Source organism: Pseudomonas sp., from assembly GCF_048269965.1.
Taxonomy (GTDB): domain Bacteria; phylum Pseudomonadota; class Gammaproteobacteria; order Pseudomonadales; family Pseudomonadaceae; genus Aquipseudomonas.
This window is the reverse complement of sequence record NZ_JBLWTV010000004.1, coordinates 1-223,919: the sequence shown is the minus strand read 5'-3', so window position 1 is coordinate 223,919 and position 223,919 is coordinate 1. Positions and strand designations below refer to the sequence as shown.

Genomic DNA, 223,919 nt, shown 5'->3' with positions numbered 1-223,919 from the left:
CCATCTTGGAGAAATTTTCTTCCATCACCCTGCTCTCAAGTTATCAGTCAGGGGAGAGAGCTCCGGCTGCGGAACTGTGCCATCGGGTGCTGATGAAGTTGAGGTGGATGCTGAAGAAGATCCCACTGCCGCGAAGGAGCCGAGTTTGATTCATTTGCCTGTTGAGGGAATCAAATTTGATGCTCATATGAATACGATGATTGCCTACAACGGGGAGCATGCCAGCGGTCATGGCAAGGAGGTCGATGATGAGCAATCTCCGGGCAACGAAAGCAAACTCCTCGGTGTTGCTGATCCCGTGAGCGACGGCAGCACAGCTCCAGGGGAGTTTCAGAAACTGGGAGAGATAGAGGGCAAGGACGAAGACAAGGACAAGGAGCATGATCGGTTTGTTGGTCGTTTCTCGCTGCTTCGTGAAGTCATTGAGCAGATCGCCCGAGAGGAGCCAGGCATTGTGCTGGAATCACTAGATGTGAAGCCGCTACCTCCTGTTCCGCGCTGCAGCTACCATATGTTTGATGACGAAAAGCCACGCTGCTATTTGATGGCAATGTTCAAGCTGAAAAACGGTAATCAACGCTACCTTCTAGAAATAGATACCTCAAACAATCGTAAGACCATGTCAACGCGAGTCATGGGCTTCAAAGCAGATGTTGAGGTAGAGAAATGCATAGGCCGGATCTTGAAAAAGACAGTGAAGGGCTCGTTGCGCTGGCCAAGCAATATGGCGGAGTTCTGTGAGCCTTTACACTCCGTACATCACCCGAAAGAAAGCCAAACAGGCACCAACCCTGCCAGGGTGAACGACTGGAAGCAGCGTATACGTGATGTCCTTAAGTGATCGCAGAACTCTGCTAGAAGGCATCGCAAGCTGGTCAAACCTGGGAAAGGTACTGCTGAGAACCCACAAACGCTTTCCGTAGCCGAGTTGTCACTCTGACACTGGAGGCAGGAGAGACACTGGATCACAAGCGAGCTCGGCTGCGATGCGGTATAGCTTCTCGACGGTAATATTGACCTCGCCACGCTCGATTCGCCCTACGTAGCTGCGGTCGATATTGCAGGCCAGCGCCAATGCATCCTGGGAAATCCGGCAGACCTTCCTCTGCATTCGGATGCGTTTCCCTAATGCTCTCGCCAACTTATCCATGACCGTCTCAATTCAACTTGAGGCGGTACTATTGTGCGTTTGCGGACGCACAGGCCACGGACTATAATCCGCATTAATTTAATGTTCGTTCTTCTAGGGGCTCAATGAAATCGGCCTTCCTTACATTCGGCAGGCCCCTTTATGGGCTACTTCAGGAACGAGGACGTTCAACGGTTAAGGCCCGTGAACTGCACGATACCGATGGTGCTCCCCTGAATGGCTTGAATTGATGCTGCGCCTCCTCTGCCAGAGTGCAGCAGCGCACGAATTGCGTGTGATAGTCTGAGAGTTTTGTTGGCCAAATTATCGGATACAGCATGTAGATCAAATCGCAGGTAGCAGTAACTGTAGTTAGAGTTCGGAGGTCACTAAATGGCGGACGAAAATATTGAAAAAATCAGTGATTTTCTATCAAGTCAAGGTGAGGCAATACCAAGCGCCTGTGACGATGAAGTGGCTGGTATCGCGCTGGCTCAGAAGCTATACCCAGACAAACCGTACTGCTCAGTAAGGCAATGGATTCTCGTCGATCTCGATATTTCAGATGACAAGAAGGCGTTGGTTGCAGAGCAAGGTTTTCGGCCAATTCTTCTCTATGCCCATGCCGTAGTAAACGACAGTGCTTGCCGATTTTCACCAGGCGATTGGGTCAGAAGCACCCTCCTAGTCGATCTAAAGAGTAATTGTCTTTTTGAAACCAGAAATAGCGTTTACATCCTTCTAGGCGCAGGAAGTCGGAAGACAGCAGAACCAGCTGTCGTGACCGGCATATTTTAATGGGCTGCGGAGAGTTGCAGGATGACAATGCCCCACTAGCGTTCGCGTTCAATTGTGCAAACCTCAGGAGTTCTTGGGCCTCATTACGAGCAACTTCCCGTCTCTCAGGGCTATCGCGCGATGCTCTATACTCCCGGCATCTGTCCACCGACCGGCGAGCATCAGGCAAGGAAGCCGGTCTGATGGGCAGTGTTTGATTTTTGCCAAGGGTGCCATGGAACACTTGATCAACAAACTGGATTGTCTGGTCACTGTGGCGATTTAGAGCGCGGGTAGTGCCAGCCAGCATCGGGCGGGCGGGTTCTGCTTGGGCTTGGACATATCTTCAACCTTTCCACGGCGGCAAGGTCAAGCGTTTTTCTTTCAGTTAACTAACACTTGCATATCAAGCTCTGCAGTGCCGCACAGTGTCGGTGAGGCTCGCGATGTTGGATCTTCCTTGATCCAAGCGCGTCCTGCGTCTCCTCAATGAACGTGATTACAACAGTGGAAGTGTGTAGCTGACGATCAGGCGGTTCTCATCAACGTCGTTGCCGAAGTTGGTTGAACGTAGTGTGGCGTTGCGCCATTTCACGCCCAGGTTTTTCAGTACGCCGTCCTGGAAGACATAGGCGATGTCAGTGTTGCGCTCCCACTCCTTACCATCGGCTTTGCCTGCGCCTAGATCAATATTGTCACCAGTCAGGTAACGGGTCATGAACGTCAAGCCAGGGATGCCAAGGCTGGCAAAGTTGAAGTCATAGCGGGCCTGCCATGAAGTTTCGTCTTTGTTAGCGAAGTCGCCGATCTGTACATAGTTGACCAGGAACGGATCGGTGCCGTTGATGTAGGCGTAACCGGTGTCTCCGCTCATGCTCTGGTAGCCAACGCCGAGGGCGTGGCCACCAAAGGCGTAGGTAAACATTGCTCCGAATGCCTTGTTGTCGACGTTGCTGTTACCTTCGTCGGTAGAGCGGGCGTAGCGCAGATCAGTTTTCAGCGACTGTTTGTCACCCAACGGCAAGGTGTGCAGGACAGTGAAAATATGCTGCTTATAGAAGTCATCCAGATTGCCGTAGTTGTAGCCGGTCGCCAGGTTGCTGTTCCATTTGTAGGTCGCCCCGGCGAAGTTGAATTCATCGCTCGTCTGGGTTCCGCCGCCACTGATGGCGCGGGCTGCGCCGCTGGTAATGCTGAGGTCTTCGCTATCGGATGAGTCGCGCTGACTTACTTGCTTGAGTTGGCCTGCATCGAAGGTAAGCCCGTCAATCTCCAGCGAATTCAGGTGCCCGCCTTGAAAGGTCTGTGGCAGCAGGCGCGAATCGTTTGCTTGGACGGTTGGCAGTCTAGGTTGCAGCGTGCCCAATTTCAGCACGCTGTTGGAGGCACGCAGCTTCGCGGTTAAGCCCATTTCGCCATATTCATCCTGCGCGGCACGAGGTGCTTCTTTGTTGCGTTTTAGAAGGCCCGTGCCAGAACGGTCAGCACTGGAGTCCAGCTTGAGACCCAGCATGCCGATGGCGTCGATGCCAACACCGACGGTTCCTTCGGTGAAGCCGGATTCGTAACGCAGCAGAAAGCCCTGGGCCCACTCCTCCTGTTTTGACTGGCTAGCTGAGTCTTGGCGGAAATCACGATTAAAATAGAAGTTGCGCGCTTCCAGACCAGCTTTGCTATCTGCCAAAAAATCAGCTGCGGCTGGCTGGCTAAGACTGAGTACCCCAGTACTCACCGCGACTGCCAAGAGGGTCTTCTTCATTGTTGTTTCTCCATGCTCAGGGGGTTGGCATATCGGGAGCCGTCGCTGTATGCCGTGCTCTCCGAATAGGGGCGGGTTTCTCTGCGGCCAATCTTCGGCTGGTCGTTATGCCTGTTCGCCTGCAGGGACTAGGTCGAGGAACCATTGCGGACTTTGGGGAAGATCAAACGGAATACGGTGAAGCTGCCTGGCAGGCTGCTGACCTCGACCGTGCCCTGATGCAGGCTCATGATCGAGCGAACAATTGCCAGGCCCAGCCCTGTCCCACCTTCGGCACGAGAGCGACTGGTATCGACGCGGTAGAAGCGTTCGAACAAATGGGGGATGTGTTGTGCGGGGATGCCAATCCCGGGGTTCCCGACCGAGAACGACACGGTTTCGCTGTGCTTCTCGATCAGCAGCGAGATGTTTGCGCCGATGGGGCTATGCCGAATCGCATTGGACAATAAGTTTGAAATGGCGCGCTGTACCATCAGCCGATCACCGAAGGTTCGGCCGGCCCCGGAAATGCTCAGGCTGATCTGTTTCTCTTCAGCAGAGATGCTGAACAGATCCACAACGCGTCTTGCCTCGTCCTCCAGTGCAATCTTCTCGAAGGGAACCAGGGATGCGGGGTGGCTGACTTGAGCGAGAAACAGCATGTCGGACACGATTCGGGTGACGCGCTCAAGCTCTTCTGTGCAGCATTCCAGTACGGCTTTGTACTCCTCTGGTGGACGCTCTCTGGAGAGCGTTACCTGCGCTTTACCCATCAGGTTGGTGATGGGTGAGCGCAACTCATGGGCCAGGTCATCAGAGAACTGCGATAGCTGCTGAACGCCACCATCAAGACGATGCAGCATGAAGTTGATGCCGTGGGCCAGCGCGCTGAGTTCTTGTGGAAGTTTGTCGACGGAAATCCGATGGGTCAGATCCTGCGTGGATATCAGCGATGCAACCTGACGAAATTGCCGGAGGGGAGAGAGGCCTCGCTGCACGATCCACCATGCACCCATGCCAATCAGCGCGAGCAGAAGAGGGAGTGCTATCAGTGTTGACTTGAGGTAAGCGCTGAGCAGCGCTTCGTCGGCAGATCGGTCAATTGAGAGCAGGACTCTGACGTGGTCGCCATCGTCGAGCAGCATCACCTTGGATGCGGTCAGGAAGTTGTTTCCCTCAGTATCCGACCAGCTTTGGTAACTAGGGGTATCGCCTGCCGGTATGTTGGCAAGAATGGGCTCCCTGGATTTCTCACCCAGATTCAGGAGTAATTTGGTGCCTGACTTTTTCCTGTAGATCGTCAGGTGCAGGTTGTCATGCCCCATGACCAGATCCAGCAGCTCGTGAGGTTGCTGGGCAATTGCATGTGCGCTCATGTCTTCGGCGAGATTGTGCTGAATCTGCTCCAGTTTGCCGTCAAGACTCTGCTTGGCCAACGAGTCCAGCTCATGGGTAAGCGCGAAGTAGGCGAGTGCCGCTAACAGAACAACCAGTGCTGCCCCCATCACGCTGACCGACAGGCCAAGGCGCATGGATAGACTGGCCGGCTTCATGCCCGCTCCTCAAGCACGTACCCAACACCCCTGAGGGTGTGAATCAGTTTGTTATCGAACGGGTCATCAATTTTGGCGCGTAGCCTGCGGATGGAGACTTCGACGACGTTGGTGTCACAGTCAAAATTCATATCCCAGACCAGCGAAATGATCTGGGTGCGCGATAGCACTTCCCCAGAGCGGCGCATTAGTAGGTGCAGCAACGCAAACTCTTTAGTGGTCAGGTCGATGCGCTGCTCACCACGGAACGCGCGGTGCCTCGCAGGATCAAGCTCAAGGTCGGCTACCCGCAGCACTTCCGGTACTGGAATTTGCTCGCTTCGCCGTAGCAATGTACGAATTCGCGCAAGTAATTCAGGGAACTCGAACGGTTTGACTAAATAATCATCTGCCCCCAAATCCAGGCCTTTAATTTTATCCACTAAGCGCCCGCGTGCAGTCAGCATTATCACGCGAGTACTGCTGTTACTGCGTATATGCTCAAGCACGCCCCAGCCATCAATTTCAGGCAGGTTTACATCAAGCACTACCAAGTCGTAAGCGTGTTGCCTAACAAGGTGGAGGCCGTCCACGCCAGTGGCGGCCTTATCAACTACATAGCCACTTTCGCTTAAACCTTGGTGTAAATATTCGGCAGTCTTGGGCTCGTCCTCGACAATAAGGATTCGCATAAAAATTCACCTTAAAATGTGCGGCCAGTATTTATTTGATATTTTTTTGTTGTGGCTGCGGAGTGGTTTTAATTCTTTCTTCGGCGGTCACAGATATGACCTACGGCTTTTCAGGTTGCTCGAAGGCTAAAGCCTGAAGCGGCTTTAGGGTCAAGCTGTAATGCCTATTTCGCAGGGTTCCAAGGGGTTAAGCGACAACGTGTCGCAGTACTTGCCCTTATCCAAAGCACCCAGCTTTGGACCGGCAGGGCTGCCCGGTGGCGCTACACACCAGGCAACCTCTATTTAACTGTGTATGTTTCTAGTTGTTGCTGGGCGCTAAATCGCCTGCTCTCTTGAGCGCTGCCAATACTAATACAGGCCTACCTGGAAAAGTGCTGGATAACGTATTTGTAATTTTCCAGTCACCTTGCTGATAGGCATGGAGCACTACATTCTGCCGGGAATCGGCTTTCCTACTTATTTTCCCAAGCGATAATCCTCGATATCCCTCGGGATTAATAAATATAAAGGCCTTCATTATATTCCAGCAGAGCTAGTTCTGTGGAGGACTTTAAGTGCATGTAAAAACAATGGCCGGACATGGAGTTAGAATAGGTAAATTCTGTGTATTTTCAGGGCTACTGGCTGCATTGTTAATTGCTCCAGTTCCAACAACTGCTGCCGAATCAGCAAGGCAGTCAATAACGATTGATGAGGCGTTGGCGCAAGCGCTCACTGAGAACCAGGAGTTCGCTGCAGCACAATGGAATACAGGTATTGCCGAAGGTGCTCGTACTCAAGCTGGGCTGATCCCGAATCCTGAGTTGTCCTGGAGCGTTGAGGACACGCGCAGTGAGTCGCGCGTTACCAGCATTCAGGTATCTCAGCCAATTGAGCTGGGCGGCAAGCGTAGCGCGCGTATTGATGTGTCTGAGCGTGATCAGGACGCGGTGGCGATTGATCTGGAGCGTAAGAAAAACATCTTGCGCGCTGAGGTCATCCAGGCCTTTTACTCAGCGCTGCGTGCCCAGGAAGGACTGCAGCTTTCCACTCAGTCGTTAGACCTTGCCCGTCGCGGACTTCAGGTGGTCGAAGGGCGCGTAAAGGCCGGAAAGGCTTCGCCAATCGAAATCTCGCGTGCTCAGGTGCAGCTTTCTGAAATTCAACTGGAGCTGAATCGCGCACGCCTCAATCAAAGCAATGCCTACAAGCAACTGGCGCTCATAACGGGTGCCGAGACACCGAACTTCGCGCATGTCGAGGGTGATCTTGAGCGCCTGCCGTACCTGCCGTCGCAGGCTGAGATGCTTGCACGCATAACAGATACAGCGGACCTACGGCTGGCCAGCACGCACATCCAGCGTGCCGAGTCTTCCTTGGAACTCGAAAAGTCGCAGCGCATTCCAGACCTCACCGTCAGCGTTGGCAGCCAATACGACGAAGGGCTTGGCGAGCGCGTCAATTTGCTCGGCTTGTCGATGCCTATTCCGTTGTTCAACCGCAACCAAGGCAATGTGCTGGCCGCTGCTCAAGGAGCTGACCAGGCGCGCGATTTGCGCAATGCCGCAGAACTCCGCCTGCGCGCGGAAGCCCAGCAGGCATTTGAGCAGTGGGAAAGCGCTAGAAGTGAAGTCGACTCGATCAGCGGCACACTGCTGCCGACCGCGCAGCAAGCAGTAGAGGGCGCAGTACGTGGATTCGAGATGGGCAAGTTTGCCTTTATCGATGTACTCGATGCTCAGCGCACCCTCGTAAGCATGCGCTCCCAGTACCTGAATACCCTGGATGAAGCTATCTCGGCCTGGGTGAGCTTGGAGAAGATTTACGGCTCCCAACTCAACATCGAATTCAAAAAATAAGCATCTCTGCGCACCTACATAACGCCTTAGACGGTCGCGTCATGCGACATGAAGCCTCGCCTGCTTTCCTGGCAGCTGCATGTTTATTGAGCGCGTTTAGTCGCCGCCTGGGCATGAGTCAAATTCAATACTTTTGATAATTTGGAGTTACCAATGGCATCAACAACTCCCAGAAAGCAGTGGCTGATGATTGTGGCTGTTGTCGTCATCGGTTTAGCCGTGGCGGGTCTGATTCTAAGTGGTAGCCCTGGTAAGTCCGGGGAGGAAGGCCATGGCCATGATGAGAATCATGAGGATGTATCGGCTCACGCAGATCCCGAGCACCACGGGGAGGCTTCGGCCGACGAGCATGAAGAGGCCGATGAGCATGCAGATAAAGAGCACCATGAAACTGTAGAACCCACCAAGGGCGAGCATGGCGGCAAGCTTTTCACCGAGGGTGATTATGCGCTTGAAGTGACGATTTTTGAGGAGGGCGTAGAGCCTCAGTTCAGGCTCTATACCTACCTGGACGGCAAGCTTCTAAATCCTGCTGAAAGCACGGTGCAAGTGACCTTGTTGCGTCTTGGCCAACCTGCGCAAATCATCAATTTCAGCAAAGAGAATAACTACCTACGTGGCGATGCCGCGGTTGTAGAGCCGCATTCATTCCAGGTTTCCATCAGCGCCAAGCACAGTGGCAAGAGCTATTCGTTCGGTTACGAGCAGGTTGAGGGCCGCGTGACCATGACGGATGCGCAGCTTGAGCAGGGCGGCGTCACGCTCGCCACTGCTGGTCCCGCGAAAATCGCCTCCACGCTGCAAGTGCTCGGCGAGGTTCGTTACAACGGTGACCGCACGGTTCAGGTGACCCCGCAACTTGGCGGGCGCGTCGACTCGGTGGCGGTTAGTGCTGGCGATACGGTCAGCAAGGGTCAGGTATTGGCCAAAATCTCCAGCCAGGCGCTGGCCGAACTGCGTGGCGAGATGCTGGCCGCCCAGCAACGCTCTGCGCTTGCCCGCACGACCTATGCACGTGAAAAGCAATTGTGGGAAGAGAAGATTTCCGCCGAGCAGGACTTCCTGCAGGCGCAAGTTGCCATGCAGGAAGCTGCTATCGCAGTGCAGCGCGTCCAGCAACAAATCGCTTCGCTGGGCGGTGCACCGGCCAAAGGCCAGAATCTCACCGAATTCGAGATTCGTGCCCCTATCGATGGCGTGATAACCAGCAAAAGCATCTCTGTTGGTGAAGTACTCAAAGAGGATTCCGCAGTCTTTACCGTCTCGGATTTGTCGACCGTATGGGTGGACTCAACCGTCGCGGCGAAAGACTTGGGCGTAATCGCCGAAGGGCAAAACGTTGTCGTGAGCTCCAGCGCATTCGCCGCCACGGCTAAGGGCTCCATTTCCTATGTCAGCGCTCTGGTTGGGGCGCAAACCCGCTCGGCGACTGCTCGCATCGTGCTAGCCAACCCAGATCGGCTATGGCGACCTGGTTTGCCAGTGACGGTCGAGGTGGTTGCCGAGGAGAACGACGTTCCCGTTGCAGTAGCGGTCGAAGCGATCCAGACCGTTCGCGATTGGCAGGTGGTGTTCGGCCGCTTCGATAACCAGCTAGAAGCTCGGCCTCTTGAGCTGGGCAAATCCGACGGCCGCTTCGTCGAGGTTATCTCGGGTCTGAAGGCGGGCGATCGATACGCGCTGAAGAACAGCTTCCTGATCAAAGCTGAGCTTGGCAAAGCCGGCGCGAGCCATGACCACTAATTCGGAGTCGAGCTATGAAACAAGTTACAGCTATTTTTCGTCCGATCCGGCTTGAAGCCGTCGAGCAAGCGCTGCACGCACTGCCACATCTACCAGGATTCACCATCCTGCCTGCCCATGGACATCCGCGTGGTCACGGTAAGGATCATGGATATATCGCAGACGAATGGAATCCAGACGCCCATCAGCATCTCGTGATGGTGGCGTTCTGCTCCGATGAGGTTGCCGATGAGATCGTCCATGCCATCGAGAAGGCCGCCCACACAGGTGTACCCGGTGATGGAATCGTCGCCGTGGCCCCTTTGACCGACGCATTGCGCATCCGTACTGGAGAGCGCGGTGATGCTGCGCTTTAGGGGAAATTGACATGTACGAACGATTAATTCGCTTCGCCATCGACCAGCGCTGGCTAGTCTTGCTGGCTGTGCTCGGCATGGCGGCGTTGGGTGTTTACAGCTACCAGAAGTTGCCGATTGATGCGGTTCCCGACATCACCAACGTGCAGGTGCAGATCAATACCGAGGCAAAGGGCTACTCGCCACTGGAAACCGAGCAACGCGTGACCTTTCCGATTGAATCGGTAATGGCTGGGCTGCCCAACTTACAGGAAACGCGTTCAATCTCACGTTACGGGTTGTCGCAGGTCACCGTCATTTTCGAAGACGGCACAGACATCTACTTCGCTCGTCAGTTGGTGAATGAGCGGATACAGGAAGCGCGTGGAAATCTACCCAGTGATCTGTCGCCGAGCATGGGGCCAATCGCTTCTGGTCTGGGCGAGATCTACATGTGGACCATCGAGGCGCAAGACGGTGCGAAGAAGCCGGATGGCAGCGCCTATACACCGATGGATCTGCGTGAGATTCAGGACTGGATCGTCAAGCCGCAACTGCGAACCGTCAAAGGTGTTACCGAGATCAACACCATTGGCGGTTATGCCAAGGAGTTCCAGGTTTCACCCAAGCCGGAGCGCCTGGTCGCACATGGCCTCAGCCTGCAGGACATTGTGGTTGCGTTGGAGAGCAATAATGCCAACGTTGGTGCGGGCTACATCGAACGCAGCGGCGAGCAGTACCTGATCCGCGCTCCGGGACAAGTCGGCAATATCACTGACATCGCCAACATCATCATCAAGAACACCGATGGTGTTCCTGTGCGCATCGGTGATGTGGCCGAGGTTGGCCTGGGTAAGGAGCTGCGCACCGGTGCCGCTACTGAGAACGGCCAGGAGGTGGTGCTCGGCACTGCCTTTATGTTGATTGGTGAGAACAGCCGCTATGTATCGCAGGCTGTCGACCAGCGCATAAAGGAGATCAATCGCAACCTGCCGAAAGGAGTCATAGCGAAGACGGTCTATGACCGCACTGTATTGGTCGATAAGGCCATCAATACGGTGAAGAAGAATCTGATCGAAGGCGCTCTGCTGGTTATCGCTATCCTGTTCCTGTTCCTGGGTAACATTCGGGCGGCCCTCATCACCGCAATGGTGATTCCGCTGTCGATGCTGTTCACCTTTACGGGCATGGTCAGCAACAAGGTCAGCGCGAACCTGATGAGCCTTGGCGCACTCGATTTCGGCATCATCATCGATGGTGCCGTGGTGATCGTAGAGAACTGCGTGCGTCGTTTGGCTCACGCCCAGGCCGCAGCAGGCCGAACGTTGACCCGCAATGAGCGCTTCCATGAGGTGTTCGCGGCGTCGAAGGAGGCGCGTCGTCCACTGTTGTTCGGCCAACTGATCATTATGGTGGTCTACCTGCCGATATTTGCGCTGACCGGCGTGGAAGGCAAGATGTTCCACCCAATGGCGTTCACCGTAGTGACAGCCCTGTTCGGAGCCATGATCCTCTCGGTGACGTTCGTCCCGGCAGCTGTTGCACTGTTCCTCAATGGCAACGTCAGTGAAAAAGAAAATCGGCTAATGACCTGGGTCAAGCAAGGCTACGCGCCGTTGCTAGATTGGGTCATGGTCAGCAAGCCGTTAGTGCTGACCATTGCGACAGTCATCATGGTGCTTTCTGGTTTAGCTGCTTCGCGGATGGGCAGTGAGTTCGTGCCGAGCCTGGATGAGGGCGATATCGCTTTGCATGCCCTGCGTATTCCTGGCACTAGCCTTTCGCAAGCAATTGAAATGCAGGTGCAACTCGAACAACGAATCAAATCCTTTGCCGAGGTTGATACGGTGTTCGCCAAGCTTGGAACCGCTGAAGTCGCAACCGATCCAATGCCGCCGAACGTGGCGGACAACTTTGTCATGCTCAAGCCGCGCGACCAGTGGCCCGATCCTGATCGCAGCAAAGCCGATTTGGTTGCGGCGATGCAGGAGGCGGTTGAACAGGTTTCCGGCAACAACTATGAGTTCACTCAGCCCATTCAGATGCGCTTCAACGAGCTGATCTCCGGCGTACGCAGTGACGTCGCAGTGAAAGTGTTTGGCGATGACATGGATGTGATGAACGAGACCGCCGAGCAAATCGCTGAGGTGCTGGAGGGTATTCCAGGAGCAGCTGATGTGAAGGTCGAACAGACCACCGGTCTGCCGATGCTCAGCGTACAAATCGACCGTGAGAAAGCCGCACGATTCGGTTTGAATGTCTCGGAGATTCAGGACGCCATTTCCACCGCCATCGGCGGGCGCGAGGCGGGTGCACTGTTTGAAGGTGACCGGCGTTTCGATATCCAAGTTCGCCTGGCGGACGAGTGGCGCAATGATGTCGACAAGATCCAGCAGCTGCCTATTCGTCTGGCCAATGGCGATGGGCTGGATGGCCCAGGGTTTGTGCGCCTGGCTGATGTGGCGAGCGTGGTGTCCGCACCGGGGCCGAACCAAATCAGCCGTGAAAGTGGCAAGCGTCGCGTGGTGGTCACCGCCAACGTTCGCGGTCGCGATATCGGCTCTTTTGTTGCCGAGGCCGAGAGCAAGATCGCCCAGGCAGTTAGCGTCCCTACAGGCTACTGGACGACCTGGGGCGGCACCTTCGAGCAGCTTCAGTCGGCGGCCAAGCGCCTGCAGATTGTCGTACCGGTCTCGTTGCTGCTGGTGTTCACACTGCTCTTTATGATGTTCGGCAATGTCAAAGATGGCCTGCTGGTGTTCACCGGCGTGCCCTTCGCGCTGACCGGCGGGATCATGGCCTTGTGGCTGCGTGATATTCCGCTCTCGATCTCTGCCGGCGTGGGTTTCATTGCGTTGTCGGGCGTGGCGGTGCTCAACGGCCTGGTAATGATTTCTTTCATTCGCAGTTTGCGTGAGAACGGCATGGGGCTGGACGAGGCTATTCGTGAAGGCGCGTTGACTCGTTTGCGTCCGGTGCTGATGACAGCTTTGGTGGCGTCTCTGGGCTTTATTCCAATGGCCACTGCCATCGGTACGGGCGCAGAAGTTCAGCGCCCTCTGGCGACGGTGGTGATTGGCGGAATCCTGTCATCAACCGCGCTGACGCTGCTGGTTTTGCCGTTGCTCTACCGCTTGGCCCATCGTCTGCGCTAAGTTCACAGCGCTATTTGTGTGCAACTGAAAAGCCCCGCTCTTGAGCGGGGCTTTTTGCTTACCGTAAATACCGCTCAATGTGGGCAGTGACTGTGCCTGTGACGTCCTCAGCGGTTTTATTTACGCCAAATGAGAATCGGCACTGCCCGGATGTAGACAAGCTCACCCACCAACTCAACCAGCGTCTGGGTGATGACCGCTGCGGCTGCAAGCCCTCGTATTTCTTCAGGCAATGCCAGGGCCAGCGGAAGAACCACCAACGAGTTACGTGTGGCGGTACTGAAAGTAACCGCTCTCGCCGTCGAGGCGGGCAGTTTATAAGCTCTTGAAGCGAGTGCGCCCACTACGGGGGCCAGAAGCATGAAACCGATATACACCGGGATCACCGGTAAAAGCTGGTCGATATCACGTACCACCGGCGAGATTTGCGACCCAACCACCGCAATGAGAACTGCCGCCATCGCAGGGACTGGCATCCATGCCCATACGGTGTTCCAGCGACCTACGATCCGCGAGCGCTTAGCCAAGGCTGCTGTAGCCACCGCGAGCAATAAAGGCACGACAATCAGTGCGAGAAAGGCTTCAGCGAAAGGCGCTATCGAGATAACGACTTGGGATTGCTCCCCTAGCATGAAAGCCAAATACACAGGCAACAGCACAAGTTGCAACAGCAAGAGGATGGGGGTTGCTGCAAGAATCGCACGCGAGTCGCCTCTGCCTATGTGCGTAAATACCACCACGTAGTCGATACAGGGAGTGAGCAAAACCAGAAGAGCGCCGATTAGTACTGCCGGGTGTTCTGCGAGCCCTCTGGTTAGTGCCCACACCAACAGTGGAATCAGTACAAAATTGGCGATCAGCAAGGCAGACATGAAGCGTTTGTTGCTAAGACTCTCGCGGAAATCAAGAAAGGGGATTTGCAGGAACATCGCGTACATCAGCACGGCGATAGTCGGGGTCACTAATGCGTTCAGGCTCTGCGCAGCTGCAGGAGCTATTAACCCACCGATTGCCGCTGCAATGACCGCAACGAAATAGATCGGTATCTGGTTTTGTTCAAGCGCATCCCTACTCATAGCATCCTCAAGGAGTAAAAACTTCAGCTTACATGAGGTAGCGGAGAGCGTGGCGATACTCTTGGATGGCCTGAATCATGAAAGATTGAGATGGGCACGGCGTCTGGCTATTGAATAGGTATCTGCTGACGGTGCAAGGGCGCGGTATTCAAATGACACCGTGTTCTAGCATCGGGGTGATAGCCAGGAGCCTTTGCAGATATCGGGCAGATCAATCTAAAGGCCTTCACCGGTATCATTTTGCCCTTCTTGCTACACGCTGACAGCGATGGCTTGTTGCAGATATGAATGACTTGCGGAAGAGTAGAGTTAGTTTTCTGGTTTGGAGGTTTATATTCAAAGTGATTTTTTATTATTAAAAATTAAATAAAAAAAGCGCCCCGAAGGGCGCTTAGGGTACACCTCTTTCCAAAGGAGCTCGGGAGCTTCTAGAGGTGAACATCGTTCGAAAGTGAGCGGTTAGTCAGCATTGGTTTCTTTTTTAATATCGGTATTGGCCCGATTTTGGTTGCTGGTCTTAACCTTTAGTTCGTCCGCCGGTTTGGCAGCAGGCTCAGTTCCGTGAATTCGTTTTTGATCTGCTCGAAATTTTGCCTGAGCTTTCATTGAGCGATCATAGCCATCTTCTGCATAAGTCTGTGTGGAGCCGACAAGAAGTACCGATCCAATAACTAGAGCTTTCAAAATCTTCATAAGGCAGGCCTCGTAAAATTCAATTAGTAGCTTGTCGAGGTTCATGGACAAGTTCTGCAAGTTCGAGTGAATTTTACGGGGGTGAAGCTAACAGCAGCGTGAGCCCAACATTACATTCTTGAAATCTAATAACTGTCTATCTTGTTATGCATGAGCGGGCAGGGCTTTTAGAGCCCGCCCGCCCGCCCATCCATACTTAGAGCACGCTCAGTGGGTACTCGACGATCAGACGAACCTCGTCCAGATCCGACTCGTAATCCGTTGCGCGGGTAGTCATCTGGCGAACGCGGAAGGACATGTCTTTCAGCGAGCCAGCTTGTACGACGTACTTGGCTTCGATGTTGCGCTCCCAGCGCTTCTGGTCGGTCAGCGGATTACCATCGGCATCACGACGCATATACACATTGTTGGCGTCGGAGTAGTCCGCATCTGTACCCAGCGCATAACGCGTCATGAAGGTCAGTCCAGGAACGCCATAGCTCGCCATATCTAGGTCGTAGCGCAGCATCCAGGACTTCTCTTTCGGCGAGTTGAAGTCGCTGTACTGAATGGAGTTGTCGAGGAAGATGGAATCAGACTGGCGCAGGTAGTCGAAATCATCGTCGCCGTTGTTACGCTGGTGCGACAGGGCAACGCTGTGTGCACCGAACTGCACACCCACTTTGCCGCTGTAAATGTCGTTATCGAACTCACCCAGCAGCTGCTGGCCGTCATCGACAGCTTTGTAGTAGTTCAAGCCACCGAACAAGGAAACACTGTCGGTCAGCGGGTAGGTGAAGGACGTACCGGCATAGTGCTGCTTCCAAGCATCCTTGAGTTGGCTGCTATAGAGACTAAAGCTCAGGTTGTCATTTAGCGAATAGTCACCGCCGAAATAGGCAACCCATGGCGACGCGACAGAGCCCGCATAGAATGTTGCGAATTCATCACGCATGGTGCTGACTTGCGGCTGGCTCATGGCATGCAGGCGGCCACCCTGAAGGGTCAAACCATCAAAGCTGGTGTTCTCAACCGTAACGCCGCGAAAGCTTTCCGGTAGCAGGCGGGAGTCACCGTAGTGAACCACCGGTGTCATGGGGAACACATCGCCTACTTTGACAACGGTGTCGAGTAGCCGGGCTTTTACTGCACCGCCGACTTTGGAGTAATTGTCTTCAGCTTCGCCATCACTGTTTACAGGGAGCAGGTTAATGCTGCCGCCTGGGCCATAACGACCATCGCCGGTATCCAGCTTAAGGCCGAGCATGGCGAAGGCATCAATACCAAAGCCTACAGTGCCTTGGGTAAAGCCCGATTCAAACTTGCCAATGATGCCGTGGGCCCATGCCTCAGAGTAGCCATTGTCAGTGTTGCTCGACTGACCTTTACGAAAGTCACGGTTCATGTAGAAGTTACGGTTGAGAATATTGAAACTGCTACCTTCTACAAAACCTTCGGCTTGCTCTTCTGCGGCCGCCATGAGCGGAGCTGCACTGACAATCGCCGAAAATACTGCAAGGGATAGTTTGGTTTTATTAAGCATTTATTGCTCCTTTATATTGGCAGTTATTAGTCTAGTTTTCGCCATGGCGTTCTTATAGGTATTGCACCCTCAAGCGCTCTGCGCCTTTGGGGAGCTGAGCCCTATCCTTGCAAGCTGAAGATAACTTGAAGATGATTGGAAGATTACAATTCTGTAATCTTCACAAGGCGGCAATAAAAGTTGTCTTAAAGCGACATTTGAATTCAGATTTTCAATAGAATCCGACGGGTAGGTCGAGAGAGCTCCGGCCTTGATCAGGCCGAATGATCACGACTGCCAGCTCATCGGACGGTGCACTCAGATTGACCGATAGCGCCGGGCTGATGTGCCAAGCCGGCAGGGGGGGACGCCGGTTGATCTTGTATGGAGGCCCGTAAGCCTCCATCCGAATCACCTTGTGCGGTTCGGGCATGCTGCTCACTCCCGTCGTGTAAGTCAGCATTTTGCTGATAAGCTGGAGCTGGCAGGCGCACTGCGTATATTCCAGCTCATGGCAGTAATGGTGCTTGGAACTGTGACCGCAGGAGTGTGAATAGCCATGGGCTCAGCGCTTGCCAGAGGAAGCGTTGGCTGATGCGGCCAAGAATCAAGCAAGGGGCGATGACTACAGCGGCTGAGAGTTTCCGTAGTTAAAGCCATTTGCCGCCAAGGCTGCCCAGCGGCGCTGACGGTGTGCGTAAAACAGGCGCGCAAAGAGCCACACGAACGGGGTGAGAATGCCGGCCTCGATAGTCACGCGATCTCGGTAAAGTGTTCCGCCACTCACCTCATGTGCCGTAATGAGGTGATCCCACTTGCTGATCAGCGGGCTATAGCCGTTGTCTCTAAGCATGAAGGTCTGAGCGTTTTCCATCTGCGGGTAGGTAATCACAATCGCCTGACGGCCAATGGGAAGTACGCCGAATAACTTCAGCTTGACCCAGTAGGTGCCCTCGCTCCAGGTATCAGGAAACTCAGCCGGAGCCAGCGGGCTGAAACTCAATAAGGGTGAAGCAACCTGACGCAGCAGGCGTGGTGTGCGCACCTGGGCGATCACCTCTGCAAGTGTGCACGGCAGCTGGGTGGCGAGATCGACTTGCATGGACACAATCACCGACTGGATGGGTTTTGCTCATCGCTCGCAAGCAAGGCCTGGAGTTCTTCAGGAACCGGCATGGGCTTGAACGCACTGACTCTGGAGCGGCCTGTATTGCCAATGGGCACCCAGATTTTGGAGAACAACAAGGCCGCGAAAATGCGCGGTATTTGCCCGGCCACCTCGCGATAATCGCCAATCTGCCAACCGAGCGTGAGCATCAGACAGTGTGATCTGGCGTGCAGCAAGGGCTGGCGTTGAGTCAGGATGTGCGCGCGCTCCAGCCATTGAAAGGCATCGGTATTACGCCTCTCCTGCATGGCGTGCTCGGCCTGTTGAAAGGCTTGTTCAATTGCGAGTTGCAATGCTGCTTTCATCTTCAATCCTCCGATCCTACTTTTTAAGCAGGCGCAGGCCGTTGAACACCACCAGCAGGCTGACGCCCATGTCGGCAAAGACGGCCATCCACATCGTCGCCTGCCCCGTTAGGGTAATGGCGAGAAACAGGGCCTTGATCCCTAACGCCAGCACGATGTTCTGCTTGAGGATGACGGCGGTCTGTTGAGACAGGCGGATGAAGGCCGGGATCTTGCGCAGGTCGTCATCCATCAAGGCCACATCCGCTGTTTCGATGGCCGTGTCCGTGCCGGCGGCGGCCATGGCGAACCCGATTTCGGACTTCGCCAACGCCGGCGCATCGTTGATGCCATCGCCGACCATTCCTACAACGTAGCCGCGCGCCTGCAATGCTTCAATAGCCTGCAACTTGTCGACTGGCAGGAGATTGCCGCGTGCTTCGTCGATGCCCACCTGCTGTGCGATGGCTTCTGCGGTGTGCGGGTTATCGCCGGTCAGCATCGTGGTCTTCACGCCAAGCGCATGAAGCTCCTCGATTGCCTGGCGGCTAGAGTCCTTGACGGTATCGGCAACGGCGAACAGGGCAATGGCACGCTGCGGATTGCACAGCACCACCACTGTTTTACCTTGGCGTTCGAGACGCTCCAGCGTCGCTTCCAGCTCGGGTGAGCAGAGGCCAAGCTCCTCCACCAGGCGGTGGTTACCCAGGTGGAAATCTATGCCTTCGATGGTGCCTCGAACACCTCGACCCAATAGGGCTTCGAATCCCTCAACGGCAGCAAACGTCAGGCCATTCTCAGTGGCATGCTTGGCTATTGCCTGCGAAACCGGGTGGTCAGAGCGACTGGCGAGGCTGGCAGCATGTGTACGGTAGAGTTCTGAGTCCTGTCCAACCAACGGCATGTAATCGGTCTGTACCGGCTTGCCATGAGTAATGGTTCCGGTTTTGTCGAGTGCCAGGAAGCCAAGCTTGCCACCGATTTCCAGATAGACGCCGCCTTTGACCAAAATGCCTTTACGCGCCGCCGCTGCCAGGCCACTGACAATGGTGACGGGCGTCGAGATGACCAAGGCGCAAGGGCAGGCGACCACCAGCAGCACCAAGGCACGGTAGATCCAGTCGTACCAGGGCTCGGCCATGAAGAGTGGCGGCACAATGGCGATAGCTAGGGCGAATAGGAATACGACAGGGGTGTATACCTTGGCGAATTGATCGACAAAGCGCTGGGTCGGCGCACGTGACCCCTGCGCCTCTTCGACCGCGTGAATGATACGTGCCAGCGTGGTGTTGGCAGCGGCGGCTAGGACGCGGTACTCCAGGGAGCCGGCTTCGTTGATGGTTCCTGCAAAAACCGGGTCGCCAATGATTTTCTCTACGGGCAGGCTTTCCCCCGTGATGGGCGCTTGGTTGATGGTGGAGTTGCCGGAAGTAACCTCGCCGTCGAGACCGATTCGTTCGCCCGGTCTTACCCTGACCAATGCGCCTACGGCGATGGTTTTAACGTCAACTTCAAGCCATGTACCATCGATCTGCTGCACCGTGGCGCGCTCAGGGGTCAGATCCATCAGGCCGCGGATGGCATTGCGCGCCCGATCCAGCGACTTCGCTTCGATCAACTCGGCGACAGAAAAGAGGAACATGACCATGGCCGCTTCTGGCCATTGCCCAATCAGCACCGCACCGGTCACCGCGATACTCATCAGCGCATTGATGTTCAGGTTGCGGTTCTTCAGCGCGATCCAGCCCTTCTTATAAGTCGTCAGGCCGCACAGCAGGATGGCGAGCAGCGCCACGCCAGCCACAACCCACTCCGGAGCAAGCTCGGCAAAGTGGATCACTTCAGCCGATACAGCGGCCACACCCGATAGCGCCAAAGGCCACCAGGCCTTCTTGCGCGGGGTTCCTTGCGTGCCTTCGTCTGATGTCGCTGCCCCTTCAACCACTGGCGTGAAACCAAGGTCGCGAATAGCGGCCAGTGCTGTTGGCAGTGCATCTGCTGTGTGGCGAATCGTCAGTACGCGCTGAATCAGGTTGAATTCCAACTCGCTGATGCCAGGGAGTGAGGACAGCTTGTCGCGGATCAGCTTTTCTTCCGTTGGGCAGTCCATCTGTTCGATTTTAATGCGGGCTTGCCCTTCAGTTGATAGCGGTTCTGCCTGCATTCCCAGGGACGAGATCGCCGCCTCGATGGGTGCGGTCGACGGCAAGTTGTGCCATACCCCAAGAGTCCGATTGATCAGGTTGAAGTCGAGCTTATCTATGCCAGCGAGCTTGCTCAGCTTGTCCTGAATCAGCGACTGTTCGGTAGGGCAGTCCATTTGCGCAATGCGAAAGCTGCTGAGCCTGGAGCCAGCTAGGGCATTTACCGTTGAGGCTGTAGCGGAGGAGCACTTAATCGCCTCATTGGGGTCACAGCAGACATCCTTTGAAACCGCTTCAGGTTTGTGTTCATCACTGCAGCAGCCAGCCATGGGGGTATCCTCATTGATCAGTTGTGCAGAGTGAACACCCTGAAGCCACTACAGGGTCAAGCGTTTGTCGAAGAGGTATTCATGAAAATTGGAGAGCTGGCCAAGTTTGCCGATTGCCAAGTTGAAACGGTTCGCTATTACGAGCGCGAGGGGCTGTTGCCGGCTCCGGCTCGCAGCGAGGGTAATTACCGCCTTTACAGCAGTGAGCACCTTGAGCGGCTTACGTTCATTCGCAACTGCCGAACGCTGGACATGACCCTGGACGAGATCAGAAGCCTGCTGGCGCTGATGGATCGGCCAGAGGAAAACTGTGAGGGTGTAAATAGCTTAGTGGATGAGCACATTGAGCATGTGCAAGCACGCGTGACCAGCCTGTTGGCGCTGCAACAACAGCTGATTGAGTTACGACACCGCTGTTCCTCTGAGCGTGGCGTAGATGAGTGTGGAATCCTCCAGCGCCTGAATACCACTGGCGGTGTCAGTGCGCTTCCGGACGATGGCCACACCCATGTCGGGAAAAGCCACCGTCATTGACCATCGCCTCAGAACAGCGTGGAACGTGTTTAGAAATCCCGATGCGATTCAAGTTGGAGTTGCCAGTCCGGCTTTAATGAGAGATCCGTCATCAAGATTAACCGCCAAGGTCGATAGTTGCTGTGCTCCCCTAGTCGCAACACCAACCGGATCGATCACTGCCTGTCAGCCAGTGCCTGCGCAGGACGCATGCTGTAACACAAAGCCAATCGACAGCTGCTGTAGGCTCGCTAACGTGCCATCCCCAACCAAGGAAAAGGACGAGTAGATAAGCATGAATGAGCAGGTGCATCCCTCCGCCAATCCCTGGAGTTTATTACTCGCCGCGTGGCTGCTGGCCGTGGCCGCAACCGTGGCCGCCTTATTTATCGGCGAAGTCATGGGCAAAACCCCGTGCGTCTTGTGCTGGTTCCAGCGGATTTTCATGTTCCCTCTGGCAGTGATGCTGACTATCGCCTGCTACCGCGCCGACTTCTCCGTTTGGCTGTACGCCTTGCCCCTGGCCGTTATCGGCTGGGTGATCGCCCTGTACCATTGTCTGCTGTTTATAGGGGTGATCCCGGAAGACCTAAAACCGTGTAGCGCCGGAACCTCCTGTTCCGGGGCCGACATGCTGATCTTCGGTAGCGTGCCGCTGCCGCTGCTTTCCCTGGTGGTTTTCACCGCCATCGTCATGCTTCTTGCCCTGATTCGCCGGAGAACCCTTGTATGAATAGACGCGCCCTCGTGCTGACCATCAGCGCTGTGACCATTGCCGGATTTATCGCCGCCGCAGTGCTCTACCAGCGGTTTTCCGCGCCCCAGGAGACTCAGGCAGTCACTCAGGCGAGCAGCTCCTTGGTGCGTTTCCACTCGCCAACCCTTGGGCCGATCAACGCACCGGTCACCATCGTCGAGTTCTTCGACCCTTCGTGTGAGAGCTGCCGGGCGTTCTTCCCCTACGTGAAGCAAATCATGGCGCAATACCCGCAGGACGTGCGCCTGGTCGTGCGCTATGTACTGTTCCATAAAGGCTCGGAAGAGGCCGTTCGCCTGCTGGAGACTGCGCGCATACAGGGGCTTTACGAGCCTGTGCTGGCAGCCGTGCTGGAGGCCCAGCCACTGTGGCATGACGACGCGCAAGCGCAGAAAGCCTGGGAGGCAGCAGCAGCAGTTGGCCTGGATGTCGAGAAGGCCCGCGCAACGATGAACTCGCCCGAAATCGACGCGATCCTGGCCAAAGACGCAGCGGACGTTAAGAAAGTCGGAATTCAAGGTACGCCCACCTTCTTCGTCAACGGCAAGCTGCTGACGAAGTTCGGGCCTGAGCCTCTGCTGGAGTTGGTACAGAGCGAACTGCAAAAGGTACGCTAAACACAAAGACTGGCACAAACACCGTGGCTGCTTTATCGGGAGTTTTTATGCGAGCACTGGAAAACAAGATACCCCCGCCAGTTGTGACCGCTCTGTTCGGGTTGTTGATGTGGCTGGCCGCTCGCTATGTGCCGGGCCTCGACCTGGCGCACTCAGTGCGGGTACTGGTGGCGCTGCTAGTGGTGGCCGTTGGCGTTTGCTTCAGCGTGGCCGGCGTCCTGTCGTTTAGGCAGGCGCAGACCACCGTCAATCCGCTGAAGCCTGAAACCGCATCGGTACTGGTGCGCTCGGGTATCTATCAATACTCACGCAACCCGATGTACGTCGGCTTTGCCCTGTTGCTGCTGGCCTGGGCCTGCTACTTGGCCTCGCCATTTGCCTTGTTTGGGGTACTGGGGTTTGTGCTGTATATGAATCGCTTCCAGATCAGGCCCGAGGAGCGTGCTCTGATATCTCTGTTCGGCAGCGAGTATTCGGTTTATCAAACCCAGGTTCGCCGCTGGCTCTAACATTGGCTTTCAGCCGGGACGACACCATCGAAGCCCAGCTGGCCAAGGTCGAGTTCATCGACGAAAAATCGACTACCCGTACCGGGTTGGTGTCCGCCACATAGTCATCCAGGCTCTCGGGAAGCAGCGCGCTTTGGCCCCGATACTCCCCTTGGATGAAACGCTTCATCGGCATCCCACGCTGATTTGAATCCATCAAATCACAGCAAGGTCGGTGCCAACGTTTTACACAGCCTGGGCCATAGAGAGGGCCGTGAAGGCCATGGTGTAGAAGGGATTGACTTACTCAGTCATGGATTCCGTAGCGAGCTTTTGCGGCGGCTACAAGTTCAGCCGAGGAAATGCGGCCCTTCACATAGTCAGCCATTTTCGAGGACATGTAAGAGCTCATGCGAGCGCCCGCAAGGTTGTTGGTGGCCTGGACATGGGCCACGTGGGAGCGACGTTGCGTTTCTTTGAGTGCTGGCATCATCGAGATCACCAAAAAGGTAAGCGGACTTTATACGGGTAGACGCTTCAGGAACAAGATCTATGGCTAGCCGAAGACCAGCAGCGTCACCAAGCCTAGCCGTCCCGGGTATTTTGTTGATGCCCGTAATCATCGCGCCCTGTAACCAGGGGCAAGGGATCTCAATGACCGTACTCCTAGCACGAGCTGATCAGGCGGTGTCTGCCACGGCGATGGCCAGAAATTTTGGCGCAAATCTAAAGAGTGTCACCAGCGGGGAGCAATCTCACCTGGTTGTCTTTAAGGACAACGAGCCAGCCGCAGTGCTGATGGGCATTGAAGCCTTTCAAGCCATGCAGGACGAGCTCGAAGACCTTCGCATTGAAATGTTGGCCTCAGAGCGCCTGAGCAGTCTTGACGACAGCAAATTGGTGAGTCTAGAAGAAATGGAGGCTCGCTTCAGGTAATCGAGAGATAAACTGGAGAGTCGAGCTACCCCCTGAAGTTGATAACGACCTCAAGCAACTTGGTACTACCGAGGCTCGACGAGCACTGAAAGCCATTCGAGAGAAGCTGGCGGATGTGTTACAGGCAGGCCGATGGGGTCGCACAAATAGAAAAGCCCACCCATAGTGGGTGGGCTTTCGGGTGTCTCCAAGGGGAGGCTGGGTGCCAACTAATTCTCGGAGCGAACAGTATGAGGATACTCGCTTTCCTGACGTACGGCTAAGGCCAAAAGCGGAAGCTCTCGACTGACAGCCGCCGGCCGATTCTGTTGAAAAAGTAGCTTCAACGGCAGCCTGCTGTCGAAGTGGCTGAGGGGATAAGCATTATCCATAGTTCTGGGGACAGAAAAGTGGTGCCGAGCGCGTGCTATCATCTGAAGGAACGAGAAACGTCATTTGGCTGAATATCAAATGGAAGCAGAAGCTAAAGCACTCAAAAAACGCTCCTTAGGTACCGGGGCTCTTGCCCACAGCTTTTGGAGAATGGCTCATAGCCTCAGTGCTCAAACCGAGCAAGAACGGCTTCGCCGGATCAACTCCGGTTTTGAGGCTGTCTGGCTGATAGAGGTCAAAAGAACATTCAACCTCACCAATCCAGCCTTGGCACTACTAGCTAATTCCTCGAACTCAACGGTTGAGCGCCGGATCAAGAGCAAGGCCCCTCTCGACTCAGTTGTCTCCGAGCGCATCGACCGTCTGGCTCAGGTTGCCGTTCTTGCAGAGGAAGTTTTTGAAGATAAAGTAGTCGCGGGCACCTGGATGTCATCTCCCAATGATGCCCTCGGGGGAAAAACGCCTCTCTCGCTTTGCGAGACCGAGCTGGGGGCACGCCAGGTGCGCCGGGTGTTGCATGCAATTGAGTGGGGCGGTGTGGCCTGATGCGGGCATGGCGAATTTCCAAGGCAAGTCGCGCTCATGACCTTTCTGGGAAAGGGGCGGCAATTGAGGGCGGACGCTGGAATGATGCCGAGGTGCCAGCTGTGTACCTCGGCTTGTCACCCTCCACCTGCTGTCTGGAAACCTTCGTGCATCAGACCCGGAGGCCGGAGATTCCCATGAAAATTACCGTCCTCGAACTACCGGATCGCCCTGACCTCTACCTTGAGCCCGCCTTGAACCTGTTGCCTGCGGGTTGGGCCTCTCTGCCAGCAGATCGCCCAAGCATGGGCTATGGCACGGCATGGCTTGCCCGCAATGAGCAGCTGGGCTTGATCGTCCCTTCGGCGGTAATGCCCCTCGACCGCAACATCATGCTCAATCCGCGCCACCCGGCGATAGCCGAGGTTCGGATTATCGACGTGCTCGACTTCGCCTACGACCAGCGCCTATTTTCGGTTCGACCTTAGAGTAAGTTTGGCGTTGCCGACGAGGGTTGTAGCCATTTACGACAGGCCACTTTCTGACTGTCTAGCGATACAGTCTATTGGTCAAGCCGTATGCAATCAGTGGTCAGCGCAAATGCAACTGACTGGTCAGATGGGCGCAATTGCGCAGATATTGCTGGGGTCTGGTTTCACGAGAATTGAAGGGCACCAACCAAGCGCTTTTTCTTGCTTGTCGCGAGATAGGATTACCGCATCCGGATGACCGGCTAGCCCAAGTGGGGTTACAGATGAATCTCCGTACGACGGATACCGAGTTTGCGTAGCTCGTTGATCAAGCTATCGAGGTCGGTAAAAGAGTCGATCTCATCCTGATCATCTATCAAAAAGAAACTGCGGCCTGCATCCTTCTTGAACATTACGATCCATTCGCGGGTATTTGCCGGGTTGGCCATGATTTGGGTATCAAAAACCACACCTTCGTCAATTCGGACTTTCACTTTTTCGCGCTTCATTACTTCTCCTGTACTGGCAAAACGGCCCGATCAACATGGTGCACTGCGGGCTTGCTGGCACGCACGCTACACCTAAAGGCTTTGTACTATTTTATCGTTCATGACAATGCTCACAGGCTCCAAGGCTCCAAGGCTTGCAGGCGGGTGCAGACCTGAACTTCAACGTTGAGTGCGCTTGACCCCCGAGTATTGGGCTGAAAGCGCTAAGCGTGCATCCATGCTCTCGGGAAGCAGCGCCCTTTACCTCGTGCTCTCCCAGGAGAAAACGCTTCATACGCCGCCCTCGCTGACGTTGATCTCGCAGTTCTAGGTGACACGCAGGCTAGACTTGGGATGCTGCCTCAGCCGGGACTCAGGTTGCCAAGTTTCCGTCTTTATTGAAACCATCATTGCGCGCAACGCGCCCAAAATCACTGAGGTCTTGGTCCTCATCACTGAACATGAAGTTCACCATTCGCTCACGCCTGAGGCCTAAAAGCGTTCTGAAAAAGCAGGGCTCGCATAGATGGATCTCATAGCGCTCGCCATCATGAATCGAGCCATCGCCCCAGCTGGCGCGAAGAGTGCCAAATTGCAATCCATACCCTTCAACACGCGTGCTATCCCCACAAACGTCGCATAGGACATCACTGACCGACTCGGTCTGTTCCGTAGCGGTGATTTTCATTGAGAGCCTCCCACCAGGGCGCATGTACGCCTTCATTCATCTTGCACACGATACTCCTTCAGGAGCTTTCGGTGGGGTGCGTGTCCCCGAGATCAGCTGCAGAACTCAGCACTGGTTTCACCCAGCCTGGGTTCTCTGCCGAAGTAGTTCTTTACAGTGATCAATGGGAGCAGGAGCAGGAGCGGGATCGCTTAGGTACCCCAAAGTAGATGGCCCAGAGCTAGAAAAATGGCTTATCTAGCGATGGTTTCGTTTATGCATCGTAAGCTGACGGTATCCCATGCAGTGTCACTATGAATAACACTTCGCGCAGCGAGCCCTGCTCGGTTGGTGTGACCAAAGGCTAACTGCAAACTCCTAGGGAAATGCCCCAAAATCTAAGATGGCAATTTGTAATTACTCCGGCTAGCGTAGCGGTTGCCGACATCCCTTGATCATTGAAAACGGATTTTCAGCCATGTGGCATGACAACGAAACAGCGATTGATTATCTGAATTTCGGTGTAGTGGCTGATGCATGCGCGAGCATGCTGACGCGGGCTAATGGCGAGCCAATTTCCATTGGTGTATCCGGCGGATGGGGGGCTGGTAAGTCGTCTTTGGTCAAGATGATTGCGGCTCGACTGAAGACTCCACCCAAAGCTGAATTTGATGAGGGCGACAAGTCAGCCAATACCTTCGTCGTTCTGACTTTCAATCCATGGCTGTACCAAGATTTTGAGTCTGCTCGCAGTGCTCTGCTTCAGATCGTAGGCGATGAGATTGTTCGACTTGCTAAGGACAACGAGACCATAGCGGATAAGGCAGTTGAGCTATGGCGTCGCATCAACCTCCTCAGAATTGCCCAGCTGAGTGGTGAAGCCGCTCTGACATTAACGACAGGGATTCCAGTCGGTGCCCTTGGAAAAACGTTCAATAACATCACTAGCCTTTTCTCCTCGAAGGAAAAACCAGGTGAGGTAGATGTAGATTCTGAAGGGATCGCGTCGGTGGCTGATGGTTTGCTGAAGCCGAGCGAACCGTTCTCCATGCCGGCGCAGATTCAAGCCTTCCGAGATACCCTGGAAAGCCTTCTCGCGGAGCTCGAAATCACCCTGGTGATATTCGTCGATGACTTGGATCGATGCCTTCCGCAAACCGCAATTTCAACGCTCGAGTCCATTCGTCTGCTGCTGTTCCTGCGCCGTAGTGCATTTGTCGTTGCGGCTGATAACGATTTCATCAAAGCAGCTGTAAAAGTTCATTTCGATGGAGCAGGAATCTCGAGCGACGTCGCTACAAACTACTTTGACAAGCTCATCCAGATCCCGCTCCACGTCCCGCGACTCGGCCTGAATGAGGCGAAAGCCTATCTGGTACTGCTCTTGCTCGAGCGAGAGGCCAATGCTGGTTCTTTCTCTCGCCACCAATTCGAAAGCGCGCTCAAGCTCATTCCCGAGAGGCTGCGAAACAGTTGGAAAGGCGAGACGATCAACCAAGAATTTCTCCACGATCTAGTCGGAACAGACGAAGCACTTCGAAGCTTAATGAACCTCGCCGAAGGGTTGGCTTCACTTCTTCACGGCTCGTCGGCAGTCAATGCCAACCCCCGGCTTATGAAGCGCTTCCTAAACACGGTTTATCTGCGTGAGGCCCTTTCTGCGCCGCAGGGGATCAAGCTAGATATCGCGGCATTGGCGAAATGGCACCTTCTTGAGCGCTGTGATGAATCGCTTGCAGAGGCGATTGCTAGTCAAGTCCATTCAGACAATGACGGTCGAGTGCCGATCCTTGCTGACGCGGAGGGTGCGGCCGTTAGCCAAACTGGATTGCCTGACCCCTTTAAGGACAACCCCTTCACTAGACAATGGCTCCAATTGCCTCCTTCACTCGGCACTGAAGATCTCCGTCCACTGCTACACCTGAGCCGTGACTCGGGTACTCGTGACTTCGGTAATGACAACATGACGCCTGACTCACGCAAACTTCGTGATGCGCTGAAGACAGCAAGAAGTGGCCATCAATCCCTCACGGACCTTATGAATAAAGTTGGGCCTGATCAGACTGAGCTGGCAATGATCAAGGCGTGGCAGGGCTGCGCCACTGTGCGCAACTGGAAGCGTAACGAAGACACTGTGATGCTCGTCGAGTGCTGCAAGGTATTCCCTCATCTTGGGAAAAGGGCAGCCAGCCTGTTGGAGCAAGCGCCTCTAAAGCTAGTCGGCCCCGGCTTTATTCCAACCCTAGGTACCCATAAATGGGCGCGCGAGGTCTTGGAGCGTTGGAAGGGTCTAAACGAGCTATCTGCTCCAACTAAAAGGGCGATTGAGCAGCTAGGGGCGAAGCGCTGATGGGTACTTCAACATCTAGCAGTGGCGGCCGTGCAGGCTCTCCTTTTGATCCAGAATGGCTTTCTCCAGTTGGAGCGGCCCCCAGTAGCGCCGGAGGCGGAGCCGAACCTGGCTCTGACCAGGGGGGAGCTGAAGGAGCTGCTGCTGGCGAAGCGCCCGCGGCCCCCGAGAATGTTACAGCCCCGGGCCGTCGCTTTGGTCCTGCGCGCTCGCAAATGGGCTCTTACCTCGGAAATGGCAGTCGCGATGATCTTCGGGGCGCGACTAGGAGCATGGTCTCGAAGGGGATGGGTGGAGCAAGCCGTGCTGCTTCAACCATGCGAAGCACCGCCAGAGGAGCTGGGGCCCTAGGTCAGTTTCTGATGGCTGCTCGCGATGGCACCGACCAGCGAGTGACGGACTGGGTAGCGCGTTGCCGATCGGCCAATCTTTCCGCTTCTGACTTGGCGCTTGAGGTCCTGAAGGAGGTTTTTTCCGGATCGGGCAGCATTGACGAAGACTCGTTGCGTGACGCCGGCGCAGAGGCGTTAGCCAAGCTCTACGAGAATCATCCGGATATAGATATTTTGGCTCCCACTGATGAGCAGATCGCCGAAGTGATGGGGCTGACAATCGCTATCCAAATCTGCCAGCGCATCGATATGCAGCTCGGGCAGACTTACGAAAAACTCGTGCATGATCCGGCACTGATCCAAGAGCGCCGAGCTGACATAAGGGAATGGGTCTGGGCGGAAGTACGGGTCGTCATGGGGGAGAAGAAAGCTTCGCATGCGGATCCGAAGATTTTGGCTCAGTCAATCCTCCAATCCGCGTTGCAGGTGTTTGCCGAATGAATAAGGTTTTGTGCTCCAAAGCGGAAAGGATCCCACAGCAGCTACAAGCAGGCGAGCGAGTGTTCTCGTACTTCAAGGGAGCGAATCGTAATGGTGTTGGCGCAATTGCCAACCGCTGGCATGGGTCATTGAAGAGAACAGGGTTCCGTCCATCACCAGCAGTTTGGGACTTCGTTCAGTTTTGTCTCGCAGTCTGTAGTGCTGACCTGGCCAGTCCAAGAAGCACCAGTGCAGATGGGTGGACCCGTACGATCCAGCTCACAGTGGGTCTTTGCGAACCGCTACGATGGGTTCCTCTCAAGCATCGCCTTGAGGAAATGCTCAAGGTTTTAACTGGCGACTATTGGACTCTCATTTTCAACGACGCAGGGGTTGAGCCGCCTGATGGCGATGGTGCCTATCTCCAGGACGACTGCGTGTCTTTGCTATCAGGTGGGCTCGATAGTCTGATTGGCGGCATCAATTTGGCTGCGGAAAAAAGACGTCCTCTGTTCGTTTCCCAGCTTGCGCATAAGGACTCGGCACGGCAGCGGGACTATGCAGGGTTGCTTGCGGGCGCTGGCTCGCATTGCCAATGGAGCCATGGCATCAGCTTCAAAGGGGCACGTGAGGCTTCGACTCGTGCTCGATCCTTGGCCTTCTATGCGTTTGCCGTGCTCGCCTCGACGAAGATCAATCTGCCCAGGCCGCAAATCTACATCCCTGAAAACGGGTTTATCTGCATCAACCCTCCACTGGTCCCCGGCCGAGTCTCGAGCCTTAGCACGCGCACGACCCATCCGCTTTTCATCGGCACGCTTCAAAGCGTGCTTGATGAACTCGGGATATCTGTTGAGTTGATACTGCCTTATCGTTTCCAGACCAAAGGCGAGATGATGCGGGGCTGCCTCGATCAGGAGAGGTTGAGAGAGCTGGCTTCGGACTCCACAAGCTGCGGGCGCTTCAGGACTTATAATCGCCAGCACTGTGGCCGTTGTGTGCCTTGTCTGATCCGACGAGCAGCTTTCCTGGCATGGGGGCCGGGGACTGATCAAACCAACTATCGCTTTCCGTCAGTAGTAGGTAGCGATAAGTCAGGCAGCCCGGATGATCCGATGGCAGTGGCTCTGGCTGTACTCGATGCCAAGCAGAGAGGGTTGGATCGATTTCTGGGCGGCACACTGGCCTTTGCTTCTATTGAGGAGCGTCCGGCCTATCGTCGAGTCCTGCAGCAGGGGCTTGCTGAGCTGGAAGCTGTTCTTGTTCAGGACCAACTGCTTTGATCGACTTCCATTGCCATGTAGATCTCTACCCAAAACCTAGGGACGTACATGCCGAGACCCTGAGCAGAAATGCATTCACGTGGCTAGTAACCACGAGCCCGAAGGCTTTCCAGGCAACGAGCTCGGTGCTTGGCCACCACGAATCAATGCTGATCAGCCCGGGCCTTCACCCTGAAATCGTCGGTGAGCGCTTCCATGAATTGGACCTCCTCACAGAGTTGATTGATGGCACCATTGCTGTCGGTGAAATCGGTTTGGATGGCTCTAAGAGGTACGCATCTAGCTACCTAAAGCAGAAGCAAGTTTTCGCTACTGCCGTGAAGCGATGCCATGACTTGGGGGGGCGTGCGCTCAGCATCCACTCGAGGCAGGCGGTTTCAGACGTGTTGGCCCTACTCAGTGAGTTCCCTGATCACGGCATCCCGGTGCTGCATTGGTTCACCGGTACGGCACCAGAGCTCAAGGTCGCTGCTGGGCAAGGCTGCTGGTTTAGTATTGGCCCCGCAGCTTTCCATTCAGTGGCTGGGAAGGCGCTAGCCAAGAAGCTTCCGAAAGATAGGGTCCTTCCTGAAAGCGATGGGCCTTTCGCGCAGTTGGAAGGGCGTCCGGTGATGCCCTGGGATTTCGACATTACCGTCAATCTGCTGAGCGAGGCTTGGGCACTGCCACCGCTAGAGGTTCGGCACCAGTTGTTGAGCAACGCCAAGGCTCTTCTTAGCCAGATGGGTAGCAAAGCTTCAGCACGCATCGCCACCCAATAACTCCAAGTATCTAGGTGCCGAGCTGGCCGGCCCAACCTTTCACTGTATCAAGGTGATTCTGATGTTCATGAAAAACCTGAAGTCTTTGCACAAAAGCATGAACGCTCAGACGAATGCGCACGGAGATGCAATTGAGCTGCAGCGTTTCAGGCTCGTGCATTGACCCTTATGCTCATTTCCTAAGATGCCACTGCCAGGTTAGCAAGGAGCCGCTATGTCCACAATCCGCAAGCTGATGCTTCAAAACTTCAAGCAGTTTAGGCGGCTGGATCTGGATTTTGATCAGCGCCATAACGTGCTGATCGGTGATAACGAGACAGGCAAAAGTTCTGTGCTTCTTGCTCTGGACCTAGCATTAAGCGGCAGTCGAAATAGAGTCGAGAACCTCGGTTTTGAGGCCTTGTTTTGCAAGCCTGTCATCGAGGAGTTTCTTGATGGGCCGCGTGGCATCGACCAACTGCCGACGCTCGTCATCGATGTGTTCCTGGCTGAAGGCCAAGACGAAGGCCTCTACGGCGTGGGAAATCTGGCCGGCCTGGAGACGGATGGTATTCGGCTGGCGATCGAGCCGGTGCATGACTACGGTGCGGAGATCCGGGCAGTGCTTGCTCAGCCTGGCCGTAATTTTCCATTCGAATACTACGCGGTGAGGTTCCAGACCTTTGCCCGAAACCCTTATGCGAGCTTTAACCGACCAGTTCGCCACCTCCTGTTAGACAGTTCCCGCATTGACAGCGACTACGCTGCCCGGGAATACACCCGCTCTGTGTTCCACTTCCACGCCCCGGTTGAGGCTCGATATCAGCTGGAAAATGCTTATCGCATGGGGAAGTCGAACTTCAAGGACAACCATCTGGCTGGGCTTAACGGAGAACTAGGGGGCTTCCAGTTTGAGGTTCGCTCAGGCGCTCGCTCAAATCTCGAAACCGACCTAGTGATTTCAGAGGACGGTATTGCTCTGGAGCATCGAGGCAAGGGGCGGCAGTGCTTCATCAAGACGAGCTTCGCTCTCAACACGCGTCGGGCCCAAGCTGGCTTTGATGTCATGCTGCTTGAAGAACCTGAAAACCATCTAAGCCATACCTTGATGAAGCGGTTGGTCAACGAGCTCTCCAAGAAAGACGGAACTCAACTCTTCATCGCGACCCATATATGCGAGCGAGCTGATAGCCTACAAGCAAGCTGACTACTACGAGTCTTCTCAGGCCCAAGCGGATCGAACAAATAGATATCTTGTCCGTGGTTTAGGAGACCGCTGGCCAGCGTTCAATCCAGGGAAGCAAGCAACAACGGAGTGATTGAGCTTCCTCCAGAAGATCGATTGGTGCCCAGAGGGAGTGAACGTCGCCGCGGAGCTGCTCTCCTTCGCAACGCTCACCCTTACCCGCAGAGATGGGCTACCCCCTCATCCTGCTATCCCTAGTCTGCGATTCCACCAGCATATCTGGATGAGGCAGGCCGAATAGTGGAGCTAGATTGCGCTAGCTAGTCCGTTTCGTTGCCCTGAGAAACTAGAGCTGGCAAGTGTAGAGGGAGGCCAAAAATGGCCTCCCTCTACAAGCCCCGTCACCACTGTGTTTCCGGCAAAAGGATGAAACTTTATTTCCATATTTTAGGCCATGGCGAACGGCCTTGCCGCAAATTGGATGATACTTTAACGTCCCATACTGATTTCCATCTCGGTACAACCCCGCCCTAGGCCTTCAGCAGATTGATTTCTATCTAATTGGTTTATAAGTATTTTATAGAATTTTTGAAGCTTGATAACGAAGCTTTAAATTGGATGAAACTTTATTTTCATCCCACACCGTCCATCTGGACGGGCTTTTGCGTTTCTATCACGCCGAAATCCCGCTCAGGTGCCGCTCTTCGGGGCGCAGCGTAAGTATGCGAACGCCGTCGCGGGTGACCGCCACGGTGTGTTCGAATTGCGCCGAGAGCTGGCCGTCGCAGGTCACCACCGTCCAGCCGTCGCGCAGCGTGCGTACATCCGCCGTTCCCCGGTTGAGCATGGGTTCGATGGTGAAGGTCATGCCTTCGCGCAGCGTCAGGCCGGTGCCGGCTTTGCCCCAGTGCAGCACTTCGGGTGGTTCGTGCATTTCCCGGCCGATGCCGTGGCCGCAGTACTCCCTGACCACCGAGTAGCGATGGGCACGGGCATGCCGTTCGATGGCGTGACCAATATCGCCGAGCCGGGCGCCGGGTTTGACGGCTTCGATGCCTTTGCACATGGCCTCATAGGTGACCTGGGCCAGTTGACGCGCCTGGTCCGACACCTCGCCGATCAGGTAGGTCTTGCTCGAATCGGCGATGTAGCCGTTCTTCTCCAGGGTGATGTCGAAATTCACCAGGTCGCCGTCGCGCAGGATATCGTCGGCGCTGGGTACGCCATGGCACACCACCTCGTTGCGTGACGTGTTCATGGCGTAGGCGAAACCATACTGTCCCTTGCTCGCCGGGCGCGCCTTGAGTTCGCCCACGATGTAGTTATCCACAAGGTCGTTGACCTGCAGAGTGGACATGCCGAGCAGATCCAGGCGATCCAGGTAGCCGAACACGGACGCCAGCAACCTGCCGGACTCCGCCATCAGGGCGATCTGTTGCGGCGTCTTGCTCATGAGGCGTCCGCCATTCTTGGCGGAGCCACCACGCCGGCTGCACGCATCTCGGCTGCGATCACCTCGTTGAAGCTCAGCGTGGGGTTCATCTCGCAGAGCATGCCGATGCGAATCCAGAAACCCGCCTGGGCATTGATAGAGCGGCCAGACACGCTGCTCGCCCTGCGAATCTGCTCATGCAACTCGTCATCGATATTGACGATGCCCATGAAAATCTCCTCATATATGTTTCGTATATGAATCATATATAAATACGAGCCTGATATCACTTCCCGATTATTAGGCGGCAGGCCGTGCACGCTTCATCCTTTACACTAGGAGCCGTATCCGCTGCCTGACAGGCTGCTAATGCAGGCAGTCGGATCATATGGGTCACGCTGGAACAGGAGAGAGGATGAAGCGTAGCGATGTGAAACGCAGAACGACCGAAGGGGTTGTGTTCGACACCCAGGTCATGCCCAACCCGGCCAATACCGCTGAGTGGATCGTATTTTTCAAGAAAGATGCGGGTCGTAGCTTCTTTCTGGTGGATGAGGCCGACCAGGTCGAGACCTTCGCCAGCCTGGATGAATTGATGCCGGAATTGCGAAGCCTGGGTATCAAGCGGGTCGAGGTGCAGCTCTGAGTAGTTGCTCACAGTTGCCGTGGACCAACCTGTGGATATCCTTGTGATACCTGGCTAAAGCCCTTATAGGTAGGGGCTTTCAGAGACTTGTACAGAAACTGCTCGCCCGTGTAGCCATTATCCACAGAGCACTTGGATAACAGGCTTTCTATCCTGTTGATAAGGCTACGTAGGCCTTGTATGGCAAGGCCTTCAGCGCTCTGTACGGTTTCTCGCCACACTCAAGCGATGCCGGGACGGTAGAGGTGGCGATGCGCCGCGTCGTACAGCGCCGATTCGGCGAAGGCGCCGGGATCGAGCACGCGGCCGACCAGAATCAGCGCCGTACGGCGGAAGTCCTTGGCGGCGACCTTCTCCTGGATATCGGCGAGGGTGCCCAGTACCCAGTCCTGATCCGGCCAGCTGGCCCTGTGGATAACCGCGATGGGGCAGTCGGCGCCGTAGTGCGGCAGCAGTTCGGCGACTATGGCCGGCAGCTGGCGCACGCCGAGGTGGATGGCCATGGTTGCACGGTGCCGCGCCAGGTCGTGCAGTTGCTCGCCTTCGGGCATCGGCGAGGTGGTGCCGTAACGAGTGAGGATTACGGTCTGGGCGACGCCCGGCAGGGTCAGTTCGCATTCCAGCAGCGCCGCGCAGGCAGCGGTGGCGGTGACGCCGGGGATGATCTCGAAGGGAATATCGAGGGCACGCAGCTCGCGAATCTGCTCGCCGATGGCGCCGTACAGCGACGGGTCGCCGGAGTGCACGCGGGCCACGTCCTGGCCACGCTCATGGGCTTGACGCAGCAGTTCGATGATCTCGCCAAGGTGAAGTTCGGCAGTGTTGACCAGCTGTTCGGCGCTATTGCCTGCAATAACTGCCTCGGGCACCAGTGAGCCGGCATACAGAATGACCGGGCACGAACGGATCAGACGCTGGCCCTTGACGGTGATCAGCTCGGGGTCGCCGGGGCCGGCGCCGATGAAGTAGACGGTCATGAGGCATGCCTTGTCAGGAGGAGGGGTTTGCTCTGTTCATGCTTGGCGCATCAGGATTTTGGCCGTGATGATTGCGGGCTCGTTTTCATAGCCGCGCTCGGCTAGTGCGATCACTTTGTTGCGAATATCTTCCGGTGACCAGAACAGCCATCCGTTTCGAGAGAACAACTCCTGGATTTCGGCATTCTTGGATTGATAGACCTTACCGGCAGCGAGTCCCAGAACAATTTCGGTAGTCCGGTCGCCCATTCCGCAATCTATTAGATCCTGTCTGAGCCGTTGGAAAACGATCGACCTGTAATTTTCGCAAGTAAACAGTTTGTACTTGCCTTCAGGAATGTCATGGTTCTCGCTAAGGCATGACAGCCTGACGCCGGGGGAGTCGAGAAAGGATTTTGCTTCAAAGGCAAGAAGTCTATTTTCGCTGGGCTTGTAAGCGAGAAGGTCAATTTCCGGGCGTGGAATGGAGTGCTTACCCACCTGCCGTTTTTCCTCCTTGGTCAGGTTGACCTTGAATGATTGCCGAACCCAATACCCTTCACCTTCAAGCAAAGTCTTGATAACGCTTTCGAAATAATCCAAGGCTAGATGCTCAAGTTATTGAAAATGTTGCCAACGCACAGGTGGCGTTGGCCGTATAGGTTTTATCGCCCAGCAGGCGGGCAGCCGTGCCCAGTCGCGTGGCCAGAGCCAGGGCGCAGGGTTCAGCTACAGCGGGGCTGCCCGTTATGGATCGGATAAGAGGACTGCCGGCTTTCTCCGGCTGGTAGAGCGTGAGCGCTTCGGGAGTGAAGAACGTCAGCTCCAGATTCAGGTGCATGGCCAGTTCACGCAGCCCCGGTTCGTCACGCTTGTGGGCGATGCTGGCCAATCCAGCGAGGTTATCCACAGTCAGCCCATGCTGGGCCAGGCTGTGGATGAGCAGGGCGAGCAAGTCTTGGCGGGGGCAATCGCGCCTGCAACCCAGCCCGGCTACCACCATGGGCGAGGCGTCAGGACCGGGATTCGAGGGGCGATGCATCATGAAGGGCGCTCGTGCTGTGCAGCGGCGTAGCTCACCATGGCGCATTCCACCGGTCAACCGCGATTGACCGGCCGCCACGGCCTGCGTAGCCTTCTCGCTTTCGAGGTTCTTCCCGGCATGCCGCCGGGGAGCTAAGAGGGAACAGGGTCGATGCCCTGGCTGCCCCCGCAACTGTGAACGGTCTTAAACCCTTCGATACACCACTGCCGTAGGGCGGGAAGGTGAAGGACGCGCAACGCGCAGACCGTGAGCCAGGAGACCTGCCTCGACTGACCAGCCACTTGCTCGGACGGGGTGATCCGACGCGGCCAGCACGCCCCTGCGTGCCCGCCTGCGCGTCCCCGTCCGCCGAAATTAACGACGCCACGGGGCCCTTCATGAAAACCCTCGCCAAACTGCCTGTCACCATCGTCACCGGTTTTCTCGGTGCCGGCAAAACCACTCTGCTGCGTCACCTGTTGGCCCATGCCGAAGGGCGCCGTATCGCGGTGATCGTCAACGAGTTCGGCGAGCTGGGCATCGATGGCGAAATCCTCAGGCAGTGCTCCATCGGCTGCAGCGAGGAGGAGGCCAACGGCCGCGTTTTCGAGCTGGCCAACGGCTGCCTGTGCTGCACGGTGCAGGAAGAGTTCTTCCCGGTGATGCGCGAGCTGGTGGCGCGCCGTGGCGACCTGGACCATATCCTTATCGAAACCAGCGGTCTGGCGTTGCCCAAGCCACTGGTGCAAGCCTTCAACTGGCCGGAAATTCGCAATGCCTGCACGGTCGATGCGGTGATCACCGTGGTCGACAGCCCTGCTGTGGCCGCTGGCACCTTCGCCGCCTTCCCCGATCAGGTGGACGAGCAGCGTAGGCTCGACCCCAACCTGGATCACGAATCGCCCCTGCACGAGCTGTTCGCCGACCAGTTGGCCAGCGCCGACCTGGTGATCCTCAACAAGGCTGACCTGCTCGACGCCGAGGCGCTGGCTGCGGTGCGCGCCGAGGTTGCCGAGGAGCTGCCGCCGGCGGTCAAGGTGATCGAGGCGCACGGCGGCGAGCTGCCGCTGGACGTGCTGCTGGGCCTGAACAGCGAAACCGAGCTGCATATAGACAGCCGCCGCACCCATCACGACGATGAAGACGACGACCACGATCACGAGGAATTCGACTCGTTCCACGTGGAACTACCGGAAGCTGAGGAGGCGCGCTTGCTGGCCACACTGAAGGATGCGGTGGCCAGGTACGGCATCCTGCGGGTGAAAGGCTTCGCGGCCATCCCTGGCAAACCGATGCGTCTGCTGGTGCAGGGTGTTGGCCAGCGCTTCGATCGTCACTTCGATCGCGCCTGGCTGGCCGACGAGCCGCGTCTAAGCCGCCTGGTGGTGATCGGCCAACAGCTCGACCGCGCGGCCATCGAGGCCGAGCTGAAAGCGGCGCTGGCCTGATACGGAACGTAGGGCGTACTCGCGTAGCAGTACGCCGTGTGGACGTTTGCGCTGGCGGTGGACTGTTCGCTTCGCTCCTGAGTCCACCCTACGACGCCATCACCAGTTGCGGCTGAAGCCCCTCCCACGGAACGACCATGCACCTACTGCGCACCCAGCCCGGCGCTCAATTGCCGGCCGACAGCATCGCCGATCTTGGCCAGACGCCTGCCGAGCTGGTGATCCTGTGCACGGGTGATTCGCACCTGTCTTTGCTGGCAGAAGCCGCCCGGCAACTGCCGGACGACTACCCCAGCCTGCGCCTGGCCAGCCCGGCGCAGCTGAGCAACAACGCCTCGGTGGACTACTACGTCGAGCAGGTGCTGCAGCACGCCAGGGTCATCCTGATCTCGGTGCATGGCGGGGTCAGCTACTGGCGCTATGGCGTCGAGCGCCTGGTGGAGCTGGGGGCGCGTGGCGCCAAGGTGATCATGGTGCCCGGCGACGACAAGCCGGACCCGGAGCTGAATGCGCTCGGTAACGTCGGTGAGGAAGACAGCCTGCGTCTCTGGCAGTACCTGCGCCAGGGCGGGCTAGATAACGCCCGTCAATTGTTCCGCTGCATCGGCAGCCGCTGGCTGGGCCGCGCAGACAGTTGGCAGGAGCCGCAGCCGCTGCCGCGTGTTGGTCTTTATCACCCGCAGCACAGCCCCGCTCAGTTGGCTGACTGGCACGCGCAGTGGCAACCCGGCGCACCTGTGGTGGCGCTGCTGTTCTACCGTAACCATGTGCAGTCGGCGAACACCGCCTTCGTCGATGCCTTCTGCGATCACCTCGTCGCTCAGGGACTCAACCCGCTACCCATCGCCGTGGCCAGTCTCAAGGAAGCGGCCTGCCTGGATCAGGTGCAGACCTGGCTGGACGAGACGAGCGCCGCGCTGATCATCAACACCACCGGCTTCGCGCTCTCCAACCCCGAGGCGCCGCAGGCACGGGTGTTCCGCCGCGATATCCCGGTGCTGCAGGCCATCTGCTCGCTGGACAACCAGGCGCAATGGCAGGCCAGCGCCCAGGGCTTGGGCTCGCGCGACCTGGCCATGCATGTGGTGCTGCCCGAGCTGGATGGCCGGCTGATCGGCACCGCCATCAGCTTCAAGGGCCTGGCCTGGCGCAGCGAGCGTAGCCAGAGTGACGTGGTGTGCTACCAGGCACACGAATCGGGAATGGCTTTCGTCGCCGAACTGGCGAGTAATTGGTGTCATTTGGCGATTAAAGGTAACGATCAGAAGCGAATAGGTTTGATCCTGGCCAACTACCCGACCCGCGATGGCCGCATTGGCAACGGCGTGGGCCTGGATACGCCCGCCGCCGCACTGAACATCCTCCGTGCGCTGCAGGCACAGGGCTATCCTGTGGGTAACCTGCCGGGTAGCGGCACCGAACTTGTCCACAGCCTGCTCGGCGGTGTCACCAACGACCTCGACGGCCTGGATTCGCGGCCCTGCGCGCAAAGCCTGGCGCTGGACGACTATCTGAGGTTTTTCCACAGACTGCCTGAGCAGAATCAGCAGGCCGTGCGCGAGCGCTGGGGCGAGCCGCAGCAGGACCCGATGTTCCGCAGCGGACGGATGATGGTCGCCGGCCTGCGCTTCGGGCTGACTTTCGTCGGTATCCAGCCCGCGCGCGGCTACCAGCTCGACCCGGCGGCGGTGTACCACGACCCGGATCTGGTGCCGCCGCATGGTTACATCGCCTTCTACGCCTGGCTGCGTACGGCGTTCGCCGCCGATGCGCTGATCCACGTCGGCAAGCATGGCAACCTGGAGTGGCTGCCGGGCAAGAGCGTCGGCCTGTCCGAGAACTGCTGGCCGCAGGCGCTGATCGGCCCGTTGCCGAATATCTATCCTTTCATCGTCAACGATCCCGGTGAGGGCGCGCAGGCCAAGCGCCGTACCCAGGCGGTGATCATCGACCACCTGATGCCGCCGCTGACCCGTGCCGAGAGCTACGGCCCGCTACGCGACCTTGAGCGCCTGGCTGACGAGTATTTCGAGGCCAGCCAGCTCGACCAGCGTCGCGCCGTGGAGCTGCGCGGCGAGATCCTGGCCAAGGTGCGCGAGGCCAGCCTCGACCGCGAGTTGGGCCTGCAACTCAACGATGACGGCGACAGCTGGCTGCCGCAGCTCGATGCTTACCTGTGCGACCTCAAGGAATCGCAGATCCGCGACGGCCTGCATGTGTTCGGCGAGTCGCCTGCTGGCCAACTGCGTCGTGACACCCTGCTGGCGCTGTTGCGCATCCCCCGTGGCGATGGCCAGGGCGCCAATGCCAGCCTGCTGCGCGCGCTGGCGCGTGGCCTGGAGCTGGGCCTCGACCCGCTGGATTGCGACATGGGCCAGCCCTGGGAGGGGCTGCGTCCACAGGCATTGCAGGCTGTGGATAACAGCCTGTGGCGCAGCGTCGGCGACACCCGCGAGCGCCTGGAGCTGCTGGCGCTGAGGCTGATCGAGCAGCGCCTGGCCGGAGAGCGCATCTGCGATCTCGGCGCCGAGGTAGCGCTGATTCTCGATGGCCTGGCCGAGCACGTTGCCCCCTTGCTCGATGCCTGCGGCGACGCCGAGATGGGCGGCCTGCTGGCGGCGCTGCAAGGGCGTTTCGTACCTGCCGGGCCGAGTGGCGCGCCTAGCCGTGGGCGCCTCGACGTGCTGCCTACCGGGCGCAACTTCTTCACCGTCGACGTACGCCACCTGCCCACGCCCACCGCCTGGCGCCTCGGCGTGCAGGCTGCCGACCGCCTGCTGGAGCGCCATCTACAGGACGAGGGCGACCACCTGCGCCAGCTCGGCCTGTCGGTGTGGGGCACGGCGACCATGCGTACCGGCGGCGACGATATTGCCCAGGCGCTGGCGCTGATGGGCGTGCGCCCGGTGTGGCAGCCGGGCAGCCAACGTGTCGAGCGCTTCGAGGTATTGCCGCTGGAGCAGCTCGGTCGGCCCCGTGTGGACGTTACCCTGCGCGTCTCTGGCTTCTTCCGCGATGCCTTCAGCAACCTGATTCGCCTGTTCGACGAGGCCGTGCAGGCGGTGATCGAGCTGGATGAGCCGCAAGACATGAATCCACTGTCAGCGCGGGTCTGGCGTGAATCGCTGGCACTGAAGGACTGCGGCCTGGATGAAGACGAAGCGCGGCGTCAGGCTGGCTGGCGGGTGTTCGGTGCCAAGCCGGGCGCCTATGGCGCCGGGGTGCAGAACGCCATCGAGGAGCGTCTGTGGCAGAGCCGCGCCGATCTGGCCGAGGTCTACCTCAACTGGGGCGGCTACGCCTACGGCAGCGGTGCCGAGGGTACGCCTGCGCGGCAGCGCTTCGTCGAGCGCCTGGAGCAGATGCAGGCGGTGCTGCACAACCAGGATAACCGCGAGCACGACATCCTCGACTCCAACGACTACTACCAGTTCCAGGGCGGCATGCTGGCGGCGGTGGAAACCCTGCGCGGGCTCAAGGTGGCCAGCTACTTCGGCGACAACAGCCAGCCGGATACGCCGCGCATTCGCACCTTGAAGGAAGAACTCAATCGCGTGGTGCGTGCACGCGCTGCCAATCCCAAATGGATCGAGGGCATGAAGCGCCACGGCTACAAGGGCGCCTTCGAACTGGCCGCGACCATCGACTACCTGTTCGCCTTCGACGCTACCAGCGAGCTGGTCGACGACCACCAGTACGCGCTGCTGACCGATGCCTATTTGCTCGATAGGGATACCCGCGACTTTATCCAGCAGCACAACCCAGGCGCGCTCAACGATATCCTCGAACGCCTGCTGGAAGCCCAGCAGCGCGGCCTGTGGGAGAATCCCGGCGAGTACCGTGCAGCGCTGGAAAACCTGCTGCTCGACAGCGAGGAATCATGAAACGACGCGTTCCCGTAGGGTGGGTTAGCCGCCTGTCGAGGTTACCGGCCAACTCGCAGAAGCGGGTGCGGCGTAACCCACCATCGGCGTCACACGACATATCGCCTGGTGGGTTACGCGGCGCGCCGAGGTTTTCTGCAGATATAAGACCGGCGTTCTGCGCCGCTAACCCACCCTACGGGGGCAGCGTGCCCATTGTGGGAGGCGCTTCAGCGGCGACATGCTCGCGGCTAAAGCCCCTCCCACAAAAGCCAGGTGCGACTGCTCACCTCCACGGATCGTGTCCATGACCGAACATCATTTCCCCCTCGCCGCCGTGGTCGGCGCCGATTCGCTGAAGCTGGCGCTGTGCCTGGCGGCCATCGATCCGGCCATCGGCGGCGTGTTGATCGAAGGCCCGCGTGGCATGGCCAAGTCCACGCTGGCCCGTGGCCTGGCCGATCTGCAGGGTGGTGGGCGCTTTGTCACCCTGCCGCTGGGGGCGAGCGAGGAACGCATCGTCGGCACCCTGGATCTGGATGCGGCACTGGGCGAGGGCCGCGCGCAGTTTTCCCCCGGGCTGTTGGCCCGTGCCGACGGCGGCGTGCTCTATGTCGACGAGGTCAACCTGCTGCCCGATCATCTGGTCGATCTGCTGCTCGATGCCGCCGCCAGTGGCATCAACCACGTCGAGCGTGACGGCATCTCCCACCGGCATGCCGCGCGCTTCGTGCTGATCGGCACCATGAACGCCGAGGAGGGCGAACTGCGTCCGCAACTGCTCGACCGCTTCGGCCTCAACCTGGCGCTGGATGGCCAGCCGCAACCGACCGAGCGCGCCGAGATCGTGCGCCGTCGCCTGGCCTTCGATGCTGATCCTGCCGCTTTCCTGCAACGCTGGCAGGATGAGCAGAACGCCCTGGCCGCCCGTTGCTGCAATGCCCGCCAGCGTCTGGCCGATATCCCGCTGGATGATGCGGCGCTGGGCGAAATCAGCCAACGCTGCTTCGCCGCCAGCGTCGATGGCCTGCGCGCCGATCTGGTCTGGCTGCGCGCCGCCCGTGCTCATGCGGCCTGGCGTGGCGCGGCGGTTATCGAGTCTGTGGATATCGATGCGGTGGAAGATTTCGTCCTCCGTCATCGCCGTCGCCAGTCGCAAGCGCCTGCTGCCACGCCGCCCGAGCAGAGCCAGGCGCCGCAGCAGACGCAGGAACAAAGCCAAGGCGAAGGTCAGTGGGGCGAGCTGCCGGCGCAGCCGCAGGCCATGGGTGAGCGGCGGGTGCCGCCGCGCTGGCCAAAAAAGCCCTGAGCATCCGCCCGCGCACAGCCACTGGCGCGGATGCCCGTAACCGGCCCGGACGACTCGGCGGCGGCCATCGCGGCGCTGCCCGTGCTGGCGTGCACGGTCGTATCGACTGGGCGGCGACCCTGCGCCAGGGCCGACCGCAACGCCGCGAACAGTTGGTACTGGGCCCGCGCAGCCAGCAGGCTGAGGAACTCTGGCTGGTGCTGGTCGATGCTTCTGCTTCGACCCGGCGCCATGGTGCGCTGAGCCGGGCCAAGGGCGTGCTCACCGAAGTGTTCGACAGCGCCTATCGCCAGCGTGCGCGCCTGGCCGTGCTGCAGGCCGGTGGCCGCGAAGCGCAATGGTTGTGGCAGGGGCGCAAGGCCAGCGCCGAGCTGCATCGCTGGTTGCACGAGGTGGGCGCAGGAGGCGGCACGCCGCTGCTCGACGCGCTGAATCAGGCCGGCGACTGGCTGCTGCGCCGCCAGCGCGCGAAACCGCACGAGCGCCAGCGCCTGCTGATCCTCACCGATGGCCGCCTGCGCGACTGGCCAACGCTCGCGCCGCTGCCGTGTCCGACCCTGCTGCTCGACACCGAACGCGCGCCCATCCGCCTGGGCCGCGCCCGCCAGCTGGCGCAGGTGCTGCAGGCCGAGTACCACCATATCGATGATTTACTGCCTGTAGGAGCCGCGGGGACACCTAACCTTGCGGGTGATGATCGCCGGCAAGCCGGCTCCTACGGGTTGTCCGTTACCTGGAGAACCCCATGAAAACCCTGCTGCTGGTCGGCATCGGCGCCGGCGACCCGGACTACATCACCTTCCAGGCGATCAAGGCGCTGCGTCGCAGCGACGTGATCTTTCTGATGGACAAGGGCGCGGCCAAGCACAAGCTCAACGCCTTGCGCCGGGAGATCTGCGCACGCTTTCTCGACGGTCACACACCGCGTTTCGTCGAAGGCCAGCAGCCGGAACGTGAACGCGATGCCGCCGACTACCGCGCCAGCGTCGATGAACTCAACCGTGACAAGCAGGCGGTATTCGAGCAACTGATCGACGAGCAGATGGCCGATGGCGAGACGGCGGCCTTCATGGTCTGGGGCGACCCGTCGCTGTACGACAGCAGCATCCGCATCATCGAAGCCATCGCCGCGCGCCGCAGTGATTTCACCTACGACGTCATTCCCGGTATCACCAGCCTGCAGGCGCTGACCGCGCGTCATCGCATCCCGCTCAACAGCATTGGCCGCGCCGTGGAAATCACCACCGGCCGCCTGCTCGCCGAAGGCTGGCCGCAGGGCGTGGACAGCGTGGCGGTGATGCTCGATGCCAAGGACAGCTACCGCCGCTTCGTTGGCCACGGCCTGCATATCTACTGGGGCGCCTACGTCGGCACCACCGATGAAATCCTCATCGCCGGGCCGCTGGATGAGGTGGCTGAACGTATTGCCATGACCCGCGCCGAGGCGCGTGAACGCAATGGCTGGATCATGGACAGTTATCTGCTGCGCAAAGAGGGTGTGGCGGGGGCGTAACCTGAGGGGCGGTGGACAAGCAGAGCGTTGTCCACCCTACTGTGCAAGAGCAGCCCGCTTACATCATGAAGTGGCTGGAATCCTCTGCGGGGCCGAGGCTGTTTTGCGCGCGGCGTATCAAGCGTGGAACCTCGTCGATCAGATAAGCCCAGAATCTGTCGTCGTTCACCGTCTGTTCAACGAGTTGGATTGGCAGGAAACGCTGCATTTCGCTGCGAAAATCCGTCTTCACCTGCGGGTCGTTGATCAGCGTAGCTGAGCGCTGCGCAGCTTTTTCCAGGAAGTCGCGAGTTTGCACCCGATGGTCGTTGAGCTTGTCGGGCAGCAACTGCAGGGCTGGTTCTATCCTTTGCTGTTTCAGCCAGAGCAGATCCCAGAGGTCGCGGCTCTTGATCCGCCCCTGCCTAAGAACGAACGCCAGGATCTTGTCGACATGGATTTCCTCGAGTGCTTCTGCGTTGAGGATCAGGCCTTGGGTGCCCATGTCCACGCCATAGGGGTTGAGTAGCGCTCTGGGCGTGCTGATGTAGCTCGGGATGGCGCAGATATCGATATGGATGCGTTGGGCTGGCAGGTTGCGTGCGTCAGGGCGTGTCTGCACCTTCAGTTTCCAGGTATCGACGTTGCCGGACTCCTTGCTCGGTTCGCTGACGTCTACACGCAGGCTGTATTTCGCCTGCAACTTTTGGATCAGTGCTTCTCTCATCTGGGCGAAGTCGTCTCGGTTGAAATCGGCGCCACCCGTGAAGTCCAGATCCTCGCTCAGGCGATTGGAGCCATAGCAAGCCCGCAGGCAGGTTCCGCCGATAAAGCAGAGTTTCTCGAGCAAGCCGGCCTCGCTCAACACCAGCATGATGTCGTGATGCAGCAGTTCCTTTTCTACCACGACGCGCAGGTTGGCCAGGTCAGGCTGGTTGCCGATGGCCTGGTCTACCAGTTGGTCAAACAAGCTCATTGGCGATGCTCCAGTCGATCAGGTCGAGATTCCTTTTCGCCGCCTTCATGTCGCGGATGGCCAGCGCAGGCTTGGCTCGCCACATTCGGCATTTGCTGTCGTAATCGAGCTGTCCCGAGAGCGCTTCGGCTTTCTGCGCGGTGTGAACGAATTCGATGGTGCCCCACGAACCGCATTTGATCAGGCTGCTACGGCCCGACGACATCAGCGTGATCCAGTTCATCGGTATCTGCGAAATGATGCCCGTGTCGCTCAGCGCCGTTTCCAGGCTTATGTAGTTGAATTCATGTGCGCGCAGGCGCGCCGCAGCATGAAACAGCAACAGGCCGGTTGTCGGTTTGGCTGGCCGATAGAAGTAGAGGCCACGGCAGATGCGCTCCAGCTTGCCGTCCCTGGCAGCCCGGCTGAGCAATGCGCGGTAGGCCTCGGCGGAAATGTCCGGAACCAGGGCGCGCATATCCGAAGGCGTGAACAGGTAGCGTTCGGCATTCGCCAAGCTGCTCAGGCCGTCATGGAGGCGGCGTATGGGCTGGACTGTTTCGCGGCGTTGGCTCATCGGAATAACTCAACGGTAAGTGACGATAAGTGTAACTTACTGTTGAGTTTTCGCAATGAGACAAGTCCTGATGAGACGACGGATACCACCTGTTGGTCCGGCCAGTGCTTGCGAATCTACCGAGGCGTCTACGTTGGTACGGCCTATGAAATGTTCATCACTGGGTCAAATGCCTTGCCTCAGTTTGCTGCGCAAGAACGGTTCGGCGCAGGGATGACGTTAGGACGGTGGACAAGCAGAGCGTTGTCCACCCCTACGCGTTACTCGTGTTTTGAGTAGGCCTGCAGCGATTTTTCCATCACGACGGTGCGTTCCGCACCGTGGAACTCATCGCGAATTTTCCGATAGCCCATACTGGCGTAGAAACCTTCAGCGGTTAGTGAGGATGGTACCAACAGGGTGAGTATGTCGGCGTTCAGCGCCTGAGCGTGGATCGTTGCCATTAGCTTGCGACCCACTCCGCAGCCCTGATACTTGGGCTCAACGAAGACCGTTCTGACAACACCGCCGTCGAGGCTGGCGGTGGCGATCAGATCGTCGTGCATCGAGGCGACGAAAACCTTGCGCTTGTTGAGCAAGACCTCAACAGCTTCTGGCGTGAAGCTTTTCTCGACCTGGGCGATCACCTCGGGTGGATAGTCCTGAGCGTTCGACTCACGTAACGCGGCGATCACGATACTGCTGATCGCTGCAGCATCGTCCCTTGTTGCAAGTCTTATCATGCAGTCCATGCTGTTCTCGCTCTGTTGCCGTTCAACGACTCAATTGGAGTTTTCGATGTTGCTGATTTCTTCCTGATAAATCCGCATCCCACGTGCCTGGTAATTAGCCAACGCAGCTGGATGATCGAAGGTGCAGGTGTGCACCCAAACGCGCTCAGTCCCCGGCCACTGCCAGGCCGACTGAATGGCATGGCTGAGCAGTGGGCCACCGAAGCCGCGATCAAGAAACTGCGGAGCCAGGCCGAAGTAACGGATCTCCGTGCTGCGCCCGTCAGGACGGAACAGCTCGTAGTAACCTGCGATAGCGCCACGGTGATAGGCGACCCAGGTACGGTGTGCTTCGTTTTCCACCATGGTGCGCCACTGTGCGTCGCTCCAGTCGTCCAGGTCACCCCATTCCCAGGTCGAGCCGATCAGTTGATAGAGGAAACGGTTGAGCGCTGGCTGAGGCTCTTCGCACTCGACGATCTGCAGGTCGCTGCGCTGAGGCTTGGCCTTCAGTTGATCCGGCGAGGTCATTTCCAAGTAGTACGTGGTGTACGTCTGCGCCATCAGAGCCAACTCCAGGAAACCCCCGTATACACCCCAAACCCTTCCCCAGGCGTGGAGCGCGCCACGTCTGCGCCCTTGTCGTCATAGCCCGGCGTAACGGTGGCTGCATAGCGTTTGTCGGTCAGGTTGCGCAGGTCGAGCCAGGCTTGCCAGTCGTCTTTCGGTGAGGCGTAGCCGAGGGTGGCGCCGAAGGTGGCGTAGGCATCGGCGTAGTAGGAGTTGGCGTAATCCACCGTGACCTTCGAGGCGTACTGGCTGTTGAGGCCGGCGTAGAAGCCGCTCGGGTGGTCGTAGCGCAGTTCGACCTGGTAATAGTGGCGCGGCAGGCCGGGCAGGCGGTTGTCGCCGAATGCGTCGTCGCCTTCGTAGTGGAAGTCGCTGAAGGTGTAGGCCTGGCGCAGGCTCAGCGCGCCGGCGGCGCCGCCCTGCCACAGCGGGCTGGTCAGGCCGGCTTCGATGCCCTGATGCACGGTGGGGCTGGCGTTGGATTCGGCGAAGACGTTGGGCTCGATCTCGACGGTGAGCAGTTCATGGCGCACCTGCGAGTAGTAGTAGGTCAGCTCCCACTGGCCCAGTGCGGAATCGCCGCGCCCGCCGACCTCGAAGGTGGTGGCGGTCTGGTTGTCCAGGCTGATGGCAGCGCGCTGGCGCGCGGCATAGGGCTGCGTGGTGGTGCTGGAGAAGCGCAGTGGCGAGCCCCAGAGCATCGACCAGGCATGCGGCGGTTCCACCGAGCGGCTGATATTGCCGTACAGCTGCACCTCGGGGTTGAGCTGATAGCGCAGGCCGATACGTGGCGCGTAGTCCCAGATGCTTTCGTCGAGCTTGTCGTCGTTGGCCGGCCAGGTCACCTGCACGTCGCGGCGGGTATGGATCAGCGCCAGGCCGCTGGTCAGCCACAGGTCAGGCGTCAGCTCCAGCTCGTTGCCGATGTGCAGCACGCTGTCCGAGCCCAGGTGCTCGTAGGCGCGCATCAGGGTGCCGGCCGGATAAGTGACTGTTCCGCCAACAGGTCCCACGGTAATCGGCAACGCTGCGGTCTCTTTCGCTTTGCTGCTCGGCAGGTTGGTGGTACTGCGCCAGCCGATGGTGGTGCTGCTGTTGAGCCCGAACAGGGTATGCCGGCGCGTGTAATTCAGGCTGCCACTGACATCGCTGTAGTCCACGCGAATACGGTAGGCGCCGCCTCGGTAGGCGGTCTCGGTGATATCCATGGGGTAGTGGTGATAGGCCAGGCCGGCGACCAAGGTGGCGTCGTCGTCGATGCGCCAGGTGGTCTTGTTGGCCAGCCAGGTGCTGCCGGGCTGGTCACGGTGGGCGTCTATGCGCAGGTTGGCCGCAGCGGCCTGGCGTGGGTCGTCCTTGAGCTGGGCCTTGGTCAGGCGGCCCGGCGTTTCATGCTCGGTTTCGCGGTAGCGCAGGTAGAAGCGCGTCTCCAGATTCTCGTTGAGCCGATAGCCGAAGTTGGCGGCCACGCCTTTGCCCTTGCCCGATGAGTGATCCTGAAAACCGTCGGTTTGGCTGTCGGTGAGGGCGAGGTAATAGTCGAAATCGCCCAGCACCTGACCGGAGGCGATGTTGCGCTTCTGGTAACCACGGCTGCCGGTTTCATAGCGCAGTTGCAGCTTGGGCGCGGTGTAGCCGGTGTGTGTGATGTAGTCGATGGCGCCGCCCAGAGCCAGCGAGCCGCGATCGAAGCCATTGGCGCCACGCGACACTTCAGCGCGACTTATCCACAGGGGTTCCAGCAGCTCATAGGGCGTGCCGCCAGAGCCGGTCAGCGGCAGGCCGTCGAGCAGGATATGGGTGCCGGAGGCATGCGAGCCGGGGCCACGGTTGATGCCCGATCCGCGCACGCTGATCTTGACGCCCTCGTTGCCGGGCGACTGCGCATAGACGCCCGGCTGGTAGGCCAGCACGTCGGCGACGCCGGCCACGCGGCCCTGCTCGACCTTGTCCATGTCCACCAGGTTGGTGGCGCCGGGGACCTGTTTCAGCGCTTCCTGCGCGGCCTCGATTTCGCTCAGCGGTGCGCCACTGATTTGCATGGCGTCCAGTTGCATGGGCTGCTGAGCCAGGGCGATTGGCGCTGCCAGGCAGTTGAAGGTCAGCAGGGCCAGGCGGGCCGGTCGAGCGTATAGCGGCTGGGGCAACATGCGAAGGTTCCATTGAGCGGGCTACGAGTCTGTCTGATGGATGACGCAGGCGATTCGTCACCATCGCCCGCCACCCTACAGAATCCTTCGCTCAGATGCCTGACGTGTTGCCAGCCGTTTCACTCGGCAGCGAAAAACGCGGCTACCTGTGACTGCGCCACGGCGCGGGCTTCCAGCAGGGCCTGCTCACCTCTGGCGGTACCCTCCACACAGAAGAAGTGCATGTTCCTGAGGCCCACCGTGGCCAGGGCCGCCTGCAGGTAGGGGCGCAGGAAGTCTGGCTGCCGCGCCTGCTCGCCGTTGATCAGCCCGCCTGAGGCCAATGCCACGTACACCGGGCGATCACGTAGCAGGCCAACCTTACCTTGCGGTGTGCCGTTGAATGTCATGCGAATCCGCACGATGTGATCGACCCAGGCCTTGAGTGTCGAGGGGACGGTGTAGTTGTGCATGGGGGTGGCGATCAGCAGCACATCTGCTTCGTCGAGCTGACGGATCAGCTCGGCGGAGCGGCGCAGGGCGCTGCCGGGCTCTGTCTGGTCACTGTCAGAGGGAGACGCCAGAGCCATGGCATAGTCCCGATCGACATGTTGCAGATCGTTGAGGTCGACGTCCTGCACTGCCAGTGAGTGCCGGCCAGCGAGGCCGTCGAGCACCAGGTGAGACAGACGCAGGCTTTCTGATTCAGCGCCACGCGGGCTGCTGATCAGGCGCAGTACACGGATAGCTGCAGGCATGGGCGTAACCTCTGCGGAGCAAGGCATCAGGCCAGACCGGCCTTGTCCAGGCCGTACTGCTTGTCGGCGGAGCCAGGCAGGTTACGGAAGGCCACGCTCAGGCGATTCCAGCCATTGATGGCGACCACCAGGAAGCTCAGCTCCGACAGTTCCTGCTCGGAGAACTGCTCGCGCACGCTGGCGTAGATGGTGTCGGACACGCCATGCGGTGACAGTTGGGTCAGGGCTTCCGTCCACTCCAGTGCGGCGCGCTCCTGCTCGGAGAACAGCGGCGATTCGCGCCAGACGGCGACATGGTGCAGACGCAGCTCGCGCTCGCCATGGATCTTCGCTTCCTTCACGTGCATGTCGACGCAGAAGGCGCAGCCATTGATCTGCGAGGCACGCAGCATGACCAGGTGAGCCAGCGGCGCGAGGAATGGGCTGCGGGTCAGCAGCATGGAGAATTCGGCGTACTTGCCGGAGGCCTTGGGAGAGAGTGCAAAGTAGTCGAGGCGCTGGCTCATGGTCATCATCCGTATGCGAGGTGAGAAGAAACCGATGCCCCTCTGCAACTGGCAGAACCACTGTGGCCCGGTGAGGACGAATGTACGCAGCAGTGGTCTAGCCACATAGATCCATTCTTGCGAATTTTTACTGGTCCACTTTCTCGGCGTTTGACATATCGCGACCTCAGCCCTGGGGAAACTGCGCCGGATCGCAAAAGCAGGCACGCAGGTGATCGAACACCAGGCGTACACGCGGTGGCACGGGACCTTGCTGTGGGCGGTAGATGAACAGCTGCCAGGGATCGGGCGCCTGCTCCGTCAGCACGGCCTGCAGGTGGCCGCTTTGCAGGTACGGCTGCGCCAGGTAGGCAGGCAACTGGCCGTAGGCCAGACCGGCAAGCACGGCTTCCAGCTCGGCTTCGGGGTCGTCACACACCAGCGCGGGCGTGGGCGGGTGCAGGCTGGGGCCGTGGGCGAATGTCCATGGCCAGGGACGGCCGTTCTTGCGGTCGATCAGCACCGACAGCGGCCGTTGCTGCAACTCGTCGAGATCACGCGGCGCGCCGCTGGCAGCGATCAGTTCCGGTGTGGCCACCACTTGCAAGGGCACGGGTGCCAGGGCGCGAGCGACGTAGCGGCTGTCACGCAGGAAGCCGACGCGGATGCCGATGTCGATCTGCGCTTCCACCGCGTCGGTGATCTCGTCCTCCAGGCGCAGGTTCAGTACCAGTTGTGGGTGCTGTTTGAGCAAGGGCTGCAGGAACGCCACCAGAAAGCGCTTGCCGATGGCCTGCGGCGCGGTGATGCCGATGCGCCCGGCGATGGCCGATTCGGTGTCGGCGCGGTGGCCGCGAAACAGCGCGTCGAAATCCTCCAGCATCTGCCGGGCGCGTACCGCATAGGCCTCGCCGAAAGCGGTGATATGCACCTGGCGGGTGTTGCGGTGGAAGAGAATCTCGCCGAGCTCCTCCTCCAGCGCCTTGATCGCGCGAGTCACCGCCTGCGGGGAAACCCCCAGGCGAGTGGCTGCCTCGCGGAAGTTGTTGCAGTCGGCCGCGCTGCAGAAGATGCGGATCATCTCCATGCGGTTGAGCATGTCGGGGCGCCTCTGTATTCCAGAATGTGGAATAGCCTAATCCAAACTCTTCCATTCATTGAAACTGAAATCACCTCTAACGTGAGCCTATGTCCGGCGTACGGCACGGACACTCCAACGAATCGAGAGAGGGCTTACCCATGAGCAACAACATTTCCGGCAAGGTCGTGGTCATCACCGGCGCCAGCAGCGGCCTGGGCGAAGCCACCGCGCGTCACCTCAGCCAACTGGGCGCCAAGGTGGTGCTGGCGGCGCGGCGCAAGGAGCGTCTCGAGCAGCTTGTCAGCGAGCTGGTCGCCGCTGGCGGCGAGGCCGTGGCCTACCAGACCGACGTGACCCGCGCCGATGAGGTCAAGGCGCTGATCCAGGGCGCACTGGACACCTTCGGCCGCGTCGATGTGCTGGTCAACAACGCCGGGCTGATGGCCATCGCGCCACTGAGCGACGTGCGCGTCGAGGAGTGGGAGCGCATGATCGACATCAACATCAAGGGCGTGCTCTACGGCATCGCTGCTGCACTGCCGGTGTTCCAGCAGCAGAACGCCGGGCACTTCATCAACATCGCCTCGGTGGCCGGGATCAAGGTGTTCAGCCCCGGTGGTACCGTTTACAGCGGCACCAAGTTCGCCGTGCGCGCCATCTCCGAAGGCCTGCGTCACGAGGTCGGCGGCAGCATCCGCACCACCACCATCGAGCCGGGTGCGGTGGACTCCGAGCTGAAGTTTGGCAGCGCCCACCAGCAGAGCCGCGACTTCGTCGTCGACTTCTACAAGCAGGCGATTCCGGCTGAGTCGGTGGCGCGCGCCATCGCCTACGCCATCGAACAGCCGGCCGACGTCGACATCAACGAGATCGTCCTGCGCCCGACCGTGCAGGAGTTCTGATTCACAGCTGCTGCGGCAGGCGCTTGCGATGCGGGCCTTCACAGGCCAGCATGCGAGCGCCTTTTTCGTTATCAGGAGTCTGCATGAGCGCGCCCATCCGTCCCGTCGATCTGGCCAAGGCCTACCGCCTGCTCAACCACGGCCCCACCGTGCTGGTGTCGGCTCGTCATCAGGCTGTGGATAACGTCATGGCGGCGGCCTGGTGCTGCGCCCTGGATTTCGACCCGCCGAAGCTGACCCTGGTGCTGGACAAGGCCACCCGCACCCGCGCGCTGATCGAGGGCAGCGGCCTGTTCGCCATCCAGGTGCCGACCGTGGCGCAACTGCAACTGACCCAGGCGGTGGGCAACGCCAGTCTGGCCGACGATCCGGCGAAGCTGGTCCATGCCGGCGTCGAGTTGTTCACGATGGAAAGTCACGACCTGCCACTGGTGGCGGGCTGCGCGGCCTGGCTGGTCTGCCGGTTGCTCGATGAGCCGCACAACCAGCAGGCCTACGACCTGTTCATCGGCGAGGTGATCGCGGCCTGGGCGGACGAGCGCGTGTTCCGCGACGGTCGCTGGCATTTCGAAACGGCCGACCCGAGCCTGCGCAGCCTGCATCACATGGCGGGCGGTCATTACTACGCGATTGGCGAGGCGCTCAAGGCCTGAAGTGACAGGGCCCATGATGAGGATCATGGGCTCTGGAGAGGGCGTTTCAGCGATAAGTGCTTTCGATGATCCGCCGAGCATCGGCATTCGCCTGCTCAAACGACAGCTGCGTATCCTGCAGGAGCGCCACCAGTTGCGGGTTCTGCAGGATGTCGGCACCCGGTTCGAGCATCTGGGCACGGCGCGACAGCACCATGTACAGGGTGACCTGCTCGCGCGTCTCTATGTAGGGCAGTTCCAGCGCGGTGAACATGGCCTGGCGGATGAAGTCGCGACGCTGCTCCGTCTCCATGCCCTGCAGAACCTCGGGATCGTTGAGGTGGATGGTCGCCGAGTAGCGGCCGATATCCTCTTCGCGCGCTTCTGCGTACATGGCTTCCTTGCTGATGACCCGCTTCTGCAGGCTCTCATAGAGCTTGTCGCTGGCAGCAAGCTGCTTGGCATCCATCTTCTGACGCAGTTGCTCCTGCTGTTCGGCGTGGTCGTCGCCGACGATGCGTGACCAGGCCAGGCTGGCGGCCAAGTCCTCGTCCGCTTCGTAGCGATAGGCAAGAGCGCTTTGCGATTCACCATAGCCATGCAGAGCCGAGCGCTCCAGCCAGCGCTTGGCAAGCTCAGGGTCCTGCTCCACGCCTTTGCTGCCGATCTGGTAGATGCGCCACATGCCGTACTCTGCGCACCAATCGTTGCGGCTCGCGGCATAGGCGATGTAGTTGAAGGACTCCTGATCCTTCTCGGCCTGGGATTTTTCCGGGTCTCTATCGGCAATCAGCGACAGGTAGCAGAAGGCCCGGTTGTGTTCGGGCGCGGCGAAAATCAGGCAGCTTTTGGCGTTTGCCGTGTCGTCGGCGTTGAACAGCTGCGTGCCCAAGCCGTAGAGAATGTCGCTGTCCATTTGCGCTGTGCAGTACGAATTTGCCTGCGCAGGGGGCAGTACCGTCTTCAGCGTCAACTGCGGCAGGGTGGCGTTGAGATCCGCAGTCGTGTCGTGCTGCTCGGGCGTGCTGGCACAGCCGAGCATCAGAGCGGAGAAAACTACTGGCAGGCAGTGAAAATGCCGCATATTGATCGTCCTTAATCGCTGGTTGGATGTGCCCGGGCGCTGCTCGTCCGGTGCATCGGTAGGTCGGCATTCTATCGGTCAGCGCCATCCTGGCAAGGTTGCGTCCTCAGGCTGTGAGACAGGTAACACTCGCAACCGTCCTTCCTTGCATCAGCGCGCCAGCGGCAACGCCACGCCGATCAGCACGAAGAGCACGCCGCAACTGCGATTGAAGGCACGGCCGCCGCGCTGCAACAAGGGGCGTACGCGAACGGCCAGCAGCGCCAGCAACAGCTCGACGAGAAACTCGACCACGGCAAAGGTTGCCGCCATCACCACGAACTGCACGGCCAGGCCGCGCTGCGGGTCGACGAACTGCGGCAGGAAGGCGCCGTAGAACAGGATCACCTTGGGGTTCGACAGTGCCGACAGCAGGCCCTGGCGAAACAGCCGGACGGCGCTGGGACGGGCGCCGCTATCGGCCAGCGTCAGGTTCATCGGCGGCGAGCGCCACAGCTGCACGCCCAGCCAGATCAGGTAGGCGCCGCCGATCCACTTCAGCGCCAGCAGTGCGCTGGGCGCGGTCTTGAGCAGGGCACCGAGGCCGAACATGGCCAGGGCGATCAGCGTGCTGAAGCCGACCACGCCACCGAGGATGGTGGCCAGCGCCATGCGTGCGCCATACAGCCCGCCGTGGGTCAGCGCCAGCAGGCTGTTGGGGCCGGGCGTCAGCGCCAGGCCGAGGGTGGCGACGAAGTAGACGAGCCAGAGTTCGAGGGCCATGCGGGTCTCCTGTGAGTGCGCGGCCAGTCTAGTCAGCGGCAGGGGCAAGAATGAGGTAGATTCTGGCCATCTAACGGTTGATTCTGGACTGAGCATGGCCGAAAAACCTGATCTGCGGTTTCTCCTGCTGCCGTTGCCGGAGTTCGCCCTGCTGCCGTTCGGTGGTTTTCTCGACAAGTTGCGCTTCAGCGCCGACGACGAGGACTACAGCCGCCAGCGCTACTGCGCCTGGACGATCCTCGGCCTGCAGCCGGGGCACGTGCTGTCCAGCAGTGGTGCGGCGCTGCGCATCGAGGCTACGCCGGATGAGCTGAAGCTGGCCGACTACGACTACCTGGTATTGTTCGGCGGGCGCAGCGCGCAGGCCACCGCCGCGCTGGCACCGGCTTACCAGCCATTGCTGCGTCGTGCGGCGCGCGCCGGAGTGAAGCTGGTAGCGATCGACAACGCCAGCTTTCTGCTCGCCACCTGCGGCCTGCTCGACGGCCATCGGGTGGCGGTGCACTGGCGCCATGAGGCGGAGTTCCGCACCAGTTTTCCGCACCTGCGCCTGGCCCGCGAGCGTCTGTATTGCCTCGATGGCGCGCGGATCTCCTGCGCGGGAGGCACGGCGGCCATCGACCTGGCAGTGGAGCTGCTGGCCCAGGGCAGCGGCCGGGCGCGTGCGCTCAAGGGCCTGGCCGACATGCTGGTGGACGAGACGCGCAGCGGTCAGCACGCGCTGCGTTCGCTGCACTCGACGTCGAGCGGTGAGCGTCATGTCGACCGCGCCATCGCCCTGATGCGCCTCGGCCTGGCCAGTGCCGACGGCATCGAGCAGCTGGCGGCCAGCGTCGGCATCAGTCGTCGTCAGCTCGACCGTCTGTTCCAGGCCAGCCAGGGCATGAGTGCGCGCGAATACTGGAACGAGCTGCGCCTTCAGCACGTGCGCTGGCGCCTGCTCAATTCCAGCCACAGCCTGGCGCAACTCGCCGACGAGATTGGCGTCAGCGATGCCAGCCACCTGGGCAAGCTGTTCCGCCAGCGTTTCGGCCTGGCGCCCGGCACCTTCCGCCGTCAGGGCGGCGCAAACTCCTCCAACTTGTAGGTGCCGCGTCCTCGCGGCGAATGTCAGGGCAACGCCGGCATGGCGGTGTCCGCAATCGCTTCGCGCCGGGGCGGCGCTCCTACGGAATTGCCAGCTGCGGCAGCCAAACCGAAGCGAGCAACAACGCAGCCATGCAGCGGTTGAACAGCAGCAGCCGGGCCGGTTGTCGCAGCAGCTTCGCACCGCCCGCGCCGAGCAGACCCCAGGCGATCAGGCAGGGCGTCGACACCAGCAGGAACAGCGTCGCGTAGCCCGCCACCGCGCCGAACGAGGCCTGGCCATCGAGGAAGATCGCCGTGACCGAGACGGTCATCAGCCAGGTCTTGGGATTGATCAGTTGCAGGCCGGCGCCCTGGGCGAAACCCTGGCGCTGGTCGATGCTGCGCTCGTCCAGGCTGGCGGTGTCGGCGCGCATCAGCTTGCAGGCCATCCAACTGATCCAGGCCGCTCCGGCCCAGGTCATCACCGTCTGCAACAGCGGGGCGCGGGCCAGCAGTTCGCCGAGGCCCAGGCCGACCACCAGCAGCATCAGACTGGCCGCAAGACTGGCGCCCACGGCGATGGTCAGCGCGATGGACAGACCGAAGCGGGCGGCGCTGCCGAGGATCAGCAGGTTGGTCGGGCCGGGGGTGATCGAGGCCACTGAGGCGAAAAGGATGAAGGGCAGCCACTGGTTCATGGCAGAGCCCGGCGGGCAGTGAAAGACATCTGGCATCGCTCCATATCGGGATATGGCGCGATTGTCCGGGCAGCTATCTCAGTGGTCTTGAAGCTTTGTGCAGAGGTTGCGGTAGGCGCCCGGGGTGAGGCCGTTGGCGCGGCGGAACCAGCGGCCCAGGTGGCTCTGGTCGGCAAAACCCAGGTCGCTGGCGATATCCGCTGGCGCCGTGCCCAGGGCCAGCAGACGGCGGGCGCGCACCAGGCGCAGCTGGATCAGGTAGCCGTGTGGGGCGATGCCGAAGGCGGCCTTGAAGGCGCGGCTCAGGCGAAAGCGGTCGACGCCGCAGATGTGCGCCAGTTCGTCGAGGCCGATGTTCTGGTGAAAGTGCGCATGCAGGTACTCGCGGGCGCGCAAGGCCACGCTGGCGATCTGCGGGTTGCCTGGCAGGCGCTGGCGCCAGTGCAGGCTGCGCGAGATCCGCTCCAGCAGCGCATCCAGTGCGGCGTCGCGCACCATGCGCGGCTCGTCGTCACTCAACGCCTGCAGGGCATTGGCGATGCATGGCAGCAAGCCGGGGTCGTCCGGTTGGGTGCGAGGCACGCCGGGCAGGCAATCGCCGGGTGCCTGCTCGAACAGCGCCGGCAGTGCGCGCTCCAGCCAGGCTGGCTCGAGATAGAGGGTGGAGTAGGTGAAGCCGCCCGGTGTCGGTGCATGGCCGTCGTGGATGTCGCCGGGCTCGAGGAAGAAGGTTTGTCCCGGCAGGCTGCTGAACAGCGCTCGGCGGCAATGAAACTGCTGCACGCCCTGTTCGGTGAAGCCGATCAGGTAGCTGTCGTGCCAGTGCGGATCGTAGGCGTGGCCCTCGAAATGCGCGCGGATCACCTCGATGCCGGTATCGGCATCCTGCTTGAGGTCGACCCATGACTGCGCATTCATCGGCTGCTGCCCTTCGCGGTTGTGAACGCTTGAGCTTACCGCGTCCGTTGCGCAGGGCTAGAAGGTTTGTGCAGGCGCCTTTCGTAGGAGCTGGCTGGCACCCGATCAAGGTGTTCGACGGTGCTGGATCGCCCGCAAGCTGGCTCCTACGGGTTGGGATACCGGCACTTGGTACGTGGGTCTGTAAGGTGTGCGTAGACGCGCTTTTCGTAGGAGCCGGCTTGCCGGCGATCAGTATGTCCGATGGTGCTGTATCGCCCGCAAGCGGGCTCCTACAGATCGGGATACCAGCGCGGCGTGTAGACCCACTCGCCGCCATCTGCGCGGGGGAAGCGGCGGGTCTGGCTGGAGCCGACAATCACCAGGGTGCGCATATCGACCATCTCTGGCGTCAGTTCACCCAAGGTGAGGCTGCGCAGCGCTTCGGCGGGCCGGCCGATATCGCGACCGAGCACCACCAGGGTCTGCGGTTCGCGGTGCTGGCGCAGCAGCTCCAGGGCGCGACCGAGCTGCCAGGGGCGGGCCTTGGAGATCGGGTTGTAGAAGGCCATGGCCAGGTCGGCGATGGCGGCGTGCTGCAGGCGTTTTTCGATCACTGCCCAGGGTTTGAGGTTGTCGGAAAGCGAGATCAGGCAGAAGTCATGACCCAACGGCGCGCCGGCCTTGGCGGCAGTGGCCAGGGCGGCGGAGACGCCGGGCAAGACCTCCAGTTCGACGCCGTGCCAGGCGTTGTTCTGCGGGCTTTCCAGCGCCTCCATCACGGCGGCGGCCATGGCGAATACGCCGGGGTCGCCGGAGGATATCATCACCACCCGGCGGCCAGTGGCGGCCAACTCGAAGGCGTGGGCGGCGCGCTGCAGCTCCTCGCGGTTGTCGCTGGGGTGCAGGCGTTGCTCGGCGCGCAGCGGGCCAGCCATCTTCACGTAGGTGTCGTAGCCGAGCAGGTCTTCGGCTTCGTCGAGGGCACGGCGCACGGCCGGCGTCATGTGTTCGGCGGCGCCGGGGCCGAGGCCGACCACGCTCAGGCGTCCACGGCGCTGACCAAGGCACTCGATTTCCAGTGGCTGCTCGTCCAGCAGCAGGCGCAGGCCGTCGCCGGTATGGTGCTCGGGCGGCAGCGCGGATGTGCTGTGGATAAAGCGCAGCGGCAGGTTCAACTCGGCTGCTGCCGCGTGCAGCTCGGCATTGGTCATCCAGCGCTTGTCCGTGAGCAGAACGGCCAGCGCTTGCGGCGCCAGCTTGGCGGCGGTCAGCGCCTGCTGCAGGCGCGCGGGCAGGTCGACGCCGGGCCGTTCGATCAGCGCGGCGGCGCTGCGTGGGTGGATCAGCAGCTCGTCCGGTTGCGCGGGGCGCACCTCTGCGGTGATGTGGATAACCCGACTGGCGGCGTTATCCACAGGCAGTTGCGCGGCCTCCAGCCAGGGCGCCTGGCCTTCGATGCGTACCGTCTCGCCGCCGAGCAGGTCGCTGACGAAGCGCTTGCCCTGCTGCAGGTCGGCCAGGACGTAGCCGGTTGGCGGTTCCAGCAGGCAGGTGCCGAAGCGCAGTTCGCCGCTGGTGGTGATGGCCGGCGCCACGCCCAGATATGCGGCGATTTCGCGGGCCAGGCGATTGACCCCGGCCAGGCCGCCGAGCAGCGGCACCACGGCGCTGCCGTCTTCGGCCAGGGCCAGCACCGGCGGCTCGCTGCCTTTTTCCGCCAGCAGCGCGGCGAGGCTGCGGATGACGATGCCAGCGGCGCACAGCACCACAAGCGGCTGACCGGCGCGGTACAGGGCGCGCAGGGTGTCGCCGAAGTCCTCGTAGAGGCGCTCGGCACCATCGGCACGACCGCGCAGGCCATGGATCACGGCCTGTGGATAAAGCACCTGGAGGCGTTGTGCAGTGGTCAGCGCGCTGGTGCCGAGGATGACGATGTTCATGCGGCAAATCCTGTAGCCCGGATGCAATCCGGGGAATGGCTGTCCCGGATTGCATCCGGGCTACGTTCAAGCGAATAGCGGTAGGGCGTAGGGTGGACGACGCTTCACCCATCCACCGCCGCGATGGTGGATGAAAAAAGCGTCATCCACCCTACGGTTTCATCCCCGCCATTTCTGGCCGGGCACCAGAATCATCGAGAAATAGGGCGAATCCATCGGCTCCACCTCGTCCAGCGCGACGATCTTCTGGCTGGCCATGGTCGCGCGCTCGACATAGTGGGCGCGGTCGTCCAGGCCGAGCTTGCGCAGCACCCGGCGCACCTTGTCGAAGTTGCGCCCGAGCTTCATCACCACGGCGGCTTCGGCGTCGCGCAGGCGCTGTTCCAGCTCGTCCTCCGGGAGCACGCCGGACAGCACGCTCAAGCTCTGGTTGCGGTACACCAGCGGCGTGCCGAGTACCGAGGCGCAGCCGAGCATGGAGCACACGCCGGGCACCACCTCCACCTCATACCGACCGGCCAGGCGGTCGTGCAGGTACATGTAGGAACCGTAGAAGAACGGGTCGCCCTCGCAGATCACCGCCACGTCCTGGCCGGCGTCCAGCAGGCGAGCGATCTGCTCGGCGCAGGTGTCGTAGAAATCGGCGATCACATCCTCGTAGGACAGCGGCGGGGCCAGCTTCTCGGTGGTCACCGGGTAGACCAGCGGCAGGCGCTGCTGGGCGGCGTCCAGATGCGCTTCGATGATGCCGAAGGCATTCCCGCCATGGCCGGCGTTGTGCTTGGCCTTGGCCACGAAGTAGGCCACCACGGGTGCGCTTTTCAGCAGGCGCAGGGCCTTGAGGGTAAGCAGCTCGGGGTCGCCGGGGCCGACACCGAGGCCAAGCAGACGGCCAGCCATCACTCCACCTCCGAGGCGAGGGCGTTGACCGCCGCTACCGCCATGGCGCTGCCGCCACGACGACCACGGACGATCACGTAGGGCACGCCACGGCTGTCTGCGGCCAGGGCATCCTTGGATTCCGCCGCACCGATGAAGCCCACCGGCATGCCGATGATCAGTGCCGGTTTCGGCGCGCCGGCGTAGAGCATTTCCAGCAGGTAGAACAGCGCGGTCGGCGCGTTGCCGATCACCACCACGCTGCCGCCCAGGTGGTCGCGCCAGTGCTCCAGGGCCACCGCCGAGCGGGTATTGCCGACTTCGCGGGCCAGCTCCGGCACGCCGGCATCGTGCAGGGTGCAGATCACCGGGTTATTGGCCGGCAGGCGTGGGCGGGTGATGCCTTCTGCGACCATGCGTGCATCGCAGAGAATCGGCGCGCCAGCCAGCAGGGCCGCACGGCCGGCAGCGCCGGCACCGGGGGAGAAGCGCAGGTCTTGCACCACATCGACCATGCCGCAGGCGTGGATCACGCGCACGGCCAGTTTTTCCAGGTCGGCGGGGATGCCATCGAGGTTGGCTTCGGCGCGGATGGTGGCGAAGGAGCGGCGGTAGATTTCCTGGCCGTCGCGAATGTAATCAAGCATTGGGTGTTCCTGCGCAGTGTTGGCGGGCGAACCAGGCGCCGGCCTCGTCGATGGTCATGGCGGGCGCCAGCAGGCGGCCGAAACCGGGCGCCTCGGGCGTGCGTTGATAGAGTTGGTAGTGGTCGGGCGTGCTGGCCAGCAGGGTGTAGGGTTGCACGCGAGCACTGGCGCAACTGCGCGGGCAGGCGCTGAGATGCACCTGCGGGCGCGCGCCGCTCTCACGCAGCAGGTCGGCCAGGTGCAGGGCGTGATGCTTGCTGTCGGCCAGGCCGCGCGCGCAGGCGGCCGAGCCGGTGCAGGCGACCAGACCAAGCAGCGGCTCGTCGACGTGGGTCAGCAGGCCCAGTTCATCCAGTGCTGCCAGCAGCTCATGGCTGGCGGGTTCGGGCACATTGCCCAGCAGCACGCCTTGCCAGGGTGTCAGGCGCAGTTCGCCGTCGCCGTGGCGCTCGCTCAGCTCGGCCAGTGCCAGCAGTTGTTCGGCATGCAATCGACCGAGCCGGGCGCCGGCCAATAGCATGTACAGGCCATTCTGCGCCTGTGGATAAATCCCTGCCGGCGTGCGCTCGATCATCGCGGCAGGTTGCCGCGCCGAGGGGGGCTGCAGGGTGAAATCCAGGCGCGCCTGCAGGCGTTGCAGCAACTCGTCGGCCGGGATCTGCGCCAGCAACTGGCGCATGCGCGACTGCTCGGGAGTCGTCAGTTCGAGGAACAGCAGCAGGAGTTCGCGCACCAGCGTGACCGTCCGCGTCGCCTCGATTCGCGCCAATGGCGTGTCGATGGGGCAACCGGCCAGGCCCAGCAACAGGTGCTGTTCATCCTCGGCGGTCAGCCACAGGTCGTGGGGGTGTGCGCGCATGGCCAGGGCTTCGCCGCCGTCCAGCTGCAGGGCGAATTTGGGGGAGAGGGCATGCAGCGCTGGAGTGTCCTGCAGCAGGTCGAGCAACTGGCTGGCCAGCGGGCGCACGTCCATCCGCGCCTGTGGGTCGAGGCCGGCGGCGGGGCTGAGCAGCAGGTTGCGCACATCGTCAGCGGCGGCCACGCGCGGGCCGAGACCGGCGCTGAGCAGGGCGTCGATCAGTGCGCTTTCCTGGCCGGGCAGTACGCCACGAATCTGCAGGTTGCTGCGGTTGGTCAGTTCCAGCACGCCACTGGCATGCTGCCGCGCTGCCTCGGCAATTGCCCGCGCCTGCGCACTGCGCAGCACACCGCCAGGCAGCTTGATGCGGCAGATGCCGCCATCCAGCGCGGGGACGATGCGCAGCAGGCCGGGGCAGGCGGAAGGGCGGACGGATGTGGGCAAGCGGTCACCTGTGGATAACGACGCGGCGACCGAACCAGCGAAATCCCACAGGGGACTCCATGGCATCGGTACACCCCGCCCGATGTTGGCACTCGCGACCAGCGTTCGTCGGCAGGTCTCCTGGCTGACAGGTCTTTATCTGCCGCGGCCTTCCCGGAAATCCAGTGGCGCGGTTGCGGCAGACTCGCTGTTTACAGTTGCGGGGGCAGCCACGGTATTGCCGTGTTCCCTCTTCGAGCCTGTCTACGATCTGCTGCGCGTCGGCCCTGCTGCGTTAAAAGCAGGCTCTAGCTCGCGAGATCGTAAAAAGACTCTTAGGCCCGCTGTTGAGTCATATCGACTCAAGGGCACCGACGAAGGCGCTATTATGCCCGCTTTGCCCGGAACGCGGACAGGCGGTCCGTCGGGCCTGTGCGAGGACATTGGATGAAACCCTGGTTGACCCTGGTCGGTATCGGCGAAGACGGCTATCCCGGCCTGGGCAAGGCTGCGCGCCGCGCGCTGCTGGCAGCCACTCGCATCGTCGGCGCGCCGCGCCAACTGGCGTTGCTGCCGCCGTGCATCAGCGGCGAGCGGGAAACCTGGCCCAGCCCCTTCGACTTGCAACCGCTGCTGGCGCGGCGTGGTGAGGCGGTGTGCGTGCTGGCCAGTGGTGACCCGATGTTCTACGGCGTCGGCGCCAGCCTGGCGCGCCAGGTGCCTGCCGACGAGTTGCGGGTATTGCCCGCGCCATCCTCGGTGTCGCTGGCGGCGGCGCGTCTGGGCTGGCCGTTGCAGGAGGTGGAGGTGCTGTCGCTGGTCGGCCGTCCGCTGGCCACGCTCAATGCCCGGCTGTATCCCGGCATGCGCTTGCTGGTATTGAGCGCCGATGGCGACACGCCCGCGCAGGTTGCCGAAGCCCTGCGTGCGCGCGGTTTCGGCGCCAGCCGCCTGACCCTGCTGGAGCACCTTGGCGGGCCTGACGAGCGCCGCCTCGATGGCCTGGCCGCGAACTGGAACCTGCCGCGCGGTGCCGATCTCAACCTGCTGGCCGTGGAGTGTCTGGCCGACGCCGGTGCGCAGCTGTTGCCACCGACCTGCGGCCTGCCGGACGAGGCCTATCGTCACGACGGCCAACTGACCAAGCGCGATGTGCGCGCAGTGACCCTGGCGCGCCTGGCGCCGCTGCCCGGCGAGCTGCTGTGGGATGTCGGCGCCGGCTGCGGCTCCATCGGCATCGAATGGATGCGCGCGCACCCAGCCTGCCGCGCCATCGCCATCGAGGCCAACGAGGGGCGGCAGGCGCATATTCGCCACAACCGCGACGCCCTCGGCGTACCCGGCCTGCAACTGGTCGCCGGGCATGCGCCCGAGGCGCTGGCCGGGCTGCCGGCGCCGGATGCCATCTTCATTGGCGGCGGCGTCACCGTACCCGGCGTGCTGGAGCAGTGCTGGGCCGCGCTCAAGCCGGGCGGGCGCCTGCTGGCCAATGCCGTGACCCTTCAGAGCGAGGCGGCGCTGGTGGCCTTCCGCGAACGGCAGGGCGGCGAGTTGCTGCGGCTCACTGTGGCCCAGGCGCAGCCGCTGGGCGGCTTCGACACCTGGCGTGCGGCGCTGCCGATCACCTTGCTGGCGGTGCGCAAGCCGTGAGCGCGCGCATCCTGCTGCTCGGTGGCACCACCGAAGCGCTGCGCCTGGCGCGCCGATTGGGACCGGAGGCGGTTTACAGTCTGGCAGGTCTGGGTCGAGTACCGGACGATCTGCCATGCCGCGTGCGCGTCGGTGGCTTTGGCGGCGCCGAGGGCCTGGCCGCCTTTATCGCCGCAGAAGGCATCGAGCTGCTGCTGGATCTGACCCATCCCTATGCGGCGCAGATCAGCCATAACGCGGCGCGTGCTGCGCAGATCACCAGCGTACCTTGCTGGGCGCTGCGTCGTCCTGGCTGGCAACCCGGCGTCGGTGACGACTGGCGCGAGGTGGACGACTGGCATGGACTGACCCGCGCGCTGGCGCCTTTCGAGCGGCCATTCTTCACCTCCGGGCGCGAGCCGCTGGCGCACCTGCACGAGATCCCTGCGCACCAGCACTGGACGGTGCGCTGCCTGCAGGCCGAGTCGGCGCCGCCGCGCGCCGAGGTGATCGGTGCGCGTGGGCCATTTACGCTGGACGAGGAGCGCGCGCTGTTCGCCCGTATCCGCTGCGACGTGCTGGTGAGCAAGAACAGCGGCAGTGCCTCCACCGAGCCGAAGTTGCAGGTGGCGCGCGAGCTGGGTCTGCCGGTGCTGTTGTTGCGCCGGCCTGAGCTGCCGGCGGTGACGCGTGAGTTCGTGGAGTTAGACACTCTCTACGAGGCGCTGTCCTTGTAGGGCGGGTGAAACCCGCCAACGCCGGCCTGGCGGGTTGCACCCGCCCTACGCTTGCGATCATCGCGGCGGCTGCATCGCGTTTTACTGATCGTTCCCACGCTCCGCGTGGGAATTCAGCTCTGGACGCTCTGCGTCCATCACGTTGGCGCAGCAACCAACCTCGCCAGGCACGACGCGGAGCGTCACACGCGCAGGTGCCCACGCAGAGCGTGGGTACCATCGGTAAACCCGCCAACGACGGCCTACGCGCTGCGCGCAATTGCGTAGGGTGGACGTCGCTTTTCACGTCCACCGCAACGGTGGATCGATAAAGCGCGATCCACCCTACACGCGCTGCTAGACTGCCGGCCCGTTCTGGAGACCGTCATGAGCCAAGCCCCCTACGCCCGCGTTCTGTTCATCGGCCCTGGCCTGGGTCGTGGTGCCTCGGCCGAGCGTTTGCAGCAGCGCATCACCGCGTTGCTGGGTGAGGCACACCTGCAGGACAGCGAGCAGGACGGCTTCTGGCAGGCGATAGACGAGGCGCCACGGCCATTGCTGGTGGTCGATCTGGAGCCGCGCGCCGATGCTGCGCACCGCGACTGGTTGCGCGAGCGCATCGCCGAACGCGGTGACGGGGCAGGGGTGTTCGTGGTCTGCATGGCGCTCGAGGACACCTGGCTCGATGGCCTGGGCGCGCTGCTGGCGCATCGCGAGGCGCATCTCCCCTGCAGCGATGTGCCGCCCGTGCCGGCCCATCACGCCTGGTCGCAGATCCCGCCGCATGCGCAGCGCCTGCTGCTGTGCAACGGCCCGCGCTGCACGCGCAAGGGTGCGCTGGGGCTGTGGAAAATCCTGCGCCAGCGGCTCAAGGCCGCGGGCAAGCTGGAGTGCGAGGGTGGCGTGCACATCACCCGGAGCCAGTGCCAGTTCCCCTGCGACCTGGGCCCGACCGCGAGTCTTTATCCACAGGGTGAGTGGTATGCCATCAAGGACGAGGCGGCGGTGATACGCCTGGTGGATGAGCGCCTGGTGGCGGGGATGGCGTTGCCGGAGTTGCGTATCGACGAGCAGGGCGGCCACTAGTTACACCTGCGGATAGTCCAGGTGAGGTGTCGTCACGGTGGACAAGCTGCGCGTTGTCCACCCTACGCTTAAGTCTGCCCCAAAGCGCCTCCCACAATTGCCCCTGCGCCTTGACTTGAGCGGGGGCGGGTGGTCATATCCGCCCCGCTTCAGGTGTCTCACGCCGCCGCGCGTGAGGTGAAACGGGAAATCGGTTGAAGTCCGACGCTGCCCCCGCAACGGTAAGCGAGCGACCGCATCGAAACGCCACTGTGCGCCACGCGCATGGGAAGGCGATGCGTTCATGACCCTCGCAAGCCCGGAGACCGGCCTGGAGTCGTTTGTGTCTGGCAACCCGCGGTGGGCGGGCGTTGACTCCAGTAGGGCGCCCTCGTGCCCCTGTCTGCTGTTGCGCATTTCCATCGGATTGCCGTGCCTTTTCTCTTTGCGATGGAAGCAATATGGCGCGCCATTTCCGCTACAAGAACCTCTTTTCTTCCTGCCTGAAAGAAGGGCCTGAGCCCGGTTCCGGTTACCTGCAAAACAAGATAATGTTATGTTATAACAATAACATTATCGCTTCAGGCCAGGGTCATCAGCGGTCGTCACTGGCCGTTGCAAGGCCCGATTCCAACGCCTCGAAGCGACTCGACGAGCCTCTTCAACGCCCCGGAATTGTTCACGTGCTACACCTCTTGCGCTTCTGTTCCCTGCCATTGCTGGTCTTGGCTGGCGGTACCGCCCTGGCCGACGAGTCCGCTGTCGATCTCCCCGCTGTCACCGTCCAGGCGCAAGCCGCGGAGGAGGGCGAGACCACCCTGCATACGCCGACCACGTCCGGCTCACGCCTCGACCTGTCGGCGATGGAAACGCCGGCCAGCACCACCAGCCTGAGCGGCGCCGAAGTACGCGAGCGCAACAACCGCAGCGTGCAGGATGCCGTGACCCGCACGCCGGGCATCAGCAGCATCGGCACGCCGGGTAATGGCGGTACGGCGCTGTCGGCGCGTGGTTTCAGCGGCCATTCCTCGACCATGCAACTGTACGACGGCACTCGCCAGTACATCGGCGCGGGTACGGTGACCTTCCCGGTGGACACCTGGTCGGTGCAGCGCATCGACGTGCTGCGTGGCCCGGCGTCGGTGCTCTATGGCGAAGGGGCCACGGGCGCGGTGATCAACCTGGTGCCGAAGAAGCCCTTCGCGGGCGAGATTCGCAACCAGCTGCGCCTCGGCTACGGCAGCGACGACCGCCGTCAGGCCGCGCTGGACAGCGGTGGCTCGCTGAGCGATTCGTTGAGCTATCGCTTCAACGTCAACCAACAGGCCAGCAATGGCTGGGTCGACCGGGGTGATTCTGACAGCGTTGCGCTCAGCGCCGCCCTGCGCTGGGACGCCAGTGATGACCTGAGCTTCACCCTGTCTCACGATCACGGTGACCAGCGTCCCGAGCGCTACTTCGGCACCCCGCTGGTGGCTGGCAAGTACCGCGAGAGCATCCGCGAGCGCAACTACAACGTCGCCAATGCCGACATTCGCTACAACGACCAGATCACCCGCCTGACCACCGACTGGCACATCAACGATGCACTGAGTGCCAGCAACCAGCTCTACTACATCAAGACCCAGCGCTACTGGCGCAATGCTGAAGCCTACCGCTGGCAGCCGGGCGATAGGGTCGAGCGCAGCGAGTTCTACGCGATCAAGCACACCCAGGAGCAGGTCGGCGACCGCCAGACCTTCACCCTCGACCACGCCCTGTTCGGCCTCGACAGTCGCACCCTGGTCGGTGTGGATTACAACCGCATCCACTTCGCCCGTCAGCACGACTTTGCCAGCAGTTTCAGCGACAGCGTGCCACTGGCCGGCTCCGGTGGCGGTCAGTACCAGAGCACCGACCCGCGCGGTTACGGGCCGCGCGAGCGCAACCTGGCCCGGCAGTTCTCGCTGTTCGCCGAGAACCGTACCCAGCTCAGCGAGCGCCTGTCGCTGGTCACCGGCGTGCGTCGTGACCAGGTGCATATCCAGCGCGACGATCTGCTGAGCGATAGCCGCGTCGACCGCAGCCTGAGTGGCGGCAACTGGCGCGCCGGCCTGGTCTTCGCGCTGACGCCCGATCTGTCGCTGTACGGCCAGTACGCCACCAGCACCGAAGGGGTGAACAACCTGCTGACCCTCAGCCCGAGCCAGCAGCAGTTCGACCTGAGCAAAGCCAGGCAGAGCGAAATCGGCCTCAAGCAGATGTTCTGGAATGGCCAGGGCGAGTGGACGCTGGCCGCCTACCACATCGTCAAGAAGAAGCTGCTCAGCCGCGAAACCCCGACCTCGCCCACCGAACAGATTGGCCAGCAGTCTTCCGATGGTCTGGAAGCCACGCTGGACCTGGCGCTGGGTCAGGGCTGGCAGGTGTCGGCCAACGCCGCGTTCGTACGTGCCGAGTACGACGACTTCGTCGAAGGCGGTGGCGAGCGCAGCGGCAATCGCCCGACCAACGTGCCCAAGCGCACTGCCAACCTGTGGCTGAACAAGGCGCATGGCGGCGGGGTGGACGCTGGCATCGGCGCGCGTTATGTCGATGCGCGTTACGCCGATACCGCCAATACCGCCAAGGTGCCCGGCTATACAGTGGTCGACGCCACTATCGGCTGGCAGGCATTGCCGGACGTACGCCTGGGCCTGGAGCTGAACAACCTGTTCGACCGCCAGTACGCCACCAGCGCCAGCAGTGACGGCGAGCAGTGGTACCTGGGGGCGCCGCGCTCGTTCTTCGTCACTGCGGATTACAACTTCTGATGGGTCGCCTGCGCCTCCGCGAGGTGGCCTGGTCGCCTGATGGGCAGCGTCCGCTGCTCGACGGCATCGACCTGGACGTTGGCGACGGCGAGTTGCTGGGGCTGATCGGCCCCAACGGCAGTGGCAAGACCAGCCTGCTGCGTTGCGCCTACCGCTTCCAGCGGCCCAGCGCCGGCTGCGTCGAGCTGGACGGCGAGGCGCTGTGGCAGCGCTCGCCGCGCTGGAGCGCGCAGCGGGTGGCGGTGGTGCTGCAGGAGTTTCCGCAGGACTTCGGCCTGCGCGTGCATGAGGTGGCGGCCATGGGCCGCACGCCGCACAAGGGCCTGTTCGATGGCGACGATGCCGACGACCAGCGCCTGGTCAGCGAGGCACTGGCGCGGGTCGGCCTCGCTGCGCTGGCGCGGCAGCCTTTCGCCCAGCTGTCCGGCGGTGAGAAGCAGCGCGCGCTACTGGCCCGCGCCCTGGTGCAACAGCCGCAACTGTTGATCCTCGATGAGCCGACCAACCACCTCGATCCGCGTTATCAACTCGAACTGCTCGGCCAGATCAAGGCGCTGGGCCTGGCGACGCTGGCCAGCTTCCACGACCTCAACCTGGCCGCAGCCTTCTGCGACCGTCTCTGCGTGCTGGATCACGGCCGTCTGGTGGCCATCGGTACGCCTGCCGAGGTGCTCACCGCCGAGCTATTGCAGCAGGTGTTCGGCGTGCGGGCGCTGGTCGATACCCATCCACTGGCGGGTCATCCGCGTATTACCTGGATAGTCTGATGAGTTTGTGTCATTCGCGGCTGAAGCCGCTCCTACCCACGCTCGCGCTTTCGGCGTTGCTGTTGGCCAGCCCCGCCTGGGCCGTCACCGTCACCAGCTGCGACCGTCAACTGACCATCGAGCAGCCGCCCCAGCGTGCGGTCAGCCACGACATCACCCTGACCGCCATGCTCCTGGCCCTGGGCCTGAAGGAACGCATGGTCGGCTACAGCGGTGTCAGTGGCTGGAAGACGCCGACGCCGGAGCTGCAAGCCGATCTGGATGATCTGCCCGAACTGGCCGCGCGTTATCCCTCGCTGGAGAACCTGCTGGGCGTGGGCGCCGATTTCGTTTTCGCCGGCTGGAACTACGGCATGCGCATCGGCGGCGAAGTCACCCCGGCCAGCCTGGAGCGCTTCGGCATTTCGGTGTACGAGCTGAGCGAGTCCTGTGCGCATGTCATGCCGGATCGCGTCGCCAGTCTCGATGATCTGTACAACGACCTGCGCAACCTGGGCCGCATCTTCGCCGTCGAGGATCGCGCCGAAGCACTGGTGCAAGGGATGCAGGCGCGCGTGGCCGCCGTCAGTACGCAGCTCGGTGAGCAGCCGACGCGGCCGCGCGTATTCGTCTACGACAGTGGCGAAGACGTGCCCTTCAGCGCCGGACGTCTGGGCATGCCGCAGCCGCTGATCGAGGCGGCCGGTGGGCGCAATGTGATGGATGGGGTGGCGGCCAACTGGATGAAGGTCGGCTGGGAGTCGGTGGTCGAGCAGGACCCGGAACTGATCCTGATCGTCGATTACGGTGAGCGTACGGCGGCGCAGAAGCGTGACTTCCTCCTGCAACATCCGGCATTGCAGGGCGTGACGGCGATCCGCGAGCAGCGTTTCGTGGTGCTGTCGTACCTGGCCGTCACGCCGAGCCTGGACAACGCGATGGCCATCGAGACGCTGGCGGCGGCGCTGCACCCTGAGGTCTTTGCCCGGTGAGTCGATTTCGTCTGTTGCTGCTCGGGTTGAGCGTGCTGCTGGCGCTGTCCTGCGCCGTCTCGCTGGCTTTCGGTGCGGCGCAGGTGCCGCTCGAGCGCGTGCTGGCGATCCTTGGCCAGCATCTGTTCGGTCGCGTGCCCGATGCGGCGGTGAGCGTCGGCCAGGACAGCATCGTCTGGCAACTGCGCGCGCCTCGGGTGCTGCTTGGCGCGCTGGTGGGCGCCGGGCTGGCGCTGGTCGGCACGGCGCTGCAGGCGGTGACGCGCAACCCGTTGGCCGATCCGCACCTGCTCGGGGTCAGTTCCGGCGCAGCCTTCGGCGCGGTGCTCGTGGTGCTCTACCTGGGCGAATTCGCCGGCCTGCTCAGCCTGCCGCTGGCGGCCTTCGCCGGTGCGCTGGCGAGCATGCTGCTGGTGCTGGCCATCGCCAGTCGTGGCGGGCGGCTGGAGAGTGATCGGCTGCTGCTGGCCGGAGTGGCGGTGTCCTTCGTGATGATGGCGGCGAGCAACCTGCTGCTGTACCTGGGCAACCCGCACGCGGCCAGCTCGGTACTGTTCTGGATGCTTGGCGGCCTGGGGTTGGCGCGCTGGGAGCTGCTCTGGCTGCCGGCCATGTGCCTGCTGCTGGCGTTGCTCGTGCTGCTGGGCCTGGGCCGCGCGCTGAACGCGCTGATGGCTGGCGAGCAGAGTGCGGTGAGCCTGGGTCTGGAGCCACGCCGGGTGCGCCTGCTGGTGTTCGTGGTGGCCTCGCTGCTCACCGGGGTGTTGGTGTCGCTGTCCGGCGCCATCGGTTTCGTCGGCCTGATGCTGCCGCACGTGGCGCGCTTTCTGGTCGGCGCCGAGCACCGTCGCGTGTTGCCGGTGGCGGCGCTGCTGGGGGCGCTGTTGCTGATCTGGGTCGATGTCGCCGCGCGCACCTGGCTGGCGCCGCAGGACCTGCCCATCGGCATCGTCACCGCCGCCATCGGTGGGGTGTTCTTCGTTCTGCTGCTGCGTCGGCGCTGAGTCGCGAAAGTTTTTTCAGCGCTGCTGTAACGCCAGTTCGCCTCGTCGCTCTAGTTCAGTGCCGGCACGCAAAACACCTTCGCCCGGCTAACCCAGATCATCCGAGGATACGCACATGAGCATGAAATCCACCGCTGCTACTGGTGCCGCCATCGCCTTCGCTGCTGCCAGCCTGTTCGCAGGTCTCTCCAGCACCGTAGCAGTGGCTGAAGAAGCCAAGGTACATTGCTACGGCGTCACGTCCTGCAAAGGCCAGAACGACTGCAAGACCGCCGAAAACAGCTGCAAAGGTCAGGGTGCTTGCAAAGGTCACGGCTTCAAGTCGATGACACTCGCTGAGTGCAATGCCGCAGGCGGTACTGTCGGCGAGTAAGTGAGCCGGGGCGGCCGCGCTGCGGTTGCCCCGCATCACCGAGCGAGGAGCCAGCGATGAATGCTCAACGCGGCAATCTGGGTTTCGGCCTGGGCCTGCGCAGCACCTACTACCAAGCCATTCTCGAGCAACAGCCGGCGATCGACTGGTTCGAGATCGTCTCGGAAAATTACCTGGTAGCGGGCGGCAAGGCCCTCTACTTTCTCGATGCCATCGGCGAGCGGTACCCGCTGGTGATGCATGGCGTGTCGCTGTCGATTGGCGGCCCGCACGAACTGGACCGCGACTACCTGCGCCAGCTCAAGCAACTGGCTGCGCGCGTGCAGCCGGCGTGGATCTCCGATCATCTGTGCTGGAGCCGGGGCAATGCCCACCAGCTGCATGACCTGCTGCCGCTGCCCTACACCGAGGAGAGCCTGCAGCATGTGGCCGCGCGGGTGCGCCAGGTGCAGGACGTGATCGAGCGGCCGCTGGTGCTGGAAAACGTCTCCAGCTACCTGCGCTGCGCCGATGATCAATTCAGCGAATGGCAGTTTCTCGCCGCGCTCAGCGAGTTGAGTGGCTGTGAGCTGTTGCTGGACGTCAACAATGTCTACGTCAGCGCGCGCAACCATGGTTTCGACGCCTGGACCTTTATCAGCAGCCTGCCCAGGTCGCGCATCCGTCAGTTGCACCTGGCCGGCCACAGTGATTACGGCAGCTACCTGATCGACACCCATGATCAGCCGGTCAGCGACCCGGTCTGGCAGCTCTATCAACGCACGCTGCAACACCTCGGCCCGGTGTCCACGCTGCTGGAGCGCGACGATCATTTTCCCGATCTGGACGTGCTGCTCGACGAGCTGAATACCGCGCGCCGGTTCGCCGCTCAAGCATTGCAAGGCACGCCGCAATGCGCCTGAGTGACTGGCAGGCGCAGGTCCAGGCCTATTTGCTCAGCCCCGATGCCGAGCCCAACCCGGCCTTGCAGGCCAGCCTGTTGGGCAGCGCGGCGCTGAGTGCCGAACAGGGTCTGGCGATCTATCACAACGCTTACCGTGCGCGCCTGCTGGAAGCCTTGCGTGGTGACTACCCGGCGCTGCATGGCTGGCTTGGTGACGACGAGTTCGATGCCCTGGCCCTGGCTTATCTCGACGCGCACCCCTCGCAGCACTTCAGCCTGCGCTGGCTCGGCGCACGGCTGGCGGCGTTCATCGACGGCTACCTGATACCCGCGCAAGCCGCGCCGCTCAGCGAACTGGCGCAGCTGGAATGGGCCTTTACCCTGGCCTTCGATGCGCCCGAGGGCCAGCCCCTGAGCCTGACGCAGATGGCCGAACTGCCCGCCGAGGCGTGGCCGACCTTGCAGGTCCGCCTGCTGCCCTGCGTGCAGTGGCTCGAATGCCGGCATAACAGCCTGGAGATCTGGCGAGCGTGCAAGGAGCAGGGCGAGTTCCCCGGCAGCCAGCTATTGGCCGAGGCGCAGACCTGCGTGATCTGGCGCGACCAACTGATTACCCGCTATCGCAGTCTGGCCGTCGATGAAGCGGCAGCCTTGCAGGGTATGGCCGTGCAGGGTTGGTGCTTTGCCGAGTTGTGCGGCGAGCTGGCGCATCTGGGCGAACAGGCACCGGTTCAAGCGGTGAGCTGGTTGCGCCAGTGGCTGGCTGACGGCCTGCTGCAGCGGGTCGATAGCGTTCAGCCGCTGCCGGCTTAGGCATTGCTGCGCGATATGCCAGCGACCTGAGGCGCGTCCTGCGCCAGTCGCTTCGATCACCTGCACCGCTGGTCGCCAGGATCGAACCGCTGGAAGGCTGCAAAGGTCATCTGGGTTAATCTCTGCAAGACAGACTCCTGGCCAGGAGAGATGACCATGCTTGCGCAATTGACCGCCGCATTTCGTGATCTGCAATTGCCGTTGCGGGTGAAATTGTGGGACGGCAAACAGATCGATCTGGGCCCCAAACCCCAGGTGACGCTGGTCGTGAAGGATCCTGCGCTGGTCACGCAACTGGCTCACCCGAGCCTGGATGCACTGGGCGCGGCCTATGTCGAAGGGCGGGTCGATCTGGAAGGTCCCATCGAAGCCGCCATCGAGGTTGGCGATGCGCTGAGCACGGCGCTGCTCGGTGACGAATCCGCACCTGCGCAGCAGTACCTTGCCCATGACAAGCGCAGCGACGCCGAGGCCATCAGCTACCACTACGACCTGTCCAACGAGTTCTACCGGCTGTGGCTGGACCGCAACATGGTCTACTCCTGCGCCTACTTCGAAAGCGGCCAGGAAGACCTCGATCAGGCCCAGCAGGCCAAGCTGCGCCACCTGTGCCGCAAGCTGCGCCTGCAGCCGGGCGACAGGCTGCTCGACGTCGGCTGTGGCTGGGGCGGCCTGGCGCGTTTTGCCGCGCGCGAGTTCGATGTCGAGGTCTATGGCATCACCCTGAGCCAGGCGCAGTTGGAGCTGGGGCTGCAGCGTGTGGCCGAAGAGGGGCTGGAAGGGCGCGTGACCCTGGAGCAGCTGGACTACCGCGACCTGCCGCAGGATGGCCGCTTCGACAAGGTGGTCAGCGTCGGCATGTTCGAACACGTTGGTCACGCCAATCTGCCGCTGTACTGCCAGCGCCTGTTCGGCGCGGTCAGGGCCGGTGGCCTGGTGATGAATCATGGCATCACCTCGCGCTTCACCGACGGACGCCCGGTGGGTCGTGGCGCCGGCGAGTTCATCGACCGCTACGTGTTTCCGCAGGGCGAGCTGCCGCATCTGGTGACCATCAGCAAGGCGATCAGCGAGGCCGGGCTGGAAATCGTCGACGTCGAGAGCCTGCGCCTGCACTATGCGCGCACCCTGCAGCTGTGGAGTCAGGGCCTGGAGCGGCAACTGCAGAAGGCCGCGCAGTGGGTGCCGGAAAAATCCCTGCGCATCTGGCGCCTGTACCTGGCCGGCTGTGCCTATGGCTTCCGGCATGGCTGGATGAACCTGCATCAGATCCTGGCGGTGAAGCCGCGCGATGACGGCGGTCATGATCTGCCGTGGACACGCGCCGACCTCTACACCTGATGGGGTAACATGCGGCTCGTCATGATCCCGCGAGCCGCCCATGCCCTTGCCGCAGCGTCCCCGTTATCGCGTTCTGCTCACCGTCCTGGCGATTCTTGCCGGCCTGCTGCTGAGCCTGTGGCTGGGTGGCCGCTACGCCGAGCAGCGCGCCTGGGACGAGCGCAGCGTCGAGGCGCGCGGGCAGCTGCAGCTCTATGCCCAGTCGATCCGCACCCTGGTCGAGCGCTTCAGCTCGGTACCCGAGGTGCTGGCGCTGGACAGCGACATTCGCAGCCTGCTGCGCGCACCGCATGATCGTCAGCTGCGCCAGGCGCTGAACCAGCGCCTGGAGCGGCTCAACGCGGCCGCCGGCTCCACCGTGCTGTACCTGCTCGATGCCCGGGGTGAAACCCTGGTAGCCAGCAACTGGCGCGACTGGAGCAGCTTCGTCGGCAATAACTACGCCTTTCGTCCTTATTTCCAGAACGCCCTGCGCGATGGCGGCGCGCGCTACTTCGCGGTAGGCGTTACCACGGGGATTCCCGGCTACTTCCTCTCTCATGTGGTGCGCGACGACAAGGGCGAGCTGCTCGGCGTGCTGGTGGTCAAGCTGGAGTTGGAAGACCTGCAGCGCGAATGGGTCGGCCAGCCCGGGGTGCTGATGGTCGCCGACAGCTATCAGGTGGTGATCCTCAGCAACAAGCCGATCTGGCGCTTCCGCGCTCTGCAGCCGCTCGACGAGCAGGCGCGCGCCGAACTGGTGGAAGTGCGCCGCTATGCCGAGCAGGCGTTGCAGCCGCTGGCGCATCAGGTGCATCGGCATATCGACGCCGATGCGGACTGGGCGCGCGTCGATGGCCCTGACGGCAACCGCGATTATCTCTGGCAGCGCCTGCACATGCCCGAAGAGGGCTGGACCCTGCACCTGCTCAGCGAGCCGGTCGGCCTGGCAGACAGTGTGCGCAGCTATCGCCTGGCCGCTGCCGGCGTGTGGATGACCTTTGCCTTCCTGTTTCTGTTCCTTGCCCAGCGGCGCAAGAACCAGCGCTTGCAGGCCGGTATCCGCGAGCGTCTGGAGCGTGAGGTGGCGCTGCGCACCGCCGAGTTGCGCGAAGCCCAGGATGGCCTGGTGCATGCTGCCAAGATGGCCGCGCTGGGGCAGATGTCGGCGGCCCTGGCGCACGAGATCAATCAGCCTTTGACCGCCCTGCAGATGCAACTCGGCAGCCTGCGCCTGCTGCTCGATAGTGGTCGGCCGGAAGCGGTGCGCGACGGTCTGCAGCGTATCGATGGTCTGCTGCAGCGCATGGCCGCGTTGACCGGCCACCTCAAGACCTTCGCCCGCAAGACGCCGGCCGGCCTCAGCGAGCGCCTGTGCCTGGGTGACGTGCTGGAGCAGGCCCTGCAACTGTTGGCGCCACGCATGCGCAGCGAGCAGGTCGAGCTGCGCACGCAGATCGACGACGAGGCCGAGGTGCTGGGTGATGCGATCCGCATCGAGCAGGTGATTCTCAACCTGCTGCACAATGCTCTCGATGCCATGGCCGACAGGGAGCCGCGTATCCTCCTGGTGCGCATCGCCCGCGAAGACGACGGCTGCCTGCTCAGCGTCGAGGACAGTGGCGGCGGCATCGCCGAGGAAACCCTGGGTCGGGTATTCGAACCCTTCTTCACCACCAAGCCGGTGGGGCAGGGGTTGGGGCTCGGGTTGGCGGTGTCCTACGGTATCGTGCGCGATCTCGGCGGCATGCTGGAGGCGCACAATGGTGAGCTGGGCGCGGTGTTCACCCTGAGGCTGCCGGCGGCGCCTTGATGCCGGTGCGAGGGTTTGTAGCCGCGACAGAGTTTTGCTCGGTGCGCATGGCGCACCCTACGATCAGACGGCGCCGTGTGCACTGGTCGTTCCCCCGGATTGTATTCGTCGGGCTACACTGCCCGCCGTTTTGAACAGGAGGTGCCATGAGCGCTCAGGTCATAGTGGTCGACGACGAAGCGGCGATTCGCGAGGCGGTGCAGCAGTGGCTGGAGCTTTCCGGTTTCGACGTGCGTACCTGCGCCAGCGCGGCCGAAGCGCTGGCTCTGGTCGACCGCGACTTCCCCGGCATCGTCGTCAGCGATGTGCGCATGCCCGGTAGCGATGGCCTGCAACTGCTCGACAAGCTGCTGCAGGTAGACACCGACCTGCCGGTGATCCTCGTCACCGGTCATGGTGATGTGCCCATGGCAGTGCAGGCGCTGCGTCAGGGCGCTTATGACTTCATTGAGAAACCCTTCACCCCCGAGCGTCTGCTCGACAGCGTGCGGCGCGCGCTGGACAAGCGCCGGCTGGTCTGCGAGAACCGTCAGCTGCGTCGGCAGGTGGCCGACAAGGGCCGTATCGAGAGCCAGCTGATCGGCATTTCGCGGTCGATGGAAAACCTGCGTCGGCAGATCCTCGAGTTGGCCGGCACCTCGGTCAATGTGCTGATCCGTGGCGAGACCGGCAGCGGCAAGGAGCGCGTGGCGCGCAGCCTGCACGACTTCAGCTCGCGTGCCAGCAAGGCCTTCGCGGCGCTGAACTGTGCGGCGATTCCCGAGACCATCTTCGAAAGCGAGCTGTTCGGCCACGAGAGTGGCGCTTTCACCGGCGCCCAGGCGCGGCGCATTGGCCGTATCGAGCATGCCGATGGCGGTACCCTGTTTCTCGACGAGGTCGAGAGCCTGCCGCTGGCGCAACAGGTCAAGCTGCTGCGCGTGCTGCAGGAAAAGACCCTGGAGCGCCTCGGCTCGAACAAGAGCATCCAGGTCGATCTGCGGGTGATCAGTGCGGCCAAGCCGGATCTGCTCGACGAGGTCAAGGCGGGGCGTTTCCGCGAGGACCTGGTGTATCGCCTGAACGTCGCCACCCTGCATATTCCGCCGCTGCGCGAGCGCCGCGAGGACATTCCCCTGCTGTTCGAACATTTCGCCCACGAGGCGGCGCTGCGTCATGGGCGCGAAGCGCCGCCACTGGCCCCGAGCGAGCTGGCCCGGTTGCTCGGTCATGACTGGCCGGGCAACGTGCGTGAGTTGATCAACGCTGCCGAGCGCCATGCCCTGGGGCTCTCCTGCCCCGCGCCGGCCGAGCGTTTCGCCGGCCAGGCGCTGGCGCAGCAGATGGAGGCCTTCGAAGCGCAATGTCTGCACAACGCCCTGCTGCAATGCCAGGGCAACATCGCCGCCGTGATGGACATGTTGCAGCTGCCGCGCCGCACCCTCAACGAGAAGATGCAGCGTCATGGTCTGGCACGCGGTGATTACCTGCCGGGCGGCGAGGAGTAGGCAGGCGCGGCGCATCTAGGGTGCGCGGTGCGCACCTGATGCCACGCTCTCGAGCCAGCCGGTGCGCACGGCGCACCCTAAGGTCTGGCGAGCAGCCGTAACCCGGATGCGATCCGGGAGGTAGCGATTACCTCATTCTCGGCTTGCGTCCGGCTACCTGGTGAGCGGATTGTTGCCTATGCTCACTCGGGTGTAAGCGGTTTCCCGCTCAGTGACCCATTGGTCTATCGATAAAACCCTTCTATCTCGGGCTTTTCAGCCCCTGGCACGGCATCTGCTATGACAGTTGCAGCCGCGCAGCATCTTGCCGACGTGGCGACCATAACAACGACAAGAGGTCAGCCCATGAACTGCCATGTCCCTCGCGCCATGCCGCATTCGCTGCCGTGCATGGGCCGCCTACCCGCCGTGCCTGCCGCGGCTCTTGTCCAACGCTGCACCCCGCGCTGCTGATCGCGCAATGTCGACGCCGCCTGTGCGGCGTCGTCTAGAGTGAAACTCTGCATACAGCCAATAACAACGACGGAGATACTTCCATGCGACTGACCAAGAAACTCAGCCTGTTTGCCGCCGCCGCGGCCATCACTGCCAGCACCGCTGTGCTTGCCGCCCCGACCTTCATCAACGTGCTCACCGGTGGTACCAGCGGTGTGTACTACCCGATCGGCGTGGCCCTTTCGCAGCTCTACAGCAACGGCATCGAGGGCTCCAAGACCTCGGTCCAGGCGACCAAGGCGTCGGTGGAAAACCTCAACCTGCTGCAAGCCGGTCGTGGCGAGCTGGCTTTCGCCCTGGGCGACTCGGTAGCCGATGCCTGGAACGGCGTCGAAGACGCTGGCTTCAAGGCGCCGCTGAAGAAGATTCGCGCCATTGCCGGTACCTACCCGAACTACATCCAGATCGTTGCCAACGCCGAATCCGGCATCAAGACCCTGGAAGACCTCAAGGGCAAGCGCATCTCCGTCGGCGCGCCGAAGTCCGGTACCGAGCTCAACGCTCGCGCCATCTTCAAAGCGGCTGGCCTGACCTACGAGGACATGGGCAAGGTCGAGTTCCTGCCGTACGCCGAGTCGGTCGAGCTGATCAAGAACCGCCAGCTGGACGCCACCCTGCAGTCCTCGGGCCTGGGCATGGCCGCCATTCGTGACCTGGCTTCGACCATGAAGATCAGCTTCGTCGCCATCCCGGCCGAAGTGACTACCAAGATCGACAACGCTGCCTACCAGGCTGCCACCATCCCGGCCGGCACCTACGACGGCCAGGACGCCGATGTACCCACCGTCGCCATCACCAACATCCTGGTCAGCCATGAAGGCGTTTCCGACGAAGTGGCCTACCAGATGACCAAGCTGATGTTCGACAACCTCGAGCGTCTGGGCACCGCTCACTCTGCGGCCAAGGACATCAAGCTGGAAACCGCTACCAAGAACCTGCCGATCCCGCTGCACCCGGGTGCCGAGCGCTTCTACAAGGAAGCCGGCGCGCTGTAATGCCGGTTCAGGCCGCGGCATGGGCCGCGGCCTGCTTGCTCTGAATCCGCTCCTGCAGCGCAAGGGTCGGAACGGACAGAGCCCCCAGAATCGCGAATAAAACCGGCGTTCACAGACGGTGGGTTTTGTTGGCGACTCTGCCTCCGTATCGAAGTAGTCATGAGGTTTGCACTCCATGAGTGAGCAGAATCAGGGTATGGGCGCTAGCCCGTCCGACTGGCCGAAGGCGTTGTTCGCCGTCGCGCTGCTGTTTTCCATCTTCCAGATCGTTACCGCGGCCTTCCACCCGGTATCTACCCAGGTGCTGCGTGCGGTACACGTCGGCTTCCTGTTGCTGGTGGTGTTCATCAGCATTCCGGCTTTCGGCGCCAAGCGTCCCTGGCAGCCGCTGGCCTGGCTGCTGGGCCTGGCCGGCATGGCCACGGCCTTCTATCAGTGGTACTTCGAGGCGGATCTGATCCAGCGCTCGGGCGACCTGACCACCGGCGACATGATCATCGGCCTGATCCTGATCGCGCTGGTGTTCGAAGCGGCGCGCCGGGTCATGGGCATCGCCCTGCCGATCATCTGCGCGCTGTTCCTGGCCTACGGCATGCTTGGCCAGTACCTGCCGGGCGAGCTGATGCATCGCGGTTACGGCCTCGACCAGATCGTCAACCAGTTGTCGTTCGGCACCGAAGGCCTGTACGGCACGCCGACTTACGTGTCGGCGACCTATATCTTCCTGTTCATCCTGTTTGGCGCCTTCCTCGAGCAGGCCGGGATGATCAAGCTGTTCACCGACTTCGCCATGGGCCTGTTCGGTCACAAGGTCGGCGGCCCGGCCAAGGTGTCGGTGGTGTCCTCGGCGCTGATGGGCACCATCACCGGTTCCGGTGTGGCCAACGTGGTCACCACCGGCCAGTTCACCATCCCGCTGATGAAGCGTTTCGGCTACCGTTCGGCCTTCGCCGGTGGCGTCGAGGCAACCTCGTCGATGGGCAGCCAGATCATGCCGCCGATCATGGGCGCCGTGGCCTTCATCATGGCCGAGACCATCAACGTGCCCTTCTTCGAAGTGGCCAAGGCCGCGCTGATCCCGGCGTTGCTGTACTTCGGCTCGGTGTTCTGGATGGTTCACCTGGAGGCCAAGCGCGCCAACCTGCGCGGCTTGCCCAAGGAAGAATGCCCGAACCCGTGGAAGGCCGTACGCGAACGCTGGTTCCTGCTGATCCCGCTGTTCATCCTCATCTACCTGCTGTTCTCCGGTCGTACCCCGCTGTTCTCCGGTACCGTCGGCCTGGCCTTGACCGCCATGGTCATCCTTGGCTCGGCGATCATCCTGCAGCTCTCGTCCAAGGCCATGCGCTTCGCCTTCTGGATCGCCCTCGGCGTGCTCTGCGCCGGCTTCTTCCGGTACGGTATCGGCGTGATGTTCGGTGTCATTGCGGCGCTGGTGGCGGTCTGCTGGTTCGTCAAAGGCGGCCGTGAAACCCTGACCCTGTGCCTGCACGCGCTGGTCGAGGGTGCGCGTCATGCCGTGCCGGTCGGTATCGCCTGTGCCCTGGTCGGGGTGATCATCGGTGTGGTGTCGCTGACCGGGGTGGCCTCCACCTTCGCTGGCTACATCCTCGCCATCGGCCAGGACAACCTGTTCCTGTCGCTGGTGCTGACCATGCTGACCTGCCTGGTGCTGGGCATGGGTATTCCGACCATCCCCAACTACATCATCACCAGCTCGATCGCCGCGCCGGCGCTGCTGGAGCTGGGCGTGCCGCTGATCGTTTCGCACATGTTCGTCTTCTACTTCGGCATCATGGCCGACCTCACGCCGCCGGTAGCGCTGGCCTGCTTCGCCGCCGCGCCAATCGCCCAGGAGCGTGGTCTGAAGATCAGCCTGTGGGCGATCCGCATCGCGGTGGCTGGTTTCGTCGTGCCCTTCATGGCGGTCTACTCGCCGGCGTTGATGCTGCAGGGCGATAGCCTGTTGGCGACCTTCTACGTACTGTTCAAGGCCGCGCTGGCCATCGGTATCTGGGGCGTGGTGTTCACCGGCTACCTGCAGGCCAAGTTGACCTGGTGGGAGCGCATTCTGGGTCTGGCCGCTGGCGCCAGCCTGATTCTCGCCACCCCGATCAGTGACGAAATCGGCTTCGTACTCAGCGCTATCTTCATCGCTCAGCACGTCTGGCGCGCCCGCCGTGCCGAGGCCGCGACAGCGTGATCGGTCTGTGCCTGGGGTTGGCCGGCGCGGTGTGGGCAGAGTTGCCCACGCCGGCCTTCACCCTGGCCTGGACCCACACCATCGAGAAGATTCGCTGGGAAGAGGATTACCGTGTCACCGCCGAGGGCCTGGTGCTTGGCGAGGCGCGGGTCAAGGGTTCCGGCGCCGGAATGGAAATTCCCGACGGCGCCGAACTGCGCAATGGCAGCTGGCACTACCAGCGTCAGCTACCGCCTTTGCAACCCCTGCGAGTGGGGCGTACGCCCGAAGCCGGGGATTACCAACTGTGTTTCAACCAGCGTTGTCGCCCGATGAGCGACTGGCTCGGCCCGCCACAAGCGAGCCAGCCGGCGTTGGAACTCTGGAGCTGCGAGCTGAGCTCCCCCGCGCCTGACGCGGGTTAGGTTCGCCAGAGCGGACCCATGCTCCCGGCGCCACAAGTGCTGGTGGAAAGTAAAGAAGAGAACCCCCATGCGGCGCAGGTCGATGGGGGTTTTGTTCGTCCGGTGCGCAGCGACTAGGCTTTACGGACCACCGTCAGGAGCATCGTCATGCGCCCCATACCCCGTTTCGCCCTGCCTCTCGCCCTCTGCCTGTTGCCGGCTTCGGCCAGTGCCCTGGATATGCTGCCTGGCGTCTGGGAAGTCAGCACGGACAGCATGCAGGTTGGTGGTCAGATCGTCCCCGGCACGCGGGAGATGTTGGAACAGTTGCAGAGTTTGCCACCCGATAGCCGTCAGAGGGCGGAGGCCGGGTTCGCCAAACAGGGTTTCAAGCTGGTTGCCGGCGGAATGCAGAGGTGTCTGACCGCAGAGCAGATCGAGGCCCAGGACATCCCCTTGTACGCGCCCAAGTCAGGCTGCAGTTATGAAACGCTCGAGCGCAGCGCGACACTGTGGAAATTCAGCTTCGTCTGTCACGAATCCCAGGGCGAAGGCGAGATCCTTTTCGCCAGCGATAAGGCGTTCACCATCCAGACCCGCGGCACCTATAGTCGCCAGCCCTTCAGCATGGAAGGCCGCGCGCGCTGGGTGAGCGCGGACTGCAGCAGCTTGGGCGGGCAATGACTTTCAGTTTTAATGTAAATAATTCGCATTGACGAGGCGGTTGTTTTGTTGCGAGAATTCTATCGATAAGCGTTTACATTTGCATTCGTTTGAATGTACTGCCAGTGAGGCACTCGGCTGCGAAGGGACTGCCAGCGGCTATCGACAGCGCATCAGGAGACCATCCCTTGTTCAGCAGAAAACCCCACCTGGCCGTGGCGATTGCGGCCGCCTGCAGTTTCAATCAAACCCTGGCCGCCGAGCAGGAGCAGCTCGAGCTCGATGCCCAGACCGTGGTTGGCAGCAGTACGGTGGCAGATGTCGATAGCTACAAATCCACTCCAAGTAGCGCTGCGACCAAGCTCGACCTGACCCCACGACAGACGCCGCAGTCGATCTCCACCCTGAGCGGCGCTCAGCTGCGCGACTTCAAGCTCACCAGCGTCAACGACGCGCTCAAGGCCGTGCCGGGCGTGCAGGTGCAGGAAGTCGAAACCGACCGCACCTACTACACCGCTCGCGGTTTCGACATCACCAACTTCCAGTACGACGGTATCTCCGTGCCCTTTGTCTATGGCAACGTCGAGGGCGATCTGGATACCGCCATGTACGAGCGTGTGGAAGTCATTCGCGGCGCCAATGGCCTGATCTCCGGCACCGGCAACCCGTCGGCGACCGTCAATTTCGTGCGCAAGCGGCCAACACTGGCACCACAGGCTCGGGTGGACCTGACCGCCGGTTCCTGGGACAAGCGCCGTATCGATGCCGACGTATCCGGCGCGCTCAATGATGCCGGCACCGTGCGTGGGCGCGTGGTGTACGCCAACGAAAACAAGAACTCCTACCTCGATCGCTATTCGCGCGAGAAGAACATGTTCCATGGCGTGCTGGAGTTCGATCTGGACGACCGCACTGTCTTTACCCTCGGCCACACCCTGCAGACCAGCGACGCCAATTCGCCGATGTGGGGAGCGCTGCCGTTGGTCTATCAGGATGGTGGCAAGACCCACTATTCGCGCTCTACCAGCACCTCCACCGATTGGGCTTACTGGGACAACGAGGAAAACCGCACCTTCGCCGAGCTTGCACATACCTTCGACAACGGCTGGCAGGCCAAGACCGTGGTCACCCATGTGGAGAAGAAAAGCGACGGCTCGATGTTCTACGTCTACGGCACGCCCAATCGCACGACCGGTGCTGGTCTGTATTCCTACCCGTCCGAGTACAGCGAGAAGAACAAACAGCTGATCGTCGATGTGCAGGCCAGCGGCCCGTTCAGCCTTGCCGGTCGTCAGCATGAAGCGGCCGTGGGTGGCAGTTGGTCGCGCTCCGAGTTGGAGGACTTGTCCTGGTATGACTCGAGCACCGGCACCATGCTGCCGCCGCTGGAGCAGTGGAGTGGTGACTACCCGAAGCCGCGTAATGACAATGGCAGCGCCGGCAGCGATTTCACCGACCGAATGAAGAGCGTTTATGGTGCCGCGCGCTGGAGCCTGACCGACGACTTGAGCCTGATCACCGGTGCTCGGGTGATCGATGTGAAGAGCGATGGCACCAACTACGGTCTGGCCAAGTCGTCGAAGAACAGTGGCAAGGTCGTGCCCTATGCCGGGGTGGTCTATGACCTCAACGAGCAGTACTCGGTCTACGCCAGCTACACCGAAATCTTCACCCCGCAGACCAAGACCGACGTGACGGGTTCGCGTCTGGCACCCTTGGAAGGGGTGAACTACGAAGCCGGGATCAAGGGCGAACTGTTCGACGACAAGGTCAACGTTGCGCTTTCGGTGTTTCGTACCGAGCAGGACAACTTCGCCGAGCAGGCTGGCATGATCGGTTCGGTCGCCTACTACCGCGCCATCGAAGGCCTGACCAGCGAAGGCTATGAACTGGAGTTCTCCGGTGAACCACTGGAAGGCCTGCAGCTCAGTGCCGGTTACACCTTCGTCGACATCACCAATGCCGACGGCGCGCATGCCGTGACCTACTCGCCCAAACACATGATCAAGACGGCCGCTACCTACCGTATCCCGGGCATGGAGAAGCTCAAGGTCGGTGCCGCAGTGCGTTGGCAGGACGATATCAAGATCGCCGTGCCGCTGACTGCCGACGACGGTTTCACCTCTATCGGCACTGCCGATGCCAGGCAGAAGGCGTACGCCGTGGTCGACCTGATGGCCAGCTATGATATCGACCCGAATTGGAGCGTGTCGGCCAACCTCAACAACCTCACCGACGAAAAGTACCTGAGCAGCCTGTACTGGACTCAGGCCTATTACGGGGCCCCGCGTAATGCCAGCATGAGCGTCAGCTGGAAGTACTGATCCGCCGCCGCGCCACGGGTCGATTCATAGCCCGTGGTGGCGGCGGATTTCTCCCACCAGTTCGGCCCGTTCCAGCAGAAAACGGTTGAACGCCGCGATCAGTTGCGGGTGACGGATGCTCGACAGGTAGTAGTGATCTTCCACATGCGGCAGCTCTGGGTCGTACACCAGGCTGTCGGCGGCCATGCGCATCTGCACCAGTTGGTGAGCCACTACCTTGGGGTTGAGGTAGACCCCGTCGACGCGGTCGCTATCTGCCATGCGCAGCAACGAGTCGATCTGGTTGGCCTGGATCAGGCGGATTTTTCCGGCACGAATGTCCTGCAGATAGGGCCAGGGCGTGAAGCCGTTCTGCGTGCCGAGCAATTCGATACGCTGCTGGCCCTGACCGAGGTGCTGCGGCTTGACCAGAATGCCGTCTATGTAGGGCGCTGCCGGGTCGCTGTAGTGGATGCGATGGCCGGCTTTCCGGTCGGCGTTCCATTGTGGATGGTCGGGGAACTTGAGGTCGACCCGGCCAGAAAGAAAATCACCGAGCAGGCGCCTGACCGGCAACGGCGTGTAGACGAAGCGGTAGCCATACTCGGCGGCGAAAGCGTCCAGCAGATCGCGCGCGTAGCCGCGGTACTCGCCGTTCTCCACATCCGAGTAGGGCTGGTAGGGCTGCAGTTCGACACCGACGTGAATGTCCTCCTGCGCCAGAGCGGGCAGGACGAACAGGCAGAGCAGCAGGGCAAGGCACTTGGTCATGGCGGGCAGGTTCTCGCTGACAGCTAACAGCGGTTGGCCTGATAACCATAGCCGTGCCTCGGGGCCAGTTCAAAGTCTTGCAGGCATCAGGTCGGCGCAGTGCTCAGAGAATCGGCGAGATCAGCCGTGCGACGCGCATGCCGAGTTGCTGCAGGCGGTGCAGGTTGCGCCGGTCGGCGTTGACCAGTTCGCGTGAGCGGCTGAAGTCTTCTTCCAGCATGTTCGCCACCTGGGCGTTGAAACCTTCGTCGAAGGTCAGCAGGCTGACCTCGAAGTTCAGGCGGAACGAGCGGTTATCCAGGTTGGCGCTGCCCAGCATGCTGACGTCGTGGTCGATCAGCAGCGCCTTCTGGTGCAGGAACCCCGGCTGGTAACGGAAGATGCGCACGCCGGCGCGCAGCGCCTCGAACGCGTACAGGCTGGAGGCTGCGTAGACGATGCGGTGGTCAGGGCGCGACGGCAGCAGCAGACGCACGTCCACGCCGCGCATCACTGCCAGGCGCAGGGCGGCGAACAGCGCCTCGTCGGGCACGAAGTAGGGGCTGCTCAGCCACACCCGTTCGCGCGCCGCGTGAATCGCTTCGACGAACAGCAGCGAACAGGTTTCCTGCGGGTCGGCCGGACCGCTGGCGATCACCTGGCAGAGCAGGCCGGGCTCATCCTGCTTCCTTGGCATCAGCAGCGGCGGCAGCTTCTGGCAGGCCCAGTACCAGTCCTCGGCGAAGGCTTCCTGCAGGCTGGCCACCACCGGGCCGCGTACTTCGACGTGAGTGTCGCGCCAGGGTGCCAGCGGTGGTTTCTGCCCGAGGTATTCGATGCCGACGTTGAGCCCGCCGAGAAAGCCGATCTCGCCGTCGACCACGACGATCTTGCGGTGGTTACGGAAATTCAGCTGAAAGCGGTTGAACAGCCCGGAGCGAGTGGGGAAAGCATGCACCTGCACACCGCCGCGGCGCAGGCGGTCGATGAAGGCGGCGGACAGCGAATGGCTGCCGACGCCGTCGTACAGCACGTGCACCCGCACGCCAGCCGCTGCGCGCTCCAGCAGTACGTCGTGCAGGCGTCGGCCGAGGCGGTCGTCACGGATGATGAAAAATTGCAGCAGGATCACCTGCTGGGCGCTGGCCAGGGCTGCGAAGATCGCCGCGAAGGTGGCCTCGCCATCGACCAGCAGTTCGACGCGGTTGCCGGTCAGGCCGGGTAGATGCGACAGGCGTGGCAGGGCGCGCAGGCGGTCGTAGACCGGCGACAGGTGCGCTGCCTTGGCTTCCTCGACCCAGGGGCGCCAGTCCTGCTCGGCCATGGCGTGGTGCATTTCCTTGTCGGCCTGGCGCCGCGCCTTGACGTAGGCATCGAAGCGGCTGCGGCCGAACACCAGATACGGCAGCAGCGTCAGGTAGGGCATGAAGAATAGCGATAACCCCCAGGCCAGCGCGCCCTGGGCGGTGCGCACGGTCAGCACGGCGTGGATCGCAGCCAGTACGCCCAGGGCGTGGATGGTGGCGATCAGGTACGCGAACAGATGGGGGATGCCGAAATCCGCAGGCATGCAGGGTCTTCCTTTGCACAGGCTGTGTGCAGCTGACCACGGGGGTTGCGCAGCGTTCGCGAGCATCCTGCCATGGGCATCTGGAGAATGGCAGTGTCGGGCAAATTGCCACCTTTCGAGGAATTATTCAGGGCTTTCATGTGTCTGTGAGTCTGAATGAGCGGAATTCATGTGTTACCCTTTTTGGTTCGACCCGTTTGCAGGTCGTCTTTAATTGGAGGAGGGCATCCGTCCTGTTCACGCTCGTCCAGCGAGTCAAACGCATCAAGGAGCACGCCACGTATGGGAAACGTCCCTTCGCATGACACGACACCGCCACCCGTAGCGGAAACCCACGAGGGCATCCCGGCACCGACCGGTGAAGCCAACCTGATCGACACCGATTACGTCATCGGTCAGGACAACATCAAAGGGCAATTCGTCTTCGCCCTCGACATTCACGGCAAGGTGTTCACCATCTCCGCGCTGGTCGCGGTGATCTTCGTGATCCTCGCCCTGGCCCTGCAGAACCAGATCGAACCGCTGTTCAGCGGTGTGCGCGACTGGCTCACGCACCACATGGCCTGGTTCTTCATCGGCGCCGCCAACATCTTCGTCCTGCTGTGCCTCGGTCTGATCGTCTCGCCATTGGGCAAGGTGCGCATCGGCGGCAAGGACGCGACCCCCGACTACACCTACATGGGCTGGTTCTCCATGCTGTTCGCCGCCGGTATGGGCATCGGCCTGATGTTCTACGGCGTATCCGAACCCATGTCGCACTACAGCGCGGCGATGGGCGGGATCACGGTTGGTGAGGACGGCGTGCGTACCGACTGGGCACCGCTTGGCGGCGCCGCCGGCAACGCCGAGGAAGCCGTGCGCCTGGGTATGGCCGCGACCATCTTCCACTGGGGCCTGCACCCCTGGGCGATCTACGCCATCGTCGCGCTGGCACTGGCGCTGTTCTCGTTCAACAAGGGCCTGCCGCTGTCGATCCGTTCGATCTTCTACCCGATCCTCGGTGAGCGCGTCTGGGGCTGGCCGGGACACATCGTCGACATTCTCGCGGTGTTCGCCACCCTGTTCGGTCTGGTCACTTCGCTGGGCCTGGGCGCGGAGCAGGCGGCGGCGGGTGTGGAGTACCTGTTTGGCATTCCGGCCACGGACACCACCAAGGTGCTGCTGATCGTCGCCATTACCCTGATCGCCCTGGCCTCGGTGGTCGCCGGCCTCGACAAGGGGGTCAAGCGCCTGTCGGAGATCAACATGGGCCTGGCCATGGCCCTGCTGTTGTTCATCATCATCGCCGGGCCGACCCTGGTGATCTTCACCGACTTCTTCAAGAACCTCGGTGCCTACCTGCAGTACCTGCCGGCGCTGTCCAACCCGGTAGGCCGTGAAGACGCCAACTTCAGCCAGGGCTGGACCGCCTTCTACTGGGCCTGGTGGATCAGCTGGTCGCCGTTCGTGGGCATGTTCATCGCCCGCGTCAGCCGTGGTCGCAGCGTGCGTGAATTCCTCGTCGCCGTACTGCTGGTACCGTCGCTGGTCTCGGTGCTGTGGATGACCGCCTTCGGTGGCACTGCCATCAACCAGCTGCTGGTCGATGGTTTCACTGGTGCGCAGGACGCCGGCCTGGAGCTGAAGCTGTTCAGCATGCTCGGCGAGATGCCGCTGACCGGCATCACCTCGTTCATCGGCATCGTGCTGGTGGTGGTGTTCTTCATCACCTCGTCGGACTCGGGGTCCCTGGTGATCGATACCATCACTGCTGGCGGCAAGGTCAATGCACCGGTACCGCAGCGCGTGTTCTGGGCCAGTATCGAAGGCGTCATCGCCATCGCCCTGCTGCTCGGCGGTGGCCTGGTGGCGCTGCAGGCCATGGCCGTGTCGACGGGGTTGCCGTTCACCATCGTGCTGCTGGTGGGCTGTATTTCCATTGTCAAAGGCCTGATGAGCGAACCGCGTTAGGAATGATCTGAGAAAGCCATTTATCGTCACTCCCGCGAAGGCGGGAGCCCAGATGATTCGTAGGTTCTGGATGCCCGCCTGTGCGGGTATGACGGCTTTTTCAGTGTTTCCTTAGAAAATACGCAGATCGCTTCCCTCTCCCATTGATGGGAGAGGGGCTTATCGCCCCCGGCCACAAACGAAAACGCCGCGAACCTGTCAGGGTTCGCGGCGTTTTCGCATCTGGCGGCCGTGCATCAGCACTCGATGATATTCACCGCCAGGCCGCCACGGGCGGTTTCCTTGTACTTGGTCAGCATGTCCGCGCCGGTCTCACGCATGGTCTTGATCACCTTGTCCAGGCTCACGTAGTGCGAGCCGTCACCGTACAGCGCCATGCGCGCGGCGTTGATGGCTTTGACCGAAGCGATGGCGTTGCGCTCGATGCAGGGGATCTGCACCAGGCCGCCGACCGGGTCGCAGGTCAGGCCCAGGTGGTGCTCCATGCCGATCTCGGCGGCGTTCTCGACTTGCTCGGGCGTACCGCCGAGTACCGCGCACAGGGCGCCGGCCGCCATCGAGCAGGCCACGCCCACTTCACCCTGGCAGCCCACTTCGGCACCACTGATCGAGGCGTTTTCCTTGTAGAGGATGCCGATGGCGCCGGCGGTCAGCAGAAAGTCGATGATGCCGCGCTCGCTGGCGCCGGAAATGGCGTTGGCGTAGTAGTGCAGCACCGCCGGGATGATGCCGGCGGCGCCGTTGGTCGGTGCCGTCACCACGCGGCCACCGGCGGCGTTCTCCTCGTTCACCGCCAGGGCCCAGAGGTTGACCCAGTCGAGCATGCGCAGCGGGTCTTCCAGGTAGCTGCGCTGGAAGCCGCCCAGCTTGCGCGCCAGGATCGCGGCGCGGCGGCGCACCTTGAAGCCGCCCGGCAGGATGCCCTCGGTGCGGCAGCCACGGTCAACGCAGGCCTGCATTACCTTCCAGATTTCCAGCAGGCCGGCATCGGTCTGTTCGTCGCTGCGCCAGTGGCGTTCGTTGCGGCGCATCACCTCGGCGATGCCAATGCCGTTCTCGCGCGCCAGGCGCAGCAGGTCGGCGCCACTGCTGAACGGCAACGGCAGGCTGGTGGCGTCCGGGGCGATGACCTTGTGCTTGGAGCCGTCGGCGAGGATTGCCTCGCTGACCACGAAGCCGCCGCCCACCGAGTAATAGGTGGCCTCGTGCATCTGGATGCCGGCGGCGTCGAAGGCGGCGAAGCGCAGGCCGTTGGCGTGCAGCGGCAACGCCTTGCGGAACATCTTCAGGTCGGCCTTCTCGTCGAAGGCGACGGCGTGCTTGCCGGCCAGGACGATGCGCTTGTCGCGGCGGATGGCCTCGATGTAGCCGGGCACCTGGTCCACGTCGACGGTGTCCGGCTCGTAGCCGCTGAGGCCGAGCAACACGGCCTTGTCACTGCCGTGGCCCTTGCCGGTAGCGCCCAGCGAGCCGTACAGCTCGGCGGCGACGCGGGTCACCTGCGGCATATGGCCGTGGTTCTCCAGGGCGTGGGTGAACAGCGCGGCCGCGCGCATCGGGCCGACGGTGTGTGAGCTGGAGGGGCCGATACCGACTTTGAACAGGTCGAAAACGCTGATAGCCATGGCGAGAGTCTTCTTCTGTGGGCACGGCTGAAAACCGGGTTTTCAACGATGCCTGTATGTGGGTGAACCACGCGCCCGGTTCAGCGCGTGTGGATATCGCTATCTAAGGCCGGTCATATCATTATGTATACTGATTTATTTTTAACCTATTCGTTAGCGACCCTTAACTATTGAGATCACGCCATGGACATCACCCGCCTGCGCACCCTGCGTGAACTGGCCCGCTGTCGCACCATGGCGGCCGCCGCCGAGTCGCTGCACCTGACGCCTTCGGCGGTTTCGCAGCAGGTTGCCCAGCTCGAACGCGAAGCGGATATGGCGCTGATCGAACGGCGCGGTCGCGGCGTGGTGCTGACCCCGGCTGGCGAGCGCCTGGTGGCGCACGCCGAACGCATCCTCATGGTGCTCGACGAAGCGCGCTCGGAACTGGCGCTGCTGCGGGGGGAAATCGCCGGAGAGCTGCGCGTGGCCGCTTTCCCCTCGATCGCCGTGGCGGTGATCGCGGAAACCGTGCGTGCGCTGCGCAGCGCCTACCCTCGGCTGAACGTGGTGGTGCTGGAGCTGGAGCCGCAGGAAAGCCTCAGCGCCCTCGGCGCCTGGCAGATCGACGTGGCGGTGATCGACGACCTGGCCGTGCAGCCCGACGAGAACCGCGAGAACTACGCGCTGATTCCCCTGACCCAGGACCTGTTGCACGTGCTGCTGCCCATCGACCATGCGCTGGCCCGGCGCGACAGCCTGACCATCGCCGAGCTGCGCGACGAAGCCTGGGCGCTGGACTCCACCGGCAGTTCCTTCGGCGAATTCATCACCAACCTGTGCCGTCGCTCGGGTTACTCCCCGCGCATCAACGCGCACTGCGCCGGCTTCGAGATGGTCGCGGCCATGGTCGCCTCGGGCAACTCCATCTCCATCGTCTCCGGCCTGCGCCTGGTGCGTCCATTGCCCGGTGTCACCGCCGTACCTTTGCTGCCGGATATCCAGCGCGGCGTCTTCCTCGCCTACCGCAAGGGCGAGCGCGATCACCCGGCGGTCAACGTGTTTCTCGACGAGGCGGTGTACACCGCCGACAAAGTCCTCGGCTAGCGCCATTCCGCCGTGTGCCGATGGTGCCCACGCTCTGCGTGGGCACCGCCGTTCGAGACGCTCTGCGTCGGCGGATTCTGCCTAAATCGCAACGGACGCAGAGCGTCCTGGGCTGCATTCCCACGCGGAGCGTGGGAACGATCAACACCGCCGACAAAGTCCTTGCCGATGGTACCCACGCTCTGCGTGGGCACCGCCGTTCGAGACGCTCTGCGTCGGCGGATTCTGCCTAAATCGCAACGGACGCGGAGCGTCCTGGGCTGCGTTCCCACGCGGAGCGTGGGAACGATCAACTTTTACTCAACGGACGTGACGGGCTCTTGAGCCGCTTCAGCCTCCAACTTCGCCCTGTCAGCTTTGCTGATATACCTGGGTTTGTTGCTTTTGGGCGCGAGCTTGGCATTGGCCTTCTTGGCGTGGGCTTCGAGCAGTTGCTTTATCTTTTTGCGGCGATTCATGGGCGTGTCTGCGCTGTCTTGATTCGAGAGTACCGACGCCTTGCGCGGGGGCTGGAGTTTAGCTCCAGAGCGCGCTGATCGGTGTATGCGTCGGATAATGCCTCGCCACCTGCGCCTGCAGCAGCTCGCCACAGGCCAGCGCATCGGTCAGGGCGTGGTGCGCCGAGTAGAGCGGCAGGCCGTAGCGCAGGCGGCTGTCGGACAGGCGGATGGAGAGGGGCTCGCGGCCGCGCAGGCGGTCCCACCAGCTCACGGTGCGCTTGGGGTGCAGGCGGGCTTCCAGTTCCATGGTGTCGATGATGGGGAAGACCAGGCCTTCGCCCAGGTGCTGACGCACGGCCTGGTCGAGGAAGCTGCGCTCGATATTGCGGTAGTGCGCCACCACCACCTTGCCAGCCATGGCTTCCAGCAACTCTTCGAGCACGCTGGCCAGGCGCGGGGCATGGCGGATGTCGCTGTGGGTGATGTGGTGGAAGGTGACCGATTCGGCGTTCAGCTCGCCAGTGGGTTTGACCACCCAGTAGCGCGCCTCGCTGCAGCGAATGCGTTGCAGGCTCAGTGGCACCAGGCCAAGGCTGACGATGGCGTTTTCGCGCGGGTCGAGGCCGGTGGTTTCCACATCCAGCGCCACCAGCGGGACATCCTGCAGAGGTGTATCGACCGCGACGCAGCCGGCACCGTAGTAGGCGCGCAGGCGCGGGTCGCGGCTGCTTTCGGCGAGGCTGGCGAACAGTTGCGGCCAGTCCTGGGCCGCGCGCTCACTCATCGCGGACGGCTCGCCGGTTGCGCCGGATAGCGAAAACGCAGGAATTTCTGCGCGTTGCTGATCACCTGGAAGGCTTCCTTGAGGTGCTGGCGCTCGCTGGCGCTGAACTGTTCCGGCTCGATGTAGTTGCTTGGCGCGTTGCCGGCCTCGACTTCACGCGCCTGGTGACGCACACGCACCAGGCTGAGGAACTCGAAGGCGTAGCGCAGGTGCTCCAGCGCTTCCTTGGGTAGCAGCTTGGTGGCGGCGATGGCATCGAGGCGGTCCAGCGAGTTCTGCGCCTTGGAGCCGCAGGCCAGGGCGTGCACGCGGATCAGGTCGGTGAGCGGCGCGGTGCCGCGGCCCTTGAGGTTGATGATGTTGCGGTGGCGACCGTCGGTTTCCATCACGAAGGTGCGGAAGAACCCCAGCGGCGGCGTGCGGTTGAGCGCGTTACGCGCCAGCGCGGCGAGGAAGGCGGGGCTGGCACTGGCCTTCTGTGCCAGCAGGTCCTTGAGGTTCTCCACCAGCTCGGTTTCGCCGTAGAGGCCGTCAAGGTCGAAGAAGATGCTGGCGTTGAGCAGGGTTTCCGGGTTGGGCCGCTCGATCCAGTCGCTGAAGTATTGCCGCCACACCTTCAGCGGCTGCCGCCACCTGGGGTTGGTGGCCATGATGCCGCCCTTGCAGTAGCTGTAGCCGCAGGCGGCCAGGCCGTCGCTGACGAACTGCGCCAGTTCGGCGAAGTAGGCGTCGTGTTCGTCCGCATCGAAGCGGTCGTCGAGCACCAGGGCGTTGTCCTGGTCGGTGAGCAGCAGTTGCTCGTCACGGGCCATGGAGCCGGCGACCATGAAGCAGTAGGGCACTGGCGGCGGGCCGAGTTTCTGTTCGGCCAGTTCCAGCAGGCGCTGGCTGAAGGCGCGACCGATGCCGCTCATGGCGCTGCCGACCATGTGCGCGCTGGCGTCGTCGGCGACCATGCGCACGAAGGTGGCGCGCAGGTCCGGCAGCAGGCTCTTGAGCCCGTCCACCGAGGTCTTGTTGAAGATGCCGTTGACCAGGTACAGGCTGCTGCGCGACTCGTAGCGGATGATGTCGGCCAGCGCCACTACGCCCACCGGGCGGCGGCGATGCAGCACCGGCAGGTGGTGGATGTTGTTGCGCAGCATGCACAGCATGGCCTCGAACACCGAGTCGTCGGCCTGCAGGGTGATGGGGTTAGGCGTCATGATCTGGCTGACCGGGGTATCGCTGGGCAGGCCGGCGGCAACCACGCGGGTACGCAGGTCACGGTCGGTGAGGATGCCGGCCATCACCTGGGTCTGTTGCTCGGCCACGTCCACCTGGTGCGGGTCGGGCCAGCGCGTGCCGGGATCGACGACGATGACCGAGGACACACTGTGCTCGGTCATCACCTGCGCCACCTGCTGGATCGGCGTATCCAGCGGCACGCTGACCGCGCCACGCGAGATCAGCTTGCGCACCTTGATCTTCATCAGCTCGCTGGCCTTGCCGTGGCTGTCTTCCAGGGCGGACTTGAGTCGCGACTGACCTTCGGCCTCGACGAAGTCGGCGAAGCTGTCGAACTGCTCGCAGAGCTGATGGAACAGCGTGTCGGGGATGAAGTAGATCAGGCAATCTTCCAGCGCGGTGGCGCCCAGGCGCACCTTGTTGCCGCGCAGCAGGCCGGCCTGGCCGAAGATGTCGCCCTCGGTCAGGCGGTTGTGCAGCTCGCCGCCACGCCGGTGGATTTCCACCGCGCCGCTGCGCACGTAGTGCAGCTCGTGGATCGGCGCACCGACGGCAAGGATTTCGCTACCGGCCTTGAAGTAGCCCACTTGCACCTGGCGGGCGATCTCGTCGAGAGTCTGCTCCGGCAGATTGTCGAAAGGCGCGAAGCGATTCAGGTGGTCGCGGATCTCGATCAACTCGATCTGCATGCGGGCCTCGCTGACTGGCTGGCACTACAGGATACGGGCTGCCACGATGTCAGTGCAAAGTGAGTGGTCATCGGCCAATCAAGGAGAGGCTATGCAGGTTTCAGGATTAGAGTGGCTGGTGGGTGCGCTGCTGGTGCTCGGCGGCGCCACGGTTTTCTACTACAACCGCCTGGTGTTCAACCGTCACCGCGTGGCCGAGGCCGGCAGCGGCATCGATGTGCAACTCAAGCGCCGCGCCAGCCTGATTCCGGCGCTGGTGGAATGCGTACGGCAGTACATGAGTTACGAGCAGAGCACGCTGCAGGCGCTGGTGCAGGAGCGCATGCGCGCGGTGCAACTGGCCGACTCGCCGCTGGGCCAGCGCGCGCCGGTGGAGGCGCAACTGGGCAGCCAGTTGCGCCAGCTGTTCGCCCTGGTCGAGGCTTACCCCGAGCTCAAGGCCGACGACCAGTTTCGCGAGTTGCAGGGCAACATCAGCGAGGTCGAGAACCATATCCAGATGGCGCGGCGTTACTACAACGGCGCGGTGCGCGAGCTGAACGTGCTGGTCGAGTCGGTGCCGAGCAATCTGGTGGCGCGCCTGTTTTCCTTTACCCCGGCCGAATACTTCACGCTGGATGACCCGCGTGACGGCCAATCGCCGAAGATGGAGTTCTGAACATGCACGGATGGCTGCGAGGGCTGTTGCTGTTGGTTGTCCTGCTGCCCGGCGTGACGCTGGCGCAGGAGATGATCGAGGATTTTGCCGTGAGCCTTAAGGTCGAGGCGGACGGCAACCTGCTGGTGACCGAATACATCACCGTGCATGCCGAAGGCCGGGACATTCGTCGTGGCATCTATCGCGATCTGCCGGTCAGCTATGCGTTGCCGATGGGGCTGGAGCAAAGCAGCCCGATCACCCTGCTGGGCGTGACCCGCGATGGCCGGCCCGAGTCGGTGCGCAGCGAGCGCAATGGCGCCTGGGTGCGCTTCTACCTGGGCTCGTCGAACATCCTGCTGGAGCCGGGGCGCTATCGCTACGAGCTGCGTTATCGGGTTGGCCGTGCCCTGTTGCATCACGCCGATACGGACGAGCTGTACTGGAACGTCACCGGCAACGGCTGGCTATTTCCCATCCGCCAGGCCACGGTGGAGGTGCGCCTGCCGGCGGGGGCGCGCATCGGCCAGTTGGCGGCTTATACCGGGGCTCAGGGCGATCAGGGTCAGGACTTCCGCATACTCGAACGGCGCGATGACTACCTGCGCCTGGCCACCACCGAGACGCTGCCGGCCTATCACGGCCTGACCGTGGCCGTGGACTGGCAGGCCGGACTGGTGCCACGGCCGGGCCTGCTGCAGAACGCCAGCCGCGCCGTGCTGGACAACCTGGGTGTTGGCATCGGCGGCGTGTCGCTGATCGGTCTGTTGCTGTTCTACCTGCGCGCCTGGAAGCGGGTCGGCCGCGATCCGCAGAAGGGCGTGATCATCCCGCTGTTCGAGGGGCCGCAGGGCATGAGTGCGGTGCAGGCGGGCTATCTCTGGCATCGCGGATTGCGCGGCGCTTTCGGTGAGGCGCGCGCCTTCAGCGTGTGGCTCACCGACATGGCCATCCGCAAGCACCTGCATATCGAGGACAAGCGGCACGGCGGTGGTTTCAGCCTGGCCCGCGACCAGGGCGCAGGCGGCGACATGAGCGAGCTGGATCGCGACCTGCGCAAGCGCCTGTTCCCGGCCAACAAGGCCGGCATCGCGCTGATCATCGGCACCCAGTACGAGCCACGCCTGGCGGATGCGGTAGCCGGGCTGGGCAGCCAGTTGGGCGAACAGGGCAAGGCCTGGTTCGCCAACAACCGCGGCATCTGGGCCTGGGGGTTGGTGTGGGCCGCATTGGCTTGCGCCGCCACCGTGCTCTTGAGTGGCCAGGGCGGAGATGAGTGGGGCACGGGGCTGGCCGGGCTGGTGTTCAGCCTGGGCTTTGGCGTGCCGGCACTGGTCGTGTTCAGCATGGCCCGCCACCAGCCCAGCTTCGGCAAGCAGATGGGGCTGTACCTGGTGGCACTGATGTTCGGCTGGCCGGTGCCGGTGGGGCTGATGATGATCGCCGCATCGGTGTCGCTACCGGCGCTGTTGCTGGTCGTCGTCCATGTCGTGTTGGTGCTGGTGTTCTATTACCTGTTGCCGGCGCCGACCCTGGAAGGGCGACGCCTGCTCGATGCGCTGGAAGGCTATCGCGATTACCTGCAACTGGCCGAGCGTGATGCCCTGGCCCTGGCGGGCGACGCCCCGGCGATGAGCATCGCGCTGTACGAGCGCCATCTGCCCTTCGCCATGGCCCTGGGCGTGGAAGACAAATGGAGCGCGCGCTTCAGCGAGGCCCTGGCCAGCGGCCTGATCGACCCGGCGCAGCGCGACTATCAACCGAGCTGGTACCACAGCCGCAGCAGCTACAGCTCGCCGCAAGCCCTGAGCGGCGCGCTGGCCGCCGGCCTCGCCAGCGCCACGGCCCTGGCGTCGTCGCCGCCGTCGAGCAGTTCTTCGGGCGGGGGCGGTTCGTCCGGTGGCGGCTCTTCGGGTGGAGGAGGTGGCGGCGGCGGTGGAGGGGGTTGGTAAAGGCGTCTGTGGCGGGGGCCGCTGATGTGCGGCGTTCGCTTTTTCTGCCGAGCTGACTGGGGTAGGGTGCCGCCTCGATTCGCCCAGGCAGGCGGTTGTGAGCGCCAAGGAGAGTGTGATGTCAGGAAGACTGCGAATTCTGCTGTTGCTGTGCTGTTTCTGCGCCTTCAGTGCACGGGCCGAAGAGGCCATCCAGAGCTATGACGTGCACCTGCAGGTCGAGCCCAGTGGCGAAGTGCGGGTGACCGAGCGCATCGCCGTGATTGCCGAAGGGCGACAGATATCTCGCGGCATCTATCGTGACATCCCTACAGGCTACAGCCTGGGCACTGGGCTGCTGCGCAGCACGCCATTGACGCTGCTCTCGGCCACGCGTGACGGTCAGCCGGAAACCGTCACGCAACAGGCGCAGGAGCACGGCGTTCGCCTGCGTCTGGGCCGTGCCGATGTCATGCTTCAGCCCGGCCCCTATGTCTACGAGCTGACCTACCGCATGGATGCGCAACTGCTGCATCACGCCCGCGTCGATGAGCTCTACTGGAACGTCACCGGCAATGACTGGCAGCTGCCGATTCGTCGGGCCAGCGTCGAGGTGTTGCTGCCGGAGGGCGCGCAGATCGAGGCTGCACATGGCTATACCGGCTACCAGGGTTCGCGTGAGGGCGCCTACGAGGTGATCGAGCAGCAGGGCAACCGTCTGCGCCTGGCGACCACGCGCGAGCTGGACGCGCGCGAAGGCTTTACCGTCGCCCTGGCCTGGCAGGCGGGGCTGGTCGCCCGTCCCGGCTGGTGGGACGAGTTGCTGATACTGCTGGCCGACAACCTGCGTCTTATCTTGCTGGTGCTCGCTTTCAGCGGGCTGTTGTTGTTCTACGCACGCCTCTGGTGGACAGACGGCCGGGGGCCGGCCAAGGGCCTGGTGATCCCCCTGTTCGAGCTGTCTCGGGGCGTCAGCCCCTTGATGGCCGGGTACGTGTGGCGCCGCGGCCTGGGCAATGACCGCAAGGGCGTGCGTGCGCTGAGCATCATGTTCACCGACTTGGCCATTCGAGGCTGGCTGAGCCTGCAGCGCAACGCCGACGGCCTGGTGCTGACGCGTGGTGAGGCGGACGGGGATGCCATACGCGAGGAAGAGCGGCGCATGCTCGATACCCTGATAGCACAGAAGAGTGGCTCGCTGACCCTGGGTGGCCGCTATGAACCGCGTCTGACGAAAGCCCTGGAGGTGCTGCTCAAGAGCTTCGAAGGGATCGAGCAGAACAACTTCAGTAACCATACCGGGTCCTGGTTGCTAGGTGCGTTCTTCGCCCTGATGACGGGGATCGCTCTGCTGGTGACGTCCACGGGCGACTCGGAGGCTGCGAACACCGCCGTTTGGGCGATGCTGCTGGGGGTACTGCTGGGGGCCGGGATGTTCTACTGCCTGACCCACGAGATGATCGGTTCGGCACTCTTGCTGATGCTGTTCGTCCTGATCAGCCTGGGTCTGGCCGCAGGCCTTGTGGGCGGCGCGGCGGTGCTGCAGTGTGTGGCACTGTTCGTCATCGTCGCCGTGGCACGCAAGCTCATGCGCTCGCCCTCCATCGCCGGACGGCGCCTGCTCGATGAGCTGGAGGGCTACCGTAATTACCTGAGCCTGGCCGAGAGGGACGTGCTGGACCAGGCAGGCCAGGCCCCCGTGATGAGCATTGCGTTGTACGAACGGCACCTGCCCTACGCCATGGCCCTGGGGGTCGAGCAGCAGTGGACCCGGCGGTTCACCGCCGAGCTGCGCAAGGGCACGCTGGCGCCAGTGGAGGTGGACTACCAGCCACAGGGTTTCACTCGGATGATGGCCTCGGGTGAGGCCATGACGCTTGCCTGGAGTCTCGACCGGATGCTGATGACGGCTTCCGTGCCGCCAGAGGCGCCGAGATCCGTCGACAGCTTTTCCGGTTCCAGCAGCAGTGGCAGCGGCTCCGGCTCGTCCGCCTCCCATGGTGGCGGCTCCTCCGGCGGAGGGGCTGGCGGCGGCGGAGGCGGCGGCTGGTAACTCAGACGCGTCGGTAGCGCAGCGGCCGCTCCAGGCAATCCTCCCGTACCTGGCCGGAGCAGGCCCAGCTCGCGCGTGTCGGTGATGTGCAGCTCGCCGCTGTCGTGGCGCAGGGCGATCACCGGATCAATCCGGCTTCATTGCAGGCGATGGCCCCAGGGCCTCGCTCAGCGCCACGGCGTGGCCGACCTCGGCGGATTCCAGCTGCAACCAGCAGGCGTCGGACGTCATGGCTCAGTTCCAGTTCCAGCAGCTGTGCGCCACCGCATCGTGGGCATGCAGGCTTTCTGCATGCACGACCTTGAGGCGGAACGCGCTGGCCTGCGGCAACTGGCGCAGGGCGCGGTGCAAACGGCGTGCGGCGTCTTCGCAGAACATCAGGTTCTGCCCGTTGGCCAGGGCGAAGGCCTGTTCGTCGGCGCGTTTCACCGCCGTCTGCACTGGTGTGCCGAGGGCCTGTTCGGCGCTGTCGATCAGCGTCAGCACGGGCAGGTCGACGCAGCCTGGCACCAGACGCAGTTGCAGGGTCGCCGTGCTGCGCTGGCTGTGCGGCGTGGCGACGATGCCCTGGGTCGAGCCGAGCCAGTCGAGCACGCTGGCGTAATCCACCTGCTGATCGGGAAAGTCCCAGGCGAAGCGCTGCTGGATCAGCTGCCGCGCCAGCGCTGCCGAACAGGGGCAGGTGGACGAGTAACCGACCTCGACCTGCAGTTCGATGTTCACGCCACGGCCGTCCTGCCGGGCGCGCAACTCGAAGGGATAGGTCTTCCAGCCGTGCAGCGGGCTGACCAGCGCCGGCCGTTTGAGCGGCACCTCGCCGCGCAGGGTCAGGGTGGCGCTGTCGGACAGCGCCTGGTGGCTGCCCAGGCAGTCGTCCAGCACCTGCAGCACTGCCGGCACGTTCAATGGCTGATGCACCAGGCGCTGCGCCGCCAGGTACAGGCGCGACATGTGGATGCCGCGCGCGCCGGCATCATCGAGGCTGACGCCGATATCGACATTGGCGGTCACGGCGGCGTCCGCCAGGCGAATGGGCAGGGCGATACCGGCCATGCCGACCCAGTCCAGCGGCAGGTCGTGATGGGTGGCTTGGGCGGCAATATCCGGCAGGGGTTGTTCGTTCATCGCAAATCCGTGGGTAGCGGTTGGAAATTAATGTTATGTTATAACAATTAAAACAAGCCAGCCGATTTGCCATGCCCCTGACCGCGACTACCGAAGCCGAGCTGCTGGCCCAGCCAGCCGATGACTACATGAATGACGCCCAGCAGTTGTTCTTCCGCGAACTGCTGCTGACGCAGCGTGCCGAGTTGCAGGCGCGCATCGATGAGGAAATCACCGAGTTGCGCCAACCCGACACCAGCAGTGACGTCGCCGACATCGGCGCCGCCGAGGAGCAGCGCCAGTGGCAGCTGCGCCTGCTGGAGCGGGAGAAGAAGCTGCTGGACAAGATCGACCAGGCGCTCGAACGCCTGGCGCGTGGCGAATACGGCTGGTGCTCGGAGACCGGTGAGCCCATTGGCCTCAAGCGCCTTTTGCTGCGCCCCACCGCAACCTTGTGCATCGAAGCCAAGGAGCGTCAGGAGCAGCGCGAAAAACATCAGCGTGACCGTGACTGAACGAGGAACACCCCATGCATCAGCGTCTACCCGTTACCGTGCTGTCCGGCTTTCTTGGCGCCGGCAAGAGCACCCTGCTCAACCATGTGCTGAAGAACCGCGAGGGCCGCAAGGTCGCGGTGATCGTCAACGACATGAGCGAAATCAACATCGACGGCGCCACCGTCCAGCAGGACGTCAGTCTCAACCGCGCCGAAGAGAAGCTGGTGGAGATGAGCAACGGCTGCATCTGCTGCACCCTGCGCGAAGACCTGCTCGAGGAAGTCGCCCGATTGGCCAGTGACGGTCGCTTCGATTACCTGCTGATCGAGTCCACTGGCATCAGCGAGCCGCTGCCGGTGGCCGAAACCTTCACCTTCCGCGACGAGCAGGGACGCAGCCTGTCCGACCTGGCGCGGCTGGATACCATGGTCACGGTGGTCGACGGGGTGAACTTCCTGCGCGACTTCCATGAGGCCGACAGCCTCGCCAGCCGTGGCGAAACCCTGGGCGAGGAGGACGAACGCTCGATCGCCGACCTGCTGATCGAGCAGGTGGAGTTCGCCGACGTCATCCTCATCAGCAAGATCGACCTGATCAGCCAGGCCGAGCGCGAAGAACTGATGGCCATCCTCCGTGGCCTCAACACCCACGCCGATATCCAGGCCATGAGCATGGGCCAGATCGCCCTGGACAAGATCCTCGACACCGGCCGCTTCGACTTCGACCGCGCCTCGCAGGCGCCGGGCTGGCTCAAGGAACTGCGCGGCGAGCACGTGCCGGAAACCGAGGAGTACGGCATCGCCTCCAGCGCTTACCGTGCGCGCCGGCCGTTCCATCCGCAGCGCTTCTTCGATTTCCTCTCGCAGGAATGGCGCAATGGCAGGCTGCTGCGTTCCAAGGGGTTCTTCTGGCTGGCCAGCAAGTATCAGGAAGCCGGTAGCTGGTCGCAGGCCGGCGGGCTGATGCGCCATGGCCTGGCCGGGCGCTGGTGGCGCTTCGTGGCCAAGCAGCATTGGCCGCAGGACGAGGAAGGCCTGCAGGCGATCATGAAGCACTGGAGCGCCGAGGTTGGCGACTGCCGCCAGGAGCTGGTGTTCATCGGCCAGAATATCGACTTCCCGCGACTGGTGCGTGAGCTGGACGACTGTCTGCTCACCGACGCGGAAATGGCCGGCGGCCCGGATGCCTGGCGCCTGCTCGCCGATCCGTTCGGTGCCTGGCAGCAGGAGGCCGCCTGATGTTCGCCCTGCAGTTGCCGAAAGTGTCCCGGCAGGTGCTGGGCGAGGATATCCAGGTGCTCGGTGAAGTGCTGCACGATGGCGTCAATCTCGCCGTCTGGCAGCGTCGCCTGCCGGCGCAGATCATCGACTTCGCCGAGACGCTGCTGGCGCAAGGCGAACCGCTGGCGCAGTCCATGACCCTGGAGCTGGCGCGTGCGGACAGCGAGCCGAACCTCGACGGCCTGGTGGCGCAGTACGCCGATCTGCCGGGCCAGGCGGCCTTTCTCGCCGACGTGGCCTGGCTGGTGCGCGCCTATGCCTGCCTGCTCGACGCCGAGCGCATCGGCCTGCGCCTGCGCGCGCTGGACAAGGCCATGTGCCCGCGTTTTCACGTCGACCACGTGCCGGTGCGGCTGATCACCAGCTATGCCGGTGTCGGCAGCGATTGGCTGGAAGAGGGCGCCATGCCGCGCAGCAAACTCGGTCAGCCGGGGGCAGAGCCGCAGGACGAGGCGTTGATCCGGCGCCTCGACAGCGGCCATGTGGCGCTGGCCAAGGGCGAGAAATGGCACGGCAACGAAGGGCGTGGATTGATCCATCGCTCGCCGCAGCCGCCTGCCGGGCAGCGGCGCTTGCTGCTGACCCTGGATTGGCTGGCCTGAGCGAAATCCTTGGTTGGCTGCCCTCCGTAGGGTGCGCTGCGCGCACCGCGAATACTTCGGTGTTTGCTCGGTGCGCACGGCGCACCCTACTGGTGGCGAGCCATGAAAAAATAGGCCGGAGCAACTGCCCCGGCCTTAAGCACCAAGAGATCATGTCGACGCGTGACTCGACATGAGGGTCATGTGAGGTACCCGTAGTCATTAGGCGCTCGTTTGGTGACATTTTGATGTCAGGGTCGTTGCATTTCCTCGCAGGGCGGGTGCAACCCGCCACTCGCAGCCTGGCGGGTTGCACCCGCCCTACGCTATTCAGACCCGCGCCGCTTGGCGTTGTGGAGGTTCAGGGCTTGATCCACGTGCCTTGATACTGGCTGGTGCAGGCCGGCTCCAGGTACAGCGCGTCGCTGGCCACGCCGTAGTAGTGGATATCCTGCAGGTACAGGCCGCTACCGGCGCGCGCGTTCTGACAGACGCCGTGGGCGCCCTTGGGGCACTGCTCGACGAACTCCACCTCGACTGTCTGGCCTTGCAACTGCGGCTGGCAGAAGCCTTCGCGAAACAGGGTGTCGGGGATGTTGCGATTCTCCTGGCAGATCTGCACGCTCAGGCGCTCGGCCTGGCTATGCACCACGCAGGCTTCGGCCAGGGCCAGGCCCGGCAGCAGGCAAAACAGCAACAGCCATGCACGCATCGTTTCGACTCCCGAAAAACTGCCGGCGAATCTAACATGCTGCTTCTTTGCAGTCTGTGCTGGCACTTGCCTGGCGAACCACCGAACATAGATTCATGCTCAGTCAAATCCCCACCCACCTCATCGCTGGCCCGCTCGGCGCCGGCAAGACCACGCTGATCCGTCACCTGCTGGCGCAGAAGCCGGCGGGCGAGCGCTGGGCGGTGCTGATCAACGAATTCGGCCAGATCGGCCTGGACGCCGCCCTGCTGGAACGAGGCGACGACGGCATCGCCATGGCCGAAGTGGCCGGTGGCTGCCTGTGCTGCGTCAACGGCGCACCGTTTCAGGTCGGCCTCGGGCGCCTGCTGCGCAAAGCGAAGCCCGATCGCCTGCTGATCGAGCCGTCCGGCCTGGGGCATCCGGCGCAGTTGCTGGCGCAATTGCGTCAGCCGCCGTGGCTCGGTGTGCTGGCCGTGCAACCGGCGCTGGTGGTGCTGGATGCTGCTGCGTTGGCGACAGGTCAACCGCTGCCCGACGTGCAGCACCAGGCGCTGGATGCTGCCGGTTTGCTGCTGCTGAACAAGAGTGAGTGTCTCGACGAGGCCACGCGAACGCGGATCGCTGCCGAGTTGCCGACGGTGCCGTTGCACTGGACCGAGCAGGGTCAGCTTGACCTGGCCCTGCTGCCGGGCCTGGCCGTCCAGGCCGCGCCCATCGAGGTGAGCGCCGAGCTCCCCGCAGGCCTGATGGGCATGGCGCAGATCTGGCGCAACGCCGCCGAGCCGATCTGCCTGGTGCAGGATCAGGCCGAGGGCTGGAGCATCGGCTGGCGCTGGCACCCGAGCGAGCGTTTCGATCTCGCGCGGGTCAGCCAATGGCTGCAGAGCCTGAGTTGGCGCAGGGCCAAGGCCGTGCTGCACGGCGCCGAGGGTTGGCGCTCGTTGAATGCCCTGCAGGGGCAAGCGCTGCAGGCCTGGCCTGCGAGTGAATGGCGCAAGGACTCGCGACTGGAGCTGATCTTCGAGCAGGCGCAGAGCGCCGACGCGCTGACGGCCTCGTTCGCCGCCTGCCGAATCACGGCGACAGGCTGATAAACTCGCCGCGCTTTCGTCGCTGTGGATAACCCTGAATGCAACTGCTGCCCTGGTCTCATGACACCTCTGCCGGTTTCACCCTGCGTGGCTGGCATACGCCGCCGTCGGGTAAGCCGCTCCTGCATTTCCTGCACGGCAATGGCTATTGCGGGCGCGTCTACACACCGATGCTGGCGCTGCTGGCCGAGGACTTCGACCTCTGGCTGTGCGATGTACAGGGCCATGGCGACAGCGATCATGGTGGCCGCTTCCATGGTTGGAACCGCAGCGCCGAGCTGGCGGTAGAGGCTTTCGACACCTTGCGTGGGCCGTTTGGCGAAGTGCCGCGTTTCGCCCTTGGTCACAGCTTCGGTGGCGTGCTCACCAGCCTGATCCTGGCGCGCCATCCCGAGTTGTTCCGGCGCGCGGTGTTGCTCGATCCGGTGCTGTTCAGCCCGGCGATGATCGGCGTGATGGCGCTGTCCGATGTGGTTGGCCTGGCGCAGCGCACCGGTATGGCGAAGAAGGCGCAGAAACGTCGCCGGCAATGGCCGGATCGCGCCAGCGCGCACGCTGCGCTGCATGGCCGTGGGATGTTCCGTGGCTGGGACGAGGCGGCGTTCGACGCCTATATCGAGCATGCACTGAAGGACGTCGAGGGTGGCGTCGAACTCAAGTGCCGGCCAAGCCGCGAGGCCGATATCTTCGGCTCCTTCCCACGGCGCCTGTGGCCGTCGCTGGCCAAGGTGACGACCCCGACCGAGGTGATTCAGGGCGTGCACACCTATCCCTTCGTCGCCAAATCGGTGGCGCGCTGGTGCGCGAGCAACGCCCATGTGCGCAGTCAGGTGGTGCCGGGCGGGCACTGCTTCATGCAGGAGCAGCCAGCGGATAGCGCCGAGCGCGTGGCCGATTTCCTGCTACAACGCGGGTAGGGCAGGTGCAACCCGCCAGCACGGAGGCGACGGCTCAGGCCTTGCGCCGCCAGTCTTCCAGGCGGATGACGTTGCCTGGCTGCTGCACCGCAACCGGTTCGGGCTGTGATTCAAGCACCGGGTGAGGCTCCAGCTCGATGCGGCCCAGGTGCGGGCCGAACATGCTGATATGTCCGCGCAGGCGCTGTTCGCCGGTGACGGTGAATTCGAAGTCATAGAGTCGCGCCAGGCGGCGGTGGCCTTTGGCATCCCGCTGGATGGCCAGGCGGCGCAGCGCCACGGCGCCGTCGAGCAGTTCGACATCGAGCTTGGCGCAGTGCTGCTTGGCGAAGCTCAACGCACGCTCGCGAATGCCGTGGCCGCGCCATAGCCAGGCGCAGGCAGTGGCGAACAGCATCAGCAGGAAGACATCGAACAGATTGATCATGGCGCCTCCAGATCGGGGACACAGAGCTTAGCTTATCTGCTACCTGTTTCTCAGCATCGTGGCTTGCCCATGTGTCGGCTGTGCATTAGCGTTCGCTCTCTTCAGATGAAAAGGACGTCACCATGCATTGCCCCGCCTGCCGTACCAGCCGCCTGCAACCGGCAAAACTCGAAGATGGCCTGCTTGGCCATGGCTGCGCACAGTGCCAAGGCACGCTGGTCAGCCTGTTGCACTACCGCGACTGGGCCGAGCGCCAGCCAGCACAAGAGACGTCAACCGAGCTGGCTGCCGAGGCCGAAGTGGGCGAAACCAGCCATGCCCTGAGTTGCCCCAAGTGCGCCAAGCTGATGAGCAAGTTTCAGATCAGCGGCACCCGCGCCAATCGCCTGGATCTCTGCGGCACCTGCGACGAAGCCTGGCTGGACAGCGGCGAATGGCAGCTGCTCAAGGCGCTGGAGTTGAGTCAGCGCATGCCGGCGATCTTTACCGAGGCCTGGCAGCGCCAGGTGCGCCAGCAGGCCAGCGAGCAGGCCCGACGCGAGCGCTTCAGCCGCATTGCCGACGAAGAAGCCATCGTCCGCGCCGACGAGATTCGTGCCTGGCTCAAGGATCATCCGCAGCGCCGCGAGCTGCTGTTCTATATCGGTCACGATTGACGGAGCGATCAAGCCCCTAGGCCTGATTCTTTTCGTCGCTCAACGCCTGGTAGCGCTGCTGCAACTCGTCGCGAATCTGCCGGCGCTGCTTGGCCTGGCGCTGACGACGCAGGCCGTCGGCGCTGTCCGGTTGCAGTGCCGGGATCGGCGCCGGGCGGCCATGAGCATCGACCGCGACCATGGTGAAGAAGCAGCTGTTGGTGTGGCGCACCGAGCGTTCGCGAATGTTCTCGGTGATCACCTTGATGCCGATCTCCATCGACGTGCGGCCGGTGTGGTTGACCGAGGCGAGGAAGGTGACCAGCTCACCGACATGCACCGGTTCGCGGAACATCACCTGGTCCACCGACAGGGTCACCACGTAGCAGCCGGCATAGCGGCTGGCGCAGGCGTAGGCGACCTCGTCGAGGTACTTGAGCAGGGTGCCACCGTGGACATTTCCGGAGAAATTGGCCATATCCGGGGTCATCAGTACGGTCATCGTCAGTTGCGCGGTTCCGGCTTCCATCGTTGCTCCGAGTACGTGTGGGGCTTATGAGAGTACCAGGCCGTTGAAAAACGTAGACGAGGCAGCCAGTGCAAGGCAAAAACAGGCGAAAAAGCGCAGTTTACGCATTGTAAATGAGCATTTTGAGCCTGTTTTTAACGCAGCAATGGCAACGTAGGTAGTTTTTCAACAGCCTGGTAAGGCCTGCTGGCTTTGGGGATGCAAGATACACACTCACTACTGCAAGGATGTCATCCATGCCGATCCGCTCGAAATTTCTGCTCCTGCTCCTGCTCCTGCTCCTGCCGCTGCTGGGGCTGGCCGCTGCCGTGCAGGCGACCGAGGAGTGCGCCACGGTGGTGCAGTGCAACCAGGTCGGCAGCGCCGCCTACAAGGACGGTCGCCATGAGCAGGCCATCGAAGCGTTCGAGCGTCAGTTACGACGTGTCGAGCAAGGCGACACGGCACAGTTGGAGCTGGCGCTGAACAACCTCATCCTGGCCAGCCTGCGCGCAGGTCAGGCGGGCATGGCGCGCGCCTGGCTGGGCGTGGCACTGGACAACAACCTCAGCGGCTCCTCGACCCGTCTGCACCTGCGCAAGGTGGCCGAGGCACTGGATTATCTGGCGCTGAGCGCCAGCCCCGTTGGCCGCTACCTGCGCTACGGCGGCCAGGCGGTGTGGAGCGAGCTGCAGATCAGCGAGGACGGCAGTGGCGGTTATCACGCCAGTTTCTCGCCCGTGCGCGCTGGTGCCCGGGTCGAGGAATACGGCCCGGCCGCCATCGGCGAGCTGGATGGCAAGCTGGTCGGCGACGGCGTGCAGATGCGCCTGGAGGATGCCGGGCTGGGCAGCGATTGCGCGGTGCAGCTGTTGCGCGAAGGCATCGAGTTGCGCGTGCAGGAGGTGTTCGCCGATCGCTGCCAGGACTACGGCGGCATGGGTATCAGTGTGGCGGGCGAGTACATCAAGGTGAGCCGATGATGCGCACAGGGATCGTTGCGCTGCTCCTGGGCCTGCCCGTGCTGCTGGTCGCTGGCGGCTATGCCTGGATGCGGGATGAAGCGCTGAGTGCCGACGCGCAAACCTGGCTGGAACAGGCTCAGGTCGATGAAGGGCAGAGTCGGGCCTATGTGTTTCTCAATGGTCTGGATGCTGGCCCTGGGCAGTCGCCAGAGGCACTGGGTGCCGAGCGGCTGCAGGCCTATCGCGCCTGGCGCAGCAGCCACGGCCCGATGGATGAGGGCTTTGCAGAGCCAGTGGTGGCCACGTTGGCTTTACCGCAGGGACCTTTGTTCTGTGCGGTAGAAAAAGAGGGCTGTCTGACCACGCTGCTGAGTGGGGTGTCTGGCTGGGTCGAGACGGATGAGCAGCGTCTTCTGCGCGAGCGCTACTGGCAGTTTCTCCAGCTCGATGACTACCGCAATCTTCTGGAGGCCAGCCTCATTGCCCCGTTGCCGCCGCACCGTTACCTCGTGAGTGGCCAGCAGCTGCTGACTCTGCAACTGCTCAAGGCGGCTCAGGTGGGGGAGGGGGAGCAGGTTCGGGCGCGTCTCGATGAGGAGCTGCACCTGCTGCGAGGGCAGCTGCGCCGCGCTGATACGCTGATCGCGAAGATGATTCTGGCGCGTATGGTCGAGCGCAACCTGTTCTGGCAGGCCGTGCTCCATCGTAAGGGGTCGATGCCGGCGCCGAGCAGTGTGCCTGCCTTCGATGAAGCTGAACGCAGCCTGCTGATGCCGCTGCAGCATGAGTTTCAGGGGATGGCGTTACTTTTCGAGGCGCTGCCCAAGGCGCAGAGCAGCCTGGGAGAGCGGCTGATGCTGCGGTGGGGCCTGCGCCCCCAAATGAGCACCAATGCCAGCTTGACGTTCTACCAGCCGATTGCCGAGCTCTCGCGGCGCCCGCCTGAAGTGTTTGTCGGGGAGCTGCAGCAGTTGCCCGCTGCCCAGTGGCAACGCAGCTGGCGCAACCCGATGGGTAACGTGCTGCTTGACATTGGGGCGCCTGACTATCGCCGCTATGCGGTACGACTACAGGACCTCGAAGCCTATCGTCGCCTGCTGCAGGGGCTGTCCCAACTGCCTCAGGGTACGCCAAGCGCCGAGCAACTGCGCGCCTTCGACAACCCCTACTATCCGGGGCAGCCAGCACAGCTCGATGAGCAGGGTCGGCTGTGTTTTGCCGGTCCCATGCTGGAGGATGACGGCGCGCGCTGCCTGCCGCTGTGAGCAGGGGCGGGTTTTTCATCCACCTGCCCGACTCAGGCGTGACTCAGGTACCAGCGCCAGTCCTGCTCGCCGACTTCGCCCATGAACTGGCGGAACTCCGCCCACTTGATCGCCAGGAACACCTTGAGGAACTCCTCGCCCAGCGCCTCGTGCGCCCAGCTCGACCCTTCCAGGTTGCGCAGCGCGGTGAGCCAGTCGGTGGGCAGGGTTTCGCGGGCCTGTTCGTAGCCGTTACCGACGATGGCCGCGCCCGGGTCGATCTGCTCACGGATACCCTTGTTGATACCGGCAAGGATCGCCGCCGCCGCCAGATAGGGATTGGCGTCGGCACCGCAGATGCGGTGCTCGACATGACGGCTGTTGGCCGGCCCGCCCGGCACGCGGAAGGACACGGTGCGGTTGTTCACCCCCCAGCTCTTGGCCAGCGGCGCGTAGCTGTTGGCCTGGAAGCGGCGGAAGGAGTTGGCGTTGGGGCAGAAGATCGCCAGGGCGTCGTCGAGCGTGGCCATCATGCCGCCGATGGCGTGCTTGAGCAGCGGCGTGCCCTGTGGGTCTTCCGAGGCCATCAGGTTGTTGCCCTGTTCATCCGCCAGGCTGACGTGCATGTGCATGCCGTTGCCGGCCAGATCGCCGAACGGCTTGGCCATGAAGCAGGCCTGCAGCCCGTGCTTGTTCGCCACGCCCTTGACCAGGCGCTTGTAGCGCACGCCCTCGTCCACCGCCTGCAGGGCGTCGAAGCGGTGTTCCAGGGTCAGCTCCAGCTGGCCCGGGGCGTATTCGGAGATCGCCGTGCGCACCGGCAGGCCCTGCATTTCACAGGCGGCGTAGAGATCGTCGAGGAACGGCTGCATCTGCTCCAGCTCGTACACGCCGTAAACCTGCGGCGCCTGCGGGCGCACGCCGTTCATCTGCACGGCCGGTTGTGGGCGACCGTTGGCGTCGCGCTGCTTGTCCAGCAGGTAGAACTCCAGCTCCACCGCCATCACCGGGTGATAGCCGTCGGCCTTGAGCGCGTCGATGGCACGGATCAGCACATGGCGCGGATCGCCCGGCGTGGCCGGCATGCCTTGAGTCGGATGCATGCTCACCTGCAGTTGGCCGGTGGGCACCGCGCGCCAGGGTTGCAGGGTCAGGCTGCCGGGCAGCGGGTAGGTCCAGCAGTCGGCGTCGGCCACTTCCCAGACCAGGCCGCTTGCCTCGACGTCCTCGCCCTGGATGGTCAGCGAGAGGATCGAGCTGGGCAGTGGCCGGCCGTTCTCGTAGATGGCCAGCAGTTCGTCGCGGTGCAGCAGCTTGCCGCGCGGGATGCCGTTGGCGTCGATCAGCATCAGCTCGATGCTGCGTACCTCGGGGTGGCGTTCGAGGAAATCGCGGGCTTCCTGGGGATGGGCGAATTGCATGGTGGTTCTCGCGTAGGGTGTCTGATGGTGCCCACGCTCTGCGTGGGCACCACTCCGGGGACGCTCTGCGTCCCTTGCGACGCAGAGCGTCGCTGCCTGCGCTCCCACGCTGGAGCGTGGGAGCAATCTTCAGAGCCTGGCGCCGGGGATGGCCAGCAGCTCGCTGAGGGCCGCATCGAGCATGGTGATCAACTTGTCCACATCGGCCTCGGTGGTGCTCGGGCAGCACAGGGTCATGTTGTGGAACGGCGTGATCAGGATGCCGCGATTGATCAGGTACAGGTGCAGGGCCATCTGCAGCTCGTCATGAAAAGCCGCTTCGGCCTCGGCGCCAGTGCGCGGCGGCGTGGCGCAGAACTGGAATTCGCAGCGTGCGCCCAGCTCGGTCACCGACCACTTCAGGTCGTGCTTGTCGATCAACTGACGGAAGCCTTCGGCCAGGCGAGCCGCCAGCGGCAGCATGTGGTCGTAGGCCGCCTGGGTCATCACCTGATCCAGGTTGGCGCGCATGCAGTGCATGGCCAGGGCATTGGCCGACAGGGTGGTGCCCATGCCGCTGTGGCCGTGACCCTGGCTTTCTGCGCTGGCGCGCTGACGGGCCTGGGTCATGGCTTCGGCCATCGCCGCGCTGCAGCCGAAGATGCCGCACGGCACGCCACCAGCGATAGGCTTGCCGACCACGAAGAAGTCCGGGTCGAGGCCCCACAGGCGCGTGCAGCCGCCGATGTCGGTGGAGATGGTGTGGGTTTCGTCGATGATCAGCAGGCTGCCGTACTTTCGTGTGAGTTCGCGGCATTTCTGCATGAAGCCCGGATCGGGCAGGACCATGCCGATGTTGGTCATTGCCGGCTCGCAGAGCAGGGCGCAGACGTCGCCCTGAGCCAGCGCCGCTTCCAGGGCTTCGACATCGTTGAAGGGAATGGCGCGGCTGTGCTCGGTCAGGTCATAAGCCTGGCCGACCAGGCCGGAGCGGTGCACGGTCTGGCCATCGCGATGGCGCACCATCACGTCGTCGACGGTGCCGTGGTAGCAGCCGTCGAACACCAGCAGGGTCTTGCGCTGAGTGATGGCGCGCGCCCAGCGCAGCACGTAGCGGTTGGAATCGGTGGCGGTGGCGGTCACCTGCCAGTACGGCAGGCCGAAGCGCTGGGCCAGCAGCTCGCCGCAGACCACGGCGTCTTCGCCGGGCAGCATGGTGGTCAGGCCCTTGTTCGCCTGCTCGGCGAGGGCGCGGGCCACCGGGTCGGGGGAGTGGCCGAACATGGTGCCGGTGTCGCCCAGGCAGAAGTCGATGTACTCGTGACCGTCCACGTCGAAGAAGCGCGCACCCTTGGCGCGCTCGACGAACAGCGGTACCGGCGTTGACCAGTCGGCCATCCAGTGCATCGGCACGCCGCCATACAGCGAGTGGCGGGCGCGTTCGGCCAGAGCCACGGACTTGGGATTGCGCGACAGAAACAGCGCACGCTCGGCCGCGACGAAGCGATCAACGGCGATTGGGCTGATACCACTGGCGGTGGTCATGGGGCATACCTCGATTGAATGCTGCTCGCATGATATTTTGTGATCACAAAATAGTAAATGGCCTGATGAAAGTCAGATATTTCATCTGTAAACCCGTATTTGTGATCACTAAATATTTAATGTCCGGGCATTTTTCGCACAAAATCAGTCCCTGACGTAGACTCGCCACATTTTCCACTGGAGCCTTTCATGCGTGACTGTAGCCTGACCCTTGCTCAATTGCCGGCGCCACCGAGGGAGGTGGTGCATGGCTGACAACCTGCAGGAACAGCTGTACCAGAACATCCGCTCGGGCCTGTTGGCCGGGCGCTTCCAGCCTGGAGAGCGGTTGAAGATCCGCGACTTGGCGGGCGAGTGGGGCACCAGCCCGATGCCGGTGCGCGCTGCCCTGCAGCGACTGGTGGCCGAGGGCGCGCTGGAGGGCGAGCCGCAGCGCTCGGTGCGAGTCCCGTCGATGACCCGCGAGCGCTACGAGAACATCTTTCAGGTGCGCCTGGCGCTGGAAGGCCTGGCGGTGGAGTTGGCCACGCCACGCCTGAGCCGCGACGATCTGGCCCAGCTGCGTGACTGCGTGCAACGCATGGATGTGGCCATCGAGACCCGCCAGGTGCAGGACTACCTCATTGCCAACAGCCAGTTTCACCTGCACCTGTACGGCGCCTGTGGCAACCCGGTGCTGATGCGTTCGATCGAGTCGCTATGGCTGCAGATCGGGCCATTCTTCAACCGGTTGTTCACTGGCGCCGATCTGTCGCTACGGCTCAACGACTTTCATGAAGATGCCTTTGTGGCCATCGAGGCCGGCGACGCCAAGGGCGCGCGCCAGGCCATGGAGCAGGATCTGCTGTACTTCGCGCGGTTCCTGCTCAACCTGCTGGCGTTGGAGCAGGGCGAGGTGTGAGGCGGTGCTCGCGCAACTCGCTTTATGGGTTTCGCGGCTGAAGCCCCTCCCACGGGCTCCAGCCCAGGCGTATGACTTTTGTGGGAGGCGCTTCAGCGGCGACGGAGTTCGCGAAGCTGGTGCGCATGGCGCACCCTACGGCGAAGGCGCTCTCAGCTTTCCAGCCAGACGTCGCGGCACCAGTGCCAGACCGAGTCCCAGCTTTCGTCGGTCAGTTCGCCTTCGTCGCCGTCCCACAGCCAGACCTGGCCTTCCACGTCCACGGCGTAATAATCGCGGCCGTCCTGGCACAGCGGCACCAGATCGCGCGGCAGCCCCAGGCTCCAGGCTTCGGCGGCGACTTCCGGCAGGTAGGTGTGCGATTGCGGATCGCTGGCGGTCACCGGCTCCAGGCGGCCGTAGACCACATCACTGACCTTGAGCAGGTATTCGCGCAGCTCGAAGGGCAAGTGAATGAGGATCTGCTCCTGAATTTCCACCAGGGTCTCTTCTTCCGGCAGCTCCAGCGGTACCGGTACCGGCTCGTTGAGTTCGCGCAGCTGTTCGATGACTTCTTCCACGGCGTCGGCTCCTCATCAGGGGGGATCGGCTTTATACAGTAGCTGGCCGGCAGAATGAAAACATGTCGTCATCACTGCATACTGGCGCTTTTGCGGAGCCCTTCGATGTCATCTCTTGCCTGGCACTGCCTGCACCACAGCGAACTCGATACCGCGACCCTCTATGCACTGCTGGCGCTGCGCACCCAGGTGTTCGTGGTCGAGCAGAACTGTCCCTATCTGGAAACCGATGGCCAGGACCTGGTCGGCGATACCTGTCACCTGCTGGCACGCGACGAGTCGGGGTTGCTGGGTTATCTGCGCCTGCTCGATCCGCAGCGTATGGAGGGCGAGGTGGTGATCGGTCGGGTGGTGATCGCCGAGCGGGCGCGTGGCACCGGGCTGGGTCACCGGCTCATGGAGCAGGCGCTGCTCGAGTGTCACCAGCGTTGGCCGGGCGTGCCGGTCTATCTGTCGGCGCAGGCGCATCTGCAGGGCTACTACGGGCGTTATGGTTTCGTGGCGGTGACCGAGGTCTATCTGGAGGACGACATCCCGCATATCGGCATGCGCCGGGCTGCTGCGGAGCTGCCGTGACGAGCAGGTAATCAGGCTGTAGGAGCGGCTTCAGCCGCGATAACCGGCGAATGCTGAAATGAAAAACCCGGGCAAGCCCGGGTTTTTGTGCGTCGTAGCGATCAGTTCTGGCGAATGCCAGCGACCAGCCAGGGCTGGTTGTCGCCCTGAGCACGCTCCAGGCGCCAGCTTTCGCTGAATGGCTCGCCCTGGTCGAAGCGCGAGGTCTTCGACAGACCGCTGAAAGTCAGGGTGGCGATGGTCTTCTCGGCATTGTCGTCGACGCCGTCGAGCTGCACGTTGAGGTCGTCGATGTAGGTGGACTGGAAGCCGTCACCCAGCTCGGCGCGCTCGCGCTTGAGGAACTCCAGCAGTTGCGGGGTAACGAACTCGGCGATCTTGTCCATCTCGTCGGCGTCCCAGTGCTGCTGCAGGTTCATGAAGTGCTCACGGCCGGCGGCGATGAAGCTCTGCTCGTTGAACCAGGCCGGGGCGTTGATCACCGGAGCGGCCGTAGCCAGGCGACCACCGAAGATATTGCTGCCAGCGGCCGGCGCGTTGTCGGCGTTCGGCATTTCACGCTGGTAGGGCGCACCGGCAGCTGCCATTTGTGGCTGCTGGCGCGCACGACGGGCGGCGAGGAAACGGAACAGCAGGAAGGCGATCAGGCCGAAGATCAGCATGTCCATGATCTGCAGGCCTTCGAAACCATCACCCATGAACATCGAGGCCAGCAGACCACCGGCGGCCAGACCGGCCAGCGGGCCGAGCCAGCGCGAAGCACCGCTGGCGGCAGCGGCGGGTTGTTGACGGCCGGGCGCCTGCGCAGCCGACTGCGCCGGCGGTGTGGCCTGACGGGTTTGGTGGCTGGGTGCGGAGCCGAAGGATTTGCCACCGCCAAAGCGCTTGGCGTGGGCTTCGAAGCTGAAGGTCAGTGCCAGGCACAGCACCATGGCAATACTGAGGAAACGCTGCATCACGGTTTTCTCTCTTGTGGAAAAGCTTGGACGGCATCTTGCCCGCCATGGGGGCGCATGACCAGTGACAGAATGTTTCCGGCTTTTGCCTGCGTTAGGCGGCGCCATGCGCGCCCGGTCCAGTATGGAAGCGACCCTGGTGCGCATGGCGCACCCTACGGGCGTTGCAGCAGCAGGGGCAGTGGGCCGCAGCGCAGTTGGCCACGGAGAAAGGCGCGGAAGGTTGCTGCATCTTCTTCGGGATGGCGCAGCCAGTGTATGAAGCTGCGCAGGTAGGCGCCGGTGAGCAGGGTTTCTTCGGCGATGCGGCGCAGGTGCAGGCTTTGCCGGCCAGCGGCTTCGCGCCACCACTGCACGGTACGGCTGATGCGCATCAGGCCGAGCACCTGCAAATGGATATGCCCGGGTTCGAGCTTGTACAGCAGCATCTGCCCGGTCACCGCGCGATGTGCTGCCAGGCTGTCGAGCCAGGCCAGCAGGCAACTTTCCAGGCGCTGTTCGGCGTTCAGGCCCTGCAGATCAGGATTTCTCGCATGGCCGAGCATGGCCTGGTCGGCGCGGTCGAACCAGGCCTCTACCAGATCGTCCTTGTCGCGATAGTGACGGGCGATATCGTCCAGACCAATGTCGAGTGTGGCGGCGATGTCGAACAGGTGCAGGCGCTCCCAGCCACAGACATCGGCCAGTTGCAGGGCGCTATCGAGGATCAGGGCGGGCTCGGTCGGTCTTTTTTTCATCCGAGAAGTATGGCCGCCAGGGCATGAGGCGCAGCCTGGAACGACAAACGGAGCCACTGAACGCTGGTGCGCGCGGCGCACCCTGCGTCGCGTCTGCGTTGAATAGCGGCTACGGGCAGGGTGCGCCACGCGCCCCGCCTGCGCCGCATTGCCAGTTCAGCGCCAGTCGTACAGCTCCTTTTCCGATAGCGCCTGCATCGAGGTGGCCAGCGCCTGGAACGCCTGCATCGAGGCCCAGATTCGGCCATTGAGTTCGCTCTGTGCGGCCAGCTCGCCGAGCACCTGTTCGCTCTCGTTTTGCATGGCCTGCAGCACCTCGTCGGGGAAGCGCTTGAGCAGCGTACCGCTCTTCTTCAGTTCGTCCAGCGCCAGGGCGTTGTGGTAGACGTAGTCGTCCATCATGTCCTGGGTCGCCGCGCGCGCAGCCTCGCTGACGATGGCCTGCAGGTCGGCCGGCAGCGCGTCGAAGGCCTTCTGGTTGATCAGCAGTTCGAGCACCGACTGCGGCTCCTGCCAGCCGGGGTAGTAATAGTACCTGGCGGCTTTTTGCAGGCCGAAGGCCAGGTCGTTGTAGGGGCTGACCCAGTCGGTGGCGTCGATGGCGCCGGTCTGCAGGGCGGTGAAGATTTCGCCGCCCGGCATCACCACGGTGGTCGCACCCAGGCGGCTCCAGACTTCGCCGCCGAGGCCCGGCATGCGGATCTTCAGGCCCTTGATGTCGGCCAGGCTGTTGATTTCCTTGTTGAACCAGCCGCCCATCTGCATGGTGCTGTTGCCCGCGGTCAGTGGCTTGAGGCCGAACGGCGCATAGGCTTCGTCCCACAGGGCCTGGCCCCCGCCCTTGTTCAGCCAGGCGTTCATTTCCAGGGTGGACAGGCCGAACGGCACCGCGCCGAAGAACTGCGCGGCCGGCACCTTGCCCTTCCAGTAATAGGGTGTGCCGTGGCCGAGTTCGGCAGTGCCGCGTGACACGGCGTCGAACACTTCCAGCGCCGGCACCAGCTCGCCAGCCGCGTAGACCTTGATGCTCAGGCGTCCGGCGCTCATGGCGTTGATGCGCTCGGCCAGGCGTTCGGCAGCGGTGCCGGTGCCGGGGGCGTTCTTCGGCCAGGTGGTGACCATTTTCCAGTGGAAGGTCTGAGCAGGCGCGGCGGCCTGGTCGGCCGGTGCGGAATCGTCCTTGCAGCCGATCAGGCCGAAGGCGAGCAGGGGCAGGAGGAGCAGAGAGCGAAGACGCATGGGCATAATCCCTAAGAAAAACGGGGCCAGAACCCAATGCTATTCGGTGCAGTGTCGTCTGGCCGCGTAATAGAGAGGGGAGGCTAACGCTTTCGCGGTGTTTCTGCCCTCTCCCCCAACCCCTCTCCCATGAATGGCAGAGGGGAGCAACCGGCTCAGCGCCAGTTGTACAGTTCTTTCTCGGTCAGTGCCTGCATGGCGCTGGCCTCTTCGAGGAAGGCCTTCTGCGAGGCCCAGATGCGACCGTTGAGGTCGTTTTCGGCGGCCAGGGCCTCGAGCACCACGCCGGATTGCTCGCGCATGGCTTGCAGCACCTCGTCCGGCAGGCGCTTGAACTGCACGCCCTCGCTCTTGAGGCTGTGCAGCGCCTTGGCGTTGTTGAACACGTAGTCGTCCATCATGTCCAGGGTCGCGGCGCGCGCGGCTTCGACGACGATGGCCTGCAGGTCGGCCGGCAGCGCGTCGAAGGCCTTCTGGTTGACCATGGATTCGACCACCGCCTGCGGCTCCTGCCAGCCCGGGAAGTAGTAGTACTTGGTCGCCTTGTGCAGGCCGAAGGCCAGGTCGTTGTAAGGGCCGACCCAGTCGGTGGCATCGATGGCGCCGGTCTGCAGGGAGGTGAAGATCTCACCGCCGGGCAGGTTGACGGTGATCGCGCCGAGCTTGCTCCAGACTTCGCCGCCGAGGCCCGGCATGCGGATCTTCAGGCCCTTGATGTCGGCCAGGCTGTTGATTTCCTTGTTGAACCAGCCACCCATCTGCATCGTGGTGTTGCCGGCCGACAGCGGCTTCACGCCGAAGGGTGCGTAGGTCTCGTCCCACAGCGCCTGACCGCCGCCCTTGCTCAGCCAGGCGTTCATTTCCAGGGTGGACAGGCCGAACGGTACGCTGCTGAAGAACTGCGCGGCCGGTACCTTGCCCTTCCAGTAGTACGGCGTACCGTGGCCCATCTCGGCGGTGCCGCGGGACACGGCGTCGAACACTTCCAGCGCCGGCACCAGCTCACCGGCGGCGTAGACCTTGACGGTCAGGCGTCCGGCGCTCATGGCATTGATGCGCTCGGCCAGGCGTTCGGCGGCAGTGCCCAGGCCGGGGAAGTTCTTCGGCCAGGAGGTGACCATCTTCCAGTGGATGGCTTCTGCCGGCTTGGCAGCGGCCTGCTCGCTGGCCGGCTTTTCTTCTTTGCAGCCAACCAGGCCGATGGCGGTGATCAGAGCCAGTGCAGCGCCGAACAGATTGCGGCGATTCATCGATTATCTCCAGATACGGTGTGCTAATAGGCTTCGAGCTTGGCGTACGCCAGCATCAGCCACTTGCTGCCTTCGTTTTCGAAATTCACTTGGACCCGCGCCTGGGCGCCAGCACCCTCGAAATTGAGGATGGTGCCCTCGCCGAACAGGCTGTGTCGTACGCGTTGACCCAGGTTGAAGGGCGTTTGCGGTATGGCGCTGCCGGCGAACAGGCTGCCGCCACCCATCGAGCTGGTGCTCACCGGGCGGCTGACGCTGTTGCTCAGGCGGACTTCCTGAATCAGCGGTGCGGGGATTTCGCGGACGAAGCGCGACACCTTGTTATAGGTCTCGCTACCGTAGAGACGCCGTGTTTCGGCGTAGCTGATCACCAGCTTCTGCATGGCACGGGTAATACCGACATAGGCCAGGCGGCGTTCTTCTTCCAATCGGCCCGGTTCTTCCAGGCTCATCTTGTGTGGGAACAGACCCTCTTCCATGCCCACCAGGAACACCAAGGGGAATTCCAGGCCCTTGGCGCTGTGCAGGGTCATCAGTTGAATGCTGTCTTCGTTTTCGGCGGCCTGGGTGTCCCCGGCCTCCAGCGAGGCGTGGGTGAGGAAGGCCTGCAGCGGGGTCAGCTCGTCGTCTTCATCGTTCTCGAAGGCGCGTGCGGCGCTGACCAGTTCCTCCAGGTTTTCCACCCGGGCCTGGCCCTTCTCGCCCTTTTCCGCCTCGTGATAGGCGAGCAGGCCGCTCTTTTCGACGACCACCTGGGTCATCTGGTGCAGCGGCATGGCCAGCACCTGCTCGGCCAGGCCGTCGATCAGTTCGATGAAGCCGGCCAGTGCGCCCGAGGCGCGGCCAGGCAGCGCCTTGACCGCGAGCATCAGGCGAATCGCCTCCCACATGTGCACGTCGTGAGCGCGGGCGTATTCGCGGATGGTCTCGATGGTCTTCTCGCCGATGCCACGCGCCGGCACGTTGATGATGCGCTCCAGCGCCGCATCGTTGCCGCGCCCGTCGAGCAGGCGCAGGTAAGCCATGGCGTTCTTGATCTCGGCGCGTTCGAAGAAGCGCTGACCACCGTAGATGCGGTAGGGGATCTTCTCGCGCAGCAGTGCCTCTTCCAGCACCCGCGACTGGGCGTTGGAGCGATAGAGAATGGCGATCTCGCTGCGTTTGAGGCCGTCCTTGCGCAGGGCGTCCTCGATGGTTTCCACCACGTAGCGCGCTTCGTCGTGCTCGTTGAAAGCGGCGTACAGGGCCAGCGGCTCGCCATCACCGACGTCGGTGCGCAGCTCCTTGCCGAGGCGGCCCTGGTTGTTGGCGATCAGCGCGTTGGCCGCATTGAGGATGTTGGCGGTGGAGCGGTAGTTCTGCTCCAGACGGATGATCTCGGCATCGGCGAAATCGCTGTCGAACTGCTGGATGTTCTCGATCTTCGCGCCACGCCAGCCGTAGATCGACTGGTCGTCGTCGCCCACCACCATCAGGCTCTCGCCGCCCTTGGCGAGAAAACGCAGCCAGGCGTACTGCACGGCGTTGGTGTCCTGGAACTCGTCGACCAGGATATGGCGGAAGCGACGCTGGTAGTGCTCCAGCAGGCCGGCGTTGTCGCGCCACAGGTCGAGGGCGCGCAGCAGCAGCTCGGCGAAGTCGATGACGCCGGTGCGCGCGCAGGCCGCCTCGTAGGCTTCATAGATGCTGCGCATGGTGGCCAGGAACAGGTCGCCGCTGGCCTGGATGCCTTGCGGGCGGATGCCCTCGTCCTTCTGCCCGTTGATGAACCACTGCGCCTGCTTGGCCGGCCAGCGCTGTTCATCGAGACCGAGGTCGCGGATCACTCGCTTGATCAGACGTTGCTGATCGTCGGAGTCGAGAATCTGGAAGTTCTCGGCCAGTCCCGCTTCTTTCCAGTGCGCACGCAACAGGCGGTGAGCCAGGCCGTGGAAGGTACCGACCCACATGCCGGCAGGGGCATGGCCCAGCACGTCTTCGATGCGGTGGCGCATCTCGGCGGCCGCCTTGTTGGTGAAGGTCACCGACAGGATGCTGTGCGGCGAGACATCCAGGCGCTGGATCAGGAAGGCGATGCGGTGCACCAGCACGCGGGTCTTGCCCGAGCCGGCACCGGCCAGCACCAGCTGATGACCAGGCGGCGTGGTAACCGCATGGTGCTGGGCGGGATTGAGTGTGGTGAGTCTGTGATCGAGGTCGTTTTGCATCGCGGCATTCTAGGGGGCGCTGCAGGGTAGGGCAAACGCCAGCGACGAGGCAGTTTGCCGGCGCCCCTGTGCGGGGTAGACTGCGCGCTTCAATGGATTTGAGGGAGTCGCGATAGCAATGTCGACTGGTGACAGCCCGCTGCTGGGCATTGACCTGGGCACCACCAACAGCCTGATCGCCGTCTGGCGCGACGGGCGAGCCGAATTGATCCCCAATGCGCTCGGCGATGTGCTGACCCCCTCGGCGGTGAGCCTGGACGAGGACGGTAGCATTCTCGTCGGCGCTGCCGCCCGGGCGCGCCTGACCACCCATCCATTGCGCAGCGTGGCCGCCTTCAAGCGCTTCATGGGCAGCGACAAGCGCTTCACCCTGGGCGATCGCCAGTTCACGCCGGAAGAACTGTCGGCACTGGTGCTGGGCTCGCTGAAGGCGGATGCCGAGGCGTATCTCGGGGTGCCGGTGAGCGCGGCGGTGATCTCGGTACCGGCCTATTTCAGTGACGAACAGCGCAAGCGCACGGTATTCGCTGCCGAACTTGCAGGGCTGCGCGTCGAGCGCCTGATCAACGAACCCACCGCGGCGGCCATGGCTTATGGGCTGCATGAGCAGCAGTTCGAGCGCACGCTGATCTTCGACCTGGGCGGCGGCACCTTCGACGTCACCGTGCTGGAGTACGCCCTGCCGCTGATCGAGGTGCATGCTTCCACCGGTGACAACTTCCTCGGCGGTGAGGATTTCACCGAAGCCCTGCTCAAGGCCTGCCTGGGCGATTGGGGGCTGTCGCGCAGCGAGCTGGACGGCCAGGCCCTGGCCAGCCTCGAAGATGCGCTGGAGCAGCTCAAGCGACGTCTTGCCGAAGGACCGCAGACGCTCGAGTGGAATGGCCGCCAGTGGCAGCTGGACGACGCCCGCGCGCAGCAGATCTGGGCGCCGCTGCTGGCGCGCCTGCGCCAGCCCATCGAGCAGGCGCTGCGCGATGCGCGGCTCAATCCACGTGATCTGGACAGCCTGGTGCTGGTCGGCGGTGCCACGCGCATGAGCGTGGTGCAGCAACTGGTCGCGACCCTGTTCGGCCGCCTGCCCTATCGTCACCTCGACCCGGACACCATCGTTGCCCTGGGTGCTGCCGCGCAGGCGGCGTGCAAGGCGCGCGACCGGGCCATCGAGGAAATCATCCTCACCGATGTCTGCCCCTACACGCTGGGTATTGCCTCGCGGCGCAGCGATGAGCAGCCGGGCGCCTTCTCGCCGATCATCGAGCGCAACACGGTGATCCCGGCGTCACGCGTGCAGCGCTACTACACCACCCACGCGCAGCAGGAATACATCCGCATCGAGGTCTATCAGGGCGAGCGCCCCTGGGTGCGCGACAACATCTTCGTCGATGCCTTCGAGGTGAAGTTGACCCAGACCGGCCAGGTGCAGGCGCTGGACGTGCGTTTCAGCTACGACATCAACGGCCTGCTGGAAGTGGACGTGACCCTGGAGAGTGGCCAGCGCCACGGCCACGTGATCGACCGCAGCCCCACCGGGCTGAGTGCCGAGGCGCGTGCCGCCAGCCAGGCGCGCCTGGCCAGCCTGAAGATCCATCCGCGTGACACGCTGCACAACCGTACCCTGCTGGCCCGCCTGGAGCGGGCCTGGATGCAGACCCTGGGTGCCGAGCGCGAGCAGATCGGCCAGTGGCTGGACGAGTTTCAGAGCGTGCTCGGCGCCCAGCAGGAGCAGCCGATCACTGCCGCGCGTCAGCGTCTGGAGCAGGCGCTGGACGCGCTGCGCTTCTGACCCGGCGGTTGATCCGACTGCTTCGCCGGGCGCGCCATGTACAGCGAAACGCTCCTGCGAGCCTGACGAGATTCAGTCTCTGACCCCGTTCAGGCGCCGCAGTCGCGCCTGCAGGCCCTGTGTGCTGGCCGCCTTGCCCCCGGCCGGGCCGTAACGGTTGGGCAGCGGGTCGCTGGGCCAGAAGAACAGCACCAGCAGCATGTAGGGCAGCATGAAGCTGCCCAGCAGCAACATCAGCAATGTACCCACGCCACGGCTCATGTCATGCAGCCGACGCAGCATGCAGGTGATCAGGACGAGGACGGCGCCGGCGAGCACCGCCAGCGCCAGGTCGCTGCTGAGTTTGTCGACAAGTAAGCTCAGCGGCAGTGCGGCCCCTGCCAGGGCCAGAGCCTGCAGGGTGAAGTTGATCCGGTTCAGGCGTCCGCCCAGTCGCCACATCTGCCACTGTGAACGCCAGGTGGTCGGCGCGTGCCTGGGTAGCAGGCGCTCACAACGCGACAGCAGCAAGGTGATCGCCAGGCGGACGGCCGTCGGTGTGGCGCTGGAGTCCTTGGCCTGCTGCAACTTGCGCAACTGGCTGGTCGAGGGCAGATGCGGCTTGGCGCCGCCGAGCAGATCGCGCATGCCATCGAAGATCGCCTGCATGGTGGCGAACACCAGCCCGTTATCGGTGCAGATCGATTGCGCCAGGTTCTGTGGTCGGCCCTTGACCAGTCCCTCGCGGAAGGGCTCGAACCAGGTGCCAGGGCAGGTGAACGCCAGCAGCCGTTGCAAGGCCAGGTTGCGTTCCTCTTGCGGCAGATCCGGGTCGTGATGGAGCAGGGCGTCGAGCAGCATCTGGCCGAACGGATCGCCTGCCAGCTCGTGGCTGTATTGCTCGGCGCAGGCTCCGATACGGGCGACCGACGGCAGGCGCGGGCTGCCGAGGAGAATGTCCGGGCTGACCTGTGCGGCGGCGATCAACCCCTGCAGTGGATCAGCTTCGTCGAGATCCAGCAGCCAGCGACGAGGCGTGCTGGCGTTCGCCAGCAACTGCGCCTTGGCCTCGTGGGCCGGATGTTCGGCATCGGTGGGCAGGTCGGCGAGAGTTTGATCCAGTTGCTCCAGCCATTGTTCAGGCTGTTCCAGCAGGCCCAGCAGCAACAGTGTCTGGCGCTGCCAGTGCCAGCGCGCGTCGCCATCGTCGGGAAGCTCTGGCAGGCTGCGACCGCTGCGCTGCAGGGCCAGTTGCAACTGCAGGCAGGGCGGCAGCGACCAGCCCGGCAGTGGCGCGAGCAGTTCGCCCAGGCGTTGCAGCGTCGCCTCGTCGTATCGGCGCAAGCGCCTGAGCCCGCGCAACATCTGGGCACGAGCCACGGTGTTGTCACCGAGCGCCTGCGGCAGTTTCGCGCCCGGGCTGCTCGATGCCTGTTGCAGTGCCTGCAGCGCAGGCGATTCGCGCAGCCACTGGCGCTGTTGCCGGGCGTGGTGCTGTAGCCCCTGCACCAGCACGGCATCGAGCGGATGGTCGCCGGCCTGCAGGTTCAGCAGGTGTTCCAGGTCGCTGTCGTCGCCACGTTGCAGCAGCCAGGCCTGACGATAGAGCCGCGTGAGCGGCGTGTCCGCAGCGCCGAGCAGCTCGGCGAGCAATGGCCACTCGCTGTCCCCCATCTGCCAGGCGACGAAAGTGCGCGCCAGCGGCGGCAGTTCGCTGATGGCGGCGCGTTGCCAGCGCGCCAGGGTTTGCGGCGTCTGGGCGGGCTCGCCATCGGCCAACTGATAGGCATCGAGCGGATGCTCATGGCCAAGCTCGATCTGGCTACGGTTGAACGCCAGGATCAGCAGCGGCAGGCGTTCAGGCGAGTGATGAGCGCACCAGGCCAGCATCCAGGCGGCTGCCTCGGGTATCTCGCGTTCGTGCCAGAGGCGCGTCCACAGGTCGAGGGCGTCCTGGTCATGGTGCTGCTTCTGCAGCGCCAGCAGGTACTGGATGTCGAGGTCCTCGGGTGTCTCGTCATGCAGCGCCTGGTAGTGCTCCAGGGCGCCGCCCAGGGCCACCCCGGCCAGGGTGCACTGGCGATACAGGCGCGGATAGTAGTCCGGGTCGGCCGGCATTGGCAGGCACAGGTGCAGCGAGCACCAGCCACGAAATTCCTGCAGTGGCCGGTTCCTGAACAGATGCTCCAGGGTGCGCACGTACCAGAGGTTTTCCACCTGCGCGACGGTCGGCCACTCGGACAGGCTGGCGAGGTCGAACGGGTCGGGTTCGGCGATGCGCTGGAGCAACTGATCCAGTGCCTCGGCTTCCTCGAAGGGCATTTGCATCAGGCGATTGGCCCAGGCCATGCGCTCGGTGAGCAGGTTCACGCAGCGATGCGACAGCGGCCCGTTGCTCAGCAGCAGACCGCGCAGCGAGCCGTCGAGACCTTCAAGTACGTCGAGCGGCAGTTGGTCGAGCATCCGGCAGTAGTCCTGCCAGGCTTCGGGTCGAAAGCGCCGGCCGGCGTCCTGCAGCAGTTCGACGAACTGTTGCACGGCCTGTTCGCTGGCGCTGGGCGGTGCGCTCGGCTCGCTTGCGGCCGGGGCTTCGCCACGGGCCTGACGCAGGGCGTCCTCGTAGGCACCGCGCAGGGCCTGGAAACCCTCGGGATCGCGCTCCGGGTGGACGTCGGGCAGGCGTGCGCGATAGGCGCTGCGGATGCTGTTCTGATCGTCAGTCGGCGCTATGCCGAGGTGTTCCCAGCAACTCATGACCAGTCGAACGCCTCCAGCGATGCCGGTTTTTCCGGCAGATCCAGTTCCATGTCCCAGGGCAATTGGTCGAATCCGGCGGCCGGGCTCAGCGTCAGTTCGCGCACCAGGGCGCGGTGCGTCGGGTCACTGCCCTGACGGCTGATGCACAGCGCCTGTTCGTCCGGTTGCTCGTGGCCCAGGCAGTTCCAGTAGCAGCGACCGATGAGAAAACCGGCCAGGTAGCTGTGCCAGCCCTGGTAGTAGTAGCGCGCCCGCAGGCTCAGGCGAGTATGCAGCCAGAGGTTTTCCTCGAGGCTCAGCCAGCCGTTCAACTGACCGATGCGGGCGAGAAAGCTCATGCGCCCCAGGTCCCAGGCGCGGATGCCACCGGAGCCGCAGACCAGAATGGTGTCGGCGACGTAGCGATAGGCCACTCGCTGGCCTTCGTCGAGGCTGTCGACCAGCGCCTGCCATTCGCCCGGTAGCAGGCGCGCGTTGTCCCAGTAGGCGCCGCTCAGATCGCGTGCATGGCCGTCGTCGCTCATGCGTTGGATCATCGCCAGCAGTGCGGGGCGATCGGCGATATCCCAGGACTCGCTGAGGTCGACGAACTCGCTGTCCGGATAGAAATCAGGCCGCCCGTATTGCGCGCCCGACTGGGTGTTGATCGCCACCATCGGCGCGGAAAGGGCAAAGAGCCAGCGTTGTTGCAAGTCATCCATGGGCGTTTGGCCGTGCTTCCCTGAGTGCGGAGGGTGCCCATCCTAGGAGCTGTTGCGGGGGCGCCGCAAGCGTCTCGCGGAGGCAGTGGGTGAAGCGTCGAAAAATACGCCGAGCAGCCGACGACCGGCAGGTCAGGTCGCAAAGGGTAGCAGTAGGTAGGCAGAGTGCCAGCATTGGCGCCACGAATCAGGCGCCAAGCCTTGAAATTGCCCACATCGCTGTTGGGCACGGCGTCTGTCTCGGGTATTCTCCGGCGACGTCAGGGTTGAGGGGGCCGAAAAAACGCCCGATACCCTCAGGCAACCATTACAAGAAAATCGCCTATGACCGCCACGACTAGCGCCGTAGTTCAAGAGGTGACGCTGGATCCGCATCAGGCTGAACGTCAGTTCGCCACGGACATTGCCGTCGAGCGTACCCGGCTGTTGTTTCAGGGTTCGCGCCTGCCCACGTTGCTCATGCTGCTGGTCGGCCTGGCCTGCAGCCTGTTGCTGTGGAGTCAGCAGAGCGCACCGATGCTCGCTGCCTGGCTGGGCTGGGTCGTGCTGCTGGCGCTGCTGCGCCTGACCCAAGTGAATGCCTTCAACGAGGCGCTGCCGAGTCGCCAGGCCGAGCCCTACTGGCGCCGCATCTTTCTCTTCGGCGCCGGTGCTTCCGGCCTGACCCTCGCTTTTGCCGTGATCGTGCTGGTGCCTGCCGATGTGTTCTACCAGCAGGCGCTGGTCTACGGCCTGATCGCCGCTGCGATTCTCTCGGCCAGCGTGGCCTATGCCGTCAGCCTGTCCGCCTTCCTCACGTTCGCCTTGCCCTGCCTGCTGCCTTCGGCGGCCTTCCTGCTGCTCAGCGATAACGGCCTGCAGCGCGGCTGGGGTCTGCTCGGTGTCATGCTGTTGCTCGCCCTGCTGGTGGTGGCCTGGCAGGTCAACCGCCTGGTGCAGCGCAGCTTGCTGCAGCGTTTTCACAACCTGGCGCTGATCAGCAATCTCGAGCACGCCAAGCAGCGCGCCGAAGGGCTCAATGAAGAACTGGCGCGCGAGGTGGAGCAACGTCGCCGCGCCGAGCGCGAACTGCGCGGCGCCCATGGCGAGCTGGAAATGCGCGTGGCCGAACGCACCCTGGAGCTGGACGAAGCGACCCATGCCCTGGGCAAGAGCCAGGCGCGCCTGGCCCTGGCGCTGGAAGCCAGCGAGCTGGGTTTGTGGGACTGGGACCTGGAGAGCGATCAGGTGCACCACTCGCATCTGCGCGAGCTGTTCGGTCTGGAGCCGGGCCAGGTGCACGTGATGCTGCGCGACCTGACCCCGCGCCTGCACCCGGATGATCTGCCGGGGCTGCGCCGGGCTCTGGTCCGGCACCTCAAGGGACGCAGCGAGGATTATCAGATCGAGTACCGCGTGCGCCATGTTGATGGCCACTGGGTCTGGGTCGAGGACCGTGGCCGCGCGGTCGAGCGCGACGCCGCCGGCCGTGTACGGCGCATGCTCGGCACGCGGCGCGATGTCAGCGCGCGGCGTCAGCAGGAGCAGCAGCAGCGCCTGGCCGCGACCGTGTTCGAAGCGGCCAGCGAAGGCATCTTCATTCTCGACCCCGACTACCGCGTGCTGGCGGTCAACCGTGCGTTCAGCGCGGTGACCGGTTACAGCCGCGAAGAAGTGGTCGGGCGCACGGTGACCAGCCTGATCGGCAGCCGCGAGATGCGTCGGCAGTACCAGATGATCCGCCAGGAGCTGGACAGCAGCGGCACCTGGCAGGGCGAGCTGATCGAGACGCGCAAGAGTGGCGAGCTTTACCCGCAGTGGCTGCAGCTCAACCTGGTGCGCGATACAACGGGTCGGCCCAGCCATATCGTCGGCTTCTTCGCCGATCTCAGTGCGCGGCGCGAGGCCGAGGAGCGCCTGCGCTACCTGTCGCACTACGACGACCTGACCGGCCTGGCCAACCGCAGCCTGTTCAAGGAGCGCCTGCACGAGGCCAGCCAGCGCGCCCGTCAGAGCGGCCGCAGCATCGCCCTGGTGCATATCGACCTGGACCGTTTCAAGCTGCTCAACGACAGCCTCGGCCATGAAGTGGCGGACCAGTTGCTGCGGCAGATGAGCCGCCGCCTGACCCAGGCCGTGCCCGAGGCCGACTGCATCGCGCGGCTCTCGGGCGACGAGTTCGCCATCATCCTCGATGCCTACGGCAGCCTCTCCAGCCTGGCGCGGGTGGCCAGTCGCCTGCTGGCCAAGCTGCGCGTGCCGATGACCGTCGGCGGGCACGAACTGGTGATCAGCGCCTCGCTGGGCATCAGCCTGCTGCCGGACTACGCCCGCGAGATCAGCGCGCTGATCAGCCAGGCCAACATGGCTGTGCAACATGCCAAGCACCTGGGCGGCAACACCTTCCAGTTCTTCACCGACAACCTGCAGGCCTGCACCCTGGAGCGTCTGCAACTGGAGAACCAGCTGCGCAAGGCCATCGACGAAGGCCAGTTGGAGGTGTTCTACCAGCCGAAGCTGAACCTCGCCGACGATCAGCTCAACGCCGCCGAGGCGCTGGTGCGCTGGCGCCATCCGCAGCAGGGCATGGTGGCACCTGGCGAATTCATTGGCCTGGCCGAAGAGACCGGGCTGATCGCGCCGATTGGCGAGTTCGTGCTGCGTCAGGCTTGCCGCCAGGCGCGCCAGTGGCAGCAGGAAGGATTGGCGCAGATACGGGTGTCGGTGAATATCTCGGTGTACCAGTTGCGCCAGGGCAACCTCACCAGCCTGGTGCGCCAGGTGCTCGAAGAAACCGGCCTGGCGCCGCAGTACCTGGAGCTGGAGCTGACTGAAAGCCAGCTGCTGGACAACGTCGACAGCGTCATCGTCACCTTCCGCCAACTGCGTGAGCTGGGGGTCAAACTGGCCATCGACGATTTCGGCACCGGCTATTCCTCGCTCAGCTACCTCAAGCGCTTCCCGGTGCATTACGTGAAGATCGACCAGACCTTCATCCGCGACCTGTCGCCTGGTGGCGAGGATGCGGCGATCACCCGCGCGATCATCGCCATGGCCCACAGCCTGGAGCTGAAGGTGGTGGCCGAGGGTGTGGAAACCCAGGCGCAGATGGATTTCCTCAAGAGCCAGAACTGTGACGAGATCCAGGGCTTTCTGATCAGCCGCCCGGTAGAGGCGAGCGCCTTCGCCGAACTGCTGCGCGCGCAGATCGACAATCCGCTGGATTGAAGGATTTCCTCGCGCTTACTTGGCGAACAGCTGGCCGATGTCCTTGAACGCCTTGAACTCCAGGGCGTTTCCGCAGGGGTCGAGGAGAAACATGGTGGCCTGCTCGCCGACCTGGCCCTTGAAGCGTACGTAGGGCTCGATGACGAACGTCGTCTCGCGGCTGCGCAGGCGCTCGGCCAGCGCTTCCCAGTCGGCCCAGCCGAGCACCACGCCGAAATGCGGCACCGGCACATCGTGGCCGTCCACCGGGTTGCTGGCGGCCGATTCCTGATAAGCCATCTTCGGCGCTTCGTGGATCACCAACTGGTGGCCGAAGAAATCGAAGTCCACCCAGTGCTCGCTGCTGCGGCCCTCGGCACAGCCGAACACTTCGCCGTAGAAATGCCGCGCGGCCGCCAGGTCGTACACGGGAATCGCCAGGTGAAAGGGAGCAAGGGCCATCACGCAATACCTCTGATTTGTTGTGGGTAGGGCGGGTACAACCCGCCATCGATGTTCATCGCACCAGCCTACCAACAGCAAAATTGTTCTAAAGCGAATATTCTTGCTCTCAAGCTCAACTATTTTCGATCAATCGAGGGCCTCGATGCTGCGCGAGCTGAAAACCTTCGTCACCGTCGCTCGCCTGGGCACCTTCGCTGCCGCTGGCCAGCAGGTGGGGCTGACCCAGTCGGCGGTCAGCGCGCAGATGCGCGTACTGGAGCAGCACCTCGGCGTGCGCCTGTTCGACCGCAGCGGTCGCGCCGCCGCGCTCAACGCCGCCGGCCGCCACGCCCTGCCGCTGGCCGAGCAGATGCTTGCGCTGTACGCGCAGATGGCGCTGCCGCAGGCCGCCGATCAGTGGCAAGGCGAGCTGCGCGTCGGCGCCATCGCCACCTTGCAGACCGGCCTGCTGGCCGAGGCGCTGCCGCGCTTTCGGCAACTGGCGCCGCGGGTCGAGCTGAAGCTGGTGCCGGGCGTGTCGTTGCAGCTGTTCAGCCAACTGGATGCCGGTGAGCTGGATCTGGCGCTGTTGATCAAGCCGCCGTTTGCCTTACCCAAGGAGCTGCTGGAAGTACCGCTGGCGCGCGAGCCCTTCGTGCTGATCGCACCGCTGGACGTGGACGTGGACGGGGAAGACCCAGTGCGTCTGCTCGCCGAGCAGCCTTTCGTGCGTTACGACCGTGCTTCGTTCGGCGGGCGCCAGGTGACACGCTTCCTGCGTGAGCAACGCCTGAACGTGCACGAGGCGCTGGAGCTGGACGAGCTGGAAGCCATCGTGCGGCTGGTGGAAAACGGCATGGGCGTGGCCCTGGTGCCGCGTGCGGGCCTGTGGCTGCAAAGACCGACGCGCCTGCGGGTGATCGAGTTGGGCGAGCTGACCTTCCACCGTGAACTGGTGGCCCTGGTGCGCCGCGCTCAGCGCCAGCCGGCCCTGGATTGCTTGTTGAGCTGCCTGCTGTCGAGAGAGGCGTCAGGGTAATGGCAACGCACGGCAGCCTGTGCCGGAAGTGACGGTTGCAGTCACTTCCGGCTGCTGGCTCAGATATCCCAGACCAGGTTGATCGAGAAGTTGCGCCCCGGTTGAGTCAGGCGGTCGAGATTGGCCGGACTGGTCACACCTGCTTCGCCAACGGCGTCGTAGCCACGCACGTCATCCCACAGCCAGTATTTCTTGTCAGTCAGGTTATACAGGCCGGCGTTGACGGTCAGGTCGTCGGTCAGCTTGTAGTAGCCAGTAAGATCGAGGATGCCGAAGCCGGGGCTGGCGAACTGGCTGCTGCTGCCGTCCGGGCTGTTGAAGCTGCTGTCGTCGATACGCGTCTTGCGTTTGACCAGGGTCCAGTTCAGCAGGCCGCCGAAACGTTCCTGCTCGTAGCCTAGACCGAATACGCCGGTCAGCGGGTTGACGCTGTTGAGTGCTTCGCCGGTATCGTCGTTACGACCACGGGCGTAGGCAATCGAACCCTGCGCATAGAGACCCGCAAGAGCGCCGAAGCTGTCCAGGTTCAAGCGGCCCTTGACCTCCACACCACGAATGCTGGCCTGGCTGATGTTCTGGGACTGAAAGGCCAGCGCATTGCTGTTGGCGGTGATGGCGTTTTCGTCGATGAAGTTGCGGTAGCGGTTGTAGAACACCGCCACATCGAAACTGCCGCTCTCGAACTGGCCGCGCAGGCCTGTCTCCACTCCGCGACTCTTCTCTGGTTCGAGGTTCGGGTTGGGCTCGACGGTATAGCCGCCGGCGACATTCTCGAAACGTCCGTACAGTGCCTTGGCAGTGGGGGTGCGGAAGCCTTCGGCATACTGGCCGAACCAGGTGTAATGATCATCGAAGGCGTAGGTGACGCCGAGCTTCGGCGAGACGCGATGCCAGGTTTTGTCCTTGTCGTTGTACTCGGTCACGCCGCTGCTGGTGACGGTGGCGAGAAACTCGTCCGTCAGCTTCGGTGTCATGCGGGTGTAGTCGTAGCGCAGGCCGGGCAGGAAGGTCCACTGGTCCCAGCGGATTTCATCCTGAGCGAAAAGGCTGTAGGTCTTGATGGTCGGGTCGGGGAAATCGCTCTGCGGCGTCAGGGTGTCAGCCGTGTTGGTACTGATGGCGCCGGCGCTGGTGCAACTGGCGCTCAGCGCCTGCAGGCAGATGCCCTGGCCTGTACGCAGCCCGGTGACTTCCTCGCGCTTGAGGGTGGTGCCATAGGTCAGCAGGTGGTCGGTCTGGCCGAGGCTGAAGGCCTTGTCGAGCTGCACATCGAAGACCCATTGGCGATCTTTGTACGTGGTGTCGCGGTAGCGCATGACGTCCCGAGTGGTCGCTCCGGTGAAGAAGCTCTTCGGCACGTAGTGCTCTGCTGTGCTCTGGTCGGTTTTGGCCACCTGGTAGTTCAGGCTCCACTTCAGTTTGTCGGCCAGCAGGCTATCCAGGGCCAGGCTGTGCTCCAGGCCGAAGCGTTCGCGGGTAATGGTGTCGTTGCCCTCGCGCGATTCGTAGTAGTTGAAGCCGCTGCCAGCGTTGAACGGCCCGCCTACAGCACTCAACTGATGGGTATCGCGGTCGTCCTTGTACTTCTCGTAGGTCAGTTGCAGGCGATCGCTGTCGTTGTAGTTCCAGCCCAGCTTGGCCAGCAGGTTGGTGGTGCGTGCGTCTTCGGGATTGGCCTCGGTGCGATCCAGGCCAGTGCCGCCGGTGTTGCCGTAGGACTCGGTTTCGTGGCCGTTGCGCTGGGACAAGTGCAGGAGGGCGTCGAACTGTTCGTGGCGACCGGCAACGGTGGCTGACTTCAGCCAGCTGTCGTCAGCCGAGCTGTAACCGGTTTTCAGGCGTGCGCCTGCGTCCTTGCCGTCCTTGATGATGTCGTCGGCATCGAGGGTGAAATAGCTGACTGCGCCACCAATGGCGCTGCTGCCGTAGAGCGCAGAGGCCGGGCCGCGAAGAATTTCCACGCGTTTGACGATTTCCGGATCGACATAGTTGCGATGGGTCTGGGCGTAGGGGCCGTTGAAGAAGCTGGCCGGTACCTCGACGCCATCGACCTGCGTCAGCACGCGGTCGCCATCGATACCACGGATGTTGTATCCAGTGATGCCGGCGCGTTGGCCGGCGCCACCCACGGAAACGCCTGGTTCGTTGCGCACCAGATCCTTGATGCTGTTGACGTTCTGTTGGTCGAGTTGCTCGCGACCGAGCACGCTTACCGAAACGGGAACGTCATCGACGCTTTGCTCATGGCGTGTGGCGGTAATCGTCGTCGGCTGCAGTGCGAGCGATTGTGCAGGGTTCTTGACCAGCACCACGCTGCGTTCCCCAACGCTGCGGTAGCTCAAGCCGGTGCCTTCGAGCAGGCGTGCCAGGGCCAGCTCCGGCGATTGGCGGCCACGGGTTCCCGGCGAGTCGATACCCTCGGCCAATTGTGCCGGCAAGCCGATCTGCCACCCCGTGACGTCGCTGAAGGCGTTCAGCGCCGAAACCAGTGGCTGGCGCTCGATGGCGAAGCGGTAACCGCTCTGGCTCTGCTGCTGTGCCGCAGGCGACGGCTCGGCAGCGTTGGCCAGCGGCAGGCTGGCGCAGGCGATGGAGAGTGCCAGCAGCGACAGGCTGGCGGTGGACAGTCGCGGGAAATGCGGGCGCCTGGTGTGAAGGGGCATCGTTGTGCTCTCTGCGGGTGTCGTCGGAAGGTCAGTTAATGCGAATTATTTGCATTGTTATGACGGGACGAACGAAGCCCTCTTGGAGCGTAAAAATTCTTTTTCTCAGTTGAGAATCAGCAGCGATGGGTACTCTTGAAGCTGCGCCGAGGTCACCTGCGCCAGCGAGCGCATGATGTCGGCCGGTTCGCTCAGGCGATAGTTGCCGGTGATGCGCAGATCATCCAGACGGGCGTTGCGGTTGATGATCCAGCCGGGGTAGTAGCGGCGCAGTTCATCCAGCACTTCGTGCAAAGGGCGGTCATCGAAGATCAGGCGGCCCTGAACCCACGCGAGCCGATTGGCTGTGGCGCCGTGTATGCGCTTGCCGACACCGTCCGGGCCGACACGGATGCTATCGCCGCTTACCAGGTAGATGCGCGTGTCGTTGCCGCGCGCATGCACTTCGATCTCGCCCCGCTCGACGCTGACTTCGGCGGTATCGTCGAGGTAGCGCACGGAGAATGCGGTGCCGCGTACCGATATCAGAACGGGGCCAGCGGCAACCTGAAATGGACGGCTGCTGTCCTTGGCGACATCGAAATAGGCTTCGCCTCTGAGCAACTGCGTGACGCGCTGGCTCGCGTCGATCTGGCTGGAGAACGCGCTACCGGTGTTGAGCAGAACGTGCGAGCCGTCGGCCAGATCCAGGCTCTGGCGCTGGCCAACGGCAGTGACATGATCGGCGCGCAGGCGCAGCAGCAGATCGCTGTGCAGGGTGATGCCGACCACCAGCAGCAGCGAGGCGGCGATCGCCAGCGTTCTGCCGATGCGCCGCCAGCGCCTGGGCGCCGGTTGTCTGCGCTGCTCCAGGCGCGCGGCTGCGGTGACCAGCGTGGGTGATTGCCAGCACTGTTGCGCACGTTCGAATGCTTCGGCATTGGCAGGTGAGGCGGCCAGCCACTCGGCGAATCGCGCCCGGCAATCATCGTCCGCATGTTCCAGCACAAGCAGCCAGTCCAGCGCCTGGCTCAGCGATGCGTCGCTGTCGTTGGGGGTTCCCTGCTGCGGGTGCATCGGGCTGTTCTCGAAACCGGGGGGCAATATTCTGGCCGAAGGTGCGGGTGAGCGATAGTCGCTCATGTCGGAGGCGCGAGGCGCTCGAGCAGGGTCATGCACAGGGTCATGATCAATTTGAGCTCTTTCTGCACCGTGCTGGCTGACACGCCGAGCTCTGCCGCGATCTGCGCATAACCCTGACCATGCAGACGGCTGAGGATGAAGATGCGCTGCTGGCGTTCGCTCAACTGCTCCAGTGCGTTGCCCAGTCGTTGCAGCAGGCGTTCGGCATGCAGACTGTCTTCGCTGGATGAACCCGGAGCGGGAACGGCCTGCATGATTTCGTCCGGCACGTCATCGAGCAGGGTTCGCGACTGCATGCGCTCGCGGCGCAAGTGATCGAACGCCAGATTGCGGCCCGTCTGGAAGAGAAAGGGTTCGAGGTGATCGACCGGTTTGTCGCGCAGGCTACGGGCGACCCGCAGGTAGGTTTCCTGCACCAGCTCCTCGGCGATGCTGGCGTTCTTCACGATTTTTACCAGCGTGCGCAGCAGCGGGGTGCGCTGGCTGATGAATACGCTGTCTAGATTGGAGATGGTCACTGGCAAGCCTGGTTCGCCGACTACTTCGCGAATAATAATCACTTTTAATAAGGCCGGCTAGCGAACCCGTGCGCGAAGCCGGTCTTCAGCGCCATATCCCCGTGTTTGGCTTTATTTTTACGGAGCTTGGCAGGTTCGTTCGTCTTTATAAGGCAGTGGCGGTCGAACGTCCTGCGCGCTTCATCGAGCGGTGCAGGGGGCGGGCTGCCTTACTTCATGCCAGTCATCAGCGAGCTTTCCATGACCGCCTCTTCGCAACTGTCCCATCCGCTGCGTTCGCAGCGCCTGAACCAGATCACCCACGAGCCGCACAGCCACCTCGACAACCTGGTCAAGAGCCACGATCCGTTCGCTAGCCCGGAGCGGTTTTCCCACTTCGTGGCCGCCCAGTATCTGTTCCAGCGTGATCTGGAAAAGCTCTATAACGACCCGCAGTTGATCAAGCTGGTGCCTGATCTGCCGCAGCGCTGCCGTGTCGAGCAGGCCGTGCTGGACCTTGCCGATCTGCAGCGTGCGCTGCCAGAGGGCGATGACAGCATCCGCAACAAGGCCATGGGCATCGGCGAAGCGCTCGCCTGGCTGTTCGTTTCCGAAGGCTCCAAGCTGGGCGCCGCTTTCCTGCTCAAGCGCATGCCGGCGCTGGGCCTGAGCGAGACCTTTGGCGCGCGTCACCTGGGCGAGCCGGCAGGTGGTCGCGCACAGGGTTGGAAGGCGTTTACCGCCGTGCTCGACAGCGTCGAACTGGATGCCGAGCAGGAGCGTCTGGCCGAGGCAGCAGCCATCGCGGCCTTCGAGCGTTTCACCGTACACCTGGAACGCTGCTTTGCCTGAAATCACGCTGGCGCGCTCGGCCTGGCAGCGTTGGCTATGGCTGCTGTTGGCCTACCTGAGCATTGGTATGGCCATGCTCGGAGTGATACTGCCGGGCCTTCCCACGACCGAGTTCGTGCTGTTGGCGGCCTGGGCAGCGTCGCGCAGTTCGCCGCGTCTGGCCGCGTGGCTGGAGAATCATCGGGTGTTCGGCCCGCTGCTGCGCGACTGGAAGAACGGCGGCCTGATCGCCCGGCGTACCAAGTGGGTGGCGAGTGGCAGCATGCTGCTAGCGCTGAGCATCCTGCTGTTGACCGTCGATCACCTGCCTTCCGTATTGTTCGCCGCTGCCGGCATGAGTTGCGGCGCGCTGTTCATCTGGACTCGGCCGGAAAAAACCAGAGTCAAGTAGGGTGCGCCGTGCGCACCGACGATTTCGGATGACCGTAGCCGGATGCAATCCGGGTCGGTTACCGCGTTGCGCCCTGATGCGCGCGGCGCACCCTACGGATCGCCGAGTGCCTGCCGAAGCATGCCACCCATGAAAATGCGCGCAGCTTTGCAGCGGCGCGGCATCGGGTACAGCGTCAGCGGTGATCAGAACGCTGGGACGACGGCGCCTTTGTACTTCTCTTCGATGAACTGCTTGACCTCGGCGCTGTGCAGGGCCTTGACCAGCTTCTGCAGGGCCTCGCTGTCCTTGTTGTCGGCGCGGGTCACCAGGATGTTGACGTACGGCGAGTCGCTGCCTTCGATGGCCAGGGCATCCTGGGTCGGGTTCAGCTTGGCTTCCAGGGCGTAGTTGGTGTTGATCAGGGCGACGTCGACCTGGCTCAGCACGCGCGGCAGGGTGGCCGCTTCCAGTTCACGCACCTTGATCGCCTTCGGGTTTTCGACGATGTCCTTCGGCGTAGCGAGGATGCCGGCTTCCGGTTTGAGCGTGATCACACCGGCTTTCTGCAGCAGCAGCAGGGCGCGGCCGCCGTTGGTGGCGTCGTTGGGGATGGCCACGGTGGCGCCCTGCGGCAGCTCGCTGAGGTCCTTGATCTTGCTCGAGTAGGCGCCGAAGGGCTCGACGTGCACACCGGCAACGCTGACCAGATCGGTCTTGCGGCTGGCATTGAACTCGTCCAGGTACGGCTGGTGCTGGAAGAAGTTGGCGTCGAGGTTCTTCTGCTGCACCTGCAGGTTGGGCTGCACGTAGTCGGTGAACACGCGCACCTTCAGCTCCACGCCTTCTTTGGCCAGGGCCGGTTTGACGAACTCGAGGATCTCCGCGTGCGGCACCGGGGTGGCAGCGACGTTGAGGGTTTCGGCCTGGGCCGAGAAGGCCGCGCAGGCGGCGATGGCAGTCAGCAGCTTCTTCATTTCAAGGTTCCTTTTGGGAAGGTTGGCGCGGGTCTCGCGGGTGGCGAGTCGCCGCTTTTCATAATCACTTGCGAGAAAAATGTACGACCAGTCGATCACCGACCATCTGCAGCACCTGCACCAGGATCAGTAGCAGGATCACGGTCACGGCCATCACGTCCGGCTGGTAGCGCTGGTAGCCGTAGCGCACGGCCAGGTCGCCGAGGCCACCGCCGCCGATCAGGCCGCTCATGGCGGTGTAGGACACCAGGGTAATGGCGGTGACGGTGGTGGCCGCGAGCAGACCGGGCAGGGCCTCGGGCAGCAGCGCGCGGGTGATGATCTGCCAGGTGGTGGCGCCCATGGCCTGAGTCGCTTCGATGATGCCGCGCTCGACTTCGCGCAGCGCGGTTTCCACCAGGCGCGCGAAGAACGGCGTGGCGCCCACCACCAGCGGCGGAATGGCGCCGGCCACACCCAGCGAGGTACCGACCAGCAGCTCGGTGAAGGGGATCATCAGGATCAGGAGGATGACGAAGGGCACCGAGCGCAGGATGTTCACCACCAGCGACAGTGCGCCGTAAAGGGCCTTCTGTTCGAACAGCTGACGCGGGCCGGTGAGAAACAGCAGCACGCCGAGCGGCAGGCCGAGCAGCACGGTGAACAGCATCGAGCCGAGCAGCATGTTCAGGGTGTCGAGGCTGGCCTGCCAGATTTCCGGCCAGAACACGTTGGGTAGCATTTGTTCGAGCATCAGCGCAGTACCTCCAGATGCACGTCGGCGGCTTCGAAGCGCGCCAGCGCGGCGTCGATGTCGCCACCGGTCAGGGCCAGGGTGAGCTGGCCGTAGGGGGTGTCCTTGATGCGGTCGATGCGCCCGGCGAGGATGCTGTAGTCCACCCCGGTCTCACGGGCCACGGTGCCCAGCAGTGGTGCGTAGGTGGCTTCGCCCTGGAAGGTCAGGCGCAGGATGCGGCCCTCGACATGGGCGAAGTCGTCGTGCTGCTCGGCCTCGTCGACATGCTCGGACTCCTGCACGAAGCGCCGTGTGGTCGGGTGCTGCGGGTGCAGGAACACCTCGGCCACCGGGCCTTGCTCGACGATGACGCCGGCATCCATCACCGCCACGCGGTCGCAGACGCGGCGGATCACGTCCATCTCGTGGGTGATCAGCACGATGGTCAGGCCCAGCTCGCGGTTGATCTCGGCCAGCAGCTGCAGCACGGCGGTGGTGGTCTGCGGGTCGAGGGCGCTGGTCGCCTCGTCGCACAGCAGGATCTTCGGCCGGGTGCTCAGCGCTCGGGCGATGCCGACGCGCTGCTTCTGCCCGCCGGAGAGCTGCGCCGGGTATTTGTTGGCGTGATCCTGCAGGCCGACGCGGGCCAGCAACTCGGCGACGCGGGCGTCGATCTCGGCGCGACTGAGCTCGCCGGCCAGACGCAGCGGCATGGCGATATTGTCGGCAACGGTCTTCGACGACAGCAGGTTGAAGTGCTGGAAGATCATCCCGACCTGCTGGCGGAAACGGCGCAGGCCACCCGCATCGAGGGCGGTGACGTCGACACCGTCGATCTCGATGCGCCCGCCGGTGGGTTCTTCCAGGCGGTTGATCAGGCGCAGCAGGGTGCTCTTGCCGGCGCCGGAGTGGCCGATGATGCCGAACACCTGGCCGCTGCCGACCTGCAGCGTGGTGGGCTGCAGTGCCGGAATCTCGCGACCGGCGACGCGGTAGGCTTTGTGGACGGATTGAAACTGGATCACGCGAACGACCTTTTGGGTATGTTCAGGGCCGGGCTCCGAGATTGCCGAAGCGGCCGTTGGCGCCGGGTAGGCGCAAAAGGGCGCTAGTTTACCCGGCGGTGTTTAGGCCGAGAAAATCTTTGTTGGCCTATGGTTATTACAAAATGGCATTACCGATCAGCGATCGACATCAGTTGCGCTTTGGGCTCAACAGCAGGCGCGGTATCTGCTGCGGGACGATCTTCTGGCTCAGCTGCGGACGGAAGCTCGGGTCGAGTTTCTTGACGCGTGCCGAGAGCAGTGCGGCGACCCAGGGGTAATCCTTGGCTTCGCGTACTTCGATGCGCACCGCGCAGCGAAAGGTCACGACATCGGCGGCCACACTGTCGAGCAGGCGGCGCAGGTTTTCGTTGTCCTGATTGTCCAGCATAGGCATGGCTACGGTGCTGGTGGCGGCGCTCGGATCGATCAGGCGTGCTGTCGGCTGGCGCTCGACCACGGGCGTCGGCTGGCTCGCAGGTATGACGGCGACGGCTGCCACGGCCTGGCGCTCGCTGGCCAGGCGCTGCTGGCGCAGTTGTTCCTGGCGCTCGGCATCGAGCTTGGCGGCGGCATCGCGCGCCTGTTGCTCGGCAGCCGCCTGGCGCGCCGTGCGGGCGCTGTCGATGGCCAGGTTGAGGTCGTGACTCAGGGCTGGCGCCTGTGGCATCAGGCTGCGGGCCTGGCCCAGCGCCTGCGCGGCACGGTCCAGATCACCCTGTTGCAGCGCTTCGCGGCCCTGCTCCATGTAGGCCTCGGCCAGCTGGCGCTGATACTGCTCCAGGCGCGTGTCGCCGCTGGCGCGTTGCTGTAGCGTGCTGAGCTGGCTGCGCGCGTCGTCGAGACGTTCTTCGGCCAGGCTCAGGTCGAGCTGACGGAAGGCGACGACCAGATCGTCGACCGGCGGGAGGCTGTGCTGCTGGTTGCTCTGGCAACCGGCCAGAAGTAGAACCAGAAAAAGCGGAAGACCACGAAAAGCGAACGACTTCATAACTACGCGTCTCGAATTGTGCAAAAAACGCGCAATCATACAGGTTCGTACCGCTGATTTCATCTCGATCGGTCGCGCCGTAGCCCGGATGCAATCCGGGGAAAACGTGCTGGAGCATTCCCGGATTGCATCCGGGCTACGCAGAGCACGCCATCAGCTGTTGCGCTTGGGCAGCGCAAAGCTGGCCAGGAACAACGCGGCGGCGCTGACCACGATAGAGGGCCCGGCCGGCGTGTCCTGATACCAGGACAGCGCCAGGCCACAGCACACCGCCAGCAGCCCGAGCAGGCTGGCGCCCACGGCCATCTGCTCCGGCGTGCGCGCATGACGCTGGGCGGCGGCGGCGGGGATGATCAGCAGCGAGGTGATCAGCAGTACGCCGACGATCTTCATCGCCACGGCAATCACCACGGCGATCAGCAGCATCAGCGCCAGGCGAATCGCTGCCACCGGCAGGCCTTCGACCCGCGCCAGTTCCTCATGCACGGTGATCGCCAGCAGCGGCCGCCACAGCCAGGCCAGCAGCGCCAGCACCAGCGCGCTGCCACCGATGATCCAGGCCAGGTCGGTGGGGCTGACGGCAAGCAGGTCGCCGAACAGGTAGCTCATCAGGTCGATGCGCACGTCATGCATGAAGCTCAGCGCCACCAGGCCCAGCGACAGGGTGCTGTGGGCGAGGATGCCGAGCAGGGTGTCGGAGGCCAGCGGCTGGCGCTGTTGCAGGGTGACCAGCAGCACGGCGAGCAATACGCAGCCGACCGTTACCGTCAGGGTCGGGCTGACGTCGAGCATCAGCCCCAATGCCACGCCGAGCAGGGCGGCATGGGACAGGGTGTCGCCAAAATAGGCCATGCGCCGCCACACCACGAAGGAGCCGAGCGGGCCGGCCACCAGGGCCAGGGTCAGGCCGGCGAGCAGAGCGTTGAGAAGGAAATCGGGCATCAGTGTTTGCAACCAGGGCCGTGAACGTGAGCCGGGCCGTGGATGGTCAGGCCTGGCTGAACCACGCCGCCATGCAGGTCGTGAGCGTGGTCATGATGGTGGTGGTAGACGGCCAGGCTCTTGGCGTCCTGGCCGAACAGCTCGATGAAGGCCGGGTCGCCACTGACCTGTTCCGGGTGCCCCGAGCAGCATACGTGGCGGTTGAGGCAGACCACCTGATCGGTGGCGCTCATCACCAGGTGCAGGTCGTGCGAGACCATCAGCACGCCGCAGCCGTGGCGCTCGCGCAGCCGCGAGATCAGCCGGTACAGCTCGGCCTGGCCGGCCACGTCGACGCCCTGCACCGGCTCGTCGAGCACCAGCAGTTGCGGCTCGCGCAGCAGGGCACGAGCGAGCAGCACGCGCTGCATCTCGCCGCCGGAAATGCTCTGCAACGGGCTGTCGATCACCTGCTCGGCGCCTACCTCGGCCAGTGCCGCCAGCGCGCGCTGGCGATCCACCCCCGGCACCAGGCGCAGGAAGCGCAGCACCGACAGCGGCAGGGTGGCGTCGACGTGGAGTTTTTGCGGCATGTAGCCGATGCGCAGGCGTGGCGCGCGGCGCACGTTGCCGCGTTCAGGCTGCAGCAGGCCGAGTACCACGCGCACCAGGGTGGTCTTGCCGGCGCCATTGGGGCCGATCAGGGTGACGATTTCGCCGGGCTGCACGCTCAGCTGCACGTCATCCAGCACGGACTGGCCGTTGAAGCTGACAGCGACCCCGTCGAGCTGTATCAGCGCGTCGCTCATGCCGCGCCCTTGCAGCCTGCGCAGAGGCCGACCACTTCCACGGTCTGGCTTTCGACGACGAAACCGACGCCGGCCGCGCCGTCGACGATGGCCTGGCTGATCGCCGGCTGCTCCAGTTCGGTCGCCGCATGGCACGCGCGGCAGATCAGGAACTGGCCCTGATGCGCATGCTCGGGATGGCTGCAGCCGACGAAGGCGTTGAGTGAGGCGATACGGTGCACCAGGCCGTTCTCCAGCAGGAAATCCAGTGCGCGGTAGACGGTGGGCGGCGCGGCGCGGCGGCCGTCTTCGTCACTCAGTACGCCGAGAATGTCGTAGGCGCCGAGCGGCTTGTGGCTGGCCCAGACCAGTTCCAGCACGCGCTTGCGCAGGGCGGTCAGGCGCAGGCCCTGGCGGGCGCAGATGGCTTCGGCCTCGGCCAGTGCATGGCTGACGCAGCGGGAGTGGTCGTGAGGGCGTGCAGCCAGAGGTGTGTCGGTCATGGGCAAGGACGGCGCTGATAAGAGACGTTATTATGTTACCCGTTCAGGGCGCCTCTAAAAACTACCTGCGTTGCCATCGCTGCGTTAAAAACAGGCTCAAAATGCTCATTTACAGCTTGTAAACTGCGCTTTTTCGTCTGTTTTTGCCTTGCGCTGACTGCCTCGCCTACGTTTCCAGAGGTGCCCTTCAATTCCATCCGAGTATGCCCCGTGTTGCGTCTTTTCTGTCTCTTTACCCTGTTTTTCGTCGCCAGCGCTCAGGCCGAGGTGCGTGTCCTGACCACTATCAAACCGCTGCAACTGATCGCTGCGGCGGTGCAGGACGGCCTCGGCGAACCCGAGGTGCTGCTGCCATCTGGTGCATCACCGCATCACTATGCACTGCGCCCATCCGACGTACGGCGAGTGCGTGATGCCGACCTGCTGTACTGGATCGGCCCGGACATGGAGAGTTTTCTGCCGCGCGTGCTCGGCAGCCGCGACAAGCCGCAGGTGGCGGTGCAGGATCTGCCCGGCATGACCCTGCGTCACTTCGGTGAAGAGCATGAAGAGCATGAAAATGACCACGATGATCACGCGCACGAACATGGCGGTGACGACCTGGGCCATGATCATGATCATCGCCCGGGCAGCCTGGATGCGCACCTGTGGCTGGCCGCGGACAACGCCCGGGTGATCGCCGCGCGCATGGCGGCCGACCTGGCTCAGCTGGATGCCGCCAACGCCGCGCGTTACGCCGCCAACCTGCAGGCCTTCGAAGCGCGCCTGGATGCGCTCGATGGCCGTATCCGTGCGCAATTGGCCGCCTTGCAGGGCAAGCCGTACTTCGTCTTCCACGAGGCCTTCGATTATTTCGAGGCTGCCTACGGCCTCGAGCACGCCGGCGTATTCAGCGTGTTGACCGAAGTACAGCCCGGCGCGCGCCATGTCGCCGCCATGCGCAAGACGCTGCAGGAGGCTGGCCCGAGCTGCGTGTTCAGCGAACCGCCGCTGCGTCCGCGCCTGGCCGAAACACTCAGCGCCGGCTTGCCGGTCAAGCTGGCGGAACTGGATGCGCTGGGCGGTACCTTGCCGGTCAATGCCAGCGGTTACGAGCAATTGCTGGAAAACCTGGCCGGCGGCCTGAGCGAGTGCCTGGGTAGCTTGTAGGGCCTTTGGCGTCGTGAACTTTTTTCACGTAGCCCGGATGCAATCCGGGAGCGATAGCAACGGCCCCGGATTGCATCCGGGCTACAACCAATCGAACGTCCTGCCCCGTGGGAGGGGCTTCAGCCGCGACGAACCCGGCTACGAACTGTAACCACCCTCGCATTGCCGCTCGCTGGCGCAAACCACTAGGCTTGCGTTTTTGCCGCGAGCGCTCGCCATGTCGCCAACCGCACCTCGTCCATCCAGTGCCACCCTGGTGCTGCTGGCCTCGCTTTACTGCGCGCAGGGTCTTCCTTCCGGGCTGATCGCCCACTCGCTGCCGGTGTTGCTGCGCCAGCATGGCGTCGACCTGGCGCTGATCGGCCTGCTCAAGCTGCTGGCTCTGCCCTGGTTGCTCAAGGTGTGCTGGGCACCCTGGGTCGATCGCCTGGCATCACCCCGGCTGGGACACCACCGTGGCTGGATACTGCCGCTGCAAAGCGGCGTCATCGCCTGTGTCGCGGCACTGGCGCTGCTCGCCCCGCAGACCCTGTTCGGCTCCGGCCTGTGGTTGTTGCTCGGCTTGCTGCTACTGATCAACCTGTTGGCCTCGACCCAGGACATCGCCACTGATGGCCTCACCGTGCGCTTGCTACCCGAGCGCTGGCGCGGCCTGGGCAACAGCCTGCAGGTCGGTGGCTACAAGGTCGGCATGATCGTCAGCGGCAGCGGCCTGTTGCTGGTGATCGACCCGCTGGGCTGGAACCTCGCGCTCGGTCTGCTGGCCGGCCTGATCCTGCTGATGACCGTGCCGGTCTGGCTGTTCCCCGAGCGTCGTGTGCTGCCCTTCCAGCCCGGCCTGGCGGAGACCGCCCTGGGCCCGCGCCTGCTGCTGAACCACTATCGCGGCCTGCTGGCGCAGCCCGGCATGCTGCTGTGGCTGGCGGTGGTGCTGACCTTCAAGCTCGGCGACTCGCTCGGCTCGCCGATGATCAAACCGATGCTGGTGGATCAGGGCTGGAGCACCGGGGAGCTCGGCCAACTGACGCTGATCAGCAGCCTGGCCGGCATCGCTGGCGCCTTGCTCGGTGGCTTGCTCTACGCCCGTATCGGCGTGCTGCGTGCGTTGATCCTGTTCGGCGCCCTGCAGGCCATCGGCATCGCCGCCTTGGCCTTGCTGGTGGGGCAGGGCGGCAATACCGGGCTGGTCTACACCGTGACCCTGTTCGAGCAGGTGGCCGACGGCATGTCCACCGTCGCCCTGTTCGCCGCGATGATGCGCATGTGCCGCCCCGAACACGAAGGCGCCGACTTCACCCTACAGGCGTCGGCGCAGTTGCTGCTGTCCGGCTTCGTCGGGGCCAGCAGCGGGGTGCTGGCCAAGGCGCTGGGGTATGAAGGGTTGTTCCTCGGCGCCGGAGCGCTAGGCGTACTGGTGCTGACGATGGTGTTGCTGCACCAAGGCAGCCTCAGGCGACAAGCCGCAAGCCAGTCGCCCGGATGAAATCCGCGGCGGTGCTGAAAGCCCCCGGATTGCATTCGGCTGCGCCTTTCAGGCCCAGTGCCGGCCGTGGCGCTCCAGCAGGTGTTGCAGCTGCTCCGGGCCGTCGCTGCCGGCCGGGTAGGGGCGCGGGCTCTGGTAGTGCTGATGCCAGCCCTGCAGGATCGGATCGACCCACTGCCAGGCCGCCTCCACTTCATCGCGGCGCATGAACAGCGTCGAATCACCGTCGATCACATCGAGCAGCAGGCGCTCGTAGGCGTCCCAGCGACGTTGCTGGTTGAAGGCGTTGGCCAGGTTGAGATCCAGCTCCACCGGTTTGAGGTGCATGCCCTTGCCGGGATTCTTGGCCATCAGTTGCAGGCTGATGCGCTCTTCCGGTTGCAGGCGGATCAATAGCTGGTTGGCTTCGCCCTCGTGGAACAGGCGGTGCGGCACCGGTTTGAACTGGATGAGAATCTCCGAGGCCTTCTTCGCCAGGCGTTTGCCGGTGCGCAGGTAGAAGGGCACGCCAGCCCAGCGCCAGTTGTCGATTTCCACCTGCACGGCGACGAAGGTTTCGGTGTCGCTGTCGTTGTCGACGTTCTTCTCGAAGTAGTAGGCGGGCACGTCATGGCCGCCGATCTTGCCGGCGGTGTACTGGCCGCGCACGGTCTTGTCCTGCACGTCGAGCCCGGAGATGGGTTTCAGTGCTTCGAGGATCTTCACCTTTTCGTTGCGCACGGCTTCGGCGTCGAAGCGCACCGGCGCTTCCATGGCCACCAGGCAGAGCAGTTGCAGCAGGTGATTCTGGATCATGTCGCGCATGGCGCCGGCTTGGTCGTAGTAGCTGCCGCGATTTTCCACGCCAAGGGTTTCGCACACGCTGATCTGTACGTGATCGATATGTCCGGCGCGCCATACCGGCTCGAACAGGGCGTTGGCGAAGCGCAGCGCCATGAGGTTCTGCACGGTTTCCTTGCCCAGGTAGTGATCGATGCGGAACACCCGCGCTTCATCGAACACGGCGCCGATGGCGGTGTTGATCGCACGGGCCGATTCCAGCGAGTGGCCGATGGGCTTTTCCAGCACGATGCGTGCCGCCGGGCCTGCCAGGCCGGCGTTGGCCAGGTGCGCGGCGATGTCCTCGAACAGGCTTGGCGCGGTGGCCAGGTAGTAGACCCGCACGCGCTCGTCATCACGCCCCAGGCGTTTGGCCAGGCGGCCGAAGTCGGCGCTCTGCGCGGCGTCCATGGCGAAGTAGTCGAGGCGCGCGGCGAAGCTGGCCCAGGTCTCGTTGGTAAAATCGGCGCGCGCCACCTGGGCGCGGCAGTGACGTTCGGCCAGGGCCTGGTAGGCTTCGCGGCTATGACTGCTGCGGGCCAGGGCGAGGATGCGCACGTCGGCGTGCAGGCGTCCTTCGCGGTGCAGGTGATAGAGCGCTGGCAGCAGCTTGTGCAGGGCCAGGTCGCCCGTACCACCGAAGACCAGCATGTCGCAGGGGATGCTCAAGGGAAGACTCCGACTCGTTTGGGCAGGCCGTTGCACGCTACCTGCGTTTGCAGCAAAGAGGCAGTGAAAAGATCGGATGCCCCTCGTGCCTGAAAGCCCGTTCCGCGAATTGGCAGCCGCTTGGCTGTGCGCGGGCGCGAGCTATGTAGTATAACTACAAGGTCACTACAACCGCCGACCGCCGATCATAACCGAGCCATGACTCGCCGAGTGCCGCGGTAGACCCTTTTCTGCATAGAGCCTATCTCCGTGAATCTGTTGCAACACATCGCCCAGTCGCGCCACCTGCTGCGCAAGTCCGAACTCAAGGTGGCCGATCACGTCTTGCTCGATCCTGCATCGGTGATGCACAGCTCCATGGCCGAGCTGGCGCACAGCGTCGGCATCAGCGAGCCGACCATCGTGCGCTTCTGCCGTGCCATCGGTTGTAGCGGCTTCCAGGACCTCAAGCTGAAGCTGGCGCAGAGCCTGGCCGCCGGGGCCAGCTTCGGCCAGTTCGCGATTCACGAGGATGACTCGGTCGCCGACTTCAGTCTGAAGATCTTCGACACCACCCTGCATACGCTGATGGAAGTGCGCGAGAAGCTTGATCCCGAGGCGCTGCAGCGCGCCATCGCCGCCTGCTCGAAGGCTCAGCGTGTGGAGTTCTATGGTTTCGGTGCGTCCGGCGCGGTGGCGGCCGATGCCCAGCACAAATTCTTCCGCCTGCTGCTCAACGCAGCCGCGTATTCCGACCCGCACATGCAGGCGATGAGTGCGGTGACCCTGCAGCCGGGCGACGTGGCGGTGTGCATTTCCCAGTCCGGCCGTTCCAAGGATCTGCTGATCACCGCCAACCTGGTGCGTGAGTCTGGCGCCAGCCTGATCACCCTGTGCCCGAGCCAGACGCCGCTGGCAGAGCTGTCGACGGTCAACCTGGCGATCGACGTGCAGGAAGATACCGAGATCTACACTCCGCTGACTTCGCGCATCGCCCACCTGGTGGTGATCGACGTGCTGGCCATGGGCGTGGCCATGGCGCGCGGGCCGAGCCTGGTCAACCACCTCAAGAGCGTCAAGCGCAGCCTGCGCAGCTTGCGCCTGTCGCCGAAGTCGCTGCGCAACACCGAGGATTGAGAGAACGGGTTCACCGCCTGTTCATCCTTACGCCGTCAAAGCGTCATCTTCGCGGAACAAGCTGAGGCCTCCAGTCCTCGTTCCGGGAGAACCGAGATGCCTCGTATCTTCGATGACGCGCAACTGCACGACCAACCTGACGCCAAGACCCGGCGCAAACTGCAAGACCAGCGCCGCATGGCCTATCGCCGGGCCATCGAACACTACGCCGAGCAGTGCCAGCTGCAACGCGAGCTTGCCGACTTCCCCGAGCTGGTCTCCGCCAGCTACGTCCAGCACGCCGAAGCTGATTCGCGCCGCGCCGCCTGAGTTTCTTGTTGCCCTGCCTGCGGGCAGGGCAGTGAGCTTGCCCGATTCTACGAACTTATTGCCCGGTTCTGCCGATCTCTGTGGTCGGCGGCGACAGCAGGTTTTGCGCCCACTACAGTGGTGATCTGGCCCCCTGTGTGCGGGGTTGACCGAGACCACCGGCACGCCATGCCGGAACCATCAGACACCATCAGAACAAGGTGGGCAGACCATGATTACCCTGAATCTCAATGGCCAGGACCACGAGCTGGACGTGGCCGCTGACATGCCGCTGCTCTGGGCATTGCGCGACGTCGCCAATCTCACTGGCACCAAGTACGGCTGCGGCATGGCCCTGTGCGGCGCCTGCACGGTGAACGTCGAAGGCCAGCCGACCCGCTCCTGCGTCACCCCGGTATCGGCGGTGGTTGGCAAGCGCATCAGCACCATCGAAGCGGTCGGCGAAGACGCCGTGGGCAAGGTGGTGCAGGAAGCCTGGCGGCAACTGGACGTGGTGCAGTGCGGCTACTGCCAGTCCGGGCAGATCATGGCGGCGACAGCGCTGCTGAGCAGCAACAAGGCGCCGAGCGATGCCGATATCGATGCGGCCATGAGCAGCAACATCTGTCGCTGCGCCACCTATGTGCGGATTCGTGCCGCCATTCATGAAGCTGCCGGCAAACTGGCCTGAGGAGGCGCATAGACATGGGCAAGATCGAAACCCCCGATAGCGCCACTCGCGGCATCCTCAATGTCAGCCGTCGCACCCTGCTCAAGGGTGCTGGTGGCCTGGCGCTGGGCATCTTCTTCGCGCCGCTGATCCGCGGTATGGACGCGCTGGCGGCCGGCGGCTCGCTGGAGCCGAACGCCTTCGTCCGTATCGACCTCGACGGCACGGTGACCGTGCTGGCCAAACACCTGGAAATGGGCCAGGGCAGCTACACCGGCCTGGCCACCTTGCTCGCCGAAGAGCTGGATGCCGACTGGGACAAGGTACGTGTCGAAGGCGCGCCGGCCGATGTGAAGCGCTACAACAACCTCGCTTTCGGCCCGATGCAGGGCACCGGCGGCAGTACCGCCATGGCCAACTCCTGGGAGCAGATGCGCAATGCCGGCGCCACCGCCAAGGCCATGCTTGTGGCTGCGGCCGCGCAGCGCTGGGGCGTGCCGGCCAGTGAAATCAGCGTCAGCCAGGGCGTGATCAGTCACGCCGGCTCGGGCCGCAGCGCCGGTTTCGGTGAGCTGGTCGAGGCGGCGGCGTCACTGCCGGTGCCGGAGCAGGTGCAACTCAAGGACCCCAAGGACTTCAAGCTGATCGGCAAGCGCGAGCTGCGCCGCAAGGACAGTCCGGGCAAGACCGATGGCAGCGCCATCTTCACCCAGGACTTCAAACTGCCCGGCATGCTGGTGGCCATGGTCGCCTACCCGCCGCGTTTCGGTGGCGTGCCGCGCTCGGTCGATAGCAGCAAGGCCAAGGCCGTGCGCGATGTGGTCGAGGTGGTGGAGTTTCGCGATCTGCCTCACGGTCGCTCCGGTGTCGCCGTGTTGGCGAAGAACACCTGGGCGGCGCGCCAGGGTCGTGATGCGCTGGTGATCGAGTGGGACGAGAGCCAGGCCTTCACCCTGGGTAGCGAGGAGATTTTCGCGCAGTACCGCGACAGCGCCAGCAAGCCAGGCCTGCCGGCAGCGAGCAGGGGTGACGCCGATGCAGCGTTGGCCCAGGCGGCGAAAACCGTCGAGGCCGAGTACGAGTTTCCTTATCTGGCCCACGCGGCGATGGAGCCGATGAACTGCCTGGTGAAGCTCTCCAGCGACCGCTGCGAAATCTGGAACGGCGAGCAGTTCCAGACCGTCGACCAGGCCATCATCAGCAGCTATCTGGGCCTGACGCCCGAGCAGGTTTCGCTGACCCAACTGTATGCCGGCGGCAGCTTCGGTCGTCGCGCCAGCTCGGTGTCGGATTACCTGCTGGAAGCGGTGGCAATCACCAAGGCCGCGCGCGACAAGGGCGTGGATGCACCGGTGAAAATGGTCTGGACGCGCGAGGACGATACCCGTGGCGGTTCCTTCCGGCCGTTGTACCTGCACCGCGTGCGCATCGGCCTGGATGAAGCCGGCAAGCTGCAGGCCTGGCATAACCGTATCGTCGGCCAGTCGATCATCGCCGGCACCTCGATGGAGCCGTTCCTGGTCAAGGACGGCATCGACCACACCTCGGTGGAGGGTATCTCCAACCTGTCCTACGCGGTGCCCAACCTGCAGGTGGAGCTGAGCACGCCGACCAATATCAAGGTGCCGGTGCTCTGGTGGCGCTCGGTCGGCCATACCCACACCGGTTACGTCGCCGAAACCATGATCGACGAAGCCGCCGTTGCCGCCGGCCAGGACCCTTACGCCTTCCGCCATGCGTTGCTGGACAGTCATCCGCGTCATCGCGGTGCGCTGGAGCTGGCCGCCAGGCAGGCCGGTTGGGACAAGCCGCTGGCAGCGGGTGCCGAGGGCGAGAAGCGCGGGCGTGGCATTGCCGTGCACGAGTCGTTCGGCTCGTTCGTGGCGCAGGTGGCCGAAGTCACGGTGAAGGCCGATGGCAGCTACCGTCTGGATCGCGTGGTGTGCGCGGTGGACTGCGGCATCGCCATCAACCCGGACGTGATCAAGGCGCAGATGGAGGGCGGTATCGGCTTCGCCCTGGCGGCGGCCCGGCACAGCGCGATCACCTTGAAGGAAGGGCGGGTCGAGCAGTCGAACTTCCACGACTTCCAGGTGTTGCGCCTGAACGAAATGCCCAGGGTCGAGGTGCATATCGTGCCGTCGGCGGCGAATCCGACCGGTGTCGGTGAGCCGGGTGTGCCGCCGCTGGCGCCCGCGCTGGCCAACGCCCTGTTCGCGGCCACTGGCGTGCGTCTGCGCAAGTTGCCGTTCCCGGCGCAGATCAAGGCCTGAGGCCTGATACCGGAAACACGAACGCCCGGGGTGATCCTGGGCGTTTGCGTTTATGGGGCTGGTTTTCCCGGATTGCATCCGAGCTGCGGTGGTAGCGCGAATCAGGCGGGGCGCTGCCGTTCGCTCCTGCAGGTGGATCAGACTCAGCTCGTGGTGGGCTGAAGCCCACCCTACCAGTCAGAGTTCGGCGGTGGAGTGGATGTAATTGAGTTGGAGGGATTGCAGGTCGTAGGGTGGGCTTTAGCCCACCAATCGTAGTCAGCGGGGGCTAAAACGGATCGCCGCCCGGCCCACCCTACAAATCTGTAGCCCGGATGCAATCCGGGGCTTTGATCAGGAGGCCGTCCGTCTGGTCGCTGGTTCGATCTCGCTGCAACCCTGCGCCGTTGGCGTATGGATCGCCGCCTGGCGATGCTTGAGCATGCCCCCGGTACGCTCGTTCAGCGCGGCGGTCATCTCGGCGAGAATCGCCATGGCCACGCTTTCCGGCGTATCGCCGCCGATATCCAGGCCGATGGGATAGTGCAGACGTTCCAGCGCCGGCAGGTGCGTGCTGTGCTGGCGAATCTCGTCCAGCAGGCGTTCGGTACGGTCGCGCGGCCCCAATTGGCCGATGTAAGCCGGTGCGCCCTGGAGCACGCTGCCCAGCCAATGGCGATCCTGGCTGTAGCTGTGGCTCATGATCGCCACCATGGCGCCGTCGGTGAGCCTGTGCAGATCGTAGGGCGGCCGGGCATCGACCTGCCGTACGGCATCGGCGTCGGGAAAGCGCTCGGCGCGGGCGAAATGGGCGCGGCCATCGACCACGGTGACGTGCCAGTCCAGCAGCTTGGCCATATGCGTCAGCGGCTGTGCGTCATGGCCCGCGCCGAAGATCACCAGGCGCCGTTGCGGCGCCAGGTACTCGCAGAACACCTCGATCTCGCCACGCTCATCGCGGTAGTTGCGCAGTGACGATCGGCCCGTGGCCAGCGTTCGCTGCAGGTCGGCGCGCACCTCGGCGTCGAGCGCGGGATCGAGCAGGCGGCCATTGTCGCTGAGCGATGGATGCAGCAACAGGCGCTCACCCACACGCACGCGGGCGTTGCGATAACTGCAGATCACCGTGGCGACCGCCCCCGCCTGGCCGCTCTCACGCACCTGGCGCAGTAGTTCGAGCACCGCCAGCGGCTTGTCCGCGCTGTGGCGCTCGAGCAGCACGTGCACGGTGCCGTTGCAGCCGAGGCCGAAGGTCAGTGCGGCGTCCTGATCGTCATCGTCGTCCTGGGTGGCGGTGCTGTAGCGACGGATCACGGCTTCGCCGCCATCGGTCAGCCACCAGGCCTTCTTCGCCACTTCGGACTCCAGGCAGCCGCCGCTGATGGTGCCCACGGTGCCGCCGTAGAGCGGGATCAGCATGCGCGCGCCGGGGCGGCGATAGGCCGAGCCTTCGACCTTGACCACGGTGGCGAGCACGGCCTGGCCGTTGTCGCGCTCGAGCACGCGAAGAGCGCCGAGCAGGGCGCTGATTCCCGACAGCATTGATTTCTCCCAGGCAGGTTTTGGTGGAGCGATCCCAGGCTGCCAATGTCCCGTATGCCAGTTAAGAAGGGTTAGGCCGATCCTGCGAGATTCTTGCCCGATCCTGCGTGGCTGGGCTGGAAGCGTTCGGCCAGTTTGACGATTTGCGCGCGTTCGGTGCGGATGAAATCGACGAAGGCCTGCGCCACCGGCGACAGGCGCCGGCCACGGATATTCACCACGCACCAGCTGCGCTGCAGTGGCAGCTCGGCCACCGGCAGTTCACGCAGCAGGCCATGCTGCAATTCCAGGCGCACGGCATGGCGCGGTAGCAGGGCGATGCCGAGTCCGGCCAGCACCGCCTCGCGCTGCGATTCCAGCGAACCGATTTCCAGGGTATTCGGGAAGTGCGCGCGTTTCTGGTGGCAGTACTCCTCGCAGGCGCGGCGGGTACCCGAGCCGCTTTCGCGAATCAGCAGCGGGTAGGGCGTGAGGTCGTGCAACTGCAGGCTGTCCGCCTCGCACAGGGGGTGATCCGGTGGCGCCACGGCAATGATCGGATTCTCGAGGAAGGGCATGAAGTCCAGCGCCAGGTCCTGCGGCACCTGGCTCATGATCATCAGGTCGTCGCGGCTCTGGGTCAGGCGACGCACCACCAGCGCGTGATTGACCACCGTGAGATTCAGGCTGACTTCCGGGTATTGACGGCGAAATTCGGCGAAAAGGTGGGGAATGAAGTATTTCGCGCTGGATTCCACGCACAGGTTGAGCTGACCCTGCAGCGAGCCCTGCAGGTCGGACAGCTGCATGTCCAGGCTTTCCAGGCGGCCGAAGATATCGCTGCTGGCGCGTTTGAGTGCCTCGGCGGCTTCGGTCAGGTAGAGCTTCTTGCCGACGTACTCGAACAACGGCTGGCCCACCAGCTCCTCCAGCTGGCGAATCTGCAGGCTGACGGCGGGCTGGGTCAGTGACATTTCCTCGGCGGCGCGGCTGTAGGAGCCGTGTTCGCACACGGCACGGAACACCTGGAGCTGGCGCAAGGTCATGCGCAGCAGGGTTTTACGCACGGTTTCGTCCTCGTTCGATCAATGCATAAGTAATTACTTATGCACGATCAAATAATTATTCATTTTTGTTAATTCGTATAGCCGGATAGGGTTTCACCACGTTTGCAACCAACTGTTGCGGCGGCCCTTGCAGCTCTGCGCTGAGGATTGGATCGTGATAAGAAAAATACTGATCGCCAACCGTGGTGAGATTGCCGTCCGCATCGTGCGGGCCTGCGCCGAGATGGGCATCCGCTCGGTAGCGATCTACTCCGACGCGGACCGTCATGCCCTGCACGTCAAGCGTGCCGACGAGGCGCACAGCATTGGCGAAGATCCGCTGGCCGGCTATCTGAACCCGCGCAAGCTGGTCAATCTGGCCGTGGAAACCGGTTGCGATGCGCTGCATCCCGGCTACGGCTTTCTTTCCGAAAATGCCGAACTTGCAGAGATCTGTGCCGAACGTGGGATCAAATTCATAGGCCCGAGCGCGGAAGTCATCCGCCGCATGGGCGACAAGACCGAAGCGCGCCGCAGCATGATCAAGGCCGGTGTACCGGTCACCCCCGGTACCGAAGGCAACGTCGCCGACCTGACCGAGGCGCTGCGCGAGGCCGAGCGCATCGGTTACCCGGTGATGCTCAAGGCCACCTCCGGTGGTGGCGGTCGCGGCATCCGTCGCTGCAACAGTCGCGAGGAACTGGAGCAGGCCTACCCGCGAGTGATCTCCGAGGCGACCAAGGCCTTCGGCAGCGCGGAAGTGTTCCTGGAAAAATGCATCGTCAATCCGAAGCACATCGAAGCGCAGATCCTCGCCGACAGCTTTGGCAATACCGTGCACCTGTACGAGCGTGACTGCTCGATCCAGCGCCGCAACCAGAAACTCATCGAGATCGCCCCCAGCCCGCAGCTCACCCCCGAGCAGCGTGCCTATATCGGCGACCTGGCCGTGCGTGCCGCGCAGGCCGTGGGTTACGAGAACGCCGGTACCGTGGAGTTCCTGCTCGCCGAAGGCGAGGTGTACTTCATGGAAATGAACACCCGGGTGCAGGTGGAGCACACCATCACCGAGGAAATCACCGGCATCGACATCGTTCGCGAGCAGATCCGCATCGCCAGCGGCCTGCCACTGTCGGTCAAGCAGGAAGACATCATCCACCGCGGTTATGCCCTGCAGTTCCGCATCAATGCCGAGGACCCGAAGAACAACTTCCTGCCCTCGTTCGGCAAGATCACCCGTTACTACGCGCCCGGCGGCCCCGGCGTGCGCACCGACACGGCGATCTACACCGGCTACACCATTCCGCCCTATTACGACTCGATGTGCCTGAAGCTGATCGTCTGGGCGCTGACCTGGGAAGAGGCGATGGACCGTGGCCTGCGCGCACTGGACGACATGCGCGTGCAGGGCGTGCGCACCACCGCGCCCTATTACCAGGAAATCCTGCGTAATCCGGAATTCCGTAGCGGCCAGTTCAACACCAGCTTCGTCGAAAGCCACCCGGAACTCACCCAGTACTCGATCAAGCGCAACCCGTCGCACCTGGCCATCGCCATCGCCACCGCCATCGCTGCCCACGCGGGCCTGTAGGGGACATCATGAGCAAGAAGATCACCGTTACCGATACCGTCCTGCGCGATGCCCACCAGTCGCTGCTGGCCACGCGCATGCGCACCGAAGACATGCTGCCGATCTGCGACAAGCTCGACCGCGTCGGCTACTGGTCGCTGGAAGTCTGGGGTGGCGCCACCTTCGACGCGTGCGTGCGTTTCCTCAAGGAAGACCCGTGGGAGCGCCTGCGCCAGCTCAAGGCGGCGCTGCCCAACACCCGCCTGCAGATGCTTCTGCGCGGGCAGAACCTGCTCGGCTACCGCCACTACAGCGATGATGTGGTCAAGGCGTTCGTGGCCAAGGCGGCGGTCAATGGCATCGACGTGTTCCGCATTTTCGACGCGATGAACGACGTGCGTAACCTGCGCGTGGCCATCGAGGCGGTGAAGGCTGCCGGCAAGCACGCCCAGGGCACCATCGCCTACACCACCAGCCCGGTGCACACCACCGAGGCATTCGTCGCCCAGGCCAAGGCCATGCAGGCGATGGGTATCGACTCCATCGCGATCAAGGACATGGCCGGCCTGCTCACGCCTTACGCCACCTTTGCGCTGGTCAAGGCACTGAAGAGCGAAGTCGACCTGCCGGTATTCATCCACAGCCACGACACCGCCGGTCTCGGTTCGATGTGCCAGCTCAAGGCCATCGAAGCGGGTGCCGATCACATCGACACCGCCATCTCCAGTCTGGCCTGGGGTACCAGCCATCCGGGTACCGAGTCGATGGTCGCCGCGCTCAAGGGCAGCGAGTTCGACACTGGTCTCGACCTGGAGCTGATCCAGGAAATCGGCATGTACTTCCACGCCGTGCGCAAGAAGTACCACCAGTTCGAGAGCGAGTTCACCGGCGTCGATACCCGCGTGCAGGTCAATCAGGTACCGGGCGGGATGATTTCCAACCTGGCCAACCAGCTCAAGGAGCAGGGCGCGCTGAACCGCATGAACGAAGTGCTGGAAGAGATCCCGCGCGTGCGTGCCGACCTCGGCTTCCCACCGCTGGTGACGCCGACCTCGCAGATCGTCGGTACCCAGGCGTTCTTCAACGTGCTGGCCGGCGAGCGCTACAAGACCATCACCAACGAGGTGAAGCTGTACCTGCAAGGCCGCTACGGCAAGGCGCCGGGCAAGGTCGACGAGCAACTGCGCAAGCAGGCCATCGGCAGCGAAGAAGTGATCGACGTACGCCCGGCCGACCTGCTCAAGCCCGAGCTGGCGCGCCTGCGTGAAGAGATCGGCAGCCTGGCCAAGTCCGAAGAGGACGTGCTGACCTTCGCCATGTTCCCCGATATCGGGCGCAAGTTCCTCGAGGAGCGCGCGGCCGGCACCCTCAAGCCGGAAGAGTTGCTGCCCGTGCCAAATGGCCCGGGCAAGGCCGCGCCGGCCGGTGGCGAGGGCGTGCCGACCGAGTTCGTGGTCGACGTGCACGGTGAAAGCTACCGCGTGGATATCACCGGTGTCGGCGTCAAGGGCGACGGCAAGCGCCACTTCTACCTGTCCATCGACGGCATGCCGGAAGAAGTGGTGTTCGAGGCGCTCAATGAATACGTCGCAGGCGCCGCTGGCAAGCGCAAGCAGGCCGGTGCACCGGGCGACGTGTCCACCACCATGCCGGGCAACATCGTCGATGTGCTGGTCAAGGAAGGTGACACGGTCAAGGCCGGGCAGGCGGTGCTGATCACCGAAGCAATGAAGATGGAAACCGAAGTGCAGGCGCCGATTGCCGGTACCGTCAAGGCCGTTCACGTGGCCAAGGGCGACCGCGTCAATCCGGGCGAAGTACTGGTGGAAATCGAAGGTTAACCTCTATGGAGCCCGGCCTGTTGGATGGGCAAGTTTGACGGGGCGTAACCCGGGCTCCTTTTTTATTCAGCGCCACGGCGCAGGTTTGTCCCGGGGGCCGCGAGGCTCCCTTTTTTTGCACGGCACATCCATGTGCTTCACCCCTCGGTGGCCCCGCGCAAAACGCTAACGGCGTTTGTGCGACTCGCCAGCGCAGGGGCATCCGGGCATGCCGGCTAAGCTTTCCGGCCATGCCCCGGCGCTTCGCCTTCGTGGCGAGGCAAAGCAGGGCGATCAGCACCGCCCTGTGCCGGGGCATGGCCCTTTCCTTTGCATGTACGTGGCCGTCCGGGTGGGGTGCGCGGTGCGCACCGAGGCGGGTGGTGAATAGAGTGACTGGTGCGCGCAGCGCACCCTGTGAGGCTGGGGAGGTGAGCTGAAGTGGCTTTGGATCCGGTGGTGCTGTTTTTCGTCTTCGGCCTGGTCGCCGGCCTGCTCAAGAGTGAGCTGAAGCTGCCGGCGGCGCTGTACGAGACGCTGTCGATCATTCTCTTGCTGGCCATCGGGCTGCACGGTGGTGTGGAGCTGGCGCAGCAGGCCAGCCTGCAGCTGCTCGGTCAGTCGGCGCTGGTACTGGCGCTCGGCGTGCTGCTGCCGATCCTGGCGTTTGTCCTGTTGCGCGGCCTGCGCTTCGACCGCGTCAATGCGGCGGCGGTGGCGGCGCACTACGGTTCGGTCAGCGCCGGTACCTTCGCCGTGGTGGTGGCCTACATGCTGGCCAAGGGCATCGAATTCGAGAGCTACATGCCGCTGTTCGTGGCGATCCTGGAGATTCCGGCGATCCTGGTCGGTATCGTCCTGGCCAAGGGCATTTCGCGCGACACGCACTGGGGCGAACTGGGCCGCGAGATCTTCCTCGGCAAGAGCATCATGCTGCTGCTCGGCGGTCTGGTGATCGGCGCGATCGCCGGCAAGGAGGCGATCAAGCCGCTGGAACCGCTGTACACCAGCATGTTCAAGCCGGTGCTGGCGTTCTTCCTGCTGGAGATGGGCCTGATCGCCTCCGGCCAGCTCGGTGCGCTGAAGCAGTTCGGTGTGCGCCTGGCGGCCTTCGCCCTGTTGATGCCGCTGCTCGGTGCGTTGATCGGCGCCTTGCTGGCGCGCTTCATGGGCCTGAGCCTGGGTGGCACGGCGGTGCTGGCCACGCTCGCGGCCTCGGCGTCCTATATCGCGGTGCCGGCGGCGATGCGCCTGGCCTTGCCCGAGGCCAACCCGTCGCTGTCGCTGACCGCCTCGCTGGGCATCACCTTCCCATTCAATATCCTGATCGGCATTCCGCTGTACCTGGCGCTGGCCGAACGACTGATCGCCTGGGGGTTCTGAGATGAACGCACATAGCCGCACCCTGCTCACCGTGATCTGCGAGGCGGCGCTGGAGAAGCGTCTGCTGGCCGATCTGGAAGCGCTCGGCGCACCCGGCTGGACCATTTCCGACGCACGTGGCCGTGGACACCGCGGCGTGCGCAGCGCCGGCTGGGACACCGAGGGCAACATCCGTCTGGAAATCATCTGCAACCGCGAATTGGCCGAGCGCATCGCCGAGCATCTGCAGGCGCGCTACTACGACCACTTCGCCATGGTCTGCTACCTGGCGCAGGTGCAAGTGCTGCGTGGGGAGAAGTTCTAAGGCGCATCAGGGGACGGAGCCGCCTGGGCCGTGAAACTCTGGGAGGAGCATCGCGGCTAAAGCCCCTCCCACCGTGACCGTGGGAGGGGCTTTAGCCGCGAGCCTGCGTATCAGCTTTGTGGAAAACGCGCGCGTGGCGTCGCCATCGGAATCTTGTCGCCGTCGAGCGGCAGGAAGCTGCCCAACTCTGCATCGTAGGCCTTGATCTGGCTGGTTTCGATGTCATACACCCAGCCATGGATGAACAGTTGGCCGCGCGCCAGTTTGGCCGCCACCGACGGGTGAGTACACAGGTGGTTGAGCTGCGCCACCACGTTCTCTTCGGTGAGTACGCTCAGGGCTTCCTTGTCGTCGCTGCAGTTGCAGTTCTCTGCCACCACGCTGCGCGCCACCTCGGCATGACGTAGCCAGGCTTTTACCGTGGGCATGCTTTCCAGCGAGGCCGGGTTGAGCACCGCCTTCATCGCGCCGCAGTCGGAGTGGCCGCAGATGACGATGTGTTGCACGCCCAGGGCCATCACCGCGTACTCGATGGCGGTGGAGACGCCGCCCATCATCTGCCCGTAGGCCGGCACCACGTTACCGACGTTGCGGTTGACGAACAGGTCGCCAGGCGAGCTCTGGGTGATCAGCTCCGGCACCACGCGCGAGTCGGCGCAGGTGATGAACATGGCGCGTGGGTTCTGGGCGGTGGCGAGCTTCTTGAACAGTTCTTCCTGCTGCGGGAAGACCTCGTTGCGAAAGCGCTTGAAGCCATCGACGATGCTGTGCAGCGCCTGCTCGGCGGTTTCGTTGCCCTCGTGGACCTGAAGCGGAATCACCTGATGTTTGTAAGGCATGCCCTGAACCTCTGGGTTATCTGAAAATACGCTGCTAGAACGACAGTCGCTGCGCTGTGCGAGTCACACACCAAGTGTCGCCTCCAGCGAGCTGAGCGACAACCGGCGGTTTCGGGCCATTCGCCTCGGCGCACAGGGAGCCTGTGCCGCTGCCAGGTGAGGCAGCGAGGGGTGGCTCGGTCAGCGCGCGCTCTGCCGCTCCAGCTCATGCAGGTAGGGCAGGTCGGGGCCCACCCGCGAGCAGGTCAGCGCAGCAGCCTCGATGGCCAGGCGCAGCATGTCGTTGATCTGCTCACGGCTCAGCGTTTCCAGCGCCTCGGGGGTGTCCAGCGCATGGCGGGCCAGGTAACTGAGCAGCGCGGCCTGGAAGGTATCGCCAGCGCCGACGGTGTCACGGGTGTGCACCTCCACTGCCGGGGCCGACCAGTGCCCGTGGCGGCAGTGGACGCTGGCGCCTTTGCTGCCGTGGGTGAGAAACACCAGTTGGCAGCGCTGGTTGAGCCAGCTCGCCGCTACCTGCTGCGGGTCGCGCTCGGGGTACAGCAGCTGCAGATCCTCTTCGCTGACCTTGATCAGGTGCGCGTAGCCGGCGAAGGTCTCGACGCGCTCGCGCCAGTGGGCGATATCCGGCGCCGGACCGAGACGCACGTTGGGATCGAGGCTGATCAGGCGCTGCCGGTGTTCGCGTTGCACCAGCTGCAGCAGCGTGCTCGCCACCGGCTCCACCACCAGAGAGAAGGAGCCGACGTGCAGGCCGCACACCTGCGCATCCAGTGTCGGCAGGTGCTCGGTGAGCAGTTGGCGGTCGGCACAGCCTTCGCCACGGAAGGAATACTGCGGTGAGCCGGCAGCGTCCAGGCCGACCATCGCCAGGGTGGTCGGCGCATCGCTGGCGATCAGGTAGGCATCGCTCACGCCTTCGTCACGCAGCACCTGGCGCAGGCGCTGGCCGAGGCTGTCCGAGGAAATCCCGGTGAACAGCGCCGAGTCGGCGCCCATCCGGCGCAGGCCCAGCGCCACGTTGAACGGCGAGCCACCGGCGATGGCCTTGAAGGCCAGCTCATTGCCACGCCCACCGTCGCTCTGGATGAACACATCGAACAGTGCTTCGCCACAGACCAGGTACATGTTGTTCTCCGTATCGGTTGACGGGTACCTCTAAAAACCACCTGCTTCGCCTGATGCCAATCAGTTGAGCGCCAACGCGGGGCGTTCGTGGGAGCGGCGCCCCGCCGCGAATCTGGGCGGCGCGGACTCGAGAGGCTTCGCCCCGAGCTCCTGCGAAAGCCGCTTTGACAGCCTCATCTCATCTGCATTATCTGCCTCGCCTGGGTTCTTGGAGGTGCCCTTGAGGCGTTCTCACGCCGGTGTGCGCTCGGCGAGCCGGCGGACCTGCTCGCGGTAGCGTTGATAGACCATTTCGTACTGCGCCGTGCGCGCCGGGTCCGGCTGCGTCCGCGTGCTGGCATCGAGGTGCACGCAACGCTCGCACAGTTCGGCCAGCTGCGCCTGGCGATCCGCTCCGGGCGTCAGGCACCAGGCGGCCTGGATCGCGGCGCCCAGTGCGGCGGCTTCGGTGTGCTGCGGGCAGACCAGTGGTGTGCCCATGATGTCGGCGATCACCTGACGCCATACCGGACTCTTCGCCGCGCCGCCGATCAGGCGGATGGTCTGGCTCTGCAGGCCGCTGGCGCGCAGCAGGTCGAGGCCGTAGCGCAGGCTGAAACTGGTGCCCTCGACCACCGCCCGACACAGATTGGCGCGGGTCAGATTGTCGCTGTCCATGCCCAGCAGGCTGGCGCGCGAGCGGGGCAGCGCCGGCACCCGTTCGCCATTGAAGAACGGCAGCATCAGCAGGCCCTCGGCGCCGATGGGTGATTGCCCGACCAGCGCGCCGAAGGTCTGGATGTCCAGTTCCAGCAATTGCTGGATCAGCCCGGTGGCGCTGGTCAGGTTCATGGTGCAGATCAATGGCAGCCAGCCGCCGCTTGATGAGCAGAAGGTCGCCACCTGTGCATGCGGGCTGACCGTCGGTTGGTCGCTGTAGGCGCAGAGGGTGCCGGAGGTGCCCAGGCTCATGGTGATCGCGCCCGGGCGAATGTTGCCGGTGCCGATGGCGCCCATCATGTTGTCGCCACCGCCGCTGGCCACCACGGCATCCGGGTTCAGGCCCAGTTGCCGGGCGATCTGCGGGCGGAGGCGGCCCGCTGGCTGATCCGACTCGATCAGCTCTGGCAGCGCGTTGCAAAGGCGCCCGCTGGGGTCGATGAAATTCAGCAGCTCGCGGTCCCAACTGCGCGTGCGCACGTTGAAATAACCCGAGCCGGAAGCGTCGCCGTACTCGCTGCAGGCACGGCCGGTGAGCCAGTGGTTGAGGTAATCGTGCGGCAGCAGGATATGCGCGATACGAGCAAAGACATCGGGGTGCTGCTCCTGGGTCCAGAGTAGCTTGGACACCGTGTAACCGGGCGCGATGGCCACGCCCAGGCGCTGCAGCGAACCGGCCTCGCCGCCGAGATGATCGAGCAGGCGCTGGTTCTGCGGGGTCGATTCGGTGTCGCACCAGAGCTTGGCCGGGCGCAGCACCGCGCCCTGTTCGTCGAGCAGCACCAGACCATGCTGCTGGCCGGAGACGCCGATGCCGAGAATCCGCTCGCCGCTGATTCCGGCGGCTGTCAGCGCCTGGCGGGTCGCCTGCTCGAAGGCATCCAGCCATTGCTGCGGCTGTTGCTCGCGGCGGCCGTTGGCACCGCTCTGCAGGGTATGGCTGGCGCTGCCGGCGCCAAGCACCTGGCCGCTGCCTGCGTCCAGCACCAGGGCTTTGGTGCCCTGAGTGCCGCAATCGATACCGAGGTACATGGTTCAATCGCCCAGCAGGGTCTGCAGGGTGCGCGTCACGCCGAGCTTGCGCAGGCTGTCGTAACACAGCTCGAAGGCTTCGACGAACGCCGTCGACTGCGCGATGGCGTTGCCGAAGATCGCCTCGACGCCCAGTACCCGTTCACACACCCTGTCGTCGTCGGCCACCAGTGCCTGGCAGAACGCGGCGCGCGGATCGGGAATGCGATAGCGCGTGCCGTTCTCGTCGACGCCCTTGAGGTACAGCGCCCAGGCTGCGACCACCAGTGCCACGCGCTCCAGCGGCCGACCGTCCTCGATCAGGCGGTTGAGGGTCGGAACGATGAACTTGGGAAACTTCGACGAGCCATCCGAGCAGACCCGCTCCAGCTGGTCGGCGATGGCCTGGTTGGAGAAGCGCTCGATCAGCGTGTCCTTGTAGGTGCTTAGGTCGATGCCCGGCACTGGCGCCAGCTGCGGCGTCACGTCGAGGTCCATGAAGGTGCGCACGTACTGGCGCATCAGCGGGTCGTTCATTGCCTCGTGAACGAAGCGATAGCCCTTGAGAAAGCCCAGGTAGGTCAGCGCCAGGTGGCTGCCATTGAGCAGCTTGATCTTCATCTCCTCGTAGGGCGTGACGTCGTCGGTGAATTGCACGCCGACCTCTTCCCAGGCCGGGCGGCCGCTGACGAACTTGTCTTCCAGCACCCATTGCACGAAGGGCTCGCAGACCACCGGCCAGGCGTCATCGACGCCATGCTGCTCGGCCAGTTGCTGGCGATGGGCGGCGCTGGTCATCGGCGTGATGCGGTCGACCATGGCGTTGGGAAAGCTCACGTGCTGGTCGATCCAGGTGGCCAGCTCATGATTGGCCAGATGGGCGAAGGCCAGCAGCGCCTTGCGCGTGACATCGCCGTTGTGCGGCAGGTTATCGCAGGACATCAGGGTGAAGGCCGGGATGCCGGCGGCGCGGCGTTTGGCCAGGGCGGCGCAGAGAAAACCGAACACGCTTTGCGGCGATTGCGGGTGGCGCAGGTCGTGCTGAATGGCTGGCAGTTCGGCGAGAAATTCGCCGGTGCTGTCGTCGATGCAGTAACCACCTTCGGTGATGGTCAGCGAGACGATGCGAATCGCCGGGTCGGCCAGTTTGTCGATCAGTACCTGCGGCGACTCTTCGGCCAGCAGCATGTCGGTGATCGCGCCGATCACCCGCACCGGCAGGTTCGGCTCGTCGCCCAGTTCGACCAGGGTGTAGAGGTAATCCTGGCTGGCCAGGGCATCGCGCATGGCGCGGTCCTCACTGCGCACGCCGACCCCGCAGATGCCCCAGTCCAGCGCCAGGCCCTGGTTCATCAGGGCGTCGGTGTAGACCGCCTGGTGGGCGCGGTGAAAGCCGCCGACGCCGAAATGGGCGATGCCGGTGCGGATCATCTCTGCGGTGTAGCCGGGCAGCGCGACGGCGCCGCCGAGCCGGGAAAGCTGCTGGCGATTGAGTTTCATCTGGAACATCCCGTGGTGGCGCGGCGTCAGGCGGCCTGCTGCAGTGGTTTGGCGACGGCCTGGCCGTCGGCGTCGAAGAGGTGGCAGTGCGCCGTGTCGAAATCCAGCGTCAGGGCCTCGCCATAACGCGGTGCGAAGTCGCCGCGTACGCGCACCGTGAGCATCTCGCCCGAGGCGCAGCGCACGTGGCAGAAGGTGTCGCTACCGAGGCGCTCGCTGACGTCGGCGCTCACCTGCATGCGGCCGGCATCGGCGCTGACCACGTTGAGGTGTTCCGGGCGCACGCCCAGGGTCACGCTGCTGCCGACGCTGAGGCCGGCGGGGGACAGCGGCAGCGTCAGGTGCGTGCCGCATTCCAGTTGCACGTCGCAACTGTCGACCGCGACGCTGCTCAGGTTGCCGCGCAGAAAGCCCATCTTCGGTGTGCCGAGAAAACCGGCGACGAACAGGTTGGCCGGGTGGTGATACAGCTCCAGCGGCGAGCCGACCTGCTCGACGCGCCCGCCGTTGAGCACCACCACCTTGTCGGCCAGGGTCATGGCTTCGACCTGATCGTGGGTCACGTAGATCATGGTCGCCTGCAGGTCCTTGTGCAGCCGCGCCAGCTCCAGGCGGGTCTGTACGCGCAGGGCGGCGTCGAGGTTGGACAATGGCTCGTCGAACAGGAAGATCTTCGGGTTGCGCACGATGGCGCGGCCGATGGCCACGCGCTGGCGCTGGCCACCGGAGAGCTGCTTGGGCTTGCGTTCGAGCAGCGCGTCGAGCTGCAGGATGCGCGCCGCGTTGGCGACCTTGGCCTCGACCTCCTGCTTGCCCACCCGGGCCAGGTCGAGGGCGAAGGACAGGTTCTTGCGCACGGTCATGTGCGGGTACAGCGCGTAGGTCTGGAACACCATGGCCAGGTCGCGGCGTGCCGGGGCCATGTCGGTGATGTCCTGGCCATCGAGTTCGATATGGCCGCTGCTGACCTCTTCGAGCCCGGCGATCAGGCGCAGCAGGGTGGATTTACCGCAGCCCGAGGGGCCGACGAAGACCACGAACTCGCGGTCGCGGATGTCCAGATCGACGCCCTGGATGATCGCCGTGCCGTCGAAGCCTTTTTGCAGATTGCGGATTTTCAGATCAGCCATGTGGAAAGTCTCCCGTTATTTCACGGCGCCGAAGGACAGGCCGCGTACCAGTTGTTTTTGGCTGATCCAGCCGACGATCAGGATGGGCGCGCAGGCCAGGGTCGAAACGGCGGAGAGCTTGGCCCAGAACAGGCCCTCGGGGCTGGAGTAGGAGGCCACCAGGGCAGTCAGCGGGGCGGCGGCGGAGCTGGTCAGGTTGAGCGACCAGAATGCTTCGTTCCAGCACAGGATCAGCGACAGCAACATGATCGAAGCCAGGCCGCCGCGAGCGATCGGCAGCAGCACGCGGACGATCTCCTGCCAGGTGGTGGCACCATCCAGGCGCGCCGCTTCGAGGATGTCCACGGGGATGTCCTTGAAGTAGGTGTACACCATCCACACGATGATCGGCAGGTTGATCAGGGTGTAGATGATGATCAGCGCCAGGCGTGAATCGAGCAGGCCGAACTGCTTGGCCAGCAGGTAGATCGGTACCAGCACGCCGACCGGCGGCAGCATCTTGGTCGACAGCATCCACAGCAGCGTGCGCTTGGTGTGGCGCGTTTCGAAGAAAGCCATGGAGTAGGCGGCCGGTACGGCCAGGAGCATGCACAGCAGCGTCGCCGAGACGGAGATCAGCACCGAGTTCCAGGCGAAGGCGAAGTAGTCGCTGCGCTCGTTGATGTGCAGGTAGTTCTCCAGCGTCGGGGTGAAGATGAACTGCGGCGGCGTGGCGAAGGCGTCGATCTCGGTCTTCAGGCTGGTCAGCACCATCCAGAAGATCGGGAAGAAGATCACCGCGGCAATCGCCCAGGCCAGGGCACCGATGATCAGGCTCTGCAGGCGACGGGATTGTTTCAGCGTCAGCATCTCAGGGCCCTCACTGCTTGTCGGTCAGGTTCTTGCCGATCATGCGGATCAGCACGATGGCGGCGATGTTGGCGATCACCACCGCGATCAGTCCGCCCGCCGAGGCCATGCCGACGTCGAACTGCAGTAGCGCCTGGGTGTAGATCAGGTAGGCGAGGTTGGTCGACTCGTAACCTGGGCCGCCGCTGGTGGTGGTGTAGATCTCGGCGAATACCGAGAGCAGGAAGATGGTCTCGATCATCACCACCACGGCAATCGGCCGCGCCAGGTGCGGCAGGGTCAGGTGCCAGAAGATGGCGATGGGGCCGGCGCCATCGAGGCGCGCGGCTTCCTTCTGTTCCTGATCCAGCGACTGCATGGCGGTCATCAGGATCAGGATGGCGAACGGCAGCCACTGCCAGGACACGATCATGATGATCGAGAACAGCGGGTGGTGCGCCAGCCAGTCCACCGGTTGGGCGCCGAAGAACTGCCAGATGGCGGCGAGAATCCCGGAAACCGGGTGGAAGATCAGGTTCTTCCACAGCAGCGCGCTGACCGTGGGCATGATGAAGAACGGCGAGATCAGCAGCACCCGCACGATGCCCCGGCCGAAGAACTCGCTGGCTTCGAGCAGTGCGGAGATCAGCACGCCGAACACCACGCTGATCAGCAGCACGCTGCCCACCAGCAGCACGGTATTGCCGGCGCCGGAAAGAAAGGCGGCATCGGTGACGAAGTATTCGAAGTTCTCCAGGCCGACGAAATCGTTCTCGCCGGGGTACAGCAGGTTGTAGCGGATCAGCGAGAAATAGACGGTCATGCCCAGCGGCACGATCATCCAGATCAGCAGCAGGGCCACCGAAGGGCTGACCAGAAACCAGCCGGGGGCCAGACGTCGGGGCTTGCGCGCCACCGGCGTACTGGCCTGCGCGGCGGGGGTATCGATGGCCGGAGAATTCATCATGCCTCCGAGGGCGGATGGGTGGTGAGGTATGGCGGATGGCGCGTTACGTAGGGTGGACAACGCTCTTTTTGTCCACCGTTGGCGACATGGAGCGGTGGACAAGCTTCGCGTTGTCCACCCTACGTCCTACGCTCCGCGTTGGAATGCATCCTCGGGCGCTCTGCGCCCCGTGACACCGAGTCAGCGGACGCGGAGCGCCCTCGCATGCGCTCCCACGCAGAGCGTGGGAGCGATCCTGGTGGTGTTACTTCGGATACCCGGCGCGCTTCATTTCCCGCTCGGTGCTCTGCTGTGCAGCCTGCAGGGCCTGCTCCGGTTGCATCTGCCCGGTGAGCGCGGCGGTGAACAGCTTGCCGACGCTGGTGCCGATGGCCTGGAACTCGGGGATGGTCACCAGCTGGATGCCCACGTAAGGCACCGGCTTGGCGCTGGGGTGGGCCGGGTCGAGCTTCTTCAGCGAGTCCAGGGTGACCTTGGCGAACGGTGCGGCCTGCATGTAGGCCTCGCTGTAGGTCGAGGCGCGGGTGCCTGGCGGTACGTTGGCCACGCCATCCTTCTCGGCGACCAGCTCGGCATAGGCCTTGGAGGTGGCCCAGGCACTGAAGGTCTTGGCGGCGTCCTTGGCCTTGGAGCTGGTGGGAATCGCCAGGGCCCAGGAGTACAGCCAGGAGGCGCCCTTGTCGGTGACCTGGATCGGCGCGAAGCTGAAGCCTACCGAGTCGGCCACCTTGCTCTGCGAGGTGTCGGTGACGAAGGAGCCGGCCACGCTGGCATCGACCCACAACGCGCACTTGCCACTGTTGAACAGCGCCAGGTTCTCGTTGAAACCGTTGCTGGAGGCGCCGGGCGGGCCGTACTTCTTCATGTTGTCGACGTAGAAGTTGAGCGCGTTCTTCCATTCGCTGCCGGTGAATTCAGGCTGCCACTGCTCGTTGAACCAGCGCGCACCATGGGCATTGGCCAGGGTGGTGATCAGCGCCATGTTCTCGCCCCAGCCGGCCTTGCCGCGCAGGCACAGGCCGTACTGGCCCTTGTCCGGCTGGTGCAGCTTGCCGGCGAACTCGGCCATCTGCTCCCAGGTGGGCTGCTCGGGCATTTCCAGGCCGGCCTGCTCGAACAGGTCCTTGCGGTAATAGGTGATAGAGGCTTCGGCATAGAACGGCAGGGCGTACAGCGTGCCCTTGGCGGAGAGGCCCTCGCGTACCGAGGGGAAGACATCGTCGAGGTCGTAGTCGGCCGGCAGCTCGGTCATCGGCTCCAGCCAGCCTTTCTCGCCCCACAGCGCCGCTTCGTACATGCCGATGGTGAGCACGTCGAACTGGCCGCCCTGGGTGGCGATATCGGTGGTCAGGCGCTGGCGCAGCACGTTCTCCTCGAGCACCACCCACTTCAGGCGGATGTCGGGGTTCTGTTCTTCGAAGGTCTTGGCGAGCCGCTGCATGCGGATCATGTCGCTGTTGTTGACCGTGGCGATGGTCAGGGTTTCAGCGCCCTGGGCGATCACGGTGAGGGACAGGCAAGAGGCTGCAACGAGGGCTTTGATCGAGTTGTTCATGCTTGTGAACTCCTCTCCCGCGCCATTACGGCTACGGAAGAACGTTATTGTTTTTGTTTGGCTCGGGCCGGATTACACCCCCGCAGGCCTGCACGAACAAATCCTTGAACGCACAGTGATCGATACTTTTTTGCACCGGCTGGGCGGCAAGAAACCGGCTGGCTACGGGATGGAGCTCTCTGGCATGAGGGGTTTAGCTCAGGCCGGGGTAGAGAACGGCTGCCGATTCAGTACAGGTTTTGCTCGGTCAGGCGCTGCACTGCGAGCCTGCGATAGCCCGAGGGTGTCATGCCCTTGAGCTGCTGGAAGCGGCGGTTGAAGTTGGAAATGTTGCTGAAACCGGACTCGAAGCACACGTCGGTCACTGGCTTGTCGCTTTTGCTCAGCAGCTCGCAGGATTTGCTCACCCGCAGGCGATTGACGAATTCGACGAAGCCGCGCCCGGTGGCCTGCTTGAAGAAGCGCGAAAAGTAGGTGGTGGTCATGCTCAGGTGCTCGGCGACTTCCTCCTGGCTGATGCCCTGCGCGTAGTGCTGGAAGATGTAGTCCACCGCCCGGTTGATGCGCTCGACGTGCTGCTCGTCGCCCAGCTCCGACGAGGTCACGGCCGAGAGCAACTGGTAATCCTCGCTGCCGGCGAGCAGCTCCATGAGGATGAAGAAATGGCCCAGGCGGGTAATGCCTCCGCTGCTGGCGATCTTGCCCATCAGCACGCCGGCTTCGCGTATCAACTGCGGGTCGCGGAACTCGATGCCGAACTGCGCGCGGGCCAGCAAGGGCTGCAGGGTCTTGAGCTCGGCGAACGCGGCGGTACCGCTCTCCAGCACTTCATCGGTGAAGTTGACCAGCATGTCGCGAGTTTCCACCACCTCGCCTTCCTCGACCTGGCTGATCCAGTTGTGCGGCAGGCCAGGGCCGGTGAGGAACAGGGTGTAGGGGGAGAAATTGCCGATGTAGTCGCCGATGAACACCTTGCCGGAGCTGGCGACGATCAGGTGCAGCTCGTATTCCTTGTGGAAGTGCCAGCGCACCAGCGGCGAGGGAAAGCCGTGCTGACGGTAGATCAGCGAGTGGCCTTCATGGTCGTCCATCAGTTCGTAGGAGGGGTCGGCTACGCGGGATGTGCGGGTCATGGTCGTCGTCGGTCAATGCCTCGGGAAGGGGCTGTACGAAAAAAACCTGCGCTCGCTGATGCTTCGTTCAAAAACGCTTCGCCTGGCCTTCGCCCGGAGACTTTTCGTAAGGACTCTGCCACGTTTTAACATATCGAGACGTGCTGCCAAGTCAGAGCAGGCTCAATTGCGCACCTGGCGGACAGAACTGCGAACAGTCCAGCACCACGCTACCCCGCTGATCCAGGCCGAGCCTGCGCCGCGCCAGGCGAAAGCGCTGCTCCAGCAGGTCGGCGAACTGGCCTTCGCCGCGCATGCGGCTACCGAAGCGGCTGTCGTAGTGCTTACCGCCACGACTCTGGCGAATCAGGCTCATGACGTGGGCGGCGCGATCCGGAAAGTGCACCTGCAGCCATTGCTCGAACAATCCGGCGATCTCCAGCGGCAGGCGCAGCAGCACATAACCGGCCGAGCGGGCGCCGGCATCACGGGCGGCTTCCAGTAGTGCCTCCAACTCCATGTCGTTGATCTGCGGAATCATCGGCGCGCAGATGGCGCTGACTGGCACACCCGCTTCGTGCAGCGTGCGCATCGCGCGCAGGCGCGCCGCTGGGGCGGCAGTGCGCGGCTCCATGATGCGTTTCAGGTCGTCATCCAGGGTGGTCAGGCTGAAGGCCACGCTGACCAGGTTGTGGCTGGCCAGCTCGCTGAGCAGGTCGAGGTCGCGCAGGATCAGCGAGCCCTTGGTGATGATGTGCAGCGGGTGCTTGTAGCGCAGCAGGATTTCCAGGGCCTGGCGGGTCAGGCGCTGTTCGCGTTCGATGGGCTGGTAGGCGTCGGTGTTGATGCCCAGGGCGATGGGCTGCGGCACGTAGCCGGGCTTCTGCAACTGCTCTTCGAGGCGCTCGGCCAGGTTGGTCTTGGCGATCAGGCGGGTTTCGAAGTCGATGCCGGGTGACATGTCCCAGTAGGCGTGAGTCGGCCGGGCGAAACAATAGATGCAGCCGTGCTCGCAGCCACGGTAGGGGTTCACCGAGCGGTCGAAGCCGACGTCCGGCGAGTTATTACGGGTGATCGCCGTCTTCGCCTTCTCCTTGCGCACTTCGGTGGCGCGACTTGGCGGTGTTTCGTCCTGATACCAGCCGTCGTCTTCCTGCTCCGAACGGGTCGGCGCATAGCGGTTGTGCGGATTGCTGGCGGTACCACGGCCACGTGGCGGCAGGCTGACGGACATGCTCGGACTCCAAAATATACTGTATAAAAATACAGCTATCTGGAGCCCGAGCAAGTCCCTTCTGTCGCGGCGTCGATCAAACGGTCGCTATTTGCGGCGCTTCCTCGCGCTTGGCATAACGCTGCGCCAGCACCGCGCAGACCATCAGCTGGATCTGGTGGAAGAGCATCAGCGGCAGGATCAGTACGCCGATGGTGCTGCCGGCGAACAGTACCTGGGCCATGGGTACACCGGTGGCCAGGCTCTTCTTCGAGCCGCAGAAGAGGATGGTGATGCGGTCTTCCAGGCTGAAACCGAGCCACTTGCCCAGCAGGTGGGTCAGCACCAGGGCCAGGGCCAACAGCACGCAGCAGGCGGCTATCACGGTCAGCAGGGTGACCAGCGGCACCTGCTGCCACAGGCCGCCAATCACTGCGGCGCTGAAGGCGGTGTAGACCACCAGCAGGATCGAACTCTGGTCGACGTATTTCAGCCAGCTCTTGTTCTGGTTGACCCAGCCGCCGATCCAGCGCTGAGCGATCTGGCCGAGAACGAAGGGCAGCAGCAACTGCAGGCTGATCTTGCCGATGGCGTCGAGGGTCGAGCCGTTGTCGCCTTGTACGCCCATCAGCATGGCCACCAGCAGCGGGGTGACGAAGATACCGAGTAGGCTGGAGGCCGCCGCGCTGCAGATAGCCGCCGGGATGTTGCCGCGCGCCAGCGAGGTGAAGGCGATGGCCGATTGCACGGTGGCCGGCAGGGCGCACAGGTAGAGCATGCCCAGGTACAGCTCTTTACCCAACAGCGGCTCAAGCGCTGGTCTGAGCGCCAGGCCGAGCAGCGGGAAGAGGATGAAGGTGCAGGCGAACACCAGCAGGTGCAGGCGCCAGTGCCCGGCGCCAGCGAGAATCGCCTGACGCGACAGTTTGGCGCCGTGCATGAAGAACAGCAGGGCAATGGCCAGGTTGGTGATCCACTCGAAGATCGTCGCAATCTGGCCGCTGGCAGGCAGCAACGTGGCGGCGAGCACCACGGCAAGCAGGGTCAGGGTGAAATTGTCGGGCAGCAGGCGGCGCAGGAACATGGCGAATCTCGGGCTTGCGATACAGGAGGGCGCCAGACTATCGTCGTCGAAAATTTCCGGCTAACGCTAAAGAGCCAGCAAGTGTCGCCAAACAGACATCCCACCACCCTGCATCGCAGCCTGCCCGAGCTGCCCAGACTGCCTCGGCCGCTGTATGGCCGCACCGAATCACTGACCAACCGGGCCCTGACCTTCCGCCATACCCACCCCTGGGTGCAGCTGTCCTACGCCATCGCCGGGGTGCTCGAGGTGCAGACCGCTGGCGCCCGCTTCGTCGCCCCGCCGCAGCGGGCGGTGTGGGTGCCGGCGGGTGTCGAGCATCAGGTATTCAGCTCGCCGCGTACCGAGATGCGCAGCCTGTACATCGACGGCAGTGCGGTGCCCTGGGGGCCGGCCGAGTGCCGGGTGCTGGCGGTCAGCCCGCTGTTGCGCGAGCTGATTCGCGGTTTCAGCGCGTTGCCGGCCGAATACGACGAGCAGGGCGCGCCGGGCAGGTTGGCGGCAGTGCTGCTGGACGAGCTGCGCGCTGCACCAGACGTGGCGTTGGTGTTGCCGCTGCCGCAGGATGCGCGGCTGCGCGAGGTCTGTCAGGGGCTTGAGGATGCGACGCTGCGCCAGCTTGGCCTGGGCGAATGGGGCGAGCGCCTGGGTGTTTCGGAAAAGACCCTGAGCCGGCTGTTCCTGCGCGAGACGGGTCTGAGTTTCCGCGTGTGGCGTCAGCGCCAGCGCCTGCTCGATGCGCTGACCCCGCTGGAGCAGGGCGAGCGCGTCACCGACGTGGCGCTGGCCTGCGGCTACGACTCGCTATCGGCCTTTATCGCCGCCTTTCGCCGCCAGTTCGGCGCAACACCGGGGGAGTTCTTCCGCGATTAACCTACCGAGCGGCCGTTGCGTAGCCCGGATGCAATCCGCGGAATGCTTGGCACACTGCCCCGGATTGCATCCGGGCTACGCGCTGCGGCGCCGCTAACCCACGCGTCACTCGCTCGGCTTCTTCAGCTTCGGGTTGGGGAAGAACTGCACGGCCTGCACGTTGGGGTCGGCCGCCTTGGGCTTCAGGCCGCTGACGTTGACCCGCGTGGGGATCTCCTTGGGCACCGAGTTGCCGCGTGCGTCGAGGGTGTCGGCGTAGCCGCACTTGACGCATTCGCGGTGCGGCACGCCGTCGACGTTCCACATCTTGATGCTGTCGGTTTCGCTGCACGCCGGGCACACGGCGCCGGCTATGAAGCGTTTCGGCGTGCTGTTTATAGGAGCATCGCTCATGCCGCCTCCTGGCTCAGACCAAGGTGACGCAGCAGGGCGTCGATGCTCGGCTCACGGCCGCGGAAGTCGACGAACAGTACCATCGGCGCCTGCGAGCCGCCACGGGCCAGGATCGCTTCGCGGAAGGCGCGGCCGGTATCGGCGTTGAACACGCCTTCTTCCTCGAACTTGGAGAAGGCATCGGCGCTGAGCACTTCGGCCCACTTGTAGCTGTAGTAACCGGCTGCATAGCCGCCGGCGAAGATGTGTGCGAAGCCATTGGCGAAGCGGTTGTAGGCCGGCGGGCGTAGCACCGAGACCTCGCTGCGGATCGCCTCGATCACGTCCAGCACGCTGCGGCCGTCGCCGTGAGTGGCGTGCAGTTCGAAGTCGAACAGCGAAAACTCCAGCTGGCGCACCATCATCAGCCCGGACTGGAAGTTCTTCGCCGCCAGCATCTTGTCCAGCATGGCCTGTGGCAGCGCCTCGCCGGTTTCAAAGTGGCCGGAAATCAGCGCCAGGCCTTCCGGCTCCCAGCACCAGTTTTCCATGAACTGGCTCGGCAACTCGACCGCATCCCAGGCCACGCCGTTGATGCCCGAGGCGCCGGCGTGCTCGACGCGGGTCAGCAGGTGGTGCAGGCCGTGGCCGAATTCGTGGAACAGGGTGGTGACCTCGTCATGGGTCAGCAGCGCCGGCTTGCCGCCGACCGGCGGGGTGAAGTTGCACACCAGGTTGGCTACCGGGGCGATCAGCTTGCCGTGGGCGTCGCGGCGCTTGTCGCGGGCGCCGTCCATCCAGGCACCGCCACGCTTGTTGGCGCGGGCGTAGAGGTCGAAGAAGAAACGCCCGACATGCTGGCCGTTCTCCTGAATCTCGAACAGGCGTACGTCCGGGTGCCAGGTGTCGAAGTCTTTCAGCTCGCGAATCTCGATGCCGTAGAGCTTCTGCACGATGGCGAACAGGCCGGTGAGCACCTTGTCCACCGGGAACCAGGCGCGCACTTCCTCCTGGGAGATGCTGTAGCGCTGCTGGCGCAGGCGCTCGCTGTAGTAGCCGACGTCCCAGCTCTGCAGGTCATCCAGGCCCTGCTCGGCGGCGAAGGCCTTGAGTTCGGTCAGGTCCTGCTCGGCGAAGGGCTTGCTGCGCACTGCCAGGTCGCGCAGGAAGCTCAGCACCTGGTCGGTGCTGTCGGCCATCTTGCTGGCCAGGCTCAGTTCGCTGTAGTGGGCGAAACCGAGCAGGCGCGCCAGCTCCTGGCGCAGGTCGAGAATCTCACTCATCAGCGGGCCGTTGTCGTTCTGCCCGGCGTTCGGCCCCTGGTCGGAGGCGCGGGTGCAGTAGGCGGCGTACACCTCTTCGCGCAGGGCGCGGTCGTCGGCGTAGGTCATTACCGCGTAGTAGCTGGGGAACTCCAGGGTGATCAGCCAGCCGTCCAGGCCCTTGGCCTCTGCGGCCTGTTTCATCTGCGCCTTGGCCGAATCGGTCAGGCCGTTCAGCACGGCTTCGTCGGTAACCTGCTTGGTCCAGGCCTGGGTGGCGTCGAGCAACTGGTTGGAGAACTTGCTGGTCAGCTCGGACAGGCGCATCTGGATCTCGCCGTAGCGCTTCTGCTGCTCGGCCGGCAGGTCGATACCGGACAGACGGAAGTCACGCAGAGCGTGTTCGAGGATGGTCTTCTGCGCCACGTCGAAATCGGCCGCAGCCGGGCTCTTGGCCAGCGCGTCATAAGCCTCGAACAGCGGCTTGTTCTGGCCCATTTCGGTCCAGTATTCCGACAGCTTGGGCAGGCAGGCCTCGTAGGCCGCGCGCAGTTCGGCGCTGTTGCATACCGCGTTGAGGTGGCTCACCGGGCTCCAGGCGCGGCCCAGGCGCGCGCCCAGCTCGTCCAGCGCCAGCACCAGGCCGTCCCAGCTCGGGTTGGCCTGCTGCTGTTCGAGCAGCTTGGCGATGGCGGCGCGACTGTCCGCCAGGATCTGGTCGACGGCGGGCTCGACGTGTTCCGGTTTGATCTGCGAGTAGGGCGGCAGGTCGAAGTCTTGCAGCAGGGGATTGTTCGCGGTCACGACGAGGCACCTGTGGCGAAGGAATGTGGGGTTGCGGCGCAGAGCGGCAATAATTCTGGCGCGATAGCAACCGACATGGGGGCCATCTTAATTAGAATCAAGCTTTCCCGCAGCTCAGGAGCTTCTATCGTGGCGATTCGCAAATACCAGCAGCATGCTCCGCAACTCGGTGAGCGCGTCTTCGTCGACGCTTCTGCCGTGGTCATTGGCGATGTCGAACTGGGCGAGGACAGCTCGGTCTGGCCAATGACCGTGATCCGCGGTGACATGCACCGCATCCGCATCGGTGCGCGCACCAGCGTGCAGGACGGCAGCGTGCTGCACATCACCCACGCCGGGCCGTTCAACCCGGATGGCTACCCGTTGATCATCGGTGACGAGGTGACGGTCGGGCACAAGGTCACTCTGCATGGCTGCACCCTGGGCAACCGCATTCTGGTCGGCATGGGCAGCATCGTCATGGACGGCGCGGTGGTCGAGGACGAGGTGATCATCGGTGCCGGCTCGCTGGTGCCGCCTGGCAAGCGCCTGGAAAGCGGCTACCTGTACGTCGGTAGCCCGGTGAAACAGGCGCGCCCGCTGACCGACAAGGAGCGCAACTTCTTCAGCTACACGGCCGGCAACTACGTGAAGCTCAAGGATCTGCACCTGGCTGAAGGCTATGACCAATGAGTGGTGAACTGAATATCCGCCCCATTGATGTGGCTGATTTCGATCAGGTCTGGCCGATCATCGAAAGCGTGGTGCAGGCGCAGGAAACCTACGCGTTCGACCCGCACATGGACCGCGACAGCGCCTGGAAACTCTGGGTGGAACTGCCGCGCGCCACCTTCGTTGCCGAACTGGACGGGCAGATTCTCGGCACCTACTACATCAAGGCCAACGCCGCCGGGCCGGGCGACCATGTGTGTAACTGCGGCTACATGACCGCCCCCGCTGCGCGTGGCCGAGGCATCGCCAGCCGGCTCTGCGTCCATTCGCTGGAGGTGGCGCGCGAGTTGGGTTTCAGCGCCATGCAGTTCAACAGCGTGGTGGCGACCAACACCGTCGCCGTGGCGCTCTGGCAGAAGCACGGCTTCGAGATCGTCGGCACCCTGCCCAGGGCCTACCGCCACGCCCAGCATGGCCTGGTGGACTGCCATGTAATGTTTCGCGCGTTGGGTGAGTGAGTCTGAAGCTGCCTGTGCGGCAGTGAATGGTCTCCCCCTTTCTTGCCAATCCGGGGTGTGCTTCTGAGCTGCTTACGCGGCAGTGAAGTGATTGATCCGTCTAGCGCTTCATATTCGCTATTTCTGAGCTGCCTACGCGGCAGTGAAGTCGGCGCTCTGGGAGTCGTTGATCGGATTACGTTTCTGAGCTCCCTACGCGGCAGTGAAGGCAAAATTGCGCACCTCTCGCTGTACCTTGTCTTTCTGAGCTGCCTACGCGGCAGTGAAGGTGGCACTCAGCACCATCACCACTTCGCCCGATTTCTGAGCTGCCTACGCGGCAGTGAAGGTCAGCTGGGCATCTGGCCCCGGGTTGATGTATTTCTGAGCTGCCTACGCGGCAGTGAAGCTCGGCAGCGGCGCAAACCTTGCCGTATGAATTTTCTGAGCTGCCTACGCGGCAGTGAAGGAGTGCGCCCTCTGCCTCCTCGATGCGATAGATTTCTGAGCTGCCTACGCGGCAGTGAAGGATCTGCTGGCGTTGCTCTTCGATCAGCTCTTTTTCTGAGCTGCCTACGCGGCAGTGAAGTAGAGCTCGGCAACCCTAACGTATTGATTGTTAAAGAACCATGCTGGTTTTGTGGCTGAGACCCCTTTTCCCGGAGCCGCTTGCAAGTACTTGATTTTGCGAGGGCTCCGTTTTGGGCTGGAAAAAGGGTCAGAACCAGGGGACGCTGGCCTGGGCGCTCAGGCCGTAGGCGCCGAAGGTGCCGGGAGTGGGGGTGTCGAGCAGCGGGCCGTGGCGGATAAACAGGCGGAAGCTGTGACCGCTGCCGTTGCTGCGCAAGGTGGCATAAGGCAGGTCGCAGCGTTTGCCGGCGCTGTCGGGGATGCGCTGGCGCGCCTCCGCCTCGTTGATGCCGTGACGCTTGATCAGGCGGCGGCGGGCGCGTTCCGGGTTGCTGTCCACCTGCACGCGGCTGACGCAACGCCAGCGCACCGGCGCAGGGATCGGCGCCAGTTCGCCCAAATGCAGGTGGTCGCGCATGCCGGTGAGCCAGTTCAGCGCCATCAGTTTGTCCAGCACCTCGGCACTGCCATGCAGGCGCAGGCGAGCGCCTAGGCCGTGGCTGGCGCTTTCCACATCCGGAAAGCTGATACCCACATCGCTGCGGCGCAGGTCGTGCAGGCCACGGTGCAGCTTGGCCAGCAGCGCGCTCATCAACTGCGTGGCCGGGAATTCCGGGTCGGGCAGCAGCTTGAGGTCGAGGTAGTGGTCCATGGCTAGCCCGCCTCGCCGAATACGCCACCGCGAATCAGGGTGGCCATGACGAAGTGCTGGTCGCCGATGCTGGGCACTTTGTCCTTGAGCAGCCAGTTGTCCAGCAGGTTGTAGAAGTCCGCCTTGGCCTTGGGTTGGCGATAGGCGCGGCCTTCGGTGGTGACCGAACCGTAGGGTTCGACGGCGATGGGGCCGAGTTCGCCGGCGTCCGGATACCAGGTGTCGATGGTGCGCAGGGCATTGCCGAGCTTTTGCGAGTGCATGCCGGCGACGCCGTCGACGCTGTACAGGGTCTTGCTCTTGTCGCCCTTGCCCCGGTCGAGGATCAGCTCCTGCGAGGGGAAGACTTCCTGGCCAGCACCCATGCGCACATACGCGGTGATGCCCAACAGCAGGTGACGCTCGCCGCTCAGGCCGGCAGCGATCAGCTTGGCCAGTTCGTCCAGCGCCGTGGCCGCCGGGCCGCTGGCGTCGAAGTTGCGCAGGGACAGGCCCAGCGCATCGAAGCTCCACTGCTTGGCCGCTTTGCCATCGATCAGGTGAGCAATCTGCACTTCCACCTGTTCGGCGCCGATACGGTTACGCCACAGGAAGCGGCCATTGGCCAGGTTGTGTGCGTAGCGACGTGCCAGTTCAGCGAAGCCGTGGCTGGCGACATAGCTCTGCACGGTGTCCAGCAGCTTCTGTCGGTAATCGGCATCGTTGCAGGCCGAGGGTGTGCCGGCGCCGCCGAGCACGCGCAGGGTGAAGCTGACGCGTAGCGTGTCGGCGTCATGCGACAGGGCCGCGACGTCGACGGTCTGCAGGTTGGGGTTCTCAATGGCGGCGTCGAGCTTGGCCGGATCCTGGTCTTTGGCCTTGAGGCGGTTGGAGATGGTGTCGCGCACGGATTTTTCCCGCACGGCGAGCGGCTGCCAGTTATCACGCGTCTGCCAGTCACCGGCATGAAACAGTGCATCGGAAGGGTCGAGCTTGCGCTCGAAGGCCAGGACGGAAGCAGTTTTCAGAGGGGCGGTGGTCATGATGGTCACTCCATGTCATCAGTGCAGATGGTTTGGCTGTAGAGGTTGTGGCAGCGGTACAGGCCGGCCTCGGGGTCGGCGCTGGCGTACCAGAGCAGGTCATCGACATCGCGCAGCCGGTGCGGGCTGAGCCATTGGCCGATGGAGTAGAGACTTTCAACGAAACGCAGCGGGGTTTGTCCGTCCCGCACGTTGGCCACGCTGCCGGCGGTTTGCAGTGGGCCGAGGGCGCCGTAACCGACCGGGATCGGCACCAGCCAGCCATTGGGCACTAGGCGCTGGGCGCGCCATTCGACTTTGGCAGGCTGGCTTTCGCTGGCCGGGCGGGCTTCCTGGGCGCGCAGGTTCAGGCGTGAAAGATCGAGCCAGGCATCGAGTAGATCGGCGCTGGCGTTGTCGTCACGCAGATGTTGCAGGTGGGGCTGTGGCAGGTCGTCGCGGCTGACCAGGGCAAAGCCCGGCAGCCAGCGGCGACGCAGGCGGCGGAACTGCTTGCTGCGCTCCTCGCCTTGTGCCAAAGGCTCCAGTAGCGGCTGGTGCTGCGGATCGAGGAACACGCTACCGCCGGCGATACGCATGCTGCCCAGCAGATTTGCGATTTCAGCGGCGATGGTGCGGCGCTTTTGCCAGTCGCCCTGCACCGGGTCTGGCTGGCCGTCTTCGCTATAGCCGCTGACGCCGAAGATCAGCGTGATATCCAGGTGGATACGCCCCTCTTCGACGATGGCGGCGGTTTCGCCGCGCTCGTTGACCGGGTTGCGGGTCAGGCGGAAGGCGCGTTGATAGCCCCCGGTGACCTGGGCGTCATGGCTATGGCAGACCACCCCGATGCTGTCGAACTGCAGGGCGAAACGCTCGTCGAGCTTGCGTTCGAGGGCTTGCATCAGGCCGATGAAAGCACTCATGGCGGGGAAGCCCCAAGTCAGCGGGCTGGAGATGGCATTGGCGTTCTGCACCCGCAGGTGGGGGACGATCAGCAGGCCGTTGGAGTCGGGCAGTTCACTCATGTTCGGCCTCCAGGTCGCGCTGTTCGCGCTCGAACTGATCGACCCAGGCTTGGTTCAGCCGGTCGAGGTCGAGCCACAGGGCGTTGCTGTCAGCCTGTTTGGCCCAGTAGCTATTCTCTACATCGCCGACCGAGAGCTTGCTGACCAACCGCGCATTGAGCCAGTTGGCGAAGCGCTCGCGAATTTCCGTGAGCCACTCCATGCGTCGCCATTCGCTGGCGAAGACGGCGTCGTGCTCGGCGCGGCGAAAATCCAGCCACAGCTGCTCGGCGCGGTTGAGGTTGCACTCGGGCTTGGCCGACCAGCCCGGATCGAAGGCCCAGAGTTCGGCTGCATACAGCAGCAGCTCGTCGATCAGCTCGGTGAGCAGTTCATCGCGGCTGTTGCGGGTATGCACGTTGGGTGGCGGGCCACTGAGCAGAAAATCGCGCAGGTGGCGCACCAGTTCTGCCACTGCCGGGCGCTGGCCGAAGGCAGGAAAGATAGAGCCGTCACGGGTACGGATCGGCAGGCGCACGTCACGCGGCTGCCAAGTGGGCGGCAGGGAGGCGAGCAGGTAGTTGTCGCCACGGCGCTCGCTGTTGAGCTGAGAGATGTTCTGCGGCTTGGTGCCGCCGAGCTTCTGCATGGCCAGGTCGGGGTACTCGTGGATCACACCAAGGTGCCACTGCTTGTCGCGGCGAGCCTGGCGCGCTTCCTTGGCCGGCTCGCCGAAGCGGTCGGCCTGGATACTCTGGTAGACCCGATGCGCCAGCGAGCTGGCATACAGCGGGGCGAGTAGGTGGTAGTGCTCATCGTTGCGCGGATTATCACCTACCAGCCAGTACAACTGCTTGCCGTGGGTGTGGGAGGCCAGGCCGTCGCGCGCACGGGTGATGCCGGTAAAGGCTGCAGCCAGGCTCCGGGCTTGCTCGTCATCTGTATGCAGCGCGGCAATGGCATCGGCATCTGCGGCCAACAGCAGGTCGAGCAGTGTCTGGCCGTCGTGCTCCAGCTTGAGCAGCTTGTAGACATCCAGCGCGGCGGCATTGCCCACCACATCGCCGGCAAAGTCGTCACCCAGGCAATGGCTGCCGACCAGCGCATGCTGCGGCAAGCTGTTCGGCAGGCACTAGAGGTTGGTGCCCTTGGCATCCGGGTGAATCGCCTTGAGCGTATGGGTCACCGCCTGGATCTGCCCGGCGCGGCGGGCGGCATCTTCCAACCATACGTCCGGGACGTATTGGGCAAGCAGGGTGGCGCGTTTGGGGTCGTCTTCGGCCAGGCCTTCGAGCTTGGTGGCCAGGCGTTCGGTGATAAAACCTTGGATGAGACTGCGGATTTCGCTTTGTCGGTAAGGAGAGGGGGCGTTCATAGCAACAAATCCTTGTGCTGGGAGGCAACACGAAAAGTAGCATTGTTTTGCCACTAATCTTGACTGCTCGTCTGTCTCAAAGTCATTGAGCTTTTTATGCTGCATTAGCTTTTAAAAGCAGCATTTATACTGCAAATAAATGCTTGTGAAGCTTAAAAGCTTCATTTAATAATGAAGCACATAAGGTTCAAGTAGATTTATTTGCAGCATAAAAGGCTCTTTTTATCCAATAGAGCCTTATCTGCTGCACTCTGGATAGAGCGAGTGAGGAGGCCCATGCGCAGCACAGTGCTGACCCAGATCAAACGCCGACGCCTGCAGCTTGGCCTGAAAGGTACGGATATGCCGTTGCGGGTGGGGTTGAATCGCCAGCAGTACGGCAAGATCGAGAAAGACGGTAACCCCAGCCTGGCTACCCTGGACAAGATCGCTGAAGGCCTGGACGCCACTCTGATGCTGATTCCCAAGGAGCTGGCGCGTCAGGTCGAGCAACTGCTGGAGGCCGGCCCCGCCAAGGCACAACAGAACTACGCCATGGACCGCTCGCCATCGCCTGCGCCTGGCGCGGGCGTCAAGGAAACCATCGAAGATCCCTGGCAAGATCTGGGTGACGACTGATGGCCGGCGAGCAGGTTTCGGCACTCAGGTTGACGCTGCATGGGCAGTTGGTGGGTTACGTGGCTGGCTATGCACATAACCGTACGGTGTTGTCGCTGGCGCCGTCGTTTGTTGAGGATGCCAACCGCCCGGCGCTGACCCTGTCACTGGCCAACCCGGCCACCTTCGCGGCCCGTGCTGGCAAGAGTTTCCCGGTGGCGACCAATATGCAACTGCACCCGCTGCTGAGCAACCTGCTGCCCGAAGGCGCGCTGCGCCAACTGCTGGCCCAGCGCTTGAAGGTCCATGAGCACAACGAGTTCCCGCTGTTGGTGCATCTGGGTGGCGACCTGCCCGGTGCGCTAATCGCCGAGCCGGTTGCTGCCGAGGCTATCCCGGATGCGGCCTTCGGTGACCGTGGGCGGCTCGACCGAGTGGCGGTGGATACCGTGGACCGGGTGGCGCATTTTTCCCTGGCGGGGGTGCAGATGAAGTTTTCCATGCACCAGCGCGATGGCCGTTACCAGCTAGGGGATGCGAATGCACCCGGTGACTGGATTATCAAAACGCCCTCTACGGTGCACGCCCATGTACCGCTCAACGAGTACACCAGCATGCAACTGGCGGCATTAGCCGGCGTGGATATACCGGAAATCCGTCTGGTAGAACTCGACAAGCTCGAGCGTCTGCCGCAGATCAAGCTGCCGGATGAAGGCTATGCCTACGGCATCCGCCGCTTCGATCGGGCCGAGGGCAAGCGCGTGCATGCCGAGGACTTCGCCCAGGTGCTGTTCGCCTATGCGGCGGACAAGTACCAGAAGGCCAGTTACGAACAGATCGCCCGGCTGATCTATCAGAACACCTACAGCGGCCAGCGCGACGTGGTGCAGATGGCTGTGCGCTTGCTGGTCAACATCCTGTTGGGCAACGGCGACGCGCATCTGAAGAACTGGAGCATTCTCTATCCCGATGGCGTGAACCCGGTGCTGTCGCCGGCCTACGACATCCTCTTCACCAAGGCCTATATCCCTGCCGAGCAGCACTACGCGCTGAACATGGCGCAGACCAAGCAGTGGTACGAGGTATCGCTCGAGCACTTCCGCCGCTGGGCCAAGCGCGCGGACCTGCCGGAGTCGCCGATTCTCTACAACCTCAAGGCCGCCCTCGATAAGGCTCGTGCGCTATGGCCGGCAGCCCTGCGCGACAGCCCCATGCACGAAGCGCACAAGGCCGTATTGCGTGAGCACTGGCAGGCGCTGCATTCGGACTTTCGGATCGACAGTTAGGCTCGCCACGCACGATGTAGGCGCGAATTCAATCGCGTTCCGCTGTGATAAGCGCGAACGAGGCAGGCCGTAGGGTGAGCAACGCGCAGCTTGCCCACCATGGCTCTGTCACTCGCCGGACAGCTCAATGGTGGATGAAAAAGCGTCGGCTACGCGCCCCGAACCACAGGCGCTTCACCTGCGCTTGGCAAACCCAAGCGCCGGGTGAAAGCGCCAACCTCGTTCGCTCTCGGGTAGGCTGACGGTGCCGAAGCGCTTGGCGCAGCCCTCCAGGCTCATGTCCAGCTCCTGCGCCAGTTCAGCCAGGGCGTCGAGGTAGTCGGTAGTGCCCCATGGGCTGATGCGCGGGCCGGCTAGTTCGTTGTCGGTGATGCGCTGGTGCAGGCTGTTTTCCACCGGCACGTAGATCTGCTCGTAGCGGCGCTGGCCGGGGTCGATGCGGTGCAACTGGTAATCCTCATCGTCTTCGTCCGGCAGCAAGATCAGCTCGACCCTTGGCTGGGTGTCGAGGCGGAATGGTTGTTGCTGCTGGGCCAGGGCCGTGAGGTGCAACAGCGGCTGGCTCCAACCGTCATGGGCATTCATTTCACGCGGCAGGCTGCTTTGCCGCCGCCGTTCGCGCTCTGACAGCGTGGCCGGGTCGAGTGCGGCGGGCTGCAGCATCCAGCCTTGCAGGCGCGCGTGTTCCAGATCGACCAGGTTGCCCTTGGCATCCAGTGGCGCGGGGCGCTCGAGAATGCGCGGGCGGGCGTCAATCTGCTGGTACTGCTCAGCATCCAGCAGCTTGTCCAGGCGATGACTGCTAAGCCGCCAAGGGTGTTCCGTCTCGAAACCCGGTTTGCAGAAGGCTGGCTGGTCGCGCCGTTCGGCATGGCGCAGGTTGCTGTCGAATATCTGCACATTGGTTGTGCTCCAGGGCTCGGGGCGGTGGCGCCGTACGCGCCCGGCCAACTGGATCAGCGAGCGCATCGACGAGGGTTCGACCAGCGCCCAGTCGTAATCATGGTCGCGGCCCACTTCGGTTACGGGCGAGCCCAGCACGATGAACAGTTGATCCGGCTCGGCGTGGCGCTGCAGGCGCTGGCGGATTTCCGGCAGGGCGAATACCGCTTCCGGCTGTTCACGTTGCAGGGCGGTGTCCAGGCGGTTTTCGATGGCCGAGCGCAGCAGCAGCGGGAACTGCGAGTGGTATACGCACAGGTGGATGCGAGTGCCTTCGGCGGCGCCCAGGCGAAACAGGGCCAGCGCCACGTCGAACAGGGGCTCGATATTGGCCATGCGTACCAGGCCGAAGCTTACGCGCTTGCCGCTGTGCGGGTCGGTTGTGGCGTTGGTGTCGTGCAGGCTGCGGGCGGCGGTCAGCATCTGTTCGGCGAAAGCCTGGCGAATCTCCTCCGGGCGTTGGCTGGCAAAGCGAAGGGGCAGCAGTTGCGCCTGGCGTCGCGTGGGCTGCGTCGCGAGCCAGGCGTGGCGGCGCTGGGCAAAGTCCAGGTGGGCGGCGCTGAAACTGGCGCTGTCGCTACAGTCCAGGCGGCTTTGTCGCTGTTCATCGACCCAGGCACAGGCGATGGCCGGCAGCTCGCCAGGGCGTTCGCCACGGTGGCGCTGATACTCGACACGCCCGGCGTGATAGGCCTCGAACAGACCCTGAATCAGGGCGGGCGGCAGGGTGGCTGAGGACAGCAGCACGCGGCTGCCCAGCAGGCCGGCCCAATGCACCAGGCGCGCCAGGGCAGGCAGGTCGGCGATATCGAAGTCGTCCGGCTCGTCGAGCACTAGGTCGCCGCTCATCAGGCGCAACATGGGCGCTATCTGTCGCCCGCCGCGCTGGCTTTCGGTGGCCGGAGTCAGGTGGTCGATGGTGCAGACCAGTACCGGCGCGATCAGCAGGGCGCGCACCTGGGGTTCGTGGATCACCTTGTTGAGCAGCGGATGGGCGTCCGCATTGCCGTCGAAGCGCACATGGCCGTCGTCCTCGAACAGTGCCTGGCTGGAGGCCGAGCCACTGCGTTCGGCAAGCGCCAGCTGGTGCTCGAACAAGGTGCTGTTGGCCGCACCACCGACGCGAATGGCCAGGTCATCCTCGTCCAGTCGAAGGCGTTGGCGGAAGGCGCGCCCGGTTTGCAGGGTCAGGCTGCGCAAACCCAGGGCGAAAGCGCAGCGCATGCCGCGCTCGGGGTCGCTCAGGGCATACATGATGCGTGCATTGCCCAGGGTCTTGCCGCAGCCGGTGGATGCCATGTTGACGATGAACGCACCGTGCCGGGCAGCTTGTTCGCGCATGCCGGCGGCCAGGTCGAAGGCCTTGTCCTGCCAACGAAAGCGCTCGCTGCCGCTGCGTTTCTTCAAGCCCTTGTGCCGGTTCAGGCCTGGCAGGCTGCGTTCGAAGTCGGCCAGGCGATGGCCGATCAGCCCGGCATTGGCCTCGACCCCCAACAGGTGTTCATCCAGCCCCTGATTGAACTTGCCGCTCTTGCGATCGGTGTTGGCCCACAGTGGGTAGTTGGCCTCGCCCTGCACCCGGCCAGCACCGGTGAGGCTGGAGTAGTAGTGGTCGGCGAGCATCAGGTTCAGGCGCGCCAGGTGCATCAGGTAGGGGCTGCCCAGCCAGTCTCGTTGCGGACGGCGTGGCAGCAGCGCCAGCAGGCGTTGGGCCTGCTTGCTGGCGCGTTCTCGCCAGTGCTTGGTGGTCACGGGCAGGCCATGGGGGAACTGCCAGTAAGGTTCTAGCTGCGCCTTGTCTTGAGTGGTGCAGTGCTCGTTCCAACTAGCGTCGATGTCTCCTGGCAGGTTCTTCAGCATGCCGAGCTGGAAGTGGCGGATCTTGCTGCCCAGGCGTGCGTCCTCGCTGGGCATAAGGGGCAAACGATGGTGCGTCAGTACCAGCCAGGCCAGGGCGGCGGCCAGCGGTGGCAGGTTACGAAAGGGCTTGTCGCAGTCGTGGTCGAGGCCGTCGCGTTGCAGGCGGCTCAGCCAGGAGGCGTCATCCTGCTCGCTGGGGTTGGCCAGGCGCGCCAGCCAGGTCGGGTCGTCATCGTTGCCGACAAAGGCCTGGAACAGACGCAGCGATGTCCATTCGTGGCGATACAGGTTGCGCTCCATGGGGGCGCCAGGTTTGAGACGGTTCTGGAAGGCCAGGCTGGCTTTGCCCAGATCATGCAGCAGCGCGGCCAGGGTGCTTAGCAGGCGAAGATCCTTGGCGCTGTGCCAGTCGTTTTCGTCGTCCTTGCGCAGCACGTCGCGGTGGGTGCTGTTGGTCGGTACCGCGCCTTGGGCGTTGAAACGGCTGGCGTCGCCGACTATCCACAGCAGCTCGCTGTGGTCCTTGCCGCGTATCCAGTGACAGGCCACAGCAGTGTTGCGTCGGGCGGTCTTTTTCAGCAGCTTGCGCAGGGTGTCCAGCCCGGCCTGGGTGATCGGCGTTTGCCAGGTGCGCTCGCCGCGCCGTTCGGCGAACTGGTCGAGGATGCGCCGGCTTTCCACCAGCGCGCGTTTGTCGCACTGGGCTATCAGCAATACGTTCATGCGCCGACCTGCTCGGCCACGGCCTTGAGGGTGTCGATCATGAAATCCAGTGACTCGCCACGCGTGAGGTTTTCGATGCAGGCCTGGCGAAACTCCTGTTCCTCGTCGCCGCGCATGGCGCTGATGAAAGCTTGCGGCAGGATGGTCGCGTCCTTGACCAGATCGGCCACGTCGAACACCAGGCCGCCGCGCCGCGTCTTGCCGTGCAGCACGGCCAGGCCATGAGGGATGCCGAGCACCCAGGTGGCGCTGGCGGCAGGCCGTAGGCCAGGTAATTGCCATGGTCGAGAAAACGGTTGGCCGGGTCACCGCCGCTGCCCTTCTTGGCGCGGGTGAAGTCGCCATAGCTGACGGCCCGTGCGGCGAGGGCGAACAGTTGTTTGCTCAGGCGGGCTTCTTCGGTGAGCAGGAAGGTGTTGTCCGGCGCTGCCTGGATAGCGCGCAGCGAGGTATCGAGGGCATGCTCCAGGGCAGTGGCATCGACCTGGAAGCCGGCATCCTTCAAGGGCCGACTATGCAGCCAGCCCTGGCGGATGCGTTGCAGGCGCGCCAGTTGAAAGGCTTTGGCCGCCTCCAGGCGCTTGCCGTCATCGAACCAGAACTTCACCCAATTCTGCAGGTATTCGGTAGGGCGGTATTCGCTTTGCGGCGAAAACCAGGCGACTTCCACGTCCATCTCGTTGGCCGAGAACAGCGGTGTGCCGCCACCGCCACAGAAACCCACCAGCACGCCGGCCTTGGCCAGCTCACGCATGGCCGCCTGGGTGATCGAGGTGCCGGTACCTAGGAGGATAGTGGTGGTGTTGGCGATGGGGATATTCCAGTACAGCGACTGCTTGCCTGCATCAGTGACGTACTCCACCCGCCCACCGTTGACCAGCACCCGACAGTGCTGCAGGTAGTAGAGATTGGCACGTTTGGAATGGAGGATGGTCTTGAGGTCGGAGGGGCTGATGTCGTCCATGAAAAGCTCCTGAGGCAATGCCCGCAGTTAAGCTCTTTTGATTGGAGGTGCCAAGTGTTGGGCTGCCTACACGGCAGTGAAAACACCCAAGGGCGGCGAGAAGGCCGGCCGCTTTTTCTGAGCTGCCTACACGGCAGTGAAGATCGCCATTGCCAATGGATTTGTGGGCACCGATTTCTGAGCTGCCTACACGGCAGTGAAGATTCGCGCGCGCTGGCAGTCATTCCCCTTCCTTTTCTGAGCTGCCTACACGGCAGTGAAGAAACAAGCTGGCTCGTTGGCTCGATAGCGCCTTTTCTGAGCTGCCTACACGGCAGTGAAGTCCACGCGCACCAGCCTGGAGTCGGTATCCAATTTCTGAGCTGCCTACACGGCAGTGAAGTTACTTGCGGTTGGCTTCTTTCGAGAAGTACCTTTCTGAGCTGCCTACACGGCAGTGAAGACGGGATCATGCGAGCACCCCACCGGCCGCCATTTCTGAGCTGCCTACACGGCAGTGAAGTGTAATCGCCGTCCCTGAAGCCGCTGACTTCTATTTCTGAGCTGCCTACACGGCAGTGAAGGCTGAGCCGCAGCCGCTGCTTGGTCTTGTGCTTTTCTGAGCTGCCTACACGGCAGTGAAGGAGCTTGGTCACGGCCAGGCGATCGTTACTCATTTCTGAGCTGCTTACACGGCAGTGAAGAGCCTTGAGGGCTGAGTAGGCTATGCAGTCCTCTTTCTGAGCTGCCTACACGGCAGTGAAGCCAAGCCGCCACCGTCAACCAGGGCGCCCTCTTTTCTGAGCTGCCTACACGGCAGTGAAGTTCGACGACGTGCGCGACGGCTATCTGTATGTTTTCTGAGCTGCCTACACGGCAGTGAAGTAAACAGGTGGTCAGCCATGACCGGGCCGTCATTTCTGAGCTGCCTACACGGCAGTGAAGCGTGCTCGCCCTGCCAGTCTGATCATTCTAATTTTCTGAGCTGCCTACACGGCAGTGAAGGAAGTCCTTGAGCTCGTCCCACTCGAAGGTTTTTTTCTGAGCTGCCTACACGGCAGTGAAGGCCGAGCTTGCCAAGCTGAGCACGCGCCAAAATTTCTGAGCTGCCTACACGGCAGTGAAGTAGAGACCATAGCGGGCAAGCCATTGTTTCTCAACGGTTGGGTTGGTGTAGCGGCTGTTTGACCCTTTTTGCTGGCCTCCCAGCAAGTGCCTGATTTTCAAGGCTTGAAAATCCGCAGGGAGAAAAGGGTTTGGCTGACAAGGGGGAGAAGGTAGGCGTATCGCATATGGGGCCTGTCGTGCTTTTGCCTGATTTGCCTGGCCTGTATCCTCCTGCCTTTCTCTGGACATCGTTCAAGACAAGGATCGCCCATGACTCAGCCAAACCCATTCGAACCCACACAAGTTTTATCGGGCCCGGCCTTGCGCCAGCTACCGGCGCTGCCCATGCAGCTGGCTGGCGTGATGCTGGCGGCGAGCCTGATGGGTATCCTGGTTTCACTGATCGGCGGCTTGATGAACGATGGCGTGAGCGGCTCCAGCGCCTGGTTGCTGTATGCGGTGATGTACTGGATCACCCATCTGCTGATGGCCGGGCTGGGTACCTACTGGTTGGCACAGGCCTATCTGGAGCGTCACGACCTGGCAAGCTATCGTCAGCCTGCCGCGTTACTGGGCAGCTATGGCCTGATCTATCTGTTGCTGGCCTGGGCGCTCGGTTACTTGTCCGGTTTCCTCTACATGTGGATCTACGATCAGGTGGACTTCTACGGTCTGGGACAATGGCCGATGGCGCTGGGCATGTGGTTGTTCGGTTTGCTGGGCTTCTGCCTGAAGGTGTTGCTGCTGCTCTGGCTGCTGCTGCATATGTTCCGTTACAAGGCCGAGGCGGTCGGCGGTGATGTGCAGGTTTCGGCTGTGAGGCTGGCCTGGTGTTTCGCCCTGGCCATGGCGGTGGCGTACCTGCAACTGGCGGGTCTGGCCACGCAATTGTGGCGTTGGATGAGCTACGACTACATGCTGGCGGGCTGGGAGGTGCCGGTCAACCTGGTGCAGGGCGCATTGTTCTTGCTGGTGGCATTCTTCGCCGCGCGCTCGGTGCTGCCGGAGCAGGTGCGCGGTTTCCGAGGCGGCCGCCTGGCGTTGGCGGTGTTGATCACCCTGGCGTTGTGGATGGGCAGTGCGCTGCTCGGCGCGATTGTCCTGGTGGCGCTGGTGCTGTTCGGCGGTGCCGGCGAAATCGCCCTGATGGTGGGCTTCGGTCTGCTGCAACTGGCGCTGCTCTGGCCATTCAGCCGTCTCGGGCTGCGTTGGGGTTACCGCGCGCGAGACGCTCAGGCGTGAACGAGCGAGCAAAGGCGGGTATCCTTCGCGACCGTTTCGATTGCGAACAGGCGCTCGCCATGCATCACTCCACCATCCTCTTCGACCTCGACGGCACCCTGACCGACCCGCGCGAGGGCATCACCCGTTCGGTGCAGTACGCGCTGGCCAAGCTGGGCATCGATGAGCCGGACCTGGCTGCGCTGGAGCATTTCATCGGCCCGCCCTTGCTGCAGTGTTTCATGGCCACTTATGCGCTGGATGAGGCCACCGGCTGGCAGGCGGTCAACCACTACCGCGAGCGCTTCCGGGTGACCGGGTTGTATGAGAACCGTGTGTTCGACGGCGTGGAAACTCTGCTCGAGGCGCTGGTGGCGCAGGGGCGAACGCTGTATATCGCGACCAGCAAACCGACGGTGTTCGCCGAGGAAATCGCCCGGCACTTCGGCTTCGACCGCCACTTCAAACGCATCTACGGCAGCGAACTGGATGGCACTCGCACCAACAAGGTGGAGCTGCTGGCGCATCTGCTGGAATCAGAACGACTGGCGCCTGGTTCGGCGCTGATGATCGGCGACCGCAAGCACGATCTGATCGGCGCGCGCAGCAACGGTTTGCAGGCGGTGGCGGTCGGTTACGGTTTCGGTAGTCGTGAGGAGTTGCTTGGCGAGGCGCCGGACTTTCATTTCGAGACGCTGGAGCAGATGCACCGGGCGTTCGGCTGCTGAAAGACTGCAGGAGCACGCTCGCTCCTGCAGCGAGAGGCGTATCAGCCGTTGCGCTGATAGATGATCTTTCTGGTGCCGCCGTCGCAGCTGCCGACGACCATGCTCTGATCCTCAACCTCGTCGTTGGGCACGATTTCCAGGGTGTAGCTCGGTACGTTGTTGGCCTGAATCTTCACTTCGATTTCCTGCTTGAGTTCTTCGCAGGGCTTGGGCGCGGCCAGCGCGCCACCAGCAGCGAGCATCAGGGCCAGGGTGGTAATCAGTCGTTGCATCGCTTGTACCTCCGGTGTTGAGCGAAACCTGAGTAGGTTGGACTGGCAATTTGCCCTGCAGTTCTAGTGGTTTTGCATCAGGCCTTGCAACGCGGCCCGGCGATCCGCCTCCGGCAGTCGACCGAGCGCGGCCACGGCGGCATGGAACGCGCGCCAGTCCCCTCCCTCCCGCGTGAACAGTGCAGCGAAAGCCGGCACCCATTGATCGTAGAGGCCGAAGGGCAGCAGCTTGGCGTTGTTCAGCGGGCTCTCGATCCAGGCGTCATAACGCCCCTGGCCACCCCATTCGCGTTGACGCAGCGCACGGTAGTCGTGGCGCAGGCGCTCGAATTCGGCCTGCTTGGCGGCGCGCATGTCTTGCTCTGGCTGGCCGCTGGCGTAGAGCGTACGCAAACGCTCGCGGCTGGCCAGCACCAGCTCGATGAATTGCTGGTGCTGGTGCTCGTCGCTGGCTGGCGGCGTTTCACCACGGGCCGCGTGCCACTGACGCAGGCCCTCGCGTTCGACGAAGGTGGCGAAGGATTCGTTGAAGGCCGTGTCGCCCGGCAGGTAGTACTGCTGGTGCGCCAGTTCATGGAAGATCACCGCGATGAAGCGCTCGTCGCTCCAGCGCAACATGGTGCTCAGCAGCGGGTCGTCGAACCAGCCCAGGGTGGAGTAGGCCTCGACGCCGCCGATATGGGTGTCCAGCCCCTGCTGGCGCAGGAGCGCAGCAGAACCGCGTGCACGGCCCTGCTGATAGTAGCCGCGGTAGGCGACGCAACCGGCGATGGGGAAGCAATGCAGCTCGGGGTCGAGGGAGAACTCCGGCGTGGCGAACACATTCCACACCACGAAGGGGCGCTTCAGGTCGGCGTACAGGCGATAGCTGCGGTTCTCCGGCAACTGCAGGCTGGCGCTGGCAAAGTCCCGCGCCTGCTGGCTCAGCGTCAGGCGACTGACCAGCTCGGGGTCGGTAGCAGGGTCGTGCAGCAGGCGTTCGACGGGCTGGCGTGCCTGCAGCAGCTGCCATTGGCCCTGGCCAAGATGGGCGTAGTAGTCGAGGGTCGAGCAGCCGCCCAGCAGCAGGGCGAGCAGGGGAACCGCGCAGCGGCGCAGCAGGTCTTTAGCAGAGGCGTTGGGCATGCCGTCACGCTAGCTGATCGCGTTGCTTGTCTCCAGCCCCCTGCGTGTGAATACGCCGTTTCGCCTCGGTTTTGCCCGCCTCCCGATGTAGGCTGGTGTCTGAACCCTATCGTGGAGGTCGCCATGCGCGCCCTGTTTCTCGCTCCCGCCCTGCTGATGCTCGGGGCCTGTGCTTCACCCCTGCCCAAGCCCGACCCGCAGCAGGCCTGGGTCGAGCTGTATTCCAGCGCCGATACCCTGCTGATGGCCGACCGCCTGGATGACAAGCGCTGGCCGGATGGCCGCTACTTTCAGGTGACACCCGGCCAGCATGAGCTGGAAACACGCTTCCAGTTCGAGGTAAGTAGCGGCGGGTCGATTGGCATGCAGGGCGAGCCGTTGCGCATGACCTGCGAGATTCGCTTGCGTTATGACGGCTTCGTTGCAGGTCAGCGCTATCGCATCGAGGCGCGCCAACAGCTGATGAAAGCCCAGGCCTGGCTGTATGACGAGCAGCGCAATGTGCTGGCGCGTGGCGAGGTGCTGCGCTGCGGGACAGCCATCTAGGCCGGGTCTGACCCGCACGGCGCACTCCGCTGAGATCGGGTGCGCCGCCGGTGCCAGGTCAGGCTTCGAGTATGCCTTCCAGGGTGATCGTGGCGTTCAGTACCTTGGACACCGGGCAGCCGGTCTTGGCAGCTTCCACGGCTTTCTCGAAGGCGGCGCGTTCGGCGCCCGGGATCTTCGCGCGCAGTGTCAGATGCACAGCACTGATTTCGAAGCCGCTTTCCACCTTGTCCAGGGTCACGTGCGCCTTGGTCTCGATGCTCTCGGCGGTCATGCCGGCGTCGCCCAGCTCCTTGGACAGTGCCATGGAAAAGCAACCGGCATGAGCAGCGCCGATCAGCTCCTCGGGGTTGGTGCCGGGCTTGCCTTCGAAGCGGGTGTTGAAACCATAGGGCGAGTCCTTGAGGACGCCGCTTTCGGTAGAAATGGTGCCCTTGCCGTCCTTGATGCCACCTTGCCAGTGGGCCGAAGCTGTCTTCTTCATGTGCGTCTCCCATCGAATGAACGGGGCCACCGGTCTGGCGGCCTGTTCTGATTCAGAGGGCTGTCACGCGTACAAGTTCGCGTTCAGCCGTGTTGCAGCTCGGCAAGGATGTCGAAAGCGTGCAGGCGGTCGGCGAAGTCGTACATGTCGCAGGTGAAGATCAGTTCGTCCGCTTCGGTCTGCTCCAGCAGCTGTTCCAGGCGCTGGCGCACCGTCTGCGGCCCGCCGATGGTGGCCAGGCCGAAGAACTCGCCCACGGCCTGGCGCTCGTGCGGCAGCCACAGACCGTCCATGCTGGGCACCGGCTTGCGCTGCACCAGGCTCTGGCCACGGATCAGCGCAAGGATGCGCTGGAACGCGGAGGTGGCCAGGTACTGCGCCTGCTCGTCGTTGTCGGCCGCCAGCAGCGGTACGCCAAGCATCACGTAGGGCTTGTCCAGCACCGCCGAGGGGCGGAAGTGGTTGCGGTAGATGCGGATCGCCTCGTGCATGTAGCGCGGCGCGAAGTGCGAGGCGAACGCATAAGGCAAACCCTTCATGCCGGCCAGCCGGGCGCTGAACAGGCTGGAGCCGAGCAGCCAGATCGGCACATTGGTGCCCGCGCCGGGCATGGCGATCACCCGCTGCCCTTCCTGACGCGGACCGAGGTAGGCTTGCAGTTCTTCGACGTCATTGGGGAAGTCGTCGGCGCTGCCATCGCGACTGCGGCGCAGGGCATGGGCTGTGTACTGATCGGCGCCGGGTGCGCGGCCCAGGCCTAGTTCGATACGGCCGGGATAGAGCGTGGCGAGGGTGCCGAACTGTTCGGCAATCACCAGCGGCGCATGGTTGGGCAGCATCACGCCGCCAGCGCCCAGGCGGATTTTCGAGGTGCCAGCGGCCAGATAGCCGATCAGCACTGAGGTGGCGGAGCTGGCGATGCCGTCCATGTTGTGGTGTTCGGCCACCCAGAAACGCTCGAAGCCGAGGCGCTCGACGTGGCGGGCCAGCGCCAGCGAATTGTGCAGGGCCTGAGCGGCATCACCATCGTCACGAATCGGCGCCAGGTCGAGGGTGGAGAGCTTGACGGAGGCCAGTCGGCTCATGGGGAGTCTCCTCATTACGTGGCCGGCCACTCTAACGCCTCGGCTGCATGTCGCGCACGCCAGGCCCAGGCATAGTCATCATCAATAGGGGTGATGGGCTGGCTGATCGGCGGATCGGAACGCGGGACCATGATGGTTGCGAGCGCTGCGCAGTGTGAGTCTGCGATTCAGCCAGCGCCGTGCTGGGCGCGGTATTCGCCAGGGGTCAGACCGGTCCATTGGCGGAATGCGCGGAAGAATACGCTGGGCTCGGAGTAGCCCAGCAGCAAGGCGATTTCCGCCGCAGGCAGGCGTCCGTCGCGCAGGTGCTGTTCGGCCAACTGGCGGCGCGTGTCAGTCAGCAGGTGCTGATAGCTGCAGCCTTCTTCGGCCAGCCTGCGTTGCAGGGTGCGTTCGCTGACATTCAATGCGCGGGCCAGTTCGGCGCGGTCGGGCTCGCCGTGCGCCAGTTGCTCGCCGAGCAGGCCGATGACCCGCGCACCGAGGCTGGCACTGGGCAGGCGGGCGAGCAGGGTTTCGGCATGCTGGCGCAGCAGTTGCTGCAGCGGCGGGTTGGCCTGGATCAGGGGCACCTGACACAAAGTGCGGGGCAGGGCGATGGCGTAGTCGTCGCTGGCGAACTGCAGCGGGCAGGCGAACACATCCTGATAGGGCGCAAGGTCGTCTGGTGCATCATGACGAAATTGCGCGCCGAGCAGATGGAAGTCGTCGAGCAGCGGCCTGGTCATCTGCACCCAGCAGGCCATCATCGCCAGTACGCGAATGCGGGTTGCCGGATGCTGCGGATGCAATGGGCGGTACAGCAGCAACAGACTGTCGTCGCGCGTCTCGATATGCAGTTCGCCGCCCTCGCCGCCGAGGCGTTGATAGCGCAATGCCGCGTTCAGCGCATCGTCCAGAGTGGCGCTGCTCTGCAGCAGGTAGCTGAGCACGCTGAATGGGCCGGGGGTGAGGTTGCGTCCGAGCAACAGGCCGGGCTCCGGGTGCTGCAGACGGGTGTCCAGTGCCTGCCAGAGGCTTTGCTGGGCGCTGAAGGGAATACGTGCGTCCGGGTCGGCAAGTTGTTCCTCACTCAACTTGCAGGCATCGAGCAAAGTCTGGCGATCAAGGCCGAGGCGGCTGGCTGCATGCAGCACGGCCTGGGTCAGACTGGCGCTGACCGAGGCCTGCGATGATTCGTGAAGGACGTTCGACATTGGCCGATTCTGCCCAATGCCGAGGGTGGGCGATAGCCCGCGCCTCACACAAGGAGTTACGACAGGTTGTTCGACAAGGCGTGCATAATCGCCGCAAGCGGTTAGACTTCCCACCCGGACGTCGCTCACAAGGCACGCTCGCTCAAAACAACAGAAAAAGGAGATATCCCATGAAAGGCAAATCCTTGGCATGGGTCCTGTCCGCCGCGCTCGCGGGTACTGCCCTGAGTGGCATGGCACAGGCCGAAGAGAAATTCGTCACCATCGGCACCGGCGGCCAGACCGGCGTCTACTACGTGGCCGGTCAGTCCATCTGCCGCTTCCTCAACCGTGGCTCGGCTGAGCACGGCATCAAGTGCAACGCGCCGGCCAGTGGCGGCGGCGTGGCCAACGTGAATGGCATTCGCAGCGGCGAATTCAACTTCGGCATCATGCAGTCCGACCACCAGTTCAAGGCCCTCAACGGTGCTGCACCGTTCCAGGCTGAAGGTGCGATGAGCGACATCCGCGCGGTGTTCTCGCTGCAGAGCGAAGTGTTCACCATCCTTGCCCGTCGTGATGCCAGCATCAAAAGCTTCGATGACCTCAAGGGCAAGCGCGTCAACGTTGGCAACCCGGGTTCCGGTCAGCGTGACACCCTGGAAGAGATCATGGCCGTCAAAGGCTGGGATCGTTCTGCCTTCGCCCTGGCTGCCGAGCTGAAGCCGGCCGAGCAGGCCAGCGCCCTGGGTGACAACAACATCGATGCCATGACCTACTTCGTTGGTCATCCCAACGGCGCGATCCAGGAAGCCACCACCACCACCGACGCCGTTCTGGTTCCGGTGACCGGCGCCGAGATCGACAAGCTGCTGGCCGATAAGACCTACTACACCAAGGCCGATATCCCGGGCGGTCTGTACAAGGGCAACGATCAACCGACCCCGTCCATTGGCGGCAAGGCCGTGCTGTCCACCAGCGCCAAGGCCGACCCGGAAGTGGTCTATCAACTGGTCAAGTCGGTGTTTGAAAATATCGATCGTTTCAAGCGCCTGCACCCGGCGTTTGCCGACCTGAAGGAAGCCGACATGATCAAGGTCGGTCTGACTGCCCCGCTGCATGAGGGCGCCGCGCGTTACTACAAGGAGCGCGGCTGGCTGTAAGCCAGCTTTCGGCTGACAGAAAACCGCGGCCTCGGCCGCGGTTTTCTGTTTTCAGGGGCATGACTCAGCCCTGTTCTTCAAGCAGATCGACCGCCAGGCTCTGCAGACGCTTCAGCAGGGCCTGCTGAGCTGCAGAGGGCGTTTCGTCGACACGCCGCAGCACGTACAGCGTTACCGGGATGTTGGGTTCCAGCGGGCGGGCCTGGACGTCGCCCAGGTTGCCAGACAGCGCAGTAAACGGATCGACCAGGGCCAGCCCCTGTCCTGCCGCCACCAGCATGCGGGCCAACTGGTAGGTCTGCACCGAAATATCGATGCGTGCAGGCGGCTCCAGCTCCTCGATGTGTCCACGCAACAGGCCGCCCAGCGCGTCCCGCGTGTCCAGGCCAATCAGGCTCAGGCCGGCCATGCTCTGCAGGCGTATCGGTGTCGTGCACGCGCCGTCGCTCCACCAACCCGGCGGCGCGATGGCCATCATCCTTCCCTGGGTCAGAACTTCCGTATGCAGATCCGGGTGCTCGACGCGCTGCAGCGTCAGGCCGAGATCGGCTTCGCGTAGCAACAGTGCCTGAACGATTTCACTGGTGTGCTGGGTCGAGAGGGCGCAGCGGGTCTGTGGAAACTCGGCGCGCCAGCCGCACACTGCATCGTGAAGCAGGGTCTGCGCCAGAGTGGGGGTGCAGACGAGGCGCAATGCCCGTTCTTCTCCACGGCGCAAGCTGGCCGATAGCCGACGCAGATCCTGGAGTTCGGCGGACAGTCGTTCGGTCTGCTGCTGCAGGATTCGCGCTTCTGCGGTGGGGAGCAGCTTGCCGCGCACGCGGCTGAACAGTGCGAAGCCCAGCTGCTGTTCCGCATGCTGGAGAATCTTGCTGGCGGCCGGCTGCGATATATGCAGCAACTCAGCTGCAGCCGTGAGGCTGCCGGTTTGCAAGACCGCCTGAAACAGCTCGATATGACGTAGGCGCATGATCCGTTCGTGTTCCCGCGAGACCTGCCGGAGCATAACCTGGGGTTATGGGCTGCCACTATCTTTTCATTGGTCGGTCGCTCCACGCATCCCTACCCTCAGTCACATTCAGAGGTGGGAGATGGATGATGCGGGTCGCGGTTATCGGTGGGGGCGTGATAGGCCTGACCACCTCCTATGCCCTGGTTCGCCAGGGTTATCGGGTCGATTTGATCGAGCAGCGTGATGAAGTGGCGCTGGAGACCAGCTTCGCCAATGGCGGCCAGCTCAGTTATCGCTACGTTTCGCCGTTGGCCGATGCCGGCGTGCCGCTGCAGGCGCTGTCCTGGATGCTGCAGGGCAATGCCCCGCTGCGGTTCCGCCCCAGCCTGAGCCCGCATCAGTGGCAATGGTGCCTGCGCTTCCTGCTGGCCTGCCGCCGCTCGGTGAACCAGCGCAATGGCCAGCACCTCCTGCGCCTGGCGTTGTACAGCCAGTCGGTATTGCAGGACTGGCGTGAGCATCAGTCGCTGGACGATTTTTCCTGGCGCGCCAATGGCAAGCTGGTGATCTACCGCAACGCGGCGAGCTGGAACAAGGCGCGCAGTGCAGTCGGGGAATCGGCACATCAACGCCTGCTCGACGCCGACCAGTGTCTTGCACTGGAGCCCGCGCTGGAAGGATTGGCCGGACGATTCCGGGGTGGAATCTTCGCTGCTGGCGACGAGGTTGGCGATTGTCATCAGTTTTGCCGGCAGTTGCTGCGCAAACTGCGCGGCAACCCCTCGTTCCGCCTGCATGCCGGACAGCGGGTCACCGCAATACCCCTGGAGCGCGGCAGGGTGAGGGCTGTGTCTCTGCAAGACGAGGAGCTGGCGGTCGACCATGTGGTGGTCGCTGCAGGTGTCGGCAGTGTGGCATTGCTCCGCCCGCTGGGGTTGCGACTGCCGATTTACCCGCTCAAGGGCTACAGCCTCACCTTGCCGTTGGCCGACCGCGCTGCGGGGCCCGAGACCAACGTCACCGATTACGACAACAAGGTGGTCTACGCCCGCCTTGGCGAGCGCTTGCGGGTTGCCGCCATGGTCGATATCGGCAGTTGGGATGCCACGCCAGACCCGGATCGGCTTGCAGCATTGCGGCAGCTTGCCCAGGCCAGCTTTCCTCGGGCGGGCGATTACGCTGCTGCCGAAACCTGGGCAGGAATGCGCCCCGCGACGCCGGAGGGAACGCCGCTGTTGGGGGCCAGTGGTATCGACAATCTCTGGCTGAACGTGGGCCATGGCAGCCTGGGCTTCACCCTGGCCTGTGGCAGCGCTGAGGTACTGACTCAACTGATAGGCCAGCAACAACCGGCGATCGCTCTCGATGGCATGCAGTTGGCGTCCTGAGAGCCCCGAACACTCATAACAGCAGGAGTTTGCCATGTCCGTGCAACGTATTCAGACCAACGACCGCCTGTCCGGCGCGACGATTTTCTCCGACCTGATCTTTCTTTCCGGCCAGGTCCCGACCGACCGCACCCAGGATGTCTCGGGCCAGACGGCCCAGGTGCTGGACAAGATCGACGCCCTGCTGGCCGAGGCCGGGTCGGATCGTGCTCATCTGCTCAGCGCGCAGATCTGGCTGAAAGACATCGAAAAGGATTTTGCCGCCATGAACGATGCCTGGAGCCGCTGGCTGCCGGTCGGCTGCGCGCCGGCACGTGCGACGGTCGAGGCGCGTCTGGCCAGCGCCGATATACGGGTCGAGATCATGGTGACAGCGGTGCGCAAGGCTGCGTAACTGCCGCATTGGCTCCATCGATGGTGCCGGCGGTGACGGCCCATCTACCGTTCGAAAAACAAAAATACGAGGACGTTGATATGCAGCAAAATCGAATCATGGGTCTGGTGGCGTGCGTGCTGGGTAGCAGCCTGTTGGCCAGCCCTCTTGTCGCCGAAGAGCGCTACGTGACCATCGGTACGGGCGGGCAGACCGGGGTCTATTACACCGCAGGTCAGTCGATCTGCCGTTTCCTCAACCGCAGTGGTGCCGAGCATGGCATCAAGTGCAACGCACCTTCCTCGGCGGGCAGCGTCAGCAACATCGCTTCGATCAAGGGCGGTGACTATGACTTCGGCTTCATTCAGTCCGATCACCAGAACAAGGCGCTGACGGGACAGGCGCCTTTCGACAGGGACGGTGCTGTCGAGGACCTGCGCGTGGTCTTCTCGCTGCAGAGCGAGATCCTCACCGTGGTCGCTCGTGCCGACAGTGGCATCCAGCGCTTCGCGGACCTCAAGGGCAAGCGGGTGAACATCGGGGTGCCAGGTTCGGGCAGTCGCGATACCTTCGATGAGGTGATGCAGGCCAATGGCTGGAGCAAGTCCGACTTCGCGCTCGCGGCCGAGCTGAAACCGGCAGAGATGGCCGCTGCGCTGGGGGACAACAATCTGGATGCCATCACCTATGTGGTCGGCCATCCCAGTGGTGCCATCCAGGAAGCGCTGACCACGGTCAATGCGCGCCTGATCCCGGTCAGCGGTCCGGGTGTCGACAAACTCCTGGCCGAGGCCAGTTATTTCACCCGGGCAGATATTCCAGCAGGCCTCTACCCCGGGGTCACCGAGCCTATTGCGTCGATTGGCGGCAAGGCCGTACTCGCCACCTCGGCAAAGGTCGATCCCGAGGTCGTCTATCAACTGGTCAAGTCGGTATTCGATAACCTGGAACGCTTCAAGCGTTTGCATCCGGCGTTTGCCGATCTGCGCGCCGAGGACATGATCAGTGCGGGACTGACGGCACCGATGCACGAAGGAGCGCTGCGTTTCTACAAGGAAAAAGGCTGGCTCTAGGTCGGGTGGAGATAACCTGGCTGAGCGCTAAAACGGGCGCAGTTGAGTTTGTATAGGTAAACTGCGTGCCTAGAGACCCGCTAACAGGGTCAGGAAACCGGGCCCCTCCGTCAGTGAGGGGCTCGCCGTTTTATCAGAATGACAACGTAGGTGTTCCCCCCTATGGCCGAAAAACAACTCTCCACCGAGGAACTGATCGCCCAGGATGTCGGCGCGCGTATGCCCGTCGGCCTGATGGCTCAGGTGATCACCGGCCTTGCCTTGCTCTGGTCGCTGTTCCAGCTGTGGATCGCCTCGCCTTTGCCGTTCATCTTCGGCTTTGGTGTCCTCAACGATACCCAGACCCGCGCCATTCACCTGGCTTTTGCCCTGCTGCTGGCATTTCTCGCCTATCCGGCGTTCAAGCGCTCGCCGCGTGATCGTGTGCCGTTGATGGATATCGCCCTGGGCCTGGTCGCCGCTGCCAGTGCCGCCTATCTGTTCATCTTCTACCAGCAGCTGGCCCTGCGCCCTGGCAGCCTGACCACGGGTGACCTGGTTACCGCCTGCATCGGTATTCCTCTGCTGCTGGAAGCGACGCGCCGTGCGCTTGGCCCACCCCTGGCGATCATCGCTCTGGTCTTCCTCGTCTACAGCCTGGCCGGTCCCTACATGCCGGGCCTGCTCGCGCACCGTGGGGTCAGCTTCACTGCGTTGGCCAACCACCAGTGGATTACCACCGAAGGCGTGTTCGGTATCGCTCTCGGCGTATCCACCAGCTTCGTGTTCCTCTTCGTGCTGTTCGGCGCGCTGCTCGAGCGGGCCGGTGCCGGACATTACTTCATCCAGCTGGCATTCAGCCTGCTCGGCCACTTCCGTGGCGGCCCGGCCAAGGCGGCGGTGCTGGCGTCCGGCCTGACCGGGATGATCTCCGGCTCGTCGATCGCCAACGTGGTGACCACCGGCACCTTCACCATTCCGATGATGAAGCGCACCGGGTTCTCGTCGGAGAAGGCCGGTGCGGTCGAGGTGGCTTCGTCGGTCAACGGCCAGATCATGCCGCCGGTGATGGGCGCAGCAGCCTTCCTGATGGTCGAGTACATCGGCATGCCCTATGTCGAGATCATCAAGCACGCCTTCTTGCCAGCCGCGATTTCCTATATCGCGCTGCTTTACATCGTTCACCTGGAGGCGCTCAAGCTCGGCCTGCAGCCCATCGGCGGGCATCAGCCCAAGCCCTGGCTGCGTCGCCTGACCGGTTTTGCCTTCGGTGCAGCGCTGATCAGCGGCCTGTCGCTGGCGGTCTACTACGGCCTCGGTTGGCTCAAGCCGGCGCTCGGCGAGTATGCCCTGCCGGTGATCGGTGTCCTGCTCGCGGTGGTCTATCTGGCGTTGTTGAAGGTCGCTGCCAGCGTGCCGGTGCTGCCTGCCGAAGACCCCAATGCGCCGCTGGAAGAGCTGCCGCAGACCCGCGCCGTGTTGCTGTCCGGTCTGCACTTCCTGCTGCCGGTGGTGGTGCTGGTCTGGTGCCTGATGATCGAGCGCCTGTCTCCCGGCCTGTCGGCCTTCTGGGGCAGCGTGATGCTGATCATCATCCTGCTCACCCAGCGCCCGCTGCTGAGCTGGATGCGCCGCGATGGCAGTCATGACCATGGCACCTTCATCGATGGCGTGGTCGATCTGCGCGAAGGCCTGATCGCCGGTGCACGCAACATGATCGGTATCGGTATCGCCACGGCGGCGGCCGGCATCATCGTCGGTGCGGTGTCGCAGACCGGCGTGGGCCTGGTGCTGGCCGACCTGGTCGAATTGTTGTCGATGGGCAACCTGCTGCTGATGTTGCTGCTGGTGGCGGTGTTCAGCCTGATTCTTGGCATGGGCCTGCCGACCACCGCCAACTACATCGTGGTGTCCAGCCTGCTGGCGCCGGTGGTAGTGGCGCTGGGGCAGCAGAATGGTCTGATCGTGCCGCTGATCGCGGTGCACCTGTTCGTCTTCTACTTCGGCATCATGGCCGACGTGACGCCACCAGTGGGCCTGGCCTCGTTCGCGGCGGCGGCGGTGTCCAAGGGCGACCCGATCAAGACCGGCTTGGTGGCGTTCTTCTACAGTCTGCGTACCGCCGCGCTGCCGTTCCTGTTCATCTTCAACACCGACCTGCTGCTGATCGACGTCGACTTCTGGCATGGCGTGATCATCTTCATCGTGGCAACGGTGGCGATGCTGATATTCGCCGCCGGTACTCAGGGGTTCTTCCTGGTGCGCAGCCGCTTGTATGAAAGCGCATTGCTGCTGCTGGTGGCCTTCACCCTGTTCCGCCCCGGTTTCTGGATGGACATGCTGCACGATCCCTATCGGGACGTGCCGCCTGCGGAACTGGCTCAGGCACTCGATGGGGTGGAGGACGGCAGCTCGCTGCGCCTGCGTATTCTCGGGGAAGACGCCGTGGGTGATCCACGTGAGTTCACCGTGCTGCTGCCGGTGCCCGATGGCGCCTCGGGTCAGGAGCGTCTGCAGAAACTCGGCCTGAACCTCTATGAGGAGGGCGACAAGGTGCTGGTGGACAGCGTCACCTTCGGCAGCATGGCCGCCGATGCCGGCCTCGAATTCGACCAGCAGATCCTCAACGTGCGGGCACCGACCGACCGCTGGATGAAGGAGCTGATGTGGATTCCCGGCTTCCTGCTGTTCGCGCTGGTGGTGCTGCTGCAGCGCCGCCGCAAGGTGGCGCAGGCGACGTAGAACGCGGCTATACCTCCAACAAGGCAGCTTCGGCTGCCTTGTTCGTTTATGCCCTGGCGGCGGGTTGCTAGACTCGCCGGCCTGACCATCCAGACAACAAGGACTCAGCCCGTCATGTCGACGCCGCGCGTGCATTACCCTTGGTACAAGAAGGAAGACACCGACGCCTTTTTTGCCCTGTTCCAGAACAACATCGCCAACTTCGTGATCATCGCCATCAGCATGCTGGGCATGGGCTTTCCCGCCGAGATCGTGTTCGGCCAGGTGTTGCCGGGGGCTGCGGTAGCGGTGATGGCCGGCAACTTCTACTACGCCTGGAGCGCCGCGCGCCTGGCGCGCAAGGAGAACCGCACCGATGTCACCGCGCTCTCCTACGGCATCAGCACGCCGGTGATGTTCGTCTTCCTGTTCGGCGTGCTGCTGCCGGCGAAGAACCTCACCGGTGACGCCGAGCTGGCCTGGAAGGTGGCGGTGGCTGCCTGCTTCATCAGTGGTCTGATCGAGGCTGCCATCAGCCTGATCGGCAACTGGGTGCAGCGCCACCTGCCGCGTGCGGCCATGCTCGGCGCGGTGGCTGGGGTGGCACTGACCTTCATCGCCGGTGAGATGCTGTTCAAGACCCTGGAAATCCCGGTGATCGGTCTGCTGGTACTGGCCATCACCATCGTCGGCCTGGTGGCGCGGGTGAGCATGCCGTTTCGCCTGCCGGCCTCATTGTTCGCCATCGTCATCGGTACGGCGCTGGCCTACCTGATCGGCGCGGCTGACAGCGGCAAGTTCAGCGAGGCCTTCACTCACCTGGGTTTCTATCCGCTATTGCCCAACCTGGCCTGGTACGAAGGCCTGGGCCTGTTGTTCACCACGATGCTGGCGCTGATGACGGTGATCCTGCCGATCACCCTGTACAACGCCATCGAGACCATGAACAACGTCGAGGCCATGAGCGCCGCCGGTGACAGCTACAGCGTGCGCGAATGCCAGGCGGTGGACGGTCTGGGCACCTCGCTCGGGGCGCTGTTCGGCGGTGTATTCCCGACCACCGTGTACATCGCCACCGTGGGCTCGAAGTGGATGGGTGCCGGGCGCGGTTACAGCCTGCTCAACGGCGCGGTGTACGGCCTGGCGACCATGTTCGGCCTGATCGCCTTCATCGCTGCACTGATTCCTGTGGCGGTGGTGGCACCGATTCTGGTGTTCGTCGGCATGTCGATGATCGCCACGGCGTTCAACAGCAACCACGCCCGACATTACCCAGCGGTCGCGCTGGCGATGCTGCCGTACTTCGCCAACTACCTGATGACCCGTTTCAATCGGGGCGCGCCCGAGGTGGTCGAGGGCATTTCCAGTGCCATCGGCGCGCTGGGGCAGGGCGCGATGTTCAGTGCCATTCTGCTCGGCGCCATGTGCGTGGCGGTGATCGACCGTCAGTTCCGCCAGGCCACTGTCTTCGCTCTGGTGGCGGCCGGCATGGCCTTCGTCGGCCTGATGCATGCACCGAAGCTGGCCTGGTACGCCGCGCCGGACTTCGTCCACGGCTATCTGCTGATGGCGCTGTTCTTCGCCTGGTATGCCTGGCGCGGCGTGGAGCCGGCTGCGCCCGAGCGAGTGACCAGCGCCGACTGAGTCACTCGCCACCTTCGAGCCTGAGAGCGCCGGTTTCCTGGCCCTCCAGCACCACATAGGCGCTGGCGCAGAACAGCGAGTTGAGGCGCTTCATGTCGGCGATCAGCTCCAGGTGCAGGGAGCTGGTCTCGATGCTCTGCACCACCTGGCGCTGCAGCCGGCCGATATGGGCGTGGGCCAGGCGTCGCTCCTGCGCGCGGAAGCGGCGTTTCTCGCGTAGCAGCTGGCTGGCGCTGGCATGGTCGGCACTGAGAAAGACATTCAGGCCCAGGCGCAGGTTGGCCATCAGCTGGGTGTGCAGGTGAGTCAGCTCCTCCAGGCCCTTTTCGGAAAACGCCCTGCGTTGTGCGGTTTTCTCGCTCTGGATCTTGCCGAGCATGCGCTCGATCAGGTCGCCGGCCTGCTCAAGGTTCACCGCCAGTTCGAGAGTTTCCGCCCAGCGCCGCCTTTCATGCTCACTCATCGCTTCGCGTGGGATCTGCGCGAGGTACAGCTTGACTGCCCGGCACAGGCTGGCGACATCGTCATTGAGGCTGCGCAACTCCTTGTTCAATGCGGGTTGGTTCTGTTCCAGCACTGGCTGCAGATGGTCGAGCATGGCTTCGATCTTGTCGCCCACGCGCAGGGTTTCACGCACGGCGTTGGCCAGCGCCAGGCTGGGCGTGGTCAGGGCCGTCGGATCGAGGTGGCGTGGTCGGGCGATGCCGCTGTCGTCGGCACGGTCCGGCAGCAGCCAGTTGCAGAAGCGCGCCATCAGCCCGACGCTGGGCAACATCAGCACGGCGCGCAGGCTGTTGTAGAGCAGGTGGAAAAAGATCACCAGTTCCGCCGCGCGCCAATTCAGGCTGTCCAGCCAGTCGGCCAATGGCTGCAGCACCGGCAGTACCAGCACCAGCCCGATCAGTTTGTAGATCAGGCTGCCCAGCGCTACGCGCCGCCCGGCAGGGTTCTGCAGGCTGCTGGTGAGAAAGGCCAGCAGGCCGCTGCCGATGTTGGCGCCGATCACCAGGCCGATGGCCACCGGCAGGCTGATCAGCCCGGCACCGGCCAGGGTTGCGGTGAGCAGCACGGCGGCCAGGCTGGAGTAGGTGAGCAGGGCGAACAACGCACCGACCAGCGCGTCGAGCAGCAGGTCGCCGGTCAGTGACGCGAACAGCACGCGAATCCCGCGTGCTTCTGTGATGGGCGTGGCGGCGGCGACGATCAGCTCCAGCGCCAGCAGCATCAGGCCCAGACCGATGGCGACGCGGCCGAGCTGGCCAGCGCGGGTCTGCCGACGCGAGAGGAAGAAGAGTACCCCGAGAAAGATCAGCAGCGGGCTGAGCCAACTGAGGTCGAGCGTCAGTACGCGGGCCATGAGCGCCGTGCCGACGTCAGCACCGAGCATGATCGCCAGGCCTGGCGCCAGCGCCATCAGGCCCTGGGCGACGAAGGAGGTGACCAGCAAGGCCGTGGCGTTGCTGCTCTGCACCAGCGCCGTGACGCCGATGCCGGCGACGAACGCCAGCGGCCGGCGGCCGATGTTGTGGCTGAGTACCTTGCGCAACTGCGAGCCGAATACGCGCAGGATGCCGGTACGTACGATGTGTGTGCCCCAGACCAACAGAGCAATGGCTGACAGCAAATGCAGCAGGGTCAGCATGAATCGGCCCCCCTGAAAGACGGCCGATGAAGAATTATGGTTTCGGCCTGTATAGATGAGCATCGGCCGAAATCGCCCATAAAGCCAGTCAACCGTCGCGCAGCACCTTGAGTTCGGCGTCGTCTGCAGAGAACCCGCGTTCGAGCTTGAACTTGAGGCTGAGGTCGGTACGCGAGTCGGCGAACTTGAGCGCTTCGGCCAGATTGATGCGGCCGGCTTCGAGCAGGGCGAATAGGTGCTGGTCGAAGGTCTGCAGACCTTGTTCAGCCGCCCTCGCCGTGGCTTCGCGCAACGCCTCCAGTTCATCGCGCTGGATCAGGTCGCGGATATAGGGCGTGCCCAGCATCAGCTCCACCGCGACCACGCGTTTTTGCGCGATGCCCGGTACCAGGCGCTGGCCGATCACCGCGAGCAGGTTGTGCGCCACGTCGGCCAGCACCTGCTTGCGGGCTTCGTCGGGGAAGAAACGGGCGATACGCTCGATGGCGTGGCTGCTGCTGGTGGCATGCAGCGTGGCCACGCACAGGTGGCCGGTCTCGGCGTAATGCAGCGCGTGCTGCATGGTGTCGGCGTCGCGGATCTCGCCGAGCATGATCACGTCCGGCGCCTCGCGCAGCACGTTGCGCAGGGCATCGTCGAAGCTGTGGGTATCGAGGCCCACTTCACGTTGGTCGATGATCGAGCGCTGGTGGCTGTGGAGAAATTCGATGGGGTCTTCGATGCAGACGATATGTCCGCTCTTGTGGCGATTACGGAAATCCAGCATCGCCGCCAGGGTGGTGGATTTGCCTGAGCCGGCCGCGCCGGTGACCAGGATCAGCCCGCGATCCTGCATGGCCAGCTTCTCCAGCATTTTCGGCAGGCCGAGCGCTTCGAAGCTGGGAATCTGGCTCTTGATCAGGCGCACCACCATGGCCACTTCGCCGCGCTGGTAGTAGAGGTTGACCCGATAACGTCCAGCGCCCTGCAGGCTGACGGCCAGGTTCATCTCCAGGTCGCGTTCGAACTCGGCAATCTGTTTCTGCGTCATCAACTGATAGGCCAGTTGCTGCACTTCGCCGGCCTTCATGATGCGCTGACCCACCGGCTGACTGTGGCCCTCGACCTTCATGTGCGGTGGTGCGCCGACGCTGAAGAACAGGTCCGAGCCGCCTTGCTGGTGGATCAGTTGCAGGTAGGGGAAAACGTCAGGCTGATCGTTGGCGTTGGTGTCATTCATCGATATGCCGCATCTCGTTCGCTTTGTGGCAAGAATAGACGGCGTGTTGCCCTGTCTGTTGCTTCGTATCAAGAGAACAGGACGAATTGTCGCCCTATGGCCTGGTTGCACTGGACAGCCGTGCTTGTGAGAGCAAGAGTCAATGATCAGGGGGCAGGAAGGCGATTGCACGCCAGTGACTGGAGATCGATGGTGGGATTATGGGGGGCGGCTCTGCTGAGTCTGCTGTTGTGCGCATCGGCGCGAGCCGAGGTGTTGCACCTGGCTACGGGCGATGATTATGCGCCGTTCACTGGCAAGGCATTGCCTGGGCAGGGCATGCTCACCCAGGTGGTGCGTGCGGCGTTGGCCGAGCAGGGTTCGGCAATCACGCTCGACTGGCTGCCCTGGAACCGCGGCTATCTGAAGGCTAGGCGCGGTGAATACGACGCCACCTTTCCCTACGTCCGTTCTGCCGAGCGCGAGGCGGAGTTTCTCTACTCGGCGCCCATTTATGTGGCCGAGCAGTACATCTTCAGCCGGGCCGGAGATCACATCGAACTCGATGATCTGTCCGCCATGATCGGCCGGCGACTCTGCTATCCGCTGGGCTGGCAGCCGCCGGCGGCGATCCAGCAACTGCTCGAGCAGGGCGTGCTACGCCGTCACTCCCCGCTGGGGCTGCAGGAATGTGCGCGGCTGTTGCTATTGCAACGCGATGATCTGTTTATCGCTGATCGCAATCTGGGCGATAGCGCGCTGCGATCTACCGGCGCCGAACTGAGCAAGTTTCATCGTTCGCAGACGGCGTTTCAGAGCAATACGCTGCACTTCATCGTCTCCCGACAGCATCCGCGCGCTGCAGAGTTGATCGAGCGCTTCAACCGTGGCCTCGAAGCACTCAAGGCGCGCGGCGAATATCAGCGGCTGATCGAGAGCTACGTGGAGTAGCGGGCCAGTCAGGCCAGCAACATCATGATCGCCACCAGGCTGCCCGCTGCCAGTAGCGTTTGCAGGGTGATGATGCCGGCCATCAGTTGGCTGTCGCCGCCGAGTTGGCGGGTCAGCACATAGGCGGTAGGCGCGGTCGGCAGGGCGAAGAACAGGACCAACACTGCGCTCTCCATTGCTGGCAGTGCCAGCGCCCAGGCTACGCCCCAGGCCAGCAGCGGCATCGCCAACAGGCGCAGCGCGCTGTTCCAGCCCAATGCGGGAATTTCCCCGCCCAGCTGTTCGGGCTTGAGCGCCGCGCCAACGCAGAGCAGGCCCAGCGGCAGGCTGGCTGCAGCGAGCAGGCTGAGCAGGCGATCCGTGCCGCCTGGCAGGCCGATGCCCGTGAGGTTGAACAGCGCGCCGCCGACGCAGGCGAGGATCAGCGGATTCTTGATGATCGGCAGCAGCAGGCTGCGTGCGCTGACGCCGCGCTCGGCCGTCAGCGACCACACCGACAGCACGTTCACCGTCGGCACCATCAAGGCCAGCATCAGCGCGGCGAGGGTCAGGCCTTCCTGGCCAAACAGGCTGCCGACCGCAGCCAGGCCCAGATAGGTGTTGAAGCGCAGGATGCCCTGGGTGAAGGCGCCAAAACGCCCGGCGGGCCAGCCACGCAGGCGGCGTACCAGCAGCAGTGCCAGCCAGGCGATACCCAGGCCGAGCAGCACCGCCAGCGCCAGGCGCGGCAAGGCCGGGTTGTTCAGTGGCGCACGGGCCAGGCTGGAGAACAGCAGCGCAGGGAACAGAATGAAGTAATTGAGGCGCTCGGCACCCGGCCAGAAAGCTTCGCTGGGGAACTCGCGCAGGCGCAGCCAGTAGCCGGCGACTATCATGGCGAACAGCGGCCACAAGGCTAGCAACAGGTCTATCACGGCAACCCCCGATGATGGTGAGCGCCTATCTTGGTCAGCGGCGCGGAGCAATGCAAGGCGGAGACAAGATGACGATCGAACATCAGGGCGGCTGCCAGTGCGGCGCACTGCGCTATCGGATCGATGCACCGCTGACGGACATCGCTCATTGTCATTGCTCGATATGCCGGCGCAGCAGCGGCGGCATTCTCACCACCTGGGTCACGGTGCCGCGCCAGGCATTCAACTGGCTGCGCGGCACGCCGAAGGCCTTCGCCTCATCGGCCAGCTGCATGCGCTACTTCTGCGCTGACTGCGGCGCGCATCTGACGCTGTTCACTTCGCTCAGCCCGGATACGCTGGATGTGACCGTCGCCACGCTGGACGAACCGGAGCAGGCCCCGGCGGATCGACATATCTGGGTAGGCAGTCGGCTGCCTTGGTTGCATTTGGACGAGCAATTGCCACGAGAAGACAAAGAGGACATTCCGTGAGCAGGTAGCTTTCGGGTCGAGTGCCACTATTTTGATGTCAAATTCTTGTTTGCTTTGCTTGTGAGCTGTGTCACATTTCTGCGCCAAGCTATATCAAGGATGTTCTTGTGCTTTCAGGGATGCGCCTCAGGCAAATTTTTCTTGCTCCATTGCTCAACAAACCTGGCGCTGTTCTGGGTTTGCTGTTGATGCTCTTCGTCGCGTTCTTCAATCCGTTCGGTCTGCGCGATGCCTCCGACCGTCATAGCGAAACCTTGCTGCTGCGCATGCTGGCGCCTTTCTACCCTGAGCCTGGGCAGGAAGACGTGGTAGTGGTGCTGATCGATGACCAGGCGTTGACGGACTTGGGTGCTAGCTGGCCCTTGCGTTATGGCGAGCAGGCGCGCCTGTTGCGGCAGTTGCTCAGCTATCAGCCCAGGTCACTATTCGTTGACCTGCTATACACCCAGCGACGCTACGACGGCGGTCCCACCGAGAGTCTGCAACGGGTCTTGAGAAGCTTTCGCGAGCAGGGCGTGCCGCTGATTCTTGCCGATTACCACGATGAGCAGGGCCGCTCTCTGGTATTGCCCGAATTCGCCGCCATGGCGAACACCGCTCCGACCCACTGGAGCGGCTATGGCGAGCGCTATCCGCTACTTTTGCCAAGCCCGCAGGGGACACTGCGCACGCCTGCGTTGCAGTTGTACCAGGCGGCTTGCCTGGAGTGGGACTGCCCCCAGGAAGGCTTCGATGCACCGCTGTTGGTGCGCTGGGGTTACTGGAGCGACGCGGGTATGCAGGACCTCGTCGACCTGACCGGTTGTGATGTGCGTGGGCAGCGGGGGGATTGGGGGCAGGTGTTCAGTATGCTGGCCGCCGATGCATTCCGTTCGCAGCGTATCGCCAGTGAGGTTGAGCGACCACAGCCTTGTCCCTACACCCGCACCCTGTATGCCAATCAGTTGCGTGACCCGAGTGTCGCCGAAGTCTTGCGTGGCAAGCATGTGCTGTTGGGGGCGCATATCCGCGGCATCCCGGATTTTGTCAGCAGCCCGGTGCAGGGTCTGTTGCCGGGCGTATACGTGCATGCGATGGCTCTGGACAACCTGCTGACGCAGGGACACAGCTACTGGCGAGCGGCGCCAGATGGTTGGCTTGGTATCAGTTTGAGCGACTGGCTGGAGATCGCCTTGCTGCTGCTGGCGGGCTTGGTGGCGCTCTGGATTCCGTCACAACCATCAGCCAAGCGTGGGCGCCTCTATCGTTGTGCGAGCCATTACCTGTTCTGGTTCGTTCTGCTCAGCAGTCTCGCATTGCTGATCAGTTTCTATCTCGCGCGCTGGCTGCATATCGCGCCATTCGACTGGCTGGGACTGCTGCTGATGATCGGCCTGTTCTACGCCTATCTGGGGGAGGCCAGGGTTGCCGAGTGGTGGCACCAGCGCAGGGGTCGCACGTCAACTGAAAGGGAGATCTAGCAATGTTCAAAGCCACAGTATTCGGGCTGTTGCTGTGTAGCGTGTCGGCATGGGCCCAGGAGCCGCTGAAAATTATTGGTTACCCGTTGGAAAAGGTCGCGCTGTATGACGAACAGGGCGAGTTTCTCGGCGATATGAGCCGTGACCAGCTCCCTGTTCCAGACGTGCAGGTGATCAGCTTCAGCGAAGCCAAGAATCTGCTGCTGATCGCCGTTGGCGAGCGTCAGGTCTGGCTTGATCCGCTGGATGTGAAGCTCAATCACGGTAAGACAGTTGCCTTCGATTGCCGCAAGGTCGCCGAGACCAGCCTTCTGGCAGACAGCAAGACCAATGCGGTGATGGGCTATTCGAAGGCCTGCGGCAAGTGAATCAGGGAGTATTCATGCGTAAGGAAATGACATTGGCAATTGCCTGTTCGCTGTTGATCGGATGCCAGCAGATGCCGTCGACCGGCAATGTGCCACTTGAAGGCAAGTTCATTGACAGTCCGCGTGCTCGCCCGCTGGCACTGCAGCCGGTGACCAACAGCCCCTGGTTGAATAATGCTCTGGTTGATCGATTGGCCGGTGCCAGCGATCCGGATGAGATTCGCGGGTTCGGCAAGATAGACCTGACCGAGCAGATGGCCCAGGTCGAAAGCTTTCAGGTCCCGGAGCTGCAGGTTTACTGCGATCAGGTGCTGAGCCGTTTGCTGGCCCACTGGCCGCATGCCAAACCAGACATCAAAGTGCGTTTCAGCGCTTCGGAGAGTTTTGGCGCGCGCGCTACCGCAGAAAATGTCATCTACCTCAACTTAGGTACTCTACAGGCCATCGAGAGCGAGGACGAACTGGCGGCGATGCTTGGCCACGAAGCGGCTCACTTGCTGCTGGGACACCTCGATCGCGAGCATTTCTTCAATCAGCAGAAGAAGTTGCTGGATGCATCGGTAACGGCGGTCAGCCTGGGTGTTACGGTGGCCGGGCTGGAAAGCCAGAAGAGCGGTACGTCACGCAAACTGGTTGTGGGTGATCCCGACGCCGTGGGCAAGACAATCGTACAAAGCAGTCTGTCAGGTACTCTGCTCAAGGCAGTATCCGACAATTTCTGGAACAGCAGCTGGACGCGTGCTCAGGAGGATGAGGCTGATTTGCTGTCCGTCGATCTGCTCAGTCGTGCGGGTTACTCTCCGCGTGGTGCGGTACATGGCATCCAGCGGCTACAAAGCTTCGAGGGTAGTAATGTCAGCCAGTTGCAGCGCTATCAGGCCATGCAGAAACAGCTGTTCAGCCAGGCGATGCAGAAGAAGGGCATCGGCGGTCTGCTCGAGCAGGGTATCCAGAGCGGGGTGACCGCTGCGCAGCTGGCAGCCGTGGATGTATGGACGGACTTTGGCAAGACCCACCAGTTGCCTGCCCAGCGGGAAGAGGCGCTGGTGCGGTATATCGCCAGCGAGTATCGCAGCGAGCGACGCAGAAGCCCGCAGCTTGCCAGTTATCAGCGGCAGCTCCTTGGTGGTCAGAGCGGCAAGATTCTCGCCGGACAGGTGCTGATCAACCGTGCGACCAAGGCCCTCGACAAGGGCGATCTGAGCGAGGCGCGCCAGTTGGCCAAGGAAGTGGCGAGCGGACCGGCTGCCAGGAGCATGCGTGCACAAACCTTGCAGTTCGTCCTGGCGGTTCAGCAAAGACGTTACAAGGATGCACTCGCCAATCTGGAGCAAGTTCCAGAAAGCGAATGGCAGTATGCGTCCCTCTCCAGCTATGACCAGATCATCACGTTGTCGCTCAGTCTCGACCGGCAGGCTCAGGCCGAGCGCTATCTGCAGCGCGGTCAGGCACATTGGGGCAATCAACTGATGACGCCACTGGAGATTTCCGTGCACCTGCAGAGCGAGCGGGTCGTCCAGGCGCAACAGGCCTATCAATCATGCCAAAGCGCAACGAGCAAAGGCTTGTTGGCTCAGTGCGAATCGGCGATTGGTCGCTTCAAACCTCAGCAACAGGCGCCTGCCAATCCGCTGCAGCAGTTGGGCCTGCCTTCGATGGGCAAGCTGCTAGGTAGCTGACTCAGGGCAGCTGCAACCCACCACTGGCCTTGTGCAACGCACGCAGGTGTTCGCCCAATGCCACCAGGTTGGCCTCGTTGGCCTCCAGTTCGGCCAGGCGCTCGGGTTGCAGCAGGTTGCGCACTTCGTCATCGAGTTCATCGCTGAGTTGGCGCAGTTGCTGCTGGCGCTCACGGCTGCTGATTTCGAGGCGCTGCCATTCCTTCTGTTGCGGCAAGCCGTAACCGCCTTCGAGCAGTTCGGCCGGGCGGCTGAGGAAACCGCTGTTTGCGAGAATTTGTTCCAGCGCGGCACCGGCCTTGTTCAGGCTCGGATCGCCAGCGGCGCGGCCGGTCAGGTAGCGACGCTTCAGTTCGTCCTGGGCCAGCAGCAGTTGCCGGCGCAGCGCGGCCTGCTCCAGCAGCAGCAGGGCGGCACTGGCGCGCAGGTCGGCCTCGTCGAACCACTGGCGGCGAGCCTGTGCGGACTGTTCCAGCCAGGACTCGACGCTGTCCTGCTGGATGGGCAGGCGCTGGCGCAGCACGGCGAACATGGCCTGATAGCGCTCGCGGAAGGAGTCGAAGCGATAGCCCAGACGCAGGGCCTCGCGCGGGTCGTCGAGCACTGTGGTGTCGGCCAGGCCGCGAGCATCCATCAGTTCCAGCAGACCATTGGGCAGGATGCTGTCGAGCGCATGCAGGCGCGGGTTAGCGGTGCCGCTGCGCAGCAACTTGAGGGTTTCCACCGCGCAGTTGTTGGAGACGAAGTAGTAGTCGCCGTCATAGCTCCAGTGCTGTTCGGCAGCGCGTACCACCAGCTGTTCGACCTCGTCGCGCGACAGGCGCAGCGGTACCGAGGCCAGGCTGCGCAGCTCGACCTTGGTGTATTCATCGATCACCTGCTCCAGCGGCAGGACGAACAGGCGTGATGGATAGACGCCGGTCAGGCCATCCCAGCTCGACAGTTGCAGGTCGCCGACGAAGGCACGGTAGGACAGCACCAGGTGGTGGTCGAGATCCAGGCGGCAGTCCGGGCCACGTGGCCGGCCCGGTGCGCAGACCACCAGGCGCAGCATGCTGTGGCCCCAGCGGCTCATCCAGGCATCGTTGGCCTCGGCGAGCAGGTAGTCGACCTCATAGACGCGTTCGGGGTCGAGGCGCCCCAGTGGCTGCAAGGCAAAGTCGCGCCCGGCATTGAGGTAGGGATAGTCGTTGGCGCAGTTCTCGCTGGGCGGCGTCCAGTCGAAGTGCTCACGGAAATAGCGCGCCAGCGAGGGGCGGCGGCAGGCGTAGCTGGGGTCGAGCAGGAAGTATTCGAGGTTGACCGCGACGAACTCCAGCGCATTGGTCAGCTCGTAGCTGTCCGGGCTGCGTGCGACCTGGCCATTGTTCAGATCGCGCGCGCCATGCTGGCCGACCCGTTGCGGCCAGCCGGCCAGATCGAGCAGACGGGGATCGTCGCTGAGGGTGAAACGCCGCTCGGTCTGGCCACGACAGTCCTCCGGCAGCCCAACCGCGCCCATTGAACTGGCGCGTTGTCGGCACTGGCTCATGTGGCGGCGTTCGGCGGCAGGCCAGAGGCGAGCGCGGTCGTAGAGGTGGGTCAGCTCATGCAGCAGCGTGGCCAGCAACTCCTGGCGCTGGGTGCCGTGCGGGCGATCGGTGCGATTTTCTGCAGCCGAGCCATCGACCAGCTTCGGCAGCAGCTCGGCGTTGAGCTCGATGCCGCTGAAGCGCCCGACCTGACCGTAGATCTCCGAGGGCAGTGCGGCGCGCCAGCTGACCCTCACTTCTCGGTCCAGTTGCTGGACGAAGCGCGGGGGCAATACGGCCATCGCTTCGTCCAGCAGGGCCTGGCTCGCCTGGCGTTCGGCTGCGCCTAGAGCGCTGTCGTCCAGCGTCAGACGCAGCTGCGCTTGGGCGAAGCCTGCGGCCATCGCCAGCAGCGCGCCGCAGCACCAGGCGGCGAGGTGGGTCACAGAGCGAGAATGGCTTCGGCCAGTTGCAGATCGCTGGCAGCCTGCGCTTGCGGCAACTGCTGACGGATGGTCTGCAGCGCGGCTTCCAACTGTGCACCGCGAATCTCACCGGCGCTGGCGACGAAGCTGGCAGCGTCGTCACGGGCTTGCACCACGGCCTTCATGTCGCGCAGCGAGGTGGTGGTGTCGGACGTGAAGTTGATGCTGCGATCCAGGGCGCGCACCACGATGTTGCTGGTGGCGACCACGGTTTGCGCCTGGGCGATACCGCTGAACAGGGCGCAGGCGGCAACGGCGATGACGAATGAGCGACGCATGATAAGGAGCTCCGAGAACTGCAGAACGGACGATTTGACGTGGACAGGCCGGCGCGGTTCCCCGCGACCTGGCAGGTAGGCGAAGTTTACGGGGCCAGGCAGCCCCGGTCAGCAGCGAGCCGAGTGATAGACGTGTACAAAGTTTTCACAGGCTGAGGATGGCCTGAGCGAGGGCCAGGTCATCTGCCTTTGCCAGCTCGGTATCATGACGGCGAATGTGCGCCAGGGCCGCTTCGAGCCGTGCGCTGCGGATCGCGCCAGCGCTGGCGACGAAACTGGCGGCGTCATCGCGGGCCGCGCGCAGCTGTTTCATGTCGCGCAACGAGCTGGTCGCGTCAGAGGTGCCCTCGGCGGTGCCGGCCAGGGCGCCCCCCAGGGTATCGGTCGTCGCGACCAGGCTGCTGGCGCAGGCGGTGCCTGCCAGTCCTAATGAAAGGAGCGCTGCAATCAGGGATGTCTTCAGGTGCATATGGGGTCACTCCGGTAGGGCGGGGCGCTGTTCTGCCCGCATCCGCAGCTTAGCCCAACACGGTTTCCCGCTCCATGGCTGGTTCAGCGCCAGAAGGGCTTGGCCAGTTCCTGTTCACGCTCCGCTGTGCTGATGCCGGCGTCAGCCAGTTGTTGCTCATTGAGCAGGGCAAGCTGCCGACGGGTGCGGCGGTTGCGTTGCCAGTGACGCAGCGTCGAATACAGGCCGAGCCAGTGTAGAGACTTGTCGTGTGCAGGTTGCGAGAGCGGTTCGTGAGTGCGGTCCATGGCGTTCTCCTGTCGAGAGACAAGGGTGGCAGCTCATGTTCTCGCAAGTGCTCGTAAGCGAGCAGATACAACTGGAGGGAATTGTGCGAGGGCAGTGGCGGCTTTATGGCAACTGTACTGCTCGTTGAGGCGATGACTGTTGCAGATAAAACGAAAGCCCCACCGCAGCAGAGGCGGTGGAGCTCTCAGAAGATCCCAGATTGGGATGGAGCAAAGCGGGGTGTTAACGCCAGAACGGCTTCTGCAGTTCGACGTAACGCTGATTTTCGCTGATGCCGGCGTCAGCGAGCAGGCGGGCATCCAGTCGAGCCAGTTGACGACGGCTGACGATGCGGCGCTGCCACAGGCTGAGGGTGGCGATAACGCGGAGCAGCCAGGCCGATTTGTCGCTGGCAACGCTGTGAGTTTGAAGCAGGGCGGAACTGAGGGTACGTTCCATGGTGGTCATCCTTCCGCTTGTGGCGGCGCTGGTGTTTGCTTTCGATGGGCAAATTATCCCGAGCGCAGGAGTGGCTCAGTAGTCACAGCTGGATGAAATTGTTGTGCTATTAGATAGGTTGCTTTGTAACTGTTCGGTCAGGAATCGATGTTACTGTACTGGCCATAAGTGAAAAGACTGGGTGCAACCGACTTAGGCGAGATATTTCACTAGGTGCAACCCTATTATATTGGTCTTTCAAGCAGTACAGTTTGAAATTGATCTGTTGTGATGATTGACCTGAAAATCAGCTTTTTTGTGGGGTCCATAAACAGGAAACCCGGCGCATGGCCGGGTTTCCTGTCTGAGTGGTCAGGGCTTATTCCACGGCCTTGACCATGTCTTCGATCACCTTCTTGGCATCGCCGAAGACCATCATGGTCTTGTCCATGTAGAACAGTTCGTTGTCCAGGCCGGCGTAGCCGCTGGCCATCGAGCGCTTGTTGACGATCACGGTCTTGGCTTTGTAGGCCTCGAGGATCGGCATGCCGGCGATCGGCGATTTCGGATCGTTCTTCGCTGCCGGGTTGACCACGTCGTTGGCGCCGAGCACCAGCACCACGTCGGTCTGGCCGAACTCGGAGTTGATGTCCTCCATCTCGAACACCTGCTCGTACGGCACTTCGGCTTCTGCCAGCAGCACGTTCATGTGGCCAGGCATACGCCCGGCAACCGGGTGGATTGCGTATTTCACGGTCACGCCACGGTGGGTCAGTTTTTCCGCCAGCTCCATCAGTGCGTGCTGGGCACGGGCCACGGCCAGGCCATAGCCGGGCACGATGACCACGGTGTCGGCGTTGGTCAGCAGGAACGCGGCGTCATCGCTGGAGCCCGACTTGACGTTGCGCTCCTGCTGCGCGCCCGTCGGGCCGCCTGCGTCGGCATCGGCGCCGAAGCCGCCGAGGATGACGTTGAAGAACGAGCGGTTCATCGCCTTGCACATGATGTACGAGAGGATGGCGCCCGAAGAGCCGACCAGGGAACCGGCGACGATCAGCATCGAGTTGTTCAGCGAGAAACCGATACCGGCCGCTGCCCAGCCCGAGTAGCTATTGAGCATCGACACCACCACCGGCATGTCGGCGCCGCCGATGGGGATGATGATCAGCACGCCGATGACGAAGGCCAGCGCCACCAGGACGGCGAAGGCCGTGATGTCACCGGTGAAGCTGTAGTACAGACCCAGGCCGAGAATCGCCAGGCCGATCACCAGGTTGACCAGGTGCTGGCCCTTGAACACCACGGGGGCGCCCTGGAACAGGCGGAACTTGTACTTGCCTGACAGCTTGCCGAAGGCGATCACCGACCCGGAGAAGGTGATGGCGCCGATGGCAGCCCCGAGGAACAGCTCCAGGCGGTTGCCTGCCGGGATGGCGTCACCCAGTGCCGCGACGATGCCCAGCGACTGCGGCTCGACGACGGCGGCGATGGCGATGAACACGGCAGCCAGGCCGATCATGCTGTGCATGAAGGCGACCAGTTCCGGCATCTTGGTCATCTCGACGCGCTTGGCCATGATGGTGCCGATGCTGCCACCGACCAGCAGGCCGACGATGACGAAGCCCAGGCCTTGAACGGCCAACTCGCTGCCGAGCTTGTAGATCAGGCCGATGGTGGTCAGCACGGCGATGGCCATGCCGATCATGCCGAACAGGTTGCCGCGTCGCGATGTGGTCGGGTGCGACAGGCCCTTGAGTGCCTGGATGAAACACACCGAGGCGACGAGGTAGAGAACAGTGATCAGGTTCATGCTCATCGATTACTTCTCCACCTGAGCCTTCGGGGCTTTCTTCTTGAACATTTCCAGCATGCGCCGAGTGACCAGGAAGCCGCCGAACACGTTGACTGCGGCCAGCGCCACGGCCAGGGTACCCATGGTCTTGCCCAGCGGGGTGACGGTCAGCGCGGCGGCCAGCATGGCGCCGACGATCACGATGGCGGAAATGGCGTTGGTCACGGCCATCAGGGGGGTGTGCAGAGCCGGGGTGACGTTCCACACCACGTGGTAGCCGACATAGATGGCCAGCACGAAGATGATCAGGTTGTAGATGCCGTCGGAAATCAGATCCATGTTCCTACTCCTTAGCCATTCTTGCGCACGACTTCGCCGGCGTTGCACATCAGGCAGGCCGCGACGATGTCGTCTTCGAGGTTGAGCTGGAACTGGCCTTGCGGGTCGATCACCAGCTTGAGGAAGTCCAGCAGGTTGCGTGCATAGAGAGCGGACGCGTCCGCCGGCACCAGTGCCGCCAGGTTGGTATGGCCAACGAGGGTCACGCCGTGCTTGAGCACCACCTTGTCGGCTTCGGTCAGCGGGCAGTTGCCGCCTTGCGCAGCAGCCAGGTCGATGACCACGGAGCCGGGTTTCATGTCGGTCACCGTACTCTCATGCAGAAGCGTCGGCGCCTTGCGGCCCGGAATCAGCGCAGTGGTGATGACGATATCGGCCTGCTTGGCGCGCTCGTGCACGGCCTTGGCCTGACGTTCCATCCAGGACTGCGGCATCGGTCGGGCATAACCGCCCACGCCTTGGGCGCATTCACGCTCTTCATCGGTCTCGAAAGGCACATCGACGAACTTGGCGCCGAGCGACTCGATCTGCTCCTTGACCGCCGGGCGCACATCGGAGGCCTCGATCACCGCGCCCAGGCGCTTGGCCGTGGCGATGGCCTGCAGACCGGCAACGCCGGCACCGAGAATCAAAATACGCGCGGCCTTAACGGTACCGGCAGCGGTCATCAGCATCGGCATGAAGCGTGGATAGTGGTGGGCTGCCAGCAGTACGGCCTTGTAGCCGGCGATGTTGGCTTGCGAGCTCAGCACGTCCAGGCTCTGCGCGCGGGAGGTGCGCGGTGCGGCCTCCAGGGCGAAGGCAGTGACGCCGCGGGCGTTCATGCGCGCGATGGTCTCGTTGCAGAACGGGTTGAGCATGCCAACCAACACGGCCCCGGCTCTCATGTGAGCGAGCTCGGCTTCGGTCGGTGCGACCACCTTGAGCACGAGGTCTGCGCCAAAGGCGGCAGCGTCGTTGCCAATGGTCGCGCCAGCAGCCTCGTAAGCGCTGTCCGGAATGCTGGCGCTGATGCCGGCGCCGGCCTGGACGGTCACCTGATGACCTTGGCCGACCAGCTTCTTGATGGTCTCTGGGGTCGCGGCAACCCGCGTCTCCCCGGCATGGGTTTCGAGAGGAACACCGATGTGCACGTCTAATCTCCTGCGTGATCTTTTTTGTGAACCGGGGCACTGCGCTGGCGCGCCGGCGATTGGGGATCAGCACATAACCCGCCGGAAGGTGGCGAGCGCGGCGATTGTGCAATCGAACGCAAACCCTTACAAGAAGTTATGGAGTAAAAAAAATGCATTACTACAAGTAATAGGTCTATGAGGGATTTTTATACTGCATGCAGCCCGCGCAGATTCAGGCCGACAGCAGATTCTGCGCAGCTTGTAGGGCAGTATAGGCAGTCACGCGCAGGATGACCGCTGGTCGACTCGGGCAGAGTGTGGGGAGTAACGAACAATCCGTTCAGAATACTGCTATAGCCCGAAAGTAGTGGTTAATGAGTACTTTCCCTGGCGAAGAAAATGTAGTGTGACTGTATTTGCGCTACGGGTTCTTTTTCTGGGCGTATCTGTTTTCTGCGAGCTAAAAGCGATCTTGCTCCAGCGATGATCATGTACCCCGATAGGCGTCGGCCTGGGCCAGGAGCCAGTCACGAAAGGCCTTCAGCGCTGCAGACTCGGCCTTGCGTTCCGGCACCATCAGGTAATAGGCGCGATCGTTGTTTGGCACGGCACGGTCGAGGGCAATCACCAGGCTGCCCTCTTTCAGTTCGCGCTGGATCAGAAAGGGAGGGATCAGTGCGACGCCCATTTGATGTTGCGCGGCCTGCGCCAGCATGGAGAACAGTTCCAGTCGCGGGCCGGTCATGTCGCGAGGCACATTCATGCCCTGGGCGGCGAACCATTGCCGCCAGGCGTAGGGGCGCGTGGTCTGCTGCAGCAGTGGCAGGTTGGCGATGCGTTCGGCGTCGACTGGGGTATCGCCCAGTAGCGTCGGGCTGCACACCGGCAGCAGGTGTTCGTGCATCAGGAAATGGGCTTCGGTGCCCGACCATTCGGCGTCGCCGTAATAGATGGCGGCATCGAAGTGGGTGTCGGCGAAAAGGAAGGGGCGCGTGCGGTTGGTCAGGTGCACGGTCACCTCAGGGTGCAACTGCTGAAAGGCACGCAAGCGTGGCAGCAGCCACTGCGTGCCAAAGGTCGGCACCACTGCCAGTTCGATGCTGGTGCTGCCCTGGTTGCCCATCAACGCCAGGGTGTCGCGCTCCACCGCATCGAGTTGCGCTGCCACCTTGCGACTGTAGGCGATGCCCGCCTCGGTCAGCACCACGCCGCGCCTTGAGCGGCGAAACAGCTCCACGTTGAGAAAGCTCTCCAGCCCGCCGATTTGCCTGCAGATCGCGCTCTGCGTCAGGTTCAGCTCGTCGGCGGCCTTGGTGAAGCTCTGGTGGCGGGCGGCGGACTCGAAGGCGACCAGGGCGGCGGTGCTGGGTATCTTGCGGCGCATATATGCGAAAGCCTCACTCATGGGCGGTGTTTATGGTTGTTCAAGCTATCTCGAAGTGAGAAAAAAGCACAGCTCTGTGCGGATTCTGCGTTTGTCCTCTGTTCGAAGTCGGCCTAGGATCAAAACCATTCGGGGTCGGCTGGGCCGACCGCTCACTTCACTGCTTCGAGGTTTCTCGCAATGGCCAAGGCAAGCTTCAACTGGATCGACCCGCTGCTGCTGGATCAGCAACTGACCGAAGAAGAGCGCATGGTGCGCGACAGCGCCCAGCAGTTCGCTGACGACAAGCTGGCGCCTCGCGTGCTGGAGGCGTTCCGTCACGAGCAGACCGATCCGAAGATCTTCCGCGAAATGGGCGAAACCGGTCTGTTGGGTGCGACCATTCCCGAAGCCTACGGTGGCAGTGGCCTGAACTACGTGTGCTACGGCCTGATTGCGCGTGAAGTGGAACGCATCGACTCCGGCTACCGCTCGATGATGAGCGTGCAGTCTTCGCTGGTGATGGTGCCGATCAATGAGTTCGGCAACGAGGCGACCAAGCAGAAGTACCTGCCCAAGCTCGCAAGTGGTGAGTACATAGGTTGCTTCGGCCTGACCGAGCCGAACCACGGCTCCGATCCGGGCGCCATGGTCACCCGTGCCAAGAAGGTCGAGGGCGGCTATCGCCTCACCGGCAGCAAGATGTGGATCACCAACAGTCCGATCGCCGATGTCTTCGTGGTCTGGGCCAAGGACGATGCCGGCGAGATCCGTGGCTTCGTGCTGGAGAAAGGCTGGGAAGGTCTTTCCGCTCCGGCGATTCATGGCAAGGTCGGTCTGCGCGCCTCGATCACCGGCGAGATCGTCATGGACAACGTGTTCTGTCCCGAAGAGAACGCCTTCCCGGATGTACGCGGCCTGCGCGGCCCGTTCACCTGCCTGAACTCCGCCCGTTACGGAATCAGCTGGGGTGCCCTGGGTGCCGCCGAATTCTGCTGGCACACCGCACGCCAGTACGTGCTCGATCGCAATCAGTTCGGCCGGCCGCTGGCGGCCAATCAACTGATCCAGAAGAAGCTGGCCGACATGCAGACCGAAATCACCCTGGCTCTACAGGGGTGCCTGCGCCTCGGTCGAATGAAGGACGAAGGCACCGCAGCCGTGGAGATCACCTCGATCATGAAGCGCAACAGTTGCGGCAAGGCGCTGGATATCGCCCGCCTGGCGCGCGACATGTTGGGCGGCAACGGCATCAGTGACGAGTTCGGCATTGCCCGTCACCTGGTCAACCTCGAGGTGGTCAATACCTACGAGGGCACGCATGACGTGCATGCGCTGATTCTTGGTCGTGCGCAGACCGGTATCCAGGCGTTCTTCTGAAGGCTCGCGCCTCTCACTGATCCATGGTGCGCGTGGCGCACCCCACGGAGAAGCCCATGTCCGGTGCTCTGTCCCATATCCGCGTACTCGATCTGTCGCGCGTGCTGGCTGGTCCCTGGGCCGGACAGATATTCGGTGACCTCGGTGCAGAGGTGATCAAGGTCGAGCGTCCGGGCTCGGGCGACGACACCCGGCATTGGGGGCCTCCTTATATAAAGGATGCCAAGGGTAGTGATTCGCGCGAGGCGGCCTATTTCCAGAGCGCCAATCGCAACAAGCAGTCGCTGACCCTGGATTTCACCCAGCCAGAAGGTCAGCGCCTGGTGCGTGAGCTGGTCGCGCAATGCGATGTGCTGCTGGAGAACTTCAAGGTCGGTGGCCTGGCGGCCTATGGCCTGGATTACGAGTCGCTGAAGGCGATCAACCCGCGCCTGATCTACTGCTCCATCACCGGCTTCGGCCAGAGCGGCCCCTATGCCAGGCGCGCGGGCTATGACTTCATGATCCAGGGCCTCGGTGGCCTGATGAGCCTGACTGGGCGCCCGGAAGGTGAGGAGGGTGCGGGGCCGATGAAGGTCGGCGTGGCGCTGACCGATATCCTTACCGGCTTGTATGCGACGGTGGGTGTGCTGGCCGCACTGAATCAACGTGAGCAATCCGGTGTGGGTCAGCATATAGATGTGGCCTTGCTCGATGTGCAGGTTGCCTGCCTGGCCAATCAGGCCATGAACTACCTGGCGACAGGTGTATCGCCCAAGCGCCTGGGCAATGCCCATCCCAATATCGTGCCCTACCAGGATTTTCCCAGTGCCGACGGCAACTTCATTCTGGCGGTGGGTAACGACGGGCAGTTCCGCAAGTTCTGTGAGGTGGCAGGTCTTGCGACGCTTGCCGATGATCCGCGCTTTGTCACTAACAAGGCCCGGGTTGCCCATCGTGCCGAGCTGATCCCGCTGTTGCGCCAGGCCACGGTCTTCAAGACCACTGCACAGTGGATCGAGCTGCTGGAAAAGGCCGGCGTGCCTTGTGGGCCGATCAACGATCTGCAGCAGGTGTTCGCCGATCCTCAGGTGCAGGCGCGCGGTTTGCGTCTCGACCTGCCCAATGCCCTGGGCAGCAGCACGCCGCAGGTGGCCAGTCCGCTGCGCCTATCCGCTACGCCGGTGGCCTATCGTTCGGCTCCGCCACTGCTGGGCCAGCACACAGATAGTCTGCTGCAGAGGTTGCTGGGCATGAGCGAAACGCAGATTGCCGAGTTGCGCGAAGCAGGAGTGATCTGAGCCTGCATATATGGGTGGTAGGGCTGCTGATCCGTTTTACGCAATTATTTGCATGTCAGGGGTTTACAGCTCGCCGTGCTGATGTAGAATGCGCGCCACTTCAGCGATGAAGCTCTTCAAAAACTTCTTGTTAATCAATAAGTTAAGTTTAAAAGAGGGGTTGCAAAGCGAAGTGAGGCGTGTAGAATGCGCGCCGGTCGACAGGGTGGTGGTTT

At 63.2% G+C, this 223,919-nt stretch carries 200 protein-coding genes, 2 pseudogenes, 2 CRISPR repeat arrays and 3 riboswitches (1 of these 207 running past the window's edge); of the genes and pseudogenes, 96 read left to right on the top strand and 106 right to left on the bottom strand.

The genetic code is table 11. From position 1 onward, the window contains the following. Nucleotides 1-841, top strand: partial view of a Tn7-like element transposition protein TnsE gene (locus ACN0X6_RS07025; protein ID WP_417702887.1) — the 3' portion only. It extends 797 nt beyond the left edge of the window; the window shows 841 of its 1,638 coding nt (coding positions 798-1,638); its start codon lies off the left edge, out of view; the stop codon is at nt 839-841. 90 nt (nt 842-931) lie between these two features. Here ACN0X6_RS07025 and ACN0X6_RS07020 read toward each other — a convergent pair whose 3' ends face one another. Then, complete coding sequence (locus ACN0X6_RS07020) at nt 932-1,150, bottom strand: helix-turn-helix domain-containing protein (protein ID WP_417702886.1); 219 nt, start codon at nt 1,148-1,150, stop codon at nt 932-934. 372 nt (nt 1,151-1,522) lie between these two features. Between ACN0X6_RS07020 and ACN0X6_RS07015 the strand changes: the two genes are divergently transcribed. Then, complete coding sequence (locus ACN0X6_RS07015) at nt 1,523-1,927, top strand: DUF6957 family protein (RefSeq protein WP_417702885.1); 405 nt, start codon at nt 1,523-1,525, stop codon at nt 1,925-1,927. A 478-nt stretch (nt 1,928-2,405) separates the two neighbouring features. On the opposite strand, the gene ACN0X6_RS07010 is transcribed toward ACN0X6_RS07015, so the two are convergent. The 3 genes from ACN0X6_RS07010 to ACN0X6_RS07000 form a co-directional block, all read right to left on the bottom strand. After that, nucleotides 2,406-3,665, bottom strand: a complete 1,260-nt coding sequence (locus ACN0X6_RS07010) for an OprD family porin (RefSeq protein WP_417702884.1) — start codon at nt 3,663-3,665, stop codon at nt 2,406-2,408. Between the two features lie 128 nt (nt 3,666-3,793). Then, nucleotides 3,794-5,197, bottom strand: coding sequence for a heavy metal sensor histidine kinase (locus ACN0X6_RS07005; RefSeq protein WP_417702883.1), 1,404 nt, complete (start codon nt 5,195-5,197; stop codon nt 3,794-3,796). Next, a complete protein-coding gene (locus tag ACN0X6_RS07000) occupies nt 5,194-5,868 on the bottom strand; it encodes a heavy metal response regulator transcription factor (RefSeq protein WP_017675714.1) in 675 nt (224 codons plus the stop codon). Before ACN0X6_RS07000 ends, ACN0X6_RS07005 begins: the two co-directional genes overlap by 4 nt. Before the next feature lie 572 nt (nt 5,869-6,440). Here ACN0X6_RS07000 and ACN0X6_RS06995 point away from each other — a divergent pair. The 4 genes from ACN0X6_RS06995 (at nt 6,441) to ACN0X6_RS06980 (ending at nt 12,942) form a co-directional block, all read left to right on the top strand. Next, the gene (locus tag ACN0X6_RS06995; RefSeq protein WP_417702955.1) at nt 6,441-7,709 is read left to right on the top strand and encodes a TolC family protein; all 1,269 of its coding nucleotides are present in this window, start codon (nt 6,441-6,443) and stop codon (nt 7,707-7,709) included. A 153-nt stretch (nt 7,710-7,862) separates the two neighbouring features. Then, a complete protein-coding gene (locus tag ACN0X6_RS06990) occupies nt 7,863-9,452 on the top strand; it encodes an efflux RND transporter periplasmic adaptor subunit (protein ID WP_417702882.1) in 1,590 nt (529 codons plus the stop codon). A 14-nt stretch (nt 9,453-9,466) separates the two neighbouring features. Then, nucleotides 9,467-9,808 carry a P-II family nitrogen regulator gene (locus ACN0X6_RS06985; protein WP_417702881.1) on the top strand — a complete coding sequence of 114 codons (342 nt, stop codon included), beginning with the start codon at nt 9,467-9,469 and terminating at the stop codon, nt 9,806-9,808. An 11-nt stretch (nt 9,809-9,819) separates the two neighbouring features. Continuing rightward, complete coding sequence (locus ACN0X6_RS06980; RefSeq protein ID WP_417702880.1) at nt 9,820-12,942, top strand: efflux RND transporter permease subunit; 3,123 nt, start codon at nt 9,820-9,822, stop codon at nt 12,940-12,942. Nucleotides 12,943-13,058: 116 nt separating this feature from the next. Here ACN0X6_RS06980 and ACN0X6_RS06975 read toward each other — a convergent pair whose 3' ends face one another. From ACN0X6_RS06975 to ACN0X6_RS06950, 6 genes are all read right to left on the bottom strand, one after another. Beyond that, nucleotides 13,059-14,018 carry an arsenic resistance protein gene (locus ACN0X6_RS06975; protein ID WP_417702879.1) on the bottom strand — a complete coding sequence of 320 codons (960 nt, stop codon included), beginning with the start codon at nt 14,016-14,018 and terminating at the stop codon, nt 13,059-13,061. 459 nt (nt 14,019-14,477) lie between these two features. After that, nucleotides 14,478-14,756 (bottom strand): hypothetical protein, encoded by a 279-nt coding sequence (locus tag ACN0X6_RS06970; protein WP_296235854.1) that lies wholly within the window; start codon nt 14,754-14,756, stop codon nt 14,478-14,480. A gap of 151 nt (nt 14,757-14,907) precedes the next feature. After that, nucleotides 14,908-16,233, bottom strand: a complete 1,326-nt coding sequence (locus ACN0X6_RS06965; protein WP_296235855.1) for an OprD family porin — start codon at nt 16,231-16,233, stop codon at nt 14,908-14,910. A gap of 604 nt (nt 16,234-16,837) precedes the next feature. Continuing rightward, nucleotides 16,838-17,314: a hypothetical protein gene (locus tag ACN0X6_RS06960; protein ID WP_090256267.1), complete on the bottom strand. Its 477-nt coding sequence runs from the start codon at nt 17,312-17,314 to the stop codon at nt 16,838-16,840. An 8-nt stretch (nt 17,315-17,322) separates the two neighbouring features. Next, complete coding sequence (locus ACN0X6_RS06955; RefSeq protein WP_090256266.1) at nt 17,323-17,685, bottom strand: DUF3703 domain-containing protein; 363 nt, start codon at nt 17,683-17,685, stop codon at nt 17,323-17,325. A gap of 16 nt (nt 17,686-17,701) precedes the next feature. Further along, nucleotides 17,702-20,137 carry a heavy metal translocating P-type ATPase gene (locus ACN0X6_RS06950; protein WP_417702878.1) on the bottom strand — a complete coding sequence of 812 codons (2,436 nt, stop codon included), beginning with the start codon at nt 20,135-20,137 and terminating at the stop codon, nt 17,702-17,704. Nucleotides 20,138-20,218: 81 nt separating this feature from the next. On the opposite strand from ACN0X6_RS06950, the gene cadR reads away from it, so the two are divergent. From cadR to ACN0X6_RS06930, 4 genes are all read left to right on the top strand, one after another. Further along, nucleotides 20,219-20,671: a Cd(II)/Pb(II)-responsive transcriptional regulator gene (cadR, locus tag ACN0X6_RS06945; protein WP_090256275.1), complete on the top strand. Its 453-nt coding sequence runs from the start codon at nt 20,219-20,221 to the stop codon at nt 20,669-20,671. Between the two features lie 274 nt (nt 20,672-20,945). Beyond that, complete coding sequence (locus ACN0X6_RS06940) at nt 20,946-21,383, top strand: disulfide bond formation protein B (RefSeq protein ID WP_090256264.1); 438 nt, start codon at nt 20,946-20,948, stop codon at nt 21,381-21,383. After that, entirely contained in the window at nt 21,380-22,024 is a 645-nt protein-coding gene (locus ACN0X6_RS06935) for a DsbA family protein (protein WP_090256263.1), read from the top strand. Before ACN0X6_RS06940 ends, ACN0X6_RS06935 begins: the two co-directional genes overlap by 4 nt. Nucleotides 22,025-22,071: 47 nt before the next feature. Then, on the top strand, nt 22,072-22,533 hold the full coding sequence (locus tag ACN0X6_RS06930) for a methyltransferase family protein (RefSeq protein WP_417702877.1): 462 nt from the start codon (nt 22,072-22,074) through the stop codon (nt 22,531-22,533). Between the two features lie 5 nt (nt 22,534-22,538). Here the strand turns inward: ACN0X6_RS06930 and ACN0X6_RS06925 are convergent. Continuing rightward, a pseudogene (locus ACN0X6_RS06925) lies at nt 22,539-22,702 on the bottom strand (IS5/IS1182 family transposase); the annotation flags it as partial. A 117-nt stretch (nt 22,703-22,819) separates the two neighbouring features. Beyond that, entirely contained in the window at nt 22,820-23,002 is a 183-nt protein-coding gene (locus tag ACN0X6_RS06920) for an antitoxin VbhA family protein (RefSeq protein ID WP_417702954.1), read from the bottom strand. Between the two features lie 164 nt (nt 23,003-23,166). On the opposite strand from ACN0X6_RS06920, the gene ACN0X6_RS06915 reads away from it, so the two are divergent. From ACN0X6_RS06915 to ACN0X6_RS06905, 3 genes are all read left to right on the top strand, one after another. Next, nucleotides 23,167-23,448: a type II toxin-antitoxin system Phd/YefM family antitoxin gene (locus ACN0X6_RS06915; protein WP_397491963.1), complete on the top strand. Its 282-nt coding sequence runs from the start codon at nt 23,167-23,169 to the stop codon at nt 23,446-23,448. A gap of 435 nt (nt 23,449-23,883) precedes the next feature. Next, complete coding sequence (locus ACN0X6_RS06910; protein ID WP_244152928.1) at nt 23,884-24,366, top strand: antitoxin Xre/MbcA/ParS toxin-binding domain-containing protein; 483 nt, start codon at nt 23,884-23,886, stop codon at nt 24,364-24,366. Continuing rightward, nucleotides 24,366-24,833, top strand: a complete 468-nt coding sequence (locus ACN0X6_RS06905; protein WP_090256260.1) for an RES family NAD+ phosphorylase — start codon at nt 24,366-24,368, stop codon at nt 24,831-24,833. Before ACN0X6_RS06910 ends, ACN0X6_RS06905 begins: the two co-directional genes overlap by 1 nt. A gap of 260 nt (nt 24,834-25,093) precedes the next feature. Here ACN0X6_RS06905 and ACN0X6_RS06900 read toward each other — a convergent pair whose 3' ends face one another. Both ACN0X6_RS06900 and ACN0X6_RS06895 read right to left on the bottom strand, forming a co-directional pair. Continuing rightward, nucleotides 25,094-25,324, bottom strand: coding sequence for a hypothetical protein (locus tag ACN0X6_RS06900; protein WP_397491964.1), 231 nt, complete (start codon nt 25,322-25,324; stop codon nt 25,094-25,096). A gap of 352 nt (nt 25,325-25,676) precedes the next feature. After that, nucleotides 25,677-25,991: a hypothetical protein gene (locus ACN0X6_RS06895; RefSeq protein ID WP_397491965.1), complete on the bottom strand. Its 315-nt coding sequence runs from the start codon at nt 25,989-25,991 to the stop codon at nt 25,677-25,679. A gap of 457 nt (nt 25,992-26,448) precedes the next feature. Here ACN0X6_RS06895 and ACN0X6_RS06890 point away from each other — a divergent pair, with 457 nt between their 5' ends. The 5 genes from ACN0X6_RS06890 (at nt 26,449) to ACN0X6_RS06870 (ending at nt 32,362) form a co-directional block, all read left to right on the top strand. Continuing rightward, complete coding sequence (locus ACN0X6_RS06890) at nt 26,449-28,320, top strand: KAP family P-loop NTPase fold protein (protein ID WP_417702876.1); 1,872 nt, start codon at nt 26,449-26,451, stop codon at nt 28,318-28,320. 362 nt (nt 28,321-28,682) lie between these two features. Then, nucleotides 28,683-29,153 carry a hypothetical protein gene (locus ACN0X6_RS06885; RefSeq protein WP_397491967.1) on the top strand — a complete coding sequence of 157 codons (471 nt, stop codon included), beginning with the start codon at nt 28,683-28,685 and terminating at the stop codon, nt 29,151-29,153. Further along, entirely contained in the window at nt 29,150-30,415 is a 1,266-nt protein-coding gene (gene qatC, locus ACN0X6_RS06880) for a Qat anti-phage system QueC-like protein QatC (RefSeq protein WP_397491968.1), read from the top strand. Before ACN0X6_RS06885 ends, qatC begins: the two co-directional genes overlap by 4 nt. Continuing rightward, complete coding sequence (gene qatD / locus ACN0X6_RS06875; protein ID WP_417702875.1) at nt 30,412-31,176, top strand: Qat anti-phage system TatD family nuclease QatD; 765 nt, start codon at nt 30,412-30,414, stop codon at nt 31,174-31,176. Before qatC ends, qatD begins: the two co-directional genes overlap by 4 nt. Before the next feature lie 214 nt (nt 31,177-31,390). Continuing rightward, on the top strand, nt 31,391-32,362 hold the full coding sequence (locus tag ACN0X6_RS06870; RefSeq protein WP_417702874.1) for an ATP-dependent nuclease: 972 nt from the start codon (nt 31,391-31,393) through the stop codon (nt 32,360-32,362). A gap of 652 nt (nt 32,363-33,014) precedes the next feature. Here the strand turns inward: ACN0X6_RS06870 and map are convergent. Together map and ACN0X6_RS06860 are read right to left on the bottom strand one after the other, a co-directional pair. Beyond that, nucleotides 33,015-33,794 (bottom strand): type I methionyl aminopeptidase, encoded by a 780-nt coding sequence (gene map / locus ACN0X6_RS06865; protein ID WP_417702873.1) that lies wholly within the window; start codon nt 33,792-33,794, stop codon nt 33,015-33,017. Next, nucleotides 33,791-34,003, bottom strand: coding sequence for a ParD-like family protein (locus ACN0X6_RS06860; RefSeq protein ID WP_160018704.1), 213 nt, complete (start codon nt 34,001-34,003; stop codon nt 33,791-33,793). The genes map and ACN0X6_RS06860 overlap by 4 nt, the downstream gene beginning before the upstream one ends. A 185-nt stretch (nt 34,004-34,188) precedes the next feature. Between ACN0X6_RS06860 and ACN0X6_RS06855 the strand changes: the two genes are divergently transcribed. Beyond that, a complete protein-coding gene (locus ACN0X6_RS06855; protein WP_417702872.1) occupies nt 34,189-34,419 on the top strand; it encodes a hypothetical protein in 231 nt (76 codons plus the stop codon). 221 nt (nt 34,420-34,640) lie between these two features. Here ACN0X6_RS06855 and cobM read toward each other — a convergent pair whose 3' ends face one another. Genes cobM through ACN0X6_RS06840 form a run of 3 tightly spaced genes read right to left on the bottom strand, consistent with a single transcriptional unit; the run spans nt 34,641 to nt 36,378 of the window. After that, the gene (gene cobM / locus ACN0X6_RS06850) at nt 34,641-35,396 is read right to left on the bottom strand and encodes a precorrin-4 C(11)-methyltransferase (RefSeq protein WP_417702871.1); all 756 of its coding nucleotides are present in this window, start codon (nt 35,394-35,396) and stop codon (nt 34,641-34,643) included. 36 nt (nt 35,397-35,432) lie between these two features. Further along, complete coding sequence (locus ACN0X6_RS06845; RefSeq protein ID WP_417702870.1) at nt 35,433-35,978, bottom strand: hypothetical protein; 546 nt, start codon at nt 35,976-35,978, stop codon at nt 35,433-35,435. Between the two features lie 10 nt (nt 35,979-35,988). Then, nucleotides 35,989-36,378 carry a cobalamin biosynthesis protein gene (locus tag ACN0X6_RS06840; protein ID WP_417702953.1) on the bottom strand — a complete coding sequence of 130 codons (390 nt, stop codon included), beginning with the start codon at nt 36,376-36,378 and terminating at the stop codon, nt 35,989-35,991. Between the two features lie 128 nt (nt 36,379-36,506). Further along, a riboswitch (cobalamin riboswitch) is annotated at nt 36,507-36,703 on the top strand. 94 nt (nt 36,704-36,797) lie between these two features. Here ACN0X6_RS06840 and cobW point away from each other — a divergent pair. The 5 genes from cobW to cobF all read left to right on the top strand — a co-directional run bounded on the left by cobW (nt 36,798) and on the right by cobF (nt 44,532). Further along, nucleotides 36,798-37,847 (top strand): cobalamin biosynthesis protein CobW, encoded by a 1,050-nt coding sequence (cobW, locus tag ACN0X6_RS06835; RefSeq protein WP_417702869.1) that lies wholly within the window; start codon nt 36,798-36,800, stop codon nt 37,845-37,847. Nucleotides 37,848-37,984: 137 nt separating this feature from the next. Beyond that, nucleotides 37,985-41,731 carry a cobaltochelatase subunit CobN gene (cobN, locus tag ACN0X6_RS06830; RefSeq protein ID WP_417702868.1) on the top strand — a complete coding sequence of 1,249 codons (3,747 nt, stop codon included), beginning with the start codon at nt 37,985-37,987 and terminating at the stop codon, nt 41,729-41,731. A gap of 286 nt (nt 41,732-42,017) precedes the next feature. Beyond that, nucleotides 42,018-43,019 (top strand): ATP-binding protein, encoded by a 1,002-nt coding sequence (locus tag ACN0X6_RS06825; RefSeq protein ID WP_417702867.1) that lies wholly within the window; start codon nt 42,018-42,020, stop codon nt 43,017-43,019. After that, entirely contained in the window at nt 43,001-43,768 is a 768-nt protein-coding gene (locus ACN0X6_RS06820) for a vWA domain-containing protein (protein WP_417702952.1), read from the top strand. Before ACN0X6_RS06825 ends, ACN0X6_RS06820 begins: the two co-directional genes overlap by 19 nt. After that, nucleotides 43,765-44,532, top strand: a complete 768-nt coding sequence (cobF, locus tag ACN0X6_RS06815) for a precorrin-6A synthase (deacetylating) (RefSeq protein ID WP_417702866.1) — start codon at nt 43,765-43,767, stop codon at nt 44,530-44,532. The genes ACN0X6_RS06820 and cobF overlap by 4 nt, the downstream gene beginning before the upstream one ends. 58 nt (nt 44,533-44,590) lie before the next feature. Here the strand turns inward: cobF and ACN0X6_RS06810 are convergent, their stop codons facing one another. The 8 genes from ACN0X6_RS06810 to ACN0X6_RS06775 all read right to left on the bottom strand — a co-directional run bounded on the left by ACN0X6_RS06810 (nt 44,591) and on the right by ACN0X6_RS06775 (nt 51,794). Further along, a complete protein-coding gene (locus tag ACN0X6_RS06810) occupies nt 44,591-45,487 on the bottom strand; it encodes a nucleotidyl transferase AbiEii/AbiGii toxin family protein (RefSeq protein ID WP_417702865.1) in 897 nt (298 codons plus the stop codon). Continuing rightward, nucleotides 45,474-46,043, bottom strand: a complete 570-nt coding sequence (gene abiEi / locus ACN0X6_RS06805; RefSeq protein WP_160018713.1) for a type IV toxin-antitoxin system AbiEi family antitoxin — start codon at nt 46,041-46,043, stop codon at nt 45,474-45,476. Before abiEi ends, ACN0X6_RS06810 begins: the two co-directional genes overlap by 14 nt. Before the next feature lie 260 nt (nt 46,044-46,303). Beyond that, nucleotides 46,304-46,774, bottom strand: coding sequence for a GNAT family N-acetyltransferase (locus ACN0X6_RS06800; protein WP_417702864.1), 471 nt, complete (start codon nt 46,772-46,774; stop codon nt 46,304-46,306). A 30-nt stretch (nt 46,775-46,804) separates the two neighbouring features. Continuing rightward, nucleotides 46,805-47,317 (bottom strand): GNAT family N-acetyltransferase, encoded by a 513-nt coding sequence (locus ACN0X6_RS06795; RefSeq protein ID WP_417702863.1) that lies wholly within the window; start codon nt 47,315-47,317, stop codon nt 46,805-46,807. Next, nucleotides 47,317-49,473, bottom strand: coding sequence for a TonB-dependent receptor family protein (locus tag ACN0X6_RS06790; protein WP_417702862.1), 2,157 nt, complete (start codon nt 49,471-49,473; stop codon nt 47,317-47,319). Before ACN0X6_RS06790 ends, ACN0X6_RS06795 begins: the two co-directional genes overlap by 1 nt. 119 nt (nt 49,474-49,592) lie before the next feature. Continuing rightward, nucleotides 49,593-50,210, bottom strand: coding sequence for an FMN-dependent NADH-azoreductase (locus tag ACN0X6_RS06785; protein ID WP_417702861.1), 618 nt, complete (start codon nt 50,208-50,210; stop codon nt 49,593-49,595). 26 nt (nt 50,211-50,236) lie between these two features. Then, nucleotides 50,237-50,725 carry a carboxymuconolactone decarboxylase family protein gene (locus ACN0X6_RS06780; RefSeq protein WP_417702951.1) on the bottom strand — a complete coding sequence of 163 codons (489 nt, stop codon included), beginning with the start codon at nt 50,723-50,725 and terminating at the stop codon, nt 50,237-50,239. A 157-nt stretch (nt 50,726-50,882) separates the two neighbouring features. Continuing rightward, on the bottom strand, nt 50,883-51,794 hold the full coding sequence (locus ACN0X6_RS06775; protein WP_417702860.1) for a LysR family transcriptional regulator: 912 nt from the start codon (nt 51,792-51,794) through the stop codon (nt 50,883-50,885). A gap of 140 nt (nt 51,795-51,934) precedes the next feature. On the opposite strand from ACN0X6_RS06775, the gene ACN0X6_RS06770 reads away from it, so the two are divergent. Both ACN0X6_RS06770 and ACN0X6_RS06765 read left to right on the top strand, forming a co-directional pair. Further along, nucleotides 51,935-52,678 (top strand): SDR family oxidoreductase, encoded by a 744-nt coding sequence (locus ACN0X6_RS06770; protein ID WP_417702859.1) that lies wholly within the window; start codon nt 51,935-51,937, stop codon nt 52,676-52,678. Nucleotides 52,679-52,761: 83 nt separating this feature from the next. Continuing rightward, nucleotides 52,762-53,331: a flavin reductase family protein gene (locus tag ACN0X6_RS06765; protein ID WP_417702858.1), complete on the top strand. Its 570-nt coding sequence runs from the start codon at nt 52,762-52,764 to the stop codon at nt 53,329-53,331. Between the two features lie 46 nt (nt 53,332-53,377). Here the strand turns inward: ACN0X6_RS06765 and ACN0X6_RS06760 are convergent, their stop codons facing one another. Together ACN0X6_RS06760 and ACN0X6_RS06755 are read right to left on the bottom strand one after the other, a co-directional pair. Next, nucleotides 53,378-54,394 (bottom strand): sel1 repeat family protein, encoded by a 1,017-nt coding sequence (locus tag ACN0X6_RS06760; protein ID WP_417702857.1) that lies wholly within the window; start codon nt 54,392-54,394, stop codon nt 53,378-53,380. A gap of 150 nt (nt 54,395-54,544) precedes the next feature. After that, the gene (locus ACN0X6_RS06755; RefSeq protein ID WP_192984259.1) at nt 54,545-55,156 is read right to left on the bottom strand and encodes a LysE family translocator; all 612 of its coding nucleotides are present in this window, start codon (nt 55,154-55,156) and stop codon (nt 54,545-54,547) included. 94 nt (nt 55,157-55,250) lie between these two features. Between ACN0X6_RS06755 and ACN0X6_RS06750 the strand changes: the two genes are divergently transcribed. Then, a complete protein-coding gene (locus ACN0X6_RS06750) occupies nt 55,251-56,243 on the top strand; it encodes a GlxA family transcriptional regulator (protein WP_417702856.1) in 993 nt (330 codons plus the stop codon). Nucleotides 56,244-56,322: 79 nt separating this feature from the next. Here ACN0X6_RS06750 and ACN0X6_RS06745 read toward each other — a convergent pair whose 3' ends face one another. The 6 genes from ACN0X6_RS06745 to cobG form a co-directional block, all read right to left on the bottom strand. Further along, nucleotides 56,323-56,922, bottom strand: coding sequence for a LysE family translocator (locus tag ACN0X6_RS06745; RefSeq protein WP_417702855.1), 600 nt, complete (start codon nt 56,920-56,922; stop codon nt 56,323-56,325). 78 nt (nt 56,923-57,000) lie between these two features. Continuing rightward, nucleotides 57,001-57,840: an AraC family ligand binding domain-containing protein gene (locus tag ACN0X6_RS06740; protein WP_417702854.1), complete on the bottom strand. Its 840-nt coding sequence runs from the start codon at nt 57,838-57,840 to the stop codon at nt 57,001-57,003. A 272-nt stretch (nt 57,841-58,112) separates the two neighbouring features. Then, on the bottom strand, nt 58,113-59,762 hold the full coding sequence (gene cobJ / locus ACN0X6_RS06735) for a precorrin-3B C(17)-methyltransferase (protein WP_417702853.1): 1,650 nt from the start codon (nt 59,760-59,762) through the stop codon (nt 58,113-58,115). A 159-nt stretch (nt 59,763-59,921) separates the two neighbouring features. Next, a complete protein-coding gene (locus ACN0X6_RS06730) occupies nt 59,922-60,662 on the bottom strand; it encodes a precorrin-2 C(20)-methyltransferase (RefSeq protein ID WP_417702852.1) in 741 nt (246 codons plus the stop codon). Further along, a complete protein-coding gene (locus ACN0X6_RS06725; RefSeq protein ID WP_417702851.1) occupies nt 60,662-61,288 on the bottom strand; it encodes a precorrin-8X methylmutase in 627 nt (208 codons plus the stop codon). The genes ACN0X6_RS06730 and ACN0X6_RS06725 overlap by 1 nt, the downstream gene beginning before the upstream one ends. Further along, nucleotides 61,281-62,591 carry a precorrin-3B synthase gene (cobG, locus tag ACN0X6_RS06720; protein WP_417702850.1) on the bottom strand — a complete coding sequence of 437 codons (1,311 nt, stop codon included), beginning with the start codon at nt 62,589-62,591 and terminating at the stop codon, nt 61,281-61,283. The genes ACN0X6_RS06725 and cobG overlap by 8 nt, the downstream gene beginning before the upstream one ends. A gap of 92 nt (nt 62,592-62,683) precedes the next feature. Continuing rightward, a riboswitch (cobalamin riboswitch) is annotated at nt 62,684-62,871 on the bottom strand. A 146-nt stretch (nt 62,872-63,017) separates the two neighbouring features. On the opposite strand from cobG, the gene cbiE reads away from it, so the two are divergent. The 18 genes from cbiE to ACN0X6_RS06630 all read left to right on the top strand — a co-directional run bounded on the left by cbiE (nt 63,018) and on the right by ACN0X6_RS06630 (nt 85,266). Beyond that, nucleotides 63,018-64,220 (top strand): precorrin-6y C5,15-methyltransferase (decarboxylating) subunit CbiE, encoded by a 1,203-nt coding sequence (gene cbiE, locus ACN0X6_RS06715; protein ID WP_417702849.1) that lies wholly within the window; start codon nt 63,018-63,020, stop codon nt 64,218-64,220. Beyond that, on the top strand, nt 64,217-64,936 hold the full coding sequence (locus tag ACN0X6_RS06710) for a cobalt-precorrin-6A reductase (protein ID WP_417702848.1): 720 nt from the start codon (nt 64,217-64,219) through the stop codon (nt 64,934-64,936). The genes cbiE and ACN0X6_RS06710 overlap by 4 nt, the downstream gene beginning before the upstream one ends. Nucleotides 64,937-65,302: 366 nt before the next feature. Then, nucleotides 65,303-66,001, top strand: a complete 699-nt coding sequence (locus tag ACN0X6_RS06705; protein WP_417702847.1) for a (2Fe-2S) ferredoxin domain-containing protein — start codon at nt 65,303-65,305, stop codon at nt 65,999-66,001. Nucleotides 66,002-66,135: 134 nt separating this feature from the next. Next, nucleotides 66,136-66,330: riboswitch (cobalamin riboswitch) on the top strand. A gap of 333 nt (nt 66,331-66,663) precedes the next feature. Further along, a complete protein-coding gene (locus tag ACN0X6_RS06700) occupies nt 66,664-68,772 on the top strand; it encodes a TonB-dependent receptor (RefSeq protein ID WP_417702846.1) in 2,109 nt (702 codons plus the stop codon). Then, a complete protein-coding gene (locus tag ACN0X6_RS06695) occupies nt 68,772-69,539 on the top strand; it encodes an ABC transporter ATP-binding protein (RefSeq protein ID WP_417702845.1) in 768 nt (255 codons plus the stop codon). Before ACN0X6_RS06700 ends, ACN0X6_RS06695 begins: the two co-directional genes overlap by 1 nt. Beyond that, complete coding sequence (locus ACN0X6_RS06690) at nt 69,539-70,510, top strand: ABC transporter substrate-binding protein (RefSeq protein ID WP_417702844.1); 972 nt, start codon at nt 69,539-69,541, stop codon at nt 70,508-70,510. Before ACN0X6_RS06695 ends, ACN0X6_RS06690 begins: the two co-directional genes overlap by 1 nt. Continuing rightward, nucleotides 70,507-71,514 (top strand): FecCD family ABC transporter permease, encoded by a 1,008-nt coding sequence (locus ACN0X6_RS06685; RefSeq protein WP_417702843.1) that lies wholly within the window; start codon nt 70,507-70,509, stop codon nt 71,512-71,514. The genes ACN0X6_RS06690 and ACN0X6_RS06685 overlap by 4 nt, the downstream gene beginning before the upstream one ends. Nucleotides 71,515-71,629: 115 nt before the next feature. Further along, nucleotides 71,630-71,887: a hypothetical protein gene (locus ACN0X6_RS06680; protein WP_160018739.1), complete on the top strand. Its 258-nt coding sequence runs from the start codon at nt 71,630-71,632 to the stop codon at nt 71,885-71,887. Nucleotides 71,888-71,943: 56 nt separating this feature from the next. Continuing rightward, complete coding sequence (locus ACN0X6_RS06675) at nt 71,944-72,789, top strand: DUF692 domain-containing protein (RefSeq protein ID WP_192984298.1); 846 nt, start codon at nt 71,944-71,946, stop codon at nt 72,787-72,789. Then, nucleotides 72,780-73,583 carry a DNA-binding domain-containing protein gene (locus tag ACN0X6_RS06670; protein WP_417702842.1) on the top strand — a complete coding sequence of 268 codons (804 nt, stop codon included), beginning with the start codon at nt 72,780-72,782 and terminating at the stop codon, nt 73,581-73,583. Before ACN0X6_RS06675 ends, ACN0X6_RS06670 begins: the two co-directional genes overlap by 10 nt. 156 nt (nt 73,584-73,739) lie before the next feature. Beyond that, nucleotides 73,740-74,924: a C17 cyclopropane fatty acid synthase CfaB gene (gene cfaB, locus ACN0X6_RS06665; protein WP_417702841.1), complete on the top strand. Its 1,185-nt coding sequence runs from the start codon at nt 73,740-73,742 to the stop codon at nt 74,922-74,924. A gap of 40 nt (nt 74,925-74,964) precedes the next feature. Continuing rightward, complete coding sequence (locus tag ACN0X6_RS06660) at nt 74,965-76,716, top strand: sensor histidine kinase (RefSeq protein WP_417702840.1); 1,752 nt, start codon at nt 74,965-74,967, stop codon at nt 76,714-76,716. Nucleotides 76,717-76,862: 146 nt separating this feature from the next. Next, nucleotides 76,863-78,203, top strand: a complete 1,341-nt coding sequence (locus ACN0X6_RS06655) for a sigma-54-dependent transcriptional regulator (protein WP_417702839.1) — start codon at nt 76,863-76,865, stop codon at nt 78,201-78,203. Nucleotides 78,204-78,739: 536 nt separating this feature from the next. After that, the gene (locus tag ACN0X6_RS06650) at nt 78,740-79,693 is read left to right on the top strand and encodes a TAXI family TRAP transporter solute-binding subunit (protein ID WP_417702838.1); all 954 of its coding nucleotides are present in this window, start codon (nt 78,740-78,742) and stop codon (nt 79,691-79,693) included. Nucleotides 79,694-79,868: 175 nt separating this feature from the next. Then, nucleotides 79,869-81,896, top strand: a complete 2,028-nt coding sequence (locus tag ACN0X6_RS06645) for a TRAP transporter permease (RefSeq protein ID WP_417702837.1) — start codon at nt 79,869-79,871, stop codon at nt 81,894-81,896. Beyond that, a complete protein-coding gene (locus ACN0X6_RS06640) occupies nt 81,893-82,300 on the top strand; it encodes a DUF1850 domain-containing protein (protein ID WP_160018747.1) in 408 nt (135 codons plus the stop codon). Before ACN0X6_RS06645 ends, ACN0X6_RS06640 begins: the two co-directional genes overlap by 4 nt. A 147-nt stretch (nt 82,301-82,447) precedes the next feature. Further along, a complete protein-coding gene (locus tag ACN0X6_RS06635; RefSeq protein ID WP_417702836.1) occupies nt 82,448-82,963 on the top strand; it encodes a DUF3617 domain-containing protein in 516 nt (171 codons plus the stop codon). A gap of 167 nt (nt 82,964-83,130) precedes the next feature. Continuing rightward, on the top strand, nt 83,131-85,266 hold the full coding sequence (locus ACN0X6_RS06630) for a TonB-dependent siderophore receptor (RefSeq protein ID WP_417702835.1): 2,136 nt from the start codon (nt 83,131-83,133) through the stop codon (nt 85,264-85,266). Nucleotides 85,267-85,290: 24 nt separating this feature from the next. Here ACN0X6_RS06630 and ACN0X6_RS06625 read toward each other — a convergent pair whose 3' ends face one another. Both ACN0X6_RS06625 and cls read right to left on the bottom strand, forming a co-directional pair. Then, complete coding sequence (locus ACN0X6_RS06625; protein ID WP_417702834.1) at nt 85,291-86,016, bottom strand: substrate-binding periplasmic protein; 726 nt, start codon at nt 86,014-86,016, stop codon at nt 85,291-85,293. A gap of 103 nt (nt 86,017-86,119) precedes the next feature. Further along, nucleotides 86,120-87,565 carry a cardiolipin synthase gene (gene cls / locus ACN0X6_RS06620; RefSeq protein WP_417702833.1) on the bottom strand — a complete coding sequence of 482 codons (1,446 nt, stop codon included), beginning with the start codon at nt 87,563-87,565 and terminating at the stop codon, nt 86,120-86,122. A 282-nt stretch (nt 87,566-87,847) separates the two neighbouring features. Here cls and ACN0X6_RS06615 point away from each other — a divergent pair, with 282 nt between their 5' ends. Further along, nucleotides 87,848-89,515, top strand: coding sequence for a BCCT family transporter (locus tag ACN0X6_RS06615; RefSeq protein ID WP_196447247.1), 1,668 nt, complete (start codon nt 87,848-87,850; stop codon nt 89,513-89,515). Nucleotides 89,516-89,751: 236 nt separating this feature from the next. Here the strand turns inward: ACN0X6_RS06615 and ACN0X6_RS06610 are convergent, their stop codons facing one another. After that, nucleotides 89,752-91,140, bottom strand: coding sequence for an L-serine ammonia-lyase (locus tag ACN0X6_RS06610; protein ID WP_417702832.1), 1,389 nt, complete (start codon nt 91,138-91,140; stop codon nt 89,752-89,754). A 183-nt stretch (nt 91,141-91,323) separates the two neighbouring features. Here ACN0X6_RS06610 and ACN0X6_RS06605 point away from each other — a divergent pair, with 183 nt between their 5' ends. Beyond that, a complete protein-coding gene (locus ACN0X6_RS06605; protein WP_417702831.1) occupies nt 91,324-92,226 on the top strand; it encodes a LysR family transcriptional regulator in 903 nt (300 codons plus the stop codon). A 296-nt stretch (nt 92,227-92,522) separates the two neighbouring features. Here ACN0X6_RS06605 and ACN0X6_RS06600 read toward each other — a convergent pair whose 3' ends face one another. Genes ACN0X6_RS06600 through ACN0X6_RS06590 form a run of 3 tightly spaced genes read right to left on the bottom strand, consistent with a single transcriptional unit; the run spans nt 92,523 to nt 95,366 of the window. After that, the gene (locus ACN0X6_RS06600; protein ID WP_417702830.1) at nt 92,523-92,684 is read right to left on the bottom strand and encodes a DUF2986 domain-containing protein; all 162 of its coding nucleotides are present in this window, start codon (nt 92,682-92,684) and stop codon (nt 92,523-92,525) included. A gap of 58 nt (nt 92,685-92,742) precedes the next feature. Next, nucleotides 92,743-93,450 (bottom strand): 3'-5' exonuclease, encoded by a 708-nt coding sequence (locus ACN0X6_RS06595; RefSeq protein ID WP_417702829.1) that lies wholly within the window; start codon nt 93,448-93,450, stop codon nt 92,743-92,745. Continuing rightward, complete coding sequence (locus ACN0X6_RS06590) at nt 93,447-95,366, bottom strand: DUF294 nucleotidyltransferase-like domain-containing protein (RefSeq protein ID WP_417702828.1); 1,920 nt, start codon at nt 95,364-95,366, stop codon at nt 93,447-93,449. Before ACN0X6_RS06590 ends, ACN0X6_RS06595 begins: the two co-directional genes overlap by 4 nt. A gap of 91 nt (nt 95,367-95,457) precedes the next feature. On the opposite strand from ACN0X6_RS06590, the gene ACN0X6_RS06585 reads away from it, so the two are divergent. The 3 genes from ACN0X6_RS06585 (at nt 95,458) to ACN0X6_RS06575 (ending at nt 99,987) form a co-directional block, all read left to right on the top strand. Next, a complete protein-coding gene (locus ACN0X6_RS06585) occupies nt 95,458-96,024 on the top strand; it encodes a LemA family protein (protein ID WP_417702827.1) in 567 nt (188 codons plus the stop codon). A gap of 2 nt (nt 96,025-96,026) precedes the next feature. Further along, the gene (locus ACN0X6_RS06580; RefSeq protein WP_417702826.1) at nt 96,027-97,955 is read left to right on the top strand and encodes a DUF2207 domain-containing protein; all 1,929 of its coding nucleotides are present in this window, start codon (nt 96,027-96,029) and stop codon (nt 97,953-97,955) included. A 118-nt stretch (nt 97,956-98,073) separates the two neighbouring features. Further along, nucleotides 98,074-99,987, top strand: a complete 1,914-nt coding sequence (locus tag ACN0X6_RS06575) for a DUF2207 domain-containing protein (protein WP_417702825.1) — start codon at nt 98,074-98,076, stop codon at nt 99,985-99,987. Between the two features lie 234 nt (nt 99,988-100,221). Here ACN0X6_RS06575 and folE2 read toward each other — a convergent pair whose 3' ends face one another. Next, a complete protein-coding gene (gene folE2, locus ACN0X6_RS06570) occupies nt 100,222-101,112 on the bottom strand; it encodes a GTP cyclohydrolase FolE2 (RefSeq protein ID WP_417702824.1) in 891 nt (296 codons plus the stop codon). Nucleotides 101,113-101,183: 71 nt separating this feature from the next. Between folE2 and dksA the strand changes: the two genes are divergently transcribed. Genes dksA through ACN0X6_RS06555 form a run of 3 tightly spaced genes read left to right on the top strand, consistent with a single transcriptional unit; the run spans nt 101,184 to nt 103,470 of the window. Continuing rightward, nucleotides 101,184-101,606 (top strand): RNA polymerase-binding protein DksA, encoded by a 423-nt coding sequence (gene dksA / locus ACN0X6_RS06565; RefSeq protein ID WP_417702823.1) that lies wholly within the window; start codon nt 101,184-101,186, stop codon nt 101,604-101,606. A 14-nt stretch (nt 101,607-101,620) separates the two neighbouring features. Further along, complete coding sequence (gene zigA, locus ACN0X6_RS06560; protein WP_417702822.1) at nt 101,621-102,826, top strand: zinc metallochaperone GTPase ZigA; 1,206 nt, start codon at nt 101,621-101,623, stop codon at nt 102,824-102,826. Then, complete coding sequence (locus tag ACN0X6_RS06555; RefSeq protein ID WP_417702821.1) at nt 102,826-103,470, top strand: DUF1826 domain-containing protein; 645 nt, start codon at nt 102,826-102,828, stop codon at nt 103,468-103,470. The genes zigA and ACN0X6_RS06555 overlap by 1 nt, the downstream gene beginning before the upstream one ends. A 340-nt stretch (nt 103,471-103,810) precedes the next feature. Here ACN0X6_RS06555 and ACN0X6_RS06550 read toward each other — a convergent pair whose 3' ends face one another. Next, nucleotides 103,811-104,161, bottom strand: a complete 351-nt coding sequence (locus tag ACN0X6_RS06550; protein ID WP_417702820.1) for an NADH:ubiquinone oxidoreductase — start codon at nt 104,159-104,161, stop codon at nt 103,811-103,813. A gap of 95 nt (nt 104,162-104,256) precedes the next feature. Between ACN0X6_RS06550 and ACN0X6_RS06545 the strand changes: the two genes are divergently transcribed. Beyond that, on the top strand, nt 104,257-105,234 hold the full coding sequence (locus tag ACN0X6_RS06545; protein WP_417702819.1) for a CobW family GTP-binding protein: 978 nt from the start codon (nt 104,257-104,259) through the stop codon (nt 105,232-105,234). 38 nt (nt 105,235-105,272) lie between these two features. Then, nucleotides 105,273-106,151 carry an alpha/beta fold hydrolase gene (locus ACN0X6_RS06540; protein ID WP_417702818.1) on the top strand — a complete coding sequence of 293 codons (879 nt, stop codon included), beginning with the start codon at nt 105,273-105,275 and terminating at the stop codon, nt 106,149-106,151. A 34-nt stretch (nt 106,152-106,185) separates the two neighbouring features. Here the strand turns inward: ACN0X6_RS06540 and ACN0X6_RS06535 are convergent, their stop codons facing one another. After that, the gene (locus ACN0X6_RS06535; protein ID WP_417702817.1) at nt 106,186-106,578 is read right to left on the bottom strand and encodes a DUF3301 domain-containing protein; all 393 of its coding nucleotides are present in this window, start codon (nt 106,576-106,578) and stop codon (nt 106,186-106,188) included. 122 nt (nt 106,579-106,700) lie between these two features. On the opposite strand from ACN0X6_RS06535, the gene ACN0X6_RS06530 reads away from it, so the two are divergent. Beyond that, complete coding sequence (locus tag ACN0X6_RS06530; protein ID WP_417702816.1) at nt 106,701-107,234, top strand: zf-TFIIB domain-containing protein; 534 nt, start codon at nt 106,701-106,703, stop codon at nt 107,232-107,234. 16 nt (nt 107,235-107,250) lie between these two features. Here the strand turns inward: ACN0X6_RS06530 and ACN0X6_RS06525 are convergent, their stop codons facing one another. After that, on the bottom strand, nt 107,251-107,742 hold the full coding sequence (locus ACN0X6_RS06525) for an acyl-CoA thioesterase (RefSeq protein WP_417702815.1): 492 nt from the start codon (nt 107,740-107,742) through the stop codon (nt 107,251-107,253). 236 nt (nt 107,743-107,978) lie between these two features. Between ACN0X6_RS06525 and ACN0X6_RS06520 the strand changes: the two genes are divergently transcribed. Both ACN0X6_RS06520 and ACN0X6_RS06515 read left to right on the top strand, forming a co-directional pair. Then, nucleotides 107,979-108,704: a tetratricopeptide repeat protein gene (locus ACN0X6_RS06520; protein ID WP_417702814.1), complete on the top strand. Its 726-nt coding sequence runs from the start codon at nt 107,979-107,981 to the stop codon at nt 108,702-108,704. Further along, on the top strand, nt 108,704-109,951 hold the full coding sequence (locus ACN0X6_RS06515; RefSeq protein WP_417702813.1) for a hypothetical protein: 1,248 nt from the start codon (nt 108,704-108,706) through the stop codon (nt 109,949-109,951). The genes ACN0X6_RS06520 and ACN0X6_RS06515 overlap by 1 nt, the downstream gene beginning before the upstream one ends. A 32-nt stretch (nt 109,952-109,983) precedes the next feature. Here the strand turns inward: ACN0X6_RS06515 and ACN0X6_RS06510 are convergent, their stop codons facing one another. Both ACN0X6_RS06510 and ACN0X6_RS06505 read right to left on the bottom strand, forming a co-directional pair. Continuing rightward, a complete protein-coding gene (locus ACN0X6_RS06510; protein ID WP_417702812.1) occupies nt 109,984-111,351 on the bottom strand; it encodes a glutamine synthetase family protein in 1,368 nt (455 codons plus the stop codon). A 129-nt stretch (nt 111,352-111,480) separates the two neighbouring features. Next, nucleotides 111,481-112,875 carry an aspartate aminotransferase family protein gene (locus tag ACN0X6_RS06505; RefSeq protein WP_417702811.1) on the bottom strand — a complete coding sequence of 465 codons (1,395 nt, stop codon included), beginning with the start codon at nt 112,873-112,875 and terminating at the stop codon, nt 111,481-111,483. 247 nt (nt 112,876-113,122) lie between these two features. Here ACN0X6_RS06505 and ACN0X6_RS06500 point away from each other — a divergent pair, with 247 nt between their 5' ends. Beyond that, complete coding sequence (locus ACN0X6_RS06500; RefSeq protein ID WP_417702810.1) at nt 113,123-113,776, top strand: GntR family transcriptional regulator; 654 nt, start codon at nt 113,123-113,125, stop codon at nt 113,774-113,776. A gap of 152 nt (nt 113,777-113,928) precedes the next feature. Here ACN0X6_RS06500 and ACN0X6_RS06495 read toward each other — a convergent pair whose 3' ends face one another. Then, nucleotides 113,929-114,336, bottom strand: coding sequence for an SMI1/KNR4 family protein (locus tag ACN0X6_RS06495; RefSeq protein WP_017676192.1), 408 nt, complete (start codon nt 114,334-114,336; stop codon nt 113,929-113,931). A gap of 105 nt (nt 114,337-114,441) precedes the next feature. On the opposite strand from ACN0X6_RS06495, the gene ACN0X6_RS06490 reads away from it, so the two are divergent. Beyond that, nucleotides 114,442-114,912, top strand: coding sequence for a GNAT family N-acetyltransferase (locus ACN0X6_RS06490; protein WP_417702809.1), 471 nt, complete (start codon nt 114,442-114,444; stop codon nt 114,910-114,912). A 101-nt stretch (nt 114,913-115,013) separates the two neighbouring features. Here the strand turns inward: ACN0X6_RS06490 and ACN0X6_RS06485 are convergent, their stop codons facing one another. From ACN0X6_RS06485 to uvrD, 5 genes are all read right to left on the bottom strand, one after another. Continuing rightward, a complete protein-coding gene (locus ACN0X6_RS06485; RefSeq protein ID WP_417702950.1) occupies nt 115,014-115,868 on the bottom strand; it encodes a Tim44 domain-containing protein in 855 nt (284 codons plus the stop codon). A 155-nt stretch (nt 115,869-116,023) separates the two neighbouring features. Beyond that, entirely contained in the window at nt 116,024-116,605 is a 582-nt protein-coding gene (locus ACN0X6_RS06480; protein ID WP_417702808.1) for a TetR/AcrR family transcriptional regulator, read from the bottom strand. Between the two features lie 156 nt (nt 116,606-116,761). Next, nucleotides 116,762-117,844 carry a TRAP transporter substrate-binding protein gene (locus ACN0X6_RS06475; protein ID WP_417702807.1) on the bottom strand — a complete coding sequence of 361 codons (1,083 nt, stop codon included), beginning with the start codon at nt 117,842-117,844 and terminating at the stop codon, nt 116,762-116,764. A gap of 155 nt (nt 117,845-117,999) precedes the next feature. Continuing rightward, nucleotides 118,000-119,094, bottom strand: coding sequence for a TRAP transporter substrate-binding protein (locus ACN0X6_RS06470; protein ID WP_417702806.1), 1,095 nt, complete (start codon nt 119,092-119,094; stop codon nt 118,000-118,002). 23 nt (nt 119,095-119,117) lie between these two features. Further along, nucleotides 119,118-121,301, bottom strand: a complete 2,184-nt coding sequence (uvrD, locus tag ACN0X6_RS06465) for a DNA helicase II (protein WP_417702805.1) — start codon at nt 121,299-121,301, stop codon at nt 119,118-119,120. 118 nt (nt 121,302-121,419) lie between these two features. On the opposite strand from uvrD, the gene ACN0X6_RS06460 reads away from it, so the two are divergent. Next, nucleotides 121,420-123,087, top strand: coding sequence for an Hsp70 family protein (locus ACN0X6_RS06460; RefSeq protein ID WP_417702804.1), 1,668 nt, complete (start codon nt 121,420-121,422; stop codon nt 123,085-123,087). Between the two features lie 72 nt (nt 123,088-123,159). On the opposite strand, the gene ACN0X6_RS06455 is transcribed toward ACN0X6_RS06460, so the two are convergent. Together ACN0X6_RS06455 and ACN0X6_RS06450 are read right to left on the bottom strand one after the other, a co-directional pair. After that, complete coding sequence (locus ACN0X6_RS06455) at nt 123,160-125,820, bottom strand: DUF805 domain-containing protein (protein WP_417702803.1); 2,661 nt, start codon at nt 125,818-125,820, stop codon at nt 123,160-123,162. Further along, on the bottom strand, nt 125,817-126,524 hold the full coding sequence (locus ACN0X6_RS06450; RefSeq protein ID WP_417702802.1) for a DUF1266 domain-containing protein: 708 nt from the start codon (nt 126,522-126,524) through the stop codon (nt 125,817-125,819). The genes ACN0X6_RS06455 and ACN0X6_RS06450 overlap by 4 nt, the downstream gene beginning before the upstream one ends. Nucleotides 126,525-126,848: 324 nt before the next feature. On the opposite strand from ACN0X6_RS06450, the gene ACN0X6_RS06445 reads away from it, so the two are divergent. After that, nucleotides 126,849-129,731 carry an EAL domain-containing protein gene (locus tag ACN0X6_RS06445; protein WP_417702801.1) on the top strand — a complete coding sequence of 961 codons (2,883 nt, stop codon included), beginning with the start codon at nt 126,849-126,851 and terminating at the stop codon, nt 129,729-129,731. Nucleotides 129,732-129,746: 15 nt separating this feature from the next. On the opposite strand, the gene ACN0X6_RS06440 is transcribed toward ACN0X6_RS06445, so the two are convergent. Next, the gene (locus ACN0X6_RS06440) at nt 129,747-130,172 is read right to left on the bottom strand and encodes a VOC family protein (RefSeq protein WP_075750881.1); all 426 of its coding nucleotides are present in this window, start codon (nt 130,170-130,172) and stop codon (nt 129,747-129,749) included. Nucleotides 130,173-130,317: 145 nt separating this feature from the next. On the opposite strand from ACN0X6_RS06440, the gene ACN0X6_RS06435 reads away from it, so the two are divergent. Then, nucleotides 130,318-131,193, top strand: a complete 876-nt coding sequence (locus ACN0X6_RS06435) for a LysR substrate-binding domain-containing protein (protein ID WP_417702800.1) — start codon at nt 130,318-130,320, stop codon at nt 131,191-131,193. 59 nt (nt 131,194-131,252) lie between these two features. Here the strand turns inward: ACN0X6_RS06435 and ACN0X6_RS06430 are convergent, their stop codons facing one another. From ACN0X6_RS06430 to ACN0X6_RS06420, 3 genes are all read right to left on the bottom strand, one after another. Further along, nucleotides 131,253-133,856 (bottom strand): TonB-dependent receptor, encoded by a 2,604-nt coding sequence (locus ACN0X6_RS06430; protein ID WP_417702799.1) that lies wholly within the window; start codon nt 133,854-133,856, stop codon nt 131,253-131,255. Between the two features lie 105 nt (nt 133,857-133,961). Then, nucleotides 133,962-134,912 carry a FecR family protein gene (locus ACN0X6_RS06425; RefSeq protein ID WP_417702949.1) on the bottom strand — a complete coding sequence of 317 codons (951 nt, stop codon included), beginning with the start codon at nt 134,910-134,912 and terminating at the stop codon, nt 133,962-133,964. A 62-nt stretch (nt 134,913-134,974) separates the two neighbouring features. Next, nucleotides 134,975-135,496, bottom strand: a complete 522-nt coding sequence (locus tag ACN0X6_RS06420; protein WP_417702798.1) for an RNA polymerase sigma factor — start codon at nt 135,494-135,496, stop codon at nt 134,975-134,977. A gap of 240 nt (nt 135,497-135,736) precedes the next feature. Between ACN0X6_RS06420 and ACN0X6_RS06415 the strand changes: the two genes are divergently transcribed. Together ACN0X6_RS06415 and ACN0X6_RS06410 are read left to right on the top strand one after the other, a co-directional pair. After that, nucleotides 135,737-136,327 carry a biliverdin-producing heme oxygenase gene (locus tag ACN0X6_RS06415; protein ID WP_417702797.1) on the top strand — a complete coding sequence of 197 codons (591 nt, stop codon included), beginning with the start codon at nt 135,737-135,739 and terminating at the stop codon, nt 136,325-136,327. After that, nucleotides 136,320-136,718 carry a YbaN family protein gene (locus tag ACN0X6_RS06410; RefSeq protein WP_417702796.1) on the top strand — a complete coding sequence of 133 codons (399 nt, stop codon included), beginning with the start codon at nt 136,320-136,322 and terminating at the stop codon, nt 136,716-136,718. The genes ACN0X6_RS06415 and ACN0X6_RS06410 overlap by 8 nt, the downstream gene beginning before the upstream one ends. Nucleotides 136,719-136,903: 185 nt before the next feature. Here the strand turns inward: ACN0X6_RS06410 and ACN0X6_RS06405 are convergent, their stop codons facing one another. The 7 genes from ACN0X6_RS06405 to zur form a co-directional block, all read right to left on the bottom strand. Continuing rightward, a complete protein-coding gene (locus ACN0X6_RS06405; protein WP_417702795.1) occupies nt 136,904-137,674 on the bottom strand; it encodes a MetQ/NlpA family ABC transporter substrate-binding protein in 771 nt (256 codons plus the stop codon). Between the two features lie 64 nt (nt 137,675-137,738). After that, nucleotides 137,739-138,407, bottom strand: a complete 669-nt coding sequence (locus ACN0X6_RS06400; RefSeq protein ID WP_417702794.1) for a methionine ABC transporter permease — start codon at nt 138,405-138,407, stop codon at nt 137,739-137,741. Next, complete coding sequence (locus ACN0X6_RS06395; protein WP_417702793.1) at nt 138,407-139,414, bottom strand: methionine ABC transporter ATP-binding protein; 1,008 nt, start codon at nt 139,412-139,414, stop codon at nt 138,407-138,409. Before ACN0X6_RS06395 ends, ACN0X6_RS06400 begins: the two co-directional genes overlap by 1 nt. Nucleotides 139,415-139,583: 169 nt before the next feature. Next, complete coding sequence (locus ACN0X6_RS06390) at nt 139,584-140,423, bottom strand: PA5502 family lipoprotein (protein ID WP_417702792.1); 840 nt, start codon at nt 140,421-140,423, stop codon at nt 139,584-139,586. Nucleotides 140,424-140,576: 153 nt separating this feature from the next. Then, complete coding sequence (znuB, locus tag ACN0X6_RS06385; protein ID WP_192984436.1) at nt 140,577-141,365, bottom strand: zinc ABC transporter permease subunit ZnuB; 789 nt, start codon at nt 141,363-141,365, stop codon at nt 140,577-140,579. Further along, nucleotides 141,365-142,153, bottom strand: coding sequence for a zinc ABC transporter ATP-binding protein ZnuC (gene znuC / locus ACN0X6_RS06380; RefSeq protein WP_417702791.1), 789 nt, complete (start codon nt 142,151-142,153; stop codon nt 141,365-141,367). Before znuC ends, znuB begins: the two co-directional genes overlap by 1 nt. Beyond that, nucleotides 142,150-142,635, bottom strand: coding sequence for a zinc uptake transcriptional repressor Zur (zur, locus tag ACN0X6_RS06375; RefSeq protein WP_079785179.1), 486 nt, complete (start codon nt 142,633-142,635; stop codon nt 142,150-142,152). The genes znuC and zur overlap by 4 nt, the downstream gene beginning before the upstream one ends. 210 nt (nt 142,636-142,845) lie before the next feature. Between zur and znuA the strand changes: the two genes are divergently transcribed. Beyond that, complete coding sequence (znuA, locus tag ACN0X6_RS06370) at nt 142,846-143,784, top strand: zinc ABC transporter substrate-binding protein ZnuA (protein WP_417702790.1); 939 nt, start codon at nt 142,846-142,848, stop codon at nt 143,782-143,784. Nucleotides 143,785-144,001: 217 nt separating this feature from the next. Further along, complete coding sequence (locus tag ACN0X6_RS06365; RefSeq protein ID WP_417702789.1) at nt 144,002-145,267, top strand: MFS transporter; 1,266 nt, start codon at nt 144,002-144,004, stop codon at nt 145,265-145,267. 48 nt (nt 145,268-145,315) lie between these two features. On the opposite strand, the gene zwf is transcribed toward ACN0X6_RS06365, so the two are convergent. After that, on the bottom strand, nt 145,316-146,737 hold the full coding sequence (gene zwf, locus ACN0X6_RS06360) for a glucose-6-phosphate dehydrogenase (protein ID WP_417702948.1): 1,422 nt from the start codon (nt 146,735-146,737) through the stop codon (nt 145,316-145,318). A 267-nt stretch (nt 146,738-147,004) separates the two neighbouring features. Here zwf and hexR point away from each other — a divergent pair, with 267 nt between their 5' ends. From hexR to ACN0X6_RS06340, 4 genes are all read left to right on the top strand, one after another. Beyond that, nucleotides 147,005-147,871, top strand: a complete 867-nt coding sequence (gene hexR, locus ACN0X6_RS06355) for a transcriptional regulator HexR (RefSeq protein WP_017676165.1) — start codon at nt 147,005-147,007, stop codon at nt 147,869-147,871. Nucleotides 147,872-147,967: 96 nt separating this feature from the next. Continuing rightward, on the top strand, nt 147,968-148,180 hold the full coding sequence (locus tag ACN0X6_RS06350) for a PA3496 family putative envelope integrity protein (protein WP_417702788.1): 213 nt from the start codon (nt 147,968-147,970) through the stop codon (nt 148,178-148,180). 211 nt (nt 148,181-148,391) lie between these two features. Further along, nucleotides 148,392-148,850 carry a (2Fe-2S)-binding protein gene (locus ACN0X6_RS06345; RefSeq protein WP_417702787.1) on the top strand — a complete coding sequence of 153 codons (459 nt, stop codon included), beginning with the start codon at nt 148,392-148,394 and terminating at the stop codon, nt 148,848-148,850. Between the two features lie 14 nt (nt 148,851-148,864). Further along, a complete protein-coding gene (locus ACN0X6_RS06340) occupies nt 148,865-151,102 on the top strand; it encodes a molybdopterin cofactor-binding domain-containing protein (protein WP_417702786.1) in 2,238 nt (745 codons plus the stop codon). A 333-nt stretch (nt 151,103-151,435) separates the two neighbouring features. On the opposite strand, the gene ACN0X6_RS06335 is transcribed toward ACN0X6_RS06340, so the two are convergent. Both ACN0X6_RS06335 and ACN0X6_RS06330 read right to left on the bottom strand, forming a co-directional pair. Continuing rightward, the gene (locus tag ACN0X6_RS06335) at nt 151,436-152,623 is read right to left on the bottom strand and encodes an XdhC family protein (protein ID WP_417702785.1); all 1,188 of its coding nucleotides are present in this window, start codon (nt 152,621-152,623) and stop codon (nt 151,436-151,438) included. Nucleotides 152,624-152,694: 71 nt separating this feature from the next. Beyond that, entirely contained in the window at nt 152,695-153,669 is a 975-nt protein-coding gene (locus ACN0X6_RS06330) for a LysR family transcriptional regulator (protein ID WP_417702784.1), read from the bottom strand. A 154-nt stretch (nt 153,670-153,823) separates the two neighbouring features. Here ACN0X6_RS06330 and ACN0X6_RS06325 point away from each other — a divergent pair, with 154 nt between their 5' ends. From ACN0X6_RS06325 to ACN0X6_RS06310, 4 genes are all read left to right on the top strand, one after another. Continuing rightward, nucleotides 153,824-155,239, top strand: coding sequence for an acetyl-CoA carboxylase biotin carboxylase subunit (locus ACN0X6_RS06325; protein ID WP_417702783.1), 1,416 nt, complete (start codon nt 153,824-153,826; stop codon nt 155,237-155,239). 8 nt (nt 155,240-155,247) lie between these two features. Further along, nucleotides 155,248-157,059, top strand: coding sequence for a sodium-extruding oxaloacetate decarboxylase subunit alpha (oadA, locus tag ACN0X6_RS06320; RefSeq protein WP_417702782.1), 1,812 nt, complete (start codon nt 155,248-155,250; stop codon nt 157,057-157,059). Between the two features lie 420 nt (nt 157,060-157,479). Further along, nucleotides 157,480-158,421 (top strand): sodium-dependent bicarbonate transport family permease, encoded by a 942-nt coding sequence (locus ACN0X6_RS06315; protein ID WP_417702781.1) that lies wholly within the window; start codon nt 157,480-157,482, stop codon nt 158,419-158,421. A 1-nt stretch (nt 158,422) separates the two neighbouring features. Continuing rightward, a complete protein-coding gene (locus ACN0X6_RS06310) occupies nt 158,423-158,725 on the top strand; it encodes a P-II family nitrogen regulator (protein ID WP_417702780.1) in 303 nt (100 codons plus the stop codon). A 110-nt stretch (nt 158,726-158,835) separates the two neighbouring features. On the opposite strand, the gene ACN0X6_RS06305 is transcribed toward ACN0X6_RS06310, so the two are convergent. From ACN0X6_RS06305 to ACN0X6_RS06255, 11 genes are all read right to left on the bottom strand, one after another. After that, nucleotides 158,836-159,564 (bottom strand): carbonic anhydrase, encoded by a 729-nt coding sequence (locus tag ACN0X6_RS06305; RefSeq protein WP_417702779.1) that lies wholly within the window; start codon nt 159,562-159,564, stop codon nt 158,836-158,838. 180 nt (nt 159,565-159,744) lie between these two features. Further along, on the bottom strand, nt 159,745-160,692 hold the full coding sequence (locus tag ACN0X6_RS06300) for a carbohydrate kinase family protein (protein ID WP_417702778.1): 948 nt from the start codon (nt 160,690-160,692) through the stop codon (nt 159,745-159,747). A 231-nt stretch (nt 160,693-160,923) separates the two neighbouring features. Further along, complete coding sequence (gene xylB / locus ACN0X6_RS06295; protein ID WP_417702777.1) at nt 160,924-162,423, bottom strand: xylulokinase; 1,500 nt, start codon at nt 162,421-162,423, stop codon at nt 160,924-160,926. A 3-nt stretch (nt 162,424-162,426) separates the two neighbouring features. Beyond that, on the bottom strand, nt 162,427-163,902 hold the full coding sequence (locus tag ACN0X6_RS06290; RefSeq protein WP_417702776.1) for a mannitol dehydrogenase family protein: 1,476 nt from the start codon (nt 163,900-163,902) through the stop codon (nt 162,427-162,429). Between the two features lie 26 nt (nt 163,903-163,928). Further along, nucleotides 163,929-165,032: an ABC transporter ATP-binding protein gene (locus tag ACN0X6_RS06285; RefSeq protein ID WP_417702775.1), complete on the bottom strand. Its 1,104-nt coding sequence runs from the start codon at nt 165,030-165,032 to the stop codon at nt 163,929-163,931. 15 nt (nt 165,033-165,047) lie between these two features. Continuing rightward, nucleotides 165,048-165,881: a carbohydrate ABC transporter permease gene (locus ACN0X6_RS06280; RefSeq protein ID WP_417702774.1), complete on the bottom strand. Its 834-nt coding sequence runs from the start codon at nt 165,879-165,881 to the stop codon at nt 165,048-165,050. Nucleotides 165,882-165,891: 10 nt separating this feature from the next. Further along, entirely contained in the window at nt 165,892-166,824 is a 933-nt protein-coding gene (locus ACN0X6_RS06275) for a carbohydrate ABC transporter permease (protein ID WP_100546650.1), read from the bottom strand. 247 nt (nt 166,825-167,071) lie between these two features. Further along, nucleotides 167,072-168,382: an ABC transporter substrate-binding protein gene (locus ACN0X6_RS06270; RefSeq protein WP_417702773.1), complete on the bottom strand. Its 1,311-nt coding sequence runs from the start codon at nt 168,380-168,382 to the stop codon at nt 167,072-167,074. A 227-nt stretch (nt 168,383-168,609) separates the two neighbouring features. Continuing rightward, nucleotides 168,610-169,515 (bottom strand): AraC family transcriptional regulator, encoded by a 906-nt coding sequence (locus ACN0X6_RS06265; protein ID WP_417702772.1) that lies wholly within the window; start codon nt 169,513-169,515, stop codon nt 168,610-168,612. A gap of 151 nt (nt 169,516-169,666) precedes the next feature. Beyond that, nucleotides 169,667-170,728, bottom strand: a complete 1,062-nt coding sequence (locus ACN0X6_RS06260) for a PA0069 family radical SAM protein (protein ID WP_417702771.1) — start codon at nt 170,726-170,728, stop codon at nt 169,667-169,669. 76 nt (nt 170,729-170,804) lie between these two features. Next, complete coding sequence (locus tag ACN0X6_RS06255; RefSeq protein ID WP_192984487.1) at nt 170,805-171,791, bottom strand: bile acid:sodium symporter family protein; 987 nt, start codon at nt 171,789-171,791, stop codon at nt 170,805-170,807. A gap of 81 nt (nt 171,792-171,872) precedes the next feature. Between ACN0X6_RS06255 and ACN0X6_RS06250 the strand changes: the two genes are divergently transcribed. Beyond that, nucleotides 171,873-172,664 (top strand): AraC family transcriptional regulator, encoded by a 792-nt coding sequence (locus ACN0X6_RS06250; protein WP_417702770.1) that lies wholly within the window; start codon nt 171,873-171,875, stop codon nt 172,662-172,664. A 105-nt stretch (nt 172,665-172,769) separates the two neighbouring features. On the opposite strand, the gene ACN0X6_RS06245 is transcribed toward ACN0X6_RS06250, so the two are convergent. Both ACN0X6_RS06245 and prlC read right to left on the bottom strand, forming a co-directional pair. Next, nucleotides 172,770-173,057, bottom strand: coding sequence for a YheV family putative zinc ribbon protein (locus ACN0X6_RS06245; protein WP_417702769.1), 288 nt, complete (start codon nt 173,055-173,057; stop codon nt 172,770-172,772). After that, nucleotides 173,054-175,102, bottom strand: coding sequence for an oligopeptidase A (gene prlC, locus ACN0X6_RS06240; RefSeq protein ID WP_417702768.1), 2,049 nt, complete (start codon nt 175,100-175,102; stop codon nt 173,054-173,056). The genes ACN0X6_RS06245 and prlC overlap by 4 nt, the downstream gene beginning before the upstream one ends. Before the next feature lie 129 nt (nt 175,103-175,231). Here prlC and ACN0X6_RS06235 point away from each other — a divergent pair, with 129 nt between their 5' ends. Both ACN0X6_RS06235 and ACN0X6_RS06230 read left to right on the top strand, forming a co-directional pair. Then, a complete protein-coding gene (locus ACN0X6_RS06235) occupies nt 175,232-175,774 on the top strand; it encodes a gamma carbonic anhydrase family protein (RefSeq protein WP_417702767.1) in 543 nt (180 codons plus the stop codon). Further along, on the top strand, nt 175,771-176,271 hold the full coding sequence (locus ACN0X6_RS06230) for a GNAT family N-acetyltransferase (RefSeq protein ID WP_417702766.1): 501 nt from the start codon (nt 175,771-175,773) through the stop codon (nt 176,269-176,271). The genes ACN0X6_RS06235 and ACN0X6_RS06230 overlap by 4 nt, the downstream gene beginning before the upstream one ends. 60 nt (nt 176,272-176,331) lie before the next feature. Continuing rightward, nucleotides 176,332-176,839: a CRISPR direct-repeat array (repeat unit 28 nt; unit sequence TTTCTGAGCTGCCTACGCGGCAGTGAAG). A 129-nt stretch (nt 176,840-176,968) separates the two neighbouring features. Here the strand turns inward: ACN0X6_RS06230 and cas6f are convergent. The 4 genes and pseudogenes from cas6f to csy1 form a co-directional block, all read right to left on the bottom strand. Continuing rightward, on the bottom strand, nt 176,969-177,532 hold the full coding sequence (cas6f, locus tag ACN0X6_RS06225) for a type I-F CRISPR-associated endoribonuclease Cas6/Csy4 (protein WP_417702765.1): 564 nt from the start codon (nt 177,530-177,532) through the stop codon (nt 176,969-176,971). Between the two features lie 2 nt (nt 177,533-177,534). Continuing rightward, the gene (gene csy3, locus ACN0X6_RS06220; RefSeq protein ID WP_417702764.1) at nt 177,535-178,554 is read right to left on the bottom strand and encodes a type I-F CRISPR-associated protein Csy3; all 1,020 of its coding nucleotides are present in this window, start codon (nt 178,552-178,554) and stop codon (nt 177,535-177,537) included. A gap of 5 nt (nt 178,555-178,559) precedes the next feature. Beyond that, entirely contained in the window at nt 178,560-179,561 is a 1,002-nt protein-coding gene (csy2, locus tag ACN0X6_RS06215; protein WP_417702763.1) for a type I-F CRISPR-associated protein Csy2, read from the bottom strand. After that, nucleotides 179,554-180,915 (bottom strand): annotated as a pseudogene (gene csy1 / locus ACN0X6_RS06210) (type I-F CRISPR-associated protein Csy1). Before csy1 ends, csy2 begins: the two are co-directional and overlap by 8 nt. Before the next feature lie 276 nt (nt 180,916-181,191). On the opposite strand from csy1, the gene ACN0X6_RS06205 reads away from it, so the two are divergent. Next, on the top strand, nt 181,192-181,533 hold the full coding sequence (locus ACN0X6_RS06205) for a helix-turn-helix transcriptional regulator (RefSeq protein WP_417702762.1): 342 nt from the start codon (nt 181,192-181,194) through the stop codon (nt 181,531-181,533). Beyond that, nucleotides 181,533-182,798, top strand: a complete 1,266-nt coding sequence (locus ACN0X6_RS06200; RefSeq protein WP_417702761.1) for a type II toxin-antitoxin system HipA family toxin — start codon at nt 181,533-181,535, stop codon at nt 182,796-182,798. Before ACN0X6_RS06205 ends, ACN0X6_RS06200 begins: the two co-directional genes overlap by 1 nt. Nucleotides 182,799-182,972: 174 nt before the next feature. Here the strand turns inward: ACN0X6_RS06200 and cas3f are convergent, their stop codons facing one another. After that, nucleotides 182,973-186,323 carry a type I-F CRISPR-associated helicase Cas3f gene (gene cas3f, locus ACN0X6_RS06195; RefSeq protein WP_417702760.1) on the bottom strand — a complete coding sequence of 1,117 codons (3,351 nt, stop codon included), beginning with the start codon at nt 186,321-186,323 and terminating at the stop codon, nt 182,973-182,975. A 37-nt stretch (nt 186,324-186,360) separates the two neighbouring features. Next, nucleotides 186,361-187,287: a type I-F CRISPR-associated endonuclease Cas1f gene (gene cas1f, locus ACN0X6_RS06190; protein ID WP_417702759.1), complete on the bottom strand. Its 927-nt coding sequence runs from the start codon at nt 187,285-187,287 to the stop codon at nt 186,361-186,363. Between the two features lie 54 nt (nt 187,288-187,341). After that, nucleotides 187,342-188,392: a CRISPR direct-repeat array (repeat unit 28 nt; unit sequence TTTCTGAGCTGCCTACACGGCAGTGAAG). A 251-nt stretch (nt 188,393-188,643) separates the two neighbouring features. Between cas1f and ACN0X6_RS06185 the strand changes: the two genes are divergently transcribed. Beyond that, nucleotides 188,644-189,615: a hypothetical protein gene (locus ACN0X6_RS06185; protein WP_417702758.1), complete on the top strand. Its 972-nt coding sequence runs from the start codon at nt 188,644-188,646 to the stop codon at nt 189,613-189,615. A gap of 59 nt (nt 189,616-189,674) precedes the next feature. Continuing rightward, nucleotides 189,675-190,322 (top strand): HAD family hydrolase, encoded by a 648-nt coding sequence (locus ACN0X6_RS06180; RefSeq protein ID WP_417702757.1) that lies wholly within the window; start codon nt 189,675-189,677, stop codon nt 190,320-190,322. Between the two features lie 41 nt (nt 190,323-190,363). Here the strand turns inward: ACN0X6_RS06180 and ACN0X6_RS06175 are convergent, their stop codons facing one another. Together ACN0X6_RS06175 and ACN0X6_RS06170 are read right to left on the bottom strand one after the other, a co-directional pair. Beyond that, nucleotides 190,364-190,594, bottom strand: a complete 231-nt coding sequence (locus ACN0X6_RS06175; protein ID WP_417702756.1) for a DUF1161 domain-containing protein — start codon at nt 190,592-190,594, stop codon at nt 190,364-190,366. Between the two features lie 63 nt (nt 190,595-190,657). Beyond that, complete coding sequence (locus ACN0X6_RS06170; RefSeq protein WP_417702755.1) at nt 190,658-191,719, bottom strand: aminopeptidase; 1,062 nt, start codon at nt 191,717-191,719, stop codon at nt 190,658-190,660. Between the two features lie 123 nt (nt 191,720-191,842). Between ACN0X6_RS06170 and ACN0X6_RS06165 the strand changes: the two genes are divergently transcribed. Further along, nucleotides 191,843-192,265: a hypothetical protein gene (locus tag ACN0X6_RS06165; protein WP_417702754.1), complete on the top strand. Its 423-nt coding sequence runs from the start codon at nt 191,843-191,845 to the stop codon at nt 192,263-192,265. A 58-nt stretch (nt 192,266-192,323) separates the two neighbouring features. On the opposite strand, the gene ACN0X6_RS06160 is transcribed toward ACN0X6_RS06165, so the two are convergent. The 3 genes from ACN0X6_RS06160 to ACN0X6_RS06150 form a co-directional block, all read right to left on the bottom strand. After that, nucleotides 192,324-192,749 carry an OsmC family protein gene (locus tag ACN0X6_RS06160; protein WP_417702753.1) on the bottom strand — a complete coding sequence of 142 codons (426 nt, stop codon included), beginning with the start codon at nt 192,747-192,749 and terminating at the stop codon, nt 192,324-192,326. A gap of 83 nt (nt 192,750-192,832) precedes the next feature. Continuing rightward, on the bottom strand, nt 192,833-193,834 hold the full coding sequence (locus tag ACN0X6_RS06155; RefSeq protein WP_417702752.1) for an LLM class flavin-dependent oxidoreductase: 1,002 nt from the start codon (nt 193,832-193,834) through the stop codon (nt 192,833-192,835). Between the two features lie 167 nt (nt 193,835-194,001). Continuing rightward, the gene (locus ACN0X6_RS06150) at nt 194,002-195,030 is read right to left on the bottom strand and encodes an AraC family transcriptional regulator (RefSeq protein ID WP_417702751.1); all 1,029 of its coding nucleotides are present in this window, start codon (nt 195,028-195,030) and stop codon (nt 194,002-194,004) included. Between the two features lie 170 nt (nt 195,031-195,200). Between ACN0X6_RS06150 and ACN0X6_RS06145 the strand changes: the two genes are divergently transcribed. Further along, entirely contained in the window at nt 195,201-196,172 is a 972-nt protein-coding gene (locus ACN0X6_RS06145) for a TAXI family TRAP transporter solute-binding subunit (RefSeq protein WP_417702750.1), read from the top strand. Nucleotides 196,173-196,236: 64 nt separating this feature from the next. Here the strand turns inward: ACN0X6_RS06145 and ACN0X6_RS06140 are convergent, their stop codons facing one another. After that, nucleotides 196,237-197,142, bottom strand: coding sequence for a LysR family transcriptional regulator (locus tag ACN0X6_RS06140; protein WP_417702749.1), 906 nt, complete (start codon nt 197,140-197,142; stop codon nt 196,237-196,239). A 128-nt stretch (nt 197,143-197,270) separates the two neighbouring features. Between ACN0X6_RS06140 and ACN0X6_RS06135 the strand changes: the two genes are divergently transcribed. The 5 genes from ACN0X6_RS06135 to ACN0X6_RS06115 all read left to right on the top strand — a co-directional run bounded on the left by ACN0X6_RS06135 (nt 197,271) and on the right by ACN0X6_RS06115 (nt 204,302). Continuing rightward, nucleotides 197,271-198,512: a D-amino acid dehydrogenase gene (locus ACN0X6_RS06135; RefSeq protein WP_417702748.1), complete on the top strand. Its 1,242-nt coding sequence runs from the start codon at nt 197,271-197,273 to the stop codon at nt 198,510-198,512. Between the two features lie 34 nt (nt 198,513-198,546). Further along, on the top strand, nt 198,547-198,906 hold the full coding sequence (locus ACN0X6_RS06130) for a RidA family protein (protein WP_417702747.1): 360 nt from the start codon (nt 198,547-198,549) through the stop codon (nt 198,904-198,906). 80 nt (nt 198,907-198,986) lie between these two features. After that, the gene (locus ACN0X6_RS06125; RefSeq protein ID WP_417702746.1) at nt 198,987-199,958 is read left to right on the top strand and encodes a TAXI family TRAP transporter solute-binding subunit; all 972 of its coding nucleotides are present in this window, start codon (nt 198,987-198,989) and stop codon (nt 199,956-199,958) included. A 162-nt stretch (nt 199,959-200,120) separates the two neighbouring features. After that, nucleotides 200,121-202,679, top strand: coding sequence for a TRAP transporter permease (locus ACN0X6_RS06120; protein WP_417702745.1), 2,559 nt, complete (start codon nt 200,121-200,123; stop codon nt 202,677-202,679). Between the two features lie 114 nt (nt 202,680-202,793). Continuing rightward, entirely contained in the window at nt 202,794-204,302 is a 1,509-nt protein-coding gene (locus ACN0X6_RS06115; RefSeq protein ID WP_417702744.1) for an NCS2 family permease, read from the top strand. 1 nt (nt 204,303) lies between these two features. Here the strand turns inward: ACN0X6_RS06115 and ACN0X6_RS06110 are convergent, their stop codons facing one another. Then, nucleotides 204,304-205,944, bottom strand: a complete 1,641-nt coding sequence (locus tag ACN0X6_RS06110; RefSeq protein WP_417702743.1) for a Na/Pi cotransporter family protein — start codon at nt 205,942-205,944, stop codon at nt 204,304-204,306. A gap of 88 nt (nt 205,945-206,032) precedes the next feature. Further along, nucleotides 206,033-207,163 (bottom strand): PilT/PilU family type 4a pilus ATPase, encoded by a 1,131-nt coding sequence (locus ACN0X6_RS06105; RefSeq protein WP_417702742.1) that lies wholly within the window; start codon nt 207,161-207,163, stop codon nt 206,033-206,035. Nucleotides 207,164-207,352: 189 nt separating this feature from the next. Between ACN0X6_RS06105 and ACN0X6_RS06100 the strand changes: the two genes are divergently transcribed. Next, the gene (locus ACN0X6_RS06100) at nt 207,353-208,093 is read left to right on the top strand and encodes a substrate-binding periplasmic protein (RefSeq protein WP_417702741.1); all 741 of its coding nucleotides are present in this window, start codon (nt 207,353-207,355) and stop codon (nt 208,091-208,093) included. 8 nt (nt 208,094-208,101) lie between these two features. On the opposite strand, the gene ACN0X6_RS06095 is transcribed toward ACN0X6_RS06100, so the two are convergent. Then, nucleotides 208,102-208,968 (bottom strand): AEC family transporter, encoded by an 867-nt coding sequence (locus ACN0X6_RS06095; protein WP_238597260.1) that lies wholly within the window; start codon nt 208,966-208,968, stop codon nt 208,102-208,104. A gap of 107 nt (nt 208,969-209,075) precedes the next feature. On the opposite strand from ACN0X6_RS06095, the gene ACN0X6_RS06090 reads away from it, so the two are divergent. From ACN0X6_RS06090 to ACN0X6_RS06075, 4 genes are all read left to right on the top strand, one after another. Next, nucleotides 209,076-209,480 carry a GFA family protein gene (locus tag ACN0X6_RS06090; protein ID WP_417702947.1) on the top strand — a complete coding sequence of 135 codons (405 nt, stop codon included), beginning with the start codon at nt 209,076-209,078 and terminating at the stop codon, nt 209,478-209,480. A 188-nt stretch (nt 209,481-209,668) separates the two neighbouring features. Further along, entirely contained in the window at nt 209,669-210,940 is a 1,272-nt protein-coding gene (locus tag ACN0X6_RS06085; RefSeq protein WP_417702740.1) for a CHASE2 domain-containing protein, read from the top strand. 2 nt (nt 210,941-210,942) lie between these two features. After that, nucleotides 210,943-211,308, top strand: coding sequence for a hypothetical protein (locus ACN0X6_RS06080; protein WP_417702739.1), 366 nt, complete (start codon nt 210,943-210,945; stop codon nt 211,306-211,308). A 14-nt stretch (nt 211,309-211,322) separates the two neighbouring features. Further along, on the top strand, nt 211,323-212,987 hold the full coding sequence (locus ACN0X6_RS06075) for a M48 family metalloprotease (protein ID WP_417702738.1): 1,665 nt from the start codon (nt 211,323-211,325) through the stop codon (nt 212,985-212,987). Between the two features lies 1 nt (nt 212,988). Here ACN0X6_RS06075 and ACN0X6_RS06070 read toward each other — a convergent pair whose 3' ends face one another. The 9 genes from ACN0X6_RS06070 to ACN0X6_RS06030 form a co-directional block, all read right to left on the bottom strand. Continuing rightward, nucleotides 212,989-214,944, bottom strand: coding sequence for a DUF4105 domain-containing protein (locus ACN0X6_RS06070; protein WP_417702737.1), 1,956 nt, complete (start codon nt 214,942-214,944; stop codon nt 212,989-212,991). After that, a complete protein-coding gene (locus ACN0X6_RS06065; protein WP_017676111.1) occupies nt 214,941-215,261 on the bottom strand; it encodes a DUF2388 domain-containing protein in 321 nt (106 codons plus the stop codon). The genes ACN0X6_RS06070 and ACN0X6_RS06065 overlap by 4 nt, the downstream gene beginning before the upstream one ends. A 145-nt stretch (nt 215,262-215,406) precedes the next feature. After that, a complete protein-coding gene (locus ACN0X6_RS06060; RefSeq protein WP_417702736.1) occupies nt 215,407-215,730 on the bottom strand; it encodes a DUF2388 domain-containing protein in 324 nt (107 codons plus the stop codon). A gap of 83 nt (nt 215,731-215,813) precedes the next feature. After that, a complete protein-coding gene (locus tag ACN0X6_RS06055) occupies nt 215,814-216,017 on the bottom strand; it encodes a DUF1127 domain-containing protein (protein WP_417702735.1) in 204 nt (67 codons plus the stop codon). Between the two features lie 223 nt (nt 216,018-216,240). Further along, nucleotides 216,241-216,456: a DUF1127 domain-containing protein gene (locus ACN0X6_RS06050; RefSeq protein WP_017676107.1), complete on the bottom strand. Its 216-nt coding sequence runs from the start codon at nt 216,454-216,456 to the stop codon at nt 216,241-216,243. Nucleotides 216,457-216,814: 358 nt separating this feature from the next. Further along, a complete protein-coding gene (locus ACN0X6_RS06045; protein WP_417702734.1) occupies nt 216,815-218,251 on the bottom strand; it encodes an NAD(P)(+) transhydrogenase (Re/Si-specific) subunit beta in 1,437 nt (478 codons plus the stop codon). A 3-nt stretch (nt 218,252-218,254) separates the two neighbouring features. Then, nucleotides 218,255-218,566 carry an NAD(P) transhydrogenase subunit alpha gene (locus ACN0X6_RS06040; protein ID WP_090435146.1) on the bottom strand — a complete coding sequence of 104 codons (312 nt, stop codon included), beginning with the start codon at nt 218,564-218,566 and terminating at the stop codon, nt 218,255-218,257. A gap of 11 nt (nt 218,567-218,577) precedes the next feature. Further along, nucleotides 218,578-219,699 (bottom strand): Re/Si-specific NAD(P)(+) transhydrogenase subunit alpha, encoded by a 1,122-nt coding sequence (locus ACN0X6_RS06035; protein WP_417702733.1) that lies wholly within the window; start codon nt 219,697-219,699, stop codon nt 218,578-218,580. A gap of 469 nt (nt 219,700-220,168) precedes the next feature. Next, nucleotides 220,169-221,065 carry a LysR family transcriptional regulator gene (locus ACN0X6_RS06030; protein ID WP_417702732.1) on the bottom strand — a complete coding sequence of 299 codons (897 nt, stop codon included), beginning with the start codon at nt 221,063-221,065 and terminating at the stop codon, nt 220,169-220,171. A 180-nt stretch (nt 221,066-221,245) separates the two neighbouring features. On the opposite strand from ACN0X6_RS06030, the gene ACN0X6_RS06025 reads away from it, so the two are divergent. Both ACN0X6_RS06025 and ACN0X6_RS06020 read left to right on the top strand, forming a co-directional pair. After that, nucleotides 221,246-222,424, top strand: a complete 1,179-nt coding sequence (locus tag ACN0X6_RS06025; RefSeq protein WP_106738165.1) for an acyl-CoA dehydrogenase — start codon at nt 221,246-221,248, stop codon at nt 222,422-222,424. 56 nt (nt 222,425-222,480) lie between these two features. Next, complete coding sequence (locus ACN0X6_RS06020) at nt 222,481-223,704, top strand: CaiB/BaiF CoA transferase family protein (protein WP_417702731.1); 1,224 nt, start codon at nt 222,481-222,483, stop codon at nt 223,702-223,704. Nucleotides 223,705-223,919: the final 215 nt, after the last annotated feature.

What these genes read in the sequence shown, in the direction of transcription:
- ACN0X6_RS07020 (WP_417702886.1), bottom strand. Translation starts at nt 1,150, where the DNA reads ATGGATAAGTTGGCGAGAGCATTAGGGAAACGCATCCGAATGCAGAGG.
- ACN0X6_RS07015 (WP_417702885.1), top strand. Translation starts at nt 1,523, where the DNA reads ATGGCGGACGAAAATATTGAAAAAATCAGTGATTTTCTATCAAGTCAA.
- ACN0X6_RS07010 (WP_417702884.1), bottom strand. Translation starts at nt 3,665, where the DNA reads ATGAAGAAGACCCTCTTGGCAGTCGCGGTGAGTACTGGGGTACTCAGT.
- ACN0X6_RS07005 (WP_417702883.1), bottom strand. Translation starts at nt 5,197, where the DNA reads ATGAAGCCGGCCAGTCTATCCATGCGCCTTGGCCTGTCGGTCAGCGTG.
- ACN0X6_RS07000 (WP_017675714.1), bottom strand. Translation starts at nt 5,868, where the DNA reads ATGCGAATCCTTATTGTCGAGGACGAGCCCAAGACTGCCGAATATTTA.
- ACN0X6_RS06995 (WP_417702955.1), top strand. Translation starts at nt 6,441, where the DNA reads ATGGCCGGACATGGAGTTAGAATAGGTAAATTCTGTGTATTTTCAGGG.
- ACN0X6_RS06990 (WP_417702882.1), top strand. Translation starts at nt 7,863, where the DNA reads ATGGCATCAACAACTCCCAGAAAGCAGTGGCTGATGATTGTGGCTGTT.
- ACN0X6_RS06985 (WP_417702881.1), top strand. Translation starts at nt 9,467, where the DNA reads ATGAAACAAGTTACAGCTATTTTTCGTCCGATCCGGCTTGAAGCCGTC.
- ACN0X6_RS06980 (WP_417702880.1), top strand. Translation starts at nt 9,820, where the DNA reads ATGTACGAACGATTAATTCGCTTCGCCATCGACCAGCGCTGGCTAGTC.
- ACN0X6_RS06975 (WP_417702879.1), bottom strand. Translation starts at nt 14,018, where the DNA reads ATGAGTAGGGATGCGCTTGAACAAAACCAGATACCGATCTATTTCGTT.
- ACN0X6_RS06970 (WP_296235854.1), bottom strand. Translation starts at nt 14,756, where the DNA reads ATGAACCTCGACAAGCTACTAATTGAATTTTACGAGGCCTGCCTTATG.
- ACN0X6_RS06965 (WP_296235855.1), bottom strand. Translation starts at nt 16,233, where the DNA reads ATGCTTAATAAAACCAAACTATCCCTTGCAGTATTTTCGGCGATTGTC.
- ACN0X6_RS06960 (WP_090256267.1), bottom strand. Translation starts at nt 17,314, where the DNA reads ATGCAAGTCGATCTCGCCACCCAGCTGCCGTGCACACTTGCAGAGGTG.
- ACN0X6_RS06955 (WP_090256266.1), bottom strand. Translation starts at nt 17,685, where the DNA reads ATGAAAGCAGCATTGCAACTCGCAATTGAACAAGCCTTTCAACAGGCC.
- ACN0X6_RS06950 (WP_417702878.1), bottom strand. Translation starts at nt 20,137, where the DNA reads ATGGCTGGCTGCTGCAGTGATGAACACAAACCTGAAGCGGTTTCAAAG.
- cadR (WP_090256275.1), top strand. Translation starts at nt 20,219, where the DNA reads ATGAAAATTGGAGAGCTGGCCAAGTTTGCCGATTGCCAAGTTGAAACG.
- ACN0X6_RS06940 (WP_090256264.1), top strand. Translation starts at nt 20,946, where the DNA reads ATGAATGAGCAGGTGCATCCCTCCGCCAATCCCTGGAGTTTATTACTC.
- ACN0X6_RS06935 (WP_090256263.1), top strand. Translation starts at nt 21,380, where the DNA reads ATGAATAGACGCGCCCTCGTGCTGACCATCAGCGCTGTGACCATTGCC.
- ACN0X6_RS06930 (WP_417702877.1), top strand. Translation starts at nt 22,072, where the DNA reads ATGCGAGCACTGGAAAACAAGATACCCCCGCCAGTTGTGACCGCTCTG.
- ACN0X6_RS06920 (WP_417702954.1), bottom strand. Translation starts at nt 23,002, where the DNA reads ATGCCAGCACTCAAAGAAACGCAACGTCGCTCCCACGTGGCCCATGTC.
- ACN0X6_RS06915 (WP_397491963.1), top strand. Translation starts at nt 23,167, where the DNA reads ATGACCGTACTCCTAGCACGAGCTGATCAGGCGGTGTCTGCCACGGCG.
- ACN0X6_RS06905 (WP_090256260.1), top strand. Translation starts at nt 24,366, where the DNA reads ATGCGGGCATGGCGAATTTCCAAGGCAAGTCGCGCTCATGACCTTTCT.
- ACN0X6_RS06900 (WP_397491964.1), bottom strand. Translation starts at nt 25,324, where the DNA reads ATGAAGCGCGAAAAAGTGAAAGTCCGAATTGACGAAGGTGTGGTTTTT.
- ACN0X6_RS06895 (WP_397491965.1), bottom strand. Translation starts at nt 25,991, where the DNA reads ATGAAAATCACCGCTACGGAACAGACCGAGTCGGTCAGTGATGTCCTA.
- ACN0X6_RS06890 (WP_417702876.1), top strand. Translation starts at nt 26,449, where the DNA reads ATGTGGCATGACAACGAAACAGCGATTGATTATCTGAATTTCGGTGTA.
- ACN0X6_RS06885 (WP_397491967.1), top strand. Translation starts at nt 28,683, where the DNA reads ATGGCTGCTCGCGATGGCACCGACCAGCGAGTGACGGACTGGGTAGCG.
- qatC (WP_397491968.1), top strand. Translation starts at nt 29,150, where the DNA reads ATGAATAAGGTTTTGTGCTCCAAAGCGGAAAGGATCCCACAGCAGCTA.
- ACN0X6_RS06870 (WP_417702874.1), top strand. Translation starts at nt 31,391, where the DNA reads ATGTCCACAATCCGCAAGCTGATGCTTCAAAACTTCAAGCAGTTTAGG.
- map (WP_417702873.1), bottom strand. Translation starts at nt 33,794, where the DNA reads ATGAGCAAGACGCCGCAACAGATCGCCCTGATGGCGGAGTCCGGCAGG.
- ACN0X6_RS06860 (WP_160018704.1), bottom strand. Translation starts at nt 34,003, where the DNA reads ATGGGCATCGTCAATATCGATGACGAGTTGCATGAGCAGATTCGCAGG.
- ACN0X6_RS06855 (WP_417702872.1), top strand. Translation starts at nt 34,189, where the DNA reads ATGAAGCGTAGCGATGTGAAACGCAGAACGACCGAAGGGGTTGTGTTC.
- cobM (WP_417702871.1), bottom strand. Translation starts at nt 35,396, where the DNA reads ATGACCGTCTACTTCATCGGCGCCGGCCCCGGCGACCCCGAGCTGATC.
- ACN0X6_RS06840 (WP_417702953.1), bottom strand. Translation starts at nt 36,378, where the DNA reads ATGGTGGTAGCCGGGCTGGGTTGCAGGCGCGATTGCCCCCGCCAAGAC.
- cobW (WP_417702869.1), top strand. Translation starts at nt 36,798, where the DNA reads ATGAAAACCCTCGCCAAACTGCCTGTCACCATCGTCACCGGTTTTCTC.
- cobN (WP_417702868.1), top strand. Translation starts at nt 37,985, where the DNA reads ATGCACCTACTGCGCACCCAGCCCGGCGCTCAATTGCCGGCCGACAGC.
- ACN0X6_RS06825 (WP_417702867.1), top strand. Translation starts at nt 42,018, where the DNA reads ATGACCGAACATCATTTCCCCCTCGCCGCCGTGGTCGGCGCCGATTCG.
- cobF (WP_417702866.1), top strand. Translation starts at nt 43,765, where the DNA reads ATGAAAACCCTGCTGCTGGTCGGCATCGGCGCCGGCGACCCGGACTAC.
- ACN0X6_RS06810 (WP_417702865.1), bottom strand. Translation starts at nt 45,487, where the DNA reads ATGAGCTTGTTTGACCAACTGGTAGACCAGGCCATCGGCAACCAGCCT.
- abiEi (WP_160018713.1), bottom strand. Translation starts at nt 46,043, where the DNA reads ATGAGCCAACGCCGCGAAACAGTCCAGCCCATACGCCGCCTCCATGAC.
- ACN0X6_RS06800 (WP_417702864.1), bottom strand. Translation starts at nt 46,774, where the DNA reads ATGGACTGCATGATAAGACTTGCAACAAGGGACGATGCTGCAGCGATC.
- ACN0X6_RS06795 (WP_417702863.1), bottom strand. Translation starts at nt 47,317, where the DNA reads ATGGCGCAGACGTACACCACGTACTACTTGGAAATGACCTCGCCGGAT.
- ACN0X6_RS06790 (WP_417702862.1), bottom strand. Translation starts at nt 49,473, where the DNA reads ATGTTGCCCCAGCCGCTATACGCTCGACCGGCCCGCCTGGCCCTGCTG.
- ACN0X6_RS06785 (WP_417702861.1), bottom strand. Translation starts at nt 50,210, where the DNA reads ATGCCTGCAGCTATCCGTGTACTGCGCCTGATCAGCAGCCCGCGTGGC.
- ACN0X6_RS06780 (WP_417702951.1), bottom strand. Translation starts at nt 50,725, where the DNA reads ATGATGACCATGAGCCAGCGCCTCGACTACTTTGCACTCTCTCCCAAG.
- ACN0X6_RS06775 (WP_417702860.1), bottom strand. Translation starts at nt 51,794, where the DNA reads ATGCTCAACCGCATGGAGATGATCCGCATCTTCTGCAGCGCGGCCGAC.
- ACN0X6_RS06770 (WP_417702859.1), top strand. Translation starts at nt 51,935, where the DNA reads ATGAGCAACAACATTTCCGGCAAGGTCGTGGTCATCACCGGCGCCAGC.
- ACN0X6_RS06765 (WP_417702858.1), top strand. Translation starts at nt 52,762, where the DNA reads ATGAGCGCGCCCATCCGTCCCGTCGATCTGGCCAAGGCCTACCGCCTG.
- ACN0X6_RS06760 (WP_417702857.1), bottom strand. Translation starts at nt 54,394, where the DNA reads ATGCGGCATTTTCACTGCCTGCCAGTAGTTTTCTCCGCTCTGATGCTC.
- ACN0X6_RS06755 (WP_192984259.1), bottom strand. Translation starts at nt 55,156, where the DNA reads ATGGCCCTCGAACTCTGGCTCGTCTACTTCGTCGCCACCCTCGGCCTG.
- ACN0X6_RS06750 (WP_417702856.1), top strand. Translation starts at nt 55,251, where the DNA reads ATGGCCGAAAAACCTGATCTGCGGTTTCTCCTGCTGCCGTTGCCGGAG.
- ACN0X6_RS06745 (WP_417702855.1), bottom strand. Translation starts at nt 56,922, where the DNA reads ATGAACCAGTGGCTGCCCTTCATCCTTTTCGCCTCAGTGGCCTCGATC.
- ACN0X6_RS06740 (WP_417702854.1), bottom strand. Translation starts at nt 57,840, where the DNA reads ATGAATGCGCAGTCATGGGTCGACCTCAAGCAGGATGCCGATACCGGC.
- cobJ (WP_417702853.1), bottom strand. Translation starts at nt 59,762, where the DNA reads ATGAACATCGTCATCCTCGGCACCAGCGCGCTGACCACTGCACAACGC.
- ACN0X6_RS06730 (WP_417702852.1), bottom strand. Translation starts at nt 60,662, where the DNA reads ATGGCTGGCCGTCTGCTTGGCCTCGGTGTCGGCCCCGGCGACCCCGAG.
- ACN0X6_RS06725 (WP_417702851.1), bottom strand. Translation starts at nt 61,288, where the DNA reads ATGCTTGATTACATTCGCGACGGCCAGGAAATCTACCGCCGCTCCTTC.
- cbiE (WP_417702849.1), top strand. Translation starts at nt 63,018, where the DNA reads ATGAAACCCTGGTTGACCCTGGTCGGTATCGGCGAAGACGGCTATCCC.
- ACN0X6_RS06705 (WP_417702847.1), top strand. Translation starts at nt 65,303, where the DNA reads ATGAGCCAAGCCCCCTACGCCCGCGTTCTGTTCATCGGCCCTGGCCTG.
- ACN0X6_RS06695 (WP_417702845.1), top strand. Translation starts at nt 68,772, where the DNA reads ATGGGTCGCCTGCGCCTCCGCGAGGTGGCCTGGTCGCCTGATGGGCAG.
- ACN0X6_RS06690 (WP_417702844.1), top strand. Translation starts at nt 69,539, where the DNA reads ATGAGTTTGTGTCATTCGCGGCTGAAGCCGCTCCTACCCACGCTCGCG.
- ACN0X6_RS06680 (WP_160018739.1), top strand. Translation starts at nt 71,630, where the DNA reads ATGAGCATGAAATCCACCGCTGCTACTGGTGCCGCCATCGCCTTCGCT.
- ACN0X6_RS06675 (WP_192984298.1), top strand. Translation starts at nt 71,944, where the DNA reads ATGAATGCTCAACGCGGCAATCTGGGTTTCGGCCTGGGCCTGCGCAGC.
- ACN0X6_RS06670 (WP_417702842.1), top strand. Translation starts at nt 72,780, where the DNA reads ATGCGCCTGAGTGACTGGCAGGCGCAGGTCCAGGCCTATTTGCTCAGC.
- cfaB (WP_417702841.1), top strand. Translation starts at nt 73,740, where the DNA reads ATGCTTGCGCAATTGACCGCCGCATTTCGTGATCTGCAATTGCCGTTG.
- ACN0X6_RS06660 (WP_417702840.1), top strand. Translation starts at nt 74,965, where the DNA reads ATGCCCTTGCCGCAGCGTCCCCGTTATCGCGTTCTGCTCACCGTCCTG.
- ACN0X6_RS06655 (WP_417702839.1), top strand. Translation starts at nt 76,863, where the DNA reads ATGAGCGCTCAGGTCATAGTGGTCGACGACGAAGCGGCGATTCGCGAG.
- ACN0X6_RS06650 (WP_417702838.1), top strand. Translation starts at nt 78,740, where the DNA reads ATGCGACTGACCAAGAAACTCAGCCTGTTTGCCGCCGCCGCGGCCATC.
- ACN0X6_RS06645 (WP_417702837.1), top strand. Translation starts at nt 79,869, where the DNA reads ATGAGTGAGCAGAATCAGGGTATGGGCGCTAGCCCGTCCGACTGGCCG.
- ACN0X6_RS06635 (WP_417702836.1), top strand. Translation starts at nt 82,448, where the DNA reads ATGCGCCCCATACCCCGTTTCGCCCTGCCTCTCGCCCTCTGCCTGTTG.
- ACN0X6_RS06625 (WP_417702834.1), bottom strand. Translation starts at nt 86,016, where the DNA reads ATGACCAAGTGCCTTGCCCTGCTGCTCTGCCTGTTCGTCCTGCCCGCT.
- cls (WP_417702833.1), bottom strand. Translation starts at nt 87,565, where the DNA reads ATGCCTGCGGATTTCGGCATCCCCCATCTGTTCGCGTACCTGATCGCC.
- ACN0X6_RS06615 (WP_196447247.1), top strand. Translation starts at nt 87,848, where the DNA reads ATGGGAAACGTCCCTTCGCATGACACGACACCGCCACCCGTAGCGGAA.
- ACN0X6_RS06610 (WP_417702832.1), bottom strand. Translation starts at nt 91,140, where the DNA reads ATGGCTATCAGCGTTTTCGACCTGTTCAAAGTCGGTATCGGCCCCTCC.
- ACN0X6_RS06605 (WP_417702831.1), top strand. Translation starts at nt 91,324, where the DNA reads ATGGACATCACCCGCCTGCGCACCCTGCGTGAACTGGCCCGCTGTCGC.
- ACN0X6_RS06600 (WP_417702830.1), bottom strand. Translation starts at nt 92,684, where the DNA reads ATGAATCGCCGCAAAAAGATAAAGCAACTGCTCGAAGCCCACGCCAAG.
- ACN0X6_RS06595 (WP_417702829.1), bottom strand. Translation starts at nt 93,450, where the DNA reads ATGAGTGAGCGCGCGGCCCAGGACTGGCCGCAACTGTTCGCCAGCCTC.
- ACN0X6_RS06590 (WP_417702828.1), bottom strand. Translation starts at nt 95,366, where the DNA reads ATGCAGATCGAGTTGATCGAGATCCGCGACCACCTGAATCGCTTCGCG.
- ACN0X6_RS06585 (WP_417702827.1), top strand. Translation starts at nt 95,458, where the DNA reads ATGCAGGTTTCAGGATTAGAGTGGCTGGTGGGTGCGCTGCTGGTGCTC.
- ACN0X6_RS06580 (WP_417702826.1), top strand. Translation starts at nt 96,027, where the DNA reads ATGCACGGATGGCTGCGAGGGCTGTTGCTGTTGGTTGTCCTGCTGCCC.
- ACN0X6_RS06575 (WP_417702825.1), top strand. Translation starts at nt 98,074, where the DNA reads ATGTCAGGAAGACTGCGAATTCTGCTGTTGCTGTGCTGTTTCTGCGCC.
- folE2 (WP_417702824.1), bottom strand. Translation starts at nt 101,112, where the DNA reads ATGAACGAACAACCCCTGCCGGATATTGCCGCCCAAGCCACCCATCAC.
- dksA (WP_417702823.1), top strand. Translation starts at nt 101,184, where the DNA reads ATGCCCCTGACCGCGACTACCGAAGCCGAGCTGCTGGCCCAGCCAGCC.
- zigA (WP_417702822.1), top strand. Translation starts at nt 101,621, where the DNA reads ATGCATCAGCGTCTACCCGTTACCGTGCTGTCCGGCTTTCTTGGCGCC.
- ACN0X6_RS06555 (WP_417702821.1), top strand. Translation starts at nt 102,826, where the DNA reads ATGTTCGCCCTGCAGTTGCCGAAAGTGTCCCGGCAGGTGCTGGGCGAG.
- ACN0X6_RS06550 (WP_417702820.1), bottom strand. Translation starts at nt 104,161, where the DNA reads ATGCGTGCATGGCTGTTGCTGTTTTGCCTGCTGCCGGGCCTGGCCCTG.
- ACN0X6_RS06545 (WP_417702819.1), top strand. Translation starts at nt 104,257, where the DNA reads ATGCTCAGTCAAATCCCCACCCACCTCATCGCTGGCCCGCTCGGCGCC.
- ACN0X6_RS06540 (WP_417702818.1), top strand. Translation starts at nt 105,273, where the DNA reads ATGCAACTGCTGCCCTGGTCTCATGACACCTCTGCCGGTTTCACCCTG.
- ACN0X6_RS06535 (WP_417702817.1), bottom strand. Translation starts at nt 106,578, where the DNA reads ATGATCAATCTGTTCGATGTCTTCCTGCTGATGCTGTTCGCCACTGCC.
- ACN0X6_RS06530 (WP_417702816.1), top strand. Translation starts at nt 106,701, where the DNA reads ATGCATTGCCCCGCCTGCCGTACCAGCCGCCTGCAACCGGCAAAACTC.
- ACN0X6_RS06525 (WP_417702815.1), bottom strand. Translation starts at nt 107,742, where the DNA reads ATGGAAGCCGGAACCGCGCAACTGACGATGACCGTACTGATGACCCCG.
- ACN0X6_RS06520 (WP_417702814.1), top strand. Translation starts at nt 107,979, where the DNA reads ATGCCGATCCGCTCGAAATTTCTGCTCCTGCTCCTGCTCCTGCTCCTG.
- ACN0X6_RS06515 (WP_417702813.1), top strand. Translation starts at nt 108,704, where the DNA reads ATGCGCACAGGGATCGTTGCGCTGCTCCTGGGCCTGCCCGTGCTGCTG.
- ACN0X6_RS06510 (WP_417702812.1), bottom strand. Translation starts at nt 111,351, where the DNA reads ATGCAATTCGCCCATCCCCAGGAAGCCCGCGATTTCCTCGAACGCCAC.
- ACN0X6_RS06505 (WP_417702811.1), bottom strand. Translation starts at nt 112,875, where the DNA reads ATGACCACCGCCAGTGGTATCAGCCCAATCGCCGTTGATCGCTTCGTC.
- ACN0X6_RS06500 (WP_417702810.1), top strand. Translation starts at nt 113,123, where the DNA reads ATGGCTGACAACCTGCAGGAACAGCTGTACCAGAACATCCGCTCGGGC.
- ACN0X6_RS06490 (WP_417702809.1), top strand. Translation starts at nt 114,442, where the DNA reads ATGTCATCTCTTGCCTGGCACTGCCTGCACCACAGCGAACTCGATACC.
- ACN0X6_RS06485 (WP_417702950.1), bottom strand. Translation starts at nt 115,868, where the DNA reads ATGCAGCGTTTCCTCAGTATTGCCATGGTGCTGTGCCTGGCACTGACC.
- ACN0X6_RS06480 (WP_417702808.1), bottom strand. Translation starts at nt 116,605, where the DNA reads ATGAAAAAAAGACCGACCGAGCCCGCCCTGATCCTCGATAGCGCCCTG.
- ACN0X6_RS06475 (WP_417702807.1), bottom strand. Translation starts at nt 117,844, where the DNA reads ATGCGTCTTCGCTCTCTGCTCCTCCTGCCCCTGCTCGCCTTCGGCCTG.
- ACN0X6_RS06470 (WP_417702806.1), bottom strand. Translation starts at nt 119,094, where the DNA reads ATGAATCGCCGCAATCTGTTCGGCGCTGCACTGGCTCTGATCACCGCC.
- uvrD (WP_417702805.1), bottom strand. Translation starts at nt 121,301, where the DNA reads ATGCAAAACGACCTCGATCACAGACTCACCACACTCAATCCCGCCCAG.
- ACN0X6_RS06460 (WP_417702804.1), top strand. Translation starts at nt 121,420, where the DNA reads ATGTCGACTGGTGACAGCCCGCTGCTGGGCATTGACCTGGGCACCACC.
- ACN0X6_RS06455 (WP_417702803.1), bottom strand. Translation starts at nt 125,820, where the DNA reads ATGAGTTGCTGGGAACACCTCGGCATAGCGCCGACTGACGATCAGAAC.
- ACN0X6_RS06450 (WP_417702802.1), bottom strand. Translation starts at nt 126,524, where the DNA reads ATGGATGACTTGCAACAACGCTGGCTCTTTGCCCTTTCCGCGCCGATG.
- ACN0X6_RS06445 (WP_417702801.1), top strand. Translation starts at nt 126,849, where the DNA reads ATGACCGCCACGACTAGCGCCGTAGTTCAAGAGGTGACGCTGGATCCG.
- ACN0X6_RS06440 (WP_075750881.1), bottom strand. Translation starts at nt 130,172, where the DNA reads ATGGCCCTTGCTCCCTTTCACCTGGCGATTCCCGTGTACGACCTGGCG.
- ACN0X6_RS06435 (WP_417702800.1), top strand. Translation starts at nt 130,318, where the DNA reads ATGCTGCGCGAGCTGAAAACCTTCGTCACCGTCGCTCGCCTGGGCACC.
- ACN0X6_RS06430 (WP_417702799.1), bottom strand. Translation starts at nt 133,856, where the DNA reads ATGCCCCTTCACACCAGGCGCCCGCATTTCCCGCGACTGTCCACCGCC.
- ACN0X6_RS06425 (WP_417702949.1), bottom strand. Translation starts at nt 134,912, where the DNA reads ATGCACCCGCAGCAGGGAACCCCCAACGACAGCGACGCATCGCTGAGC.
- ACN0X6_RS06415 (WP_417702797.1), top strand. Translation starts at nt 135,737, where the DNA reads ATGACCGCCTCTTCGCAACTGTCCCATCCGCTGCGTTCGCAGCGCCTG.
- ACN0X6_RS06405 (WP_417702795.1), bottom strand. Translation starts at nt 137,674, where the DNA reads ATGAAGAAGCTGCTGACTGCCATCGCCGCCTGCGCGGCCTTCTCGGCC.
- ACN0X6_RS06400 (WP_417702794.1), bottom strand. Translation starts at nt 138,407, where the DNA reads ATGCTCGAACAAATGCTACCCAACGTGTTCTGGCCGGAAATCTGGCAG.
- ACN0X6_RS06390 (WP_417702792.1), bottom strand. Translation starts at nt 140,423, where the DNA reads ATGAAGTCGTTCGCTTTTCGTGGTCTTCCGCTTTTTCTGGTTCTACTT.
- znuB (WP_192984436.1), bottom strand. Translation starts at nt 141,365, where the DNA reads ATGCCCGATTTCCTTCTCAACGCTCTGCTCGCCGGCCTGACCCTGGCC.
- znuC (WP_417702791.1), bottom strand. Translation starts at nt 142,153, where the DNA reads ATGAGCGACGCGCTGATACAGCTCGACGGGGTCGCTGTCAGCTTCAAC.
- zur (WP_079785179.1), bottom strand. Translation starts at nt 142,635, where the DNA reads ATGACCGACACACCTCTGGCTGCACGCCCTCACGACCACTCCCGCTGC.
- ACN0X6_RS06365 (WP_417702789.1), top strand. Translation starts at nt 144,002, where the DNA reads ATGTCGCCAACCGCACCTCGTCCATCCAGTGCCACCCTGGTGCTGCTG.
- zwf (WP_417702948.1), bottom strand. Translation starts at nt 146,737, where the DNA reads ATGCTGGTCTTCGGTGGTACGGGCGACCTGGCCCTGCACAAGCTGCTG.
- ACN0X6_RS06350 (WP_417702788.1), top strand. Translation starts at nt 147,968, where the DNA reads ATGCCTCGTATCTTCGATGACGCGCAACTGCACGACCAACCTGACGCC.
- ACN0X6_RS06345 (WP_417702787.1), top strand. Translation starts at nt 148,392, where the DNA reads ATGATTACCCTGAATCTCAATGGCCAGGACCACGAGCTGGACGTGGCC.
- ACN0X6_RS06340 (WP_417702786.1), top strand. Translation starts at nt 148,865, where the DNA reads ATGGGCAAGATCGAAACCCCCGATAGCGCCACTCGCGGCATCCTCAAT.
- ACN0X6_RS06335 (WP_417702785.1), bottom strand. Translation starts at nt 152,623, where the DNA reads ATGCTGTCGGGAATCAGCGCCCTGCTCGGCGCTCTTCGCGTGCTCGAG.
- oadA (WP_417702782.1), top strand. Translation starts at nt 155,248, where the DNA reads ATGAGCAAGAAGATCACCGTTACCGATACCGTCCTGCGCGATGCCCAC.
- ACN0X6_RS06310 (WP_417702780.1), top strand. Translation starts at nt 158,423, where the DNA reads ATGAACGCACATAGCCGCACCCTGCTCACCGTGATCTGCGAGGCGGCG.
- ACN0X6_RS06305 (WP_417702779.1), bottom strand. Translation starts at nt 159,564, where the DNA reads ATGCCTTACAAACATCAGGTGATTCCGCTTCAGGTCCACGAGGGCAAC.
- ACN0X6_RS06300 (WP_417702778.1), bottom strand. Translation starts at nt 160,692, where the DNA reads ATGTACCTGGTCTGTGGCGAAGCACTGTTCGATGTGTTCATCCAGAGC.
- xylB (WP_417702777.1), bottom strand. Translation starts at nt 162,423, where the DNA reads ATGTACCTCGGTATCGATTGCGGCACTCAGGGCACCAAAGCCCTGGTG.
- ACN0X6_RS06290 (WP_417702776.1), bottom strand. Translation starts at nt 163,902, where the DNA reads ATGAAACTCAATCGCCAGCAGCTTTCCCGGCTCGGCGGCGCCGTCGCG.
- ACN0X6_RS06285 (WP_417702775.1), bottom strand. Translation starts at nt 165,032, where the DNA reads ATGGCTGATCTGAAAATCCGCAATCTGCAAAAAGGCTTCGACGGCACG.
- ACN0X6_RS06280 (WP_417702774.1), bottom strand. Translation starts at nt 165,881, where the DNA reads ATGCTGACGCTGAAACAATCCCGTCGCCTGCAGAGCCTGATCATCGGT.
- ACN0X6_RS06275 (WP_100546650.1), bottom strand. Translation starts at nt 166,824, where the DNA reads ATGAATTCTCCGGCCATCGATACCCCCGCCGCGCAGGCCAGTACGCCG.
- ACN0X6_RS06270 (WP_417702773.1), bottom strand. Translation starts at nt 168,382, where the DNA reads ATGAACAACTCGATCAAAGCCCTCGTTGCAGCCTCTTGCCTGTCCCTC.
- ACN0X6_RS06265 (WP_417702772.1), bottom strand. Translation starts at nt 169,515, where the DNA reads ATGACCCGCACATCCCGCGTAGCCGACCCCTCCTACGAACTGATGGAC.
- ACN0X6_RS06260 (WP_417702771.1), bottom strand. Translation starts at nt 170,728, where the DNA reads ATGTCCGTCAGCCTGCCGCCACGTGGCCGTGGTACCGCCAGCAATCCG.
- ACN0X6_RS06255 (WP_192984487.1), bottom strand. Translation starts at nt 171,791, where the DNA reads ATGTTCCTGCGCCGCCTGCTGCCCGACAATTTCACCCTGACCCTGCTT.
- ACN0X6_RS06245 (WP_417702769.1), bottom strand. Translation starts at nt 173,057, where the DNA reads ATGAGCGATGCTCCTATAAACAGCACGCCGAAACGCTTCATAGCCGGC.
- ACN0X6_RS06230 (WP_417702766.1), top strand. Translation starts at nt 175,771, where the DNA reads ATGAGTGGTGAACTGAATATCCGCCCCATTGATGTGGCTGATTTCGAT.
- cas6f (WP_417702765.1), bottom strand. Translation starts at nt 177,532, where the DNA reads ATGGACCACTACCTCGACCTCAAGCTGCTGCCCGACCCGGAATTCCCG.
- csy3 (WP_417702764.1), bottom strand. Translation starts at nt 178,554, where the DNA reads ATGACCACCGCCCCTCTGAAAACTGCTTCCGTCCTGGCCTTCGAGCGC.
- csy2 (WP_417702763.1), bottom strand. Translation starts at nt 179,561, where the DNA reads ATGAGTGAACTGCCCGACTCCAACGGCCTGCTGATCGTCCCCCACCTG.
- ACN0X6_RS06205 (WP_417702762.1), top strand. Translation starts at nt 181,192, where the DNA reads ATGCGCAGCACAGTGCTGACCCAGATCAAACGCCGACGCCTGCAGCTT.
- ACN0X6_RS06200 (WP_417702761.1), top strand. Translation starts at nt 181,533, where the DNA reads ATGGCCGGCGAGCAGGTTTCGGCACTCAGGTTGACGCTGCATGGGCAG.
- cas3f (WP_417702760.1), bottom strand. Translation starts at nt 186,323, where the DNA reads ATGAACGTATTGCTGATAGCCCAGTGCGACAAACGCGCGCTGGTGGAA.
- cas1f (WP_417702759.1), bottom strand. Translation starts at nt 187,287, where the DNA reads ATGGACGACATCAGCCCCTCCGACCTCAAGACCATCCTCCATTCCAAA.
- ACN0X6_RS06185 (WP_417702758.1), top strand. Translation starts at nt 188,644, where the DNA reads ATGACTCAGCCAAACCCATTCGAACCCACACAAGTTTTATCGGGCCCG.
- ACN0X6_RS06180 (WP_417702757.1), top strand. Translation starts at nt 189,675, where the DNA reads ATGCATCACTCCACCATCCTCTTCGACCTCGACGGCACCCTGACCGAC.
- ACN0X6_RS06175 (WP_417702756.1), bottom strand. Translation starts at nt 190,594, where the DNA reads ATGCAACGACTGATTACCACCCTGGCCCTGATGCTCGCTGCTGGTGGC.
- ACN0X6_RS06170 (WP_417702755.1), bottom strand. Translation starts at nt 191,719, where the DNA reads ATGCCCAACGCCTCTGCTAAAGACCTGCTGCGCCGCTGCGCGGTTCCC.
- ACN0X6_RS06165 (WP_417702754.1), top strand. Translation starts at nt 191,843, where the DNA reads ATGCGCGCCCTGTTTCTCGCTCCCGCCCTGCTGATGCTCGGGGCCTGT.
- ACN0X6_RS06160 (WP_417702753.1), bottom strand. Translation starts at nt 192,749, where the DNA reads ATGAAGAAGACAGCTTCGGCCCACTGGCAAGGTGGCATCAAGGACGGC.
- ACN0X6_RS06155 (WP_417702752.1), bottom strand. Translation starts at nt 193,834, where the DNA reads ATGAGCCGACTGGCCTCCGTCAAGCTCTCCACCCTCGACCTGGCGCCG.
- ACN0X6_RS06150 (WP_417702751.1), bottom strand. Translation starts at nt 195,030, where the DNA reads ATGTCGAACGTCCTTCACGAATCATCGCAGGCCTCGGTCAGCGCCAGT.
- ACN0X6_RS06145 (WP_417702750.1), top strand. Translation starts at nt 195,201, where the DNA reads ATGAAAGGCAAATCCTTGGCATGGGTCCTGTCCGCCGCGCTCGCGGGT.
- ACN0X6_RS06140 (WP_417702749.1), bottom strand. Translation starts at nt 197,142, where the DNA reads ATGCGCCTACGTCATATCGAGCTGTTTCAGGCGGTCTTGCAAACCGGC.
- ACN0X6_RS06135 (WP_417702748.1), top strand. Translation starts at nt 197,271, where the DNA reads ATGCGGGTCGCGGTTATCGGTGGGGGCGTGATAGGCCTGACCACCTCC.
- ACN0X6_RS06130 (WP_417702747.1), top strand. Translation starts at nt 198,547, where the DNA reads ATGTCCGTGCAACGTATTCAGACCAACGACCGCCTGTCCGGCGCGACG.
- ACN0X6_RS06125 (WP_417702746.1), top strand. Translation starts at nt 198,987, where the DNA reads ATGCAGCAAAATCGAATCATGGGTCTGGTGGCGTGCGTGCTGGGTAGC.
- ACN0X6_RS06120 (WP_417702745.1), top strand. Translation starts at nt 200,121, where the DNA reads ATGGCCGAAAAACAACTCTCCACCGAGGAACTGATCGCCCAGGATGTC.
- ACN0X6_RS06115 (WP_417702744.1), top strand. Translation starts at nt 202,794, where the DNA reads ATGTCGACGCCGCGCGTGCATTACCCTTGGTACAAGAAGGAAGACACC.
- ACN0X6_RS06110 (WP_417702743.1), bottom strand. Translation starts at nt 205,944, where the DNA reads ATGCTGACCCTGCTGCATTTGCTGTCAGCCATTGCTCTGTTGGTCTGG.
- ACN0X6_RS06105 (WP_417702742.1), bottom strand. Translation starts at nt 207,163, where the DNA reads ATGAATGACACCAACGCCAACGATCAGCCTGACGTTTTCCCCTACCTG.
- ACN0X6_RS06100 (WP_417702741.1), top strand. Translation starts at nt 207,353, where the DNA reads ATGGTGGGATTATGGGGGGCGGCTCTGCTGAGTCTGCTGTTGTGCGCA.
- ACN0X6_RS06095 (WP_238597260.1), bottom strand. Translation starts at nt 208,968, where the DNA reads ATGATAGTCGCCGGCTACTGGCTGCGCCTGCGCGAGTTCCCCAGCGAA.
- ACN0X6_RS06090 (WP_417702947.1), top strand. Translation starts at nt 209,076, where the DNA reads ATGACGATCGAACATCAGGGCGGCTGCCAGTGCGGCGCACTGCGCTAT.
- ACN0X6_RS06085 (WP_417702740.1), top strand. Translation starts at nt 209,669, where the DNA reads ATGCTCTTCGTCGCGTTCTTCAATCCGTTCGGTCTGCGCGATGCCTCC.
- ACN0X6_RS06080 (WP_417702739.1), top strand. Translation starts at nt 210,943, where the DNA reads ATGTTCAAAGCCACAGTATTCGGGCTGTTGCTGTGTAGCGTGTCGGCA.
- ACN0X6_RS06075 (WP_417702738.1), top strand. Translation starts at nt 211,323, where the DNA reads ATGCGTAAGGAAATGACATTGGCAATTGCCTGTTCGCTGTTGATCGGA.
- ACN0X6_RS06065 (WP_017676111.1), bottom strand. Translation starts at nt 215,261, where the DNA reads ATGCGTCGCTCATTCGTCATCGCCGTTGCCGCCTGCGCCCTGTTCAGC.
- ACN0X6_RS06060 (WP_417702736.1), bottom strand. Translation starts at nt 215,730, where the DNA reads ATGCACCTGAAGACATCCCTGATTGCAGCGCTCCTTTCATTAGGACTG.
- ACN0X6_RS06055 (WP_417702735.1), bottom strand. Translation starts at nt 216,017, where the DNA reads ATGGACCGCACTCACGAACCGCTCTCGCAACCTGCACACGACAAGTCT.
- ACN0X6_RS06050 (WP_017676107.1), bottom strand. Translation starts at nt 216,456, where the DNA reads ATGGAACGTACCCTCAGTTCCGCCCTGCTTCAAACTCACAGCGTTGCC.
- ACN0X6_RS06045 (WP_417702734.1), bottom strand. Translation starts at nt 218,251, where the DNA reads ATGAGCATGAACCTGATCACTGTTCTCTACCTCGTCGCCTCGGTGTGT.
- ACN0X6_RS06040 (WP_090435146.1), bottom strand. Translation starts at nt 218,566, where the DNA reads ATGGATCTGATTTCCGACGGCATCTACAACCTGATCATCTTCGTGCTG.
- ACN0X6_RS06030 (WP_417702732.1), bottom strand. Translation starts at nt 221,065, where the DNA reads ATGCGCCGCAAGATACCCAGCACCGCCGCCCTGGTCGCCTTCGAGTCC.
- ACN0X6_RS06025 (WP_106738165.1), top strand. Translation starts at nt 221,246, where the DNA reads ATGGCCAAGGCAAGCTTCAACTGGATCGACCCGCTGCTGCTGGATCAG.
- ACN0X6_RS06020 (WP_417702731.1), top strand. Translation starts at nt 222,481, where the DNA reads ATGTCCGGTGCTCTGTCCCATATCCGCGTACTCGATCTGTCGCGCGTG.